Here is a 230,686-nt window from a genome sequence, read left to right as displayed (position 1 = left end):
GGTGGATGTGCACATCAACCGGGTGCGGCGCAAGCTGGGCCTGGAGCAGGAGATCCAGACGGTGTTCAAGGTAGGCTACCGCCTCAATACCCGGGGGCTGCTGTGACCCACCGCGCCGCCAGGGCCTGACGCTCGGCGTCGGCCAGGTCGGGCCAGTCGCTGTTGGCCCAGAGGGAGGCGTACCGGTAGAGCCCTGCCCCGCCGATGCCCAGGGTTTCCAGGGCGTCCAGCTGGTCGGCCAGGGCGTGACCGCTCTGCCATTCGGCGGCGCCGGCGGTGGAGCCGTCCCCGTCGCCGATGCGGTAGGCCCCCAGTCCCACATAGAGGGCCACCCCCTCTGCCCGGGGCAGGTCCGCCCACCGGGCGGCCAGGGTGTCCAGGCTGTGGGCGGTGTCGCCGTTCTGTTCATAGGTCAGACCCCAGTAGAGCTGGGGCATGAGATAATCCACATAGCCGCCCTGTGCCAGCCACCGGGCGGCATCGCTGTATTGGCCGTCATAGCAGAGTTCCGGGTCCCCCAGGGGCGCCACTCCCAGCCGCACGCCGTACCGGGCGGTGACGCCGTGGCAGAGGCTCATGAGGGCGTTGACGTTGTCCCGCCGCCAGTCCGCCAGGGAAAGGCCGGTCTGGGCGGCGGCGTACTCCGCCGCGTCGAAGGTTGCCGAGGTGGTGGGGTAGAAATAGTCGTCGAAGTGGATGCCGTCCAGGGCGTAGTTCCGGCAGAGTTCCTCCACCCCGTCGGCGATGTACTGCCGCACGTCGGGGTTGGCGGGGTCAAGGTAGCTGCCTGTCTCGGTCTTTTTGACCCAGTCGGGATGGGTGACGGCGGGGCTTTGATCGCAGAGAGCGGGCACGCCCCCCGCCTGGAGGCGGTAGGGGTTGACCCAGGCTTCCAGTTCCAGGCCGCTGGCATGGGCGGCTTCCACCAGCAGGGCCAGGGGGTCGAAGCCGGGGTCCCGGCCTTGGATGCCGGTGCAGAGGTGGCTGAAAGGGAAGTAGTCGCTGGGATAGAGGGCATCCCCGAAGGGCCGCACCTGGGCCAGCACCACGGTGGCCCCCACCGAAGCGATGTTGTCCAGCATGGCGGCGATGTCCCGGGAGAAGGCGTCGGCGCCGGAGAAATCCACCTGCTGCCATTCCAGATAGCTGACCCAGACCGCGCGGTAGGGCGCAGTACGTTCCGGCACAGCGGTGGCAGCGGGCGTGGGGGCGGCAGTGGCGGACGGCGTGTCCGGCGAAAGGTGCTGCGGCAGCAGCAGCGGCGCCGTGGCCACCGTGAGAAGCAGCAGCACCGCTGCCAGCGCCCAACCCAAACGACCCATAGGTTCATCCCCCTTTGGCACAAGGTATGTGGGGACAGGCCAAAAAATGCCGGGGGACTTGGCAATGGGATCAAATTGTGGTATACTATTGTGTACGACTGATGCGGGCCATTAGCTCAGTTGGTCAGAGCTGGCGGCTCATAACCTGTTAGTTTAACCAAAATATCTTTTTGAAATCACGATATATCGTCATTTTATTTTGCGATACCTTCTAAAAACACCGTTTTGGCTACGGATTGGCTACGAGATGGTGTTTTAGGAGTTCAATAGTATATCTTACGGGCCAGTAGCTCAGCTGGTCAGAGCTGGCGGCTCATAACCGCTTGGTCGCGGGTTCGAACCCTGCCTGGCCCACCAAAAAGAACGTGCCTACGTCATTTTTTAACGACGAGGCACGTTCTTCTTTTATGCTCCGTACAATTCACGGCTGAGCTGGCTGCGAATTGATTCTTGGCGTTTTTTGTACTGCTGAGTGTAGATCATCAGGGTTGTACTGGGTTGGGCATGGCCTGCTTCAGCAGCTACTGTGGCAACACCAATGTCAGGGTTGGACATCAGAATGCTGACGAAAGTGTGTCGGAACATGTGGGGATGGAGATGCCGGATACCGGCTTTGTCTCCGATTCTTTTGACGATGCAAGCATAACTGTCCGGATTGAGCGGCCAACCATGATCATCGCAGATCACAAAATTGTTGCCCGCCAGCGCTCGGAGGGAATCAGGGTATTTACAGCGTTTCTTTTCGATAGAGTTTTGCCAGCTGGCTCCCATCATCTTGCGCTGACATTTCCATAATTCATAGCACCTTTTCATAAAGGTCATAAATTCAGGTGCTACGTCTATGTACCGGTCGTTGGATTCTTTGGTTGTGGTCAGTTGGTATCCAAACTCATCGAAAACCAGAAGAGATTTATACACATGAACCGTACACTGCTTGAAGTTTATATCTTCCCATGTAAGGCCCGCCAACTCACCACGTCGCATTCCGGTATTGAGGAGTGCTTGTACGATTGTCTGCTCAAGCATACTGCAATTGGGAAGATAGTTCAGTAACCGTTTTACTTCATCCTCATGCAGACAGTCCACAAAGCGGGGACGTGTTCCCCGTGCCGGAAGGGTAAACGCCGGTTGTACCGTACCGTATTGATCACTGGCAAACTGTAAAACCTGACGTGCAAACAGAGCATACTCTCGAAGGGTTTTGCGGGTCAATGTCGTTTCAGTACCTTCAATACGGAAAGCCTGTTCCAACTGAACACCCAGCGCTTTGGAAATTTCTTCTGCTGAGTGTCTTGAAACATGTTTACCACGGAAGGCTTCTGCCATTGTGTAGGCGGTTATGTCATGGCCGACAGCCAATTTGTTAAAGGACTTTGTTTTGTATTTCCTTGCTTCAGGAAGGAGAAATGCCTTTTCATGTACCCTGATGCCATCGTTATCAATTTCCTCCATGAGCCTTTTGTAATCGGCCTTGGTGATTTGGGAAACAGGTTTATCGGCAAACCAGGGGCATAGAGGAACAAGTTGCTGTGCTACTTGCCTTAACCATTCTTCCCCTTCCTTCCTCGTCAAGTCATGTTCAATTTGATCCACGAAACTATATATAGTGTTATATTATAACTATATCATACTATATATTGTTTGCAAAACTTGTCGAGTTATGGAAAAATATGGAAAACAATGTCAAGTTCTCTGTGTGATTCGCCATCAGCTGTCTTGATGCTGGATTTGTCTGCCAACCAACACAAACCGCTCATCCTGAGAGCGGTTTGTGCAGGTGGACAGAGTGATCAGCTGGTCACCGTATTGGGCTTCCACCCCAGTATCATACAGGGCGGCCCCGGAAACCTGTGCCAGATATTCCTCAAAATCAGCCTGCTGGCTTATGTCGGTGTATTCATAGTACGCAAAGCCGCTTTCTCCCTCTGTGTACACCCGGACGTAGAAGGCAGCGAACACTTCATAGGTGCCTTCTTCTTCCAGTGTATCAAACTGAATCAGGGGATGCGCCTGCCAGAAATCTTTCCTGGCGTAGTTGAGCAGATCCGCAAACATGGAGCCGTTCTTCATGTTGTGGCCATAGATGAGCCAGTTGCCGCCTCCTGCAAAACAATCGGCAGAGAGAAAGGGCACGCCGCTTTGAGAGCTGCTGCCGTCGAAGGCACGGCGCAGATAATGTTCCGGGGCATCGGGTGTAAACATGACCGGGTAGTCGATGTTGGTTCCCTCTATGGAAATCCACCCGAAAAAGTCCGGGTTTTGCTCTTTCAGCGCTTCATAAGGGGATTGCTCGGGGTTCTGGCCGTCGGCGCTTTCCGGCTGCTCCAGGGCGGCTGAGAGCCGATCAAAAGCAGCCTGCTCCTGCCTGCCCTGCACCAGAATACGGGCCAGCATAAACAAGCTGATTGCAAAGACAACGCCAAAGAAAAGGATGGCTATGCGCCGCAGAGTTTTCATGGAACCACCTCCTTGTACCAAACTGAAAATAAGACAAGAAACAAGAAACCGCCATCACACCTACCGTGTGGTGGCGGTTTCCCGTTATTTACTGTATATTACTGCTGCTTCTTGCGCTTGGCAATCGCAAGGCCGCCCAGGGCCAGACCGCTGACCAGGAGCAGTACCGTCCACAGGACGGGGTTGCTCTCGTCGCCGGTCTGCGGAACGGTGGACGCAGCGGTGGACGTTGCGCCGCTGCCGGGGGTGTAGGTGCCCTTCACGTTGCCGTAGCCGGACAGCTGCTTGGTGGATTCCACATAGCCGCAGTGGTCACAGCGGTAGCCTGCCTCGGTGGCGGTCCAGTTATGATAGCCGCAGGACGGGCAGGTGTAATAGGTGATATTGTCCGAGGGCGCCGGGGTGGCCGTGGCCGCAGGGGCGGTGGAACCACCGGAGGACGGCGTTTCGATCTTATCCCAGCCGATGACCACGGGGGAAAGCCCCTTCAGAGTGACCTGCAGGCCGCTGTCGGTTTTGGTGACGGCAGGGGTCTCGGTATTACCAGCGGTGGTGCCCAGGCGGGTGGAAGTCACGGTGAACATGTGAACCACTCGGTAGTCATAGTTATTCTTGTCAGTGCCGCTGGGATAGGGCAGGGTCACCGTGATGCCCTCGGTGGGGAAAGTAGCCTCGGTGGCATCGAACCAGTTTGTTCCGCCGTCCAGGGAATAGTGACAGATGTGGGGTTATTCGAAGAACTATGTGACAGTATCGAGATGGAGAACAATCCGAAAAAGCGGTATCGGCTGTATGAAGCTGCCGTCGGACTGTATTCCGGGAATCTTCTGCCACGGTTGTCCGATAATATTTATTTTATCCCGAGTATTACATACTATCAGGGCCTGTATTTCCGGCTCGCCGGCCGGTATATAGAACGCCAGACCGAGTGTGGCGAGTATGTCTATGCGCACAAGGCGGCCAAAGCCGCACTGGCCTTTGACCCGTTTAACAGTAGCCTGAATATGCACTTGACCATACTGCTCTACCAGCAATCGGGAGCAGGAACTGCAAATGCCTTTTATACAGGAATCAAGCGGCATCTCACGGAGGCGCATATCCAGAGGATAAAACAAACATGTCCGAATATGATTATCTGACAGCCGGAGGTGAGCCTGAAATGAGACGCGGATGAGGCCAAAAATATGTTGCAGATGAGTCGCAGACGAGTCACGAGCTGAGACGCCCGCCTGTTAGTATAGATTTCCGTAGGTTAAAAACGCCGGAAATACAGCGCAGGCGGGTGGCTGTCCATGTATGCGAACCATACAACGCAAGCCGCCTTCCGACCGGGAGGGCGGCGTTTTTTCTTATCAGGCTTACGATCAGACCTTACAGGATTTTTGCGGCCATTTTATGCCACCCCACCGAACCGCTGCGATTCAAACCGCCCCATAGTGCCGCTTTGCGCCTACAGCAATCTTGCTGTGGGCGCTTTTGCGTATCATGGCGGATTTCATTGCCGAAGTCCACCGGTCAATCGTTTTGATTCACTCAAAAACGATTGATTGGAGGACAAAGAGATGGATGACAGGCATCCAAAGAGAAGAAAGGACAAGTATAACCCCTATACCCTGTCGATGATCGACGGGAAATGTTATCTATCTTTCAGGGACGGCCAGGGCGTACCACACAGGCTGGAACTGGATGTGAAGCTCTATGCCGTGTTTGACCGGTTTGAGTTGGACGATCTCTCCTTCCTTAACGAGCAGGAGAGGCACCTTGACTGGACCGAGCTGAACGAAGAGCTGCTGAGCCGTCGTTCGGCACAGGAGCCGGCCCCGGTGGAGGACGCCGTCTATGAATCCATGCAGACGCAGGCGCTCCGGGAGGGCGTCAACCAGCTGCCGGAAGTCCAGAAAAGAAGGCTGCAGATGTATTTCTTTGACGGGCTTACCTATGAGGAGATTGCGGTGCGGGAAGGGTGCAGCTATCAGGCGGTACAGAAGTCCATAGCGGCAGCTCTGAAAAAAATCCGGAAATTTCTGAAATAGAGGGTTGAGTTTTGTGTGGAAGGGGAAAGCGAACAAATGAAGCCAAACCCGAGGCTCCCTCTCGTTTGAAAAACGAATATAAATAAACCGGGCGTTCCCTGCTTACGCGGCCTTAGCTGCATACAAGCAAGGAACACCCGGCTTTTTCGATCTGCCTTTTTACTCCATCGCTTCCCTGTATTCCGGATATGTTTCCTGAATTTTCCGCGCCAGATCCCAGATCTCCTCGTCGCCGGAAAGCACATAGGATGTTCCGCCGGCGCCATGGAACCGGTTTTCATCAAACCAGAAGAGGCAGGTATCCCCATCCGCTGTCTCAAACTCCAGGATCCGGCTGTCTGTAGAGCCGCTGAAAGCTTTGGATACAATGGTCGTTTCCCGTAATGCCTGCAGGATTTCGGAGATGATTTCTTCATCCGTCGTTTCGTAGCGTCCCAGGATGTTATCGTTGTGACGATAGGTAAGCGCGACCGGCAGCTCTTCCAGCGACTGATCCAGAAATTCCTGCTGGCTTTCGGTACAATAGGCCCGAAGCGATGTGTCTTTTGGGGAACACCCCGCCAGTACGCACAATAATACCAGCAAAACAGCAATTTTAATCCTCTTCATCCGAACCCCTTTCTGGCTGTCATGGCCTGCGCTGTTTTTCTATGTAGAGCTGGTACAATCCCATGCGTGATTTTACACCCGCTTTCTCATAGATCGCTGCGATATGCCGCTGACAGGTTCGCCGGGATAGATACAGTCCATCTGCGATCTCCTGAATACTTTCCTCTGAATTGACCAGCTTGTCAAATACTTCGGTTTCCTTGGGCGTAAGGATAAACAGCTCCGACAAAAGACGGAACGCTTCCTGAGGGTCCAGGTCTGCCGGGATATCCTTGGGGGCGCCGGATGAAACCGGCATCCAGGCAGTATAAAGATAGATGACTACGCTGACGGCCACAAACAGGACCAGTGCCAGAATGATGGACGCCATGCCATTGCTGTCAGAAACAAGCAGCGCTACAGAGGCGTTGGCAAGCAAAGCGGCGCTCACGTTATTCATGGCGCGCCCCATACCGGCCCACAGCGCTGGCGTGGGCATATGGCGGGCAAAATCCAGAAAGCTGGTGGTGAAGAATACCACAAAAAATCCAGCCGAAAGATAAAATACGATCAGGCCGATCAAAAACGGGCCGCCCAGCTTGAGTACTACCACACAGATGACGGACATCAGCATGACGCAGTACATCATCATGGTCATAAATTTCCGCTTTCGGATATCAAAAAGAAAGCCGGCAGAAAGGCCGCTTACCGCCAGCAAAAGCCGCGGCCATTGCCCGATGTCAGTGCCTGCTGCATGATGCATGGTGACCGCGTTGTCCAGCGTGCTGAAGATACATGCCATCAGGATTACAAGCAGTGCAAGGAATCCGCCGGCGGCGATCTTCTTTCGGGTTCCCTTCCCATCCTCCTCTATGGCCTCTATGGCGGGGGACTGGGGTTCTTCCGCTTCTGCATTTTCCTGGCGGCAAAGCCTTTCTGCCTTCAGTAACAGCGCTAACGCTACAAGGGCAAAGAGTGAAAGTATCAAGGCTTCCGCAGTTTCTAGATCCACAAGATTGTTATTTAGAAACTGCAGGAAGATCCCAAGGGCATAGGAGATACCAACCATACGCGCCAGATGCGTGCGATCCTTCGCCAGTTTGAAAAACAGGTAGTGGACCGCGCTTCCCAATATCCCCAGAAACAGGAACAATGCCATTCCGGAGAGCAGAGTGGACGAATAAGAAACATGTTTTTGAACCAAAAAATTGCATACTGCCGCTGCTAGTGCAAGGATAAAAAGTCCAACGATTTGTACCCGCCTTTTCAAAAAGCGATGAAACAGCGGATAGAGCAAAAAACCGACAGCGCTTATTCCTAACGCGTAGTTTTGCGCAATCACCGTTTTTTCTTCCCCTGCCGTAAGCGAGATCATATTCACATATAGGTACTCGGCGCCAAGAAATAGAAAAGTAAAAATACCAAGCAGCAGAATCGCATAAATGGATTTTGGATTTGTGAAGCTTTTCTTTATTATTACCATACGTCCCATTCCACCCCCCTTTCTCCGCAATGGTACAATTATAAACTATTATACTATAAACGGCATGGATTTTCAACGATTTCGGTCGGTTAGAGACTTTTTTCGCTGACGTTTTTGCGGAATATACAATCCTTCCTGTTTGACCTAAACCAGGGATTCTCCTGGATAAAACCGTATATTTTTGGAGCTGCGTTCCGCATCCGGGAACTACCGGTTTTTTGCGCCCGCACATGCCGTTTTACCGCGGCCACACGGTGTAGCTGCGGTAAACAAGGAAATATCCTGAATGAGAGAAGCTGTCTAGTAGGTGATATTGTGGACGTAAAAATAAATCAGCAGGGCGCCCAGCCCAGCGCCGCTTATCAGGCTTGCCCACGTCCAGAATAAAGACAGCAGAAGCCCCAGGAAAATAAACACGCAGAACACCACGACAAAAGCGTCTCTCTGGAAGAGCATAATGAATTTGATACAGGCGATCACAACCCCTGCCATCATAACGAGAGCCCCAAGAAGGGCCAGAACAAAAACATACACACCCGCCATCTGGAGAATTGAGATCAGGACATTAAAACCAAGACCTATCCCCGCGATCAGGCTGCCTACTTTGATGAGGCTGTCACGGGAAGCGCTGAACGCGCCAAAGAAATAGGTTGCGATTAACCCGTTGGAGCCAATGAGCAGCATGTTTACAATAATGACCCATTCTGCGCTTATGTAGTACGATGTGGAAACTGCCAAGCTAATAATGGCGGTGAGGGCAGTGAGGAACCCCCCGATGGCGCCAATGAGATGGTACGGCCTGAACCTTGCATACATACGATATATCCCCTTTCTGATCCTGCGTTCCGAAAAGGCCAGCTGAAGCTTTTTGGACATTCTGTGTCCTGGCCGGCCTTCCATCATGTGAACTTTTCGTTTTTTATCATAGCAGGAAGCTGGTGTTTTTAACAGGCCGCTTTAGCGCCAAACTAAAAAAACACTGTGGCGCACCTGCGCCATTTTGAGAAACGAAGCTTTGAGCGGAAAATTGAGGCCATCCACCCTGTACAGAGTGTAATACCTCTTAAGTTTACAGGACGTAGCAGGCCGCCTGTCATGATCGGCAATCCCTTTTGCACAATCAAGGTGTTTTGGAATTTTCACACAAAAAATAGATTGGCGCAGGTGCGCCATGCGTTTTTTGATAAATTGGCGCGAAAGCGGCCTGCACAGATCCTTAAAAAAACGATACAGTAAAATCATAAAAGGACAAAAAAAGAGTTTGGATCGCCTTTGGCGTTACAGACCGAGCGGCAAAGCGATTCATGAGACCAGGACAGAAGAAAGGAGGCACGAATGAAAAAAAGAGGGTCAGCAGTACTTCTGGCCGCCGTCTGTTTGCTGGTGGGGTGTGCAGCATCAGATCCTGCGCTTCCGGCAGAAACTTCGTCCCCGACAGAGACTTCGTCCCCGGCATACCAAGGGGACTCCCTTTTTGCTTACTGTACCGAAAGGCAGCGGGAGCTTTTGGAGCTGCCCCATGAGGAACTGCCGGTGGAACTGATCTTTCACCATTGGACAGAGACGGCGGCGGACTACGAGACAAGGGACGAAACGGTGATCGCCGGGGTCTTGCAGGCGCTGCGGGATGTGTCGGTGGAATCCGAGTCACCCATCGTCTCTACAGATACCCGGGGGCTTACATTTGTGACGGCGCAAGGGGATACCTACAGTTTCTGGTTTGATAAACGCCGGTTCGAAGGGGTGGATGGCAGGTGCTATGTCCTTTCCGGGGATGAAAAGCTTTGGGAATTGGTGTGGGGGATTCGGACAGCAGACCCAGACTATCAGGATCTGATGAGATAAGCGGTATTTCCCCATGATTTCTGCGAAAAATGCGGATTGGCGCAGGTGCGCCACATAATTTTTGGGAAATTGGCGCTAAAGCGACCTGCACAAATCCTGAAAAAGGCGCTACAGTAAGAACAGTAAAAAACCAAGGATGGTTTTGGATAATCCTTAAGATTTCTTTATCAGGAGGAAAACAATTATGAGACAGTGTGACAATGGCCATTTTTACGATGAATCCAGATTCGATAGCTGCCCCTACTGCCAGGAGGGCGCCGGGGTCGGAAAGACGGTTGCGGCCGGAACGGTAGGGAAGACCGTGGCTGCTGTGCCGGGAGGCGCTGCGCCGGAAGCAGACAGAGGCAAGACGGTGGGCATTATTAAAAAGAAGATCGGTATTGATCCTGCAGTAGGATTCTTGGTCTGTGTTTCCGGTCCCCATCGCGGCGCAGATTATAAGCTGGTAGCAGGCAGAAACTTCATAGGACGGGCAGCGGCGATGGATGTGGCCCTGGCGGATGACGATACCGTGTCCAGAGAAAGCCATGCATTGGTTACATATGACGCCAAGCATAACAGCTTTTCCCTTTCTCCCGGCCAGGGCAGGGGCATCACTTACTGCAACGACGAACAGGTGGAAATGGTACGCCCCTTAAAAGCCTACGATGTGATCGAGGTGGGAAAGAGCCAGCTTCTCTTCCTGCCCCTGTGCGGCGAGCAATTCCAGTGGAATGAGGAGTAAAGGATGGAGCGTGTACTTTCATGGTTAAACCAGCCGCTGTTTCCGGATACCGTCATCCGCGTCTGGATGGCGGTTGCGGCGGGCGCAGCGCTTCTATTGGCGCTGATTCTCGCCTTTTTCCTGATACGGCGGAAGAAGAAAAAGAAGCGGGGTGATCAGGCGGTGGAAGAACCGATTACGGAACGTCCGGAACCGCTGCCGGAACTGGAGCTTGCCAACCTACAGGGCGTTGGCAGCCGGGAAGAACAGCAGGACGCTTTCGGCATCTCCCGTATGGATCGTTATGAGGAAGACGGGCTGCTTGCTGTGCTGTGCGACGGCATGGGCGGTATGGCGGAGGGCGGCATGATCGCTGCGGAAACTGCCTCCCAGCTGATGGGAATCTTTCCCTGGACAGATGACAGCGATGTGCCCGGCTGGGTATACCAGCGAAGCGCCAGAGTCTATCAGCAGTTTCGCGGGCACGGGGGGACTACCCTGGTGGCGGCCCTGCTCAAAGAGAATCGCCTCTCCTTCTGGTGCGTAGGCGACAGCGATCTGTTCCTGCTCAGGGAAAACAAACTCTATGGGTTAAATGCCCGGCAGGAATTTAAGAACGATTTGATTTTGAGGGCACTGGACGGGGCGTTCCCCGTGGAGGAAGCGTTTCAAGATCCTCAGGCGGGAGCCCTTTCGGAGTACATAGGAAAAGAAGAAGTAACATGCGACTATACCCGTATGCCCTTTCTTCTCCAGCCGGAGGACGCGCTGCTGCTCTGCTCGGACGGGGTGAGCGATACACTGACCTTGAAGCAGATCCGGGAAGCCATGGCGCTTCCCCCCCAGGCGTGCTGCGACAAGCTGGAGGAGGAAATCCTGGCCGCCGGAAAGCCGGGCCAGGATAACTATACGGCCATCGCATTGAAATACCATGGAAAAAATGAGGAGGAATCATAATGGAAGCGAAAAAGTCATCGGGCAAGCAGGTTGTTGCTATCCTGCTGCTGGTTATTGGCCTGGCCGCCGGCGTGTTCGGCGTATTGGGCCTGGTAGGCGGGGGCGGTACGGACCCCTATGAGGCGCGCAAGAGCGTCGTCATGGTGTACTCCTATCTCCAGCTTACCGATGGTCAGTCCGCCGGTGCCATGGGCACTGGTTTTGCCATCGGGAAACCCGGCGAACCGGTGGAATATATTGTGACCAACGGCCATGTGGTGGAATACGGCTATATGGGTCCCAAAGTATATGCGGAGCAAGTATCTTCGGCAGGCGTGCAGGTATACTTCTCTGCAGCGGAAAATGATTATGTTACAGCGGAGGTGGTCTATTATTCTGCTTCCAATGAGAAGGATATTGCGATTATCAGATTGCCGTCAAAGACGGATAAACGAGAAGCCATTCCCATCAGGGACGCAGATGATGTTGCTGTCGGCGACACCGCTTTCGCGCTGGGGTATCCGGGCGTGGCAAGCCAAAGCCAGCAATTCAACACCTACGACGAGGATGACATTACACTGACCAAGGGGATCATCAGCAAGCGCACTAAGCCGGCATGGAGCAGCTACGACGCGTTTCAGATGGATGTATATATCAATCACGGCAATTCCGGCGGCCCGTTGGTAGATGAACGGGGAAATTTGATTGGAATCAACGCTTCCGGCGCAGTGGATGAGCAGGGCAAGAGCGAAGGCGTAAACTTTGCCATTACCTCTGCGGAATTAATCAAAGCTCTGGACAGCGAAAGAATCGAATACACCATGGCAGGCGGCGGACTCTCCTGGACCCAGCCCTGGTTTGCCTATGTGTTCCTGCCCATCGGCGTGCTGGCGCTCATCGGCGGCATCATCCTGCTGGTAACGTCCCAGAAGGGCGTACAGGGGGCTCCGGCACCTGCCGGCGCTGCCGCAGGTATGGGATCTGGAAAAGCGCCTGCAAGAGGCGGCCGCGGCCCTGTGGAAAAACGGGCTGTGCTGCGCGGCGTGACAGGAAAATACTCTGGCCAGAGCTTTGACCTGTTAAAGGGCAAGGTGGTCATCGGCCGAGACCCGGCAACCTGTAACATCGTATTCGATAAAAACACGCCGGGTATCAGCGGGCGGCACTGCCAGCTAGTCTACGACCCGAATGAAGACTGCTTTATCATCACCGATCTGGGATCGTCCTACGGCACGTTCCTGGGCAACGGCAAAAAGCTGACGGCGAATGTGGCGGAAAAATTGTCGACCGGGGACACCTTCTACCTGTGCGACAACGCCAACCGGTTTGTGGTGAGCAAGGAGTAACCCGTTATGGCAGGGTATTGTTTAAAAAACGGAAGAATCCAGGAAGCGTGGGGAGAGGACGCCGCCGGCCGGGAACTGGCGGCTGTCTTCCACCTGACTGCAGACGGTGAAATGAAAGAACTCCACGAGTTCCCGGCGCTGTCGGAAGGTGAAGGGGCGCTGGCGTATGCAGGTGAGTTCTACATTGAACCCCTGGAAGTACAGATTGAATTTCTAAAAGCGGCCAATGCAGAAAAATGGCTGGAGGCGCTGCTCTTGCGGCATGTCGACCGGGTGCGGCAGGTATCGGAGGAACTCTTTGTCATAGCTGAGATAAAATCGTTTGGAGCATGAATGCAACGGACGCGATGGGGGATATTATGTTCTTTGGAGTATGTTTGTTTCTCTTCGGAATCATTTTGGCGTTCTGTCGGACTGTACGGTCAAAGCGTCGCTGCCGGAGAAGAGTGAACGCCGTCATCTGCGATGTGGACGTCAGCTGGACAGACGACGATTTCACCGATTTCTTCATTACCAACTATAAATACCATCCGGTCTACCAGTACACATTGGATGGACAGGAGTATCGGGTAGTATCCCGGGTAGAGTATTCCAAAAAGGACGAAATCAAAGTCGGTAGTTATGAGGTGCTCTTTGTGGATGAAAAGAATCCCCGGTACTTTTCCTGCCCCTCTGAGAATAGGGAACGTGTAATCAGCGCCCTTATCTGGTCTGTGCTGGGAGTTGCCTTTGCACTTTTTCCTTTAGTGGGCTGGGGCGGGTGGATCGGGCTTCTGGTGGCGCTGGGATTGCTCCTGCTGGGTGATCTGTGTTACGATGCCTGGTCCAAAAATCGGAAGGAGTGACTGTATTTTGCTATCAAAATACATCGTTTTATACTTAAAATACATTGCTTGAGGAGGTGGGAGAATGAATCCGGAACGTGTTTGTTATGGCTGTTTCGCGGAAAAAGAACCGGGGATTCCATGCCCCCGATGCGGATTTAATGAGAACGACGAGCAGCCCTATCTTGCGCTGCCCCTGGGTACGATCCTAAACGGGAGATATCTGGTAGGAAAGGTGCTTGGCATTGGCGGGTTCGGTATCACCTATCTGGGATACGACCTGACACTGGAGATCAAGGTTGCGATTAAAGAATATATGCCCTCCGCCCTGGCCACAAGGCATCCGGACCACTATAGTGTGGCGCTGACCGGACGGGTGGAGGAGGATTACCAGTACGGTATGGAGCGCTTTTTGGATGAAGCGAAGATCCTTGCCAAGCTGCAAAACACCCCGCATATCGTATCGGTGCAGAACTATTTCAAAGAGAACGGCACCGCATACTTTGTGATGGAGTACATAGACGGTATGAGCCTGAAAGCCTACCTGGCAAAAAACGGGGATAAGATCCCCTATAACCAGGCGATTGCCATTCTGCAGCCGATCATGGAAGCGCTGGTTCAGGTGCATGCGCTGAACCTCCTGCACCGGGACATCAGCCCGGACAATATCTATATCACATCCAAAGGCGAAAGCCGTCTGCTGGATTTCGGCGCGGCGCGGTTCGCACTGGGGGACGGCAAGAGCGTGTCGGTCATCTTAAAACATGGCTACGCGCCGGAGGAACAGTATTCCAGCCACGGCAATCAGGGACCGTGGACGGATGTTTACGCCATGGGCGCTACCCTGTACCGCTGCATTACCGGGCAGCTTCCGCCAGATTCGGTGGAACGGATCCATGGGGATACCATGAAAAGGCCGTCGGAGCTGGGGTTCCGTATTCCGGCTAATGTGGAAAACGCCATCATGAAAGCGTTGGCGGTAAAAACCGAGGATCGTTTCCCCAATATGGAGGCATTCATCGGGGCACTGAACGGGCGCGTTTCCGTACAGGATCAGGTGGCGGCCAGTATCAGCCAGCGCACCCAGGCTACCGCTTACAGGCAGGAAGGCTACGGGCAGATTGCCTATCAGCAGCCCGCCTATAACGGCGGGGGTGCTGCGGCAGGAAAGCCCTCTGCGTTCTCCCGGTTCCTTTCCTATATGAAAGCCAATCCGGTGGTTGCCTGGGTTTCCGGCGGTGGGCTGCTGGCGGTGATCGCCCTTTGTATTATCCTTCCTATCGCGCTTTCTGGCGGAGGGAAAAAAAGGCCGACAGGAGGGGGCGGCGGTGGGAATACGCCTGTCATCAGCCAACCGCAGACGAGTAATCCGGAACCGACAACAGACCCAGAGCCTACTACAGAACCTCCAGCGGAAATGGTGGCGCAGGATCTTGGCATCCTCAACGCTACGATTGAGATCCCGTCGGATTATACGAGGGATGAGGAGGAGACGATTTTTATCAATGAGGCTAAAGGCTGCGGTATTATGGTGGAGTATATTTGGAACATTGACGGACCCATCTACTCCCTTGCCGATGTGGAATCCCAGAGAGAAGCTATTGCCGCCAACCTGGTTTCGGGTTATCAGATCCTTGCTGCCGGACCCGATCAGGTGGGAAGCGCAGGCGCCTATCAAATCTATTTTGAAGTCACCGACAGCGAAGGCGTCTCCAACGAAGTGGTCATTATGGCGGTGGAGGGGTATGATTTCGGCTGTTATTTCATCTTCACGTACTATCCCAAGGGGGACAAAGCCGCCGAAGCGGAAATCCATTCCATTATCCAGTCCTTTAAGAGCAACGGTGCGCCGGAGACAACGTACAAGATGTACTATGGCTCTAAGAGCGGCGTCAAGGTGATTGTGGACGATGCCGTGGCAGCAGGACGCGTGATGGACACGACTGTTAACCTGGGAGAGGCCGGAGCGGCGGCCGAATTGGTTATTTACCCAACGGACGCGGCAATGGAAGCCGGCTTTGGGAGCGCTACGCCGGACAGCGGGATTGTGGAAATAGGGAATGCCGGCCAGCTGGGAATGAGCAGCCCGGAGGAGGTCTTGCAGTTTCAGAGAGACGTGGCGTCTAGCGCGGGCGTTTCCGTAGGTGAAACATACACGTCGCAGTCGGGCGGTGTGGAATGGCTGTGCATGGATTGGACCATGAATGAATTTACGTTCAGTGTTGCCTCCGCCATGATCGACGGCAAGTGTTACGCTGTTAGCTGCATGTTCAACAGCTCCAACAAAGATGCGGTTGTCGCTTTGCTTCAACAGGCCATGAAGTCCGTCCGTGCATGGGAGGGATAACCAGCATAGCTTCAGTGCCTGCCGCAGCGAAACCTGCGGCAGGCGGTTTCCCTAAAAAAGATTGGTGCGGGCGGAAAGGAGGGGGACGCATGAATTTTGCAGAGGATATTGCGTGGATTCTGATTGTATGCGCGATAGTATATCCGCTTTGCGCGATATTTTTCGTGCCTGCCCACTTTTACAAGAAAAAGACGCAGAGAGGGAGCGGCTGCACGGTTTTTCTAAAAGCGACCGTCATCGAACCGCTGAGGATTCGGATCAAGCATTCCTACCATTATTTTATGATATACCAATACGAGTATATGGGCTACGTCTATCAAAAAAACACCGGCATCGATTTGGCCTATCATCAGGCGCAGAAGAAGATCGGAACTGAGGTGGAGATTTACATTGACCCATCTGATCCGGAAAAATACTTCTGTCCCGCCGATGTCAAGATGTATCGGATGACTCAGATCTGCCTTCTGTGCTGCGGGTGGCTTTTTATTGTGGGAACGCCCATCGGCTGTTTTATATTAGAGTATTTATATTAGAGTTATAGATTGCGACGATCCAAGACGCTGGGGCCGTATTCTGTTCGGTTTGTCTGGAGGAAAGGGAGAAACAGCCCTTGATTGAGGAGATGATGAAGGTCTTTCCGTTCATTCTGGAAGAGCTGGGTATGATCGCGTTGATGGAAGTGGTTTTTCTGCTGTTGCGGGTGAAAGGCCGGGGCGCAAGTACAAAGAAGAGGAGTGAAACATGAACTTGGAACATATCTGCTATGGCTGCTTTCAGGAAAAGCCGGACGATTCCCCTGTCTGCCCCCACTGCGGGTTTAATGCGGAGGAGGAGCAGCCGTTTTTGGCGCTGCCCATGGGCGCACTGCTGAACGGCCGCTACATGACCGGAAAGGTCCTGGGCGTGGGCGGGTTCGGCATCACCTATCTGGGCTATGACCTGACGCTGGAGATTAAGGTAGCCGTCAAGGAATATATGCCCTCCGGTCTTGCTACCCGGCATTCCGATAAGTACAGCGTGGCACTGACCGGACGGGGCCAGGAGGATTATCAAAACGGCATGGAGCGCTTTTTAGAGGAAGCGCGGATCCTTGCCAAACTGCAGAATACGCCGAACATCGTGTCGGTGCAGAATTATTTTAAGGAAAACAACACGGCCTATTTCGTGATGGAATATATCGACGGCATGAGCCTGAAGGCATACGTTGCATCCCAGGGCGGGAAGATTCCCTATGACCAGGCGCTGACCATCCTGATGCCGGTGATGCAGGCGTTGACGCAGGTTCATGCCCTGAACCTGACCCACCGGGATATCAGCCCGGACAACATCTCCATTACCTCCAAGGGAGAGAGCAAGCTGCTGGATTTCGGCGCGGCCCGGTTTTCTATCGGAGATGAAAAAAGCGTGTCGGTCATCCTGAAACATGGCTACGCGCCGGAGGAGCAGTATTCCAGTAAGGGGAACCAGGGGCCGTGGACGGATGTATACGCCATGGGCGCCACCCTGTACCGCTGCGTGACCGGGGAGCTGCCGCCGGATTCCATCATGCGGGTCCATAACGATACGCTGAAAAAGCCCTCGGAGCTGGGCGTTCCCCTGCCTCCGCAGGTGGAACAGGCGATCATGAAGGCGCTCGCGGTAAAAGCGGAGGATCGTTTCTCCACCATGGGGGCCTTTATTGAAGGGATTACCGGGAAAACCCCGGCGTCTTTCCATCACCGTACCATGGCTGTGCCATCCGGTCAAACGGCTGCAGGTTCCGATGGAAAGCCGGGGCTTTGGACCAGATTCCGGCGGAGCCATATCGGGGTACAGATCACGGCGCTGGTGCTGTGCGTTGCTGTGCTGGGTCTGGGCGTCTGGGGAGCAGTAGCGGGGATCGGTGCGCTGACCGGCGGGAAAGCAGAGCCGGGTTCTTCTGACGGACCATCCGGCACTCCTTTCGACATAACAGTGCAGGAACCCGAGGGCGTAGACGATGTCGTCTTGCAGGACTACGCCCAGGAGTATCTGAATATCACCATGGGGATCCCCCAGGGGTATGCAGAAACAGAGTCCGGCAGCGGCGCCTTCGCTTCATCGGATGGGAGCGCTACCCTGCAGGTGGGATTTTACGATAAGGCTGCCGATTTTCCGGTGTATACTCTTTCTGATGTGGAGGAGAATGTTGAGAAGTATGTCCAGTATTATATCGGACTGCTGAAGAGCACCAATATCACAAAGCATGAGATCCTCAGCCGGGGTTACCGGGAGGGCAGTTCTTTGGACACCTACTTGATCCAGTTTTCTGCTACCGAAAGCGGAGGCACAACCATGGAATTTTTGGCGGCGTTCATCGAATGCCAGAATGGGTTTGGCTGCTACAATCTTATCGGCTCCTATCCTCAGGGGGATGAGAAGGCGCAGGCGGAGATATTCGCAGCAATGGATTCCTTCCAAAGCAGCGGTCCCGCAGGCACCAACAGTCAGCGGTTTTATGATGAACGGCTTCCGTTCCAATTTATCTACTGGGAGAGCGACGGAGAGATTACCTTCAACGTGGTCAATGAAAACCTGCTGCGCATGGTCAACGAGGCAGGCGACGTGCAGGTAGAAATACAGTGCAGACCATCGAGTGATCAATTTAATAAGGAAGTCTGGCTGGACGGCATAGCAGAAGTGATGGTGAACCAGCCCGGCCTCAAACGTGAGGAGGGCCGCTGGGAACATGAATCTGGCGGAATCGATTGGATTGTTGACAGATATACCTATACTTTAGATGGTCAGACGGCCTATACGGAGGTTTACGCCGGAGAAATCGACGGATATGTGTTTGCGATTACGGCATCCGCATATACTGAGGAGGCTCTTATCACCAATGGAATGATATTGGACACGACCTATACGATTCGACCTGTGAAATAGATGACAGACCCGTTTCCGGGGGAAAGGAGAAAAAAGTGCTGAGTCTAAAAAGAAATGTCAACTGTCCCCGCCGCATGGCTGTGTACGCCGTCTTTGACGTGCTGGACCGGATGGGCTGCCAATACGAGCAGGCGCCGGTCGGCGATATCAAGGCGGAGGCGAAGGTGCTGGGGCATACCAGTGAGTACGCCTTTGCCGTGACGGAACAGACCATCAACACATCGATCCTCCATGTTTCCATGCTCCGTCCGGCAAGCGGCCTGAGCGAGGAGGAAAAACAGCTGGCAGTACGTTATCTGGCAGACAGCGTACTGCAGCATATCGATGAGGTACAGGCTTTAGAATGAGGAGGAAGACGAGATGGCAAATGAATCGAGAGTATTCCGGCTGCCTGCCGGCATGAGTACCCAGGTGGTGGCAAACGCGGTGGAGGCGTTCCTTTCATCCGCTAAGGGGATGGAGGTACAGAGTGCCGAAACCACAGAAGGCTATGTGGTGCAGGGCCGTCAGGAAAAAGACGGCTGGAAGACCATTGCCGGCATGAGGATGGCTACGACGGTGCAGATGATCCGAATGGATGACAACTTAAACGTCACCGTGGGTCAGGGCGAATGGTCGGATAAGATCGGCGCTGGCGTGCTGGGATGGTTTATCGCATGGCCGCTGGCGGTGACTGCCGGTGTGGGCGCCTACAAGCAGAAAAAGCTGCCGGAAGAGATTTTCCAGGTGATTGAGCAGTGCATCGTCTCCGGCGGCCGCTCGGTGGTGGTGCGAAACGCCGGGGCGGAACTGAACGCGGGTATGGTGGTTTGCCCCGCCTGCAAAACCCAGTGTGCGGCCGGCGCCAAATTCTGCAACAACTGCGGGGCGAAGCTGGAAAACAAATGCCCCCAGTGCGGGGCGGAGATACCGCCCGGAAGCCGCTTCTGCGGAGCATGCGGAGCACCGCTTTCCTCGCAGGGCGCTCCGGTGCGATAAAGGGAGGAGATTGCGTATGCGCAGGGAAAAAACCGCCGGGGCGGCAAAAAGGCGCATGGCTTTTCAGTATGCTGCTGGCGGTATGCCTGATGATCGCGGCCCTTCCCCTGTCTGTTTCGGCGGCGGGGGAATATGTGCCAGGGAACCCCCGCTGGTCGGGCTACCAAAACCAGGTGCAGTGGGACCGGCCGGCAGGAGCGGCCTCCGGCGATAGCTTTGAATACGAGGCACAGCTGCTGCTGGGCGACGATGTGGTCGAGTCCAAGGCAGTGGAAATCGACACCTATTTGTTTTTCACAAACGATGTGGTGACGCGGCCGCAGGAGGAGTACACCATACGGGTGCGTGCCAGATGGATCATGATCGTGGGCGACCCGGACGGCCAGTATATGGTGGCGGACGTCGGAGAAGCCGAACCGCCCCATGAGCACAGCTATACCCAAAAGCACGACGCGGCACAGCACTGGCAGGCGTGCTCCTGCGGCGACAAAAAGGATGCGGCGGATCACAGCTTCGGCGCATGGACGGCGGATGGCAATACAGAGAGCCGCATCTGCACCGTCTGCGGCTACGCCGAGACAAGGGACGCCGCGCAGACGTCAGCCACCGGGGAAACCACGGATAACGGGCAGGATTCCGGCGGCGAAGGCATCGCGGAGCTGACCGATGAAAATACCGGCGTTTCCGTCTCCCTGTCCGAAGCGGTTCCGGAGGGTGTGGAGCTGTACGCCGGCGTCATGGAGGCGGAGAGCCTGCTTGAAGAGAAGCCGGAGCTGAAAGAAGCGCTGGACGGCCTGCTGTCGGTGTATGAGATCAGCATCCGCCAGAACGGGGAGCCGGTGGAAATCAAAGACAGCGCCATGACGGTGCGCATCCCGATGAACAGCCATCTGGAGGGCTACGCCCATTACCAGGCGGTGCGGGTGGACGGCGAGCCGGAGCGCATAGAGGCAAAGGCCGAAGACGGCAGCCTGGTCTTTGAAGCCGGCGGCCCGGGCCGGTATGCCGTACTCGGTTCCGATACCCCCTTCTCCGTTTCTGCAATCATCCAACCCGCCCCGTTGCCGGGAGACGAAAAGGATGGAAACGCCGTCTACATCGTTCTGTTGGCCGCGATACCGGCGGCTGTCCTGCTGGCGCTGCTGCTTGTATAATGTGCAAAACACTATCCTGCAGGCATACACGCTCCAAAGTATTTCCTTCCACATTCCCGACATGGGCGTTCATGGCAATCTCGTTGAAATTTCTCTCAATGGCATCAACTGCGCTTTTTCCTTCAATGGTGAATCTGATGCTATCCGCCATGTATGTGTAGCTTGCCATACTTCACGCTCCTTTGATTGCTACGTATTTTATTTAATGCAATTTATTGCATATTCATAACACCGCAATTATGCGTGAATGTCAACTACTTTTTGCATATCACTGAGGAGTAACATACCCAAGTGGGTCGGTAAGAGTACCTCCCACACTCACCTCAAAGTGCAGGTGATTACCGGTAGAATCTCCGGTACTGCCCACATAGCCAATTACCTGACCGGCTGTAACCACTGCGCCGGGAGAAACGGCTGTGGCCGTCATGTGCGCATACCGTGTGGACAAACCGGCTCCATCGTCAATCAACACCTGATTGCCAAAACTGTCGTTCCAACCGCAGATCAGAACCGTGCCGCTGTGGGCGGCCAGAATCGGGGTTCCTTCCGGGGCAGGAATGTCAATGCCCCGGTGCCCGGGATTGCCAAAAGCGTCCGACTCCCCAAAGTGAGTTGTCAGACTGGTATGCCCTGGCAACGGCCAGATCATGGAGCCATCTCCCACGGGTGGCACTGCGGTTCCTGTGCTAGTTCCTGTGCCGCACAGCTGTACCAGCATGGGCCGCATCTCATCGGAAAGAAGCTGATGCAGAATATCCATCTGATCATCTGTAAAAGACAAGTCATGGGCCAAATCATCCACTGGCACACTAGTAACAGAAATATGCAAAATATACTCTGTCTGAGTTTCGGTATCTTCACTTTCCTCAGATCCATCCCCGCTGTCTGCAGGAACTTCCACTTCCTCGACCTCACTTTCAATGCGGTGCATCATCCAGAATGTATCTATGAGTAAGTCGGCCTTTTCTCTGTCGATTACAATGACATCATCGTCGCCGTTCAGGTTCTGGTTGACTGCAAAGACGGCCAGCACCTCTGGCCAATAGCTGGCCCAGGTGTGGCCGTCCTCATATTCATAGTGAAATTCCACATTGCTGCATTCCGGGTGGTTCGCCACCAGATCACTGATGGTTTCACCAAATTCGGTGTTGGCCTCCAGCACAATCTCTTCGATGGGAATGCTGTTGGGATCGCCGCTTTCATCGGCAAAAAGGATGCCCATCGGGCTGCCCAAAATAGCGGCAGCTGCACCGATCACCAGTGCGAGTATCAAAACCACGCCACCGGCTCCAACCAGATATATCAAGGCATTCACAACGGCGCTGGCTGCATGGGCCAGCAGTTGTTTCAGCTTCCCCAGTAGATAGTTGGCCAATCGTTGTAGCTGTTCTCTCACCGGTTTGCTGGAAGTGCGGGGCAGCTTGGGTGTGGGCATCGAGTGAGTTGCCGCACGGCGTGCTTCTGTTTCAGCCAGTTTTTTTCGTACCGACTTGACCAGAATCACCCGCTTGCGCAGAACCTGCTTGCGGTCTGGCAAGGGTGTTTTTTCCTTTGGGACCGGATTCTGTACCTTTTTAGGTGTCTTTGCCTTTATGGCTTGCTGCTGGATTGCTTTACGACGAAACCGCGTTTTTCTTGTAGCCTGTGTTTCCGTTGGAACAGCGGTGTTGTGGGGTGGCGTCGGTGAAGATGTTTCGCCGGTGGATGCTTTAGCGGCCTGCCGTTTCAGCAAAAGCCTTCGATACATTTTGTACGGTACTTTGGTGGATTGGAAAGTAAAATCCGCCGCATCTCCGACTGCCTCTTTTGCTTTATCTTCGACCTTTTGCTGTGCATAGTTATCGGAAGGTCCTTCCCCAGTCGCACCGTCCCTTATTTCTTGACCGGCTTGTTTGGCGTGGGCCTGTGCCTGATAAGCCGTGCGCAGCGCCGTTTTCTTAGCCAGATTTTTTACTGGGTTAAGTTTCTTCTCTTTTCGCACTGTTATCGTTCTCCTTGCTCACGGGATGGCTTTTTCTTCGGTTTGCCCATCAGGTTATCGTAGACTTTGGGCGTCACACGAAAATAGCCGACGCCCTCAGCCGATTCGATAAAGAAGTGCGGCTCCCGAAAATGCTGTTTCATGTATGCCATTTGATCAGGCGGCAAACTGCACAAGCTCCCGCCATCCTCTGTATCGCACAAACCGCAGAGAAGGAAGTTGCCCGCAATGGCGTCGCCAATTTCCGGCAAAGCACGATTCAAGGGCAAACCCAACAGCTTGCCTTCATCGTGGCAAACCAGCCCCACCGAACGGTCCGGCCACGGGTAGACGATTTCAATGGTGCCGCCGACCTGCTTTTGCAGCTCCTGCAATGTATCCTCCATGGTAATCTCCACAGGATACTTTCCGGGCTGAACAAGGAGAACTGTCATCATGTTATTATTCATAGCGTACTTGCTCCCTTTTTCAAAATAAAGAAAAGGCGAAACCCATTTTCCTTACAGGAATAGAGTTTCGCCTTTGTTTTTTGTTTGTCTTAAAGTTATTGCTCTGTATAAAGGTGGATGCACTCGTCAATAATGGCTTCAACTGTGTGGACCTGTGAAGGTGTGAGTTGGCGCAGTTTATCTGCCAAAATTAGCAAATCCTTATCCACTATATCACCTGTGAGAAGATAGTCAGCGCTGACACACAGCGCAGCAGCCAGTTTACGCAATGAATCAGGACGCATTGCACGCTTGCCTGATTCCGCATAGGAAACAGCCTGTGTCGTCATATCAGACATTTCTGCCAGTTCTTCCTGCGTGAGTCTAAGCTGTTTCCGCCGTTCGAAAATTCGTCGGGCCATTTCTTGTATGCAGAGTTCTTTTTCCTGTTCCAAGTTCGTGTCCCCCCTCGCGCTTTGTTAAATTATATCCACAATGCGCAAAAGAAATAATCGTGCTTTGTTGACATTTATCAACAAGTAGCGATATTATGGACCAAATGGAACAGGAGGCGTTAAAAATGCGTGAAAAAACCGTATGTTTTACAGGGCACAGGATAATAGAACCTGAAAAAAGGGCCTCACTTTTTGCTCAGTTGATAGATGAGATAAAGTCGCTGCTTGAAGCCGGGTATCGTTATTTCGGTGCAGGAGGTGCTTTGGGTTTTGATACGCTTGCCGCGCAGGCAGTATTAAAGTTGCGGGAAGAGTATCCACAGATTCGTTTGATCCTTGTTCTGCCCTGCAAAGAGCAGACCAGAGGTTGGCCTGCTGCCGATGTAGACATATATAATGAAATCCTGCATCAGGCAGATAAAGTGGTGTACACAGCGGAACACTATTACCGGGGCTGCATGTTTAAGCGGAACCGCCATCTGGTTGACAACAGCAGCGTCTGCATCTGCTACCTGACATCTGATCACGGAGGCACGGCCTATACTGTGCGGTATGCCCAATCCCAGCAACTGAAGATTGTCAATTTGGCCGACACCATATAGATTATCGTTCCCATTTCGGTGGCTGAGATTCCAGTTCACGGCAATACTCGGGATACCGGAGCCGGATACCTTCCATGAAATAGGGTGCAAACTCGCAGTCAAAAAGATCATACGGCGTTGCGTATCCGTCAGTATTCCACCCATTCCAGAGGTTGAAAGCCAGCCGGGTGATCCGTTCCGTTCCACTGGTCTGCCAGCCGTCATTGATACAATCAGGGCGGATACAATCCTCTTCAAAGTCAAAGATTTTTTGGATGTTGTTCCGGGTATCGCTGCTGATACCCACGACATAGAAAAAGGCTTTGTGGTAGGGATCATCCTTTCTCGTCTGCTTGAGCACCTTATTATAAAATGCCAGATGTTCCCGATCCTTAAAACGAATTTCTGATTTCATTAGATTATCTCCTTCCTTATTGTGTGAACCAACAAAGCTGAGCATCCTCATTATGGAATAGTATATCATAATCTGAGAATCTAAGCTCACGATTGAACTTTTCCGTAGCTTTATTGGGTAAGGCTTGAAGGGCAAGCATTTCACGCCACAAATCCGGGTGATGGTCGTAAAGATGACGCAGTTCGGGCAGCTTCGCATTGGGACAAAACCAGCAACCATTGCGGTCCGTAAAGTCGTAGACCGGGGAAAGCAATCCATACCGGCGGCACAGTTCCCAAGCCTCTGCTTCACTGCACGCATACTGTTCCAACAGAGAAATTTGTTTTTCTTGCAGGCGCATAAGCCGGTCCTGCTCATCGGTGGCAAGGCCAACATACTGCTGCGTTTCTTGTGGCAGACATTTCATATACTTTTGAATGGGCCGCACTTTACAATCCCGTTGGATATTGCATCGTCCACATAGGGGAAAGCCTTTCAGCTTTCCTTTTCCTTTGCCTCGCTGGATGGTTTTGGTAAAGCACTCCTTGTAAGTAGTGTTTGCCCGTAGAATTTTTACATTCAAACCAGCCCGTCGAAGCCACGGAATTGCTGTTTCATAAATAAAGGTACGGTGTTCGGGAACCTCGCCGGAGATTTCTTTATCAAACATCACCTCACAATAGACGATCTCGTCCAGCGGTTCGTGGTGCATCAAGGCAAGAATCACGGTGGCCAGACTGTCTTTGCCCATACTGCAAGAGCAAATTGTTTTTGGCATAGTTCCTCCAAAAAGATGCGGCCCTGCCAACGCAGGGCCGCTTGCTGTAGGTAGATCAGTTTTCCATTTCGCCGGGTTTGGTGGTCAGCAGGCGATAGATTTTGGTATTCGTCGGATGATCGTTTACAAAGGGGATCAGGTTGTTGCCCATTTTCAGAATACCCTGACCGGGTTTCGCCAGCTTCAGATAGTTCTTCTGCGGGTCGGACAACCCATACAGTTCCACCACACTGTCGATGTCCTTGGTCTGGCGCAGCATACACACAAATTCGCTGTTGGCCAACATGGCGTATGCCGTATCGTTGGAAAGGCAGTCCTGCACGTTCTGGGTGATGCCCGTTGCATAGGCGTTGTATTTGCGGAACCGCTTCCAGCTGGTATAGAGGAATTGAGAACTCAGCTTATCCCGCAAAAGCAGGTAAATCTCATCAAAGTACACCCATGTTGCCGCTTTGGGGTCGTTGCGCTCATTGCTCATCACACAGGTGTTGATGTACTCCAACATGGACAGCATGGCCACCGGCTTGAGCTGGTCGCCCAGGCTCTGGATATTGAAGCAGATCAGGCGATTGCTCATATCCACGTTCGTGGGATGTGCGAACATATTCATGCTGCCGGTTGCGAACAATTCCAGCGCCAGCGCAATCTCATGAGCACGTTCATGGGGTTGCTCCTTTAGGTCGTTATAAAGATCGGTCAGTGTGGGGCACGCAATCTTATAGCCGGATTTAATCAACGGCTTGTAGATATGCTTGAGGCTGCGGTCAATCAGGCTCTTGTCGCCGGCTTGAATGTTGTCCTTCCCCATGATCTGTTCACACAGGGAAAGCACAAACTCTGCCTTAGCAGTATGGGGCTGAATCTTGGTGGAGGGGTCATAAGTGAAGTCCAGCGGATTGAAATAGGTAGTGCTGTCCACTGCAATATCCACCACAATGCCCCCCAGTTCCCGTACCAGCGGGCCATATTCGTTTTCGGGATCTACGATATAGAATTTGGCCTTCAGGAATCGCAGGAAAAGCTCCAGGATTTCCTGCTTGACGAACAGGCTCTTGCCGCCGCCAGAAGTAGCAATAACCATGGCATTTCCGTTGATGAGGACGGTGCGCAGGCCGATGATGATGTTGCCGCTGATGGCGTTGACGCCATAGTAGATACCGCCCGGAACCAGCACTTCCTGCGTGTTGAAAGGAATCAGGGATGCAACGCCCTTGGTGGTCATGGCCCGGAGATTGGCAATGCGGCGCAAGCCATAGGGCATTGCGGTGTTAAAGGCGTTTTCCTGCTGCCACCGCATCTCGGTAAAGCGGCAGTTATAATTGCCTGCCGCCGTTTTCAGTGCATCGGTTTCCTGACGCAGTTCCTCCAGATCATCGGCAAAATAAGCCACTGTCAGAAGCGTCAAAAACATCTGCTGGTCATTGTCGGTCATATCCCGCTGCCACTGGTTCAGCGTATTTTCCTCTTCCTGCGTGCGCTGCGGAACATTGGCGGTGAAGTCCAGATTGTCCACACTTTTCCGATTGAACCGGACCTTGTCGGCATCCACCTTCATCCGATAATCCGCCAAGGTTTTGTAGGCGTCCTCGGTTTCAATGGGCACAAAATCCATGGTAAGGATGATATAGGGTACCTGCTGCAAAAGAGTGGTGACCAACTTATCGTCAATGCGCTGCGGGAAATAGGACATGGACATACATTTTGCCACCCGGTTGTCAATGTCGATGTGATCACGCTTGAACTCAATAACATCGGGCGCAACGAAGTCCCGAAAATCTTCGCCCAGCTTGGTGCAGCGATCCAGATCAAATTCAAAGCGTGATTCTTCACCCACACGGAAAAAATTGTGGAGAATCCGAAGGCGTTCGGAATTGTCCACGCTCCGTACAGTGCTGCCCAGTTCGGATAGGATGTTGACCAGATGCCCCTGCACCTGGCGCAGCCGATCCCGTGCATCTTCGACACGGTTTTTCTGTGTGGAAACAATCACATATTTGCTTTGCAGCACATTGCCAACCAGCGAGGCGCAGGCGGCCAACTGGCGGTTCTTCTCGGCCCGCAGATCGTCATGGCCGTCGTTTGCTCGATGGTACAGTACATCCCGCCGGAACACCAGATCGTCCATACGCTGGCTGACAATACACATCTTGATCGTGCAGTCCGAAGGAACACCGGCATAGAGTTTGCCGTACACCTGCTGGATCTCGTCTTTTTTGCCGTCAGACACCATCGCATAGTTGATGTCTGACACGCTCCACATCTGGCTGTACACATTACCGGAACGCCACATTCCATCGTCGTAAATGCGGTCAACCGGGATGCTTTTCTGCACCGATTTCGGTGTGTTTACCCCACCCCAGGTGTTCCGGGTGGAGGCATACTCATTCAGTTTCAAGGCTTTCGCTTCTCCTTTCTCTTCCAAAACTGTCTTTTCTTCTTTTGAGGATGCAGGACCGCTTCAAACCGATTTTCGGCCACCCATACTCTCGGGCCGGAACGAAGGAACTCGGTTACAAAAACGGCTTTCAGAAACTGCCAGATGGTCATCTGGTCGTATTGAAAAAAGCCCGCCATAGCAAAAGGGGCTGCGGCCACGATACAGACCCAACTCACAGTTTCCTGCCCCAGCACCGGCTGCAATCCAAAGTAGACCGCCACGGCGGTACCGATGGCTGCTCCAGACCAAAGGAGTTGCCGCAAGGACAATCCCATAAACACATCTTCCTCATAATGCTGGAATTCCTTATTGATGTTGACTTGCAAAAGCTCACCTCCATAAAGAAGCGCCCAGGCGGATACACCGCCTGAGCGCATAGTCAATTTCATTTACAGCCCCATCATTTCATGAACGATGCGGTCAGAACCTTTAATAAGGCCCACAAGAACCAACATATTGAAAACCGTTTCTGCCAGATAACTCCAAACCATTGTGGTGGCTTCGCCGGTGGCCACAACAGGGGTTCCCACAAAGCCTGCATAGATGATGCAGGCCAGTACAATGACCGCGCCTTCCATGCAGACACCCACATAGGTTTTCAGAAATGCCACCCCCACAGATTGGGTGCTGTCTCCGGCAAAGGTTGCCAACGGGATCGGTGCCAGGGCCGTGTACATATACAGGCGGAAAAAGCGCCCGTACACAGTGAGAATCATAATGAAACTCAGTACCGTGATAAACAGGCTGCCCAGGATGGTAACCAGCCAGAGCGGAATACTGGCCAGAAAGCCCACATTCTCAATAGCGGTTTGTACCTCACCGGGCAGTGAAACCATTGCCTGAGAAATGCCGCCCATGCTGGCAGCCATCTCACTGACAATGCCGTTGCACACCTCAAAGACCTGCAGCATGATTTCCATACCGTAGCCTACTGCTGTTTTGGCAGCCACGAAACGGATCAGGTACCCTGTCATTCTGCATGACACCGGAAATCGGAGTCATGGTGTAAGAATCCTCATTGGCTGCAGTCTTAGAGTTGTCGGTATTGTAGGCACGGCCCGCATCCTGGTACTGGTCATAGATGGTGACGGTGGCTTCCACCCCTTCCGCCGTGAGCAGCTTGGTGCCTCCGGTATACTCCATAGCCACATCTGCGTTGTAGTGGCTGTTGTCCAGGGTAATCACACTGCCATCATTGTCTTTCGTAATTTCAATGTAATAGGCCCGCTTCCCCAGGGGGGTACCAGCGGTGCCGGGATGCTCTACATCGGTCCAGTCGCCGTAGTAACCGGAAGGCGCACGAGTTTCTACAATGATAAACTTGCCCTCGTTCCGCTGGGTATAATACATCTTCCGGCTGGTATCGAACTCGGTGCCGTAGTTGGTACCATTGGCTACGGAGTAGTTGCCGTTCTCATTTCGGACCACCGTGTACTGGTTATACCCGCCGAAGGGGATATACTGCTCCGTCACCACATCCCACTCAAAGACCTGGAACTCTGTTTCCGCTGCGATCTGCTGCCCGGTCTCACTGTCTACCTTTTCCAGAGTGACCTGCAGGCTCCACTCGTCGTTCTTCATCACATAATGATTGTTGCTGTCAGCAGGCACTGTGATGGTCTGATGACTGCCCAATGCTCCAGAAAATTCCTCAAACCCATAGGGTACATCAATCTCGTCATACTGGAAAACAATGGAGGCCAGTTCGGCACGGGCGGCTGCAATAGCTGCATCCACCATGCCTTGTGCTTCGTTCTGCAGCTGGGAAATGGCAGCGTTTTTGGCTGCTTCTGCCGCCGCATCCGCTTCGGCCTGGCTGCTGTAGGGGCCTTCCTGACCGCTGAGCGTTGTGGTGCTGGTCTTGCTGACCTCATAATGCACTGTCCAGCTGACCGTGCCGTCGCCGCCGTTGTTCTGGTAGTTGTCATCGTTGGTATGGCCGGTGGTGGTAATGGTCTGCGCACCGGCAGGGCTCATCTGCCAGCTGCCGCCGTCGATGCTGCCGCTGGTTTTGGAGGGCGTAATGGTAATGGTTGCCCCGTCAATCTTTTCTGCGGTTTCCAGCTGCTGCTTATCGGTATTGACTGTAAAAGTCAGGTCAAAACTACCGCTGGCGCTCTGAGCCGGAGCGGTCCAGTTGGCGGAGTAATACTCGGCATCGGGGATGTCGGGAATATCGGTACCGCCTTCCTCATCGGTAATTTCAGGACCGATCAAAGCAATAATCTGCCATGCATATCCGGCAGGAGGGCTATAAATGTAGGTGTAATAGCCCTTGCCAGAGGCAAACGTACTAACTCCATTATCTGCCCCCAAAAGCTGTGCAGCCGCAGACAGATAGGCTTTGGCCGCAGCACTGTCAGGATAATTCTTGATGATCCACAACTGGGTATCATCGTAATACTGATATGCTGCTTTCAGCATATCGTTTTCGGTGGCAGAATAGGTGGCTACGGTATCGGCAGCAAAATCGCTGCTCCCGTAATCGGTGGGATCATGTTTTTCAGTCAGTAGTCCCAGCGAAAGCTGGCCAAGTCCGCCCCAAATATTAATCTGATTCAGATAGTGTGCGCCGGGGGTGTATTGTCCTGGCTCCAGCTTGGAAACATAGCTGAAAGAGTATGTGGGGCAACCGTTGGGCTGGCCACTGAGGCCGTGACTGCAACAGTACGCTTCGACGCCATTGAACCAGACCAGCCAGGTGCCACCTTCGTAGGCAATCGACGTGATTTTACCGGTGGTCCACGGCGGCGTAGGCGTTGCGGCATAGGTGGTGATACCATTGGACTGAATACTTGCTTTGTTCGCCGTGTTTTCGCCCAATTTTACCTGTAAAGTTTTGTGCAGCTTGCTGCCGTCCGGCGCAGTATAAGAAAACTCTGCAACGAAATCATCTTCGGCTTTCACATAAAGGCCGGTGGCAGCCGCAGAGGTTTCCACATAGGTGCCCGAAAGGATCTGGCTGGTTTCGTCGGCATCTGCTTCCGTGCCGTCATAATCGAGCACGGTCACATTATCCGGCAGAATCACTTGAGAAGTGCTGTTGTTGGCGGGGTATTCCACCTCTACCATGATCGGCACCACGGCATAGGATTCACCTTCCTGACGAGATACCACAATGGTCATGGCATCGGAGTTGAGCGCCTGAGCATCCAGCCTGCCCTGATTGTCCGCCGAGAGCAGTTCGTTCCCCCAATACCCGATACCAATTTTGGTATCGCCGGTGGCGATGGGCAAGCCATAGCTGCCCATGTAGCTGCCGGTCGGGGCATCGGGCAGCTCACCATACAATACGGTGGCAATTTCGTCCTGGTCCGGAGGGGTCCCGCCGCCCTCTTCGGGAGCAGTGGGATTTTCCATCGTAAGCTGCATGGTGACGAACAAAGCGGCCAGTGCGCTGTAAGCAGTCTGAACGGCTTCCTGCGCCCTGTCCTCATCGGTAAGTGCAATGTACAGATCTTCGGCTGCATAAACCGGTGCCGCAGCTTCATCCGATGCCGCCGTTGCAGTTTCCAGCGCAGCCGTCAGATCAGGATTGTCTTTTTCAGCCTGCCATGCTTGGCTGGCCAAGGCCCAGGTGTTCACGGCGCTCAGAATGCTGTCCCGGTCCAAAGCATTGACAGAATCCACGAATTTCTGAGCAGCTTCGCTGAGCGATGTGTCACCTTCGGATGTTTCATCCTCAACTACGTTGCTCTCAGGGTCCGACGTTTCCGGGGTTGCTTCGTTTTCGGGAGAAGGCAAATCGTTTTCTGCAGCGGATGCCGTTACGGCAGCGTCATCCTCTGCGAAGGCAGGCAAAGGCGGCAGCCAGGACAGGCTCATCAGAGCCGCCAAAAGGAATGCTGCCAGCCGCTGCCTTACGGTATGTCGTTTCATATAAAAACCTCCTGCAATAAAAAAAGCGCCTGCGTAAGCAGACGCCTTAGAACCTATGGTGATTATCGGATTTGTTCAAGCAAATTAATTCAAAATTTAATTGTAATTTGCTATTAGTTGCGTTATACTAAAAACAGAAAGGGGGCCTAGCGTATGGCTATTGATATTCGACCTGCTTCGGCGCTTCGCACGGAATACAACGAATTGGCTGCTCGATCCCGTACCACCGGTCAACCCATCTATATCACCCGCAACGGCGAAGGCGATACTGTCCTGATGGACTTGAACGCCTTTACTCGGCGGGAAGAAGAACTGGACCGACGGGAAGCCGTTCTGGAACATCGCGCAATGATACTGGAGGCGGAGATGGGTCGTTTGGCCGGTAAGCCGACCTATACACCCGATCAAGTACGCGCCAAAATCCAGCAGCATTTAGGCGAGAGGCAGAGGCAGAAAAATGGCTGAGTTTTCCGTTATTTATACTGAAGAAGCCTTACAGGATATGTTGAACATATCCGATTACCACTTTGAGAAAGTGGGTGAGGATTCTGCGCTCCGTGCCGTCGCTGAATTACAGGACCACATCGAAAAGCTATCCCTGTTTCCGCGCATGGGAGAGGAACACCCCGACACCTACTTGAATGCCCTGGGATTCCGAAAGTTGGTTCATGACAACCACATTGTGATTTACCGGATTGACCAATCCCAGGTTGTCATCGAGCGTATTGTCTGGGCGTCCAGCAATTACCCTGAGCTTTTTCGGTAAAGCGAACCGATAAAAAGCCGATCAGAATGAGAAAGCACCTGCTGAATGTCGCTGAAATGCGGCACAAGGCAGGTGCTTTTCTTCTCGATATTCTTTCAGCTGAAGGTGACCACCCAATAGGTATACCGGCCCTGGTCTGTATCACAGAACCAACAGCCAACCCCCATACTGGTAAAGCTGGCGTTCATAATGTTGGCATAGTGGGTGGGACTATTCTGCCAGGCTGTGCAGACAGCAGAAGCAGATTCCAGCGGACCGCTGGCGCAGATCTCACTGGTGGTGGTCATGCCGCTGTGGTCAAAGGGACCACCGGCCACAAAGCTCTCACACCGCGCATCTGCCGCAGCACTCAGGCTGCTGTCCATGGACAGATCGGGCAGGCCACCGGCTTCCCGCATAGCATTGATGTTGTCCTGTACGGCCCAGTAGGCGGCATCGCTGCTGTCGATGCCCCACCATTCCTGTGTTCCTGCCGCCAAATCAAAAGGTAATGCGCCGTAGCTCATCTCCGCTGTAGAGGTTGCCGCTTCTTCGACAATGATTTCCGAATTGGCTGCTTCAACCTGGTCGGCTTCGGGCAATTCGGTGGGAGCAGGGGAAGGCGTTGCCGATGCCGTCATCTCTTTCTTTTCCCCCGCGTCGGTTGTCGTGGTGTCAACCACGGAAGATTCAGGCATCGTGGGAGCCTCCGATGCCGCGGTGTCGGGGGTGGCCGCGACTGCCGACTCAGGCGTTGCTGTCACCGTAGGTTCGGTACGGGTAGTGGCACATCCTGTCAGCATGATCAGGGAGAGCATAAGTACAAGTGCTTTTTTCATGGGATTCTCCTTTATTCATAATCGAATTTCTGAGATGCTTCTCTCGTTTCTCGTTCCAGCTGGATACCTGCCGAGAAAGCAAGTTTGAACTGTTCGGCGGCCTCCAGACTGACCAGGACATTTTTACTGGACAGCACAGCTTCCAGCTGCTCCTTTTGTTCTGATGTCAGACCCTGCTTGAGCGTATCCACAGCTTGCCTAAAGCGTGAAAGTGCCTCTTCGTACTCGTCAGTTCTGGGCGGGGCCATTTCTGCCAGCGAAAACTCATAGATTGCATCCAGAATCATGGTTGATTTTCTCTCCTCCTGTGACCCCATCTGGGGGGACCTCGAATTGTTTTGCGTATATGTATCATATAACCTACCTCTCTATACCGCAACGCTGACGAACCGAACGCACGGATACTTGACTTTCCTCATCGGGGACGGCATCCACAACACGGTCCTTCTCGTCCATCTTCAAAAGTGCATCGAGTTCTGCCAAACGCCTGCTCTTTTCAGCCAGTTCTTGCTCCTGCTGAAACGGCTGCTGCAATTCATCTTTTGCGTTTTGCAGCTGCTTTTCCAACTGCGCCAATTTGTTAGTGGCTTCGTCACGGCGCTTCGTGATACCGGCGGCAGCGTTGGTAATACGGGTGATATTACCCGAGGCGTCGGCTCCGAGGGGCACGTCATAGACGCCAGCCCCCACAAGCTGGGCATGAAATTCCTGCCCCAACGGCAGGAAGATGGCCTGCACGGTCAATCCTTTATAGCTGCCGATGGGTACCGGCTTTTCACTGGACATGGCTGCGCCAATCAGGCCCAATAGGGCACGTCCGGCATCTTCACGTTTGTCATAGGTCGTATCCATCAGACAGATGCTGAAGGCATCCTTGCCCTCACTGTCCAGATGCGTGTTTTGTTCAACAGTATTTGCATCAGCTGAACAATTTGCAATCACCCCTTTTGTTTTCTGGATTTCGGTAGGAAACTTGATGGCTACATCATCCTCCAGACGGTAGTGCTGGCTGGTGTACTGTGCTTTCAGCGTGCGCAGCCGGGTCACCTGAATGTCCAGATCCATCTTTTCCTTAATGGCCGGATTCCCAGCGGCCAGGGCCTTGACCTCCGCATAGGACAGCGCTGCCTCGTCCATGTCATCACAGGACCGGGCCGGGCTCTTGCTGGTCATCACCTGACCGATGAACCGCTGCTTGTTCTCGATCAGCTGCCAGGAATAGGCATCGAAAGTGGCTTCCGTAACATAGCGGTAGATTGCCACTTCCTTGTTCTCATTGCCCTGGCGCACCATGCGGCCTTCCCGCTGTTCGATGTCGGAAGGCCGCCACGGTACATCCAGATGATGCAGAGCGATCAGTTTTCGCTGCACATTGGTGCCAGCCCCCATCTTGGCAGTGCTGCCCATGAGGACCCGCACCGTACCGCTGCGCACCTTGGCGAAAAGATCAGCCTTGCGGGCCTCGGTGTTGGCATCATGAATAAACTGAATTTCTTCCTTGGGGATACCGCGTGTCACCAACTTATCCCTAATATCATCGTACACATTGAAAACGCCCGCTTTAGGCGTGGATAGATCGCAGAAAATCAGTTGGGTGGAGCGATTGGCTTTCGTCCTTTCCCAAATTTCAAAGACCCTGTCCACACAGGCATTTACTTTGCTGTTGGGGTCATCAGGCAGGTCCGGGTCAATTAAGCGCTGATCCAGGGCCAACTTTCTGCCGTCGTTCGTGATTTTTAACATATTATCTTCTTTGGGGTCTACCGAACCATTGCGCACAATGTCCGCTCGTTTTCCCAGGTCTGCCACCATTACTCGCTGGATGCTGCTGGGCTGCAATTGTACATTGATGGGCTTTCCGCCCTCCAGCTCCGGCACCGGAAGTTTGAGCATATCCGCCGTCTGAATGTCGGCGCACTCCTTGAACATGGCCATAAGCTCCGGTAAATTGTAGAACTTGGCAAAGCGGGTCTTAACCCGATACCCGGTGCCTTCGGGGGCCAGTTCAATGGCTGTCACGGTCTCGCCAAAGGTCGAAGCCCAGGCATCAAAGTTTGCCAGCCCGTTGACCTCCAAAGTGTGCCGCTGCAGATACCGCTGCATGGTGTACAGCTCTGTCATGCTGTTGGACAACGGTGTGCCGGTGGCAAAAGTCACGCCTCGCCCGCCGGTGATTTCATCCAGATACATGGTTTTCATCAGCAGGTCGCTGGCCCGCTGGCTCTCGGTCTGGCTGATGCCCGCCACATTCCTCATCTTGGAAACGCACATGAGGTTTTTGAACATGTGGGCTTCATCCACCATGAGAGAATCCACACCCAGTTCCTCGAAGGTAACAACATCGTCCTTTCGTTCGGTATTATTGAGTTTTTCCAGCCGCTTTTCCAGCTGTTTCCGGGTCCGCTCCATCTGTTTGACGGTGAAGTTTTCGGCGTGTTCCCGCTTGAGCATTGCTGTCTGTTCTATCACCTCGTCAATCTGCTTTTGAAGATAAAGCGCCTGCCGTTCATTGGACAGCGGGATTCTCTCAAACTGGCTGTGGCCGATCACAATAATGTCGTAATTGCCAGTGGCAATGCGACCACAGAATCGTTTACGGTTGGCCTTTTCAAAATCGGTGCGCTTGGCCACCAGGATATTGGCATTGGGATACAGTTGCAGCGCTTCGGATGCCATTTGTTCTGTAAGGTGATTGGGTACGCAGATCAGTGTTTTGCTGCAAAGGCCGAGGCGTTTCTTTTCCATGGCTGCTGCCACCATCTCATACGTCTTGCCTGCACCTACCACATGAGCCAGCAAGGTGTTGTGACCATACAGGATATGAGCGATGGCGTTGCGCTGGTGCGGGCGCAGCGTGATTTCGGGATTCATACCATGAAACTGAATGTGGCTCCCGTCATACTCCCGGGGACGAGTAGAATTGAATCTCTCATTGTAGAGTTTCACCAGAGCAAGTCGGCGATTCTGGTCTTTCCAGATCCACTCCTTGAAAGCGTCCTCGATCTGCTGTTGTTTTCCCTGGGCCGCCTGGGTCTCCTGCGGATTTAGAACACGTCGTTCTGTGCCGTCCGGGTCTCGGACCGTATCAAAGATACGAATGGCACGGAGATTCAAAGATTCTTCCAGAATGTGGTAGAAGTTTGTCCGGTTTGTGCCGTAGGTGACGCTTGCTTTGATATTTCCGCCGGTAATGCTTTTTCCAGAAATGTTCCATAGTCCAGTGTAGGGGGCGTAATGCACATCTACCATACGCCGGGAAACCATCGGGGCATCCACCAGTTCATCGGCAAACTGCTTGATGATGGCCGGTTCGATCCATGTTGCCCCCAGCCGGACTGTGATTTCACTGGCATCCAGATCTTTAGGCTGTACCTGCTGCAACGCATCCACATGGACCCGGAAGCGGGAATCCTTGGCTGCGGCAAGGCGGGCGATCTCCAGCTTTTTTCGAACATTGCCGGAGAGGTATTCGTCTGCCGTCCGATATACCGGACCGCCGTCGGGTGTCTTTTCCAGCGGGTCCTCAAAGATCACACCGTTCAGTTCCGTCACGATTTCTTCCTCGGTTTTGCCGGTCAATCGCATCATGTAAGGCATATCCACACGGGCTTTTTCACCAATGGACAGGGCCAGCGCATCACTGGCCGTGTCTGCACGGTCCGCCGGTTTTGCGCTTCGGATGGTCCTCTTTGTGAACATATCCGAAAGCCCTTTCAGCTTGCCGTTTTCATCCACATCTTCCAGAGAACACAACAGGTAATAGCTGCTGTCATCCTGAAAGGCCAGCGCCGAACCACGACTGCTGATCAGGCCGTGTGCATGGGTGTAGGTATCGTATTGCTTTTTCAGCTGTGTCTGCAGGCGATGGATTTCTGCATCGGGCAGATCGTCCAGCTGGGCCTGCAGCAGCTCCCGCACAGTATCCCGAAGGGCAATCAGCTGGCGCACCCGATTGTCGGCAGTTGCCCCCAGTCGTATTTCCTTCATCACAGAGTTGGTGCGGAAATAGATTTTGCCGTCTTTCAGGGTATAACTGAAATTCCGGACATCCGGGTCAGCTTCAATCATATCAGCGTCCTGTTCTTCCGCTGCCTCGATAGCAATTTCCGGTTTGGTCAGGGTGCCAGAAAGATGGGACATGGCCCGGTCCAGCTGTTCCTCCAGCTTACCTTCTCTGCTGGGCTCACAGGTAGGGGTAGGTCCATAGGGGCCGCTGACCATCTTGATGGTGCCGCACACCATCTCCGGGTGCTCTACAAAATATTGGTTGATGGGGATGCCGTCCTCGGTCTGGCCGATGTGCAGCCATGCCTCGTCCCTCTCTACCAGCCGATCCCGTTTTTGCAGGAAAAGAATGTCCGCCACAGCTTCGGTTCCGGCGTTCTGCTTGAAGGTCGTGTTGGGCAGCCGCACCGCCCCGATCAGGTCGCAGCGGGCAGCAATGTACTTCCGCACGGTATCGCTTTTCTTGTCGAGGGTACCGCTGGTGGTGATCATGGCAATGATGCCGCCGGTGCGCACCTTGTCGATGGTCTTGGCCAAAAAGTAATCATGGATTCGGAAATGCAGCTTGTCATAGGCCCGATCACTCACCGAGAAATCACCAAAAGGCACATTGCCCACGGCGCAATCGAAAAAACTGTCAGGAAGGTCCGCCTTTTCAAAGCCGGTGATTTGGATTCGTGCTTTCTGGTAAAGCTGGCGGGCTATCCGTCCGGTTAATTCATCTATTTCCACCCCGTATAGCTTGGCGCTGTTCAGATCGAAACTGCTGGGCTTATGGGCAAAAAAGGCACCGATGCCCATGCTGGGTTCCAGAATGTTGCCGCCACGCACCCCCATACGCTCCAGCGCCCGGTACATGGCATGGATGACTTCGGGCGGCGTGAAGTAGGCCGTGAGGGTACTGCTCCTTGCCGCCAGATACTCACTTTCGGTGAGAATAGCTTTCAAATCGCGGTACTCCTGGGACCAGCTGGATTTGTTTGGGTCAAAAGCATCCGCAAGTCCGCCCCAGCCGCTGTACTGAGCCAAGATCTTCTGTTCATTCTCGTTGGCCGGTGCCATGCCCCGGGCTACACGCTGCTCCACCTTTTTGAGGGTGCGGATGGCTTCCATATTGGCGGCAAACTTCTCCTTGGGAGTGCCGGGAACGGGAGGCCGATACGGTGCGACATAGTTGATGGGCTGGTACTCATAAGGTTCCGAGAAGGCTTTGGCATCTGCCATGACCTGCTCTACAAAGGGGGAATCCGCGCTTTCTTCCTGAGCTTCCGGCTGCACCGCCGCTGTGCTTTCATCGGGCTGAGTCTGTTCCTGAACTGCGTCCGGCAGCGGCAGCACCTGCAGGTCTGCATTCCGGTCATCCCGTCCAAGCAGCCGGGAAAAATTTTCCCGGTCAATGGTTCGGCTGAACAGCGGAAAGTCCTGGTCCTGCACCAGAATATCGGTCTCGCCAATATCCTGCACTACATAGGGCTTGCCATTTTCCAGATACACCACATCCCCCGGCGCACAGGGGCGCTTGATGGGGGTGGCCCGGGCAGCTAGTTCAGCCTGCTGCTCCTGATACGCTTGCTCAGCGGTGCCAATCAGACCATCAAAGGTCAGGTCGGTCAATTCATGAGCAATCAGTTCTGCTGTGCTGCCGTACTGCGAGGAAAGGAGGCGCTCGCCATCTACCTCGTAGACCAGCTTGTGATGCACAAGATCCGCATAAACTGTGATCTCGTGTTCTCCTTCGCCGTCAGTGGAATATGCCAGTTCGATGTTGGCAAGATCTTCAAACTCCGGCGGCTCAAAATCATTCTCGGAACAGTATTCCCGAATGATCTCCTTGGCCTGTTCCAAATCCGCAGCTTTTTGAGCCTGCTCAGCTTGTCGGGCCGATAGCCATGCTTCATACTCGGAGTGTTCCTCGGTTGTCAGATACCGGTTGCTTTGGACCAGCAACTGCAATCGGCTGGAAACTTCACGCCATGTAAGTGGGCGGTTCACCCGGCCCTCATTGGTGGTACACTGGATTTCAAAGCCTTTGCTGTTGTAGTCAAGCCAGCCCTGGGAACCATCGGCGAGTTTCCACGACCTGCCGCCGATACCATATTCCTTTTTCAGCCAGTGAACCGTTTCGTCCATCGTCGGCAAAACCGGCTGGGAGAAATAATACTGTATCCGCAGTTTGCCATTTTCAAAGCCGCTGCCGTCGCAAAGCGCCCGGGTGATCTCCTCGTCTGTGATTCTTTCGCCGGTGCGATCAACCACCGGAGGAGCCAGCGGCTGCACGTTATCGGTGCCTGCTGCCTGCTCAACCTGTTGAGACTGGTGCTCTTCGTCAGGCAGGCCCATTTCTTCGGCCTGTTCTTCGGGCACAAAAAAAGCGGGGAGTGTTTCATCACTCTCCGCTTCCAGTTCTCGGGTATCTTCGTTTACAGGGCGTACAGCATCGGCATCACCATTTCCTCGGCCTGTGCTTTCAGCAGGTTCATCTGCTGCGCCCAGCCCAGCGGGTCGGTTTTCCGGTTGGGCATCGGTGTCTGCCGGATCAGCTGCTGCATGGTCTGGTTGATCTGCTTCCTTGCGCTCTTGTCCACTTCCAGCAGATGGGGGTACAGCGTCCCCTCCATCAGCATCAGGTCGAAGGTCACCGGCGTGTTCTCCCGCAGGAACTCCCTGCGGATTTCGCCGTACTTGCCAATCGGCTGTGCCGGTTGTTCGCTCAGTGTCAGATTCGGGATCAGATACCCGTTCACTTGGGTGTACTCCATCACGGGATGCCTCCTTTTTCGTTTCTTCGGTTTGATTATGCGCTTCCGGGGCAGGCAATGCAACGCTGTCGATCTGGCGGACAAGACTGCCAAGGCTTTGCAGCATGGGTCGGCTCACCTGTGAAGTCAACGACCCCAGCGCTACCGCAATAGCGTCGGTATCGAATTCGGAAACCGTGGCAAAAGCATCCGTTTCCAGCATTGTCGTGTCGATGCCGCATCGTTTGGCCATCATGTAAGCCGCACTTTGTGCTGCCAGTCTTTCCAGTATTTTCTGCTGTTCGTCCCTATGCCGCCACTCCAGTGTGCTGCCGGATATAGTGTTCTCCAACAGTCGGGAAATCTGTGTGCGATGTTCGGCAGCTTGAGTAGCAGCACGCAGGGCAATCGCATTCTGGACGGTATCGGCATTGGCAGTGTTTTTGAGTGCCTCCCACACTCTCTGCCGATTGGTATTGTCCACCATCCAGGGCATGGCCTGCTGCACATACCCCCGTCCGTGGGTATCGGCTATGTCAAACACATAGCGGAGTTTTCCCCGGCTGGAATGGCTGTCCAGCAGGGCGATACCGTGGCTGCCCCGGTTGACCCAGCGCAGGGCCTTGTTGTTCCAGTAGTCGATACTGGCCACAGCGGTGGCATCCGGCCTCTGGCTGAAAATCAGAAGTTGGTTCGGGAAGGCGTAATTGTAGGTATAGGCGGCGGAATCCAGAAAAGCCTTCCACGATTCGCCGCTTTCGGTAACTTGCCCGACCAGTGACCGGGCAAGGGTTCTTATATCCTTGTAGGTGGGCATTCTCCATTCCTTTCTTATCGTTCGGGTTCAGTGCGCTTTTGCGTTCTCCCTTTGGACAGTTGCCGCTCAAACCCGGTGGGCAGCTCCGTAAAACCGAAGCTGTCCACATAATAACCAGTTCTTTTTCCCGCTTTTTCCGTGACGATAATATCGCTCATAGACATAGAGGTCATCTGGTGCGCAAAGGGCCGATCATCCCGGTTGTGCAGAAGGTACAGGTCATCCAGTGTGGTGTCCTTGGCCAGCATCCCGGAATAGGCATGGCGATAGTCGCTGGCCTTCATCTTGTCTTTGGCATACCCATAGTCAGCAAAGCGATAGTCAGCTGCGCTGTACCGGCTCAACTGATAAATCTCATAGGTATCGGCACGCTCCCCCTCATGGGAAGTCTGCGGCATATAGATAGTACCGTTTGCCCTGCTTATCTCCGCAAACTGGCAGATATGAAACAGCTGATTTGCGCCGAGGTAAAAGTGGTATCCATCCGAACAGGCAAAGCAAGGGGTGGTTTTGGTGGTACCATCCATATAGCGCATTTTCAGAGATTCACCATCCTGCAAGGTAAACAGGTCCTGGTACTCCGGGGTAATAAAGCGAATGGTGCGACGCTGCGCACCGGGAAGAAGTTCCCGCAGCTCGCTCCATGTTTTCTGTATTTCTGCATTACGCCAGGCAGGAAGGCGCAGGCAATCGCTCAGCAGGGTGTCTTTCCCATTCAGGTGCTGCACAAAATCCAGTGTTCCGGGCCTGGGCAGCGTGTTCTGTACACCCAGGGCTTTCACCTTATCACCGGAGAGCGTCTGGTAGGCAGTTACCGCCTCCTGCAGCGTGTCAAAACGCTGAATGTCCAAAGGTCCCAGTTTGCTCAGATCCTCGCACACATAGAAATGATCTATAAAGGATTGCATCAGCGCACCTCCTGCTGGCGGACAGCTTCTTTCTTACCCTCGTGCCTGATAGCGTTCCTGCAGCTTCATGGCAAATTGCAAGCCGGGTTCATCATTATCAAGCCTGAGCAGAAGTTTGTGGATTTCCGGGTGGTTCTCAAGATAGTTGTCCAATGCCACATAATTCAGGCCACCAAGGGAAACATAATGGTTTCGCCTCCAGTCGTGGCCTTTCATCAGATGCAATGTTGCCCCGGAAAGCAGATCAATGGGGGCTTCATAAACCTCTGCGAGGTCGGTTTCGGTGTTTTTGGGAGGAATGCAGAATCCGAATTGCTTCTCGCTTCCTGCACACTCGCCGCGAAAAATTCCCTGGCATCCTCTCACGCTGGCAGATCGGGGCTTTCCCTCGCTGTCCATCCCAACAAAAACGCAGTTTTTATAACCACTTCGTGTGGTTTGGTAGATAATGCCCTGATTGATGCAGTATTTCAGGATCTTCCCGTCGATACCTCTGCGCTTGAGGTATTGCACGACCGTTTCTGCGTTGCTGTCGGGAAGCGGCTGAGCGAAAGGCTTTCGCTCATATTCGTGCTGCGGATTTTTTTTGACAGGCTGAAAAGGAGCATGGGCCGGGAGTTCCAGTTCACACAGATGGCGCACGGCACTGACAAAATCCATTCCCTTAACCTGAATGAGATAGTTCAGCGCCCCTCGGCCTCCAATGCCTCTGGAATACCAATGCCATAAACCGTTGTCGCTGATGCAAAGGCTGCTGTGCGTAGCAGTTTTGTAATCATGCGGGCCTGTTCGGATCAATTCTTCCGGTTCGTATTGCTGCATATAGCTGATTAAATCTACAGTTCTTGCCAACTTAATCTGATCCGTTGTAACTCTTTCTCTCATAGAAAATATCTCCTTTTCAGCCAGTCATTTTTTCAGCTAGTAGGGGGGTGTGGGGGGAAAATGTCAGCGACGCATTTTCCCAAAATGGTACACTTCCCCCATCATTATTTTTATCGTAAAAAAAACAGCTGTCGTATTGACAGCTGAAAAAACGGTAATATATAATTGGTATCAAAAAAACGGTTAAAGCTGCGGGCATCGCATTGTCTACTAATTCTGGTAGCCAAAACGTGAGTAAATTGGTTTAACCATGCGTTTTTCGTAGCCAATTTTCGTTTTGGCTACGGATTGGCTACGAAGGATTCAATAGAGGCGGAAATGATACTCAAAGTTTCGTCAAATTATTGCAATTAAATCGGTTTTTTCTGTTCATTCACTGTAAAAATTGCACGAAAAAAACACTATTTTGATGAATGGTAGTAACTCATAACCGCTTGGTCCCGGGTTCAAGTCCTGGATGGCCCACCATACGGGAGAGCCTGTTCTTTTCTTGCAAGAAAAGAACCAAAAGAACTCTCAACAAAAATATCCCGAGGGGTAAACCCCCTCGGGATATTTTTATTTGGAATTTCTTCGGTTCCTTCTTTGCAAAGAAGGAACAAGATCACTCGTCGTCGGGGACATCGGCGGCCTCGTCGGCGCGTTCGGCGGCCTCGATGGCGGCCAGTTCCTCGGCGGAGGGTTCGCTTTCATCCCCGGCATCGGCCTCCACCTTGGCGGTCTCGGCCTCGTTGTCGCGGTCCACGCGGGCCACCATGGCCACCTTGTCGCCCTCGCCCAGGCGCATGACCCGGACACCGCTGCCGTAGCGGCTCTGGACGTTGATGTCGGAGGCATGGAGGCGGATCAGGATGCCGTTGGCGCTGATGAGGATGAGATCATCGGTCTCGTCCACGATCTTGATGCCTGCCACGCCGCCCTTGGCGTAGTTGCGGATACCCAGACCGCCGCGCTTGGTGATGCGGTAATCGTCCACCCGGCTGCGGCGACCCTTGCCGTCCTCGGTGATGGTGAGCACCGTGGCGCCGGGCCGGCAGACACCGGCACCGATGACGTAGTCGCCCTCCCGCAGACGGATGACCCGCACGCCGTGGCCGGTACGGCCCATGGCCCGGGCGCCCGACTCGGTGAAGTGGATGGCCGCACCATCGTGGGTGGCCACGATGATCTCATCGCCGCCGCCGGTGAGGTGGCTCCACACCAGGCTGTCGCCCTCGTTGAGGCCGATGGCGATGAGGCCCGCCTTGCGGATGTTGCGGAACTGGGACAGCGGCGTGCGCTTGATGAGACCCTGCCGGGTCACCATGGTCAGGTAGGTGTTGTCCTCGTCGGCCTTGGCGCTCTGCTGGAGCATCAGGGTGACCTTTTCGCCCTCCTGGAGCTGCAGCAGGTTCACGATGTGGCTGCCCTTGGCCGTGCGGCTGCCCTCCGGCACCTGGTAGCCCTTGAGCCGATAGACCCGGCCCTGGTCGGTCATGAAGAGCATATAATCGTGGGTGGACCCGACAAACAGCTCCTCGGTGAAGTCGTCGTCCTTCTGGGTCATGCCCTGGACGCCCCGTCCGCCGCGGTTCTGGGCCTGGTAGGTGTCCAGGGTGGTCCGCTTGATGTAGCCCTCGTGGGTCAGGGTGAAGATGCAGGTCTCCTCGGGGATGAGGTCCTCGATGTCCACCTCGCCGGACACCGCCTCGATGGAGGTGCGGCGCTCATCGCCGTACTTGTCGGCCAGGGTCTGCAGGTCGGTCTTGACGATGCGCTTGACGTGCTCGTCGTTCGAGAGAATATCCTTGTAATCGGCGATGGCTTCCCGCAGTTCGCCCAACTCCTGCTCGATCTTGAGGATCTCCAGACCGGCCAGACGGCCCAGCTGCAGCTTGACGATGGCGTCGGCCTGGAGCTCGTCGAAGCCGAAGTTGTCCATGACGGCCTGGCGGGCTTCGGCGAAGCCGCCCTTGCAGGCGCGGATGGTGGCGATGATCTCGTCCACGATGTCCACGGCCTTGCGCAGACCTTCCAGGATGTGTTCCCGCTCCTGGGCTTTTTTCAGGTCGAAGGCCGTGCGGCGGCGGATGACTTCCATCTGGAAGTCGATGTACCGCTCCATGACGGTCTTCAGGCTCATGATCTTGGGCACACCGTCGTCCAGGGCCAGCATGATGACGCCCACGGTGTCCTGGAGCTGGGTGTAGCGGTAGAGCTGGTTGAGCACCACCTGGGGATTGGCGTCCTTCTTGATCTCGATGACGATCTTCATGCCGGTGCGGCTGGAGGATTCGTCGTTCAGGTCGGAGATGCCCTCGATGCGCTTGTCCTTGACGAGATCGGCGATGGACTCGATGAGGCGGGTCTTGTTGACCATGTAGGGGATCTCGGTGATGAGGATCTCATACCGGCCGTTTTTCTTCTCCACGATCTCGGCGCGGCCGCGCAGGGTGATCTTGCCGCGGCCGGTGGCGTAAGCCGCCCGGATGCCCGACCGGCCCATGATGATGCCGCCGGTGGGGAAGTCGGGGCCCTTGACGAACTCCATCAGACCGGCCAGGTCGATGTCGGGGTTGTCCATGAGGGCGCACATACCGGCCACCACTTCCCGCAGGTTGTGGGGCGGGATGTTGGTGGCCATGCCCACGGCGATGCCCTGGCTGCCGTTCACCAGCAGGTTGGGGAACCGGCTGGGCAGCACGTGGGGTTCTTTTTTGGTCTCATCGAAGTTGGGGTCCCAGTCGATGGTATCCTTCTCGATGTCGGTGAGCATCTCGCAGGCGATCTTGGACATGCGGGCCTCGGTGTAACGGTAGGCAGCCGGAGGGTCGCCGTCCACCGAACCGAAGTTGCCCTGGCCGTCTACCAGGGGATAGCGCAGGCTGAAATCCTGGGCCAGACGGACCATGGCGTCGTAGACGGAGGCGTCGCCGTGGGGATGGTAGGAGCCCAGCACGGCACCGACGGTGTCGGCGGATTTGCGGTAGGGATGCTGGGGATCGTTGCCGCGCTCGTGCATGGTGTAGAGGATGCGGCGATGGACGGGTTTGAGGCCGTCCCGCACATCGGGCAGCGCGCGGGAGACGATGACCGACATGGAGTAATCCAGAAAAGCGGTTTCGATCTCCTGTTTGACGTCGCGCTCAATGACCTTGGTGCCGGACCCCGGCACCATAATGATATTTTCTTCCATTCAGTGTACCACCTTGGAATCAGAGTATAAAAAGGCGCCTTCTTTCTTTGCAAAGGCGAAGCAAAGAAACACAAGCCAATGAATTTCAAATCCGTCACCGTCGGCGGACATGCGCCGACGACGGTGACACATCCAGGGAAATTGTCCCCAAAATTGTGTGCGAGGAGCCCGCGACGAGTGCGCGGTTTTGGGGGCAATTTTGTCGAAGGGGCTGTAAAGCCGCGCGCTGCCTGCGGCAGAATCAGCGCGGCGGAGCAGGGGCCGCGGTCGCAGAGTGCAAGCGCCGCCACAAGGCGCGCTGCAGGATGCGGGAACCGCAACCCGTACTCCAAATGGGGGAAACAGGCGTGACAGGCACCGCCGTGCACGACTGTTGCCCCCGTTGACCGGCCCTTACACGTCCAGATTTGCAAATTTCGCGTTCTTGACGATGAACTGGCGGCGGGGTTCCACCTGCTCGCCCATGAGGATGCTGAACGCCTCGTCGGCGCGCTCGGCGTCCTCGATCTTGATCTGGACGATGACCCGGTTGTCGGGGTTCATGGTGGTTTCCCACAGCTGGTCGGGGTTCATTTCGCCCAGACCTTTGTAGCGGTTGACCTTGGCGCCGGGCATTTCGGCGGAGAGCACCTTCATTTCGTCGTCGTTGTAGGCGTACTTGACGGTCTGGCCTTTCTGCAGCTTGAAGAGGGGCGGCTGGGCCACATAGACATACCCGTGCTCGATGAGCGGCCGCATATAGCGGAAGAAGAAGGTGAGCATCAGGGTGCAGATGTGGGAGCCGTCCACGTCGGCATCGGCCATGATGAAGATCTTGTGGTAGCGCACCTTGGAGATGTCGAACTCATCCCCGATGCCGGTGCCCAGGGCGGTGACCACCGGCATGAGCTTGTCGTTGCCGTAGATGCGGTCGGCGCGGGCCTTCTCCACGTTGAGCATCTTGCCCCACAAGGGCAGGATGGCCTGGATGTTGGAGTCACGGCCCATCTTGGCGGAACCGCCTGCAGAATCGCCCTCCACGATGAAGAGTTCGGTCTTGCTGGGGTCTTTTTCGTGGCAGTCGGCCAGCTTGCCGGGCATGCGGTTGGATTCCAGGGCGCTCTTGCGGCGCACCAGGTCCCGGGCCTTCTTGGCGGCGGCGCGGGCGCGGGCGGCCTGGGTGGCCTTTTCCAGAATGGCCTTGGCCACGGCGGGGTTTTCCTCAAAGTATTCGGTGAGGGCCTTGTAGACCACGCCGTTCACCAGGCCCTTGATGAAGGTATTGCCCAGCTTGGCCTTGGTCTGACCCTCGAACTGGGCCTCCTGGAGTTTCACGCTGACCACCGCGATGATGCCTTCGCGGGCGTCGGGGCCGGAGAGGTTCTCGTCCTTGTCTTTCAAAATGCCCTTGGCGCGGCCGTACTCGTTGAGCACGCGGGTCAGGGCCAGCTTGAAGCCCTCCTCGTGGGTGCCGCCCTCGGGGGTATGGACGTTGTTGGCAAAGCTCAGGATCAGCTCATTGTAGCTGTTGTCGTAGTATTGCAGGGCCACTTCCGCCACGGCGCCCTGGCCCTCGCCCTTCATATACATGACCTGGGGGGTCAGGGGGGTGAGGTCCCGGCGCTCGCAGAGATAGCTGACAAAGGAGCGGATGCCGCCCTCGTAGCACATGGTCTCGCTGCGGCCGTCGTTCTCGGGGCCTTTTTCCTCGGCGGGACGGTCGGACTCGGGGCGCTCATCGGTGAGGGTGATCCGCACACCGGCGTTGAGGAAGGCTTCCTCCCGCAGACGCTTGAGGAGCGTTTCGTAGCGGTACTGGGTGGTTTCCTGGAACATCTCGGGGTCCGGCTTGAAGATGACCAGGGTGCCGGTGGAAGCCGCCGAGCCGATCTTTTTCAGGTCGCCGTCCGGCTTGCCGCGCTGGAAGCTCTGTTCGTACTCGGCGCCGTCGCGGCGGACCCGGACGGTGAGCCATTCCGACAGGGCGTTGACCACCGACGCACCCACGCCGTGCAGACCGCCGGCCACCTTGTAGCCGGAATCCTCGCCGCCGAACTTGCCGCCGGCGTGGAGCACGGTGTAGACGACGGTGACGGCGGGGATGCCCAGCTTGGGCTGGATGTCCACGGGGATGCCGCGGCCGTTGTCCGATACCTGGATGATGTTGCCGGGCTTGATGGTGACTTCGATGTGGGTGCAGTACCCGGCCAGGGCCTCGTCGATGGAGTTGTCCACGATCTCGTAGACCAGGTGGTGCAGGCCGGAGGGGCCGGTGGAGCCGATATACATGCCGGGACGCTTGCGCACCGCTTCCAGGCCTTCCAGGACCTGGATCTGGGCGCCGCCGTAGGCGTGGTCGGTAGCCGTCTCGCGGTTGGTTTCGGTGATGATTTCTTCTGCCATGAAGTGAATGCCTCCTGTTTGGGTGAGGGTTCGGAATCTATTACAAAGGAAATTGCATAAGGGAAAGGCCCGCCGCTACCATTCGGCCTTTTCGGCGCGCTTTTTCAGGGCGGCGGGGGAGAGCTGACTGAGATACAGCGTCTCGTCGGGGAAGTCGGTGAGGATGAAACTCTTGGGCAGGGTGCCGGGGGCGCACAGGTCCACCACGGCGCCCTCCGCTTCGGCGGTATGGAAGAATTCCTCGGTACGGCGGGACGCCCCCGCCGTGTCCAGGTCGAACACACCCAGCACGTCCCGGGTGTTCAGCACAAAATCCTGTCCGGCATGAAAATACATGGTACTACCCTCCTTCTTTCTTTACAAAGAAAGAAGCAAAGAAACTCCAACCAAATAACCCGGGAAATCCGCTCTGCCCTGCGGCGGGCGGTTTCCCGGTCCCCGGGCGGCTTACGCAATGGGCGTCTCCGACGCCTGGCCGCCTTTCACATAGACGATCTTGCCGTTGGTGCGGGCAAAGGCCGCGGTGTCGCAGGTGGTGACGATGGTCTGGTGCTCTCCCATCCGGGTGAGCAGATAGGTCTGCCGGTCGTCGTCCAGCTCGCTGAGCACATCGTCCAGGAGCAGCACCGGATGCTGCCCGAAAAATTCCCCCACCACGGTGGCTTCGGCCAGTTTCATGGCCAGCACACAGCTGCGCTGCTGGCCCTGGCTGCCGAAGATCCGGGCGGGCTGGCCGTCCAGCTGCAGGTCCAGGTCCTCCCGGTGGGGTCCCGTCAGACAGAACCCCGCCCGCAGCTCGGCACTGCGCAGCGCCGCCAGCTTTTCCGCCAGGGCGTCGGCGGTGGGGGCCGCCGCACAGCACTGGTACCGCAGGGAAAATTCCTCGGCACCATGCGAAATTTCGGCGTAGTTCTGCGCCGCCGCGGGGGCCAGGGCCTCCACGAATTTCTGCCGGTGGGCCATGATCTGCCCGCCGTACTGGGCCAGCTGCTCGTTGTAGGCGTCCAGCAGCAGCGCGCCGTTTGGCGTAATGTCGTAGCTTTTCAGCAGGGCGTTTTTCTGGGCCACCAGCCGCATGTACCGCCGCAGCGCCACGAGGTAAGGCCGGAACACCTGGCAGAGCGCCGAGTCCAGGAACCGGCGCCGTCCTTCCGGCCCGCCCTTGACGAGAGCCAGCAGGTCCGGCTCAAAGACCACGGCCTGGAAATTGCCCGCCAGCGCGGCGGCCCGGCCCTGGTCCACTCCGTTGAGCTTCGCCGTGCGGCCCGGGCGCTGACTGCCCTTGGCCCCCACCGTCAGACGGATGGTCTTTTCGCTGCCGTCTGTCTCAAAGAAACCTTCCAGCACGGAAAATTCGCAGCCGCGGCGGATGAGCTCGGCGTCCTTGGCGCCCCGGAAACTCTTGCCGCCGGTGAGCAGCCACACCGCTTCCAGCAGATTGGTCTTGCCCTGACCGTTGGGGCCGCACAGGACCGTTAAATTGGGATCGGGGTCCAGCACCGCGTGGGCGATGTTGCGGTGGTCGGTGAGTTCCAGATGCTCAAGGCGCATCAGCCGCCCTCCGCGACCTGCACGGTCCGGCCGTCCAGCTCCACCGTGTCGCCGGCGCGGCATTTCTTGCCCCGCATGGTGCACACTTCGCCATTGACCTTGACCGCGCCGCCCTGGATCAGTTCCTTGGCTTCGCCGCCCGTCTCACACAGGCCGGCGAATTTCAGCAGCGCGTCCAGCTTGATATACTCGGTATGGATCCGCAGTTTTTCCATAGGATCAGCCCTCGTTCTTGAACCGGACCGGCAGCACCAGATAGATGAAGTCCTTGCCGTCCTCGGGCAGGATCTTCACGGGGCTTAAGGGTCCGTTGATTTCCAGCACCATCCGCTCGCATTTGGAGTACCGCATGGCGTCCAGCAGATACCGGTTGTTGAAGCCGATCTCCACGGGGTCGCCGGTCATGGCCACAGGCGGGAACTCGTCCACCACCTTGCCCAAAGGCGTCTGGCAGCGCACGGTGATCTTGTCCTCGGCAAAGGAGATGCGCAGCGGGTTTTTCAGCCGCTCGGTGATGATCAGCGAAGCGCGCTCGATGGTATTGATGAAGGTCTTGCAGTCCACCGTGACCCGGGTGCGGTTGTCCTTGGGGATGACGCTCTCGTAGTTGAGGAAGTCGCCCTCGATGAGGCGGCTCATGATGGTGTAGCCGTTGGTGGTAAAGACCACATACCGGCGGTTGGCGTCGATCTTCACGGGGTCGTCCGGCCCGCCCATGATCTTGAGCAGTTCCTGCAGGGTTTTGGCGGGAATGATGATGCGGATGTCGCGGGTGCATTCCACGTCCCGCTGGATGATGGCCAGCCGGTAACCGTCCAGCGCCACAATGGTGAGGCTGCCCGGCTCGATGACGAAGAGTTCGCCGGTGTGGGCGGGTTTCTTGTCGTCCTGGCTGACGGCGTAGATGGTTTTTTCGATGAGTTCCCGCATCATGCTGGTGGGGATGGTCATGGTGTTGTCGGCGCCGGTGACCGGCAGGCTGGGATAGTCGGAGGCGTTGAGGGCGGGGATCTCGAATTCCGCCACGCCGCCGCTGATGATGGCCTGGCCTTCGTCGGTGAGCTCGATGCGCACGTCGCCGGCGGGCATCCGGCTGACCATGGAGAGCAGGAGTTTCGCCTCCAGTACCGTTTCACCGGGTACCAGGACGTTGCACTCGATGGTGGTGGTGATGCCCATCTCCATGTCGTAGCCGGTGAGGGTCAGGTTGAAACCCTCGGCCTTGAGGTAGATGCCTTCCAGCACCGGGATCGCCGAACGGTTGGTAATGGCGCGGGAAACGCCTTCGATCGCCGACGCCAGAAGGGATTTTTCGCATTCAAATTTCATGGCAGGTCCTTTCTCGGTCTTTATTCAGCTGAAAGACCCGGCTGTATTCTGAGAGTAGTTTTTTCCTCGTTTTTGTTTTCCACAGATCGGGCACTATTTTGGGGAGAAAACCCGAAACCGTATCCCGTTCTGGACGCAAAAACTATTAACTATTCTCGTAGTAGTAGTAGGGGGTGTGAAAACGGTGGAAAAGTCCGCGAAGTTCGGTAACGCCGCGGAAAACGGCGGTTGAGTTTTTCTCCACCGTCTGTGCAGAAAGATGTGGAAAACTGGGAAAACCCGAGTTTTTCACCGCGGTTCTTGAAAACCGCCTGTTGAAAAGGGAAAACTTTGTGGATAAGTTTATTGTACTTTCTTTGCAAAGAAAGTACCAAAGAAACTCTGACCAAAATCGAACGATGTTCGATTTTTATAGAATATCAGGGTCCACCCATCCACGGGTTATAATATTGAAAGTTCTTTGCCTACTTTCTTTCAAGAAAGTAGGTAGGTTAGGTGCGGACGTTCTTCATGATGTCGCTGCACATTTCTTTGAGGTGCTGGTCCTTGGTGATGTTTTCCGCCATGGTCTTGATGGAATAGACCACCGTGGAATGATCCCGCTGGAACTCCTGACCGATGGCCTCCATGCTCATGCCGGTGACTTCCCGGATGATATACATGGTCATCTGCCGGGCCGCGCTCACGTTGGCGTTGCGCTTCTTGCCCCGGATATCCGCCGGCATCACATTATAGGTCCGCGCCACCTCGTTGAGGATCTTCTCAATGGTGACGGGGATGGGCTGGCTGTCGTTCAGCGTATCCTTGATGGCCGTGGTGGTCACGCCGATGCAGGGGGCGATGCCCTCCAGCATATAGTAGGCGTTGAGCTTCTTCACCGCGCCTTCCAGCTGCCGGATGTTCTGCTTCAGATGATTGGCGATGTATTCCGCCACGTCGTCGGGCAGGTCCAGGTTGAGCAGCTCCGCCTTCCGCTTCACGATGGCCACCCGGGTCTCGAAATCCGGCGGCTGGATGTCGGCGGTCAGGCCCCACTCGAACCGGGTGCGCAGACGCTCCTCCAGACTCTTGATCTCCTTGGCCGGACGATCCGACGCAATGACGATCTGCCGGCCGTCGTTGTGCAGCGTGTTGAAGGTGTGGAAAAATTCTTCCTGGGTACTTTCCTTGCCCGCCAGGAACTGAATATCGTCGATGAGCAGCACGTCCGCCTGGCGGTACTTCTGCCGGAACTGTTCCGTCGTCGCCGTCTTCACCGCCGTGATGATCTCGTTGGTGAACATTTCACAGTCCACATAGACGATGTTGAAATCCGGATGATTCTTTTTGATCTCGATCTGGATGGCGTTCAGCAGGTGGGTCTTGCCCAGTCCCGACGGCCCGTAGATGAACAGCGGATTGTACGCCCCCGACGGATTCGCCGCCACGGCCTGGGCCGCGGCGTAGGCAAACTGGTTGGAGGGACCCTTGATGAAGTTCTCAAAGGTGAAATCGTACCGCCCGCTGGGCAGATTCTTCTCTTCCAGCTTGGGTTTTTCCGGTTCTTCCTCTTTTTTCGGGGTGACGAACACAAGATCGACATCAAACCCCAGCACGGATTTGAAGGCATCCTTCAGCATCGCGGTGTAGCGGTCCGACACGATGCCCAGAATGAAGGCGTTGCGGATCTCCAGCGTGATGGTGTTGGAATTCTCAAAGCTGACGGCCTTGATGTCGCTGATGTAGTATTGATAGGTTGCCTCGGCAGTATGTTCACGGCAGTAGGCTTTCGCCGCGTCCAATACGTCGTTGATGGAATCCATGACTTACGATACTCCCCACTTCCTGTTAAAAATCGCGCCCCCGGCGCGGCGCTGCGCAAAACAAAATTTTGCTTCGCGTCTGCGCTTCGTGAAGGGCGCAAAAACACTACATACAGTATACCACAAAAGGGGCCTCAAAACAACACCCTATTATAATAAAGTAGGAAGAATTTTCCGGCCCGCGGCAGGCATCCCCTGCCACTAAATATGGTGGGTATGGATTTCAGGCGCCACAACTGTACGGCGGAACGAAAAATTTATCCCCGAACCTATTGACAAATGCTGCCGTTATCGCGTATAATCTAAGACTGCAAGGCTGCCCCTGTATGGGCAAAGCCCTGAAACAAACCGCCCATACCGGGAATTCAACAGGAGGAATGAAAAATGAAGCGTACTTTCCAGCCCAAGAAGCGTCAGCGCAGCCGCGTGCATGGTTTCCTGCAGCGCATGAGCACCAAGAACGGCCGCAAAGTCCTGGCCCGTCGTCGTGCCAAGGGCCGCAAGAGCCTGACGGTCTGATCTTTGGAAATGAATGAAGTAAAGGGTTGCTGACAACTGGGTCAGCAGCCCTTTTTTCAAAACTGTAGTTCAAAGGGGGCAACAGTCGTGCACGGCGGTGCCTGACACTCCTGTTTCCCCCTTTGGAGTACGGGTTGCGGTGCCCGCATCCTGCGGCGCGCCTTGTGGCGGCGCTTGCACTCTGCGACCGCGGCCCCTGCTCCGCCGCGCTGTTTCTGCCGCAGGCAGCGCGCGGCTCTGCAGCCTTCGACAAAATTTACCCCAAAACCGCGCACTCGTCGCGAGCTCCTCGCACACAATTTTGGGGTAAATTTCCCTGGATGTGTCTCCATCGTCGGCACATGTCCGCCGATGGAGACGGTTTTTCATTTTACATTTGCGTTTTGTGGAGTTTTGCCCATGCGTTACCGCACATTGAACAAAAACTGGCAGTATAACCGCGTGTACGGCCGCGGCAAGAGCTACGTGCACCCCCATGTGGTGCTGTATGTGGCGAAAAACCGGCTGGGATATACCCGCATCGGACTGACCGCCACCAAGAAAGTGGGCCATGCCGTACAGCGCAACCGGTGCCGCCGCGTGATGCGCGCAGCATTGAGTGAACATCTCTCGCAAAATATCGGCGGATATGATATAATACTGGTAGCGCGCGGTCAGACCCCCCATCTGAAGAGCACCCAGCTGAGCAAGACGCTGGGCAAACTCTTTGCCAAGGCGGGGCTGCCCGACCTGGCCAGGCCCGTCCCGCCGGCTGCCCCGGCGCCGGTGGAAAATCCCCAATGACCCGGCTGCTCATCGCGCTGCTGCGCGGCTACAAAAAATACATCAGTCCCCACCTGGGACACCATTGCCGGTTTGTGCCCACCTGCAGCGAGTACGCCATGCAGGCGCTGGCCGTCCACGGGCTGTGCAAGGGGTTGCTGCTGACAGCGTGGCGGCTTTTGCGGTGCAATCCGCTGTGCAAGTTCGGCTTTGACCCGGTGCCGGAAAAAGGACGCTGGGTCAGCGACAAACGGAAACTCACCCGGGGGTGAACCGGTCCTTCCGCGGGTGCCCTGTAGGGCGGGGATGTATCCCCGCCGCAGGGTTTTGCGGTGGCCGCCAAATTTTCCGGCGGGGTCAAGACCCCGCCCTACAGCTATCGGAAAACAGATGCCCAAGGCCCGGGATGCCGCCCGCAGGATGTCAGCCACAACTTCCCGGTTTATTTGTTGGGAGTTTCTTCGGTTCCTTCTTTGCAAAGAAGGAACAAAACGTTTCTTTTGCTTCTCATGTCTTTGCGCTGCGCGGCAAAGACCTACGATAAAATACACGCTTCCGGGCGCAGCCGGGGCAGAATGGACAAGCTATGCAAATTCTCTACTTCCTGGCCATCCTGATTGGCCCGCTGGTGAAGGTGCTGTACAACCTCATCGGCAACTACGCGGCGACGATGATCGTAGCCACCCTGATTCTGAAGCTGCTGCTCTTCCCGCTGGCCATCCACCAGCAGAAATCCACCGCCAAGATGTCGGTGTTCCAGCCGCTGATGAACGAGATCCAGCAGAAATACAAGAACAACCCCGAAAAGCAGCAGGAAGAAATGATGAAGCTGCAGCAGGAACACGGGTTCAATCCCATGGCCGGCTGTCTGCCCATGCTGCTGACCATGCTGGTGCTGTTCGGCTTCCTGGGCGTGGTGTACTATCCCGTGCATTACATCTTCGGCGTATCGGACGCCGCCGTGCGTCAGGCCTGTGAGACGCTGGGCCTGGCCACTGCCAACGCCACCACCATGCAGACCTCGCTGATCCAGGCCATCCACAACGGCGCGGTGATCGATCCTTCCATCATCTCCGCCGACGTGGTCAACGAGATCAAGAACTTCAACACCGTCTTCTTCGGCATGGACATGTGCGACATCCCCGGCTTCAACCTCACGCCCATCGCCATCTTCCCCATCATCGCCGCCGTGACGATGATCCTCAGCTACATCTTCACCCAGAAACTGTCCGGCATGGGCAGCCAGATGCAGGGCAGCATGAAGGTCATGATGTGGGTGATGAACCTGATGTTCGTTTCCTTCTGCTTCAATGCGCCGGTCGGTTTCTCGCTGTACTACGGCGTGTCCAACCTGTTCCAGATCGGGCAGAGCTTTGTGACCTACAAGATCTACAGCCCCGAGAAGTTCAAGGCCCAGTATGAGGCGGAACTGGCGGCCAAGCGTGCCGAGAAAAAGAAGAAAAAGACCATGACCATCGAGGAAAACGGCCAGACCGTTACCAAGGAGGTCACCGGCGGCGAAGCGAACAAGCTGCGCCTGGAGCTGGCGCGCAAGCGGGAAGCCGAGCTGTACAAGGATGAACGGACGACACCGTTGCAAAAATAAAAAGGAGGGAGAAGCATGCGCAGCATTGAAATGAGTGCCCGCACCGTGGAGGACGCCGTAGCGGCGGCCTGCGAAGCGCTGGGTGTAGATCGTGACGATCTGAACGTAAGCTATGAAGTCCTGGAATTCCCTGCCCGCAAACTGTTCAAGACCATCCCTGCCAAGGTCCGCGTAAAGGTGGAGGAGCCGGAGGACACCACCCCCGAGACCCCCGCAGAGGCCCCTGTGGAGGCCGCACCGGCGCCGGTGGAAGAAACCCCGGCCCCGGCCGCAGCGCCCGCTCAGGAGGCCGCAGCGCCGGCCCAGGAGGCGGCAGAGGCCCCGGCTGACGACGCCGAGGTGGCGCTGGACATCGACGCCGACCCCCGTCTGCAGGCGGCGGTGGACTATCTGACGCCCATCTTCAAGCTGATGGGGGTGGAGGATTTCACCTTCTCGGCGCTGAAGAAGGGGGAGGCCACCATCCTGCGGGTGAGCGGCAGCCACATGGGCGCGCTGATCGGCCGCCGCGGCGAGACGATGGAGAGCCTGTCCTACCTGGCCAGCCTGGTGGTGAACCGGATGGAAGGCCCCTACGTGAAGCTGGGCCTGGACGTGGGCGGTTACCGCGGCAAGCGGGAGGACGACCTGACGGCGCTGGCCAAGCGGATCGCCGACCGTGTGATCCGTACCGGCTGCTACTACGAGATGGAACCCATGAACCCCTATGAGCGGCACATCATCCATACGGCGGTGGCGGACATCGAAGGTGTCCGCAGCGAGAGCAAGGGCGAAGGCCCCAGCCGCCGCGTGGTGATCTATTCCACCGATCCCAACGCCAGCAACCTGCCCGACCGTGACAACGCCCGGAATGCCCGGGGCGGACGCCGGGAGGGCGGCCGTGGCCGTCGGGATGGCCGTGGTCCCCGTCGGGAGGGCCGTGGCGGCCGGAATGGCCGCGGACCCCGCCGCGAGGGCGGCAGCCGCTACGGCGGGCCGAAGTCCAGCGTGCCGGGCCGCGAGTTTGCCGACACGCCCCGGGATCCCAACGCCCAGCCCATGGCGCCCAAGGCTACCGAGCACATCCATGACGGCGACGACTTCGCCTTCGGCAAGATCGAGCTGTAAGCCCAGCTACTTTTCTTGAAAGAAAGGTAGCAAAAAAACTTTCCACCAACAACGGACCCCGTGGGGAAAACCCCGCGGGGTCTTTTTGTTTGGAAAAGATGGTCGGGTGTGCTATAATAGAAGAAATTTTCAACAAGGATGTGGAAAACTCCGCTGCCCGGCGCGGCGAAGGGAAAGGAGCAAACCATGCACTTTGCAAAGAAACTGACGGTACTGACCCTGGCGGCGGCGCTGCTGCTCACAGGGTGCGGCACCAGCATCACCGGGGTGAGCCTGTCCCTGCCCGATACCATGGAGCGGGGCACCACGGCGGCGGCCACGACGGAATACGCCTACAGCGGGGCGACCCCCGAGCAGGCAGCAGCGGAAAAACTGGCGGACAAGCTGGGCCTGAGCTGGACGTCCAGCGATCCGTCGGTGGTGGCGGTGAGCGCCGACGGAACGCTGTCGGCGGTGAATGCCGGCACGGCGGAGGTGGCCCTGTCCAGTGCGGACGGCAAACTTTCGGCCAGCGGGACCATCACGGTGGTGGTCAGTCCCACGGCGCTGACCATGCCCGAGACCCTGACCCTGACGGTGGGGGAGGAACCCCAGTCGGCGGCGGCCACGGTAGAGCCGGCGGATGCCACCGACCAGACCGTTACGTATAGTTCCTCCGATGACAGCATCGCCGCCGTGGATGCGGCGGGCCTGGTCACGCCGGTGGCCGCAGGGGAAGCCACCATCACAGCCACGCTGGGGGACCTGGAAGCCCGCTGCACCGTAACGGTGGAGGAGATGGCTGCTGAGGAGGAAGCGCCCTCAGAGAGCGGGGAAGCCACCAGTTCCGGCACCACAGCCCAGAGCGGCGGGGCGGCCAGCGGCAGCACCGAAAGCGGTGCCGCTGCACAAGCGCCGGCGGCCAGCACGGCCTATGGGGCCATTCCCTTTGACTTGGCGAAAGGAAGCGGCATCTGGTGGTACATTGATTCCAGCGACTCTGCATACAGTGCAGTGGTGGAAAATATCAACGCCTACCGGGCCGCAGTGGGAGTGCCTGCCCTGACAGTGGATTCCGGTCTTTCAGAGATCGCAAAGTCCCGCTGCAGTTCCATGGTAGATACAGGTCTCACCCACGATGGCGCACAGACAACGGAAATTATCGGGCAGAACGCCTCCTCCGCGCAGGCAATTGTGGATGCCTGGGCCAACAGTACAGATCATTACAACGCTATGGTGTCCACCCAGTTCACCAAATGCGGTGTGGGGTGTTATTTCAACGAATACGGTTGGACTTACTGGTGCGTGACCTTCGGTTGATGCCGATTGCAGAAAGAACAGAATGCAGAAAGCCGGGAGCAACGCTCCCGGCTTTTTCTGTCTGTGTGGGGAATCTCCCGCAAACGAACGGCTACTTAGTTGTCAACAATTTTTGAGGGCTGTAGGGCGGGGTCTTGACCCCGCCCTGCTCCCGGCAGCGCCAACCTTCCCGCGGGCCGCCCTGTTCTTGGATTTTTCCCGGCAGATTGTTTCTTCCGTTGACCCGACGGGAATCTCCCCCGGGCCGCCCTGTACCGGGCGCGGGCACCCCGCATCAGGCTGCGCCCCTTGGGGCGGGACTTGCCTTCTGCGGCCCGCGGCCCTGCTCCGGCTCCCTGCATCCGCCGCAGGCGGCGGTCGCCTGCGCAGCAATTCCCGTACGGAAGCATAAAAATAACCCCCCAGCTGTAGGGCGGGGTCTTGACCCCGCCGCTCTCCCGGCAGCGCCAACCTTCCCGCGGGTTGCCCTGTTCATGTTTTTCCCCGGCAGAACGCTTCTCCCGCTGACCCGACGGGAATCTCCCCCGGGCCGCCCTGTACCGGGCGCGGGCACCCCGCATCAGGCTGCGCCCCTTGGGGCGGGACTTGCCTTCTGCGGCCCGCGGCCCTGCTCCGGCTCCCTGTATCCGCCGCAGGCGGCGGTCGCCTGCGCAGCAATTCCCGTACGGAAGCATAAAAATAACCCCCCAGCTGTAGGGCGGGGTCTTGACCCCGCCGTGCTCCCGGCAGCGCCAACCTTCCCGCGGGTTGCCCTGTTCCGGGGGTTCCCGGCAAAATGGCTTCTCCCGTTGACCCGACGGGAATCTCCCCCGGGCTAACCAACAGTCCACTGGACTGTTGGTTCCGGCGCTGCGGCGCCGTCGCCCTTTTCGATTCCTCGTACGGAAGCATAAAAATAACCCCCCAGCCTAAGCTGGGGGGATTATTTTTATGACCCGTACGGGAATCGAACCCATGTTACAGCCGTGAAAGGGCCGTGTCTTAACCGCTTGACCAACGGGCCGTATAGAATACAAGATTTCGCTAAAACAGCAAGCAACCCACCGGCCACTATTGCAACCGGTCCCCAAGTATTTTAGCGAAACCTTGTAATCTGTGGTAGCGGTAACTGGATTTGAACCGGTGACACTTCGGGTATGAACCGAATGCTCTAGCCAACTGAGCTATACCGCCACATTTGCTGCGCCCTATCAAAAAGCGCTCTATTATTATACAAATTGGGGGGCTTTCTGTCAAGTAGTTTTTGCAAATTTTTTTGAAAAATACCCCCTCCCTGTCGTTTTTTCCGCCGTTGCCGTGGAAAACCCACCAATCTCCCACAAGGTTTTCAACATTCCTGTTGAAAATGTCCTGAAAAACTTCCGCAAACCAAGGCGACTACTTTTCCACCGCACCGTGGAAAACTCTCCCGTTTCTTCATACAAAAAAGGCATGGTCAAAAGACCATGCCTTTTGTTTGGAATTTCTTTGGTTCTTTCTTTGCAAGAATCCATCGGCATCGGCGGACATGTGCCGACCGATGCCGATACTTCTAGAGCAAAAAAGCCGCGTTCAAGTCGCCAGGTATGGCATGCGAACGCGGCTTTTTGCGATGGTGGGTGTCCAAGAGGGAGGTGCAGGAGACGCGGCGCAGCCGCTGAATCCGAACCTCCCTTTTGAACAGGAATTACTTGTGGTTGGGCACCAGCAGCGCCTTGCCGCCCATGTAGGGGCGCAGCACCTCGGGGATGGTGACGGTGCCGTCCGCCTGGAGATGGTTCTCCAGGAAGGCGATGAGCATACGCGGCGGGGCCACGCAGGTGTTGTTCAGGGTGTGGGCCAGCTGGGGCTTGCCGTTCTCGTCCTTGTAGCGGATATGCAGGCGGCGGGCCTGGGCGTCGCCCAGGTTGGAGCAGCTGCACACCTCGAAGTATTTCTGCTGACGGGGGCTCCAGGCCTCGATGTCGCAGCTCTTGACCTTCAGGTCGGCCAGGTCGCCGGAGCAGCACTCCAGCTGACGGACGGGAATCTCCATGGAGCGGAACAGCTCCACCGAGTTATGCCACAGCTTGTCGTACCACATCATGCTGTCTTCCGGCTTGCAGACGACGATCATCTCCTGCTTCTCGAACTGGTGGATGCGGTAGATGCCGCGCTCCTCGATGCCGTGGGCGCCCTTCTCCTTACGGAAGCAGGGGGAATAGCTGGTCAGGGTCAGGGGCAGCTTGGCGCCGTCCAGGGTCTGGTCGATGAACCGGCCGATCATGGTGTGCTCGGAGGTACCGATGAGGTAGAGGTCCTCGCCCTCGATCTTGTACATCATGGCGTCCATCTCGGGGAAGGACATGACGCCCTTCACCACGTTGCCGTGCATCATGAAGGGCGGGATCACATAGGTGAAGCCTTTGTCGATCATGAAGTCCCGGGCGTAGGCCAGCACCGCTTCATGCAGGCGGGCGATGTCGCCCAGCAGGTAATAGAAGCCGTTGCCCGCCACGCGGCCGGCGGAATCCAGGTCGATGCCGTCGAAGCTCTCCATGATGTCCACATGGTAGGGGATGGGATAGTCCGGCACCACCGGCTCACCGAACCGCTGGACCTCCACGTTGTGGCTGTCGTCGGGGCCGATGGGCACGCTGGGGTCGATCATCTGGGGGATGGTGTACATGATCTCCTGGATCTTGGCCTGGAGCTCGGTCTCCTTGGCTTCCAGTTCCTTCAGACGGTCGGCCTGGGCGGTGACCTGCTTCTTCACTTCCTCGGCTTCGGCGGCCTTGGCGGGATCCTTCTTGGCCTGGCCCATCAGCACGCCGATCTGCTTGGACAGCTTGTTGCGGTTGGCCCGCAGGTCGCTGGCCTCACCGATGGCGGCGCGGTACTCGGCGTCCAGGGCGATGACCTCGTCCACCAGGGGCAGCTTGGCATCCTGGAACTTCTTGCGGATGTTCTCCTTGACGGCTTCGGGATTTTCACGGACAAAGCGAATGTCTAACATACTGTAACACTCCTCGATATTCTATGGAATGGGGATTCAGGATTCGGGATCGTACTGGCCCAGCAGGCTGACGAACTTCTGGAGCATCTCGTCGCTGTAGAAGTCGATCTTCAGGCTGCCCTTGCCGTCCTTGTAGTCCACATGGACCTCGCTGCCGGTGACTTCCTTCAGCGCGGCCTCCACCTCCACCGCCCGCTTGGGACGGGTGAAGGGATCCGGTTTGGGTTTGGGGGGCTTCGGCGGCTTGGCCAGCTTCTTGCACAGCGCCTCGGTCTGCCGCACGTTGAGGCCCTTGTCGATGATCTCCTGGGCAGCGGTGCGGATGAGTTCCTCGCTGGGCAGGCCCAGCAGCACCTTGGCGTGGCCGAAACTCAGAGTTCCGGCGCTGACCTGGGCGCGGACCTCCTGGGGCAGGGCCAGCAGCCGCAGAGAGTTGGTCACGGCGCTGCGGCTCTTGCCCAGGCGTTTTGCGGCGGTCTCCTGGGTGAGGCCGTACTTTTCGATGAGCTGACGGCAGCCCTCCGCCACTTCGATGGGGTCGAGATCCTCCCGCTGGAGGTTCTCGATGAGGGCCAGGGCGGCGGCCTGCTCGTCGGTGACATCCTTGATGAGCACCGGCACCTCGTCCAGTCCGGCCAGCCGGGCTGCCCGCCACCGGCGCTCCCCGGCGATGATCAGATACCCGGTGCCGATGCGCTTGGGCCGCACGGCGATGGGCTGCAAAAGACCGTTCTCGGTGATGCTGGCGGCGAGCCCCGCCAGGGCGTCGTCGTCGAACTTCTTGCGGGGCTGGTCGGGGTCAGGCTCGATCTCCCGCAAGGGCAGGGTGGTGACGCCGGCGGAGTCGGCGTCGGTCTCGGGAAGGTCGGCAAACAGGCTGTCCAGCCCTTTGCCCAGACCTCCCAGCTTGCGTTTGGCCATCGGCGTACCTCCTTTATCGTTCGTTGTTGTTCAAGAATTCCCGGGCCAGTTCCATGTAGGCTTCGCAGCCCTTGCCGTTGGGCTCGTAGAAGTTGATGGGCATGCCGAAGCTGGGTGCCTCGCTAAGACGCACCGACCGTGGGATGACGGCCTTGAAGACCTTGTCGCCGTAATACTTTTTCACCTGGGCCACCACCTGCATGGTCAGGTTGAGCCGCCCCGAATACATGGTGAAGAGCACGCCCTCGATGTCGAGATAGCGGTTGTACTTCTTGCGCACGGTCTTGAGGGTGTTCATCAGGTCGGTGAGCCCCTCCAGGGAGTAATACTCGCACTGCAGGGGGATAAGCACGGTGTCGCAGGCGCACAGGCCATTGATGGTGAGCAGGTCCAGGGAGGGCGGGCAGTCGATGAAGATGTAATCGTAGAGGGGCACCACCGGCGCCAGGACAGCCCGCAGGCGCATCTCGCGCCGGGGAATGCTGACCAGTTCCACCGCCGCGCCCGCCAGCTGGGTGTTGGAGGGCAGCAGATCGGCGTTGTAGTCGGTCTTGACGATGGCATCCCGGACGTCGTCGTCATCCATGAGGCAGGTGTAGACGTCGGCGTCGATCTTGTTTTTGGAGACACCGTAGCCGGAAGTGGTGTTGCCCTGGGGATCCAGGTCCACCACCAGCACTTTTTTGCCCAAGGCGGCCACGCAGGCGCTCAGGTTGACGGCGGTGGTGGTCTTGCCCACGCCGCCCTTCTGGTTTGCTACCGCGATGACTTTTGCCACGGCGTTTCCTCCTGTTTTTGCACAAATTTGGCCCGCAGAACGGGTCCAGGACCTATTATAACACAGCTTTGGGGGTTTAAAAAGGGGTTTTGCCATAAAAAGTGCCCCGGAAATGTTCCACGTGGAACATTTCCGGGGCGGGGGAACGGATTTTCTTCCTTCTTTGCAAAGAAGGAAGCGAAGAAACTCTGGAACAGGGTTAGATCGAAAAAAGGGAAGACGGCGGCAAAACCTTCTGCTGCGATGGCCGTGAGATTCTCCGGCGGAGTCGAGACCCCGCCCTACATTTTGCGGGAACCGGGACGGAGAAGCGAGGAGTGTACCTTGCGGGGGCCACAGTTATGCGGGGTATATGGTTGGAGTTTCTTTGCCTACTTTCTTTGTAAAGAAAGTAGGGGAAAACTGCAAACTATAATAACTGCACGGCGAAATCTTCCGTTTGGTCGGTATCCGTGGTGACGGGAGCGGACGCCGGAACTGCCGGGGATTCCGCCACAGTCGTGGGGGCCGCGGCAGGCGCTGCCGGGGCGCCGGGGGCCACCCGGCCGTCGCTGCCCACCGGAATGCGCACAATGTATTCCAGGCACCCGTCCTTTTTGTCGCAGCTGGTGGTGGCGGCGATGCCCTTCTGGGTCATCAGGTCCACTGCGTGCTGCAGCGTGTTCACGAAAAACCGCACATCCCGCACCATGGGGATGGTCTTGCGGCAGGGACTGGGTCCCTTGGGGGCGGCCAGCATGCTCTCCACCAGCTTGTCGGCCTGGCGGACGCTGAGATTGTCCCGTGCGATCTTTTCCAGCGCCGCTGTGCGGCGGCCCTCCGGCAGACGGAGCACCGCCCGGGCATGGCGCTCGCTGAGATGGTTGGCCGTGCACAGGTCCTGTTGCTCCGGCGTCAGGGTCAGCAGCCGCAGCTTGTTGGCCAGGGCGGGCTGGCTCAGCCCCAGACGCCGGGCGGCCTCGGCCTGGGTGCAGCCCCATAACCGGATGACCTCCTTGATGCCTCGGGCGGTGTCGAAGGGGTCCAGCTGGCTGCGCTGGAGATTCTCCAGCAGCCCCAGGGCCGCCGACTCGCTGTCGTCGAAGTCCGCCAGGATGGCGGGGATCTTTTCCAGCTTGGCCAGCCGGCAGGCCCGCAGCCGCCGCTCGCCCGCCACCAGCTGGTATTTGCGCAGCCCCACCCGCCGCACGCTCACCGGCTGGAGCAGCCCGTTCTGCAAGATGCTCACCGCCAGGGCGGCGATCTCCGGCTCGTCAAAGGCCGTGCGGGCCTGGTAGGGGGACGGCTCGATGCTGTCGATGGGCAGCAGCAGCACGCGGCCCGGCTTCTGGGGTTCTTTTCTGGACACGATGGTTTCCTCCCTGCGGTCTATGTAAAAAAGAAATGTGCTATGCTTCTACAAAAAAGCATAGCACATCGCAGGGAAAACCGGAACAAAAATCGTTCGCCCGGATTTTGGATATTTCGCGCTGTTACAGCGGTTTTTTTGCAATTTTTCCGCCGTTCCGGGGATAAACCGTCGGAGTCTGCGATATTTTTTCACAGACCACCAGCCCCCGGGCGCTGCCGTCCGGCAGGGTGAAGGTCCGTGTCTCCCGATACTGACCGCCCAGCTTTTTCAAGGCGTTGGCCGCGGCTTTGGCTTCGGCGTCGGCCTCGGGGCCTTTCAGGGCGATGAACAGCCCGCCCTGGCGTACCAGGGGCAGACAGTATTCGCAGAGCACCGGCAGCGCCGCCACCGCCCGGGCGCAGGCCACGTCGAACTGCTCCCGCCAGATTTTGCGGGCGGCTTCCTCGGCCCGCTCCTTGGCGAACTCGATGCCGGTGAGGCCCAGCTCGCCGCAAAGATATTTGAGAAAATCCACCCGCTTGCCGGTGGGCTCCATGAGGGTGAGCTGCAGGTCGGGTTTGTAGATCTTGGCCACCACGCCGGGGAAGCCCGCGCCGGTGCCCACGTCCACCAGTTTGCCCGTCACTTCGGGCTGGGCGGCAAAGAGCAGACTGTCGGCAAAGTGGCGGTCCTCGATTCCCTCGGGGGAGGTGATGGCCGTGAGGTTGACTTTTTGGTTGTAGTCCACCAGCAGTTCGGCGTAGCGGTCCAGCAGGTCCAGCTGGGCAGGGGAGAGAGCAATGTTCCACGTGGAACATTTTTGAGCCAGGCGTTCTTTGTCAATCATGGTGTTCCTCTTTCTGTTGGCTGCGGGTTTTCAGCAGGGCGATGCTCAGCTGGGCCAGGTCGCTGGGGGAGACCCCCGGGATCCGTCCGGCCTGGGCCAGGGTGCGGGGCCGGATCTTGGAGAGCTTCTCCCGGGCTTCCAGGGTCATCGTCTCGATGGGCGCGTAGTCAAAGTCCTCGGGAATGGCCACCTGCTCGTGGCGCTGGATGTCCCGGATGATCCGCTCCTCCCGGGCAATGTAGCCGGCGTAGCGAATTTCCGTTTCGATGCGCTGGGCCATGGCGGGGGTGACCCCCTCGCCCCGGCCGATCACCGCGGCGATCCGCTCGTAGGTCACGGCGGGACGCCGCATGAGTTCCGCCGCCGTGCCGCCGCTCTCGCCCAGCTCGGTGCCCTCCGGCACCACCGCCCGCAGGTCGGCCAGCTTGATGTGGGCGTTCTCCAGCCGTTTCAGCTCCGCCTGCTTGATGTCCCGGTCCCGGCAGAAGACCGCCCAGCGCTCGTCGTCCACCAGACCGTACTCCCGGCCGATGGGGGTCAGGCGCTCGTCGGCGTTGTCCTGCCGCAGGGACAGCCGGTATTCGCTGCGGCTGGTCATCATGCGGTAGGGGTCCATGACGCCCTTGGTGACGAGGTCATCCACCAGGGTGCCCAGATAACTGGTGTGCCGCGCCAGCACCAGCTCGGATTTGCCCAGGGCATGGCGCGCGGCGTTGAGCCCCGCCAGCAGCCCTTGGGCGGCAGCCTCCTCGTAGCCGGAGGTGCCGTTGAACTGCCCGGCGCCGTAGATGCCCGCCACCACCTTGCTCTCCAGGGTGGGTTTCAGGGTGGTGGGGTCCACGCAGTCGTACTCGATGGCGTAGGCCGGGCGCATGATCTCCAGATGCTCAAAGCCCACAATGGTGCGGTACATGGCGTTCTGCACGGCTTCGGGCAGGCTGGAGGACAGCCCCTGAAGGTACATCTCCTCGGTGTCCTCGCCGCAGGGCTCCACAAAGACGGGGTGGCGCTGCTTGTCCTTGAAGCGGACCACCTTATCTTCGATGGAGGGGCAGTACCGCGGCCCCACGCCCTGGATGTCGCCGCCGTAGAGGGGAGAGCGGTCCAGGTTGTCCAGGATGACCTGGTGGGTCTGGGGGTTGGTGTAGGCGATGTAGCAGTTGACCTTGTTGTGCATGGGGGTGCGGGTCAGAAAGCTGAAGGGCTGGAGCAGCTCGTCGGGGTCGCCGGGCTGGCATTCCAGCTTGGAGAAATCAATGCTGCGGCGGTGGACCCGGGCGGGGGTGCCGGTCTTGAACCGGCGCAGGGTGAACCCGTGGCTCACCAGAGATTTCGTCAGCTGGGTGGCGGCGTGGGTGCCGTCGGGGCCGCCGTCGTAGTGGGCTTCCCCCACAAAGATGCGTCCGCCCAGGGTGGTGCCGGTGGCGATGACGCAGGCCTTGCAGCCGTAGTAGCCGCCCAGGGCCGTCACCACGCCCACGATGCGGCCGTCCTGCACGTCCACCCCCACGATCTCCGCCTGGTGGATGTCCAGGTTGGCGGTTTTCTCCAGGGCGTGCTTCATCCAGATGTGATACCGCTTGCGGTCGGTCTGCACCCGCAGACTGTGGACAGCGGGGCCTTTGCCCCGGTTGAGCATCCGGCTCTGCAGAAAGGTGGCGTCGGCGGCAATGCCCATGAGCCCGCCCAGAGCGTCCACCTCCCGCACCAGATGCCCCTTGGCCGTGCCGCCGATGGACGGGTTGCAGGGCATGTTGCCGATAAAGTCCAGCGTCAGGGTGAAGACCGCGGTTTTCGCGCCCAGCACCGCCGCCGCATGGGCGGCCTCGATGCCCGCGTGGCCCGCGCCCACCACAATGACGTCATAGTTTCCCAGAATATCCATAAATGTATGTTTCCCTCTATTGAAAATGTGTTACCCCTTCTCGGGCAGGATGCCCTCGGTAAGAACCTGATACCGGTGGTAGTTGTCGGGGTCCACCAGCACCGGCATGGTGGTCCGCCCGTCCAGATAGGGCGTGGGGTCAAACCACAGGCTGTCGCTGTCAAAGACGTAGACCTTGCCGTCGGCAGGGTTCCGCGCCTGGCATTGGAGCACCAGAGGACACCGGCCGTTCACCCGCACCCGGGTGTCGAACTGCACCCCCAGGATGTCCGCCTGGATGGTGCGGCCGTTGTCGTCCAGCCAGCGGCGGAGCCGCCGCGTCCGGGACAGGGACGCCAGCATCCCCACGCCGATGAAGAAAAAGAGGATGCCCACCGCCGCAAAGGCCAGCAGGACCGGTTCCCGGATGGCCAGCGTCAGCCCGGTGCCCAGCGCCGTAAAGACCAGCCCGATGAGCAGAAAGACCGTACTCAGAATTTTCAGAGCCTTTTCCACAGAAAATCCCCCCTGTTATTTGCCCACACAGAAGGTCTCGAAGACCTCGTCGATGGTGGCGTCGGCGGCGTCCTCGCCGGTGAGGTCGCAGAGGGCCTGCAGGGCGTCGGTCAGGCAGACCGCCACCGCGTCCAGCCCGAAGCCGTCCTGTTCCGCTTTCAGTGCCTCCGCCACGGCGTCCCGGGCCCGGGTGGCTGCCGCCAGCTGCCGGGCGCTGCAGAGCTGCCCCGCCCGGGGGTCCAGCTTCGCCGTGCCCAGCAGATCCGCCACCGCCGCCGAAAGGGGCTGCAGACTGGCGGCGTCCTTGGCACAGAGGGTCAGCACCTGTTTGAAATAGGGCGCCAGCAGGTCCCGGGCTGCCTCGGTGGATTCCGCCAGGTCCTGCTTGTTCAGGATGGCCAGCGCCGGGCGGCCCTGGCAGCGGCGGGCGATGTCCAGATCGGATTCCTCCAGGGGCTGGGCGGCGTCGAAGACCGCCAGCACCAGACCGGCCTCGTCCAGCTTCTTCCAGCTGCGGCGGATGCCCTCCGCCTCGATGGCGTCGCCGTCGGCGCCCACCTCCCGGACCCCCGCCGTGTCAAAGAGATTCAGCCGGATCTCCCCCAGCTGCACCGCCTGCTCCACGATGTCCCGGGTGGTGCCCGCCACCGGCGTGACGATGGCCCGGTCAAACCCGGCCAGTAAGTTTAAAAGGGTGCTCTTCCCCACGTTGGGGCGGCCCAGCAGCACGCAGTCCACCCCGTGGCGGAGCACCGCCCCCGCGCCGTAGCCGGCGATGAGGTCGTCCAGCTCGGCTTTCTGGGTGAGCAGCGTCCCGGTGAGGGCCGCGTCGGACAGTTCCGGCACGTCCTCCTCGGGGTAATCCACCCAGGCCGTCAGATGGGCGTTGAGACTTTGCAGCGCCGCCTGGATGGACCCGATGCGTTTGGCCAGCCGTCCGTCCAGGGCGGATTTTGCCAGGGCTGCCCCCTGCCGCCCGTTGGCCGCGATGACTTCCATGACGGCCTCGGCCTGGGTCAGGCTGAGCTTGCCGTGTTCCAGAGCGCGGCGGGTGAATTCACCCGGCCCGGCCGGTGCCGCCCCCGCCAGCAGCAGCGCTTCCAGCAGACCCTCCGCCATGGCCGTGCCGCCGTGCACCGACAATTCGATGACGTCCTCCCCGGTGTAGGAGTGGGGCGCCCGGTAGAACAGCGCCACCGTCTCGTCCATCTCCTCGCCGCGCAGGGTGTAATGCCCCAGCATGGCGGTGTAGCCCTTGGCCTGGGCCACCCGGCGGCCCTGCCGCACCGGCACAAAGACTTTCTCCACAATGGGATAGGCGTCGGGACCCGATACCCGGATCACCGCAATGCCGCCCTCCCCCGGCGGGGTGGCCAGCGCACAGATGGTCTGTTCCAAACGGTCCATAGATAGCTCCTTCTACATATTATATAAGGATGGGTGTTGTTGAAGCGGAAAGTTTGGGTGCCTCCCTGCTGCCGTTTATCCGTAGGGCGGGGATTCTTCCCCGCCGCGAGGTGTCGCGGTGACCGTCAAATTGTCCGGCGGGGTCAAGACCCCGCCCTACAGCTGGGCAAAATAAGGCAGATACCCAAGCACCGGGATGCCTCCGCAGTATGGTGGTTGCAACCTTCCGGTTTATTTGTTTGGAGTTTCTTTGCCTACTTTCTTTGCAAAGAAAGTAGGTTATCCCAGATCCCCGGCGGTGAGCAGTTTGGCCCGGAGATTGGCGGCCGGGGGCTGTCCCGGCGCGCTGGCCGCCGACAGGGTCCCGAAGGTGGCCGCGCTGCCGAACGGCCCGCCGCAGTACCGGGTGGCCGCGCCGTCCCGGCCCATACTCATGGTGATGAGCACCGCCTCGGGGCGCTCATCGTGCACTTCCGCCGTGGCCAGCAGCAGCGCCGCCGCGTCGGCCCGGCTGTGGGGCATCACCGCCAGCTTGGCGATGTCCGGCCCCGCGTCCAGCATGCCGTGCAGCGCTTCCACCATGGCGTGGCGGTCCGGCGTGCCGTCAAAGTGATGCTCGCTGAACAGCGCCGCCGCCCCCGCCCGCTTCGCCGCGTCCCGCAGGGTCCGCACCACCGCTGCGTCGGTGCGCCACTCAATGTCCAGGGCGTCCACGCCCCCCTGCTGCAGCAGCGCCAGCCCGGCGTCCCGGTAATCCGAGGCGTCCAGCGCCGCTTCGCCGCCCTCCCGGGCCGTGCGGATGGTCACGATCAGCGGCTTTTGCACAAGCCCCCGCACCATCCCCAGCGCCGGCAGCCAGTCCCCCACGCGCAAGGGGTCCAGCCGCAGCTCCACCAGGTCCGCCTCCGGGGCGGCCTGGGCGGCCTTCGCCTGGGCTTCCAATTCATCCAGAGCATGGGCAAACAGCGGAATGATGATGCGCGGGGTTTCGGGGTTCAGTTGCAGCATAGCGGGCGCTCCTTTGTCGTACAGACGGCTTTTTGTTGTATTGTACCACAATTTAAAAAAACTGTAAATTCGCGGCTTTCCGCTTGCGGCAGGCCCCGCGGCGCGCTACAATAGAAGGATACAGGAGGCATTGCTATGGAAAACTTCACAATGCCGCAAAGCGCCGCCCTGCTGCTGGAGGGCGGTTCGCTGCGCGGCCTGTATACGGCCGGGGCGCTGGATACGCTGATGGAGGAAAATCTCTACTTCCCCGCGGTGGCGGGGGTCAGCGCGGGGGCGCTCAACGGCGTGAACTATCTGGCCCATCAGCCGGGACGGTCGGCCAGCATCAATCTGCGCTACCGCCGCGACCCGAGGTACTTCGGACTCATGGCGGCGGTGAAGGGCGGCAGTCTGTTCGGGCTGAACTTCATGCTGCGGGACATCCCCCAGTCGGTGCCCTTCGACAGCGATACCTTTTATCATGGCGGCCAGCGGATGGTGGCGGTGGCCACCTGCGTGGAGACCGGCAAACCCGCCTACTTTGAAAAGGGCAAGACCGACTTCGATTTCCTGGAAGCGGTGCGGGCCTCGGCCAGCCTGCCGCTGGTGTCCGCCCCGGTGCGCATCGGACGCAACCGCTACCTGGACGGCGGCTGTTCCTGCCCCATTCCCCTGCACTGGGCGCAGAAGGAAGGCTTTGAAAAGACCGTCATCATCACCACCCGGCACAAGGGCTTCCGCAAATCCCTGCCCGGCCAGCGGATGGTGAACCTCTACGACGATTTCTACGGCGACAAGACCCTTTTCCTGGCCACCCTGCTCACCCAGGAAGTGCGGTATAACGCCCTCATGGAGGAGATCGACGCCCTGGAGGAGGCCGGCAAACTCTTTGTGCTGCGCCCGGCCGAACCCATCGAGATCGGCCGCTTCGAGAAAAACACCGAAAAACTGCTGGCCCTCTACAACCGGGGCCGCCGCGAGATGCGGGAACAGCTCCCCGCCCTGCGGGCCTATCTGGAACAATGAAAACCGCCGGACACCGGGTTTTGCCCCGTGTCCGGCGGTTGTTTGGTTGTATCACTGGGAGTTGGTCCCGGCGGGGTTCTCTGCCGGGTGCAGGCAGCCGTCCAAAAATTCCGTCACGGCTTTCTCGTAGGCGGGAATGTCCACATAGTAGGCCACCGCGTGCCCCGCGCCGGGGATCGTCACCAGACGCTTGGGGCTGGCACAGGCATCAAAGTTCTCCCGGCTCATCTCGCAGGGCACGAAGTTGTCCGCCTCCCCGTGGATGAACAGGATGGGAACGGTGGCCTTGGCCACCGCCTGACGGCAGTCGGCGTCCTCGGGATCGAACCGCCCGTAGAGCAGCGTGCCCAGCCGCCCGATGGTGTAGACCGGCCCCACCGGGACCCGCGGCAGATTGGCTTTCAGCACCTTGCGGCAGATGTCGTGGGGGCTGGTGTAGCCGCAGTCCGCAATGATGCCCCGCACCGTTTCGGGCAGGTCCAGCCCGCTGGCCAGCAGCACGGTGGACGCCCCCATGGAAACCCCCATGAGAAACAGCGGTACCTGAGGCCCGAAGTGCTTGTACGCCCAGTAGGCCCAGGCCCGGCAGTCGTACCGTTCCTTTACCCCCATGGTGATGGTGTGTCCCCCGCTGGCGCCGTGGCTGCGCTGGTCGGGCAGCAGGACATTGTAGCCCAGGCGCTTGCACAGGGTGTAACCGCCCATGCCGTCCCGGCGGGCAAACCCCTTGTACCCGTGAAAGATGATCGCCACCGGCGCCCCGTCGGCATGGTGATAATACCGCGCCGCCAGCAACGTGCCGTCGTCCGCCGTGATCTGGATGCTTTCATAGGGCGCGGCGGCCAATGCCTCGGCATCCTGTTTCAGCTGCGCGCCGTAGGGCAGCGTTCTGGCCAGCTCCTCGGCGTGGGTGTCCTCCGGCTCCGCCGCATGGTAGAACCAGACCCGGTAAATCCCATAGGCCGCCCCCAGCAACGAAGCGGTCGCTGCGGCCGTGGCTGCCGCCCCGGCTGCTATCAGATGACTCTTTTTCATATGTAATACCTCGTGTGGAGCCAGACAAGTGCTCCAGGACTCAGTATAGCAAAATTGGAAAAATTGTGCAATGTTGTGTGCTGTCACCGGGGACTTTTCTGTCCGCGGTCCGCAAAACAGACCACAACCATAAGTGTGCCACAAAAACTAAAAGATGGTTTTTCACTGCACCACGAAAAAAAGTCCCCGCCCACAAAAAAAGCATTTGCATTTTGCCGCAGGATTTGGTATACTATATAAGTTCCCGATACAGTGGAACAAAAAATCATGTGCGGTCGTAGCTCAGCTGGATAGAGCGTTGGACTCCGACAACTGTGGCACGTTAGGCAATCGGGAAGAAATTGCTCGGCATAACGTGAAAAAGCAGACGCATCACCCGGTGGTCTGCGGTAGACTGACCACGAATTGACCACCAACCCGATTTTCACAATTTTATACGATGAATCTCGTCCCAGCGACGATTTTCATACATGTGCGGTCGTAGCTCAGCTGGATAGAGCGTTGGACTCCGACTCCAAAGGCCAGAGGTTCGAATCCCCCCGGCCGCACCAAAAAAGGTCGCTGTATTGCAGTACAGCGACCTTTTTTATTTTGTCACGGCTTAGTGCTTGTCAATCCATCTTTTGACTATGTACGCGGTAACATCAGCCATGACAGACACGGCAAACTGATAAGATAGCTCATGGAATCTCCTTTCCGTGCTGGTTTTGTACATCGGGCAGCACGAGAGCTATTTTATCAGTTTTTGTTTTTATGGGAAGATTTCGGATTTCGAACCGCAAAAGTTTGTAAGAAGTTAATGCAATTCAAATTCTTCTTTTAGAAGATTTACCAGAAAAGTCGCAGTCTCTTTATCAAATTGAATTGACTGGCTGATCTTTTCGGGATTTTCGCGATCTATACGACCATAAGTGTCAATCTGTACATACTTTTCGCCATCCATTTCGAATACTGTGTATGCTGCGTGTACTTTCTCATGGATAGTGTTTCGGTTCTTCTTGATCTTTTTAATATTATCCAAGCTAATTTGAGCCATAATTATACCTCTCCGTTCTGACCTTTTATTTCCTGTTCCAACTTTGCAAGTCGGTCATCACGCACTTTCTTTTTAAGCTCACACTCCCATACCGTCAGAACCTTCCATCCTATTTCAGTTAGTAATTGGGAATTCAATTTGTCTCTCTCTGCATTTCTGAGTATTTTAGGCCGCCAATATTCCTGGTTGGAAGAAGGCCAGACAAACCTAGGACAGTTATGCTTGTGCCATGAATACACCGCCTGAAACGGTGCCCTTAGACCGCACGAATGGTGCAGCCAAACCGCTAAAATGGTGCATGGTCACCGCAGCCATGGTGCATTGACAGGATGGCCACTAAAATAGGTTTAGCATCGTCAGATGCAAATTCAATTTAGGAGGCCTTACCATGGTCAATCACAAAGAGATCCTTCGGCTCAAAAACCTGGGACTCACAAACCGGGAGATCGCAGATGCTGCAGGCTGCGGCCGCAACACGGTCACACGCACATTAGCCCGTGCTCGGGAGCAGCAGCTTGGCTGGCAGCAAGCGCAGTCCATGTCGCAGCAAGAAGTCTCACAGAATCTATTTCCACTCGAAACAAAGGGTTCTGCCTACAAGATGCCGGATTACGAATGGGTACACCGAGAGATGCAGAAGAGCGGCGTTACCCTGAGCCTGCTGTGGGTGGAATACTGCGAGCAGTGCCGTCAGAACGGAGAGCTGCCCTACAAATCCACCCAATTCAACAAGTACTACGCAGACTATGTCCACAAAACGAAAGCCACCATGCATCTGGAGCACAAGCCCGGCGAGACCATGCAGGTGGACTGGGCGGGCCAGACGGCGGCGCTGGTGGACACAGACACCGGGGAGCGGCTGGACGCCTACCTGTTTGTAGCGGTGCTGCCATACAGCGGCTACGCCTACACGGAGGCCTTTCTGGACATGAAGCAGGAGGCCTGGATTACCGGTCATGTCAACGCCTACCGGTATTTCGGCGGGGTCACTCGCATCCTCACGCCGGACAATCTCAAGACCGGTGTGGTCAAGAATTCCCGGACGGAAACGGTGCTCAACAAGGCCTATCAGGAGATGGCGGAGCACTACGGCACCGCCATCCTCCCAGCCCGGCCCCGCAGCCCCAAGGACAAAGCCTTTGTGGAGGGCTCCGTGGGCGTGGTCTCCACCTGGATCCTGGCAGCCCTGCGTAACCGCCAGTTCCTGTCCCTCACAGAACTGAATCAGGCCATCCGAGAGAAGCTGGAGACCTTTAACCACAAGCCCTTCCAGAAACGGGAGGGCAGCCGTGCAGCTTGTTTTGCGGAGGAGAAACTGTTCCTGCTGCCCCTCCCGGCTGCACCGTTTGAGTTGGCGGTCTGGAAGGTGGCCACGGTCCAATATAACTATCACATCAGCATGGAGCGCATGAACTACTCTGTGCCGTATGAATACATCAAGCAGCAGGTGGATGTGCGCCTTACCCGGACTACCGTGGAAATCTTCTTTGCAGGGACTCGCATCGCTTCCCATCTGCGGCTCCAGGGCCGTCCCAACCAGTACAGCACGGTGGAGAGCCATATGCCGCCGGACCACCAGGCCTATCTGCAGTGGAACGGCGAGCGTTTCATCCGCTGGGCGGAACAGATTGGCCAGCACACCGCTGCTGTGGTACGGGTTTTCCTCTCCGCCCACAAGGTGGAGCAGCAGGGCTACAAGTCCTGCATGGCCCTGCTGAAACTGGCGGATCGCTATTCCCCTCAGCGACTGGAGATCGCCTGCCGGAAAGCTCTTTCTTACACCACTTCCCCCAGCCTGAAAAGCGTCCAGTCCATCCTGAAATCCGGGCAGGACAAGCTATTGGATGAGGATGCTCCGGCCAGGCTGGAAGAGCCCAAAGCCCATAAGTTTACCAGGGGCGCCGGCTATTACAAGAGGGGGGAATGACCATGCTGAGCAATGAAACGGTACGAAAACTGCATGAAATGCGCCTGGGCGTCATGGCGGAGGCCTTCTCCGCCCAACTGGAGGATGCGCAGTTCCAAGCGGTGTCCTTTGAGGACCGCTTTGCCATGCTGGTAGACGCAGAGTGGAGTGCCCGAAAAAGCAACCGCCTAACCCGGCTCATCCGCAACGCTGGCTACGCGGACCCCGCCGCCTGTGTCGAGAATATTGAGTACCACCCGGAACGAAAGTTGGACCGGGAGCAGATCCTGCGCCTTGCCTCCTGTGCTTACCTCCAGGAAGCACACAATATCATCATCCTGGGAGCCACCGGAGCCGGAAAGACCTACCTGGCCTGCGCCCTTGGTATGGCCGCCAACCGCAGTTTTTACTCTGTGCGGTACATCCGTCTGCCGGATTTGCTGGTGGAGATCTCCGTAGCCCGGGCCAACGGAACCTACCGGGACTACATGAAAAAGCTCAGGAAAGAGAAGCTGCTTATTCTGGACGAATGGCTGCTCTACCCCCTCAAGGAGGCAGAGGCCCGGGATGTGCTGGAACTGGTAGAGGCCCGAAACAAGGTGGCCTCCACCATCTTCTGTTCCCAGTACGACACCAGCGAGTGGCACGAGAACCTGTACGACCCTACCCTGGCCGACGCTATCTGTGACCGTATAATCTATAACGCCTATACCATCCAGATCGAGGGCGAATCCATGCGTAAGCGCAAGGGTATCCCCGAGTAATCCCCTGCATGGCGGTCCGGTGTACCACGCCTGCGGCCGCCATGCACCATTTCTGCGGAATGGGTGCACCATTCCAGCGGTGGCGATGCACCATCATCTGCGGTCAAGCTGCACTTTTGGGGCGGCATATGCATGCCAGAAACAACCATTCACAAAAATAACTGTTTTGTATTTAGGCAATACAATATCCGGACATCCTGGAAGGGTACGGACATTTTTCCGATATCGAAATCCCTTTGAAAATAAATATTTTCGCACAATTTCCTCTGGCTTAGAATTAGTGCTGCGGATATGCGACATGTTTATGCTGCGAATTTCTTTTGTGTGATTGTCTGCCATTTCCTTTTGTGCAGTTCTTTTTTGCGTCTGCATTACGTTTTTTGGAAAGGATTTTCGCAAGTTTCTTTGCGATAGCTTTTGCCATAATTGGGGGCACCGCATTTCCAACCTGCTGGTATTGCTTATCCTTAGAGCCATAAAAGACAAAGCTGTCTGGGAATGTCTGCAGTCGAGCAGCTTCGCGAATACTGATTGCTCTATCGTGTTCCGGGTGTATCCACATCGATTTTCGCACGTTCACTACCGTACCGCTTGGTTCATCATATTTCAGCCGCTGGTAAATCGTGTTTTGAGTTCTTTTCGCATCGGTATAGGTATTGGTTTTAAGAGAATCGTCGAGACAATGAAAATTTTGTCCCGGTTTTAATGCTCGAAACCGTTCAAGAGCTGTATCCGTTGTTTTCGTTACTATATGGTTATGAAGAACGGGAGAGTCTCTTAATGTTGACGCTAATTCGCTTAAATTTTCCGCCTTTGGCAGCACGATTCCTTGCTTATCTTCAGCAAGAGTATACACAGGCTTAATATCTTCCAAATCGCCAATTGCATCTTTAACCGTACGATACTCGTCTGCATCGTATGATCCCTTGGGAAGCGCAATTTTTTCTGAAATATCACGCTTAATTCCGATCACAACGAAACGCATTCTCTTTTGAGGAGCTCCATAATCTGCTGCACAGAGCACATCGCTGTAAATGACATAATTGTTTTCTGGTGCAGTCAAAATGTCCTTAAGATAATCGTAAACAGCAAAGGACCGAATTTTGGCGGCTAAGTCAGATCCCTGTACATATTCATCTACAATAATGTTGTTTTGAAAAATTTCTTGTGCTTTACTCAGCATCCGCTGAATCATAACAGAGGGTTCAATTTTGCTTTTGATTTCATCTGCTGGAAGGGTCCCATCATAGTATGCTTTGATTGCTGAAAATGCCTTTCGTGCTTCTTCGGCAATATGATCATCACCTTTTAAGTTGGTATATGTTTCGATTAAAGATTCCAATTTCTTTTTGTGATGGTCTAAGGCATTTATCATTTTAGAAATGTTTTTCGCAGACTTATAAATGACATTTAGCTCAAAGTAGTCGGCTTCCGGCCACAGATATTGATTGATGAGGTTTTCGTCTTTCACAATATCAATTGCGCCGTCGAATAAGAAGGCACCGTCCAAAAGATGAAGAAATGTATCCTTAACAGGAATATTGCAGCGCTTAACGATTTCTTCATCTCCCTTTTCCATATAAAAGCGATGTACTTCCGATTTAAGCATGCTTACGTTTTCCATCACAAAGGCTTTGGGCTGAAGTTCTAAAATGGCCCTTAAATACTGCTTTACAAGCTTGTTGTTTTGGCTGATTGCATGGTTTTTTTGACGATTTGCATTTGAAAAGCCCTGACATGGAGGCCCCCCAATAACAACGTCAATCTTTCCGTATCGGCGCACAATATCGGCATAATCGGCAGCACATACGTCACCTTGTACTTCGACACCTGTATGATTCTTTTTATATGTTTCCTGCATATAGGGGCTGTTTTCAAACGCTACTTTAATATCATACTTTTTGGTTTGAAGAAACCCTAGACTCAGTCCCCCCGCACCACTAAAAAGATCAACTACTTTATACCTATAATCCATATACTAATTCCTTCACGCGATTAGTCATCCAAAAACGCGCTGTTCTTCTCTACCAATTCTTTTATTTTGCTTTCGACGATAAATCCTTTTGCATATGCTGTATTCAGGATTTTAATTCCCTGCTTTGCTTGTTTAATAGATGGCATCTTGCTCCAGCCAACGTATCTGCCTAATGTTCCGGCAATGCCACATTGATAGCCACGCAGATTTGCAGTTTCCTTTCCCCACGATGCAATTGCAAACCAAATATCCGCGCTTACGCCGTGAATATCTTCAATAAGCACCTTTTCTGGATCATTCAAAGCATCGATACCAGCTGTATTATTTTGACCCACTGGAAGAAGTTCCGATACAAGCCCTTTTTCAATTGGTACGTGAATATCAGCCTTTATGGCATTCCAGCATTGTTCCTTTTTACACCACTGGGTGGTGTTAATTCCAGAACATGTTTCCGTCAGATAATTATACACTGCATTTGCAACTGCTGCAGCCATATTATCAAAGGCTTCCGTCGTTGTCTGTGTGCGCCAAATCTTTTTTAAATCAATTCTTTGAGCAGTCTTAAAACTGATATAGGCCACCGTGTAATCGGCAATATTTGCCCAAAAGCCCTGAAATCTTTGGGACTTAACTATTTGACGAACACGCCGATACAAAATTGCCTTTGCAATTAAATCTTGGTAGTAATTTTGATCCGGCACAAATTTCCCACGCCGTTTTAATCGGATAGTGAAGTCTCTGAAACTAGCCTGACCGCCTTTACTCGTTACATACGGCAATTGTTCCCAGACATTTTCATATCGCGCCAGCTCCAATTTATCGAAGTATTGTGCCTTTGGATAAATCGAATCAAAGTATTTAACATTTTTTTCTCTGGAACGAGTATCAGCATATTGGCCTCGTGCACGCTCATAAAACCATTTTGTTTGCTGCTCGCCGCCTGTTTTCGCTGGAGCCCATACTGTTCTGGAAAGACTTTCAATGGCCTGATGAAATTCATCATTGGCAGAAAAATCTGCAAGCTGCACTTTGTTTTGTGTATTCGCGCAAGCAGAAATCTGAGGAACAACTTGCTCCATTTGAGTTTGATCTGACAAGACCGTGATTTTTGCCTGTACAAAAATCTTCTCCAGCGGCCTCTTATCTTTTATACATGCGTTATAGATAGATGCTGTTGTTTGACCGCCGTTAACAATTTGAAAATCCTTTAACCCAGTAATAGTGCAGGTATTTCCATGCTCATTAGAAACGGTTATCTGTTCGGCTGTTGCAGAGATGCCGTTGTTATATGCCAAAAACATTTCAGGATTTTCCAAAATGGTAGATTTAATCCCTTTATTTACACCGCCCCTTGCCTGAAGGAATGCTCGTACATTTTTTTCCAGCAGCCGTGCATCATACTGCTCATAAATTTTATACAGAACATCACCAGGAAAGACCGTAAAATAAGAAGTATATCCGCCGCTTGTAATAACGTCCCCATTTTTTGTCGTTTTAGTTTCTTCAGGAACGGTGATTCGAATAGCATCTAACGTTTTGCCTGTTAGCTCCTGCAGGCTAAATTCTATTTTCTCGCGTGCGGCACCAGATGTACTCACCCGGTAGATACGTTCCAAATCCCAAATAGAAGGTATAAATGTTACGCCTTCAAGCTCTTCTGTTGCCAGCTGTGTGGAGCGAATAGTGCCGTTTGTCAGCAGAATGATTTTTACTTCTGTAATGCGATTTTTAGATTCATATATACTTCTGGCCAAATCAAAAGCCGCATAAGCCTCTTCGATATCGGTCTGATACTTTTTCAGAGACTTTAAGTAAAACTGCTTGGCTCTATTAATCATTGCAACCGCGTCTGAAGGAGGTACGGAATAGATCGAGGGATTGTTCTTGTAAATGGAGACAAACAAGGTTATATTACTTTCATCTTCTGAGATGCTGTATCCATTAACCTTAACGCCGCGGCCTTCATGGAAGCAAACATTACCATCCTCAATTTCTGCCGCTTCACAAAGGTAATCTATGTAAATTTGGGTAAAAATGTTTTCTCGAAAATCTTCTGTTTCGTCAAGGGCGGCCTTATTAATAATTTCCTGCTCTAGGTCAGTATAGAATTTACTGAGTTCCTCCGGCTTGGCCATATTCGTACTCCTTTATTGCGGCAATCATTCTGTCCCAGTCGACCTGAAACTCACTGCAGGTGCTTAAAGAAACTTCATACTTTATATTGCATACTCCGTGAGGTACGTCGCTGCGTATTATTCTGGGAAATCCAGACTTCACATAGTAATTCCTTTGTTCCTTCAAAATATATCCCTTAGTGTACAACTGGCTATGGGATGGGTCATATCCCAAACATAAAAGAGCCGCATAAAATCTTTTCTTTTGCTCATCCGCCAACTTGCAGGAGACCATGTCGACGAGCTGAGGCAATGTTATTCCGTTTTCATCATTTCGCTCAATTCTAAACGCGATAAGGAATAAGGCGTTGAAGTGCGAATCATCAAGCTGAATTTCGCTGGAAATCAAGACATTTTCCAACTGATTAGAAACGGAAGTTTTTACCTCTATTGCTATTTCATTCCCTTGAAAATCTTGTGCAGACTTTAAGGGGCCATTCCATAAATCTTCTGCAGTCATGATTTTTTCGTTTTGCAGTTCATGAATTAAATTTAATTCGCCCCACAGTCCTATTACCATCCGGTCTGACAGTTGCTGCCCTACAGCTTTTTCGAAAAAAATGCGCCACTTTTCGATCCGCTGCTTGAGAACCTCAACATAGTTATCAGCCGATGAGCAGTCGTGCATCTTTTGAAGGATATCTGAAGCCACTATTGTAAAGACATCATTTTGATCGCAAGAAGCTGCCTGAAGGACACATGCGTAAAAATTCTCGTGCTGAAGAATTGGCTCAGCAATAGCAACCGTAATACCTCTTAGCGAAGTGAATGGATTAAACCGTGAAATATCTTCCTTGGGAATGTCAAAAGCCATGAATCTGCAAGACGGAATACCGTTGACTCCCACATAGATTCGGCATGGCATATCAATGCATATCATGCGCTGCCGCTGTATTGTTTGACTGGAATTTTCTCTTTGCCCTTCGATTTCTTCCCAGATTTTCTCCAGTTTATCAGTCCTCATCAAAATCATTCCTTAGATAGACTTCATCAACCTTATATTCGACCGGCCGAGCTGTATTACTGTCAGGAAAACTAATAGCATATCCCAAATATGTATCGTTATATGGCATGCGCATGCCGTTTACTATATTGCCAGACTCAAAAACATAGATCAGGAGCAATCCTCTTTCTTTGCTTCTGCACTTTCGAACCCATACAGGAGATGGATCCGTCGGCGGAACTGACGAACGCTTATTGGGCTTCCAATTATCTCTTGTATGATTGATCGCATTTTGCCGCTCTTCTTCAGTTAGATCGACCTCTTGATCGGTTTCTGTAATGAGGTTATTCCGTATCAAGTAAATCGTGTTGTCCTCGAGCCCTGCGTGCTTAGATTGCAAGGATGAACCGGCAGCATCATCACTGCGCCAAGACAAGCCAATATCAACACCGCCGATAGGATATGTCTTACCAGATAGGGTTGAAACCAGAGCAACTGTCCAATTAACCAATTCACCGTCTTGAACTTGACTTTGAATATACTTGCTTACAATTTTGGGCGATGCACTAAAGCAGGAACTATGTATAGCTATATTCTGCAGGAAATCAATGATTCGTTCGTAGCCAACATTGGTCCATAAGTAGTTGTTCCTTGTTTTAGGAGAAGGGGTAATCGGAGTACCTAACTCCCTCAGCCACGTATCTGCAAATCTGATATTTTTAAAATTGCATGGATTATCTTTATAATACCGTGTGATTTGAACAAGCTTTCCCGCATATGTAACAGTTCGGCTTTCCGAATTACGCATCTTATTCATTGCGGTGATAAGCATACCATCCGGATGAGTTCTAACCTTCAGTCCATATGTTTCCGGGATCGCATGCAGTTCTGCCATATCATCAAGCTCCTGGCGGAGTTCCTCATTGGCAACCGCAATATGTCTATACCAGCCGATCAGCTGTTTGCTGGTATATAGTCTGCACAAATCAGCATAGCCATTTCTATAGCCAAACCAACGACCCATCTGGAGAAGGGTATCATACATTCTCGAAAGGCGAGCGTAATAGCTGACCATCAGTCCCTCAAGCGTCAATCCACGGGAAAGCTTATCTCCGCCTACAGCAATGACAGAACAACCGTTCGGATAAGAATCATAATCGAGTCCGCCATCAGCTGCTTTGCCGTTGATGGCTTTGACTTCAATTTTTGATGCACATGTAAACAGTCTTTCTTTGATTTCCTCCCATGCAACAGGGGCAATTCCGTTGTCGTCTAGTGTTTCCATGACAGCACGAGTTGTCGGTTCAAAATCGTTGTGCCATAAATATTCCAGATCGCTGATCAGCTTTTGATACTGCGGACCAGTTTGAAACTCCAATTCGGCAACAATATCCTGCATCGCATTTTTGAGCAATTCAGTTACCTTCATTTGTACGTCAACGTATCGTGTGACGTGAACCAGCATCGAATGATGCTTTCGCCCTTGTCCTCTAGCGTCACGAGCTGCAGAAGCAAGGATAAACGAATAGACTGCAGTGTACAACGAGTTCGGCAGACTAGTTACATTTAAGGAGCTTCTATGGTGATCCGGGAATGCTTCTACATAATCATCCGCATCTCTTGTAAGAGGCAGCGGTTTGATCTCTTTAATGTTTGCTGTCCGATCTTCATAAAGCCCAAACACTTTCTCAGGTCCGATATAATTGGATGGCGCATGCAAATTCACGATAAAGCTGCGCGGATATAAATCCTCTCCATAAGTGTCGGTTTCATTGCTTGGATCTGTTGGATAAATAAAAATATTAGCAAAAGGCGTTGCGGTATATCCCACATATGCACTTTGAGAAAAGCAATTTAAAATTTGCCTGATGAGTCCGTTAATTTTCGTTGGGTCACGCTCTGCTTCGTCTGGATCAACAGCTGTCCCGCCAATGCGCTTTGCCGCCTTCGTGTCAATTGATGCATTATCGGCTTCGTCATCAATCAGCAACAGAGGAATGTTAGCTATTTTGCCGGAATTATTAGCGCTTGTAAACCAGTTAAGAAGATTATTTAAAGGAGTGACGTTTTTCTTTACAACCGCGATAATAGGATCTCCGCCCGGCGTAATCGTAACCGTGCTGTGAACATTTTTCTTGAAATCACCATTTGTATCAGCACTTGTGACAGCGATAATCGGAGGTTCGGGAAAACCTGGCAGCAACCCCACGCCAATGCGAGAGGATGTCTGATTGTACGAATCCTTCTTACAAGTGTCCCTGCCGATTAAGCCTTTATCGATTCGCCTTTGTGTTTGGCTTCGAAGATCATTATTTAGTCCCGCCAACACAATAACGATTTTATATTTTGCATCGATAGCCTTTGTGATTAGTCCAATATAATTGCTGGTTTTGCCTGATTGAACATTGCCTACAACCATCCCGCGGCGATCCCAGCTGCCGGGACGTTTGGGGCTTTCCAGTCGTTTTAAAATTTCATCTGTCGTATCATCTATGCTTTTAACAACGGCAGGCGGCATTTTTTCACTGACTTCAAGGTATTTTTTGTATCGTCCCCAGAAAACCCATTGTATTTTTGATCGTTCTTCAGCGAGCCATTCTCTGTGGTCACGGTTATCCTCGAGAATTTTGGCAGACCCTTCAAAAATGCCAAAATCGCGTACAATTTGGCGTAAAAGCTCTTCTTCATCCAATTCCTCATCAGGGTAGTAATTTTGAAACATGTTATGCATTTTTTGAATTCCTGATCCCAATTGATCCGGCACAATTTTACCGGTTGTGAGCAATTTCATAACATTATCATATAACATTGAATATAGTTGACCATTACTCGCCATAGGGGATGCCCTCTCTTTCACAGAATAATGTTACCTTCTCTGGCTCATAGATATAGGGTTCGGTTCCCGCAATATTTTCAATCGCCTCTTGAATTGTGCACCCAGCCTTACGATATACGTCATACAAGGTCTTTATCATGGGATCATAATCATTGGTGCTTTTTCCTTCAAAAGGAGTCAGAATATTGTCCGCCCTTTCTGAGTAATCAGAAATAATCATGGGAACAGGTATAGTTTCCTCGATCAGGGTAAGCAGCTTTTTGATTTGATTTTTTTCATCTGCATTAATCATTTCTCGAATAATGGGATGATCGCGATTGATTGTATAGCCAAGTTTCCCGTTTCGGATATTTTGATGCCATACGAAGCATTGCTCTTTCCGCGCCCTTCTGGCCAGCTTTTTGCCTCTGTTGCGAAAGATTGTCGCTGATTCTCGTCGCGCTGCAATGGCAATTCTTTTTATATCATTTTGTATCGATATAGGCGGGACGGCTGTCGATTTTCTTACGTCGATATTCCATTCACTGTCGGTTTCGTTTCCGATATCAATGCGTATGCGGGCCAACCGGTATTGCTCTGCTTTTTCAAAACCATTTAAGAGCCAGCTGCCTTCAACGATCAGCCGATTATTTCTGAAAATATAAAAACCTTGTTGAGCATTCCAGCCGTGTGCACCTGCATAAAGAGAGAATTCGTTGGACGACAACTTTTTTTGATGCGGCAGAATGAATGTTTTGATTTTGACTTCGTTTCCATTTACATAGAGATACTCAGTAGGCATCCGGGTGGTCAATGGATTATCGGTCATAAAAGGATCCCACATCGAAATTTCGCGGCCATTCATTTCAAAGGCAACTTTATGAGGGCCAGACATGTATGATGAGAACACAACAGAAATGCGCTCTTTGACGGATTGAGCATAGTTAAGAAAGGCACGCTGATATTCCTCGTCTCCGACATGCTCTCCAGGAATTATTCGGTCAATTTTCTCCCATATGACGATAGTGCCGGATGGGCACTTGTCCAAATGTTTCTGTATTATAGTCGCTGCTGTTTCTGTGGGAACTTTGAGTAAGAGCCATGCGTTTTTTTGGGTTACCACATCCAAATCCCAACATCTGCAGCAGATTCTTCCGCCGTCTTTCTTAGAGGCAACGGTAAGGCGTTTGCATTGAGAAAGAGAAGCAGTTTTTAATCCCAATCCAAAACGTCCAAGATCATTTTCGGAACGTTCATCAAGAGGATTCTTGCTGCCGGGTTTCATTGCCTCAAATAATTCATCCTCGGTCATTCCATATCCGTTGTCGGATATAGATATCCAAGGGTTCCCATTGTTCCACTCAAATTGAACGGAAATCCTATTTGCCTGCGCTGTAATGCTGTTGTCAATTAAATCGGCAACAGCAGTTGCAATATCATAGCCAAAAGCACGCAAAGACTGCATGAGAGAAGCAGCGTTGGGTACAGCCAAATCGTACTCCTCCGAGCTGAGAGCAAAACTATTTGAAGATGGATTGTTCCACTGATGATTCGGCATATTGCGCCTCCAATAGTTAAAAGGCCGACTGCTTGAATAGTTCCTTTGCGCTTCTCATAGAATTCTTAACATCCTGCCCTTTTAAAGCTGTTATTTAGTTAAGTATATCAGATATATGGTATAATTTAAAGGTTATCAGCAGAAAACCAAAGGTCCTGAGTCACGGTATTTTGATAAGTGTTTCGATGACCGATTGGCTCACCTGTGTGGCTCACTAGTACGGATTCCATCAGATATCGCCAGTCGAAGTATTCAAAATCAGGCGGTCTAGGTACTGGACAAGAGAAACATTTTTCTCATAATTTCGTTGAATGAAATGGTGAAGGTAATATAAAGTATCGCCTCACCGGTCAAGCCACTGTTTTAGCCCCCTCCCAGACAGATCTGGCCTGGTAAATTCCCGTTTTGCGTCACAAATCATATATAAGGGGGCACAGCAAAGCTGGCGGAATGAACTTCGTCGTTGCAGAAGTGAACGTCACCCCACCTCAGCTGAGATATCGCGGGTCACTTCCTGCCTGGCTTTTGTTGGTTACCTCTTCAGTAACCGGGGTGTCAGATCGACCTCGTCTGCAGGGATTGCCCTGAGCCCCAGAACCGCTTTCAACTGCTGGAATTCAGAACTCTCTGCCAATTCAAATGGTGTTTTCCCATCAAGTTTGCTGCGGCGTGTACTGTTAATGTGGTTGAGCAAAAGAACAATATCCTGCTGCGTATACGGGTTAAAACTCTTGCCTCTTGGAAGAACATATCGGATATATTCGTGGTTCTTTTCAATATGAGGTTTCTGCCAGGATGCTTGCGGATCACAGTAAAAAACGCGGGTTCTCCGTTGTCCATCCACTGTGTATTCCATCTCACGGGTGTGCTTGAACTCACTGCCGTTGTCGGTCAGAATCACGGGAAACAAGGTTCGGAAGGTCTCCAAGCCAAGCGCGGATGTCAGCCAATCAAACTGCTCCACAACTGTCTGCGCCTTGCCGTCCCGCATCAGAAAGATCAACATGAAGCTCTGTTCTACAAAAAGCAGCGTCAGCATCCGTTTGCCCTGTTCCCGGCAACCTTTTACCGTATCCATTTCCACATACGTTGCGGTGGGATGCTTCTCCATATATGTAAAGAAGGCCTCGTATGTTCGTTCCTGGCGATATTTCTGGTTCAGCGCTCCTTCGGTCGGTTCCTTCTTTTTTCTGCGGGGGCGGTAGCTAACCTTGCGGCGCAGATCCAGATTGCCGACACTGAGTACCCCTTCATCAATGTAGTGGTATAACGTACGCTGGCTTACCGGGAGTTCTTCTGCGTGTTCTGCATAGATGTGGGCCAGCGGCTGACCTTTTCGGATCAGCGGCGTTACCAATGCATCCAGAGCAACCAGATCTGCACCGTGTATCTGCGGCTTGCTTCGTGCCTGTGCGTAGCGACGTTTGGCAACGGCGTCTGCCTGCTGCGCAATGTAGTAGATTCGGTCCAGTTTGCACTTTCTCCGTTGGGTACACACATTGCATACATACGGCGGTTTTTCCAGTTGCTTACACACACTATCCTGAAAGGTGCTGCACACCCTTTGGCAGTCTACTTCCAGGCAGGTATAGCATGTACGAAGGCAATCGGCTTTTCCGCACAACCCCTTCCGCCTGCATCCTGTGGCGTTGCGGCAAATTTTTCCGTAGGGATGTTCACCGGGTGTTTTTGTTCCATTTCTCCGGATCTCTTCCGATACATGGCGCCGACTTTTGTGGATCGTCTTTGCAATCTCCGTCAGATTCTTTCTGGCGTAGATTCCTGCCTCTATGGCAATTCTGTCCGATAATGTCATACGACTCATAGTTCCTGCTTTCCGCAGGAGAGTGACCTTTCTTTCATTATAGTCTATTTGCAGAAGTGAGCGTCACCTTTTTCCTCATTTTCTATCCCTAAAACGTTACCTTCACTTTTGCAATTTACCTTTCTCATAATTTTAGAATACAACCTTACCGGTCCAATAATAGGGATCTTTACTCGGAAAATATAAGCAGAGTTCATAGAACCTGCTTTTATCAATTCCTAAAAGTAAATTTATGGACGTCTGTGACCGTTGCACACCGCCGCCTTAGTTGGGAGATATTCTCACTTACCTTTTAGATGGGACATAGAGACAATCCGGATTTTCTCCAGAAAGAACTATTATAGCCATATCACCGGTACAGCAAATTGCTCAACTGTAAGGTTCTAACTTACAAGGGGACGCAATCTCGTAGTTACTTTGTAGAAGCGAGCTGGCCTATATTGCATATTTGTAATCTAGGTCTTTCTGCGTACCGCAGTGTGTATGCCGTACCGCCGGCAGCTCTCGTGCAGCAACCAATGCAGTAGGCTGAGCCGTCCACCAGATGCCGGTCGCGGGCCAGAAAGGCCTCACAGCTGGGGGTATCGCAGCAGTAGACCACCTTATCGACCTGCGATTCAATCCGCGCCGTTTGGGCCTGCTGGGCCGCTGTCCAGCAGCTTTGATAGCCGCGGAACGGCAGCACCAGGATTCCCCGGATTTGCGAATATTGCAGGCGCAGGAGGATAAATTTATTGTGCCGCAGTGCAAACCTGCGGTAGCAAAGTCCACGGTAGTATCGGTGTGGCTGCCCGACACCATGCTGGCGAAGCTGGAGGACGCAGCGTCTAAAACGGGCCGTTCCCGCAATGAGCTTGTGCAGATGTGCATCGACTATGCGCTGGCCCGGCTGGAAATCACTGAAGAAAAAAAACAGGCAGTTGCCCTCAAACGAGGGTAACTGCCTGTTTTAGAATGTGTAGAGCAAAGAAAGGAAGCCTTTCATGGGTTGCCATGTTGCTGGCGGTATTGCAGAGGGGTAGAACGATAGGCCGCTGCAAACTTTCGGTAGAAATAAGAGCAGTTGGTGCAGCCGACTTTGTCGATAATATCCAGAACGCTTTCGTCGGAGTTTACCAGCAGCAATGCAGCCTGTGTCAGCTGCTGCATCAGTTTCAGGTCCCGAAAAGTCTTGCCTGTGCGCTGTTTCAACAGATTTCCAAGATAATTGGAATTGTAACCAAAATACCGGGCGGTACTTTGCAATGTGCAAGTCTTGTAATTCTGTTCAATATACTTCAGAATCAGAAGTACGTTGCTTTTCTCTGGCAAGCGGAATTCATCGCTGTGGCACAGAGTGTTGATCAACTCAGTGAAAATAGCGGACACATAAATAGGAATCAGTTCCTGAGCACAGACGCTGGGGGAAAAATATTCGCACAGCAGAAACTGCACCAGCGGGTGGATTTTGCAGTTGTTTTGGGTATGAAAGATCAGGTGACGGTCATGGGCCCGATTCTGGGAGATCACGTCCAGCAAAAAGGAACTTACAATACCGTGGGAAGAAAGTCGGCTCAAAAACATTGTGTTGAAAAAGGCTTTGCGGAAAACAATGTTGATGACGATATCCTCTTTGTTTTTGTAGCTTACGGCACTGTGCCGCACGTTAGAGTCCAGGATACACAAATCTCCCTGCTGCATCACCACCGGCTGCCCGTTGATCACGAAGGTGCAGCTTCCGCGATAGATGTAATTCAGTTCCATATCTTTGTGGAAATGGGCGGGGATGGTGGTGTAACGGCTCTCCTTGACAATGGCAATGTTTTGGGAGAGCAGGGTGTTTTTGAAATCAAAGAAATAGACCTTTTCACCTTCATATTCCCGCAGCGGAATGTTTTGATAAGCGGGGCTCAGGACCCCGGGGTGTTCCAGGTGCCACAGCTCACTTTCGGTATCGGCAAGCAAAAAGGTTTCCAGCTGTTCCGGCGTCATAGACAGACCTCCGAACCTGTAAATATGATAATAAATTGGTGAAAAGATGACATTATCATCTGTTTGTTCCCATTCTATAATGAGGATAACGGATCCGTCAAGTACTATCGGCAAAGAAACACAAAGGAGGCCTATGCGTGAAACAGGGATTTGAGGAAGGTTTTCTGTGGGGCGGTGCAATCTCCTGCTCCCAGGCAGAAGGCGGCTTTCGGGACGGGGGCAAAGGAGTATCCACCCAGGATCTGCGGTATTTGGATCCCAGCTGGGATCGGGAACAGGTAGAGGCCAAACACCACGGCAGTCCCTTCTCTACACAGGAGTTTGAACAGGCACTGCAGGATATGGACACTACCTACTACCCCAACCGCCGCGGCATCGATTTTTACCATCACTACAAAGAGGACATCGCTCTGTTTGCTGAGATGGGTATGAAGATCTTCCGCACATCCATCTGTTGGAGCCGCATCTTTCCCAATGGCGACGATGCGCAGCCCAATGCTCAGGGAATCGCGTACTATCGCAGCATGTTCGAGGAATGCAAGAAGTACGGCATCAAGATTTTTGCCACTATGCTGCATTACGATATCCCGGTTCAGCTGGTGTTGAAGTACGGCGGCTGGAAAAGCCGAAAAACGATCGACTTTTATCTGCGGTATGCCAAGGTTCTGTTTGAGGAATACGGGGACTTGGTGGATTTCTGGCTGCCCTTCAACGAGTTCAATGCAGGACGCTTTGCGCCGTGGGACGGAGTCTGTCTGATCCCCGATCAGGAGGAAAACCTCAATCAGGCGGTTTTCCAATGCCTGCATCACCAGTTTCTGGCCAGCGCGCGGGCTGTTGCCCTGTGCCACCAGATGCTGCCAGGGGCAAAAATTGGTGGTATGATCGCCCGGTTCACCACCTACCCGGCCACCTGCAAGCCGCAGGATGCTCTGCAGGCTCTGCAGGATGATCAGTATGCCAACTGGTTCTATACCGACATTATGGCACGGGGACGCTATCCCGCCTACATGGACCGGTACTTTGACCGCTTCCACATCTGCATTGAAAAAGAACCAGGTGATGACGAGATTCTGCGCAACGGCACGGTGGATTTTCTGTCTTTTTCCTACTATTTCTCCCAGGTGTCCACCAGCGACCAGGGCTGGGAGAAAACTGCCGGCAACCTGATCATGGCCAACAAGAACCCCTATCTGGAAACCAGCGAATGGGGCTGGCAGATGGATCCCATCGGGCTGCGGGTCACGCTGAACCAGATGTACGACCGATACGGCCTGCCTCTGTTTGTGGCAGAAAATGGCCTGGGGACCACCGATATTTTGCAGCAGGATGGCACGGTACACGACGCCTACAGAATCGACTACCTGCGCTCTCACATCGAGCAGATGAAGCAAGCAGTCATTGACGGCGTGGAATTGATTGGCTACACCATGTGGGGAATCATTGATGTGGTGTCCTGTGGACCGCTGACCATGGATAAACGGTATGGCGTGATCTATGTGGATCTGGACAACGGCGGAAAAGGCAGCGGAAAGCGGTACCGCAAAGACAGCTTCTACTGGTATAAAAAATGCATTGCCTCCAATGGAGAAGATCTTGAATAATTCTGTCATGTAAGGAGGATTCAGAAATGGATAACCGCAAAGTTGCACAACAGGTGATCGAACACCTGGGTGGAAAAGAAAACATCACCAACGCGCTGCATTGTGTCACGAGGCTGCGCTTTAATGTAAAAGAGGATGCCAAGGTAAATGGGGCGGCCATTGAAGCCATTGACGGCGTCATGGGGATGCAGATCAAGAATGGCCAGTATCAGATCATCATCGGTCCCATGGTGGCGGATGTGTTTCTGGAAGTGGAGGACCTGCTGGGACACAGCGGTTCCGAAGCGCCCAAGACCCGGATGGGCAATGTGTTGGATATCATTACAGGCATCTTCTCTGCCATTCTGCCCGCACTGGTAGCAGGCGGTATGCTCAAGGGCATTCTGGCTATGCTGGAGGCCATGGGGATGTCCTCCGGCGGAGGAACCTGGACAGTATTCAGCGTCATCTCTGATGTTCCGTTCTATTTTCTGCCATTCCTGCTGGCTGTGTCCGCCGCAAGAAAATTCAAGGTCAACGAGTATCTGGGACTTTGCGTAGCGGGCGCACTAATGTATCCCACCTTTGTGGATGCGGTTGGTGCGGCGGAAAACCCCTTCTCTTTCTTGGGAATCACCATTCCGGTATTCAGCTACGCAAGTTCGGTATTTCCGGTAGTGCTGGGTGTTGGCCTGCTGGCCATTGTATACCACTTTGTGGATCGCTTTATTCCCGATGTTCTCAAAATGGTCGTTGTGCCCATGGTATCTCTTGTGGTAACCATTCCCGTCACCTACCTGGTGCTGGCCCCTCTGGGCAACTACGGTGGTCTGGCGCTGGCAAACGGCATCGTCTGGCTTTTCTCTTCACTGGGACCGGTAGCCGGCTTCCTGCTGGGCTTCTTTATGCCGCTCATTGTGCTGTGTGGTATGCACCAATCTACTTCTCCAATTCAGATCTCCAATATTGCCACCTTGGGGTATGATTATCTTCTGCCCGTTTCTTTCTGCCACAATATGGCAGAATCCGGTGCCGCCATGGGCGCTGCACTGCGAATGAAAGATTCCAAAATGCGTGCTGCTGCTATGAGTACCAGTTTTTCGGCATTTCTCGGTATTTCCGAGCCGGCACTGTTCACGGTGCAGGTGGTGAATCGAACCCCGTTGATCGCAGCCATGATCGGCAACGGTGTGGGCGGTGCCTTGACTGTGATCCTGGGGGTGAAGTGCTTCGGCTTTGTGATGCCCGGTATTACGTCGTTGCCTGTATATGCAGGTAGTGATGGTACTCTGACAAATCTTCTGTTGATGGTAGTTTGCATCCTGGTCAGCTGGGCTGTCAGCTGTGTGGTCAGTTTTGTGCTGGGTGGGCATATCGCCAGAAAGAACAAATCCTGAATAAAACAATGTGCCCCAAGCAGAGCAAAATGTTGCTCCGCTTGGGGCATTTTATGTATTTTCATAGCCTCATCACCTTTCCCAGCTTCTCCTGTGCCTCTCGCTTGGTTTTATCAAAGGCGTGGGCATAGATATCCAGTGTGGTACTGGGCTGGGAGTGACCAAGCAGTCCTGCAACGGTGCGGACATCCACGCCCTGGGCAATGAGCAGGCTGGCGTTGGTATGGCGCAGGCTGTGGACAGATAAGTTTTGAGGCAACCCGTTTTCCTTGAGAATTTTCTTGAAACGGAAGGTAAAGGTCGTGGGGACCATGGGATCGCCGCTCGGCTGCCGGAAGAGGTAATCTTCCTCCGTCAGGGTCTGCCCTTCTGCCTGTTCCATCTGCCAAGCACATTCCTGCTTCCACGCTTTCAACAGCTTGCACATCTCTTTGCTGATGTACACCCTCCGGTTGCCGCTTGCGGTTTTCGGCTCCTTGGTAAAGATCTTTTGTCCGCTGAGTTTGACCACCGTCCGCTGCACATGGATGGTCCGGTGCCTCCAGTCAATATCAGACCAGCGTAATCCGCAGGCTTCGCCGCGGCGCATCCCTGTGGCCAGTACCAGTTTGAAGTACACTTCATATTTCATGCTTTGTGTTTCCAGAGCGGCGATCATCTTCTGCACCGTTTCCTCGTCGGCCACCGGGCGCTCTTTGCGCACGCCTTTGGGTTTGTACACCCGCCAGGCCGGGTTATGGGTCAGGTAGCCTTCATCCACGGCACCGGACAAGATGCTGCACAGTGTGTTGTGCAGTCCCTCCACGGACCGTTCCGATAGCGGCTGTCCATCCGTCAGTTTAGGCTCGGAGCGCATGGCCTCGTAGAAGGCACGGATGGTTTCCTTGCGCAGGTCGGTCAGTTTGTAATGCCCCAGCGCAGGCAGGATGCGCCGGATATCCTGCTGGTCACGGGAATAGGTGCTGGCTGCCAGTTTGTCTGGGGCGATATCCCGCAGCCAGTGTTCGGTATACGCTGCCAGTGTCATGGCATGGTTCACAGGCTGCGGGTCGTGCCGCACTTCCCGCTCGAACAGAACTGCCTGTTCGTTCAGCCATTTTTTACACTGGCTGGGCGTGAGATCTTTCGGTGGGTGTACCGTTTTCTGTGCGGCTTTCAGCCGATTCCCTTCGTAATCGTAGCCGCGGGATACTACGATGAGATAACTGTTTTGCCCTCGTTTTCGGATGCTTGCCATTTTGACCACTCCTTTGTGTGTATTGACACAAAGGATACCAACCTCTGCGATACAAAGCTATCACCAAACCCAACGAAGAACGGCCACGATACTTGTGCAAACCGGGCAAAACACCAAAAGTTTGCAAACATAACTAATAGTGAGGATTCTCCCGAAAGGGAAAATCCTCACTGTGGGTGTGCCGGACAAACAAAAACCCCGGGCGCATTGCCCGGGGAATGTTAGTCTTGCAAAGTGTCGTAGTATTCTTCCTCTGCCGGTGCCAGCAGAGAATCAAACAACCCGGCAGCCTCCTCTTTGCAGATATCCTGCGGATGGCAGTAGGTTCGTTCCAGAAAGGCGGTATCTGCGTGTCCCAGCAGGTCGGCTGCTACCTGCTTGCTGGTTCCGTGTTCCAGCAGATAGGTGGCAAAGAAATGCCGCATGGTGTGCAGGTGGTATTCCTCGGGAAAACCGTTCTGGTCATACAGATGCCGCAGGTGACGGCTGAAGCTGTCAGGATGAATCGGCTTCCCCTTACGCTGGAAAATCAACCCGTTCCAGTCAGCCCCGTTGTTTTCCAGGGCCTGCTCAGTGAACAGCTCTCCCAGATCGTCGAAGACGATCTGCGGCATGACCACGATGCGGGTGCGGTGGTTCTTGGTGTCACTTTCCAGCACGCCCTGCCCTACCACCGTGCTGCGGGAATGTTGGATCTTCACCTGATTCCCGCCGTGCAGATCACACCACCGAAGGGCACACAGCTCACCGCGGCGCAGACCGGTGGAGAGGGCCATCAGATAGAATACACGATAGAGCAGCGGCTCCTGCAGAAGGCACTGCAGGAGCTTTCGCATCTCCCACTGCTGGGGAATGCGCTGCTGGGGCTTTTCCACCCGATGGGCAGGATTATAGAGCAGGATGTCATTTTTCGCTGCGTCCTGCAGCACGGCGGAAACGGCATCCAGATATTTATGTACGGTGTTTTCGCTCAGAGGCTTGCCGCCCCGCCCCGGCCGCTTGCGCAGTTCTTCTGCAAATCCCTCCAGGACCATGGGCCGGATCTTGCAGAGCGGCAAACCGCCAATGAAGGGGTATGCCAGCTCCAGCATTTTTCGGTAACCGGCCAGCGTACTGGCTTTGTATCGCTTGGCTGCCCTGTCCAGCCAATGCTCCGCGTAGGCCTCGAACTTGGTGTTTTCACTTTCGTCGATGCCGGTGCGGAATCGTTTTTCCAGGCGCTCAGCCTCCGCATAGACATACTGCCTGATACTGCGTTTTGGAATCTCCTTGGGGACATCAATGGTGCGCGCCTGCATCCGTTTTTTCCCCGTTGTGGTGTAGCCATTACAAACTGTAATTTTATACTTTCTTTCTCCGCGTTGTTGAATATAGGCCATGTCTGTTCCTCCTTTATTAAGATGCCTGTGACGTCAGTGACGGTGATGACGGTTGTGACGGCACATCCCGTGCCTGGCCCCCACTGTCACAACCGTCATTGCCGTCACCCGTGTCACTTTCTGTCAGGCAAAGAGACAGAAACCGTTTGTGGTTGCTGCGCTTTGTGTCCAGCAAAATTCCCTGCGCCGCCAAGGCGTCCTTGTGGCTTTGAAGATACCGGGAAAGCTGGGCCGGTCCCCACAAGGCGCTCTGTTGCCCCAGCTTTTCCACCAACTCTGTAGCGGACCCGAGAAATCCCCCGGCGGCAAGTAACTGCCGGATGGACGGCAAAAGATACATCAGCTGCAGCTCATCCGGCGAGCAGCTGCGGCTCCAGCAGCAGTCGGAAAATTCAAGCGTCAGTTCCACATCTTCGATATCCCGCCCGGTAGCCGTCAGCAGAGCCGTTCCCTCCTGGCGCTTTTGTCGGATGAGAATAATGGTACCGTCAGCCGCTCCGGTCAGGCCATTGGTGCCGGACAGCCGATTGAAAGGGTCCTCATCCGGCATTTTACGCAGATGGTGAATGACCAGCAGACAGACGTTGCAGCGGTCGGCCAGTTCTTTCAGTGCAGCAGCATCCTGATAATCGTTGCCGTAGGATGCGTTGGCACCGGCAACCATCCGTACCTTTTGCAGCGTGTCAATAATGACCAGCCGGATGCCCGGGTGCTCGGCCAGCATCCGGTCCAGCTGCTGCTCCAGCCCCTGCCCGATCATGGGTGCATGGCCGCAAAGGTGCAGACCGGCGGGCGCTTCCTCGGTCAGGCGTAAAGCGCGGGCGTGCAGCCGCCGCGGCCCGTCCTCCAATGCCAGATAGAGTACCTCACTTTTCCGGGTACGGAACCCGAGAAAGGATTCCCCCCGGCAGACCGCCAAGCAGAGCTGCAGCGCCAGCCAGCTTTTTCCCACTTTGGGCGAGCCGCCCAGAAAGTACAAGCCGGGCGCCAGCAGTCCTTCCGCCAGCCAGGAGATGGGTTCCATAGGGTGGGCGTAGAGTTCCTGGAGGGTATAGGTTTTGAGTTCGTTTGACATAGACATTTCCTTTCTTGAAAAACAAAAAAAGCACCCGGTGCCCTCGACATTTCTGTCAAAGGCACCGGGTGCTTTGTAGGTATGATAGAGTAAAAAAGGGTACACTTTCCCCCTGTGTCTTTTGAAAAGTTATAAAAAATACAGCGCAACGCGCTTTTATAAAACTGCTCGCAAAGGCAAGCTGATACAAAATAAAAGAAAAGTGTCAGTCCTGTTTGCCGCTCGCCCCCGGACTGTAGGAACACGACCGGCAGGGCGCCACCGCCCGTTCACTTGCACCGTTGGAGGTCTAAAGATTGCAACCTGAAACGTGCAGCCCCATCTGACGTGTGGGGAAACCTGCGTATCATTATGTCCCCGGAAAGGTCCTGGCGGAAAAATCCCGGTGGCTGATGAGATTTCCCTTGGATCGTTGTGGAATCGCTCCGGCCATAGCGGCCATCCTGGCGCCAACATCTCTCGCTCTCTTTCCTTGGAACGTACCGATCGTGCTGAATATTCAATTTTCAAGGTGCCGAAAGTACTTTTTACTATACACGCCAAATGTGAAATTTTCTGCGTTGGCTTTACGCAAAATTTTGGCTTTTTCTATGAATCAACGACTCTGCTCCCGAAGGCGTTCCCGTTTGCGAAGTTTTTGGAGAGAAAAATCCAGGATTCGTTCTTTTCTCGCACGGAGCATGGTTCTGTAGAAATTCCTTTGCAGCTCCGATAGGAACGGGGGCGTTTCAATCAGACCATAAATTTGGTTCATATTGATTCTGGGAACGATTCGCTTCAGGGCTTTGTTGCAGTCCGGATTTTTCAGGGAGGAAATGAACTTGAAATATTGGATTTTCTGGCCGTTTTCTTTGATACCCGAAAGAGGTCTTTCAAAGATTCGTAATTCCAACTCTGCAGGATCTTCCAATGTTCTTTTCATGATCTCTTCGTCTGCTTGCGGAAACAGACAGCTTCCACAGTCGTAAACCGGCGCAAGCGATATTTCGTCGGTTCTGCTGTCGTACAGAAATCCCCAGTTACCATTATGTCTGTCCCAGTTGCCAATGAGGGCATCGACAATAAACATATCCCAGAACCGGTCCTTGAGTTGTTGGGGGTCCATTGCGCGCTGTTCTTCTAAGGTCTTGATAATATCGCTGAGCTCTGTGCCGTAACCGTTGTGGACAGAGTCGATAATCGTATTTTTCAGGGAGGCAAAATCCTGCAATACAAGGCCGCCCGAGGTAAAGTCCTTACAGGCAACGACAATTTTTTCTTTTCCGTTTTTGGTATACGTTCCCAGTAATGTTTCCTGTACGGGAATACCGACGATTGCAAAAATATGGGAACCAAGATATTCTGAGATACACCCATTGGCATAGCTCATGTTTTTATTGATGGAAGGTGCAGCAGGAAACTTTAACATATACAGTTCGTTGTTGTATAGCACGGAAATCTTGCTGCCATTTGCACCTGCATACGTCTTGTTCCGTACAGGAAGGTTTGTAAAATCAATCACAGGTCAATCGCCTCGTTTCATCCTTAAATACTTTTCACGCAGATACCAAGCCTGTTCAGAAGAGATTTCCTGTTCCACCTCCGCCGAATTGATATCTGCATTCAGTTCGCTCCAATTCAGATCCCAATGGTAATCCTTCTTTCCATTGTCCACAAGTTTCCAGGAAGCGATCATATTTTCCAAGGAAGATTGAAGATAGGCAGGCAAACCGCGTTCAAGGTAGTTCTTACGTTTCGGCAAACCGCTTTCTCTGTCATAGCCTTGCACCGCATCCAAAGACAGGATGAATTCCATGGTGCACCCCAATGCCTTTGCAAGCTGCTGCACGGTCCGGGCAGAACATTTCTGCAAGGAACTCTTACCGGAGCAAATATCTATAATGGTTGTTTTGGGAACACCACTGATTTTTGACAAGCGATATTTGGTAATGTTTTTGCTATCCAGATAGCCTTGCAGATCCATACGATTTTCCTCCTTCTATCATCCAGTATATCGGTACACCGACCGTCAGTCAACTGATTTGCAAAAATAAAGGTTTATAACGCTGCCTTTGCCGTTACAGTAGTAAATGTTATCCGTAAGGACTCAGCCTGGGAGGACTGCAAGGTACGATTGCTGTGGCGATGTGTTTGGAAACAGAAGACAGGGGTTTGGGGAGAGCCCCCAAAATTTGCGTTTGGATATCCAAACGCTATGCTAGCAAAACCGTCTGCCAGCAGGTTGGGGGCCTTTGGGCCCCTTTTCCTTCCCAGTCGGTGGTAAAACCGGCTGGGAGAGTGAATCATGCTATGATTCACTTTTCCGGAAAGAGGTGCTCCCGTATGAATCTTAATAAGATTCATACATATCTGTTTTAAGAAAAAAGTGAATCTTATTAAGATTCACTGCTCCTTTTTTCGAAAAGCATGGAAGAGAAGGGCGTAAACTTTAATTCTGACAACGCGGCTCTATATGAGCACCATGTGTTTGCGTATGTAATTACAGCACCGAATGATATTACGTCACATTACAAAACCCAAAGCATCCTTCTCCACGAAAAAGGACAGCAATCAGAAAAGCGAATAGAGCGCCTGAATCAAGATGTTTACGTGTTCTTCCTCCAAAATAAGAGGAGGGAGGAGACGAATTACATTCGTGCCGGATGGAATTACTAAGATTCCTTCTTTTTGTAATGCTTCGATATAGGGTTTGGCAGGGACAGACAGTTCGATGCCTTTCATCAAGCCCAGACCGCGAATTTCTTTGATGATGCTTTTCTTTTCTGCAAGTTCCTTCAGCGCCTGATCCAAATAGGCGGCTAAATTTGTCACGTGCGAAAGAATCCCGTATTGTTTGTACAGAGTAAAGACGGCTACAACGGCAGCGGTTGCCAGCGGGTTTGAACCGTAGGTGGTTCCGTGATCACCAGGGCCAAGAACTCCTGTTGCAGGTCCGCGTGTTCCAATTGCACCCACCGGAACACCACACCCCAGAGCCTTTGCCGAAACAACAATGTCAGGAAGAACGCTGTAATTTTGATAGGCAAACATTTTCCCGCTGCGTCCCATTCCGCATTGAATTTCATCGGAAATCATCAGGATTTCATGCTCATCACACAGTTTCCGAATGCCTTGTATAAAGGTATCCGTGGCAGGATAGATGCCCCCCTCACCCTGTACGGTTTCCAGGCAGATCGCGCAGGTGTTTTCCGTGATCAGTGCACGGACACTATCCAGATTGTTAAACTCTGCAAATCGAATATGGGGAATCATCGGACCAAAAGGTGTCTGATAGGCTTCCTTGCCCGTAAGAGAAAGAGCACCCATTGAGCGCCCGTGAAAGGACTTTTTCATGGCGATAATTTCGCCGCAATTGGTATGGTGCCGATCGTAAAAGTATTTTTTGGCGATTTTGATGGCACCCTCGATCGCTTCCGTACCCGAGTTTGTAAAGAATACCTGCTCCATGCCGGCAGCCTGATTGAACAGTTTGGCCGCTTCAATTGCCGGAACATTGTAAAACAGATTGGAGGTGTGCAGCAGTTTTTCAATCTGTTCATGCAGCATACGGGTATATTGCGGGTCGTGATATCCTAATCCACATACGCCGATACCGGAACCAAAATCAAGATACTTTTTCCCTTCGGTATCGTACAGGTACATACCATCTCCGTGGTCAAGTACAATGGGATAACGGTTGTACACCGAAACAAATTGTTGTTTGGCTTCTTGGATATAGGGGTTCATATTACTCCGTACCCTCCTCGACCTGGATTTTGAACACATTGATCACATCTACATCCGGGCAGCAGAAGCGGATGGAACCATCGGGCTGGCTGGGAAGCTTGCCGCCATACCGCAGGATGTCCACGTAGGGAAATGCTACATGCATAGCCATAGGGCAAAGCTCTCCTCGCTGGGTATCAAAATCAAAGGAATCTCCGATACGATGACCCCGGTGACAGCCCTGAGTTCCTTTTTGGTCCACCAATGTGATGGTGATTTTAGGCTTTTTCATCGCAGAATACCTCCAAGAATTGTTCCACTGGAATCCCTTTATACTTATCGCTGTTATGCAGATTGGCACGGATCATCTGTTCCAGCACCTGCATAGCATGGTGTACACTGGCGGTTAGATTTCCAGTTTTCAGATACTGCCCCACCATCATTGCCATGAACAGATCCCCCGTGCCGGGAAAACGCACAGGAATTTCTTCATAGGCAAGCGCCTGCCACGGTGTCTGCGGCGAATCCTGTACCACGGTGACCATCTGTCCCGCCAAATCGGTGCTGGTGATCACCACCGCCTTGGCCCCCAGCGTGTGCAGCTGACGTAGAATTTCCGTGATTTCTTCTTCGGTATACCTGCCTTTGGGGGCGGCTCCTGTCAAGAAACAGGCCTCCGTAATATTGGGAACGATCACATCTGCCACGGAACAAAGTTTCTGGCTGTACGATACGGCGGCACCAGCCACCCCGTTGTAGAGTTTTCCGTCATCGCCCAGAATAGGGTCCACAAAAATCTGTGTGCCCGCTTCTTTCTGGGCTTTACAATAGGTATAGAGCAGGCTGGCCTGTGCTTCCGAAACCAGAAAGCCGGTGCAGATGGCGTCAAAGCGAAACCCTAGCTTTGCCCATACGGCCAGCGTATCCTGCATATAGTCGGTGGTGTCCAGAATGCGAAAGTGACCATAGTCCAGCGTGTTGGAAACCAATGCAGTAGGAAGATTGCAGGTGTCATACCGCAGATGGGAAAAAACCGGGATCATGGCCGAAAGAGCCACTTTTCCGTAACCGGCCAAATCGTTGATGAGCAAGACCCGTTTGGTGCTTTTGTCAGTCTGTTCCGGCATTCGGTTCCTCCTTCTTCACAGGGTAGGAAAGTCGGCAAAGCTCTTTGCCGGTTTTTGTGCGGAAAATCCGTGCATAGGCACTTTGTATTGCTTCAAGGGGGAGTGAATCTTCATAAAAATTGACTAGAAAATCCGCTTCCACTAAAATTTGGTAGTCCAGCCCGTCGATTCCGGTATAGGTGTGGTGGTGGCCAACCAAATAGCAGATACGGTCAATATCTGCACCTTCAAGACCGAGTTTCTCCAACAGTACGCGTGCATGAGAAGGACCTTCCTGTTCCTGCAGCTTTCCGTCACTGGCCCCGTATTTTTCTTCCGCAGGACGGATTCCGATGTCGTGTACCAGAGCGGCACATTCTGCCACAAACTGCGTGTGTTCGTCCAGCTGTTCCCCCTGCCCGATCATCCTGGTAAAATCATGTACTTTCAGAAGATGCTGCATCCGGGCGGGGTCCATTCGATTAAAACGCAGCATTTCCCATGCCAGATAATCCAGTATTTTTGCTTCCATCATCGTTTCCCTCCTGACTTCTGGTGTGTTTTACACAAAAGGCGCAGCAGCCGCCCTTCTCAAAACAAACATGTATTATTCAGAGCATACGATAAAACAAGGGAAGCTTATGTTGCGCTTGCAACATTGAACCAAAAATGATATAGTGACGATGGGGAAAGGGGGAAGGCGTATGACGGTCACCTCGCAGGAACTTAGTAAAATGTCGCTGTTTGCAGGTATCCAGGAAGAAGAACTTTCTCCCATGCTCCACTGTCTTCAAAGCTTTGAAAAATCCTATCAAAAAGGAGAACTCATCCTGCTGGAAAGCCATGCCGTGCGTAACGTGGGGCTGATTCTTTCCGGCGTGGTCCATATGGTCAAAGAGGACGAGGAAGGCAGCGAAACGCTGATTCTTTCCATGAAAGAAGGAGAACTATTTGGAGAATCCTTCTCTTGCGGCAGTCACATGGATGCGCGGGTCAGTTTTCTGGCGGCCGCGCGATCTACCATTCTTTTTCTGCCCTTTCACCGTGTGATCCACACTTGTAATATGACCTGCACGTTTCATCACCGGCTGATCGAGAACATGGTGCGGATGATTGGTGACAAGAACGTACAGCTCATGCGTAAAATTGAAATCATCTCCCAAAAAACGCTTCGGGAAAAAGTTCTGACCTATCTTCGATTGCAGGCAGAGACACAACAGAGCCAGCGCATCACTGTCCCGCTGGGAAGAGTGGAACTCGCGGACTATCTTTGTGCCAATCGAAGCGCGCTGACCAGAGAACTGGCGGCCATGAAGCAGGACGGAATTCTCGATTATGACAAAAATACGTTTGTACTGTTGAAAGGAGCGTCGCCGGCATCAGATTGCCGATGAAGCTTCTCCATGATTTCTGCACACTCCCGGGAAGTATCGCCCCACAACACGCTGCCTAAATCGGAAATAGCACCTTCCGGATATGCAGCGGTGTTGTTTCCCAGCCGCTCTATTTTGCATCCACGGTTGGCGGTCAACGGGTGGGAGGCAGCAGTTAGCTCGCTGCCCTCCACCGCCAGGCGGTGCCCTTGCGCTTGCTTCGTTTTATACTGGCTCTGACCACCATCTGACCACTCCTTCTTCCCAGCCGGTCCCGTGTGCCGTTTGTACGTCCCAACATTCTTTTATAACCACCACAAACAGCGCCGGAAGTTGTGCACACTACACAATTTCCGGCGCTGTATCATGGTATTTGGCTGTCCGTCACAGTTCTCCGACCAGACTACTACGTCCAACTGGACTATAGTTGACTAACCCAAGAACAACTGAGCTATGTAACAGTTTGATTTATACGTTTTTACGAAAAAAAGCAAAAAGGCATCCGCATTTTTGAAATGTGTTTTTGATGCGCAGCTCCTGCCCCGTACGGTTCTTTTTTAGAATTCCGGCAACAGTTTCCTGCCTGTAATACAATAGGAAGTCTTTGCAAAAGGAAAATCCGGTGGATGATGGATCTCTACCGGACGGAAGTTGCCAAGGTGGGCAGAATAACGGTTCGTCTGTTTCCCGGCCCGCTTGACTGACGGAACCCCGTTTTGTCATGCAATCCAAAGGCAACCAGACCGCGCAGGGACCGTTCATCCCCGGCACAAAAATAACCGCAGGCTCTTCACCAGACAGTGAAGAGCCTGCGGTCGTTCCAGGGAAAGGGGTGCCGGGGGCCGGCGGTCTTCTCCCCAAGATCACCGGCCGGGTCCCTTTTCCCGGGAAAGCAGAAGTTACCGGTTCGCGGTCAGGCGGCGGGCCATGGCCATCAGGCGGCCCGCGCAGGCGCGTACATCGGTTTCGGCCAGGCGGCCGTCCGCCAGGGCGGCGCGGATGTCGGCGTCATCGTGGGGATTGCCCGGCATGATGACGTCGTTGCCGGCGGCGGCACAGCGCCAGGGCTCGCTGCCGTCGGCGGGGACGGTGGTGTTCCAGTCCGACATGATGAGGCCGTCAAAGCCCCACTCGCCCCGGGCCACCACGGTGCAGAGGTCCCGGTTGTTGGCGGCCTGCACGCCGTTGATCCGGTTGTAGGAGGTCATCAGGGCCGCAGGGGCCGCCGTCTTGACGGCGATCTCAAAGCCGCGCAGGTAGATTTCCCGCAGGGCCTGTTCGGACACCCGGGCATCCACCCCCATGCGGTGGTCCTCCTGGTTGTTGCAGGCAAAGTGTTTGATGGTGACCCCCCGGGTGCCGTCCGTCTGGACGCCCCGGGTGACGGCGGCGGCCATCAGGCCGGAGAGCAGGGGGTCCTCGGCATAGTACTCAAAGTTGCGGCCGCAGAGGGGGTGGCGCTGGATGTTCATGCCGGGGGCCAGCCAGAGGTCGATGTGGAACTCCGCCATCTCGGCGGCGATGGCCCGGCCGAACTCCTCCAGCAGGGCGGGGTCCCAGCTCTGGGCCAGGGCGGTGCCCACCGGGAAGGCCGTGCAGAACTGGTAGTAGGTATCGGCCCCCTCCAGATGCCGGGGCTCGTCCAGGAATCCGTTTTCCAGCGACCCCAGCACCCCGGTGGGAATGACCGAACCGTCGGCGGGGTCTACCTGGTAGCTCTGCCGCAGCCGCAGCCCGGCAGGGCCGTCCGCCATGATGAGAGAAGGCACCCCACGGCTGGCTTCCAGCGCTTCAGAGGTTTCCCCGGCGGAACCGGGCACCCGGATGCCCGCAGACCCCAGCGTGCTGGCGCCCTGGGTAATGTTGCCGTACAGCATGGGTACCAGCTCATCCACCGGGCCGTCGGCCATCGGCACGGGAGCCGGTACCGGCACCTCGTCAGACAGCGGCGCAAAGACAAAAGCGGGCAGGTCCAGGGCCGCGGCGGCTGCGGCTTTTTCCATGGCCGGGGCGGCGGGGCCCGCCTCCCCGAAGGGATGATGCAGCGGGCAGATGGGATGGGTGGTCTCCAGCACCACCTCGGCGTCCACGGTCAGGTGGGCGCAGGGAGCGGCCTCTGCCAGGCTGCCCCCCGCAAAGAGGGTGTAGACCCCGGCGGGGATCACCCAGGCGCCGCGCCCGGGCAGGAACTCCGCCAGCTGTTTGGCGGGTACGGCCACCGTCACGGTCTGGCTCTCCCCGGGGGCCAGGGGACGGGTCTTGGCAAAGCCGGCCAGCCGGCGGTATTCCCGGGCGGTGCCGGTCTGGGGGCAGGCGGCGTAGAGCTGGGCCACCTCCCGGCCGGTGAACCGGTCCCCGGTGTTGGTCACCGTCAGGTCCACCTCCACCCCGTGGTCCCCGGCGCGCAGGGCGGTAAAGACGGTGGCGAAGGTGGTGTAGGAAAGCCCGTGGCCGAAGCCGAAGAGGGGTTCGATGCCGAAGCTGTCAAACCAGCGGTAGCCCACATAGAGCCCTTCGGCGTAGTCTTCCTTTTCCAGGTCGCCGTTGCAGGCCCCGAAGGTATCGGCGCAGGGGTAGTCGGCGTAGCGCTTGGCCCAGGTGGCGGTGAGCTTGCCCTCCGGCACGGCCTTGCCCAGCAGGATATCGGTCACGGCCTCGCCGCCCTGCTGCCCCGGCTGGGAGATCTGCAAGACGGCCAGGGGATGGCGGTATTCCGCCAGCAGGTCGGTGAGCTCCACCGGTCCCCCGGCGTTGAGGACCAGTACCAGGGGCAGGCCCGCTTCGTTCAAGGTGCGCAGGTCGGCGGTTTCCCGGTCGCTGAGCAGGTAGTCCCCCGCCGTGGGGGTGCGGTCCTTGCCCTCGCCGGAAATACGGCTGATCACATAGATTGCCACGGAGGCTCCCACCAGATCCGACATGGCCACCGGACGGCCTTGGGGCAGTACAAAGGGGTTGGCCGCATAGGCGTCAAAGGGATTTTCCACCTTGGTGGCATCGTCCAGGATCTTGTCCTTCCAGGCCAGGCGTGCCCCGTGATAGAGGGCTTCGTAGTAGTTGATCCAATCTTCGCTGGTCAGGTGGACCCCGGCGGTCCGGAGCCCTTCATAAATGGAAACGTTGGCCCGGTTATTCACATCTCCCGAACCGATACCGCCTTTGACGGTGCGCCCGGCACCGGTACCCAGCAAGGCTACCGATGTGTCGGGGTCTAGGGGTAGCACATTGTCGTTGCGCAGCAAAACGATGCCGGCAGCTGCCGCTTTGCGGGCCAGGGCGGCGTGGGCTTTTTCCCGGGGGGAAGGGGCAGCCTGGAGGCTGCCGCTGTAGGTATGTGCAGATCGCATGGTGTACAATTCCTCTCGAAATGATGGATAGGACGCGGAAAAACCGCCATAGCAGGGTACTATGACGGTCTTCCGCACTACAGGAGAAAAAAGGGGAAAGCAGTTTATTCCTTGACACCGCCCAGGGTGATGCCGGCAATGATGTACTTGGACAGCAGCAGGTAGACGATGATGATGGGCACGATGGCCACGGTGATCATCATGTAGATCTTGCCCATGTCGAAGTTCATATAGTCGGCGCCGCGCAGGGTGGCGATGAGGATGGGAACGGTCATCTTGTCCTTGGACTGGATGATGAGGGCGGGAACGAAGTAGTTGTTCCAGGAACCCACGAAGGTGAAGATGGCCTGCACCGCCACGGCGGGCTTCATGATGGGCAGCACGATGCGGTTGAAGGTCATGAACTCACCGGAACCGTCGATGCGGGCGGCCTCCACCAGGGACAGCGGCAGAGAGGACTCCAGGTAGCTGTACATGAAGTAGAACACCGCCGGGGACGCGATGGAAGGGATGATCAGGGGCATCAGGGAGTCATACAGGCCGATGTTGGTCATCAACCGCAGGAAGCCCATGGCGGTGACCTGGGTGGGCATGACCAGAATGGCCATGATGAAGGTGAAAGCCACCTTTTTGAGCTTGAACTGGTAGGCGTAGAGGCCGTAGGCGGTCAGGGCCGAGAAGTAGGTGCACAGCGCCGCCGAGCAGGTGGAGACAACGAGGCTGTTGAAGATGCCCTTGAACATGGGGAAGCTGCCGTCATTGGCCACGTTTTTCAGATTTTCCAGGAAGTAGTTGCCGGGCAGCCAGCTGAAGCCCTTCTGCAGGTCTGCGTGGGAGCGGGTGGCGTTCACCAGCAGGATGTAGAAGAAGAACAGGCACAGGAAGGACAGGACGATGAGGACCAGATAGGCCAGGATGGTTTCTGCCCGTTTGTTTTTGATATGTTTCATGCTTTGGCTCCTCCTTTGGCGTGCTTCCGGTGTTTGGCGGTGCTATCACTGCCGTTGGTCATCCGGTAGACAAAGAAGCAGAGGATGCCGCTGACAATGAAGAGGTAGACCGACAGGGCACCAGCCATGCCGTAGTTGCGGCTCTTCAGGTGGCTGTTCAGGAACATGATCAGCGTCATGGAGGTACGGTCGGGGTTGCCCTGGCCGTTGGTGAGGATCTGGGGCACATCGAACATCTGCAGACCGCCGATGATGGAGGTGATGAGGGTGTAAGCCAGAATGGGGCGGATCAGCGGCAGGGTGATGGAGAAGAACCGCCGGAAGCTGCCGCAGCCGTCCAGTTCGGCGGCCTCGAAGATGTCGGGGCTGATGCCCATGATGGCGGCCATCAGCATGATGGTGGTGTTGCCGAACCACATCAGGAAGTTCATCAGGCCGATGAGGGACCGGGTGCCGAAGGTGGTGCCCATGAAGTCGATGGGGGTATCGGTCAGCCCGATGGACATGAGAATGGAGTTGATGGGGCCGTTGGTGGAGAAGAGGGCGAAGAAGAGCATGGCGAAGGCAGAGGCCATGATCAGGTTGGGCAGATAGATGATGATCTTGAAGAACTGTTTGCCGCGGATCTTCAGCCGCACATCGGTGAACCAGTTGGCCAGCAGCAGCGCGATGACGATCTGGGGCACAAAGCCGATGAGCCAGAGGATCAGGGTGTTGCCGGCGTAGCCGACCATGTCGGATTTGAGCAGCTCGGCATAGTTTTCCAGGCCGATGAAGGTGGGGCCGATCTCCTTGATGCCGGAGCGGTAGTATTCATAGAAGCTGTACCGCACGGTGTCCACCAGCGGGATCAGCGAGAAGATGAAGAAGGCCAAAAAGAACGGAAGGATGAAGATGTAGCCCCATTTGGCGTAACTGAGATGGTTTTGTTTTTTCTTGTTCATAAGTCACCGTTCCTTTCCGGAAAAGGCTGCCGCACCGGGGTGCGGCAGCCGGTTTTCATTCCGTAGTGTGCCTGGGGCAGATCACTCTGCCCACTGGATCTCGGTGATGTCGGGGTAGCGCTCTTTGATGGCCGTCTCAAAGTTGGCCTTGGCGCGGTCGTAATCCACGTTGCCCTGGAAGTAGTCGCTGAAGGCATTCTGAATCAGCTCCACGCAGCCCTGGTCATAGGAGGACAGCGGCGCGATCTTGATGTTCTCGGCAACAGGGGCAAAGTACTCGTAGGCGTTCTGGCCGCCCAGGAACTCAGAGGCGAAGGAGGCGTCGGTGGCAGCTTCCTGCATGCCGCTGACGGTATTGGTGAAGTCCTGATAATCGCGGGAGATCTTGATCAGGTTGTCCTTGTTGGAGGTGAGGGCCAGGATGATGTCCTTCACGTGCTGGGGGTTGTCGGTGCCGGTAGCGGCATGGATGTAGGAACCACCCCAGTTGTATTCCTGCGGGGGATTGGTGACGCCCCAGGCGCCGGTCTCGCCGTCCCAGTTGGGGGTCAGGGTGAAGTCGATGCCCCAGGCAGGCAGCAGGAAGGCAAAGACCTTGGAGGAGGAACTCATGGACTTGTTCCAGTCATCGTTCCACTGGCCCTTGACGGTCTTGTCGAAGTAGCCGGCATCCAGCCATTCCTTGGAATCCTTGATCCAGTTCATGATCTGGGGGTCCACCTTGACGGTGGTTTCACCGGCGGTCACCCACGGCTCCGAGATGCTGTTGCCGTACAGGCGGAAGGTGTCGGCGTAGGAGGCGAAGGTGTAGTAGCCCTTGGCCTTCAGTTCGGCGGCGGTGGCCTTCAGGGTATCCCAGTCCTTGACCTTTTCGCCCACGGCGGCGGGGTCATCGGTGCCGAAGACATCCTTGGCGATGTCCCGGCGGTAGACCAGCAGGCCCGGGCAGCACTGCCAGGTGGAGCCGCGCTGCACGCCGTTCTGGTCGGAGGCGGTGGTTCTGGTGAAGGGGTACTGGTCGGCCAGGTCGGTGTCGGGGTCGATGCCCAGGTCGGTCAGCGGCATGGCCACGTCGGCGTCGGCATCGGTGTACTTGAAGACGTAGTCCGTCTCGGACAGGAAGATGTCCACCTTGTCGTCATCGGCGGCGGTGCCCTGGTTCAGCAGGGCTTCGTCCAGCTTCTGCTGGTAGACGCCGTCCTGGTTGGGATTGATGACCCAGTGGATCTCGGTGCCGTCCTTCAGCTTGGTGACGGTGCCGTCGTCGGAGGTGCTCTCCACCTCGGGGTAGACGGCTTCCAGACGGGTGCGGAACTCGTCGTTCCAGCTGTAGATGTTGATGACGGCGCCTTCGGTGCCGCCGGCAGCGGCAGCGTCACCGCCGGTCTCGCCGGTAGCGGCGGACGAACCGGCGCTGCTGCCGCCGCAGGCAGCCAGCAGGCTGGCGCTGATGGCCGTGGCCATCAGAAGAGAAACAACGCGTTTTTTCATGCAGATAACCTCCTACTTTGTTGGTACTCCCTCGCGGAGTACCGAATCCCTTAGCGTGACCCTATTATAGCGTAGAAGGGGTGCCGGGATATATTAGAATCAAACAAAAAATATCAAATTCATGACCGCTTTTTGTCCAAAATGCAGCTTTTTGACATGGAAAAAGTCCCCGGGCCGTTGCGGGAAACCGGCGGTTGGTAGTATAATGGAAACAGAAAATCCCTGCCGTCCCGCCGGGGCGGCAGCGTTCGGAGCCACAAAAGGCAGGTGTAAGATGAGTTACCAAAAGGAATGGCTGCTTCTGGAAGCCAACGATGAAGTGGATGAGATGGAGCACCGGGATCCCAGCGAGGAGTACCGGTTCTACCGGGCGGTGGCCGACGGCGATGTGAACGCCGTGCGCCACAACTGCGAGTTGGGCCGCTTCCGGGAGGGGGAAGGCGTGGGACAGCTTTCCCGTGACCCGGTGCTGAACCTGAAATACCATTTTGTCATCACCACCGCCATGGTCACCCGGCTGTGCGGCCAGCACGGCATGGAGCTGGAACAGGCCTTCCGCCTCAGCGATTTCTACATCCAGAAGCTGGACGACCTGCACACAGCCGACGAGGTCTGCGCCCTGCATGATGAGATGGTGATGGATTTTACCAAAAAGATGCGCAAAAATCTGCGCAGCGACACCAATTCCAAACATATCAATGAGGGCAAGGATTACATTTACGCCCACATCAAGGAGCGCATCACCATCGAGGACCTGGCCGACGAGCTGGGGGTATCGCCCAGTTATCTGTCCCGGCTTTTCAAAAAGGAGACCGGCATGTCGGTGTCGGCCTACATCCGCCAGCAGAAGATCGAAATTGCGAAAAACCTGCTGCGCTTCAGCGACAGTTCCCTCATCGACATTGCCAACCAGCTGGCCTTTTCCTCCCAGAGCCATTTCATCCAGCAGTTCCGCGAAGTCACCGGCATGACCCCCAAGAAGTACCGGGACGAAAGCCGCCTGAATCCCTGGGACGACTGAGCCTCCATTGTACCATAACAAAAACCCCGCCGGGAGACCCCGGCGGGGAATTTTGTTTCTGTGCGGGAATTACAGCACCAGCAGGATGTCGTTCTCGGCCTGCAGCTTGTGGGCAGGCAGGTAGTTGTCGGGCAGGGCCTCCCCGTTGAGGGTCAGGCTGGCGAAGCCGCTCTCCTTGCCCTGGGGATTTTCCACCCGGATGTGCAGCTTCTTGCCCCGGAAGTCTTTGTCCATGGTAAAGCTCTTCCAGGCGGCAGGCACCGCAGGGGCCAGCCGCAGACCGTTCAGGTCGGGGCGCAGGCCCAGGATGCCCTCCACGCAGCCCACCATGACGGTGGACGCCGTGCCGGTGAGCCAGTGCACCTGGGAGCGGCCGAAGTGGGCGCTGGCCGGGCCCTCGGTGAACTGGCCGTAGCAGTAGGGCTCCAGGCGGCGCACTTCCGCCCGGTCGTTCTGGGCGGCGGGGGCGTTCTCGGTAAAGTAGGTGAAGGCCCGCTCCCCGTGGCCGCAGAGGGCTTCGGCCAGGATCAGCCACCCCTGGGACTGGGAGAAGATACCGGAATTTTCCTTGGTGCCGGGGTTGTAGATCACCGCCAGGGCGCCCTCAAAGGCATGGGCGTGGTAGGGCGGGTCCATGAGCACCGCGCCGTAGGCGGTGTTCAGCCGGTCGTAGACCTGGGCCATGGCCCGGTCGGCCTGGTCCTTGTCCGCCAGCCCGCTGATGACCGCCCAGCTCTGGGGGTTCAGCCAGAGGTTGGCCTCCGGGTCGGCGGCGGCGCCGATGCGCTGGCCTTCCTCGGTAAAGCCGCGGATGAACCGGTCGCCGTCCCAGCAAAGGGACTGGATCTTGCGGGCGGTGTCGGCCATGGTCGCTTCCAGATGGCGGCAGGCGGCCTCGTCCCCCCGGTCGGCGGCAAACCGGCGCAGGATCTCCAGGGCATAGTAGAACTGCAGCGCCACAAAGGTGGACTCGCCGTTGGCGCCCAGCCGCAGGCAGTCGTTCCAGTCGGCGTAGAGCCCGGCGGGCAGGCCGTGGGGACCCAGATGATCCAGCGAGAACTGCACCGCCCGCTTCAGGTGCTCGTAGACGGTGCCCTCGTCCCTGTTGGCAAAGGGGATGACCTCGTCCAGGAAGGCCTTGTCCCCGGTTTCGGCTACATATTTATAGACGGTGGGGAAGAGCCACAGCGCGTCGTCGGCGCGGTAGGCCGGGTGGCCGGTCTCCGCCACATAGGAGGCATCGTCGGGGGTATCCTCATGGCCGGGGTTGTGGGTGAATTTTACCAGAGGCAGACCGCCGCCGTTGTCCACCTGGGCGGAGAGCATGAACCGGATCTTCTCCTTGGCCATGGCCGGTTCCAGATGGATGATGCCCTGGATGTCCTGCACGGTATCCCGGTAGCCGTAGCCGTTGCGCAGGCCGCAGTAGATCAGGGAAGCCGCCCGGCTCCACACAAAGGTGATGAAGCAGTTGTAGGCGTTCCAGGTGTTGATCATCGTATTGAAGGCGTCGTCGGGGGTGTGGACCTGCAGATGGTCCAGCCGTCCGTACCAGTCCTGCTTCAGCGCCTCCACCTCGGCGGCGCAGCGGGCGGCGGGGTCGGCGTAGCCCGCCACCAGGGCGGCGGCTTCCTCGGAGGGCTTCATCCCCAAAAGGAAGGCCACGGTGCGGCTTTCGCCGGGGGCAAGCTTCACCACGCAGGAGAGGGCGCCGCAGGCGTTCTCGTTGTAGCTCAGCACGTTGCCCAGGTCACCGGAAAGCACCCCCTGGGGGTTGCCGTAGTCATGGTACCGGCCCAGGAAGGCTTCCTTGTCGCCGCAGTAGCTGGCCACGTCCGCCCCCGCCAGCCCGAAGAACCGCTCGGTGACGTTCTTGCCGTCCACCAGTTCGTCGGTGGGCTGGGCGTCCAGGTTGCCGTGGATCTGCTGGGTGATGCGGTTGCCCGCAAAGAGGGTCCGGCTGATAAAGAGGGAATACTGCAGATTCACCTGGTCCTGCTCGTAGTTGTTGTGGTTGGTGAATTCCGCGTAGCCCGTCAGGGTCAGTTCCCGGGGGGCGTCGGTGGTGTTGGTCACCGTCAGCTCCCAGACTTCATGGGCGCTGTCTTTGGGCACATAGTAGACCGCTTCGGCGTGGATGCCCGCATAGTCGGAGAGCATCCGGGTGTAGCCCATGCCGTGGCGGCATTCGCAGGCGTAGTCCTGCAGGTCCTTGCCCACCGGCTGCCAGGAAGCCGACCAGAAATCCCCGCTGGCGTTGTCCCGCAGGTAGAGGTACCGGCCGGGGCGGTCAAACTGGTTGAAGACATAGCGCAGGATGCGGCCGTTGGCGCCGGACTTGGCAAAGCTGTAGCCGCCGGCGTTGTTGGAGATGATGGCGCCGTACTCCGGCGAGCCGAGATAGTTTACCCAGGGGGCGGGGGTATCGGGGCGCTGGACCACATACTCCCGGTGGGCATCGTCAAAATATCCGTATTGCATCAGGAAGAATCCTCCTTGTTTTTATACCAGTTCCGCCGTGATCAGGCCGCCCTCGGCGGGCAGCTGCTCCACCAGGGCGCGGGGCAGCTTCACGGTGCCGTCGGCGCCGGGGGTCACGGCGGTGTCGCCGCACCGGACTTCGCCCAGGCGGTAGCTGCCGGCCTCCTTGCGGGCGGCGTTATGGTAGCGCACCGTCAGCGGGCGGCCCGCAAAAGTCAGCCGCAGTTCGGCGGTGCCGGTTTCATCAAACTGTTCGGCGGTGAGCTGGGGGGCCAGCAGCAGGTCCCCGGCCTCGCCCCGGACGCCGAAGGCCTGGGTGATCATCGTCAGCATGAACCAGCTGGCCGCGCCGGTGAGGTAGTGGTAGACCCCCCGCCCGTCGGTGGAGAAGTATTCGGGAATGCCAGGGTAGATGCGGCTGGTCTCAAAGTGCAGGGCGGCGTCGGCCAGGGTTTTCAGGGCCTTCCAGCCCTCCCTGGCAAAGCCCCGGCGGTAGAGGGCGTTGGCGTACATCACCGTCATGTGGGAGAAGACAGCCCCGTTCTCCTTCTCGCCGTAGGCAAAGCCGAACATCCGGCCCAGGTTGAATTTCAGTTCGCCGAAATCGGTGTTCAGCCGGTAGCCGCCGATCTCGGGGCGGTAGAGGTAGTGGTCGGCGCTGCGCACGATGCGGCGCACCTGTTCCTCGTCGGCCACCCCGCCCATGACGGCAAATACCTGCCCGGTGAGCATCATCCGCACACCGGCGGGGAAGAACCCTTCCACCGGCTGGCCGTCGTTGTCGTAGTAGCTGTTGAACCAGCCCTCCTCGCCGCCGTCGATCCATTCCTGGCGGCGCAGATGGCCGGTGAGCCAGTCCGCCCGCTTTTCCAGGTCGTCGGCCAGGTCGGTCAGGGGCACCCGCACGGTGCGGCCGCTCAGGGTGTGGCGGCAGCGCTCCAGGTACTGCCCCAGCAGTGCCCGCTTGCCCGCCCGGTCGTCGTAGTCCTGGCCGGGGCGCAGCAGCACCGTCAGTTCCTCCATCAGCTCCGCTTTGCCGCCGGGGCTGCGCCCGTCCAGCTGGCGGAGCAGGGCCGCCAGCGTCCGCAGATTGCCCGCGTAGGCACAGGTGAAGGCCACGCTCTCGCCGCGGTCGGCGGCCATATCCAGGGCGTCGTTCCAGTCGGCCCCCCGCAGGCGGTAGAGGTTGTGTTCGCCCACATCGTAGAAGGCGGTGAGCTGCTGGAGCAGCAGATGTTCCAGCAGGGTACCGCGGTAGACCTCCCCGGCTTCGGTGCGCTGCCAGCTGCCTTGTTCGGGGGCCCAGGCCTCGTCGATGCCGTTGCCCCGCATCGCCTGGGGGTCCTTGAAGTAGGGGGCCTTGCGGTCAAGCAGGGCCAGGTCGCCGGTCTGGTCCAGATAGAGCTGGGTGGTCATCTGGGGCCAGAGGGCGTGGTCCATCCAGACCCGGGCAATGCCGTTGCGGTCGGCGATGAAGTTGCCGTCCCCGGCGCCGATGATGGTGGCGTTGGTGCCGTCCACCCGCACGCCGCCGAAGTTGGCCTCTATCATCCGGCCCACCGGACCGGGTTCCATGAGCAGCAGGGAAAGGCAGTCCTGCCACAGGTCCCGCCAGCCCCGGCCGCCGCGGCCGTAGTCGTGGTGGGGCAGGAAGGAGCAGCCGAAGAGCCGCCGCAGGTAGGGCTGGAAGCAGACCCACTTCATCAGCCGGTCGCCGTCGGCGTCGCCGGTGGCAAAGGCCACGTTGACCTTCTCCTTCCAGTAGCGGCGGGTCTCGGCCAGGGCGTCGTCCACCTTGGCGGCGGTGTCATACCGGACAAAGAGCCGGTCGATGGCCTCGTCGCTCTCCTCCACCCCCAGCAGCAGGATGTACCGGGCCGAGGCACCGGGGGCCAGGGTCAGGGGCGCAAAGCGGAAGGCGCCCATGGCCTCCCGCCCGGCGCGGCAGGCCCCCGCCGGCACGCCGGGGTAGTTTTCCAGCACCGCCCGGGGATGGGTGAAGCTGCCGCCCTCCCCGATGAACTCCTCCACCGTGGGGTAGAAGGCTGCCGGGGCCTGGCCGTCGGCGCCGTAGCCCAGCAGATAGTAGACCTTTTGGTTGGGCCGGTGGCCCCGCTCGTCAAAGGACATGGTGGGGCAGACCCGCACCCCGTGGACGGTGGTGCGGATGCGGTGGAGCATGGAGGTCACGTTGCGGTGGTCCCGCAGGTTGTCGGCGCTGCGGCCGTAGAGGGGTACCGCCCCGTAGGAGGTGAAGGTGAGGGTGCTGTCGGTGATGTTTTCCACCGTGACGCTGAGCACTTCCACATTGTCCCCCACCGGCACAAAGCTGGTCAGGACGGCGCGGACCCCCGCCGCTTTCAGGGTGCGCTCCAGCGTATGCCACATGAAGCCCGCCGTCAGGCGACTGTCGTCCTGGGCGGGGGTGAACTTCACCGCCTGCTGGGCGGCCGAGGCGCCGGTCAGCGAAAGGGCGGTGCCGTCCGCCCCCACCAGCCAGAAATTCCGGGTGGAGCGGTTGTTGTGCAGGTTTTCCACGCTCACCGGTTCCAGCAGAAAGGTCTCCTGGTCCAGCTTGGCGTCGCCGCCCAGGTCCGGTGAAACACAGCTCTTCAGCCCGGCTTCGGAAGCCAGCGGAAAGTACAGCTGGCTGATCTCTTCGGGGCGGTCCAGTGTGAAGCTGCCGTCCGCATCGATAAAATGGGGATGCTGCATGGTATTCCTCCTTGTTGCGTTTTTGCGTCCGGTAAGGCCGGACAAGCTGCCGCGAGTCTGTCTTTGGTACCATCATAGCGAAATTTCCCGAACCGAAAAACAACAAAGCATGCAAAAATGTCAGATTCATGACATTGTGCAAAAAAACCTGTTTTTGCGGCGGCTTTATGAAAAAAACTTGACAAAAAGCACAAGAAAGTACGAGAAAACGGCGCAGGAAAGAAAATGTTCCTTTTGTGCAGCCGCTGACTTGACCACCATCTGACCACTCCTTCTTCCCAGCCGGTTCCGTGTATCGTTTGTACGTCCCAACATTCTTTTATAACCACCACAAACAGCGCCGGAAGTTGTGCATACTACACAATTTCCGGCGCTGTATCATCGTATTTACCTGTCTGTCACAGTTCTCCGACCTGACTACTACGCCCAACTGGACTATGGACAGCTGATATTGAAACAGCCAAATCGCGTCAAAAAAGAAAAGAACGATGTTGCGATTCTTTTTGCACAAAACCTCTGTCCCAGAAGTCGCTTTTTCATTCATGAGTGTCGTACCATATAGTTCTTTTCGAAAGGACTGTGACAATGCAAGCACGATAATTCTGTATGGGAGATACTGGAACGTTTTAAGCAAGTTGTGCTCCATCACAGCATAATAAACCAAGAAAACTTTTGATCATCAGATCCGGTTTTAGTTGCGCTATTACAATTTTACAAAGTAGAAAAATAAAAAAGAAGACATTTCTTGTAAAAGGAAAAGGGACTGATATATAATGAAAACAAAGAGGGCCACCAAACTTACAGTGAAAAAATAAGGATGTGAGAATATGGAGGAAGAAAAAGAGGTAGAAATTTCCGAAGATAAAGTATATAATCTACCGCCTTTCCAAATTGTAAAATACAAGGATCAATATCTTGCGATAGCCACGGAGTTGGCAATATGGGTTGTCCTTACAAATGAAAACCAACTTACTATTTTCAAAATGCTCCAGAAAGGGACTACGGTAGGAAAGATCCTCAACGAATACGAAACAGATCAAGAAGACATTGCGTATGTACTTACACAGATAGAAGCGAAAAAAATCGAAAGCGCTATAACAAAATCTGCGTTTTCCAACACAAAACTTCATTTGCATGTAACCAATCAGTGCAATATGAGATGTCCGCATTGCTATATGAAATCCGGGAATGCGTATAACGACGAATTATCTACCGATGAAATAAAGTCGTTATGCGACCAATTTTATCACGCGGGAGGAACGGATGTCTTTCTGACTGGTGGTGAACCGACGGTACGGCCGGATTTCTTTGAACTGGTGGAGTATATTTCCCGTTTGGGAATGAAGGTCTCTATCTATAGTAATGGCCTCTTCTGGAACGAAGAAAGAGTGAGACGCCTTGCCTCCCAGAACGTGGATTGCATTCAGATCAGCATTGATGGATACGATGAAGAAAGCAATTCCCTCGTGCGCGGCAAAAACGCATTTGAACGGGCACTGAATGCTGTTGCATTGTTCGTAAAGTATCGCATTTTTGTAAAGATTGCCGTAACTCCTCCCTATGAGGTAATTTGTGCGCATTCGGCAGAATATATCCGGTTTTCCCGGAAACTGCTTGAAAAGTATGGGAAAGAAGCGATCCAAATCGATTATTCTTACTTTTTGATGCCCGGCCGAAATCTCAGTGCAGAGGTTGTGGCGGAAAGAAAAACAGAGTACTATGCCTTAGTCGACCAAGTCGTTACCGGGATTTACGGCGATACGGCCGAAGATTCCTTTGTCAGCAATGTCTCGGAAGGTATCTGTGATAGTTGCGGGTATGGCGGGTTGAATGTAATGGCAAACGGGGATTTCTATTTTTGTGACAGAATTCCGGACGTGGCCAAAATCGGCAATATACGGGATATGCCTTTTGAGGAGATCCATGCGTTGATGCAGGCCGCGCAGCAGGCAGGAAAAATTGATAATTTTAAGCCGTGTAACACCTGTGCGCTAAAATATATTTGCGGCGGTGGTTGCCGCGCCGAGCATTTTAGGCAGTTTACAAAACTCCATGATATTTCGAATATCAATTTTGACCATATTGAGCCCCGAACGTGTAGCCAAGAGAACAAAGAGAAGTTTTATGAATTGATGCTGAAAACAAACGAAAGGTTTTTTTGCTAATTATGCCGGACTTGATGATCGCCTTCAGCGCAGCCGTTTCCAGAAAAAACGGCTTTATTGTCTTGGAAACATACTATACCAAACAGATTGGTGTAAGTAAGGCTGGAAAATATAAGGGGGGCAGTATTACAGCTGCGGATGTGCTGAACTGCCTTCCTATTCAAAATGCTTCACGGGATGTTGTGCAGAAATGGTTTGCGGAGTTTGCCTATCAGATTGGTAAAAACAGCTTTTATGTTACGGTAGAAAACTTTCGAAAGCTGCATCACCTTTTGGCATCCAGCCCGATGATCTTTCTGGATCATGCAGATGCTTCGCTTACGCTCATCAGCAAGATAGAGGAAAAACCAGGCCGTAAACGGGCTAAACAGCAATACTCTATCGGCAACTGCCTTTTCTCTTGTTTTTCGGATGGCACACTGTGTATAGAAAATAGGCCCGGTGCCGCTTCCCATATCCAAGCCCTTTGTCCGAAGCCCCATCTTTCCTATTCAACCACCGACCAAGCGTATTCGCTCCTTTTTGAATATGGCGGTGAAAAGGCAGCCTATATGGATAAGGGGCTTTCGGTTAAGACTGAAGATGGAATTTACCTGCGAAATTTCCAGTATGAAAGCAGAACTGGACAAGAACTTCAGGAAAAAGGGTTCCTGAAACTGACAAAGGGTAGGTATGCGTATTCCGGGCGTAGGGATAGATCTGCACTGCATACCATGTTGTCTGAAATGGGAATCATCCTGGACGATGACAAAAGTACCATTATTCCGAATATCAAAATTACCCGGCGGGAATCCGGTTGGTTTGAGGTGGATCTAAGTTATAACATTGGAGATAGAATCATTAACTTGGCTTCCCAAATACAGTTGTTCGCGCAAAAAAATGAGATGGAAGTTGGTGATAAGCGAATTGTTTTGCCGGATTCTGTAATACAGGCAAAAGACGATTTTGTTGTAAAGGGTAACAAGCTTTATCTCCACCAGAAACACATTTTTCAACTGTTGCGCCTGATTTATAACAGCGGCTCGTCAATCACGGACTTTTTTCCCTATGCGGATGTGAAACCGGCCTTGCCGGAACCCGTGGATAAGATGGCGCTGCCCTACCAACGGGAAGGAATTCAATGGCTCAAGTTTTTGTTTTTAAACCATCTTGGCGGTTGTCTGGCGGATGACATGGGCCTCGGCAAGACATTTCAGGTTATCGCATTTTTAGAAGATAATGATGTCAAAAAACACCTTCAAAAGGTTTTGATTGTCGTTCCTAAATCTCTGCTCACAAACTGGAAAAGAGAATTTGAAAAATTCTGTTCCAACTACCGGGTTGGTATCTATCACGGAAATAAACGCAGCGAATTGGATTTCGGCAAGTGTGATGTTATTATTACAACATACAATACCGCACTTCTGGATAAAGAGTATCTGGATCACAAGGGGTTTACCATTGTCGTTTTGGACGAAATTCAAACAGTAAAAAACTACAAAAGCATTACCTCCCAGGCGATCAAAGAAATCCACGCAGAGATGAAAATCGGATTATCCGGTACCCCCATGGAAAATGGCATTTCCGAACTTTGGAATGTTATGGATATTGTGAATCCGGGGGCATTTCCTGGTCATTCTGCTTTTTTGCATCGGTATCACGACCGCAACTATGACGAATTAAAGGAAATTTTGAATCTGTTTATCCTTCGCCGTATGAAGAAAGATGTACTGAAGCAACTTCCGCCCAAGTACGAACAGATTATTTACTGCGATATGGATATAGCACAAAGAAGGCTTTATACAGGTATCAATATTGCCGTAAAATCGGCGATCTCCCGCCTGAAAATTTTTGCGGCCCCAGTTGTTTTAAAGGGACTCACATTGTTACGGGAATGCTGTTGCCACCCGCTTTTGCTCGACGATACCATTAATGTGGAAGGCGTTGTGGATTCCTGCAAGCTGGACGCGTTAAAGATTCTGGTGGCGGATCTGTTTGAATCCGGGCACAAAATTTTGATTTTCAGCAATTACACTTCCATGCTGCATCTGATCCGGCAAGAACTGGAAAAACGCAGTGAATATAAAGCAAACCTCTTTTATCTGGACGGGAAAACGCAACAACGCAATCTTTTGGTGGAGCAATTTGAGAAAGCAAGCGCAGGCATTTTTTTGATTAGTATTAAAGCAGGCGGGGTTGGGCTAAATCTGACATCTGCGCAGGATGTGATCATTTATGATCCCTGGTGGAATCCGTTTGTAGAGCAGCAAGCAATCGACAGAGCTTATCGTATCGGGCAACAGCAAGCGGTCAATGTCTATAAACTTGTGGCTGCCAACACGATTGAAGAAAAAATTCTTGATATGCAGAAAGATAAAGAACAGGACTTTGAAGAATTGATCAATGGAATCTCCACCGATAAGAACATAGACCTAAACAAAATTCTAAGCCTGTTGTAAATGGGGGAAAGGCTGGATGATCAACTGGACAGATTTTACGATGTACGTTCGGTATTACAAGAAAACGGTTTACCTGGCGTATCTCAAAGCCATAAAAGGGTTGGATTATACCGGAAGGATCGAAGATTCCCATACACAGCTCAGAGGCTACGAAGGCTGCTATCCGATCTATGACGTACTTCGCCAATTGGAAATTACGCCATCGGACAGTGTGTTGGACATCGGTTGCGGGAAGGGCCTTTTTTTGTATTATGCCACTTCCTTCGATTTTGGACGGATCGATGGAATAGAGTATGCGGATTCTTTGGTTCAGATTGCAAAGAAAAATGCTTCTATCCTTTCCGACGAACGCCTTCACATTTTTCGTCAGGATGCACGAGAATATGTCGGCTATGAAAGATACAACTATTTTTTCGTCAACAATCCATTCGCAATAGAGATTATGGAAAAGGTGGCCGAAGAAATAAAGAAAAGCGCCTTATCCCGTGCAGGAAAGATCACGGTTATCTATCAGTTCCCTTTCCACAAGGATATCTTTATCCAAAAAGGATTCACACTTCAGTATGAGAAGTTCCCTAACGCTGTGTTGACACTCGATTGATTCAATGCTAGAATGAAACTATTATAAAATACGTGTAGAATCGTATGTGGAAAATTTATGGATAGGGAGGGAAGGTCGATGAAACTTACCTGGAAAGTTACGCAAGCACCGAAAAAACCGGTCGCATCGTTTGGCTGCTTTACGAGTTGCAAAACGATGAGAAACGGTTAAAAAATACAGGGAGGCACCTATGAATATCAAACTTCACTGGAAAGTTGCTCCTAAACCGGAAATCGCCGTTCGGAAAGCTGCAGGATATTATACGTTTAAAACCTGCACGGCGAAATGCGGGGAATAAGAAGCAAAAGAAACCGGCTGGCCGGATTTCCTTAATGGAAGTCCAGCCAGCCGATCTTTATTGATAGAGGAACGCGAACTTTCGTGTTTAAAGGACAGAACCGAGCCATATACCGCCGCTCAACAGAAGAAACAAACCCGCCACCCAAAGCAAAGGAAGCACAATATGTTTGCCAGCTTCGTCGGGTGTCTTGTTCCAACGCCGATATAGAAAAATGTTGATGGCAAATCCTACTAATAGGCAGACAATGATCCCTATATTGCCCAACTGGAACAGTATGATATTGCGATGTCCCAAACCGTAACATAGTAGACTGCAAGCCGTTACAAAGAGAAAGGTCAACGGCAGATAATTGCGTAGGGCCTCACGCCAGTTTCCGTACCATAATAACCACAAAGGTCCTCCCAGTAGGATTCGATCATTGAAGTCTGGCTCCAGCAGACGATTCCCAAACTTGGCGATAGAGTCAGAAAGACGATTCATTATGTATTCTCCTTGTCGTATTGGACTGTCCATAGATTTGGTAAAACTGAGTTTTGTTACAGTAAAGACATATTTCTATGTGTCTTTCAGGATGAGTATACTTTTGTAATAGGCTCCCTGTCTCTCAATCAAGTGTAGCGACAGGAGTCGACGAAGATGTCGTAAGGTATGCCTGGGCTTGAGATGAATGTGCAGGGAGACTTGGCGCAGCGTGTGCTTGTCTTGCAATAATTGCAAGATTTCGCAATAACGATGTAGGCGCACGGTGGAGGCGCGACTTGAAAGGCAGAGGATTTCTTTTTGCCGTGTGGTGGGCAGCGAGCAAAATCCGTGAAAACAATCCCTATCGTTGGTGAGGATGGCGATGCTGCAATCATCGGTCGTATTCTGGGTTATGAGTTCCTCAAAACTGCGCAGTAACAGTTCATGGAGTTTATCTGCAGGGAGATAGATGCTCATCTGCATAATGCGCTTGAGAATAGGTGCCAAAGTCCGATGCGCTTTATCGTAGAGACTCATCTCTGTCCCGTCAGACATGAGAACGATACCGTCAATAGATGCAACTTTTCCTTTGAAAAGTCGCATAGAAGACAGCGCACTGGGGGATGTGGTAAAAACAGTGGTATTTGCAAATTCGCCGTTGTCAGGATGAGATGCAACATGGAGCTCGTCATCTTTCAAATAGCCGATTACCCCATCACCAATATGAGCAAGAATAAAATGCTCTTCGTTTACTGCCGCAACCAGCAAGGTTGATGCAAGATCTTCCATTTTACAGGAAAGGCGGCCCGACAATTGGTGTAGGCAATCACGCACACAGCCAAGAATCTTCTGCTTGACGGCTACGCCGTCCTTCTGGGAAACGTAGGCTGCAAAATTTTCGGTCATGTCCCGGCAGAGCAGTTCACAAACGGCTTGTGCCCCTTCATGAGACAACCTGGCAGAACCTGCGCCATCGGCCAAAGCCGACACGTAAACCCCGTTGGCATACAAGCAAAATGTTTTATCCTGACAGGGCAGCTCAGATTGCCTGTGTCCGCGACCTTGTACGGCACATTGTAGAAAATGCCACATAATAGATCCCTTCCCGCTTTTCACCGAAAGCGTGGAAAATATTTACAACTCAGCCCATCCCTGGATGCTGTTAAGATCCAGCTTGATGGTTTCCCCGGGCATGGACTGGGAAGTTTTCGCCACACTCTGACTTAGCCACGCAAAGAATTCCCGGAATTTAAGGCCTTGTAATTTGAGCGGCGGACGCTTGGCGGAAAACTTCGCCAGCGCAGTCTGGTCACCTTCATCACCGATGGCAATTGGAAAGACGGTAAGTTTCTTTTGGGCTTCCATATCCCGGCATCTCTGCACGGCACGTTCAAATTCCCCTTCATTTCCATTCGGCACGCCATCCGTCATCAACACAAGCCACGGCTGGAAATAATCGACACCCTTATCCTGGTATTCGCGCTTCCGGCTTTCCAACAGATCCAGCGCCAAATTGACGCCTTCTCCCATCGCGGTATCCCCCGTGGCTGTTAACTCGGGCAGATCCGATTGGCGATCCAGGTTGGCAAAATCCATTCGGCACTTGGCTTCGCTGTCAAATGTTACAATGCAAATTTCAGCTGCATAGCGAGCAACTTCATCTTCCCGCACGGAATTATAAAAAAGTTTGATGCCCTTCTGCAATTCGTCAAGACGCGATGTGCCGCCGGTTACCAGATTCCACTGCCGCCCATCTTCAAAAAGGGTTTTTCCGGTATCCACACAATCACCTTGTACAGCTCCCATAGAGCCGCTGGTGTCCAGGCAGAGGCAAATGGGAACACGCGGCGTGGGGTTTTCTACCAGATCCTGCATTCTCAATAAATTATTGTTACCCATTGTAGCACCTCTCTTACATCTTAAAGCTTGATTTTGATTTTATACCCGTCTATATACACATCGCCATTACGGACAGAAAAGTCATCAGGATCAACATTTACTGTGTAATCCGTCAGCTGCCGATTGTCTGTTCGGTCTTCTCTTACTTTATAGAGAAATTTCCCATTTTGCCTATTCACATAATATATCCATCCATCATAGTGGAACCCCTGTAACACGCGCGGCATATATTTATTATCCAGGCGTCCCGTGCCATCTACAATATGCCAACCGTCATCCTTATTCTTATGCTGTACGCTCTGCGAACCGGTCTGGGATAACTCTTTGATGACTTCCTCCTTGATGGAGGAAATCAAGGAGGGCTTGATTTTGTTCAGCTCTTCCTGGACCATTTTCATTACATCCTGGGTGATTTGTGCTCGCAAGTCGTCCTGCTCATCTTTTTTACGCAAGATTTTCCCTTCTGTATCCATTTTGTTTTCCTCCATTTCTTTGTTCTATTTCAGAGACGTCAATCCTTCATTAAATATCGCATCTCATTTGTGGGCAGCGGGTTTCATTCAGCCTTAGACATACCCATATTAGGAGAAAACTCTGCCTGCACATATCGGACCATCTTAATATAGTGCCTTTTGCAGGATTCAAAAGCTCCTTTGTGGATCATATCAAGACAAGGTTCAATATATTCAAGCCATAGTTTTTTACAATACAAACCAAATTTGTTGCTTGCTTGCATCGCGCGGACAATATCTGGAGCGATGGCATAATATTCTGCAATCAATTGTGGCCCGTCCGGTTGCTTTTGCAGCCAGGTGTCGCGGTAGTGCCGCAGAGTTTCCAGTTCCACGCAATCGTCCGGTTTGCCATAATACTCACAGACAGCCGTTGTTATAAAACAGAATGAGGTGCTTTCCTCCGGGTCTGACGATTGGACCGGTTCGGCGGACCCCTTTTCGGGGGAAGATGGATGATTCGAAGAAGTTTTTAGGACCTCGTCTGCCACAGATGCGTCGCCTCGAGCCTTTTTGCGACAGGCGGGGCATCGTTTGGGGAGGTCGTATCCTTTGGATGTAAAAAACTCGTAATCATCATTGGTTATAACAAACAAAGCACCGCATTCTTTACAGTACTCTTGGGAATAGACATTTTTCCCCCAGTCATAACATTCTTTACAGCGGGAATACCGTTTTGTTTTTTTAATATACTTTTGATAATTGGAATATAATAATGGCTTCCCGCACCTTTCACATGGGTAAGTTTCTCCTTTGTTTAGGCAGGAAGAACAGTATCCATCAATACAATGGTCTTTCTCCATCTCCTGCCCACACAGTTTGCAAATGATATATTCTTTGTTGGGATTTTTCTTGAATCGTGTGGGGAACAATTCTTCCGACATCTTGTCTTGTGCCCCAAATTTGCCGCTTTCCAATAGATTCAGGTAATCCGTGAAATCATCCAGCCAACGTTGGACCGACAACCGCTTCGAAGGGGTTGCATATTTTCCACCGCTTCGGAAGGTCTCGTAAAAATCCTCCTTCAGCTTGTACGTCAGATGACTCCACATAAAGCGCCAAGGACCATCCGGCGTTTTTTTGTTGGAAAGCTCCCCTAGCGGATAAGAAAAATCCATCTTCCGTATATTGTCTGCCGCCGATTCACCTCCTTGTTGCGCATAGGGGGGCTTACCAGGAAGCATAATCATAAACAGAAGCGTGGCAATCGCAAAATTTTCATTCCCTTCGCTGCGAAGAAACGTTGAGAACTCTTTGCCCTGAATTTCAGGTGCAGTATAGTTGATCGTTCCCACCGGACAAGGATACCCTTCGATTTGATAACTGTCGGTGTCCACAAAGTATACTTCTTTTGGATTTACCACCAGAATATTGGCGGGATTAATGTCGCCGAGAATGATATTCCGATCATGAAGATATTGGATCTTGTTGAGAATTGTAATGCAGAGCTGCACGGTATCTTTTTTCTTCCAGCCTGGAAAGTACTTAAAGAAAAGCGGTTTGATAAAGATGCTTTTTTGTAGTTCGCGGCCCTTGGCTTTTGGCATTAGGTATCCAATAAACTGGTTGTTCCGGTTGTAAATGGCGCCGACCGGATAACAGATACCTTCGCAGCGGATGTTTTTGCTCAGCATTCGATCGAGCTTTTGTTTCTTTTGCTCTGTCAGTTTTCCCTTTTTATAGATTTTAGCAATATACGGCGTGTTGGTTTCATATAGCGTTCCCTCTCCGCCTGAACCCACTTCGCGGCATAATTGGATGGCGCCACCGGCGACAAAGACTTCATTTCCTTCGCCAGGAATGTCCTCTATCACGATGGGAATATTGGCAGCGGTGCTTACAGTATGTGCAACTTTAAATTTTTCCTCGGAAGGAACGGTTGCTTTATTTGTACCAGACATAAATCGTTCGGCCCAACCAAAATATCCCAGGGAACCGTCCTGCAGGATTCGCCAAGCACAAATTGGGTAAGCTCTCACGGATTTAATGTGGTTCAAGGCAAGAATATCCTTTGCCAAGTTGTTGTCTTGTGTAATCAGGCACAGTTTGTATTGAAGACGGAATTTGATAAATACGGTTTGAAACACATTGTCAGCAAAATTATCGGTTTCTTCCCCGCGTATATCAACAAGTTTCTTGTGGATAAGGGGGGTGAGGCGTTGTATCGCGTGAGCGGCCCGCTCTTTTTTTATTGGGTCCTGTTGCTGGTTGGTGTGCTTTTCCAGTTCCTGCCAGCATCGATATGGAAAAATAACTTTATTGTGGTAGGTTTCCAACAGGGGAACGATTTTTTGCCAAAATAAATCGCTCCCTTCGGCCATGACGCTGCAGGTATCAATAAAAAGTTTTCGCTCCTGCACCAGCGTATTCAAATCGACGTAGCGCGAGTCCGCTCCTGGTTCAGAAATCTGCGCGTCTGCCATTTCAAGTTCCTCCTTGTTTAATCGATTTCACTCCATCCGCTGATTGCCGACTGTAGAAGCGCTTCTCCACCGGATTCTACACTTGATTGTTTAACCTCTTTTGCTCCCACATCTTCCAGCGTTCCTGTCTTTGAGATATGAAATACCCGAATGGGGAAGCCACCCATGGTGTCGTTGTTAAGCGCCAAAACCTGTTGTGCAAGGGCGGGGTTTTCTGTAAGCAAAGCCAGTCGATTGGTGCGTTTGAATTTGGCCAACACAGAAACCAGCGTGGTAACAACAGAGGAATCGCCCTTTTCACCGCGAATTTCCACAAGAGAATCTTCTTTTAGTTGTATGAGCGCTTGCAGTGCAGCTTTTGCCTCGTTTGCTTTTTCGGAATCGCTGCTTCCTAACTTCATTTGCAGGCCTTCTACTGCCTTTAATGGAACAAGAAATTTATTTTTGCTTTCTTTCATTGCGATAGAAAACTTTTGGGTTGCTTGCAAAAATGCAGCTTGCTGTAAAATTGTGTCGTCCAAAAAAATGCGGTACCGGTCAGCAAGATCTCGCTCATCTGCGGAACACAACAGATGTTGTGTTTGGTTTAAAGGTATACCACTCTGTTTTGCTTCATCGGCAAAACACTGAATCCATTTTTTTACCAAAGATCCGCCACTCATCATTTCAAAACTATACTCATCTGTTTCATCGAACTTAAAGCGAAGGAGACTTTGCAGGCTCGGAAGTAGTTCGGGTCTTTTATCCGTAAAATAGTCAATGAGTGAACTAATTGCAATGTACTGTATTGGGCTCATCCGGTTCTTTTGCGTTTCCAAATTGTTGATTGTTTGCCTTGTGAGACCAAGCAGATCTGCAAATTCTTGTACGCCAAATCCTAATATTTGCCGTACAGGTTTTAAGTATAGTTGTAATGTTTGGATCATTTTTTGTTGAATCTGGTAAGAATAGCCTATCATGATCCATCCTCCTCCGTTGAGTTAACTATATCACGCCGACATCGAGAATGTCAATATATTTTACATATAGAAAATTTATTTACTTTTTTAGCGAGTCGACATAGGATCTGTCCAAATTTTGGGTGGGGCCGTGTTTCATTTGCTACAAAAACGAATACTCGACTCCTGCATCTGAAAATCCAAATTCAGGGCAAACCGGCCTTGTCGTTCCTTCTATCCAATTATGGCCTCAAACAATTTTCACAAAATATTCGATGAACACCATTTGACCATCCGCTGACCACTCCTTCTTCCCAGCCGGTTCCGCGTGTCGTTTTTACGTTCCAACATTCTTTTATAACCACCACAACCAGCGCCGGAAATTGTGCACACTACACAATTTCCGGCGCTGGTTCATGCTATTTGCCTGTGCGTCACAGTTCTCCGACCAGACTACTACGCACAGCCGAAGTGTTATCAACTAATCTTGGGACAAATGAACTCTGTTAAAGAAAAATGGCGAAAAAACAAAAATACTTGAAAGTCCACAATGTGAGAAAATTAGGACTTTTGAGGAGATAGTTCTGGACGTTGGTACTTTTTCGAGATCTTCTGACACAAAATAGGAGTCATTGCATTTTAGAACTCGGATAGAATAAATCCCGAACGGCATCTGTCTGCATAGGCAGGGAGCAACCAATCCCCATAAATGCGAGTCTCTGAATTTCTCTTTGGAATAGAAATTCAGGTCCCTTCCTCCAGAATAGAAACATACTCGGCAAAGCTATAGCGTTTATTCCGTTGCCGTTCCGGTGTAATATCGGCAAGGATGCCTAGATTTTCAAATTGCTCCAACAGGGCACCTGCGGTAGGGGATGATATTTCAAGGCGATCTTTGACATCAGCTCTGGAAATGCGAGGCATTTCAAAAAGCAAATCCAGTAATCGGTGACTGTTATTGTTGTTTCCTGGCATTTCGGAAAGTTGTTTTTCGTAACGATCTTTCATAGCCAAAATCTGAATTGCGGAATTGGTCGCTCCCTCAGCCGTTGCTGTAACACCTTTCAAAAAGAATTTTATCCAGCTTTCCCAATCTCCGCGTAAGCGGACATTCATTAACCGATCATAGTACTCTGTTCGATTTTGTTTATTGCATCTCATCATCCATCAAAACAGGAGGATTGGGAGGAAGTTTGTTTGGAATAAATGTTTGATAGCCAGTCAGTGTTGTGACAACGCGACCTGTTCTCGGAGATGTTACTAGCATGGAATAATTACCTCCACAAATATTCTATGGCTTTTTCGCCTAACGTAAAGCCCTTTTAACTATTTTTCCTTAAACGAAGCATAAATAAAATTTTAGGGCATTTTCTTTACTTGGCCAAGAGAAACCGGCGTATAAGGAAACGAATTTTTACTTACGGCTTTAGTTATTCAAAAAAATTGCATATGAGACCATAGCAATTTTTCGCTTTATAGCATCGAAAAGTGAGTGATGAGTACAAATGGCCAATTATAATTATAAAAGTATCGGGATTTTTGCGTTTCTATAAAAACTTACTCTGTTTTGCACAATTCCTCCGGGATTGTTTTAGGAATATCGACAAAGTTCATGGGGGATTTTGTCGAAATCCTTTTTATCGGATAGGACCTCTGGTACACTGGTTATAACTACCAGAAGAAGAGCCCTTGCTGCCATGGAAGGGGAGTGAGCCGATGCAATTTCACGCCATTACACTGAACAGTGTGCCGGAAGCCAGTTATCTCACGGCGGAGAACGCCTGGCGGTACCGGGCCATCATGCGCACCTTCTACCTGGAATCCCAAAAGGCCCATATCCGGCTGAACAAGACGGAACTGCTGGCGCTGCTGCGGGCGGATGCCCATTTTGGGGAGTACACGGCGGAACAACTGGAGCAGGACCTGAACGCGCTGTGCGGCTGGCGGAATCTGGTGCCAATCCAGGACCCCCACCGGCCCACCAGCATCGCCGAATACAAGAACAAGCAGTTCAGCTATTCCATGTCCCAGACGGCCACCGAGATCGAGCGGATGACCATTTCTCTGGAAAATCTCGATCTGCGCACGGCGATCCTCTCCTCCCAGCTGTTCGAGCGGATTCTGGACACGCTGGAACGGATGACGGAGCGGGCCGGGGCGGATGCCCGCGCGCTGAACCAGCTGTGGGATCAGCTGCAAAGGGACTTCCGCCAGCTGACCAACCGGTATCAGGACTATCTGCGGGATTTCTATTCCTCCCATGCCAGGCATATTTTGCAGACCACGGAGTTTTTGCCCTATAAGGACAAGGTGGTGCGCTATCTGCAGGAGTTCGTGCTGGAACTGCAGCGCTATGCCGAGAAGATCCGCCGGATGCTGCTGAGCCTGCCGCCGGAGCAGGTGGAGACGATGCTGCAGGAGGTATATGCGACGCAGCTGCAGGAAGGGGAGGGCCGGCTGATTCAGCGGTCCGAGGACTATCCCCGGCAGCTGCGGGAGGAGATTTACGGTTTCTGGCAGGGGTTTTACCGCTGGTTTGTGCCCGGCGAGAGCGGACAGAGCGACAGTGAGCATGTGCTGGAACTGGCCAACGACATCATCCAGCGGATCCTGATGAATGCGGAACTGATTTTGCAGGCGCACAGCGGCGGTGCCAACCGGAAGGTGGAATACAAAAAATTCCTGGAGCTGTTTGCCGCCTGTCCCACCCTGGCCGATGCCCGGCGGCTTTCCGGCATGGTGTTCGGCGCCCAGCGGGCGGTGCATCTCACCGGCATCGAGCCGGAAGATCTCTACGAGACGGGCAGCTGCTATGACGGACAACCCTTTCTCTACCAGCTGCGCAACCGCCGGCGGCCCGGCCGTCCCCCGCGGGAGAAAAGCTTTTTTGAGGACAAAAGCCTGGAGAAGGCTGCCCAGAAGCAGGCTTACCTGCAACAGAAGGCGGCCCTGCAGGCCCGGCTGGAGCGGCTGATCCGGAAAGGCCGGCTGGATTTTTCGGCGCTGGAGGAAGTGGTCACGCCGGAAATCCGGATGAGCCTTCTGAATTGGGTGGTGAAAGCCAACGCCAACGTCAGCAAATCCGCCCGCACCGAATTTGGCCAGGCCTATCGCCTGACCTGCTCGCCGGGGCAGACCTGTGTGCTGCACTGCACCGACGGGGACCTGACCATGCCCGCCTACTGTCTGGAATTTGAGGAGGTGCCCGCCCATGGATGAATTTCGCGCGCTGCTGGACCGGTTCTGGATCCGTCGGGAGGAGGACCGGGAACTCTTTTATCAGGTGCGCCGCAAACTGCCTGCCCTGCGCCGGGCGCTGCGGGAGCAATTCGGCTGGGAAGTGATCTGTACCGAGCAGGTGATCCGCCTGGTGAAGGAACCGGCCCGGGCGCAGGAAGCCTTCGGGATCCCGGAATTCACCGAGGTGCAGGATTACTGTCTTTTGTGCGGGGTCCTGCTTTTGCTGGAGGACAAGGACGACGGCCAGCGCTTTCTGCTCTCGGAACTGACCCAGGCCGTGCTGGCCTACACAAAGCCCTGGCTGCCCGACCTTTCCTGGGAGCGGTACTCCTGCCGTACCTCGCTGGTGCGGGTGCTGCAATACGCCGAGCGCCTGGGCCTGCTGCGCAGTTTCGAGGGGGAAAGCGACGGCTTCGCCGCCCACCAGGACCAGGAAGTGCTCTATGAGAATACCGGGCTGTGCCGGTATTTCAGCGTGCATTTTCATCGGGACATCACCGGATATACCTCGGTGCGGGATTTTGAAAATCCGCCCGAGGACGGCCCCGATCAGGAGCGGGGTACCTTCCGCACCTGGCGCGTCTACCGGCAGCTGGCGCTGGCCCCGGCGGTCTACTGGGAGGACCCCGCCGACTCCCTCTATGCCTATATCAAGAATCAGCGGGGCATCCTGCAGCGGAATCTGGACGAAACCATCGGCGGCAAACTGCAGATCTATCACAACGGCGCCTTCTTCCTGCCGGAGGATGGCGAGCCCTGCGGCAACTGCTTTCCCCGGGACCAGATGCGCAGCGATATTGTACTGCTGCTCTCCGAGCGGCTCACCGAAAAAATCCAGTGCGGGGCGTTTCCCCGGGACCCGGATGACCGGGTGCATCTGACGCGGGAGGCCTTTTCCCGGGAATTGGAAGACTTGCGGCAGGAATACAAGGACCAATGGGGCAAAACGGTGGCCGAAAAGGACCTGGCGGCGCTGACCCAGGAAATACTGGAGGAACTGTGCTACTGGGACTTTGCCGCCGTGGAGGGAGAAGTGGTGACCCTGCAGTCGGGCTTTGCCCTGTGGCAGGGGATCTATCCCCAAAAGCGATAAGGAGGGACAACCATGCAGGAACGCTGGCGGATGAACAAACTGGGATTTGTAAACTTCTGGCTCTATGACTGGGAGGAGTTCCCCTTCAGCGAGGGACGCCTTTTGCTGCGGGGTGAGAACGGCGCGGGCAAATCCGTCACCACCCAGAGCTTCATCCCCTTCATGCTGGACGGCGATCTGCGTCCCTACCGGCTGGATTCCTTCGGCAGCAAGGACCGCAAAATGGCCTATTACCTGTTGGGGGAGGAGAAGGAGGAAAGCACCGGCTATCTCTATCTGGAATTCATCAAGCCGGAACACAGGCTCTACCGCACCCTGGTGGTGGGGCTGCGGGCCCGGCGCAGCAGCAGCACCGTGGAATTCTGGGGATTCTGCCTGAGTGACGGCCGGCGCATCGGCACCGGGCCGGAGGACTTTGCCCTGTTTGAGACCAAGGGCTCCCAGCACATCTCCCTTACCAGGCAGGAAGTCCACAACCGGTTCGGCGACGGCGAAAACTGGGTGGAACGGGGCAGCGACTACAAACAGATGGTCAACCGCATGCTCTTCGGCTGTGCCGAGATGGAACAGTATGACCGGCTGCTCCGCCTTTTGATCCAGCTGCGCAAACCCAAATTGAGCAAGGACTTTTCCCCGCGGCTGGTGCAGGAGATCCTCAACGCCTCGCTGCAGCCGTTGAGCGAGGAGGACATCGCCCCCATGGTCAATTCCATGGAAAAGATGGACACCATCCAGCACCGGCTGGAAGCGCTGGGGCAGAGTCTGCAGGACGCCCGCCTGCTGCGCAACGAGTATACCCGCTACAATCAGTATGTGTTGGGCAAAAAAGGACAGTACTATCTGGCGGCCCGTCAGTTTACCCAGCAGCGTCAGACCGAAGTAAAGAGCCTGGAAGACAAGGTCGCCCTGACGCAACAGGCGCTGGAGGAGGCCCGGGCGGGCCGCCGGGAGGCGGAACAGCAGATGGGGGAGATTTCCCGTCAGCTGGAAGTGCTGCGGGAGGGCAGCGACCTGGACAACGCAGTGCGCCGCAGGGAAGAATGCCGCCGCCAGGTGGCGCAGCAGCAGGAAGCCATCGACCGGGAGCAGCAGGAAGAACGCAGAAAGCAGACAGCGCTGGATAGCAAGGAGCGGGACCGCCGCCAGGCAGTGCGCCGCTGTGACGACGAGCAGGACGGAGTGGAGGAGGCGTTCCGGGAACTGGGGGAGCAGAATGAGGAACTGCGTTACCCCGGCCACCCTGCCACCCTGCAGGCGGTGGATTTCCAACAGGAACAGCCGGAGATCGCCCGTTTTGCCGCCCGGCTGCGCAAGGCGGAGGAAGGACTGCGCCGCCAGGAGGAAGCCCTGGGACGGCTGGACCGGTACCAGCAGGAGCGGGATGCGGCGGCCCAGGCCCTGCGCCATGCCCAAAGCCAGTGGGAAGCGGCCCAGGGAACGGTGAACGCCATGCGGGACGAGCTGAGCGAAGCCTTCGCAGCGCTGGAAGAACCGACGCAAGTCTTTTGCCTGCGGCATGAGGAGGTGATGGCGCTCTTTGCCCAGGTCACCGCCTACGAAGGGCTGGCCCAGGAACAGGAGATGCAGAAGATTCTCAGCGGGGCGCTGCAGCGGCTTTCGATGCCGTTGTTGCAGGAACATACCCTCTGGGAACAGCAACAAAAGGACAGCCAGCAGCAGCTCAACGAGCTGGCCGCCCGCCGCAGGGAGCTGGAAAACCAGAAGGACCTGCCGCCCCGGCGCAGCGAAGCAGTGCAGGCCACCCGTGCCTACCTGCAAGAGCGCGGCATACCCCATGCCTCCTTTTACGAGCTGGTGGATTTTGCGCCGGATCTGCCGCCGGAACGCCGTGCCCTGCTGGAAGCACAGCTGGCGGATGCAGGGATTCTCGACGCGCTGGTGGTGCCGCCGGAAACACTGGCAAAGATGCCGGAACTGCTGGCCGAACATCCCGATCACTTCCTTTGCCTGAAGGACCTGTCCCCGGCGGCAGCGCCGCTGCCCCTGCGGCCGGAACGGGAGCTGCCCCCGTGGGCCGATATGGCCGGGGTCCTGGCCTGCCTTTCGGAACAGCCGGCGGGCCATGCCTGGTTTGCCGCCGACGGCCGGTACCGCCAGGGGGTGCTGCAGGGGCGGAGCGTGGCCCTGCAGCCGGCCGGATATATCGGCGCTTCGGCCCGGCGGGCCAACCGGGAACGGCAGATGGAGGCCCTTGCCCGGCAGATGGAAGAAAAGCAGCGGGAACTGGAAGAAATCCGGGCGCGCCTGCAGCAGACCGAGGGGGCGCAGCGGCAGCTTCAGCAGGCCTATGAAGCCCGCCCCACCACCGCCGATCTGGCGATGGCACTGGACCTTGCCGCCAGACAGCGAGACGAGACGGAACGTCGGGAACGGACCCTGGATGACTGCACCCAGCAGCTGCAGCGGCAGCAGAAACAGCTTGCCGATCTGCGCGCCGAGATCCTGCCGCTGACCCGGGGCCTTCCCTACGAGCAGGACGCCCAAACCTATGAGCAGATGGTGGATCTCTGCGAGGAATACCGGGAACAGTACCGGACCATTTCGGAGGGCAAGGAAAAACTGGAACGGTGTCAGAGCCGGGTGCAGGAACTGGAACAGCAGATGAATGACCTGAACGAGGACCTGCTGGCCTGCACCGACCGGGTCCGCCGCCAGCAGGCCGAACAGCGCAAGACAAAAGCCGCCCTGGAGGAGCTGGAGCGCTATCTGGCTCAGCCGGAAATCCAGGCCCTGGCCCAGAAGCTGGAAGCGCTGAACGAGGCGCTGGAGCGGGCACAGAAACAATACCATGATACCGATAAACAGGTCCTGCTGCGGCAGAACGATCTGGATCATCAGGGCCCCGAACTGACCCGGAAAAAACAGGACCTGCAAAAGGCCATCGGGGAGGAGGAAGCGCTGCGCCAGATCTTTGAGGAAGAACTTTGCCGCGGCCCCGGTCAGCCGGGGCGGGGGGAGACACCTCTGTGGAAGCAGGCGGAAGCCGCCCGGGACCACATCCGCCAGAAGGACCGCAACCTGGGGCCGGAGGACTTGCGTACATCCTTAGAAAAAAATATGCGTAACACCAGTACGCTGAATACCTACCGCATAGGCATCCAGTCACTGTTTGCCAGTGAGGAAGGGCGGCTGCGCAGCCGCGTCTGTATCGAACTCTACCTGGACGGCCAGCGGCTGGATCTGCTGGACTTCATCCGGCGGCTGGAAAGCCAGCGGGAAGTGGAAGAACAGCTCCTCTCCCGGGAGGACCGCCGCCTGTTCGAGACGATCCTCAACCAGACGATCATCACCAAGCTGAGCCACCGCATCAACAGCAGCCAGGAATGGACCCAGCGGATGAGCGGGATCATGGAACAGCTGAACACTTCCATGGGATTGCGGTTCAGCCTTGTGTGGAAGGGAAAGCCCGCCGACCAGCAGAAGGAGCTGGACACGGGGGAACTGCTCAAGCTGCTGCGCAAGGACCCGGCCTTGATGGGGGATGCGGACCGGCAGAAGATCACCGACCATTTCCGCGCCAAGATCAACCGGGCGCGGGAGCGCTCCCAGATGGAGGCCACCCCGGCCACCTACTCGGAGTTGATGCGGGAGGCGCTGGATTTCCGGAACTGGTTCACCTTCCGCCTTTTCTACCAGAAGGGCGGGGCGGAGAAGCAGACCAAAAAGGAGCTGACCGATTCCGCCTTCAACAGCTTCAGTGGCGGCGAAAAGGCCATGGCCATGTATGTGCCGCTGTTTGCGGCGCTGGCGGCCCAGTACATAGCAGCGGGCAAAGAGGCTCCGCGGCTGATGGCGCTGGACGAGGCCTTTGCCGGTGTGGACGAGACCAACATCGAGAGTATGTTTGCCCTGGTGCATGAGCTTGGGTTTGACTATATCATGAACTCCCAGGCACTGTGGGGATGCTACCCCGCGGTATCCTCGCTGAACATTGCAGAGCTGTGGCGCCCCCAGAATGCCCAAATCGTCACGGTACTGCGCTATCACTGGGACGGTCATGTCCGAAGACTGGAGGAATCATGAAAGAATCATCCCTGCGGGACTATTTTGTTTCCGCACCCGGTTGGCAGCGACAGCTGGCCCAGCTGCGAAAAAAATGCCTGGCCGGCTATGCCGACGGTGTGATCCGGCTGCAGGATGCCACCCCGGAGGAATGCCGTGCCGCCGAAGGACTTCTGGGCCGCCATTTTGTGCCGCCCCTACTGCGCTACAAGATGTCGGATTTTGAAAAGGCCTTGCGGGACAGCCGTTTTGCGGTGACTGACCTGGCAGAATTCTGGCAGCAGCTGGACGGGGTGCCGCTGCGCTCCCACACCCAACAGAAAGCCGACCGCCGGCAGGAAGTACACCACTTTTTCGCCGCAGAGGCGGCTTTGCCCCACGGTGCGGCGGCCCGCAGCTGGCTGCAGGCTATGGAAGAAGACAAAAGCCATGGCTTCGGGGTTCTGCAGGACCGTATCGGGCAGCCCGAGGCCGCCCGGTGGCTGCACTGGGTCTGCTGCACACTGGACCGTCGGCAGCAACACGCCGAGCCGGAGGAACTGGCCCTCTGCAGTTATGCCGTTTCCACCGATCCCCACGCCTTGGACGGCAAAAATCCGGCGGGCAGTCTGCTGCTCCACGCGCTGGCATTCTGGCAGGGGGTGCCGCTGCCCACCCGCGCCCGCCAGCGTCTGGCGCTGCTGCGCCGCTGCGGACTGATGCAGGACGATATCTCGGATTTTACGGTGCAGCGCGGCTTGATCCTGACAGGGGCCGACGGCCGGGAGCATCTGGTCTGGGCACAATTGCGGCAGGCGGGAAAATTCTGCCTGCTCACTTCCTCCCAGCTGGCGGAGGTAAAGGGGGCATCCAGCCCCACCAGCCGGGTGTATCTCCTGGAAAATCAGATGCTGTTCTCCTCCCTGTGCCGGCAAAGCCGGCTGCAGCACCCGCTGGTCTGCACCTCCGGCCAGCTGAAAGAGGCTTCCTGGCAGCTGCTGGACCTGCTGGCACAAACCGATTGCCTGTTTTATTACGCCGGGGACTTTGACCCGGAAGGCCTTTCCATCGCCGACCGGCTGTGGCAGGAATACGGGGAACGGGTGCGTTTCTGGCACATGGAACCGCAGGACTACCGGCGGGCCATCTCGGAAAAGAAAATCGAGGGGGAAGGCCGCATGCGCCAGCTGGAACAGATCGCCTGCCCGGCCTTGCGTCCCACCGCCCAGGCTGTCCTGGCGGAAAGACGCGCCGGATACCAGGAGGCGCTGGCGGAGCAATATCTGGGCGATTTGCAAAATCCGGGAGAATGAAGCCTTTTGGGAGTGCTTATACGGCGATAGGTTATCCCTGATTGACATAGGAGCTTTTGCAGAACCATGGATCTTACAAAAACCTATATTTTTGTACCATTACAAATGAGAGAATGTGCAGCGAAGAGAAACTGGCATCGCACAAAAAACACGGGAAATGCGTTTTTTCTTGATTGAAAACACACGCGTGTGTTATAATGCGTTTTGGGAGGTGATCCTATGCAAAACATTGGCTTCAAAGAAGACCTGACGCATGAGTTCAAAAGCGATCGGACCTGTTTGTCTGATGGAGATATCATAGATGCTGTGGTTGCATTCGCCAATACCGATGGCGGAGATCTTTATCTTGGTGTGGAAGATGACGGAGAAATAACCGGCTTGCATCCATACCATAAAGACAGCACACAGTTGGCGGCCCTGATTGCCAATAAGACCGTTCCTCCCGTTTCGGTGAGAGTTGAAATTTTGAGCTTTTCTGTGCCGGTACTCAAGGTCTCTGTCCCCAGAAAAACTGCGGTCGTGGCATCTTCCGCAGGAAAGATACAGAGAAGAAGAATCAAAGCAGATGGTACTCCGGAAAACGTGCCTATGTATCCCTATGAAATTACGGCACGCCTTTCATCTTTAAGTCTTTTGGATTTCTCTGCACAGCCAGTGGCAGATGCCGGATACGATGATTTGGATCCGGTCGAGCGCGAACGGCTGCGCAATATAATACGCACCTACCGTGGCGAACCGCAGCTGCTGGAACTTTCTGATGAAGAATTGGACAAAGCGTTACAATTTGTGGTATTGCAAAACGGAAAGGCAATCCCCACTTTGTGCGGCTTGCTGATGATTGGTAAGGCGTCAGCCATCAAGGCACATGTGCCGACGGCGGAAGCCTCCATTCAGGTTTTGTCTGGTACGGATATCAAAGTAAATGAGTCCTTTCATCTGCCGTTGCTTGCCGCGTTTGAAAAATTTCACGCCACCTTCAATGCTTGGAATACAAGCGAAGAGATGGAAATGGGAATGTTCCGTATTTCCATCCCTGCCTATGATCCGCGTGCTTTTCGTGAAGCATTGGTCAATGCCTTTTGTCATCGGGACTATTCCATGCTGGGGCGTGTCCGCATGGCGATCGAGGATGATGGCTTGACAATTTCCAATCCAGGCGGTTTTATTGAAGGAATTAATGCAGATAACCTTCTGGATGCGGAACCCCATGGACGTAACCCGGTCTTGGCAGATGCCATGAAGAGAATTGGCCTCGCGGAACGTACAGGACGAGGCATCGACCGTATTTATGAAGGTTCGCTGCTTTATGGCCGGCAACTCCCGGATTATTCGCAATCCAATGCAACCAGTGTCCATTTGTTGATTCCGAAAGGTCCGGTGGATAAGGCTTTTATCCAGATGGTTTCAGAGGAGCAGCAACGAATCGGGCATAGTTTGCCAATACACTCCCTCATGACACTGAACGCTTTGAAAGTGTTGCACCGCGCATCCGTCAATGAAATTGCCTCCTTTTTGCATAAAGATGAAGCCAGAATTCGGTCTGTGCTGGAATCCTTGGCAGAAAGTGGTTTGGTAGACGCAAGCGGGACTGGTCGGGGGAGGACTTATCTGTTAAGCGAAAGATACTATAGACTGACAAAAAAGCCCTATGCCTATGTAAGAAGCCATGATATCAACACGCTTCGCTATGAGGAATTGATTATGGAATTGGCGGGGCACCAGGGTCACGTTTCACGGGCGGACGTGGTTGAATTGCTTCACGTCACACCCTCACAGGCGTTTCGACTGTTACAAAAGTTGGTGAAAGCGAAGCGTCTTGCCTTAACTGGAAAAGGTGCAGGGGCAAAGTATATTCCAAAGGACAGCATATAAAACACCAAAAAACGCACGCGCACGATTATAAACACGCGCGTGCGTTTTTTGGTGCGTTCTATGTGTGTTATGCATCTTGACCACCATCTGACCACTTCTTCTTCCCAGCCGGTTCTGTGTATCGTTTTTTACGCTCCAACATTCTTTTATAACCACCACAAACAGCGCCGGAAGTTGTGCACACTACACAATTTCCGGCGCTGTATCATCGTATTTGCCTGTCTGTCACAGTTCTCCGACCTGACTACTACGTTCAACTGGACTATAAACGACTAAGCTTGAAACTGTTAAACTGTAAAACAAGCGCTATTGTGATCTTTTTTGCGCAGCGCTTCCTGGGCCAAAAGGCGCTTTTGAGGAACGCTTGCGGTATTGGACAGTTCTTTTTCGGGAGAACTGTGACAGGGAACGCGACATCCCGTTTTGGCCGGTTCAGCATGCTGCCAAAAAGAAACGCCCGCCCACAACCACACCCCCGCCACTAAAAAAAACACACCGTACCAAAAAACGGTGTGTTTTTTTATGTCCGGGCCCCGGTACAATCAAAGTAACAACCAAACCGAAAGGCGGCGAAACGATGGAACAACTGCAATTTCTCAACGAATGGGGCGATTTCCGCCTGGGGGATGCCCAACGGGCCCCCGATGTCTATTTCCCGCTGGTGAACGAAGCCCACATGATCTCCAGCGTGACCTCCTGTCTGGCGGGGGACTGCAAGGTGGATCAGAACACCTTCCTGCTGGCCTCGGCGTCGGAGCGCACCCTGGTGGAGCGCACGGGGGCGCGGAACTTCTGGGTCAAGGCCGAGGGGGCGGCGCCCTGGTCGGTGACGGGATGCAGTGCCCCCCAGCTGGCGGCGCTGCACACCGAAGCCGAGGAACCCTGTACCCTCTACGGCGGGCTTTTGTGGCAGAAGACCTGCCGCACCCAAGGGGCCACCGGTCTGGAAGCCGAGACCCTCAGCTTTGTGCCGGCGGATGATGCCCGGGTGGAGGTATGGCAGGTGACGCTGCGCAACCCCACCGGCCATCCCATCCCGGTGGAGTGCATCGCGGCGGTGCCCCTCTACGGCCGGTCGGCGGACAACCTGCGGGACCATCGCCATGTGACCAGCCTGCTGCACCGGGCCAGGGCCGCCGCCTACGGCCTGGACCTGACCCCCACCCTGACCTTTGACGAGCGGGGCCACCAGCCCGGCCGGGTGACCTACCGGGTATGGGCCGCCGACGAGGCGGGCAACCCGCCCCGCCGCCAGATGCCGCTCACCGCCGATTTTGAGGGAGCAGGCGGTCCCTTCTGGCCCGATGCCCTCACCGGCACGCCGGACCCGGCCTGCTTCTGCACCGAGGGCGGCACCGCCCAGGGGGGCGAGATGACGGCGGCCCTCTGGTTCGCCCCCTGCACCCTGGCCCCCGGAGCGACCCGGCGGTACCAGGTGGTGCTGGCCATCGACAGCGACCCCTCGCCCTATCTGACGCCGGAGGGGGTGGCCGAAGCGCTGGAGCGCACCAAGGCCTTCTGGCAAGGGCAGGTCACGATGCAGGTGGCGGATCCCCGGGACGGCGACTGGGGCCCCTGGATGCGGTGGGTGGCCATCCAGCCGGTACTGCGCCGCATCTGCGGCTGTTCCTTCCTGCCCCACCACGACTACGGCCGGGGCGGCCGGGGCTGGCGGGACCTCTGGCAGGACAGCCTGGCCCTGCTGCTCCAGGACCCCGCCGCCCTGCGGCAGAGCCTGTTCTGCCATTTTGCGGGGGTCCGTCCCGACGGCACCAACGCCACCATCATCGGGGACAAACCCGGGGAGTTCAAGGCCGACCGCAACAACATTCCCCGGGTGTGGATGGACCACGGCTTCTGGCCCTTTGTGACCTGCCGGCTCTATCTGGACGAAACGGGGGACGACGCCTTCCTTTTTGAGGAGCAGACCTACTTTGACGACGGCTTTGCCTACCGGGGCGAGGGGGCGCGCCGCGCCCCGGCCGACGAACCCCGGCGGGGCACCGTGCTGGAACATCTGCTGCTGCAGAATGTGACGGCCTTCTTTGACGCCGGGGACCGCGGCAGCATCCGGCTGCGGGGGGCCGACTGGAACGACGGTCTGGACATGGCCGCCGCCCACGGGGAGAGCGTGGCCTTCACGGCGGCCTACGGCGGCAACCTGCTGGCCCTGGCCGACCTGCTGGACCGGCTGGCGGAAACCCGGCCTACGGTGGCGCTGCATCCGTCCCTGGTGCATCTGCTGGAGACCGACGCCGCCGGTTACGACACCCCGGCGGCCCGCCAGGCCGCGTTGCTGCGCTGCTGCGGGGAAGCCTACACCGCCGCCGAGCCCACGGCGATGGATACCAAGGCCGCGGCGGCCGCCCTGCGGGGGATGGGGCAGTGGCTCTTTGCCCATCTGCGCCGGCAGGAGCGGGTCAGTGACGGCGGCAGCCTGCACTGGTTCAACAGCTACTACGACGACCACGGCCGCCCGGTGGAGGGCGTGCAGGGGGACACCGTGCGGATGATGCTCACCGGCCAGGTGTTCACCCTGATGTCGGGGGCCGCCGACGATGCCCAGGCCGCCGAGGTGGCCCGGGCCGTCCACTGGTATCTCTTTGACCCTGCCCGGGGCGGCTGTTTTCTCAACACCGATTTCGGCGAGGTCAAGACCGACCTGGGCCGGATGTTCGGCTTTGCCTACGGTACCAAGGAAAACGGCGCCGTCTTCAGCCATATGGCGGTGATGTACGCCTACGCCCTCTACCTGCGGGGCATGCCCCGGGAGGGCCTGCGGGTGCTGCGCTGCCTCTACGCCCAGAGCCGCCGCTTTGCCGCCGGGCACATCCTGCCCGGCATCCCCGAATACTTCGATGGGCGGGGCAAGGGGATGTACCCCTACCTCACGGGGGCGGCCAGCTGGCTGCTGCTCACCGTCCAGACCCGGATGTTCGGCGTCCGGGGCATCCAGGGCGACCTGGAACTGGACCCCCAGCTCACCGCCGCCCAGTTTGACGGCCAGGACCTGGCCGCCATCCGCTGCCGCTTTGCGGGCAAAGCCCTGACGGTGCGGTACCATAACCCCGGCCATCTGGAACCGGAGGCCGCCCGGGTGGGCGCCGTCACGGCGGAGGGCCGCCCGCTGCCCATGATTTCCCGGGGACGCATCCCCCGGGCCGCCATCCTGGCCCTGCCCGACGGCGCCGTGCTCACCGCCGAACTCCAGCCCCGTACCACCCACTGAACCACCAAGGAGGAACTACTTATGTTCGATTCCCAGCATCGTTTTGTCATCCAGAACTACCAGCAGGCCCCCACCTTTTCCAGCTTCCTGCCCGGCGTGGCGGGCCCCAAGGGGGTCCCGGCCTGGGTCTACTACAACAACCGGGGCCAGGCGGTCTGCAGCTTCGGCGCCCGGGACAAGGACCATGCCATCATGGAGTTCAGCGCCGCCCACACCGCCTATCAGAACACCGCCCGCACCGGCTTCCGCACCTTTGCCCGGGTGAACGGCGCCTGCACCGAGCTGCTGAAAGGGGAGGCCGAGATGCACATCGGCACCGCCGAACTGGTGCTCTGCCAGCAGACCCCGGAACTGGCCGTGGAGGTGCGCTACTGCGGCCTGCCCGACCACCGGCTGGCGGGGCTGATCCGGGAACTGACGGTGACCAACACCACCGACGCCCCCCTGGAGCTGGAACTGCTGGACGGCATGCCCGCCGTAGTCTGCTACGGCATCGACCAGGATACCCTCAAGAATATGGCCCAGCTGGCCAAGGCCTGGATGCAGGTGGAATTCGGCCCCGACGGCTCCACCCGGTTTGCGGTGCGGGCCTCCATGGCCGATACCGCCAGCGTCACCAGGGTGGAGGGGGTCAACTTCTGCCTGGCCCTGGACGACACCGGCGCCCGGCTGCGCCCTCTGGTGCAGCCCTCCCTGGTCTTCGGGGAGGACACCGGCCTGGAGACCGCCCAGCACTTTGCCGCCACCCCGCTGGCGGACCTCTGCGCCGCCGACCAGGTGCTGCAGAACCAGTTCCCCTGCTGCTTCGTCCCGGCCCGGCGCACCCTGCAGCCGGGGGAGAGCGTACATCTTTATTCCCTCTACGGCCAGGCGGACAGCCGCGCCCTGCTGGAAGGGATGACCGCCGCGGTGGACGGTCCCGCCTGGTTCGACGCCCAGTGTGCCCGGGCGGTGGCTCTGGGGGCGGAACTCTCCGACGTGGTGGATACCCGCACCGCCGACCCGGTGTTTGACGCCTACTGCCGCCAGACCTATGTGGACAACCTGCTGCGGGGCGGCACCCCCATCTTCTTCACGGGGGCGGACGGCAAAAAGACGCCCTTCTATCTCTATTCCCGCAAACACGGCGACCCCGAGCGGGAGTACAACTATTTCTCCCTGGGCGGGGAGTATTACGCCCAGGGCAACGGCAACTTCCGGGATGTGAACCAGAACCGCCGCAGCGACGTGCTGTTCCACCCCCAGCTGAAGGATGCCAACATCCGGATGTTCATGGAGCTGACCCAGACCGACGGCTACAACCCGCTGGTCATCCTGCCCAGCACCTTCCGTCTGGCGGAGGCCGACCGGCAGGAACTCTGCGCCCCTTTGCCGGAAAGCTGCCGTGCCGCCGCCGAAGCCCTGCTGGCCGAGGACTTCACCCCCGGCCGCCGAGGACTGGGGCCTGGCGGAAGAGACCGCCGACGCTTTTGTGGCCAACTGCGTCACCAAAGCCCACAGCGATCCCAACGCCGATTTCGGGGAAGGGTACTGGTGCGACCACTGGACCTATGACCTCGACCTCATCGAGAACTATCTGGCCGCCTACCCGGATGAGAAGGACGCGCTGCTCTTTGGGCCCCGCAACTACCGCTGGTATGCCAGCCGGGCCGCCGTGCTGCCCCTGGCCAAGCGGTGCTGCCGCACCGACGCCGGGCTGCGCCAGTACCACAGCATCGACCCCGAGACCCGCCAGCAGGCCGACGGCAACTGGCTGGTGGAGGAAGGCGGCTCCGTGGCCCGCTCCACCCTGATGGAGAAGCTGCTGCTCCTCTGCGCCATCAAGGCCGCCACCCTGGACAGCGCCGGCATGGGCGTGGAGATGGAGGGCGGCAAACCCGGCTGGTACGACGCCCTCAACGGTCTGCCGGGGCTGTTCGGTTCCTCCATGGCCGAGACCTGCGAGCTGGACCGGCTGCTCACCTTCACCATCACGGCGCTGGAAGGCCGGGCGGGTACGGTGGAGCTCTACACCGAGATGGCCCAGCTGCTGGGCCGTGCGGCCACCATCATGATGAACGATGCCCCCTGGACCCGCTGGCAGCAGATGACCCGCCTGCGGGAGGCTTACCGCACCGCCACCGCCCATACCCTGGCGGGCAGCCGCACCGCCGTGGCCTGCACCGAGCTGGCGGCCCAGCTGCGTGCCCTGCAGACCCGTGTGCGGGAGGGCATCCACCGGGCCGAGGCCCTGGGCGGCGGGCTGATCCCCACCTACTTCTCCTTTGAGGCCACCGGCATCACCGAGACGGCGGAGGGCCTGGTTCCCACCGGGCTCACCCCCCAGCCGCTGCCCTACTTCCTGGAAGGCCCGGTCCGCCGTCTGAAAACCGCCATGACCGCCGAGGAAAAGGCCCAGCTGGAGGAGAATGTCCGCACCAGCGACCTCTACGACCCGGCTCTCAGGATGTACAAGGTCAACGCCTCGCTGAACGATACCAGCTTCGAGGTGGGCCGTGCCCGTGCCTTCACCCCCGGCTGGCTGGAAAACGAATCCATCTGGCTGCATATGGAGTACAAATACCTGCTGGAACTGCTCAAGAGCGGGCTCTACCACCGGTTCTTCGCGGCCTTCTGCGACGCGGCGGTGCCCTTCCTGGACCCGGCGGTCTACGGCCGCAGCCCGCTGGAGAACGTCTCCTTCCTGGGCTCCTCGGTGAACCCCGACCCGGCGGCCCGGGGCCGCGGCTTTGTGGCCCGGCTCATCCCGGCGGACGGCGATGTGGTGGCCATGAAGAGCGTGCTGGAAGCCAACAAGGACTACGAGAACCCCTCCTTCGGCAACCAGAAGACCTATGAATTCTTTGCCGAGGAAGCCTCCGCCGTGGATTACAGCCTGGTGACCCGCTACGACACCGCCATCGGCGATGCCTTCGGCCAGGCCATCGAGGCGGTCCAGAAGGGCGAGAAAGACAAGGAAACCGCCCTGAAGGACTTCTACAGCGAAGTGCAGGCGGTCTACCCCGAGATCGAGGTCCCTGCCTGAACCGGCAGAATTTCTGAAGGCATCACCCCGGGCCCCGCGCCCGGGGTGATGCCTTCCTGTGGAAAGGCGGAATGTGTTATGGCCAAACAAGCAACGGCGGAAAAAACCGTGCAGAAGCGGCGGGCCCCCAACGACGTGAACCGCTACGGCGCGCTGTTCTGCATCCCCTTTGTGGCAACCTTCCTGGTGTTCAGCGTCTACCCGGTGCTGCGCACCTTCATCATGAGCTTTACCGATTATAAAGGGTACGGCAAGGCCGACCCCGTCATGCTGGACAACTACCAGCGCGCCCTCACCGACCCTCTGTTCTGGGAAGCCTTCGTCAACACCCTCAAGATGTGGGGCATCAACATCGTGCTCCAGCTGGGCCTGGCCCTGCTGCTCACCATGCTCCTCAACGATATGAAATACCGCATGAAGGGCCTGAGCATCTTCCGGGCCATCTTCTACCTGCCCAACCTCATCGCCTGCACCTCGGTGGCGTTCCTCTTCAAGACGCTGCTGGACTGGCAGTACGGCAGCGTCAATCAGGTGCTGCTCCAGTTCGGCGTCATCCAGGAACCCATCAACTGGCTGGGCGGTTCCGGCGCCACCGCCCAGGCGGTGGTGGGCGTCGTGGGCGCCTGGATGTGGTTCGGCAACAGCTTCATCCTGCTCATGGCGGGCGTCCAGGGCATCAGCCGGGACTACTATGAGGCCGCCACCATCGACGGCGCCGGCCGCTGGACCATCTTCGGCCGCATCACCCTGCCCCTGCTGCGCCCCATCATGATGTATGTGGCCATCACCAGCCTCATCGGCGGCTTGCAGCTCTTTGACATCCCCTACCTGATCTCCGGCACCAAGGGCACGCCCGGCCGCAGCCTCTACACGGCGGTGTTCTACCTCTTCAACATGGCTTTCACCAACCGGCAGATGGGCTATGCCGCCGCCATCGCCTTCGTGCTCTTTGCCATCATCGCGGTGTGCAGCTTCATTGCCTTCCGCCTGATGAACCGAAAGGAGGACTGACCTGTGGATACCGCCTATCGCCTCAAGACCCGGGTCATCAAGACCATCCTGTATCTGGCCCTCATCCTGCTGGCGCTGGTCTGCCTGATCCCCTTCTGGATGATGCTGGTCAACGCCACCCGCAGCGGCAACGAGATCATGACCGGTTTCTCGCTGCTGCCCGGCACCAGCCTGGCCGAAAACTGGACCCTCGTCACCGACAACCTGAACATCTTCCAGGGTATGCTCAACAGCCTGGTCATCGCCGTGGGCAGCACCCTGCTGGTGTCCTACTTCTCGGCCCTGACCGCCTACGCCCTGGCCTGCTACGACTTCAAGGGCAACAAGCTGCTCTTCACCGTCATGCTGGTCTTCATGATGGTGCCCGCCCAGCTGGGCCTGCTGGGCTTCTATGACCTGTGCAACATGCTGGGCCTCATCGATTCCTATTGGCCCCTTATCCTGCCGGCCATCGCCAGCCCGGGCACCGTATTCTTCCTGCGGCAGTACATCCTTTCGGTGCTGCCCAAGGCCCTGCTGGAAGCCCCCCGCATCGACGGCGCCAGCGAGCTGCGCATCTTCCACAGCATCGTGCTGCCCATCATGGCCCCCGGCATCGCCACCATGGCCATCGGCGCCTTCATCGGCAGCTGGAACAACTACCTCACCCCCTTGGTCCTCATCAACAACCAGGATCTGTTCACCCTGTCCATGATGATCGCCAGCCTCAACTCGGTGAAGGATATCTCCAGCAACATCGGCGCCACCTATCTGGCCATCGCCATGTCGGTGGTACCCATCATCGTGGTGTTCTGCTTCTGCTCGCGGTACATCATCAGCAGTATCTCGGCCGGCAGCGTCAAGGAGTGATTGCTGGCCCCCGGCACAGTGTGCTATGATAAAATAAAATACAGCCTGCAAGGCAAGGAGGCGGCGGTTATGACGACTGACAGGGGAGCAAGGTCGGTCTGTCTGACCGCCGCCCTTTTGCTGCTGGCGGGGTGTGCGGCGGCGCCGCAGCAGCCCGCGGCACCGGCCGTACAGCTGGACTGGTATGTGAATTTTTCCTGGTTCAACGCCGGCTGGGGCGGCAACCATGTCACCGACACCGTCACCGAATCTACCGGCGTCACGGTGGACTTTTCCGTCCCCACGGGGGCGGGCAGCGACACCCTGGACGCCATGATCCGCCAGGAGGACCTGCCCGACCTCATCACCCTGGGCTGGTGGGAACCCCAGGTCAGCACCCTCATCGACGGGGGCTACGTCTATTCCCTGGACGAGCTGGCCGAAACCTACGATCCCGACTTCTATACCGTGGCGGGGGCGGACCAGCTGGACTGGTACCGCCAGCCCGACGGCTATGTCTACGGCTACCCCAGCTTTTCGGCGGGGGTGGAGGAAGCCCAGCAGGCGGCCAACATGGTCTTTGTGGTGCGCAAGGATCTGTATGAAGCCCTGGGCAGCCCCGACATGACCACGCCGGAAGGCTTTGCCGACACCCTGCGCCGGGCGGCGGCCCAGTTCCCCGAGGTGGACGGCAAACCGCTCATTCCCTTTGGGGTGGGAGAGTTCAACGAGTACGGCAATGCCTCCCTCACCGACTGCCTGCCGGATTTTCTCGCCATTCCGCCCCAGAAGGACGGCCAGGCCTACGACGCGGTCACCGACCCCGACTACCAGACCTGGCTGAAAACGCTGCGGGAACTGGTGGCGGACGGCACGCTGACCAGCGATTTCTTTTTTGACAAGCGGCAGCAGACCGCCGAAAAGCTGCTGGACGGGCAGTATTTCTGCCTTTTGTACCAGTGGACCGATGTGGATGTTGCTTTGCAAAAAAATTGAAAAGATTTTGCTTATAAAATGAAAAAGAAAAAGGGCGTTTGAGAAGGTATTAAATCCCTCTTAAACGCCCTTTTTTCGTCTCATTTTTTCGGGTCTTTTCGGTTTCCGTGATCTTCTAAAATCAGATCTTGGCCGGTCTTTTTTTGGAGACTTGGAACATATTCAAGAACATCTTCAACGCGACAGCCCAAAGCCTCACAGATACGGTCCAAATGTTCCAGGTTGATTCTCTCCGCAAACTCATTATAATAAGCGCAGATCGTAGATGGACGGATTCCAGTTTCCCGCGCTAACCTGCCCTTCCACACCATCTTCCTGGCCACCGCCGTCATCATCGTGGTGGACGGCATCTTCCTGGCCTTCCTGCCCTTCCCGCCCTTCACCCGCACCGAGAAAAAGGCCGCCAAGGAACCCATGCATTTCACCCCGGCGTCCATCGTGCTGGTCTGCCTGGGCTTCACCACCTCCACCACCTTCATGCTCTGGCTCAACTGCAACCAGGAGCTGGGCATCCTCTACGGCCTGTCCGACCCCGGCAAGATCCAGTCCTTCTACTCGGTGGGCATCGTGCTGGCCCTCTTTGTCAGCGCGGCGCTGCTGGGCCGCAACGTGGAACCCGCCAAGATCCTGGTGGTCTATCCCACCATCGCCCTGCTGACCCTGGTGGCCATCTACTTCATCCAGACCCCCGCCATCTGCCTGGCCGGCGGCTTCCTGCTGGGCTTCTTCGCCGCGGGCGGCGTGCTCCAGCTGGTCACCGCCGTGGCCAATGAGATGTTCCCCAAAAACCGCGGCGTCATCACCTCCATCGTCATGATCGCCTCCAGCGTGGCCAACTACCTGGTGGTCAGCGTGGCGGGCATCCTCACCCGCATCGGCGGCACCGAGGGCCCCCGTCTGGTGCTGCTCTTCAACATCGCCGTGACCCTGGTGGGCATCCTGCTGGCGGTCTACCTCAATGGCTGCCTGAAAAAGGAAAAGGCTGCCGCCGCAAAGGAGTAAGGCTATGGATACATTGTTTCTCATCGGCTTCATGGGCGCGGGCAAGACGTCGGTCTCCCGGGCGCTGAGCCGTCAGCTGGGCCGCCCCGTGGTGGAGATGGACCAGCGCATCGCCGAACAGGAGGGCATGTCCGTCTCGGACATCTTTGCCCGGAAAGGGGAGGGCTACTTCCGCAGCTGCGAGACGGCGCTGCTCAACAGCTTTTCCCACAGCGAGCCCTGCGTGGTCTCCTGCGGGGGCGGGGTCCCCATGCGGGAGGAAAACGTGGCGGCCATGCGCCGCAGCGGCCTGGTGGTGCTGCTGACCGCCCGCCCGGAGGTCATCCTGCGCCGGGTGAAGGACGACCACAGCCGCCCGCTGCTGGAAGGCCACAAGGATATCGCCTACATCGCGGCGCTGATGGAACAGCGCCGTCCCAAGTACGAGGCCGCGGCGGACATCACCGTGGACACCTCGGACCGGACCATCGCCGAAATCTGCCGGGAAGTGCTGCAGCAGGCAGCGCTCCGCGGGCAGCCGCAATAAAGAAAACCCATACGACGCTTAGGAGGAAATACACCATGTCTCAGAAACATCCCATCACCATCAGTTCCTGGACGCTGGGCGACCAGTGCACCTTTGAAGAGCGGGTTTCGGCCGCCAAGGCTGCCGGCTTCGAGGGCATCGGCCTGCGGGCGGAGACCTACGTGGACGCCCTGAACGAGGGCCTCTTCGACCAGGACATCCTGGACATCCTGAAGAAGTACGACATGAAGGTCACCGAGGTGGAGTACATCGTCCAGTGGGCCGAGGAGCACCGCTCCTACGAGCAGAAGTACAAGGAGCAGATCTGCTTCCATATGTGCCGTCTGTTCGGCGTGAACCACATCAACTGCGGCCTCATGGAGAACTACTCGGTGGAGTACACCGCCCAGAAGCTGCGGGAACTGTGCCACCGTGCGGCGCCCTTCACCATCGGCGTGGAGCCCATGCCCTACAGCGGCCTGCCCGATGTGAAGAAGGCCTGGGCCGTGGTCAAGGAATCCGGCTGCGACAACGCCAAGCTGATCCTGGACTCCTGGCACTGGATCCGCGCCAACCAGAGCTATGACCCCAGCGTGCTGGCCGATGTGCCCGCCGACAAGGTGGTCTCCATCCAGATCAACGACGTGCAGGCCCATCCCTACGCGGGCCCCGTGCTCCGGGATGAGTCCATGCACGACCGCATGCTGCCCGGCACCGGTTCCGGCAACACCGCCGGCTTTGTGGAGATGATCCGCAACAAGGGCATCGATCCCAAGGTGGTGGGCGTGGAAGTCATCAGCGACGCCATCCTGGCGGACGGCGTGCCCGCCGCTGCCAAGGCCAACTACGACGCCACCAAGGCCGTGCTGGAACAGGCATGGCCCGAGATTCTGGAAAAGTAATCGAGGAGGATATCTGCAATGGAAGCAAGAATTTCCGGACATACCCAGCTTTACTGCCTGATCGGCTCCCCCGTGGGCCATTCCGGCTCTCCCGCCATGTACAACTACTCCTTCGCCCGCACCGGCATCGATGCGGCCTACCTGGCCTTTGATATTCCCCTGGAAAAGACCAAGGAAGCGGTGGAGTCCCTCAAGCTGCTCCATGTGGGCGGCTTCAACGTGACCATGCCCTGCAAGACCGCCGTGGCGGGCTGCGTGGACGCCCTCTCTCCGGCGGCGGAGCTCATCGGCGCCTGCAACACCGTCACCGTGGGGGAGGACGGCAAACTCACCGGCCACAACACCGACGGCATCGGCTTTGTGCGCAACCTGGCCGAACACGGCGTGGCCATCAGCGGCAAGAAGCTGGTGGTGCTGGGCGCCGGCGGTGCGGCCACAGCCATCTGCGCCCAGGCGGCGCTGGACGGCGCGGCGGAGATCGCCATCTTCAACCGCAAGGATGAATTCTACCCCCGCGGCGAGCAGAATGTGGAAAAGCTGCGCAAGGCGGTGCCCCACTGCAAGGTGTCCATCACCCCGCTGGAGGACGAGGCCGCCCTGGCCGCGGCGGTGGGCCGCTGCGACATCCTGGTCAACGCCACCAAGGTGGGCATGAAGCCCCTGGAGGCCGAGACCCTCATCGACCCCAAGCTGCTCCGTCCCGAGCTGGTGGTGGCCGACACCGTCTACAATCCCAAGGAGACCCGTCTGATCTGTGACGCCAAGGCCGCCGGCTGTGCCGCCGCGGTGGGCGGCATCGGCATGCTGCTGTGGCAGGGCGTGGCCGCCTTCAAGCTCTTCACCGGCAAGGATATGCCTGCCCAGGAAGTGCTGGAAAAATTCTTCCTGTAATCAGGGCAGTCGGAGGTACTCATCATGAAATTCCCGTATATGTTCTCTCCGGTGCAGATCGGCACCGTCACCGTGCCCAACCGTTTTGTGGTGCCCCCCATGGGCAACAACCTGGCCAACACCGACGGCTCCCTCAGCGACCGGTCCCTCTCCTACTACGAGGCCCGGGCCAAGGGCGGCTTCGGCCTCATCACCATTGAATCCACCGTGGTCTACAAAGAGGCCAAGGGCGGCCCCCGCAAGCCCTGCCTCTTCTCGGACGACACGGTGCCCAGCTTCCGCCGGGTGGCCGATGCCTGCCATGCCTACGGCGCCAAGGTGTCCATCCAGCTGCAGCACGCCGGCCCCGAGGGCAACTCCGCCCTCACCGGCTACCCGCTGAAGGCCGCCAGCGCCGTGCCCGCCGCCCAGGGCCGGAAAGTGCCCGAGGCTGTCAGCCGGGAGGAACTCTACCGCATCATCGAGTGCTACGGTGATGCCGCCCGCCGCGCCCAGCAGGCCGGCATCGACATGGTGGAAGTCCACTGTGCCCACGGCTACCTGGTGAGCACCTTCATCTCCCAGCGCACCAACCACCGCACCGATGAGTTCGGCGGCTGCTTCGAGAACCGCATGCGGCTGCCCCGCCTGATCATCGAGAACATCCGGAAGAAGACCGGCGGCAACCTGCCCATCCTCTGCCGCATCAACGCCAGCGACGAGGTGGAGGGCGGCCAGACCGTCCAGGACGCCGCCGCCGTGGCCGCCTACCTGGAGCAGGAGTGCGGCGTGGACGCCCTGCACGTGACCCGTGCCGTCCATCTCCATGACGAGTTCATGTGGGCCCCCGGCATCACCCACGGTGGCTTCAACGCCGACCTGGTCAGCGAGATCCACCGCGCGGTGAGCATCCCGGTCATCGCCGTGGGCCGCTTCACCGAGCCCCAGTACGCCGAGCTGCTGGTCAAGCAGGGCCGTGCCGACCTCATCGCCTTCGGCCGTCAGAGCATCACCGACCCCGAGCTGCCCAACAAGGCCCGCAACAACCAGCTGGAGAGCATGACCCCCTGCATCGGCTGCCTGCTGGGCTGCGTTCCCAACATGTTTGCCGGCAAGGCCATCACCTGCGCCCTGAACCCCTGCGTGGGCCAGGAACACGTGCTCACCCCCGTGGAGAACAAGAAGCGGGTGGTGGTCGTGGGCGGCGGCCCCGCCGGCCTGTATGCGGCCTGGGCCTGCGCCGTGCGCGGCCACAGCGTGACCCTGCTGGAAAAGTGTGAGGAGCTGGGCGGCAACTTCCGCGTGGCGTCCTTCCCCACCGGTAAGGGCCAGCTGTCCGAGGCCATCCGCTCCATGATCGTCAAGTGCCAGCAGGCGGGTGTGGACCTGCGCTGCGGCGTCAACGCCACCGAGGAGACGCTGCGCAGCCTCTCCCCCGACGCCATCGTGGTGGCCACCGGTTCGGTGCCGCTGGTGCTGCCCATCCCGGGTCTGGACACCTGCGGCTACGTCACCGCCCAGGACCTGCTGCTGGGCAAGGTCACCTGCGGCCAGAAGGCCCTGGTGGTAGGCGGCGGCATGGTGGGCTGTGAAGCGGCCGAGTTCCTGGCCGAGCGCGGCTACACCGTGGGCATCGTGGAGATGAAGACCGTCATCGCCGCCGATGTCACCCCCGAGAACCGCCGCTACATGTTCGAGAATTTTGCCGAGAACCATGTCCAGTTGCAGCCCGGCGCCCGGGTCAGCCATTTCTACCCCGACGGCGTGGACTACCAGCTGGCCGACGGCACCGGCGGTTCCATGCGCGGCTACGACACCGTGGTGCTGGCCATGGGTTCCCGCAGCAACGCGGCCCTCAAGGAAGACGCCGAGAAGGTGGCCCCCCAGGTGGTCGTCATCGGTGAGGCCGCCCAGGCCCCCGGCAATGCAGTGACCGCCACCCAGGCCGCCCTGGAAGCTGCCCTGCAGATCTGAGTTTTCATTCCCAAAAGCCAAAAAGCCCTCCGGCTGAAACAGCCGGAGGGCTTTTGCTGTGGTGAATGTGCAAAAAAAATCACCGTACGTTAGAAGAATTTTGGGTCGGGTGGAATGGAAATTGAATATACATATTGACAGATATGTTGACAAATTGTAAGATAATTATATCTAATATAACGATACAAGAGGCGCTTCGGTGAAGATCCGCCGGGGAGATGGCAGGTGATTCGGTGATTCGGGAAAAATGGTCGGTGTCGGAAAATTATCAGAAGGTCAGCATTGCCGTCCTGCAGGAAAATCTGGCGGCGCTGCGGGCCAAGGCAGATATTTCGCAGGAGGAGCTGGCCAATCTGCTGGGGATCTCCCGGCAGACCTACAGCGGGTTGGAATCGGGCAAGCGGCACATGTCCTGGTGCACCTATCTTTCCCTGGTGTTCCTCTTCCACGAGATCCGTTCCACCCGGGAGATGATCGAAGGGCTGCATGTGTTTCCGGCGGATCTGTTCATCAAGTTCAACAGCTGAAGTTTGTTGCGGGAGGCGGCAAGTATGGGACGAGCGATCGGAATTGACCTGGGGACCACCTATTCGGCGGTAGCGGTGCTGCAGCCGGACGGCAAACCGGCCATCCTGCCCAACAGCGAGGGGCAGAACATCACCCCGTCGGTGGTGCTGTTCCCCGATGTGGGCAACGGCGGCGACGAGCCGCTGGTGGGGGATATGGCCAAACATTCGGCGGCCACCTCGCCGCTGGATGTGGTGCAGTTTGTCAAGCGGCAGATGGGGGATCCCGGCTGGCGGTTTGAATCCACCAGCGGCAACGTCTACACAGCGGAGGAGATCTCGGCCATCATCCTGAAAAAGCTGAAGAATGATGCCGAGCTGGCCCTGGGGGAGGAGGTCACCGATGCGGTGATCACGGTACCGGCCTACTTTGACGATACCCGGCGGGTAGCCACCCGTCAGGCCGGGCGCATTGCGGGGCTCAACGTGCTGCGGGTGCTCAACGAACCCACGGCGGCGGCCATCTCCTACGGCCTCAACTACGAAAGCAACGGCACGGTGCTGGTGTACGACCTGGGCGGCGGCACCTTCGACGTGACGATCATGGAGATCCGGGACGGCACCTTCGATGTGCTGGCTACCGACGGAAACCGCAATCTGGGCGGCTTCGACTTCGACAACCGCATTGCCAACTATGTCATGGAGGAGCTGGAAAAGCAGGGGGCGGGCAGCGACCTTTCGCTGGACGACGCCCTGGTGGCTGAGATCCGGGAAAAATCCGAGCTGGCCAAAAAGAGCCTGAGCACCATTCAGCAGGCCAACATCATCCTGTCGGTGCGGGGCAAGCAGTACCGGGTGCGCATCACCCGGGAACAGTTCGAGGAACTCACCCGGGACCTGCTGCGCACCACCCAGGAACTGGTGGAGGATGTGATGGAGGCCGCAGGCAAGCTGTGGGCGGACATCGACCATCTGCTGCTCATCGGCGGCTCTACCCGGATGCCCATGGTGCGCAACATGGTGCGGCAGATCTCCGGCAAGCAGCCGGAGCTGAACGTGAACCCTGACGAAGCGGTGGCCCTGGGGGCCGCCATCCAGGCCTATGTCTGCGAGCAGGAGAAGGCGGAGGACGGACCGGCGCAAGGAAGCGGCGATCTGGTGCCGGCCCCCGCCGGGGATATGGTGCTGACCATCTCGGACGTGACCTCCCAGGCCCTGGGGGTGATCCTTCTCAACGACAACGACCAGGAGGAAAACTTCGTGGTCATCCCCAAGAACGCCAAGATCCCCACCAAGGGGGAGCGCCACGCCATGACGGTGCAGGACAACCAGTCCAGCATTTTCGTGCGGGTGACCCAGGGGGAGGACAGCGATGTCCGGTACGCGGTGGTCATCGGCAGCAAGGATATCCCCATCCCGGCCTATCCCAAAGGGGCACCCTTCACGGTGTTCTATGCCTACGATATCGACCAGACCGTCTATGTGGAACTCTTTGACGATACCGCCCGCCGGACGGTGGGCACTTTTGAGATCGACCGCGCCCTGAACATGGACGAGGAAACGGTGGAAAACGCCATCCGGCGGATGGACAGCATGCCCATCGGCTGAGAAGTACGGGGGAGGTGCCCGATATGGCCGAAACAGCTTCGCAGCATACCCTGGACGAAGTCTTTACCGAGGTGACGCAGCTGCGGGACCTGTTTGCCCGGCGGCTCATGGACGACAAGACCAAGAACGCCGCGCTGGAAAAATTGGCCCAGTCCAATACCCTGCTGATCCGCTCGGCGGAGGATGAGCGCATCCTGGCTTTTGTGAAAGAGCTCATCCTGCTGTGCGACCGGATCTACAACCGCACCCAGAGCGATGCCTTCACCGATTCGGTGCTGGAGGAACTGCTGGAGATCCTGGCCCGGCGGGGCATCGAGCAGATCGAGCAGCTGGAGCAGTTCGATCCGCGGATCCACAGCTGTCTTTCGGTGGTGCCGGCCAGCGAGGCGCATCCGGTCAACACCATCACCCAGGTCATCCGCCAGGGATACCGGCGGGGGGACAAGGTGATCCGCCCGGCGGAAGTGGTGGTGGCCCGCTGACAAAAGGGGAGAGGGGGGCAAAGCCTGTGGAACGGCAGGACATCCAAAAACAGTATACTGAATTCTGCCAGGCCTGCGGGCGCACGCAGTTTGCGGTGGAGCGGGAGAAAAAGAAGCTCCTCAGCCGCCGCCGTCAGCTGCGGGAAAGCGCCGCCCAGGCACTGGACAGCCGGATCGCCGCCGTACAGCAGCAGGCGCGGCAGCGCTGCTCCGCCCTGGTGCAGCAGCTGCAGGGGCAGCTGGCGGGAAGCGGCGGCACGGAACAGCCCATTCTCCAGGCGGCGGAATACCTGCGGGTGGGCACGCTCCACTTCCGGCAGCTCAGTCAGGACGCCGCGGCCCCCTTCCTGCTGCCCTTCCTGGGGCACGGGAACCTGCTGCTGGCCGCCCCGGAGGAGGACCTTTTCCCCGCGCTGCGCAGCCTGATCTTCAGCGTGCTGGACCAGACGGCCCCCGGTCAGATCCGGGTCTGCGTCTACAACCCCGAACTGAAAAATACATTTTCCTGCTTCTCGGAACTGGAGCAGTACACCATGCTGGCCACGCCGGAACACTTCTCCGGTGAACTGGAGACCCTCTCCCGGGAGATCGTGGCCACCGACGGTCTGCTGAAAGGCCGGTATGCCTCGCTGCTGGAACTGCGCACCAAAGCCCAGCAGGCGGTGGGGCAGCTGCGGCTCTACGTGGTGGCCGGCCGGGACTGGCTGAAAAACGAGTCCCTGCGCAAACAGCTGCTGCGTGCGGCGGAGAACGGCGTGCGTGCGGGCTGTGCCTTCCTGTTCGCGGTGGATCCCGGACATCTGCGGGATGCCGCCGCCCTGCTGCCCAAGGCCCAGGTCATCAGCCGACAGTCCGGCGGCAGCTGGATCCCCGGCAGCTATCCCACCCTGGAGATGACCTTCACCCCCTGGGAGGCCCGGGAGGCGGACGCTTTCCTGGCAGACTACACCGCCCGGTCGGAGAAGACCTCGGTGGTGACCATCCCCTTCGACAGCATCGAGGATACCCGCAACTGCTGGACCGGGTCCACGGCGGAGGGCATCGACTGCAGCCTGGGCAAGGTGGGCCTGGAGACCGTTACCCTGCGCCTGGGCGACAAGAACACCCAGCTGCACAACGTGCTCATCACCGGCGCCCCGGGCAAAGGCAAGTCCAACCTGCTGGAGGTCATGATCCACAGCATGTGCTGCCGCTACAGTCCCCGGGAACTGGAACTGTACCTGCTGGACTTCAAGGACGGCCTGACCTTCAAACCCTATTCCTATTCGCCCCAGCGTTCCTGGCTGCCCCACGCCCGGGTGCTGGGCCTGGAAAGCGCCCGGGACTTCGGCGTGGCGGCGCTGGCCCATATCGAGGCCGAACGCCAGAACCGGGCCCTGCGGATGAACAGCGTGGAGGCCAGTTCCCTGGTGGCCTACCGGGCCAAGCGGCCGGAGGATCCCATGCCGCGCATCGTGATCCTCATCGACGAATACCAGAAACTGGTGGAGGTGGCCGATGATCTGGGCCGCCGCGCCGCCGAACTCATCGAGAATATCGTCCGCCAGGGCCGTGCCTGCGGCATCCATATGGTGCTGGCCTCCCAGACTGTCGCCCACGGGGCGGCGCTGATGGGCCGGGAAGACCAGATCTATCCGGCATTCCCGGTGCGCATCGCCCTGCAGAACACGCTGCAGGAATCCTACGCCACCTTTGTCCAGGGCAACGATGCTGCCGCCCGCCTGCGGGTGCGCGGCGAGGCGGTGATCAACGTCAACTACGGCGCCCTGGATTCCAACCGCAAATTCTCGGTGGCCTACGCCGACCCGGACGCCATGCTGGCGCTGCGCAAGAGCTGGTGCAGCCGCCCGGACGCCGAAAACCATATCCCCATGGTCTTCAGCAAGAACGATGAATTCCATCTCAGCGATGCGGTCCGGGATATCCGCAGCTGGCGCAGCAACGTGCTGCAGGGCGGCGCGCCGCCCATGCTGGTCTGCGGGCAGATCATCTCGGTGAGCCGCAAGGTGGCGGCGGTGCGGATGTCCTCCGATGCCGGCCGCAACGTGGCCATCCTGGGCTCCGGCGACGGCGAGAAAAAGGCCGCCGATGCCCTGCCGCCCAACTATGCCGTGGGCCTCATCGAGAACATGGCCATCTCGCTGGCGCTGCAGCACCCCCAGGGGGATGCGCGGTTCGTCCTCATCAACGGCCTGGAACCCGGCGTGGCCCGGCACAACGGCCTGGAACAGTGGCTGCACACCATGGAGCGCTTCGGCCTTCCGGTGGAGGAGGTGGAGCCCCGGCAGGCGCCGGCCTTCTTCGTGCAGATGGCCGCGGAACTCAAGCAGCCGCCCACCGGGGAAGCCTGCTACATCCTGGCCCTGGGCATGGACCGCTGTCCCGGCATGGCCGATGCGGTGGGGGACGACCCCTTCAATGTGGTCACCGGCGCCAGCGCCCTGCAGGACCTGCTGAAGAACGGCCCGCCCCGGGGCGTGCACCTCATCGCGTGGTGGTCCAACGTGGCCATGTACCGCGAGCACATCGGGTTCAACGGCGACGGATACATCGATACCAAGATCCTGCTGCGGCTGGACGACGCCACCTCCAAGGATGTGCTGGGGCCTTTCGTGAGCTGGAACGGTGCGGCCCACCGGGCGCTGCTGCATGACGCTACCGACCTGCAGGCCGACCTGACGCTGATCCCCATGTCGCCCTGCACCATGCGGGATACGGGAAAACTGGAGGCGGTGGTTTGGGAATGAGCCAATTTGATTACAACGCCTACGCCGCGACCATCCGCGGCCTGGCCGAAGTACCGGAACAGCTGCTGCAGGCACAGGAGCAGTGCCGTGCGGACATCCAGGCCCGGACCGGCCGGAGTGAACAGGAACTGACCCGGCAGCTGGAAGAACTGGACCGCATCGGTCAGGATGCCTTCGGGCAGTTCAACGAGGTGGCCAGCACCTGCCAGGTGCTGTTCGGCGTGGCGGTATCCCGTCCCGTCCCGCAGCCCAACCCGCTGACGGTGCGGGACGCCCTGGCGGCGCAGAACCGCTGTGCCGCCGGAATGAAAACCTTCTTTGACGAAAAAAAGCAGGAGGCCCTGGAAAAAAAGCGCCAGGAGATCGAGGCGGCGCAGGCGGAACAGCGGCGGCTGGAGGAAGCACGCCGCCGGGAAGAGGAAGAACAGCGCCGCCGGGAGGAAGAACAGCGTTTGCAAGCCGAGGAAGCCTACCGCCGGGAGTTGGAGCGCGCCAACCGGAGCGTTTTCCGCCGGATGATGGATTTCCTCGCCGGAAACTGATACAACAGGAGGATGCAGTATGTCACAACTCAGCCAGTTGAAAGCCCAGATCAATCAGGTCGCCACCAACATCACCCAGACGGCCGCCGCCATGAATTCCTTTTCCAGCACGCTGCAGCAGCAGATCGGGACGATCAGCAGCGCCATCGGCGGCACGGCCTCCAATGAGGACCGGCAGATGGTAGATGCCCTGCAGCAGGCCATGCAGTCGGTGAAAGCGGCCTCCGTGCAGCTGAACGCGGCGGCGGGCAAAGCCAGGGATTGGGTCTCCAAGGCGTGATGCGCGATGAGCCAGTTGACGGAAATCGTGGCAAGCGTGGAGCTTGTCACCCGGAGCCTGGAACAGACCCGGCAGGGCAGCGTGGCCTGGCAGCGGCAGCTCGCCCAGGATGTCTCGGTGATCATTGACCAGGCCGGCGGCAGCGCCGGACCGGAGATCCGGGACTGTCTGGTGGCGGTGCGCAGCGCCATCACCGCGGTGCAGCAGATGCAGGCATCGCTGGACGCCTGCATCGGGATCGCCAACGACTGGATCGCCGGTGCCGCCGGTGCGGGCACACCGCCCCCGGTGGCCGGACATGTGATGTCCTTCGGCGCGGAGCCGGAACCCGATGAGGAGGTCCACGGGCACAGGAGGTGAATGGCATGGCCGGTATGGCGGAGGTTTTCCAGACCGTGCTGGCAGTCCGGAACCAGCTGGAGCAGGGGCAGGCACTGCTGCTGCAGACGGCGGCGGACTGTACCCGCTGCACCCAGATGGTGCAGGCGGGGATCCAGGGAACAGCGGCCTCCCAGTACGGGGCCATCCTCTCCCTGCTGGAGCAGTCTGCCGGAACGCTGCGTCAGTGCGCGGCCATTCTGGAACAGGCCCGCGTCTTGCTGGAACAGTGGGCAGCAGCCCGGGGCGGTATGCCGGCGGGCGCCGCGGCCACCGTGGCCGCCGTGACGGCGGTGACGGCGGCGGACAGTCCGCCGGGACCGGTGCGCCGCCTCAGCGCGGAGGAAGCGGGAAACCTCTGGAAGACGACCCTGCAGAACACCGATGAGGTGATCGGCAACTACCGGCAGGCCCTGCTGGACCGGGGCATCGCCGACACGCCCCTGCTGGACCGCTTCCTGCAGCGGGAACGGAGCCGGATGCTGGCCTACGAGTCGGCTCTGCTGGACCAGGCCACCGGCCAGGGGGGCGCGCCGCCGGAACCCTATCCCTACCGGGTGGCGGGGGCGGAGGGCGCCTACGGGTTCGACAGCCTGGCCAACGCCTACGGCGCCTTCTGCCTGGAGGATGCCGGCGGATGGATCACCGAGATCAATCCCAACTACCGCAACCCCTTCTTCCTGCCCGATCGCAATCCCTACCGTTTCAACTGCGGTTCCTGCGCCCTGGCGGTGGAGGCACGGCTCTCGGGCAACGGGGCGCCGGTGGCCTCCCAGGTCAATGTGGGCAGCGACCGCGGTATGGAAGCAGCCACCGGCAAGCGGTGTGTCTACCTGCCGGTGGAACAGATCGAAAATCACCTGCGCCGCCTCGGCCCCGGTTCCCACCTTATCGTGGGGATCAACCGCGAGCCCTCGATCGACGGGCTGCCCCAGGCAGGGCACTGGTTCAACGTCCTCTTCGACGGGGAACAGTTCCACACGCTGGACGGCCAGAGCGGCGAGATCCTGGAATGGCCCCATGACTACGTCATGGTGAGCGAATGGTGCGCCCTGCTGTAAGGAGGATGGTATGACAAAAGCCGAGAAGATCGCACTGGCCGCCCGGCTGCTGGAGGTGCCGGCGGACAGGCTGGAACATTGCTGCGCCCCGGTCCCGGGGCTGCCGGCGCTGTACTTCAGCATTCCGGAAAAGGGCGGGGGCTCGCTGATCATCGGGGATGACGGCGGCGTGCTGTATGCGGATTCCTCTGTGGGATATTCCCGCCACCTGGAAGCCTACCGGCAGGGGATACGGACCCCGCTGGAAGAAAACGTGTAACCGGCGGGACTGCCCGCACAACATAAAGAAAAGGGGTACTGGAGTTTGACGAATTATTACGAATTGCTGGAGATCGCCCCCACTGCCTCGGAGGAGGAGATCCGGGCGGCGGTGAGAAAGATGCGCCGGACCTGGAATGCCCGGACCACCAATCCCAACGCCGACATCCGTGCCGAAGCGGAACAGCGGGTACGGAACATCGCCGAGGCGGAGAAGGTGCTGCTGGACGCCCAGGCCCGGGCGGCATACGACGGGCAGCTGGCACAGCCGGATCCCGGTGAGGCGCCGCCCGCCGGCGGAAGCCAGGAAGATCCCGATGCCTGGGTGGAACAGGCGGATATCTTCCGCAACAACGGCGACCTGCTGAGCCTTGTCAACCTGGCCCAGCGGGTGATCCAGGCACAGCCCCAGAACTGGCTGGCCTGGTATGTGCTGGGGGACGCCTACAACGACCAGCGCAATGATACCGAAGCGGAAAAATGCCTGTGGCAGTCCCTGCGCCTGCGGGAGACCGAGGGCCCCTATGAGGTGCTGGGGTTCCTGTATCTGCGCCACCAGCAGATGGAGGACGCGCTGCACTGCTTCGCCAAAGCGGGGGAACTGGACCCCGCCAGCGACCGCTACCAGTACGAGCGGGCGGAAACGTTCCGGGAGATGGGCCGCACCCAGGAAGCCGTGGATACGGTGGAGATGGCCTACTGGAAGGAAGGCGGCCAGCGTACATCCTTTTCCCGGAAGGTCTACTTCGACTGCCTGCGGGATCACATCTACCACAATATTTCCTATAACCGTTCCTCGGGACGGCACCTGATCCTCAACCGCCGGCAGCTGGATTTCGTCAAGGAGCGGCTGCCCCGGCTGGCAGAGCTGGAAAATCCCGAGGAACCGTCCGAGGTCCGCGTTGAACAGGAACTGCGCCAGATGGTCCTTGACGCAGAAAAGGTCAGCGGCTTCTTCGGCAAGCACGGCTACGAGAAAAATTACGAGTCGGCCAGCAATGAAGTGCGCAGGACGGGCCTGCAATAAATCTTATTTTGATACATTCGCCTTGCAGAAAGTTGTGAATATACAAGGGAGGAATTATAGTTATGGCTTATACTTCTAAGGATCTGAATGACGATTTTCGGTTTGTCAACCGTGTCCGTTTCCCCAATGGCGATGGCGTGAACCTGATCGCACTGCAGAATGCTCTGCAGAACGAGTGCGATTCCAACGGCATCCCCGTGGCCTTCCGCAACGATACGCTGAAGACCGGCGGCTTCCTCAGCAAGCAGACGGAGGATATCCTGGTCCTGTACAACCCGGATCATGCTACGGATTATCTTCAGTTCCTCATCCGTATTACGCACCAGGGCAAGTATGCGTTCATGGATGTTTTCAAGGTTGGCGGAAGCAAGAACTTTGCCCGGGACAACAAGGCACACGGCGGCTCTGTGACCCAGGGCATCTTCAACGCCCTTTCCGGGCACAGCCAGAAGCTTCAGGAGGAGCAGAACTACTATACCATCCTGAAAGACTGCTTCGAGAATATCCTGCAATAACCATACATTGCTGCAAGGTGTTGTATACTGGCCCGGCGGACGCTCTGCGCCCGCCGGGCTTTTTGCGCGTCCGGCAGGATAAAACAACGCCCCCGGCCCAATCTTTGCCGGGGGCGTTGTGCAGCAAAAAAGAAATTACCGGGTGGTGGCCCGCCAGACGGGGGTGGTCTGGATGTAGCAGCAGCGGTAGGGCAGGGCAGGGCGCTGGATGCGGTCCAGCAGGATGCCCGCCGCGATGAAGCCCATCTCACCGCTGGCGATGCGCACGGTGGTCAGGGGCGGTTCGGTGACGGTGGCCTCCGGCGAATCGTCGAAGCCCGCCACCATGATGTCCTCGGGGATGCGCAGCTGCAGATGTTTCAGCGCCTTCATCAGATGGACGGCCAGGTAATCGTTGGCGCAGACGAAGGCGTCGGGCAGCCGGGGCATGGCCTGGAGCTGCTCCACCAGCCAGGCGGTCTCGCCGTAGGGGGCGCTGTTGGGCGCCACGATGCAGAGCTGGGGGTCCAGCGTCAGCCCGGCCCGGGCCACCGCCGTGCGGAAGCCGTTGAACCGCTCGTAAAAGCTGTTGCAGTGGGTGTGGTCCCCCACAAAGCCCAGCCGCCGGGCGCCGCACTGGATCAGATGGTTGGTCATGGCGATGGAACTGGTGGTGTTCTCCATGGAGATGAAATCCCCCGCCATGGCGGAAAAATCCGCCCGGGCGTAGGTGTCCGAGAAGATCACCGGCAGCCCCAGCCGGCCGATGAACTCGGTGTAGCGGCGGTCGAACATCTCGATGCAGAGGATGCCCGCCGTGTTTTCCAGCACGAAGTTGGCGGGCAGACGGCAGTCCCGGTGCTCGTCGGGCTGGATCTCGTAGATCATCAGGGTGTAGCCCGCCCGGCTCATCCGGTTGGCAAAGCTGGAGATGAAGTTGGAACCGTAGTGGTTGCGTCCCGGCATGCAGAGGGTCAGCAGCGCGATGCTGCGCCCCTGTACGGCGGGCTGGTCGGCATTTTCCGGCAGCAGACGGTAGCCCATGCCCCGGGCTTTTTCCAGCACCTGCTGGCGGGTGGTCTCCGGCACGCTGCCCCGGCCGTTGAATACCTTGGATACCGTGTTGCGGGAAAGTCCGCAGGCATCGGCAATGTCCTGCATGGTGATCTTCTTGGCGGCCATGGGATGGTCCCTCCTTGTACTGGTTTCATTACCTTTATTATAGCGCAAAAATGCAAAAGCACAAGAGTGTAAACTTTTGTAAATTCACATTTTCACATTTGCACAACTCCGGCGTGCCCGCCTTGTGTAAGCCTACAAATCGCACTTTGACGCCGGTTTTTCCGTTGACAAGGGGAAAAAGTTGGCGTATAGTAAACACAGAAGGTTACAAAACGTAAATGATTGGTGTGCAAATGTAAAATAGGAGATGAGATCATGAGCCTACCAAAACTTCCTGATGCCGAGACCCGCCATAAAAAGCTGGTCTACATCAAAAACAACTGGCAGCTCTACGTGTTCTTCGCGCTGCCGGCGGTGCTGCTGACGCTGATCTTCAAATACGTGCCCATGGGCGGCCTGGCCATCGCGTTTGAGGATTACAACAACCGTCTGGGCATCTTCGGCAGCGACTGGATCTGGTTCGAGAACTTCCAGCGGTTCCTTTCCTCCACCGAGTTCCCCCGCCTCATGGCCAACACCCTGAAGCTCAGCGTCTACGGCCTGCTGTGGGGCTTCTTCCCGCCCATCATCCTGGCGATCCTGCTCTCCCGCGTGCGGCGGGTGGGCATCCGCAAAAAGATCCAGCTGCTGATCTACGCCCCCAACTTCATCTCGGTCATCGTTCTGGCCGGTATGATCATCGCCTTCCTCTCCCCGGTGGGGCCCATCAATGCGGCGCTGGGCACCCAGTCCAACCTCATGACCGACCCCGCAGCCTTCCGGCCCATCTACATCATCAGCGGCATCTGGCAGGGCGCCGGCTGGGCCTCCATCATCTACACGGCGGCGCTCTCCGGCGTCAGCGGCGACCTGGTGGATGCCTGCAACATTGACGGCGCCAGCCTCCTGCAGCAGATCTGGAACGTGGATATCCCCACCCTCAAACCCATCATGGTCATCCAGTTCATCCTGTCCGCCGGCCAGATCATGAACATCGGCTTTGAAAAGGCCCTGGCCCTGCAGACCGACCTGAACCGCGCGGCCTCCGAGATCATCCCCACCTACGTCTATCGCCTGGGCCTGGAGATCGGCGACTACGGCTACTCCACGGCGGTGGGCCTCTTCAACGCGGTCATCAACGTGGTGCTGCTCTTGGCCGTCAACGCCATCGTCAGCAAGCTCAACGACGGCGAAGGTCTGTAAGAAAGGAGCACGGAGCATGGAATCCAGACAGTTTTACACCCGCAAGGACAAGATGGTCCTGTGGTGCGGTTACATTTTGCTGGCCCTCTTCTCACTGGCGGTGCTCATCCCGCTGATCTATGTGGTGCTGGCCTCCTTCATCGACCCGGTGGTGCTCACCAACCAGGGCATCAGCTTCCTGCCGGAGGACTGGACCCTTGAAGGCTATCGCCGCGTCTTCCAGGACGAGATGATCGGCCGGGGCTTCCTCAATTCCTTCCTCTATTCCACGGTGTTTGCGGTGTTCTCCACCATCATCTGCCTGCTGGCGGCCTACCCGCTGAGCCTGCCCCAGTTCGTGGGACGCAGTGCCATCAACACTTTCTTCCTCATCACGATGTTCTTCGGCGGCGGCCTGATGCCCACCTATTTGCTGGTGTCCAACCTGAACCTCATCAACAGCCCCCTGGCTTTGATCCTGCCCGGCGCCGTGAACGTGTGGAACATCATCCTGGCCCGCACCTACTATAAGTCCATCCCCCTGGAACTCCACGAGGCCGCGGCCCTGGACGGCGCTTCGGAACTGCAGTATTTCTTCCGCATCCTGATCCCCGTCTGCAAGCCCATCATCGCGGTGCTGGTGCTCTACCAGTTCGTGGGCATGTGGAACAGCTACTTTGACGCCATGATCTACCTGGAAGACCAGTCCCTGCAGCCTTTGCAGCTGGTCATCCGGTCCATCCTGGTGCAGAACACCCCGCGCCCCGGCATGGTGGCCGATGCCCAGAACGCCGCCATGATGGCCAAGATCGCCGAGCAGCTGAAGTACTCCACCATCGTGGTCTCCAGCGTGCCGCTGCTGGTCATGTACCCCTTCTTCCAGAAATACTTCGAGAAGGGCGTCATGCTGGGATCGGTTAAAGGCTAACATTTTCCCCGCCGCCTGCGGCGGATGCAGGGGAAAATGTTAGGCGCAGCGGTCGAAGAGTGCAAGCGCCGCCCCAAGGTGCGCCGCACGATTCGGGCACCGCAAGAGGCTCGGCTGCGCACCCTTTTCCCGTATTCTTTGTCTCTCTGCCCCCGGCGGCACACCCCGGGAGCCGGTTCTGATCCGTACACCCCTCTACACAAAAGAAAAGGAGAAACGCATATGAAATCCATTTCCAAACGGGCACTGGCGCTGGCCGGTGCCGCCGCCATGGCGCTGGGTACGCTGGCCGGCTGCGGTTCGGGCAGCAACAACGCCGCGGCGTCGGTGGATGCCGCTTCGGCGTCCTTCCCCCTGAGCGAGACCGTCACCTTCACGGCCCTGACCCATGAGCCCTCCTTTGCCGGGCAGGAGATCAACGACCGTCTGATCGCCCAGCGTCTGGAACAGGCCACCAACGTCCACATCGACTGGACGGTCTACGTGGACGACCAGTTCGGCGAGAAAAAGCAGCTGGCCCTGGCCAAGAAGGACCTGCCCGACATGGTCTTCGACGCCCAGATGAGCCAGTACGACCTGCTGCGCTACGCCAAGGACGGCACCATCATCGCGGTGGATGACCTCATCGACCAGTACATGCCCAACCTGAAAAAGGTCCTGGACGAAAATCCCGAATACCGCACCCTGATCACCGCCCCCGACGGCCACATCTACTCCTTCCCCTGGATCGAGGAACTGGGCAGCGGCAAGGAGTCCATCCAGTCCATCGGCGGCATTCCCTGGATCAACAAAGCCTGGCTGGATGAGCTGGGCCTGGATATGCCCACCACCCCCGACGAACTCACCGAGGTGCTCCGCGCCTTCAAGCAGGCCCATCCCGACAGCCTGCCCCTCTCCTTCGTCATGAACGGCGGCAATGAGGACGTGGGCGTGCTGCTCAGCGCCTTCGGCTACGGCGACAACGCCGACCACTACGTGGTCACCAACGACAAGCAGGTGGTCTACACCCTGGCCGACGAGGGCATCATCCCCGGTCTGGAATGGCTGCACAACCTCTATGCCGAGGGCCTCATTGACCCCGAAGTCTTCACCCAGGACTACAACACCTACGTTTCCAAGGCGGCCAGCGACCGCTACGGCCTCTTCATGGCATGGGACAACACCAGCGCCGGCACCCCCGACAACTACGTGGCCCTGCCCCCGCTGAAGAACGCCGACGGCGAACAGGCCGTCACCCGGCAGAACGCCATGGGCTTTGAGATCGGCCGCTGTGTCATCACCGGCACCAACCCCAACCCGGCGCTCACCGCCAAGTGGATCGACCAGCTCTACGATCCCATCCAGTCGGTGCAGGACAACTGGGGCACCTACGGCGACACCACCCAGGACAACATCTTTGAGATGAAGGACGACGGCACCCTGCAGCATCTGGCGGTCCCCGCCGGCGTAGTGCCCTACGAACTGCGGATGAAGACCAACCTGGGCGGCCCTCTGGCGGTGCTGGACAGCTACTACGGCACCTACACCACCATGCCGGACGACGCCAAGCTGCGTCTGGACGTGATCCAGAGCGAGTTTGCCCCCGCCATGGAGAGCGAATACGACTACCCGCCCATCTTCTTTGACATCGACACCACCGACCGCATCACCCAGATCGAGACCGACCTGAAGCCCTATGCCGAGAGCCAGAAGGCCACCTGGATCATGAACGGCGGCGCCGAAGCCGAGTGGGATGCCTACATTGCCAAACTCAACGAGATGAATCTGCAGGAACTGCTGCAGCTCAAGCAGACCGGGCTGGACAACTACTTTGCCAGCATGAACGGTTAACAAAAAATGGCGGCCTGCTGTGCGATCCGGCACGGCAGGCGCCTTTTGTTACGGAGAGATCGACTATGGAACAAGTCAACACCCTGTCCCGCGCCCGTGCCTACGAGGCGCAGCACCGCACCCCCGCTGAACGGCGCCCTCTTTTCCACGCCGTGCCGCCGGTGGGCTGGTGCAACGACCCCAACGGCTGGTCCTGCTTCGGCGGACAGTACCATCTGTTCTACCAGTACCACCCCTACAGCAACACCTGGGGCCCCATGCACTGGGGCCACACCGTCACCACCGACTTCCTGCACTGGCAGGACCGCCCCTGCGCCCTGGCCCCCGACGCCCCCTTTGACCGCAACGGCTGCTTCTCCGGCGGTGCCATCGAATGGCAGGGCCGCCAGCTGCTGCTCTACACCGGCGTCATGCCGGAAGGATCGGCCGAGATCCAGCAGCAGTGCCTGGCCGTGGGGGACGGGGTGGATTATCAGAAGGCCGCCGCCCCGGTGATCTCCTGTGACGAACAGCCCGCCGGTGCCTCCCGGAAGGATTTCCGGGACCCCTTCCTGTTCCGGCAGGACGGCATGCTCTATATGCTGCTGGGCGGCCGGGGGTTCAACGGCCACGGACGGCTGCTGCTCTACCGCAACCCCCGCCCCGAAGACCCCGCCGCCAAGTGGGAGTTTGTCCAGGTACTGGCGGAAAATGACGGCAGTCTGGGCAGCATGTGGGAATGCCCCGGCCTCTTCACGCTGGAGGGCCGCACGGTGCTGGTGGTATCGCCCCAGTTCGTCCACCAGGCGGCGGACGACCGCTACCACTGCGGCAACGATACAGCGGCGCTGATCGGGGACTGGAACGGCCCCGGCACCCCCTTTGTGCGCCGGGCCGACCGGCCCCTGGACAGCGGCCTGGATTTCTACGCCCCCCAGACGCTGGAGACCCCCGACGGACGGCGGGTGCTCATCGGCTGGATGCAGAACTGGGATCACTGCTACCCGCCGGAGGGCGCCCCCTGGTACGGCCAGATGAGCCTGCCCCGGGAGCTGTTCTGGAAAGGGGAGACCCTCTGCCAGCGCCCCGTGGCGGAGCTGGACGCTGTGCGGCGGCTGCGCACCGAACACCGCAGCGTGGAGGTGGACGGCCAGCCCCTGGCGCTGGAGGGGGTGCACGGCCGGGTGCTGGACTGCGAACTCACGGTGGACGTGCACGAGGCACCGCGGTTCGGCGTGCGGTTTGCCTGCGGGCAGGACCGCTGGGCGGAGATCCGCTTCGACCTGGACGACGGCCTGCTGCGGCTGGACCGCCGCCACGCCGGCGGATTCCGGGACGCCCTGGAACTGCGGGAGACCCCGCTGCTCTTCCCTGTGGGGGATACCCTGCGTCTGCGGATGGTGCTGGACCGCTACTCGGCGGAATTCTTCCTCCAGGACGGGCAGCAGGTGGCCAGCATGACGCTGTACAATGCGGCACCGGAAGCGGACGGCATCCTCTTCTTTGCCCGGGGCCGGGCCCGGATGGACCTGCAGCTCTACGATCTGGCGCTGTGAAAGGAGAACCCTATGAAAGACGTAGTCGCCCTGGGCGAACTGCTCATTGATTTTGCCCCTGTTTCCACCGACGAGGCGGGCTATCCCACCCTGAAAGCCCAGCCCGGCGGCGCCCCCGGCAACTTCCTGGCGGCGCTGCAGAAGTACGGCTGCACCACCGGCCTCATCGGCAAGGTGGGGGATGATACCTTCGGCCATCTGCTCAAAGGCACGCTGGACAAAATCGGCATCGATACCACCGGTTTGATCATCGACCCGGCGGTCTTCACCACCCTTGCCTTTGTGACGTTGGACGCCACCGGCAACCGGTCCTTCAGCTTTGCCCGCAAGCCCGGCGCCGACACCTGCCTGCGCAGCGAGGAGGTCAACACCGCCCTGCTGGAGGACTGCAAGGTCTTCCATTTCGGGACCCTGAGCCTCACCAGCGAACCCGCCCGCTCGGCCACCCGGGACGCGGTGGCCTACGCCAAAAAGCAGGGCAAGCTCATCAGCTTTGACCCTAACCTGCGCAAGCCCCTGTGGCCCAGCGACGAGGCTGCCAAGGAGCAGATGGAGTGGGGCCTGCACCAGGCGGATATTGTGAAGATCAGCGACGAGGAGATCGAATTCCTGTGGGGCCTCTCTCCCGAGGCGGGCGCTCAGAAACTTCTCACCGAATACGGCGTGAAACTGGTCTACGCCACCCTGGGTCCCAAGGGCTGCCATGTGGCGAACCCCAACGGCAGCTGCGAGGTGCCGTCTCCCACGGGACTGCATGTCATCGACACGACGGGCGCCGGGGACATCTTCGGCGGCAGTGCCATGAGCCAGTTCCTGCACCTGGGCAAGGCCCCCGAGGCCCTGACGGTGGAGGAACTGCGCACCATCACCCGCTTTGCCTGCTGCGCGGCCAGCCTTTCCACCCAGACCCACGGCGGCATCACCAGCGTGGTGCCCGAGGCAGAGGTCCGGGCCATCCTGTGATTTTGATTTCCGGCCGGAAGGTACTGCCTTCCGGCTTTTTGCGTGCCGTTTTACCAAAACTTCACCCAGGTTTTACCGCTCCGTGGTGGAGCGGCGCCGTCCCGCGCGTTACAATACAGGAAAGATCCTGCCAGGGAACGGGAAGGGAGACGAACCAAGATGGAAGTTGTGTCCACGGTGCTGGCCGCCGCCGTGCTGGCGGTGACGCTGGCGCTGGCCGTCACCAGCAAGCCCCGCCGCTGAAGCCCATACATAGGAAAGCCCCCGCATCCACCGGGATGCGGGGGCTTTTTGTGACCTCGTCACGGAAAGGGACGCCCCCGGCCGGGTATACTAAGGCCAACACAAGGGGGCGGGACGCCCCGCCCGGCCGAGGGCCGGGGCAAAGGAGGACACAGCGATGACCCAAGGGCATCTGTATGATCTGATCGTAGTGGGCGGCGGCCCGGCGGGCTACACCGCGGCGCTGTACGGCGTGCGGGCCGGGCTGGACACCCTGGTACTGGAAAAACTCTCGGCGGGAGGCCAGATGGCCCTCACCGAGACCATCGATAACTATCCCGGCTACCCCGAGGGGGTGGAGGGCTTCACCCTGGCCCAGACCATGCAGGCCCAGGCGGAGCGGTTCGGCGCCAAAACGGTCTACACCGAGGTGGAATCGGTGGACCTGGCGGCCGACCCCAAGACCCTCACCACCAGCGAGGGAGTCTTCACCGCCCGCACGGTGATCCTGGCCACGGGAGCCAACCCGCGGACGCTGGGCCTGCCCGAGGAGGCGGAGCTCATCGGCCGGGGCGTGGCCTACTGCGCGGCCTGCGACGGCATGTTCTACAAGGGCAAGACGGTGGTCGTGGTGGGCGGCGGCAACACGGCGGCGGCCGACGCCCTGCTGCTCAGCCGCATTGCCGGGAAGGTGCATCTCGTTCACCGGCGGGACACCCTGCGGGCCACAAAAATCTACCATGAGCCGCTGGAAAAGGCCCCCAACGTGACATTCCACTGGAACAGCACGGTGGAAGCCATCCTCCACGGGGAAAAGGTCACCGGCGTGCGGCTACGGGATACCGTCACCGGCGCCGTCACCGAGCTGCCCTGCGACGCGGTCTTTGTGAGCATCGGCCGGCAGCCTGCCACCGAGCTGGTCCAGGGCCAGCTGGCCCTGGACCCGGGCGGGTACGTCCTGGCCGACGAGACCACCCGCACCAGCCTGCCCGGCGTCTTTGCCGCGGGGGACCTGCGCACCAAACCCCTGCGCCAGGTGGTCACGGCGGTGGCGGACGGCGCGGTGGCCGTCCAGATGGCCGAGGAGTATCTGGCAGGACAGTAACAACGCAAAAACCGGACCTGAAAGGGTCCGGTTTCGTCGTGTTATGGCATTATTGGAGTGGAGGCACCGCCGTGGGGCACTGTTATTGCGGCGCGGGGCGCAGCCGGTCGGCCTCGGTGCAGTAGAAGGCCGTCCACTGGCCCCGGTAGGTGTCGCAGGGCATGCCGGGGGTGGGGGTATGGGACAGCGTGCCCGCCAGCAGCGCCTCGGCGTCCCGCAGGTTCTTTTCCATGTAATCGGGGGTGATGGGGCAGTCGTGGTGGCAGGGGAACACCGTGGCAAAGTCCCCGGCCATGGCGGCCAGTTTGCGCTCACTCTCCACATAGAGGGGAACATTGCGGTGGGGGCCGAAGAGATAGATGGGTCCGTCCTTCTGTACCGAATCCCCTGAGAAGAGCAGTCCTCTTGCCCGGTCCCGGAAAGCCACGCTGCCCAGGGTGTGGCCGGGGATCTCCACCACCTCCAGCCGGAACGCCCCGCAGGCGAAGACATCCCCCTCCCGGAGGGGATGCAGCCGGGCGGTGGTGTGCACCAGCGGCCAGTCCTTTTCGTGGAGCCAGGCCTCGGCAAAATCGTCCAGCCGTCCCGTGTGGTCAAAGTCGCCGTGGGTCAGCAGGACCTGCACCGGCTTGTCGGTCAGGGTACGCACCGCCGGCAGGGTCTCGCTGTCGGGAAAGCCGGTGTCCAGCAAGATGGCCTTGTCGGGGCCCAGCAGCAAAAACTGCCGGACCCGGTCGTCCTCCAGGATATAGAGATCTTCCTGGTATTTGCGGATCTGCAGCATAAGGCAAAACCTCCTTTGCCCCGATTATAGTCCCTTTGCCGCCGCCGTACAAGCCCCGCCCCCTTGTGTGCCGTCCCCGCCGCTGGTATAATAAGGAAACAAAATTCGACAGGAGGGGACAACTATGGACTGGGCATCCATCGGGCGCAACATCCGGCAGTACCGGCTGGAGCGGGACCTGCGGCAGGAGGACCTGGCCGAAGCCGTGGGGGTCAGCACCAACTATATGGGCATGGTGGAGCGCGGGGAAAAGACCCCCTCGCTGGAAACGCTGGTGGCCATCCTCAACGCGCTGGAGATCTCGGCGGACATGGTGCTCACCGACGTGGTGGACAGCGGCTATACCGTCAAGCAGTCGCTGCTGGCGGAAAAGGTGGGCCGTCTGCCCGCGGCGGAGCGGGAACGCATCTACGCCGTGGTGGAGGTGCTGGTGGCCCACGCCGGGCACTGACAGGCAGAACAACACGCGGGCATCGCCGGAAGGCGGTGCCCGCGCTGCGTTTTTATCCTTCCTGCCGGAACCACTGGATGAGCTGGGCGCAGACCGACACGGCGATCTCGGCGGGGGTCACCGCCCCGATGGCAAGGCCGATGGGGGTGGTGATCCGTTCCGGTCCATGGGGGTAGCCCGCGGCGGCCAGATCGGCAAAGAGCTTCTCCCGCTTGCGGCGGCTGCCCATGAGGCCGATGTACCCGGCTTCGGTGTCCAGGGCCCATCGCACGGCGGCGGCGTCCCCGGCGTGGCCCCGGGTCATGATGCAGACGGCATCCCGGGCTGTGGGCGCCTGCGCCCCTGCAAAGGCACTGCCCAGTTCCTCAAAGCCGGTGCACACCACCTGCTCGGCGGCGGGGAAATACGCCGCGTCGGCAAATTCCGGCCGGTCATCCGCCACCAGATACCGATAATCCAGCTGTTCCAGCAGCCGGGCCACTTCCCGGGCTACATGGCCGCCGCCGATCACAAAGACCCGGCGGGGGTCCAGCAGCGGCAGCTCCAGCCGGTGGGGCTGACCGCCGTGTTCCGGCGGCACCACACAGGGGGCCCCGCCGTCCAGGGGCAGGCAGAACAGGGCCTCCTGCCGCCGGAGCAGTCCCGCCCGGACCGCCTGCAGGGGAGCCGGGTCGGTGAGCGGGGTGAACAGCAGATCGGTACTGCCGCCGCAGACCATCCCCACGCCGTGGGGATCCCTTTCGTCCAGCGAGAGATGCCGTACCCCCGGCACTGCCTGCCCTCCGGTGACCTGGCGGACGCAGTGGTATTCCAGGGCGCCGCCGCCGATGGTCCCGGCCAGCCGTCCGGCGGGCCCCACCGCCATCATGGCGCCGGGGCGCTGGGGGGTGGAGCCGCAGGCCGCCGCCACCGTGATGAGCCAGACAGACTGGCCCTGGGCCAGCGCCGCCAGAATGGGGTCCCAGAATTCCACGGTCATGGTATTGCCTCCTTTACGGTTCGCACAAAAGCAAAATTTTGGCGGGGTCGATGGCCAGCGCTTCGGGCGGCACCGCCGGTTTGCGGTCCTTGGGCATCCGCCACCACAGCGGCTCGCTGCCGGGGTCCTGCCCTGCATAGCGGAAGAGCAGGCACCACTGGAAAGGCTCCTCCATCGCCCCGGCAAAGACCACCGGCCACCGGTTTTCCGCCCCGTCGGGGGTGAAATCGTGGGCCCGCAGCCCCACGGCGCACAGGCGTTCCGGCACCGGCCCGGCGGTGTGCAGCGTGATGCCCCAGGCAGGCACTTCCACCGTGGCGGCATCCACCCGGCGGGCGGCGGCCACATTCTTGCAGCCGGTGAGCCGCGCCGCCGCCACGCTGCCCGGGTCGGCAAAGACTGCCCGGGTGGGGCCGGTGCGCAGGCTGCGCCCGCTGTCCAGAATGCAGAGGGCCGAGCACAGCCGGTAGGCTTCGTCCCGGCTGTGGGTCACCAGCACCGCCTGCCGTCCCACCCGGTGCAGCAGTTCCCCCAGCTGGGGCTGCAGCCGGTCCCGCAGATGGGCGTCCAGGGCGGAGAAAGGTTCATCCAGCAAGAGCAGCTGGGGGTCGGCGGCCAGCATCCGGGCCAGGGCCACCCGCTGGGCCTGCCCGCCGGACAGCTGGGCCGGGCGCCGGGCTTCCAGTCCCTCCAGCTGCAGGAGAGCCATCATTTCCCGGACAATACGGTCCTGTTCGGCGCGGCTGCCCCGGCTGCGGGCGCCGCAGCGGATGTTTTCCGCCACCGTCATAGTGGGGAAGAGGGCGTAATGCTGGAAAAGCATTCCCACCCGGCGCTGCCGGGGCGGCAGGTCGATGCCCTGTTCTGAGTCAAAGAGCACCCGGCCGTCCAGCAGGATGCGGCCCTTGTCGGGGCGTTCGATGCCCGCGATGCACCGCAGGGTCAGGCTCTTGCCGGAGCCGGAAGCCCCTAGCAATCCGGTGAGGGGGGCGTCGGTGTCCAGCTGCACCCGCAGCCGGAAGCCGCCCAGGTCTTTTTCCATGTCCACCAGCAGGCTCAACGGGGGCCTCCTTTCGCCGGGCGTTCCAGCAGATTGACGGTGAGCAGCACCGCCGCCGAGATGACCAGATTCACCCCCACCCAGAAGAGCGCCCCGGCGTCGTCCCCGGTGCGCCACAGCTGGTAGACGGTGGTGGAGATGGTGGCGGTGCGCCCCGGCGTGTAGCCGATGAGCATGCTGGTGGCGCCGTATTCCCCCAGGGCCCGGGCGAAGGCCAGCACCACCCCGGCCAGGATGCCCTGACGGCAGGCGGGCATCCGCACCCGCCAGAAGAGGAAGGTGCCGGAAAGCCCCAGGGTCTGCCCGGCCTGGTCCAGCGTTTCGTCAAAGCTCTCAAAGGCGCCCCGGGCGGTGCGGTACATCAGGGGAAAGGCCACCACCGAGGCAGCCAGCACGCCGCCGTACCAGGTCATGACGAAGTGCAGGTCCACCCGGGCCAGCAGCGGGCCCAGGGGGCGACGGTTGCCGAAGAGCAGCAGGAGCAGATACCCCACCACCGTGGGGGGCAGCACCATGGGCAGGGTGAGCAGGGCGTCCAGCACGCCCTTGGCCAGCCGGGGCAGCCGGGCGGCGTAATAGGCCGCGGCGATGCCCCCAAAAAAGACCAGCACGCAGCTCAGCGCCGCGATGCGCAGGGAATTCAGCAGGGGAAACCAGTCCATGGAAAAGCCTCCTCAGGCGGCGGAGAAGCCCACCGACCGGAAGACGGCCATGGCCTCGGGGGTGGAGAGATAGGCAAGGAAAGCCCGGGCCTCCTCGGGGTGGGCGCTGCCGCTCAGCACGGCGGCGGGGTAGAGCACCTGGCCGCAGAGTTCGGCGGTGGCGGTGTCCACCACGGTGAGACCGGCGCTGCAGGCGTCGGTGGCGTAGACGATGCCGCAGTCCACGCTGGCCTCGGCGATCTGGGCGGTGACCTCCTTCACGTTGGTGCCGTAGGTCAGCACCCCGGCCGCCGCCAGGGTGGCCTCGTCCAGGCCGTAGTGGGCCAGGATCTTCTGGGTGTACTGGCCCACCGGCACGTCGCTGTTGCCCATGGCCAGCAGGATGTCCCCGGCGGTGAGCCGCTGGGCCAGGTCGTCAAAGCTCTGGATGTCCGCGGGATTGCCCTCGGGCACGCAGAGGCTCACCCGGTTTTCCAGCAGGTCCAGCCGGGTGTCGGTGTCCACGGCGCCCAGGGCTTCCAGTTCGTCCATCTGCTTTTCCGCCGCCGAGAGAAAGACGTCGCAGGCAGCGCCCTCCTCCACCTGGGTCTTCAGGGTGCCGGAGGAATCAAAGTTGAAGGTCAGCGTCACGCCGGGATGAGCGGCCTCGTAGTCCCCGGCGATCTCGGTGAGGGTCTCGGTGAGGGAGGCCGCCGCAAAGACCACCAGCTCCACCGGCTCCCCGGCGGTGTCCGCCGTAGCGGCCGACGAAGCCGGGGCCGGAGTGCCGCACCCGGCCAGGGAGAGGACCAACAGCGCGGCCAGCGCCGCGGCAAGAATCTTTTTCATGGGAGTTTCTCCTTGTTTAAACGGTCTGCGCCGGCGCAGACGCCGCGCAATCCGTCACGGCGCCCCGCAACAGGGTCAGGGCGTGGGGCATCTGGTCCAGAAAGACGTCCATGCTCTCGTGGCAGGCCTTGGGACTGCCCGGCAGGTTGATGATGAGGGTCTTGCCCCGGATCACCGACACCCCCCGCCCCAGCATGGCCCGGGGCGTGATGCGCAGGCTGGCTGCCCGGATGGCCTCGGCGATGCCGGGGGCCTGGCGCTCCGCCACGGCCAGAGTGGCCTCGGGGGTCACGTCCCGGGGGGAAAAACCGGTGCCGCCGGTGGTTAAAATCAGGTCGGGCCGCCGCTGGTCGCAGAGCCGCCGCAGCTCCTTTTCCAGGGCCGGGCGGCCGTCGGGGAGCAGCAGTGTTTCAATGACCTCATAGCCGTTCTGCTTCAGGCGCTCCACGATGGCGGGGCCGCTCTTGTCCTCCCGCTGTCCCGCCGCGCACCGGTCGGAGAGGGTGATCACCGCCGCCTGAAAGGGCAGCGGTTCGGGGCGGGCTTCCACCGTCATCACGTCGCCCACCGCCACCGGGCCGCTCTCCAGCACCTTGGCAAAGACGCCCTCCCGGGGCATGATGCAGTCCCCCACCCGGTGGTAGATGGCGCAGTGGCTGTGGCACTCCTTGCCGATCTGGGTGATCTCCAACAGGGCCTTGCCGCACCGCAGCCGGGTGCCCACCGGCAGGGCGCGGAAGTCCAGCCCCTCCACCACGAGATTCTCCCCGAAAGCTCCGGGCTGCACGTTGGCACCTTTGGCATTGAAGGCCGCGATCTTGTCGGCGCTGAGCAGGCTTACCTGCCGGTGCCAGTGCCCCGCGTGGGCATCCCCCGCAAGGCCCCAGTCGGCCTGCAGTTCGCCGCGGCCCACGTTCACTTTCTCGGTGCCCCGGGCTTTGCTCAGGCAGACCGCCCGTACCATTCCTTCCATTTTATCCTCCGATCCTGTTCATCGTCTGTTCGCTGCCGTGGCCCGCTCCAAAACAGTGTGCCTCGGGCTTTTCGGCAATGGCCTGCCGGATGGCCTGCTGCAGCGCCTCCGGCCCGGCGCCGCTGCGCACCAGTGCCCGCAGGTCGATGCCGTCATCATAGCAAAGGCAGGGACGTAAGATCCCGGTGCAGGTCAGCCGCAGCCGGTCACAGTTTGCGCAGAAGCGGTGGCTCACCGCGTCGATGAAGCCGATGCGCCCGCTAAGCCCCGCCGCCCGGTAATAGTGGGCGGGGCCGTTGCCCCGTTTTTCGCCGCAGGGGGCAAGGTCGGGCCAGCGGCTGCGCAGCACCGCCAGCACCCGGTCCGCCGTCAGCTCCGGGGCGGCCTCCCCCTTGCCGATGGGCATCTCCTCGATGAACCGCACATCCACCCCCGGGTCGGCGGCAAGGCCCGCCAGGGGGATCCACTGGTCGGCGGTCTCGGACAGCAGCACGGCGTTGACCTTCACCGGCAGCTGCCGGGCCGCGCGCCGCAGGTTGTCCAGCACGGTAGCCACCGGGAAATCCCGCCGGGTCAGGGCGTGGTACTCCTCGTCATCCAGGGTGTCCAGGCTCACGTTCACGGCGTCCAGCCCGGCAGCCAGCAGCGCGTCCAGCTGGGCCCCCAGCAAAAGCCCGTTGGTGGTCAGCGTCACCTGCCGGGTGCCGGGCAGGGCTTTCAGCGCCGCCACCAGGGCGGGCACCTCCCGCCGCACCAGGGGTTCGCCCCCCGTGAGCTTGAAGGTGTCGATGCCCAGGGCCAGCGCCGCTTTGGCGATCTCCACGATCTCCTCGTAGCGCAGGATCTCCCCGTGAGGGCGCAGGGGCACCCCCTCGGCGGGCATACAGTAGCGGCAGCGCAGGTTGCACCGGTCGGTGAGGGAGATGCGCAGATAGCGGATGGTGCGCCCGTACCGGTCGGTCATGGGGCGACCTCCGCCTGGTAGTGCCCGCTCTTGCCGCCGGATTTTTCCAAAAGGCGGATGCCGTCGATGTGCATGGAGCGGTCCAGCGCCTTGGCCATGTCGTAGACGGTGAGCAGCGCCGTGGATACCCCGGTCAGGGCTTCCATCTCCACGCCGGTGGGGCCTACACACTGGACGGTACACTCCGCCCGGATGGCGTGCCGGTCTTCGAGGAGGTCAAAGGTCACGGCGCTTTTCGTCAGGTTCAGCCGGTGGCAGAGGGGAATCAAATCTGCCGTGTGCTTGGTGGCCATGATGCCCGCCACCTGGGCCACCCCCAGCACGTCGCCTTTTTTGGCGCGCCCGGCGGCGATGGCGGCAAAACAGTCGGGGGACATGGTGATGAACCCCTCCGCCACGGCGGTGCGCCGGGTGGCAGGCTTTTCCCCCACGTCCACCATGACGGCGTTGCCCGCTGCGTCGATATGTGTCAGTTCCATACCTTCTCCTTACAAACCTTTTCCAAAACTACAATTCGGGAAGTGACATTCCGGGCAGTTCAGGCAGAGTCCGCCCACCCCCAGCCCGGCCAGCCAGTCCGCCGTCACCGGCACGTCGGCCAGCAGGCGGGGCAATACCAGGTCAAAAATCGTCCGTTTGGCGTACATCACGCAGCCGGGCAGGCCGCACACCGGCCGTCCGTCCTCCAGATACCCCAGCATGAACATGGCCCCCGGCAGCACCGGCGCACCGTAGCCTACGATGGAGGCACCACTCTGCCGGATCGCCAGCGGGGTGCGGTCGTCGGGGTCCACGCTCATGCCGCCGGTGCAGAGGATCAGCTCCACCCCGGCGTCCGCCATCTGGCGGATGGCCGCCGTGATGGCGTCGCTGTCATCCCCGGGGGTGGCGTGGGCGGCCATGGTGCAGCCGTATTCCGCCAGCTTTTGTTCCAGCACCGGCGTGAAGGCGTCCTGGATCAGTCCTTTCTGCACTTCGCTCCCCGTGGTCACCACGCCGAAGCGCCGCGCCCGGAAGGGCCGCAGCTGCAACAGCGGTTCCGGCCCGGCTGCTTTGCGGGCCTCCTCCATGGCGGTCTTTTCGATGACCAGCGGAATGATGCGGGTGCCGCAGAGTTTGTCGCCTTTTTTTACGGCAAACCCCGAGGACCGGGTGGCGATCATCATGCGGCCCAGGGCGTTGACGGCCCGGATACGCTGGGCATCGGCCAGAAACAGCCCGTCGCAGTCGGCGGAAAGCTCGATCTTGCCCTCTTTGGGCTCCGAGGCGGTCATGTGGTCGTTCCGGCACAGGTCCCGCAGGATCTCGGCGGCCTCGTTTTCGTGGAGCATGGATTCGTCCTTCTCCCAGACGTAGAGGTGCTCCTTGCCGCAGCGCAGCAGCACGGGGATGTCCTCGGGCTGCACGATGTGGCCCTTGCGGAAGACCGGCCCTTTGGAGACGCCGGGAATGATCTGGGTGATGTCGTGGCAGAGCACCTGGCCCACGGCATCCCGGGTATCGATGAGTTTCATAGGAGTACCTCCCGAACGGCGCCGTTGCACAAACGGGGCGCCGGTGTTACAATAGCTTACAAAAAGGGGGATGGAACCATGCAAAACAAGGCAAACCGGCCCTGGGTCCTCATCCGGGGTGCCGGGGACCTGGCCACCGGCACGATCTTGCGGCTGCACCGCTGCGGATTCCGGGTGCTGGCGCTGGAATGTGCCGACCCGTCGGCCATCCGGCGGAAAGCCGCTTTCTGTGAGGCGGTGTGCCAGGGCAGCACCACGGTGGAGGGGGTGGTCTGCCGCCGCATCGAAAAGGCTGACGAGGCCGCCGCCGTGTCCGCCGCGGGGGAGATCCCCCTGCTGGTGGACGAGCGCTGCGCCGCCGCAAACATCCTGCACCCGGCGGCGGTGGTGGACGCCATTTTGGCCAAGCGGAACCTGGGCACGAACCGGGCCATGGCGCCCATCACGGTGGGGCTGGGCCCCGGCTTCACGGCCGGGCAGGATGTGGACGCCGTGGTGGAGACCATGCGGGGCCACAAGCTGGGCCGGGTCATCCGCCAGGGGGCGGCCATCCCCAACACCGGGGTGCCGGGCAACATCGGCGGCTATACCGCGGAGCGGGTCATCCACGCCCCGGCGTCAGGGCCCATGGAGTTTGTGCCCGACGAGACCGGTGCCCTCGTGGACATCGGCGCCGTGGTGCACAAAGGCCAGTGCATCGGCCGGGTGGGCGGCGTGGCCGTGCCCGCCACATTGGACGGGGTGCTGCGGGGGATCATCCGCCAGGGCTATCCCGTCACCAAGGGCCTGAAGATCGCCGACATCGACCCGCGTCTCGAACAGGTGGCGAACTGCGACACCGTGTCCGACAAGGCCCGGGCCATCGCCGGGGGCGTGCTGGAAGCGCTGCTCTCCCTGGCGGAAGAGCGGGACATTCCGCTGCTTTGAAGTGTAGCACATTTCCCGGGTAAAGTCACCCGCCCAGCACCCAGGGCGCCAGAAAAGCGTCGTCTTTCGGCAAAGCTCCCACCCGGCAGGCAAAGCCCTGCCGGGCCAGGGCCGCGGCGGCCTGCCGCCCGGCCTCGATATGCCTTTCATCATCCGCCTGGTTGAAGAGCAGGCGGATGTTTTCTTTTGGCAGATTGCAGCGGGCGATGGTTTCCTCCGCGCAGAAGCAGAGTTCCGCCACTCCCACCGGCGCGGCCGGGTTCGCAGCCCAGGCGGGGTGCAGGGCGTAGCGGTGGACCACCTCCCCCACGGGGCGTCCCAGGGAGGAAAGTCCCAGCACCACCAGACAGTGGGTGGTTTCGGCAGGCAGTACCGGCTCGTCGGGACGGTGGAGCTTTAAAGGCAACCGGTGGGCGCCGTCCGCCTCGCAGAGAAGATAGTCCGCCCCCCGGCAGCCCGCCGCGAAGACTTCAGGGGACAGGGCGGTCCATTTTTCCCCGGCGGGTACCCCGGCACAGACCACCCCGGGCAGGGCCAGCGCCGCCGTCAGCTGTGCCGCCGTGGGGTTGGCCAGCCGCAGCCGGCAGTCCTCCGGCGAGGCAGGATAGATATGGGTGGTGGTGGTCCACAGCACCGGAAAGCCCGAAAGGCGGTGCGCCAGGCTGCGCACCGCCGTGGTTTTTCCGCCGGCGCCGATCACGGCAATGCAGGCTTTCATCTTACGGTTCCTCCGCCGTGTACAGGCAGGTATAGTCCTCGCCCCGGCAGCCGTAGACGGCCTCCCAGTCCCGGTCCAGCAGATCCTGGCAGGCGTAGGGGGCGGTGTACCGCACGCAGGTGCCGCAGCTGGAACTCAGCGCCCGGGGCACCGGCATCATCCGGGCTTCCATCCCCCGGCCCCGCAGGGCCTCAAAGGTCAGCAGGGCGCTCAGATGGGTGTGGAAGGTGGCAATGTATTCGCTCATTGTTTCCTCAGGGTCAGGCGGAACTCGTCCTCGTCGGCGGGGGCAACTTCCACCGCGTAGCCGCTGTTGTGGGCAAACCGGGTGACGTTCTCCACCGAACAGGGGTTGTCCAGCAGCACCTCCAGGGTGGCGGGGGTGCCGTTCTGCACCGCTTTCTGCACCATGACTACCGGCATGGGGCAGGACAGTCCTCTTGCATCGATCATTGCTTTTTCTCCTTTTTGTACAGATTGGCGTAGGAAATGAGTCCCAGCAGCACCAGGCAGACGGCCACGCCCACCTGACCGGGCAGCGCTACGCCGCCCGCTGTGAAGACGCCGTCCGTCATGGCGTCGGCGTTGCCGGCCATGCCGAAGTTGTGGGCCAGGGCGGCGCCCACGATCATGCCCAGCACCGTCACGGCGCTGTCGCCGTTGCCCTCGCCGGCCAGGATCAGCTGGCGCAGGGGGCAGCCGCCCAGCAGGATGGAACCCCAGCCCGCGGCGGTCATGCCGAGGAAACTCCAGATGTAATCATGGTGGGCCACCGGCTGCACGGCCAGCTCGGGATGGAACCGGCCGAGGATCAGGTTGCCCACGAGCACCACCACAAAGATGGCCCCGAAGCCGCTGAGCAGGTTGAAGTCCTTGAACATCACGGCATCCCGGATGCCTCCCGCCATGCACAGGCGGCTTTTCTGGGCCAGGGCGCCCACGGCCAGCCCGGCGATGAGGGCTACGATCCAGGGGGCGTGGCTGGCGCCGGGGCCCTCGGTGGAGAAGAGCAGCACCGACGGCACCGCCAGCAGCAACACCAGCAGGGCGATCATGAAGCCGGGCAGCACGAAACCGTCGGCGGTTTTGACCTTGTAGGCCCGGCCCAGGGAGAAGCCTTTTTTCAGGCAGGCCACCCCCACCAGGATGCCGCAGACGAAGCCGGCGAGGCCCGCCAGGGCCGTGCCGTCACCGCCGCCCAGACGCAGCACCATCCGCAGCGGGCAGCCCAGGAAGGCCAGCGCCCCCACCATGACGATGCCGCCCAGGATAAACCGCAAAGCGGGCGCAGACCCGGCCCGGGCCTTGAACTCTTTGCCCGCCAGGGCCATGATGGTGGCGCCCAGCACCAGGCCGATGATCTCGGGGCGGACGTACTGGACCTTGGCCGCATGATGCAGGCCCAGGGAGCCCGAGATGTCCCGCAAAAAGCAGGCAATGCAGAAGCCCATGTTGCCGGGGTTGCCCAAGGAAACCAGCACCAGGGCCGCCAGGCCCACCACGATGCCGGTGACAGGCACCAGAATGTTGATCTTTTTCAAAAACGATTCCTCCTTGTTCTGACTGCTTTGTGACTGCGGCGTTGCGCGCCGCGCCCTGCCTGTGCTACACTGTAGCCAGGACTTTTCTATAGAAAGGGGCTTTGTCATGCCCGCCATCTATCTCGATCAGGCCGCTACTTCCTTTCCCAAACCGCCCTGCGTGGCGGCAGCCATGGCGGCGTATATCACCCATGTGGGGGCCAACGTGAACCGCGGCGTCTACGGGGCCGCCCAGCAGGCGGAACTGGTGACGCTGCGGCTGCGCCGTCGGCTGTGTGAACTCTTTGCGTTCGCCGACCCCACCCACGCGGTGCTCACCCCCGGCAATACCTGGGGGCTGAACCTGGTGCTGGGCGGGGCGCTGCACCCCGGGGACCACTGCATCGTGTCGGGCATGGAGCACAACGCCGTCATGCGGCCGCTGCAGCGGCTGGCAAAGCAGGGGGTGACCTTCGACCGCATCCCCTGCGACGGGGAAGGCTTCCTGGACCTCTCCGCCCTGGAAACGTTGTTCCGCCCCCACACAAAACTGGTGGTGCTGGCCCATGCCTCCAACGTGTCGGGCACCTTGCAGGACGCCGCGGCGGTGGGCAGGATCTGCGCCGCCCATGGGGTGCCTTTCTGCCTGGACGCCGCCCAGACGGCGGGCCATCTGCCTCTCTCTTTTCAGGAACTGGGCCTTGCTGCCCTCAGCGTGCCCGCCCACAAGGGGCTGATGGGGCCCCAGGGGCTGGGGGCACTGCTGCTGGCCCCGGACTTCGCCAGGGCCCTGGCCCCCTATGTGACGGGGGGAACCGGCAGCGCCTCGGACAGTGAGGACCAGCCCGCCTATATGCCGGACAAATTCGAGCCGGGCACCCAGAACCTCCCCGGCATTTACGGCTGGGAGGCGGCGCTGGAGTACCTCCAGAACCTCGGCGTGGAGGCGGTCCGCGCCCACGATCTGGCGATCAGCCGCCGCTTTCTGGCGGGGCTGCAAACCATCCCCGGCGTGGTGCTCAAAGGCCCCACAGGCCCGGAGCCCCGGGTGGGGGTGTTCAGTCTGGATTTCCCGGGGCGGGACAACGCCGAGATGGCCTGGCGGCTGGAAACGGAGTACGGCATCCTGACCCGGTGCGGGCTGCACTGCGCCCCCGCCGCCCACAAAACGCTGGGGACCTTTCCCCGGGGCACCGTGCGGTTCTCCACCGGCTGGTTCACCACCGAGGCCGATATCGACGCTGCCCTGGCTGCCATCCGGGCCCTTACCGCAGAGTGATGCGTTTGCCGCCCTCGGCTTCGGGCAGCACCACGCCCACCCGCTGGGCGCTGGGCACCGCCCCCTGCAAATCCCGGAAGAGGGCGTCGGCATCCCCGGGCGCCACGGCCATGAGCAGGCCGCCCGCCGTCTGGGGATCGTAGAGCACGTCCTGCACGGCCAGGGGAACGTCCCCGGGATCCACCGCGCCCTCGGCATAGTGCCGGTTGCGGTACATTCCCTCGGGTAAAAGGCCCATCTTGGCAAATTCCAGCGCTGCGGGCAGGATGTCCACTGCGCTTGTGTCAATTTCCAGCGCCACGCCGCTGCCCTGGGCCATCTCGTAGGCATGGCCCAGGAAGCCGAAGCCCGTCACGTCGGTGCAGGCGTGGACTTCGTAGCGCACCATGCAGTCCCGGGCGGTTTTATTTAACGTAGTCATCAGGGTGTAGGCCTGCTGCAATACCTCCGGCGGGCAGAGGTCGGCTTTCGCCGCGGTAGTCAGCACCCCGATGCCCAGGGGCTTGGTAAAGAGCAGCACATCCCCGGGACGGGCTCCGGCGTTGGTCAGCACCCGGTCGGGGTGCACAAACCCGGTGACGGCCAGCCCGTACTTCGGTTCCTCGTCCAGGATGCTGTGCCCGCCGGTGATGATGGCCCCCGCCTCGTAGACCTTGTCGTAGCCGCCCCGCAACAGGTCGTGGACGGCACTTTTGGGCATGGATTCGGGAATGCAGAGAAGATTCAGCGCCAGCTTGGGCTCGCCGCCCATGGCGTAGACGTCGGAGAGAGCGTTGGTGGCCGCGATCTGGCCGAAGAGATAGGGGTCATCGGCGATGGGCGGGAAAAAGTCCACCGTCTGCACCAGGGCCAGTTCGTCGGATACTTTGTATACCGAGGCGTCGTCGGATTTGTCGAACCCCACCAGCAGGTTGGGGTCGTGATGGGTGCGGATATCCCCCAGCAGCTGGGCCAGCACCCCGGCGCCCACCTTGGCGCCGCAGCCCGCACAGTGGGCGAGTTTGGTCAGTTTTACATTCTGCTCCTGTTCCATGGGGACCTCCCGTAGCGTTATTCTAGCAAAAGAATAACACCCCGGCCCCGAAAGGTCAAGCCGGGTTTGCGGGCGGGGGCGGGGCATGATATAATACAGGAAGATTGGTGCAGGAAAGGAGGCGGCCGGGATGATCCATATTGCCATTGTGGAGGACGATCCCGAAGTGCGGGAACAGCTGGTGGGGTATGTGCGCCGGTATGAGCGGCAGTTCGGCAGGATGTTCGAGCTGACCACCTTTGCCGACGGGGACGAGATCGTGTCGGACTACCGGGCGGTGTACGACATCATCCTGCTGGATGTGCAGATGCGCCGGATGGACGGCATGGCGGCGGCGGAGGCCATCCGCAAGGTGGACAAGGACGTGATCCTCATCTTCATTACGAATATGGCCCAGTTTGCCATCCGGGGCTACGCGGTGGACGCGCTGGACTATGTGCTCAAGCCGGTGCCCTACTTTGCCTTCTCCCAGCAGCTGCAGAAGGCGGTGGAGCGGCTGCGCCGGCGGCAGAAGACCTTCCTCACGGTGCCGGTGGAGGGCGGTCTGCGCCGCCTGGATGTGGAGAGTCTCTATTACCTGGAGAGCGAGGGTCACTACGTGCACTTTTACACCGAGGACGGGGAGCTGGTGGCGCCGGGCAGTCTGAAAAGCTACGAGGAAAAGCTGGCCGACAAGCCCTTTGTGCGCTGCAACAGCGGGTATCTGGTGAATCTGGCCCAGGTGCGGGCGGTACAGCAGAACACCGTCCAGGTGGGACCCTACGAGCTGCAGATCAGCCGTCCCAAGAAGAAGGCCTTTCTGGAGGCCCTCACCGATTATATAGGAGGCAGTTTGAAATGACGGCACTGCCCGATATTCCCCGCCTCTACACGGCGCTGGCCGAATGGCTGGCATGTCTGCTCTATGTGCTGGCGCTGCGCCGCCGGTGGGGCACGGCGGTCACCGCGGCTGTCAGCGGGGCGGTGCTGGCAGCGCTGGGCGCCTTTTTGCAGCTCACCGGCAGCGTGCCGCTGGCCTGGTGGATCCCCTGCATGGCAGCGGCCGTGGCGGGGATGTACCTCTATCTCTTCGGCTGCTGTGCCATCACGGCCCGGGACGCCGGCTACTGCTGTGCCCGGGCCTTCATTCTGGCGGAATTCGCTGCCAGCCTGGAGTGGCAGCTCCACTGCCTGCTCTGGCCCCGGCGCAGCGGCTGGGAACCGCCGGCCCTGGCCCTGCTGGTGGCAGTCTACGGGGTGGTTTTCGGCTTTGTCTATGCCTTTGAGTTCCGCCGCCTGGGGCGCTACCCCGACCTGGGGGTCACCCGGCGGGCGCTGGCCAGCGCCGTGGTCCTGGCGTCGACGGCCTTCGCCGTCAGCAACCTGGCCTTCGCCCAGAACGGGCAGGCTACCTTCAATGTCTTTTACATCCGGACCCTGGTGGACCTGGCAGGAGTGCTGGTTATCTCCATTCAGCAGGAACAGATAACCGAGGCCCGGCTCCACCGGGAACTGGAATCAATGGACAACGTCCTGCACCGCCAGTACGAACAGTACCAGCAAAGCCGGGAGAGCATCCGCCTCATCAACCGCCACTGCCACGACCTGAAACTGCAGATCGCGGCCATCCGGGCGGAACATGACCCCGGCAAACAGGCGGCGGCCCTGGACGAGATGGAAAGCGGCATCCGGATGTATGAAGCCCAGAACAAGACGGGCAACCCGGTGCTGGACACCCTGCTCACGGCGAAGAGCCTCTACTGCCAGCAGCACGACATCAACTTTACCTGCGTGGCGGACGGGCATCTTTTGGACTTTATGCCCACGGGGGACATCTGCACCATCGTGGGCACGGCGCTGGACAACGCCACCGAGAGCGTCCAGACCCTCCAGGATACCGAGAAGCGGCTCATCCGCATTGCCATTTTTGCCCAGCACGGCTTTGTGATGCTGCGGTTTGAAAACTACTGCGAGACGCCGGTGCATCTGGACGCCGACGGCATGCCGCCTCACGGCTACGGCGTGCGCACGGTGAAAGCGGCGGCGGAAAAATACGGCGGCACCGTGACGGTGCACAGCGAGGACAACTGGTTCATCCTGCGGGTATTGCTGCCCCACAGCGGCGGCAAATCCTGAAACACGACTGCCTGCGGCGGCCCGGAGCGGTTCCGGACCGCCGCAGGTCTTTTTTGGGACGCTTTAGGGATTGTGCACAATATAAAACCGATTTATTTTGTGCGTTTCGACCAAGGAAAAACCGGTAAAAATCCGCAAAAATGCAGAATTTGCCGGAAAAACCGCAATTTGTGCAAAAAATGTGTAGGTTGGCTTCCAAAACGCTACAATGATACTACCAAACAGGCTGTGCCGCGGCCTTGAGAGAACAAGCCTGAGGAACTTTGCGATTAGGAGGAACGTGATGGACACTTTACTTTCGACCCTCGCCAACATGGGTGTCAACCTGGATGACGTGGTGGATGTGATCAACAACTGCCGTCCGCAGCTGATCTTTTTCGGTGTGGTCCTGCTGGCGGTTATCGTGATTTTGATTGCGGTGGCTTTTGCCAAGAAACTGGCGGCCCATACAAAATTTATGATTCGCGCCCAGTCGGGGCTGGCGCTGCTGCTGGCCTTTGCCCTGATGCTCAACCTGGTGGCGTTTGGCCCCATGAGCACCATGCTGGACCTGCTGAGCGGCAACGGCACCATTACCGAGGAATCCAGTGAGGAGGCCAATGCCCTCTGCACCGAGATCGCCGAAGAAGGCATCACGCTGCTGCAGAATGATGATGCCACGCTGCCCCTGAGCCAGGGCAGCAACCTGAACGTGTTCGGCTGGGCTTCTGTGGGGCCGGTCTACGGCGGCACCGGCGCGGGCGCCATCTCGGCGGACCGTCCGACGGTCAGCCTGCTGGACGGCCTGAAGAACGCCGGCATCAATACCAATACCGAGCTCAGCGATTTCTATACGGCTTACTGCGCCGAGCGTCCGACCCTGGGGTACAGCAACCACAACTGGACGCTGCCGGAACCCACCGCGGCCAGCTACAGCCAGGAGCTGATCGACAATGCAAAGGCCTTCTCCGACACGGCGATGATCGTCATCAGCCGCGTGGGCGGCGAGTTTGCCGACCTGCCCACCGATATGAGCACGGTCAACTATACCAACAACTCCACCGAGTACAATGACTTCGAGGCGGGGGACCATTACCTCCAGCTGAGCAAGACCGAGCAGGACATGGTGGATCTGGTCTGCTCCAACTTTGACAAGGTCATCGTGGTCTACAACGGCGCCAACACCATGGAGCTGAGCTTCGTGGACCAGTACAGCCAGATCAAGAGCGTGATCTGGTGCCCCGGCACCGGCCAGACCGGTTTCAACGGCCTGGGCAACATCGTGGCGGGTCTGGTGAACCCCTCCGGTCATGCGGCGGATACCTTCGTGTACGATCTGACGGCCACCCCCTATTTCAACAATATCGGCGACTTCGCCTACACCGGCGCCGATGAACTGGCCTACACCACCACCGACCTCTTTGGCGGCGGGGAAGTCAACGTGGTGCCCCACTTCGTCAACTACGTGGAAGGCATCTACGTGGGCTACAAATTCTATGAGACCGCTGCGGCGGAAGGCCTCATCGACTACGACAAGACCGTGCAGTATCCCTTCGGCCATGGCCTGTCCTACACCACCTTCACCCAGAAGATGAGCGACCCGAAGGTGCAGGACGGCACCATCACCGTGGACGTGACGGTGACCAACACCGGCAGTGTGGCCGGCAAGGAAGTCGTGCAGCTCTACTTCAATCCTCCCTACACCAACGGCGGCATCGAAAAGGCGACGGCCAACCTGGTGGCCTTCGGCAAGACCCAGACCCTGGAGCCCGGCGCCTCCGAGACCGTTACCCTGACCTTCAAGGAGGAGGATATGGCCAGCTTCGACAGCAAGCAGCATGGCTGCTATGTGCTGGAGCAGGGCGATTACATCCTCAGCATCAACAGCGACTCCCACACCATTCTGGAGTCCAAGACCTACAATGTGCCGTCCACCATCGTGTACGACGAGAACAATCCCCGCAGTACCGATGCAGTGGCTGCCACCACCAAGTTTGACTTTGCCAAGGGCGAGATGACCACGCTGTCCCGTGCGGATCACTTCGCCAACTACGCCGAGGCCACGGCGGCGCCCAGCAACTACACCATGCCGGAGTCCGCCAAGGAAGGCCTGTACAACAGTGTGACCTGGCAGCCGGAGGACTTCAACGATCCCAACGATGTGATGCCCACCACCGGTGCCGACAACGGTATGAAACTGGCCGATCTGCGGGGCGCCGACTACGACGACGAGCGCTGGGACACCCTGCTGGACCAGATGACCGTGACCGAGATGGACGACCTCATCGCCCTGGGCGGTTACCAGACCAAGGCGGAGAGCAGCGTGGACAAGTACGCCACCATCGACTGTGACGGTCCTGCCTCCATCAACAACAACTTCACCGGCGTGTCCTCCATCGGTTTCCCGTCGGCCATCATCATTGCCTCTTCCTTCAACACCGACCTGGCCCGCCGCTACGGCGAGAGCATCGGCCGAATGGCCAGCGAGATGAACGTCACCGGCTGGTATGCGCCTGCCATGAACGCCCATCGCTCCGCCTTTGACGGCCGCAACTTCGAGTACTACTCCGAGGACAGCCTCCTGGCCGGCCTCATTGCCGCCAACTCCATCAGCGGTGCCCAGTCCTACGGCGTGTACGCCTACATGAAGCACTTCGCCATGAACGACCAGCAGATCAGCCAGGACCAGATGCTCTGCACCTGGGCCGACGAGCAGGCCATTCGTGAAATCTATCTGCGTCCCTTCGAGTACAGCGTCAAGGTGGGCGGCTGCAAAGCGGCCATGTCCAGCTGGAACTTCATCGGCAACCAGTGGGCCGGTGCCTGCTCCGCCCTGCTGCAGGATGTGCTCCGCGGCGAATGGGGCTTCCGCGGCATGGTCATCACCGACGGCTTCCACTTTGTGGGATACATGGATTCCGACCTGGCGATCCGCAACGGATGCGATCTGATGCTGAAGAACTACGACGTGGAGACCAACCACCTGACCGATACCACCAGCGCTACCAGCGTTCTGGCCATGCGGCAGGCCTGCAAGAACATTCTCTACACCGTTGTGAACAGCCGTGCCTATGATGAGGGCAGCACCATGCAGACGCCCATCTGGCGCACCGGCATCGTGGTGGGCGACGTGATCGTCGTGCTGCTGCTGGCCGGTCTGGAAGTGCTGACCATCAAGAGCTACAAGAAAAAGAAAAAATCCTGATGCCCGTTATCCCGTAAATCATACCTGAGCTGACCCGGGGGTCCATCTCTCTAAGCCTGCCTAGACTGGGGAAATGGACCCTTTTGGGGTTTCCTAGAAAAAGAGGAGTACCATGCAAAACAATACTACCCGCCAGCTGACCCTGGAACAGAAGTGCGCCCTGCTCTCCGGCGGGAGCACCTTCCAGACCCGGGCGCTGCCCGGCTGCGGCATTCCGGCCATCTGGCTGTCCGACGGTCCCCACGGCGTGCGCAAGCAGGCCGGTCCGGCGGACCACCTGGGCATCAACCCCAGCGAGCCGGCTACCTGTTTTCCCACGGCGTCGGCGGTTGCTTCCAGCTGGGACCCCGCCCTGGGGGAGGAGATCGGCCGGGCTCTCGGCCAGGAAGCCGCCGCCCAGGACGTGGCGGTGGTGCTGGGCCCGGGGCTCAACACCAAGCGCAGCCCGCTGTGCGGCCGCAACTTTGAATATTTTTCCGAGGACCCCTACCTGGCGGGCAAGATGGCCGCGGCCTACATCCGCGGCATCCAGGAAAACGGCATCGCCGCCTGCCCCAAGCATTTTGCCGCCAACAACCAGGAGCTGCGCCGGATGGCCAGTGATTCCATCGTGGATGAGCGCACCCTGCGGGAGCTCTACCTGACCAACTTCGAGATCGCCGTCACCGAGGGCAAGCCCCGGTCCATCATGACCAGCTACAACATGGTCAACGGCACCTACGCCAACGAGAACCTCCATCTTCTGCAGGAGATCCTGCGGGACACCTGGGGCTTCGACGGCGCGGTGGTCACCGACTGGGGCGGTTCCAACGACCATGTCCTGGGGGTGAAGAACGGTTCCACCCTGGAGATGCCCGCTCCCGGCCTGGATTCCGCCCGGGAGCTGTGCAAGGCCGTCCGGGACGGCAAGATCTCCGAGGTGGACATCAACGCCCGGCTGGAGGAACTGCTGACCCTCATCGACCAGACCACCGGCGCGCTGGAGAAGGCCCCCAAGACCATCGACTGGGACGCCCACCGCGCCCTGGCCCGCAAGGCCGCGGCAGAGAGCATCGTCCTTTTGAAAAACAAGGGCGGGCTGCTGCCCCTGGACCCCGCCGCCAAGGTGGCGGTCATCGGCGACTTCGCCAAAACGCCCCGCTATCAGGGCGCCGGGTCCAGCCTGGTGAACGCACCCCGGGTGGACAGCTTCCTGGATGTGCTGGAGGCCAGCGGCATCCAGACGGTGGGCTATGCCCAGGGCTTTGACCGCCAGGGCAAGCCCGACGGGCGCCTCCAGGCCCAGGCGGTGGAACTGGCCGCCAAAGCCGACGTGGTGCTGCTCTTCCTGGGTCTCGACGAGGTGAAGGAGAGCGAGGGCCTGGACCGCAGCGACATGAAGCTGGCCCAGAACCAGATCGACCTGCTGCTGGCGGTGCACCGCACCAACCCGCGGCTGGCGGTGATCCTCAGCTGCGGCAGCGCCGTGGAGACCGGCTGGCAGAGCCACTGCGAGGCGCTGCTCTGGGCGGGCCTGGGCGGACAGGCGGGGGCCGGCGCGGTGCTGGACGCCCTCACCGGCAAGGTGAACCCGGCCGGCCGTCTGGCCGAGACCTGGCCCATCCACTGCGAGGACAACCCCTCCTACAAGAACTTCGGCACCCCCGGCCGCAACGTGGAGTACCGGGAGGGTCTCTACGTGGGCTACCGCTACTACCAGACCGCCGGTGTGCCGGTGGCCTATCCCTTCGGCTACGGCCTGTCCTACACGACCTTTGCCTACCGCGACCTGACCGCCACCCCCACCGGGGTGAGCGTCACGGTGGAAAACACCGGCGACCGTGCCGGCGACGAGGTGGTGCAGGTCTACATCGCCAAACCCGACGCCAAAATTTTCCGTCCCGCCCAGGAGCTCAAGGGCTTTGCCCGGGTGCACCTGGAGGCAGGGGAGAGCCGCACCGTCACCATCCCCCTGGACGACAAGGCCTTCCGCTACTGGAACGACCCCGCCAACCGCTGGGCCGTGGAGGGCGGCGACTACGAAGTCCGGGTGGGCGGCTCCAGCGCCGACATCCGGCTCACCGCCACCGTGGCGGTGGCGCCCTCCGGGGATGCCGACCCCTATGCGGGGCTGGCGCTGCCTCATTACCAGGGCGGTCAGGTCCAGGACGTGCCCGACGAGGAATTCGCCGCCCTGCTGGGCCATGCCATCCCGGTGGCCAAGGTGGCCATCGACCGCAACATGACCCTGGGGGAGATCGGCCATGCCCGCAGCCCGCTGGGCTGGCTGGTGCACGTCATCCACAAGCATCTGCTGGACAAGAGCCTGGCCAGCGGCACCCCCGACTTGAACCTGCTGTTCAACTACAACATGCCGCTGCGGGCCATCGCCAAGATGACCGGGGGCATCGTCAGCATGGGCATGGTGGACGCCCTGGTCATGGAGCTGAAAGGCTTCTGGATCATCGGCATCGTGCGGCTGCTGGTGGAATTTGTCAAAAATGACCGCGCCAACAAGGCGATGGAAAAACGCCTTTCGGAAGGAGGCCGCAAACCGTGAATCTCTGGAACGCCTTTGCCGGAAAACATCCCGCTGCCGCCCAATGGGTGCGGGAGGGCGGTCTCTTCGTCATCGTCAGCAACCTCATCACCGTGCTGAAGTATCTGCTGCTGCAGTTCCTGCCCGCGGCCTTCGCGGGGCTGGGGGACGCCAGCTTCGGCTGGCCCGGCATCCCGCTGACCCTCTTCGGCGAGACCTTCCAGTGGAACATCCTGGGCTATGACCAGGCTCACGGCGGGCTGGCCTACTTCTGCGCCTACATGGTGGCCATGGTCATCGGCGAGTGCATCAACTTCCCCATCCAGCGGAACTTCGTCTTCCGCTCCCACGGCAGGCTGGGCCCCCAGATCGCCTGGTATCTGGCTGCCTTCTGCCTCATCACCTGCATCGTCAACTCCATCAACTGTATCTGGGTGGCGGTGGCAGGCCTGCTGGTGCCCGACTTCATTTATAATATCGGCACCACCGTCCTCAACGGCGGCATCTCCATGGTGGTCTTCTTCTTCGTGAACAAGAAGATCTTCCCCTCCGCCGCCCGGCAATAAGCAATCTCCTTTCTTCCCATAGAAAAGCGCCCCACGGGCTTTCCGACCTGTGAGGCGCTTTGTCTGTTTCAGGGCAGCCAGTCCATCCAGCTTCGGGCAAAGAGGTTGTCCTTCAGGCAGACGAAGTAGAACGCCCCGTGCAGGGGGATCCCCGCCAGGTCGAACCGGGCCAGCGTGCCGGCGGCCAGTTCCCGGGCCGCTGCCGGCGCGTAGAGAAAACTCACCCCCAGCCCGTCGGCGGCCAGGGCTTTCAGGGTGGCAAAATCGCTGATGGTGGCGGTGGTCACCCCCCGCAGGGTGCGGTTCTCCCGCCGCAGGGCCTCCTCAAAGATGGCCCGGGTGCCGGAACCCTCCTCCCGCAGCAGCAGACGCTCCCCGGTCAGCTCCTCCAGGGGCACCGTCCGCCCGGCCAGCCGGTGGCCCGGCGCGCAGACCCCGAAGAAATCCTCCTGCCGCCAGAGCACCGCGTCGTACCGGCTGCGGTCGAAAAAGCCCTCCACCAGGGCAAAATCCAGCCTGCCCGCCTCCAGGGATTCCAGCAGCACCCGGGTGTTGTCCACCTGCAGGGAAAAATTCGCCTCGGGATGGGTGCGCAGGAACCGCTCCACCAGCGGCGCAATGAGGAACTCCCCGATGGTCCTCGATGCCCCGATGTGCAGCGACAGCGGCGCCGGGGCCGCCATGGCCTCCTCCACCTTGGCGCTGTTGTAGGCCATAGACCGGGTGTAGTCCCGCAGCTTGCGCCCCGCGTCGGTGAGGGAAAGCACCTTGCCCTCGTAGCGGAACAGCTTGCAGCCGTAGTGGGCCTCCAGGTACTGGATGTGATGGGTCACGGCGGGCTGGGTCAGGCAGAGTTTTTCCGCCGCCCGGGTGTAGTTCATCGTGTCGCACAGCGTCAGGAAGGTGTGCCAGCGGGGATCTAGCATCTTTCTCACCTATTCTTTACATTTATAGTTGAATAACAATTCTTCATTTTATTTTATCGACAAAGGGGCGTATAATCAAGTCGTCTTCGGAAAAAACTGGAAAAAAGAGAGTGTGTGGAAATGAATGTTGTCAAAAAAACGCTGCCCGGCCTGCTGCTCTGCCTGGTGCTGGCCGTGCCCTGCTGGCTGCTGGGCCGCGCCTTCCCCGTGGTGGGCGGTCCCGTCTTTGCCATCCTGGCGGGGATGATCGTCGCGCTGTTCCTGCGCAATAAGGCCCCCTTCCAGGCGGGCATCGCCTTTACCTCCAAAAAGATTTTGCAGTACGCCGTCATCCTGCTGGGCTTCGGGCTCAACCTCTCCCAGATCGCCCAGGTAGGCGGCAAGTCCCTGCCCATCATCTGCTCCACCATCACCACCTCGCTGGTCATCGCCTTCGTCATCTGCCGCTGGCTCAAGATGCAGCGCAACATCTCGGTGCTGGTGGGCGTGGGCTCCTCCATCTGCGGCGGGTCGGCCATCGCCGCCACCGCCCCCGTCATCGGCGCCGATGACGACGAGATCGCCCAGTCCATCTCGGTCATCTTCCTCTTCAACATCCTGGCGGCCCTTTTCTTCCCCACCCTGGGCGGGCTGATGGGCATGTCCAACGACGGTTTCGGCCTCTTTGCCGGTACCGCCATCAACGATACCTCCTCGGTGACGGCGGCCGCCTCCACCTGGGACACCCTCCATGCCACCGGCGGCGCCGTGCTGGAATACGCCACCATCGTCAAGCTCACCCGCACCCTGGCCATCATCCCCATCACCCTGGTGCTGGCCTTCTGGCGCACCTGGCAGGCCAAGCGGGGCGGCAGTGCCTCCACCGGCACCTTTGATCTGAAAAAGATCTTCCCCTTCTTTATTATCTTCTTCGTGCTGGCCTCGGTGATCACCACCCTGTGCACCATGGCCGGGGTGGATGCCGCCGTCTTTGCGCCGCTGAAGGAACTGTCCAAGTTCTTCATCGTCCTGGCCATGGCGGCCATCGGCCTGAATACCGACCTGGTCAAGCTGGTCAAGACCGGCGGCAAGCCCATCTTCATGGGCGTCTGCTGCTGGGCGGGCATCACCGCGGTGAGCCTGGGCATGCAGCATCTGATGGGCCTGCTGTAAATCGGCAGAAAAAACCGGACCTCCCCGCGGGGAGGTCCGGTTTTTGGTTTATCGGGCGGCGTGGGCGGCCATCATCCGGCGCTGTTCCCGCAGCACCAGCACCGCCGAGAGCACGGTGGCCAGCAGGTCGCTGATGGGCTGGGCGAAGAAGATGCCGTTGACCTCCAGCGCCAGGGGCAGCAGATAGAGGAAGGGCACCAGAAAGACCACCTGGCGCAGCAGCGAGATGAGCACCGAGGGCACCGGCCGGTTGATGGACTGGAAGAAGGTGGTGGCCAGCATGACGAAGCCCAGCACCGGGGTGATGCAGAAGTTGAACCGCAGGCCCGGCACGCCGATGGCGAACATCTCCTCGGTGCCGCCGAAAGCGGCAAGGATCTGCCGGGGGAAGAACAGCACCAGCAGCCAGATCACGCAGGTGACCCCCACCGAAAGGCCGGTGGCCAGCCAGAAGGTCTGCATGACCCGGCGGGGATGGCCGGAGCCGTAGTTGTTGCCCAGGATGGGCTGGATGCCCTGGCTGATGCCGCTGGCGGGCATGATGACGAAGGTCATGATGCTGGACACCACGGCGTAGACGCTGATGGCGATGTCGCCGCCGTAGCGTCCCAGCTGGCTGTTGTAGACCAGGCTGATGAAGCCCATGGCCATCTGGGCCACCCAGAAGGCGAACCCGCAGGAGAGAATGTTGAGGGAGAGGTGTTTTTCGGGGCGGAAGATGGCGGGGGAGACCCTGACCATGGTGCGGCCGGAGAAGACCAGGAAAGCGCCGAACCCGGCGGAGAGCATCTGCCCCAGCACGGTGGCTGTGGCGGCGCCCACCACGCCCCAGTCCAGCCCCACGATGAAGACGGCGTCCAGGATGATGTTGGTCACGGCGCCGATGCCGGTGACGCACATACCCAGCACCGGTTTGCCGGACACCCGCACGAAGTCGCAGAACAGTTGGGACAGCCCCTGGAACAGGCATCCCAGGGCCACGATGCGGTAGTAGGCGATGGCGTAGGGGTAGGCGGTGTCGGTGACGCCGAAGAGGACCAGCAGCGGGTCGGCCAGCACCAGCAGAAAGACGGTGAGCAGCACCTCAAAGGCGCAGACCAGCACAAAGGCATTGCCGAAGGCCTTGTGCATCCGCCTGGTCTCTCCCTGGCCGGAAAAGAGACTGAAAAAGGTGGAACCGCCGGCGCTGCACATGAGCCCGAAGGCCATCATCATGTAGGAGAGGGGAAAGCAGACCGACAAGCCTGCCAGGGCCGAGGTGCCGTTGACATTGCCCACGAACATCCGGTCCACGATGTTGTAGATGGCGGTGATGAGCAGCGAGATGGCGGCGGGAATGGAAAACCGCAGGATCATGGGGAACAGTTTGCCGTGGAGATAATCCACCTGGTTGGACTGCATGGAAAAGACCTCCCTGTACTATTTAGGTTCCTAAGCGTCTGGGGCGCAAAACCGCTGCCGGGGCGTTTCCGGCAGCGGGGATCAGTGCATATTGCGGAGCATCTGCTCCATGACCCGGAAAAAGACCTCCAGGTCCTCGGGGGGAATATCCCGGGTCAGTTCCGCTTCCAGACCCAGGATGTCGGCCATGACGGCCTGCTTGTAGGCCAGGGCCTTGTCGGTGACCACGATGCGCTTGCGGCGGGCATCCCGGGGCAGGGGTTCCCGGCGGATCAGGCCCTCCCGCTCCATGGCTTTCAGCAGCTCGGTGGCGGAAGAGGGCCGCAGGCTGAACTCGTCCTCGATGTCCTTCTGGAAGACGTCGTCCTGCTGGGCCAGCAGAAAATGCAGCGCCCGTCCCTGGGAGCCGCTCATCTTGCCGCGGGTGGAAAAGGCGTCGATGCGCCGGCGCAGCTTGTTGGACAGCTTGCTCACATACCGTGCGGCGTGGCGGTCATGCTGCATGGAGCTCCCTCCCTTTTTCTTAGGTTCCTAAGTAAAGATAGCCCAAAATCCCGCCCCTGTCAAGGGGGCGGGGCATTTTCCGGGAAAATCTTCAGCCGAACACCTGTTTGCGCAGGCGGCAGGCGGTGGGGGTGGCGGCAAGGCCACCCTCGGCGGTCTCCTTCAGGGCGGGGGACATGGCGTTGCCCACCCGGCGCATGGCCACAATGACCTCGTCGGCGGGGATGCGGCTGCCGATGCCCGCCAGCGCCAGCTCCGCCGCCATAAAGGCGATGGCCGCCCCGGCGGCGTTGCGTTTGATGCAGGGGATCTCCACCAGCCCCGCCACCGGGTCGCAGACCAGTCCCAGCTGGCTCTTGAGGGCGATGGCCACCGCGTCGTCCAGCATCCGGGGCGTGCCCCCCGAAAGCTCCACCAGGGCGGCGGCCGCCATAGCGGCGGCGCTGCCACACTCCGCCTGGCAGCCTCCCTGGGCCCCGGCCAGGCAGGCGTTCTCCGCAATGACCATTCCCACGGCGCTGGCGGTGAACATGCTCATGACACAGTCGTGCTCGGCGGCGCCCCGCTCCTGCATGGTCAGCAGCACGGCGGGCAGGATGCCGCAGCTGCCGGCCGTGGGGGCCGCCACAATGCGGCCCATGGCGGCGTTCAGCTCGCTGACGGCCAGGGCGCGGTAGAGCGCCCCGCCCAGCACCGGGCCGGTGAGGTTCTGCCCCGCCTCCACCCGGCGGCGCATCTTGGCGGCATCCCCGCCGGTGAGGCCGCTGGTGGACCGCAGGTCGGGGTCGCAGCCCGGCTCAATGCAGGCGGCCATGACCCGGAAGTTTTCCTCCATGCGGTGGAAAACTTCCGCCTCGGTCTGTTCCAGCTGGGCGGCCTGCTGGCGCAGCACCAGGGCCGACAGGGGCTGGGCGGCGGTTTCGGCGGCCCGGACCAGCCCGGCCAGGGAATGATAGTTCAGTTCTTCCGGCATAGCGTTCTCCTTTCGGTCAGGGCAGCAGCGTGACGCAGAGCATCACGTCGGGCAGGGCCCGCACCCGGGCGGCCAGGGCTTCGTCCAGACCGCCGTCCATCTCGATGGTCATGACGGCCACCCCGCCTTTCTGCCGGCGGGAGAGGGAAAAGTTGCAGATGTTGACCCCCCGGTCGGCCAGCAGGTCGGTGACTTCGGCAATGACGCCGGGACGGTCCCGGTGCTGGACGATGAGGCTGGGATGCTGACCGCTGATGCGCACTGCCATGCCGTTGATGGCGTCGATGACGATGTTGCCCCCGCCGATGCTGGATCCCCGCACCGTGATGGTACCGCCCTTGCGGCCGGTGAGGGTGAGCAGGGCGGTGTTGGGGTGGCCTTCGGCCAGCTCCCCGGTGGAGAGGGTCACTTCCAGCCCCTGTTCCCGGGCAATCTGAGGGGAAAGGCGGAGCCGGGCGTCGTCCGGTTCCATGCCCAGAATGCCGGCGATGAGAGCCTTGTCGGTGCCGTGGCCCTTGTAGGTCTTGGCAAAGCTGCCGTAGAGCACGATCTGGGCGGCGGCCGGTTCGTCCTGGAGCAGCTGCCGGGCGATGTGCCCGATGCGCGCCGCCCCCGCCGTGTGGCTGCTGGAAGGGCCGATCATGACCGGCCCGATGATGTCGAATACGTTCATAGCATCCCCCGTACCTTGCAAGTTTCTGGGCAAATTGTAACACAGCCGGGGCGCAAAAACAACCGCCGCGCCCCAGGTTCCGGACGGGCGGAAAATATGCTATAATAAAAATCACTTTGTGGAAAAGGTATAGGAAAGGAAGAAAAACGTATGGCATCGACTCCCCATCCCCACGGCGGCCAGGTGGATTTTTCCACCGGTGATGTGCGCCGCGGTATCCTGGACGTGGCAGCCCCCATGCTGGTGGCCCAGGTGCTCAATCTGTTGTACAACATTGTGGACCGCATCTATATCGGCAAGATCCCCGGCGAGGGCACCCTGGCCCTGGCGGGGCTGGGTCTGTGTTTCCCTCTCGTGACGCTGATCACGGCCTTCGCCAACCTCTTCGGGGTGGGCGGCGCGCCGCTGTGCTCCATCGCCCGGGGCCAGAAAGACGAAAAAACCGCCGGCAAGATCATGACCAACGCCTACTTCATGCTGGTGGTCTGCGGGCTGGTCCTCACCGTGGTGGGGCTGGTCTTCCATAAGCCGGTGCTCTACCTCTTCGGCGCCAGCGACGACACCTACCGCTACGCCGCCAACTATCTGGTCATCTACCTGCTGGGCACCGTCTTCGTCATGACCTCCCTGGGCCTCAACCCCTACATCAACAGCCAGGGCTTCGCCCGCATCGGCATGCTCACCGTACTGCTGGGCGCCGCCGCCAACATCGTGCTGGACCCCATCCTCATCTACGCCTGCGGCCTGGGGGTGCGGGGCGCTGCCATCGCCACCGTCATCTCCCAGGGGCTGTCCGCCGCCTGGGTGCTGCGGTTCCTCACCGGCCCCAAAACGGAACTGCGCCTGGTGTTCCGGGGTTTTCGCCCCGACTGGGCCTGCATCCGCCGCATCACCGCCCTGGGTACCTCCAGCTTCGTCATGTCCTTCACCGACAGCCTCGTCCAGGTGGCCTGCAATGCCACCCTGCGCACCTTCGGCGGCGACCTCTACATCAGCGTCATGACCGTCATCAACTCGGTGCGCCAGATCGCCCAGACCCCCGTTATGGCCCTCACCGACGGTGCCTCCCCGGTCATCAGCTACAACTACGGCGCCCGCAACGTGCCCCGGGTGCGCAAGGCCATCCGGTTCATGACCCAGCTGGGCTTCGGCTATACCATGCTCATCTGGGGGCTCATTTCGCTCTTCCCGGCGGGCTTCATCATGATCTTCAACCATGACCCTGACCTGCTGGCCGCCGCGGTGCCCTCGCTGCACATCTACTTCTTCGGCTTCGTCATGATGGCCTTCCAGTTCAGCGGCCAGAGCGTCTTCAAATCCCTGAACAAACCCAGGATGGCCATCTTCTTCTCGCTGCTGCGCAAGGCCATCATCGTGGTACCCCTGACCCTGCTGCTGCCCCACATCGCCGGGCTGGGCGTCAACGGCGTCTTCCTGGCGGAACCCATCTCCAACTTCATCGGCGGCCTTGCCTGCTACATCACCATGCGCTGCACCGTCATGCCGGAGCTGAAGGCGATGGAAACATCCGGCGCATCCCGGTAACGGGCGCCCCTTATAAAAGTGAACAATCCCTCCCGTTTGCGGAACAGGATCCATGCGGACTGTCCGGATGAACGGGAGGGATTTCTCTTTCGGGATGCCGGACGGCGGATAATTCCTGCCGGGCGGCCCATGCTAACAGAAATACAGTACAGACGGTGTAAGGAGACAAACATGATACAGGAACTCAGAAAATATGCCGCGTATCTGGCCAAGCGGGAACGAAGTGCCGGTACGATCGAAAACTATCTGCGAAACGTACAGATGTACTTTGCACAGACCCCGCCCGACAAGCGCCTGAGCCATACCGCGGCGGTGCGCTGGCGGGAGATGCTGGAACAAAAGGGATATGCAGTGGCCAGCATCAACGCCATGATGGCGGCGGTGAACGGGTATTTTGTGTTTTGCGGCCATGCGGAATGCTGTGCACGGCCGCTGAAAGTACAGCGTCGGGCCTTCTGCGACGAGGACCGGGAAGGAATATCACCGGCTGCTGACGGCCGCGCGCAATACACACAAAGAGCGGCTGCTGATGGTACTGCAGACGCTGGCTTCCACAGGGATCCGGGTGTCGGAACTGCAGTTCATTACGGTGGAGGCGGTGCGGCAGGGACATGCTACGGTGCACTGCAAAGGCAAATGCCGCGAGATTTTCCTGCCGCGGGATCTGTGCCGCAAGCTGCTAAACTGGTGCCGGGCCCAGGGCAGAACCTCCGGCGCGGTGTTCGTGACAGCGGGAGGCCGTCCGCTGGACCGCTCCAACCTTTGGCACGAAATGAAAGCCCTGTGCAAACAGGCCGGTGTTGCGTGCAAAAAAGTATTCCCGCACAATCTCAGGCATCTGTTCGCCAGGGCTTTTTACAAACTGGAAAAGAATCTTTCCAAGCTGGCGGATCTGCTGGGACATTCCAGCATCGAAACCACCCGCCTGTATATCGTGGAAAGCGGCAGGGAACATCAACGTCTTATCGATAAAATGCATCTGCTGCTGTAACCACCACAAAAGCATGGTTTTGTGGTGCAGTGCATCTTTCCTACATAAACAAATTCCGGAAATGTTCCTCCCCATCGTATCACAATAATTTCGAAAAAACAAGTTTTTCATCGGTTTTGGGGGAAGTGCACAAAAAACGCACACGAAAAATGACACCGGCGCCAAGAAGAGAGCTCCGATGAGAATTTCGTGTACGCTTTTTTGAGCAGGCAACTATACAATCCGTCGAAAATCACAGATTCCGACGGCTCTTTCCTTTATAGAAAGTGCTTCCTACCACAAAACCATGCTTTTGTGGTGGACTCGCTTTTTGAACGTTGCTGTGTGCAGTCCTGTAGAGGCAAAGGCCGGAGACCTCCGATGGCAGTGTGACACGTCGGGGCGTACCATTTGTTACACAAAAGGGAGCATAGGTCATGAAAAGACGAAGCGGAAAAATTTTTGCGGCCACATTGGCGCTGCTGGTCTGCCTGAATGCCATGCCATTGGGCGCACTGGCAGCGGAGACCACTGCGGGTGCGCCGGAAACGGAGCAGACGGAGGAAGTCGAATCCCTCACGGAAACGGATGAAAGTCTGCCCAAGGAAGGCGACGGGCAGACTGTCGGCCAGGCTGGCGATGGCGAGCAGGAGGAAGACAAGACTGACGTCACCACTGGCGACGAGGAAACCGAAGACAAAACTGACGTCACCACCGGCGACGGGGAAACCGAAGACAAAACTGACGTCACCACCGGCGCCGGGGAAACCGAAGACAAGACCAACGTCACCACCGGCGACGAGGAAACGGAAGACACGACCGACATCACCACCGATGACGAGCCTGAAGATGTGCCAGATGCCCAAGAAAACGGCACACCGAGCAAGGCGAGTCGAGTGGCTCCTGCTGCTGGCGTGCAGGTGCTCGATGAAACCGAAACCGTGGTGTACTATGTCAATGGTTTGGACGGCAACGATACTACTAACAACGGCACCAGTGAGGACACAGCGTTCGCAACGCTGGCAAAAGCGGTGACAACTGCAAAGGATGGCGATACGATTAAATTGCTGTCTGATATCACGGTGACCGAGCAGGCACGTATTACCGGAAAACAGTTGACCATCACCAGCGGGGGCGACCAAATTTATACAATTACCCGCGGGGAAAAGATGGTCACGACTTCTGATAGATCCCGTAGCTGGTATAATCCGGCTATGATCGAAGCCACGGATAAAGGTACCGTGACATTGCAAAATGTGACACTGAGCGACGCTGGACTGCATACGTGTGTGGATGGAAACGGTGCTGTGATTCCCACTTCCTACGTTATGCAGGCAAAAGACAAAAACAATCCGGATGATCCAGGGGCAAAAGACTTCGACAACCGTCAATGTGTACAGGACGCCATGATCGCTGCATACGGTGAAGGTGCGTCAATCATTCTGGGCGACAAAGCTACACTGAAAGACTATGGCGGCATGTCCGCAGTGCGGGCAAATGACGGTGCTACGATCACGATGCAAGACGGTTCGGTCATTTGTGATGAAGCGGTAACGGATCGAACGAAAGGTAAAGAGAAGGAAGAAACCGGTGCTGCCGGTGCCGTTTGGCTGCAGTCTGCTACCTTTACGATGGAGCAGGGGGCAAAGATTACGAACCTTGTCGGCAGGGCAGTGTATAACGAACACGGAACAGCTAATATCGACGGCGAAATCAGTGATATCACCAATGATAAGGATATATGGAACTCGTTTGATGGTATTGCTGTTCATGTCCGTGATAGTGGAACGGCTAACCTGTTGGAGCATTCGTTGATTACGAAGATTAACGCTCAAAATGAAACCGTAAACTATGCGAGTGCCGTTTCTTTGTGTGCATATGATACTTCGGTAACGATGAAAAATGGCGCTCTCATTTCCGATGTGACAGGTACGGCAATCACCGTTAACGGAGACACCGACGCAAAGGCCACTCCGGATGATATTTCTCTGAATGTGGAGGGCGAAATTACTGGGGTGACTGGTTGGAGTGCATTGCGGCTGAACGGATCCGACGGCCTGAAATGCACAATCGGGGAGTATGCTGATATTCACGGCAACACAACGGTATATGGTGTCTTCTATGTGCAGGGCTCTGGCATCAACATCGACCTCTATGGCCAAGTGCATAACAATAATCAGGGCATCTATATGTTTGCCAATTTTGGCGGACAAACATTGACGATGCACGACGGTGCCGCAATCACGGAAAATGACGGCGACGGTGTCATTGTTCGGCGCGGTACGTTCACCATGCTCGGCGGTACGATTTCCAAGAATGGTGGCAGCGGTGTAAACGTGGAAACTGGCAGCGTATTCGATATGCAAGGCGGAACCGTTTCAGAAAACCAGAATGCAGGCATTGCGTTTACATCCAATAAAGGCTGGACAACCACAGAATATCCTCGCGTAACACTAACCAAGGGTACCATTTCCGGCAACACGATGAAGATTGATGGCAGTAACCCTGCGTCTGTAGATTTGGTGGTTAAAACAACAAAGGATCCTAGCAAAAACGATAGTACCGAATCAGCGTATAGCAGCGTGAAGCGCTATATGCAGATCTCTAGTAGTCCCGAGATGGTTATCTCCAATGGGAATATTTATCTGCAAAGATATGGTATCACCCTTGAACGCCCTGCAGGTGACGTGAAATTTGGCAACACCTCAGATGAAGCTATTAAAGTAATACAGGCATCCGCACAGACCCAGGGATGGGGTGACGTACTCGCAGCGCTGTGGGTACATAGCGACAGCCAGAAGGCTGCTTTGAACCTGAGCAAGCCGACCACTATGCAAACGGGCATGCATGCCTATTTGGCTGTGATACCGGTGAACGAGGAGGGCCTTCCTGAGGAGGACGCCACGGTTACGTTCTACGGCGTTGCTTCACAGAGCGACAAACTGCTTGCTACTGTGGCTGGCGACAATCCAAACGGGTATGCCGTGGCGCTGGTGCAACCCACTGCGGATTACGGCACAATGACGATCACCGTGCCTGAGCAGGTGAACTCCACCAGCAAAGATGCGGAGACCAACTCTTATACAATCCCCGGCGAAGCCACCTATACTATGAGCGATAGTTTGAAAGCAATGGCCGCTGTGGAGACAAGTGAATTTACCAACATCACACTCACGGTGAATTTGGACCCTACTTTGTCTGTGGATACGAAAAACGTGACTCTGACCAGTAATATTTTGACGGCCAAAGAGGTAAAATACAGCGGCGGAACGCTAACCGTAACCTGTGGCACCAAAACTGGCTGGGAAGAGGCGGATAATCTCGTTTCAACCCTGAAGTGGACAGCAACTTTGGATGAAAATGACTTCGAAAATGGTAAAACGCTAGTAACCACGGGCAACCTGAGCGCGGAATTGGCCGACACAACGGAAATTTATGTTCCTTCGACGGCAGGTGTGACGAAGCTTCTTACCGTTGTGGAGGTAACGCCGGTTGATATTACTGTCTACATGGGCGGTAAAGAAGGCTACGAGGGCGCTGTTATAGAAAATGGTGAAATCAAGGGGAGCCAGTCCCTGCCGGAGCCCGGCTTCGAGGTGAAACTCCCGGATGGTGTGAAAGTGGAAAACCTGTTGTTTAAGGATTCCACCTCCACCAAGACCTGGAAATTGCAGACTTACGATGGTGGCACTGATAGTGAAGGTATCTACAAAATTGTACCTCAGGGTGACAAACAGGATCCTCTTCGTGTACAGTTTACTAATGCTGACAATGAGATAGTTATCAGTGATATGTTTGACGTGGGCGCTGCAGTCAACCAGACATTTACCATGGAAATCTATAAGGGAACTGTTGGCGCAGTACTGGCTACGGATACAACTGATCCGAATGGAAATTCGTATACGGTGATTAGCAATACAGGCAAACTTCATGTCCGCGGCACCACCGGCAACGTGCATTACGGCAGCAAGATTGCCGAGAATGCCCAGGCTCCGGCCGGCGAGTCCGCCGTCAAGGTGGCCGACGGCACCACTTTCACCATCAATGGCTCCGACGTTTTGGCAAAAGCCGATGCCGTCCAGCTGCTGTTTGACGACGTGATCAACACCACTCCGACACAGCAGGACCGTCTGATCCAGCTGGCACAGCGTGCCGACACGGTGCTGGGGGCTCCGGCCACGGGCAAGGTGCGCAATTTTACCGCCAAGTATCTGGACCTGGTGGATACCTCCAACGGCAACGCCTGGGTCAAGGCTTCCAACAAGGTGACGGTTTGCTGGCCGTACCCGGAAGGAACCGACCAGGATACCGAATTCACCGTGCTGCATTTCAAGGACCTGCATCGCGATATGGCAGCCGGTGAGGTCAGCGGCGATATCGCAACCTCCGAAGTGGAGACCATGACCGGCATCGTCAAGACGGCCACCCATATCGAGTTCCAGACGGACGAGTTCTCGCCCTTTGCCCTGGTATGGTATACGGATAAGCCGGCCGGTGATTCCAAGGATGACAATGAGGAGAGCTCCTCTTCCTCCACGACGATTCAGACGACCCAGACAACGACGGCGTCTGCGTCTGCCGCAGCACCTGCGGCTGCTCCTGCAGCTGTGATCCCCCAGACCAGCGATGATTCTCAGCCTGCCCTGTGGGCCGGCCTGCTGGTCTTCTCGGGTGCCGCGCTGACGGCGCTGTATCTGCTGAAGCGGCGTAAACAGAATCGTGAACAGTAATACCTTCCCGATACCCATAGCATAAAGTCCCGGCCCACCGGAAAACTCCGGCGGGCCGGGCTTTTTTGCCTCTGGCCGCCGCTTGACGCCATCTTGGATTCCGGCCTATAATAAAATCAACCTGATAAAAAGAAGGCTGTTTTGTGCAAAAGACCCCCCTCACCATCCGCCCCGCCACCGCCGCCGACCTGCCCGCCCTGGCGGAGATCTACCGCAAGGCCCGGGCCTTTATGGCGGCCAGCGGCAACCCCACCCAGTGGGGAACCACCGACCCGCGGCCCGAAATCCTGCGGCAGGACATCGCCCAAGGGCAGCTCTTTGTGCTGTGCCAGGGGAACATCCCCCACGCAGCTTTTGCCCTGGTGCCGGGGAATGACCCCACCTACGCCGTCATCGACGGCGCCTGGCTCAGCGACGCCCCCTACGCCACCATCCACCGGCTGGGCAGCGACGGCACCTGCCACGGCGTCTTTGCGGCGGCCGTGGCCTGGGCGGCGGCGCGGCAGCCCCATCTGCGCATCGACACCCATGCCGACAACCATATCATGCAGACACTCATCGCCCGGGCGGGTTTTTGCTACTGCGGCATCATCCATGTGGCCGACGGCAGCCCGCGCCTGGCCTACGAACGTCTGCCCGGCTAAAGGAGAAAGGAGGGACCCGCCATGCTGCAAACGCTGCTGACCCCTGCAGGGGAGTGCCTGTCCGGCACGCCCTGGCCGGACTATCCCCGCCCGCAGTTCCGGCGGGAAGGCTGGTACAACCTCAACGGGGTGTGGGACTTTGCCGTCACCGACGGCACCGCCCGGCCCACCGAATTTCCCCGGGAAATCCGGGTACCCTTCTGCCCCGAGAGCACCCTTTCGGGCATCGGCGCCCACTATGGGGAGGGTCAGACCCTGTGGTACCGGCGGCGGTTCACCCTGCCGGAGGGTTTTGCCAAAGACCGGGTGGTGCTGCACATCGGGGCGGCGGACCAGGTGTTGGACGCCTGGTGCAGCGACACGCCGGTGGGCCGGCATGTGGGCGGCTATGAATCCATGACCTTTGACCTCACCGACGCTCTGCGTCCCGGGGAGAACGAGCTGGTGCTGCGGGTGCGGGACGATCTGCGCAGCACGGTGCTGCCCTACGGCAAGCAGGTGCTGCAGCGGGGCGGCATGTGGTACACGCCGGTGTCGGGCATCTGGCAGACCGTCTGGCTGGAGAGTCTGCCGCCCCACGCCATTCCCTCGCTCACCATCCGGGCGGACGACCGGGTGGCCCTGCTGGACACCGGGGACTCCACCCAGGAGGGCACCGTCACGGTGCAGACGCCCCGGGGGCCGCTGACGGTGCCGCTGCGCACGGGGCGGGCGGCCATCCAGCCCGAGGCACCCCGGCTGTGGAGCCCCGACGACCCCTACTTATACGAATTCGCCATCGACACCCCCACCGACCATGTGGAGAGCTACTTTGCCCTGCGCAAGCTGACCATCGGGCAGGCGGGGGGCCATCCGCGGCTCTGCCTCAACGGCAAGCCGGTGTTTTTCCATGGGGTGCTGGACCAGGGCTACTACTCCGACGGTCTGTTCACCCCGGCGTCCTCCGCCTGCTACGAGGAGGACATCCGCACCATGCAGGCGCTGGGCTTCAACACGCTGCGCAAGCACATCAAGGTGGAGCCGGAGATTTTCTACTGGCTCTGCGATAAACTGGGCATGTTCGTCTTCCAGGACATGGTCAACAACGGCGACTACGCCTACTGGCGGGACACGGTGTGGCCCACCCTGGGGTTCCAGCGGCGGCGCAGCGACGCCCGGATGCACCGGGACCAGAAAACCCGGCAGGCCTTCTACGACGGCATGGCGGCCACGGTAGCCCAGCTGGGCAGCCATCCCTGCATCGTCTGGTGGACCATCTTCAACGAGGGCTGGGGGCAGTTTGCCTCCTCGGCGGCCTATGCCCGGCTGCGGCAGCTGGACGATTCCCGGTTCATCGACACCACCTCGGGCTGGTTCCGGGGCGGGGAGACCGACATCGACAGCCGCCATATCTATTACGGACCCTGGCGGCTGCGGGCGAAGGACAAGCCCCTGGTGCTCACCGAGTTCGGCGGGTGCTGCCTGGCGGTGGAGGGCCACCGCTTCAATCCCGACAAAAGCTACGGCTACAGCACCAGCCGCAGCCCGGGGGAGCTGCAGCAGGCGCTGAACCGGCTGTACACCCAAAAGGTGCTGCCCGCGGTGGCCAAAGGGCTGTGCGGGGCGATCTACACCCAGCTTTCCGACGTGGAGGACGAGATCAACGGCCTTGTGACCTACGACCGCCGCGTGGTAAAACCCGACCCCGGCGCGATGCGGGCGCTGGCCGGGCAGCTGCACCAGGCCTTTGCCGCATCCTGTACCGGAAAGGAGCCTATCCATGCCCACCCACAGTGAACATCTGCGGTATCTGCGTTTGCTGGCGCAGCAGTTTCCCACGGTAGCGGCGGCGGCCAGCGAGATCATCCGCATCGAGGCGGTGCTGCGGCTGCCCAAGGGCACCGAGCACTTCATGAGCGACCTGCACGGGGAGCATGAGGCCTTTGTGCACATTCTGAACAGTGCGTCGGGGGTCATTCACGAGAAGATCGACACGGTGCTGGGGGACAGTGTTTCCCCGGCGGAGCGTGCCGAGCTGGCGACGCTGATCTACTATCCGGCGCAGAAGCTGCCCGAGCTGAAGGCCCGGCAGACCGATCTGGCGGGATGGTACCGGGCGACGCTGTTGCGGCTGATCGAACTGTGCCGGTTTGTTTCCAGTAAGCACACCCGTGCCCATGTGCGGGCGGGCCTGCCGGAGAGCTGTGCCTACATTCTGGACGAATTGCTCCACGCCCATTTCGAGGACCACGACAAGGACCTCTACTACGGGCAGATCATCGACAGCATGCTGCGCCACGACCGGGCGGACGCCTACATCACCCGTCTGTGCGAGATCATCAAATGGCTGGCGGTGGACCGGCTGCACATTGTGGGGGACCTGTTCGACCGGGGCCCCCGGCCGGACCGCATTCTGGACAGCCTGATGGCCCACCACCAGGTGGACATCCAGTGGGGCAACCACGACGTGGTGTGGATGGGGGCGGCGTCGGGCAGTCCTTTGTGCATCCTGACGGTGCTGAAAACCACCCTGGCCTACAATAACACCGACACATTGGAGAGCGGCTACGGCATCAGTCTGCGGCAGCTGGAGCGGTTTGCCCAGCGCACCTACGGCCAATCCGACGTGACCCGGTGGCTGCCCCACACCGACGCCCGCAACGGGGCGGCGGGGGACCTGACGGCCACGGCGCGGATGCACAAAGCGGTGACGATTTTGATGCTCAAGCTGGAATCCCAGGTGATTGAGCGCAACCCGGACTTCCATATGGAGGGGCGGGACTGGCTGCAGCGCATCGACTGGCAAAAAGGCACGGTGCGATGCGGGGACAGCGAGTATATGTTGCTGGACCGGGATTTTCCCACCGTGACGCCCTCCGACCCGGCGGCGCTGACGGCGGCGGAGCAGCAGGTGGTGGACGGGCTGGTCCGCGCCTTTGCCGAGAGCGAGCGGCTCCAGCGGCATGTGCAGTTTTTGTACGACCATGGGGCGCTGTACAAGATCTGCAACGGGAATCTTTTGTATCACGGGGCGGTGCCCATGACCCAGGAGGGCGAATTTGCCGAGCACGTCTACGAGGGCCATTCCTGGAGCGGCAAAGGGCTGTTTGACTACTGCGACCGGCGGGCCCGGCAGGGGTATTTTGCCCCGGAGGGCAGCCCGGCGCGGCAGGCGGGACAGGATTTTCTGTGGTACTTGTGGTGCGGGGCGCAGTCGCCGCTGTTTGGCCGCAGCGCCATGACCACCTTCGAGCGGCTGTATATTGCGGACCCCGCCACTCACGTGGAGGTGAAGGACCCCTACTACCGGCTCATCGACCGGCCCGAGACGGCGGACAAGATCCTGGCGGCCTTCGGGCTGCAGGGGGAGGGCTGCCACATCGTCAACGGCCATGTGCCGGTGCGGGCCATCGAGGGGGAAAGCCCGGTGAAGGGCGGCGGCAAGCTGATCATCATCGACGGCGGGTTCTGCCGGGCTTATCATCAGAAGACCGGCATTGCGGGGTACACGCTGGTGTACAATTCCCGGGGGCTGATCCTGCGCACCCACCAGCCCTTCGAGAGCATGGAGAAAGCTATCCATGAGGACGAGGACATCGCCAGCAAGAGCGAGTATATCTACACGGCGCCCCGGCGCATCCAGGTGGCGGACACCGACGAGGGTGTGCGCAAGCGGGAGCGTGTGCGGGACCTGGAGGCGCTGGTCAAAGCCTACGAGAGCGGCCTGATCCCCCAGGGCCTGCGGGTGTAACGGGAGGAAAGCAAGATGGAACGCACCACCCAGGAACTGATGGACGCCCTGCTGTCCAAGCGGGACGTGGAGGACTATCTGCGGGAGAACGCGGGGGAGCTGCTGTCCCAGACGCTGGCCTCCTGCCTGGAATCGCTGGTTTCCCGCCACGGGCTGAAAAAGGGCGCGGTCATCGAAGCGGCGGGCATTGAGCGCAGCTACGGCTACCAGTTGTTTTCGGGGCGGCGGGGCACGCCTTCCCGGGACGTGCTGCTGGCGCTGGCCCTGGCCATGGGGCTGACGGTGGACGAGACCCAGACGCTGCTGCGGGTGGCGGGGCTGGCCATGCTCTACCCCCGGGTGCGGCGGGACAGTGTGATCCTGCGGGCGCTGGCGGACGGGCTGTCGGTGCCGGACTGTGATCTGCGGTTGGATGCCTGCGGGGAACCGCCGCTGGGAGATAAACCATGAAGGACGATCTGGAATTTCTGGATACCCTCAACGAGCGGGGCACCGTCTACCTGATCCGCCAGCGCACCACCGGGCGGATGCTCACGGGGCGGCGGGTCACGGCGGAGCAGCGGCCGGTGTACGCGGCGCTCTGCGGCGCGGCGCTGCCCCATGTGGTGCCGGTGCGGGAGATCCGTCCCGAGGCGGACGGGCAGTTTCTCGTCTTGCAGGACTATCTGCCGGGGATCTCCCTGGCCCGGCGGCTGGAAGAGGGCACCCTGCCCGCGCAAACGGCGCTCTCCGTGGGGGTGCAGCTCTGCACGGCGCTGGACGGGCTGCATCACCGGGGAATTTTGCACCGGGACATCAAGCCCGGCAACGTGCTGCTGCGGGAGGACGGCACCGTCTGGCTGCTGGATTTTGACATTGCCCGCTGCTGCAAACCCGCGGCCGGGCGGGACACGGCGCTGCTGGGCACGCCGGGGTATGCGGCGCCGGAGCAGTTCGGCTTCCGCCAGACCGACGCCCGGGCGGACCTGTTCGCCCTGGGGGTGCTGCTGAACCAGCTGGTCACGGGGGAGCTGCCCGCCAACCGGCTGGCCCCGCCGCCCCTGGGGCCCATCGTGGCCCGCTGTACCGAACTGGACCCCGCCCGCCGCTACCAGGATGCGGGGGCGCTGCAGCATGCGCTGCTGCGGGCGCTGCCCCCCGGCCAGCGGGCGGCAGCCCTGGACGGCCAGCCTGCGGCGGTGGGCACGGTGCCGGGGTTTGGCAGCGGCGACCCGCTGCGGATGCTGGCGGCGCTGCTGGGCTACGCCGCGGCGGTGCTGGTGGCAGCGGCGGGATTCTCCGCCATGACCGACGCCGCCGGACGTGCCCTGTGGGGGGCGCTGCTGGTCTGCTGTGCGGGGTGGTATCTGCTGGCCTTTGATGCGGGCGGCCTGCGCAGCCGTCTGGCCCCGGCGCGGCGGTTCCGCACCCGGGCCGGGCAGCTTGGCTACACCGCAGCCCTGGGGCTGGTCTGGACGCTGGTCTGCGGGCTGGCGGCCTTCTGCGCGGTGGCAGCCCTCACCGCGGCATAACGCAGAAAGGAAGACGGTCTGAAAGGACCGTCTTTTTTGTTGTTTGTGGGCTGGCAGCCCACCAAAGGGCGCGGCGGCTCCGCTATACTGGAATCAAACAAGAAAGGAGTGCTTGAATATGAAAAAGTGGATGGCAGGAACGATGGCCGCGTTGTTGGCGGTAAGTATGGCGGGCTGCGGCACGGCGCAGGCCGAGACGATGGAGCCCGCGGCGTACCCGGCGGGCAGGACGGTACAGGCGGAGCCGGTGGCGGCCACCCCCGAGACGGCGCAGCCCAAAGTGCTGCTGGACCAGGGCGGGGTGCGCATCACGGCGCTGGGCTATGACCCCGACGGCATGCTGGGGGCGCGGGTACCGCTGCGGGTGGAAAATGAATCCGACCGTGACGTGGCGGTGCAGGCGGAATGGGGCGCGCTGAACGGCTGCATGATGGACGCCCTGTGTTATATGGAGGCGGACGCCGGCCAGACGGTGGAGGACAGCGTGCTGTTCATCTCCACCGAGGTACAGCGGGCGGGGGCCGACCCGGCGGGGCAGGTGACGCTGCAGCTGAATGTGCTGGACCAGGAAAGCTGTGAGACGCTGGCCACCACGGGGCTGATGACCTGGGACCTGACCCAGGGCGGCGGCGAGACGGCGGTGCCCCAGGGGGTGACGCTCAGCGACGAAGGTGACGTGGTAGTCACGGCCTGCGCGGCGGACGACGAGGTGCTGGGCAGTGAGCTGCGCCTCTGGGTGGAGAACCGGTCGGACCGCACGGTGACGGTGCGCTTTGACGAGGTGCGCCTGGGCTGGGGCCTGGGCGGGGAGGACACCATTGCCGAGCTGCTGCCGGGGACCTGTTCGGTGAACGGGGTGAAGCTGCCGGGCAGTGCGGCCGATGCCGCAGGCAAGACGCTGCACCTGAAGCTCAGCGTCATGGACAGCGACAGCTACGAGATGCTCACCGAGCAGACGGTGGACGTCAAGCTGGCGTAACAGGGACAAAAGGGGGCCGCCCGGCGGGGCGGTCCCCCTTTTTTTGTGAAAGTTGTAAAATCTGCGCGGAAACGGGCAAAAATTCTTCCTTTTTTTGTCGGAATATGGTATGCTGGAAATACCTATCAAGATGGGGGTCATGCCCCCGGGCGCCGTTGGCGGGGCTGCGGACCCTGCCCGGAAGTTTCTGCCCGCCGAAGGAGGAACCCGTATGAAAAAAACCATTGTAAGTCTCATCTGCACCCTGGCGCTCTGCCTGGGCCTGCTGCCCACCGCAGCCCTGGCGGCGGGAGAAGGTGCGCCTGATATGCTTTATGTGGGAAATCAGAGTGTTAGGAATGGTGACAATACAACCTACTGGACCACGGATGACAGTGGGGCGCTAACACAATCCAATGAAAGCGCTGCTTGGAATGTCAAATACGATCCAGCCACCGCCACCCTGACTCTGAACGGGGCGACGATCACGGGAAACAGCGAATATGCTTCAGCTTCTAAAGGCGCCGGGATCTATGCTCTGAGCCGTAGCGGGCAGCCGGTTTCCCTGACCATAGAGCTGATTGGTGAGAATACCATCACAGGCATCTATGGAATTTATGTGAATTCAGAGTTGAGCGAGAACAGCTATGGTACAGACGCCTCCTTGACTATTACGGGTGAAAGCAATGGAAGCTTGAAAGTTTCTGGTTCTTATCACGGAATTTATGTCAAAAGCGGAACAGGCGGTGCTTCCCTGAACATCAACGACGCGTCTGTCGTGGCAAGCTGTAGTTCCTCCTATGATGGCTACGCCGGCGTCTGTGTACAGTCCAGTAGTGACGCCACCAGCTCTCCAAAGCTCTCCCTTGCCGTCGACGGCGGCAGCCTGACCACCAGCGCCAGCGAGGGCAATGATGGGATACAGTTTTATGTGGGATCGTCTCAAGCCACCGGTGCCACTACCAGTCTGACAATCAGTAACAATGCCATCGTGCGGGCGCAAAACGGGATCAAAGCTAGTCGTGTCGATGAACCTACACCATCAGGCACCGGCATCGTCTTTGACGGCACGGAAGGCACCGTGTACGGCAATGTGACCCTGGACGAGAGCCTCACCATTGCCCAGGGCGAGACCCTGACCATCCCGCAGGGGTCTACCCTCAACGTCAATAGCAACCTGACCAACAACGGCACCGTCACCATTGAGAACGGCGGCACCCTGACCGGCGGCGACGCCATCAACAACACCGACGGCACCATCAACGTGGAGAACGGCGGCATCCTGACCGGCAAACCCACCACCGGCACTGTCGTGAACGCCCCCGCAATCACCACCCAGCCCGAAAGCAAGACTGTGACCGTGGGCCAGACCGCCACCTTTACCGTGGCCGCCGATGGCACCAGCCCGACCTATCAGTGGCAGCAGAAAACTACTGACAGCGGCGCAACCTGGACCGATATTTCCGGCGCAACCAGCGCTACATATACCACGGCGGCCACCGAGCTGGACATGAGCGGCTACCAGTACCGCTGTGTGGTGAGCAACACGGCGGGCACCGTCACCAGCGCCCCCGCCACCCTCACCGTCACCCAGCCCGTCACCGGCGTGAAGCTGGACAAGGACACCCTCTCTCTGGTAGTGGACGGCACAGCCACCCTCCAAGCCACTGTTGCCCCGGAGAACGCCACCAATAAGGATGTGACCTGGACCAGCGATAAGCCTGAAATCGCCAAGGTGGAAAACGGCAAGGTCACCGCCCTGAAGCAGGGCACCGCCACCATCACCGTTACCACCAACGACGGCGGCAAGACCGCCACCTGCACCGTCAACGTTACCGCCAAGACCTACCAGATCGCGGTAGACAAGTCCACGCTGGACTTCGGCTCGATGTTCGCGGGCAATTCTGTGCCCGGCGCGCAGACCGTCACCGTGAAAAATACCGGCAACCAGACCGTGACGCTGAACCTGCCCGCCTCCACCTACTACAACGTCACGGCGGGTACCGGCTTTACTAACGGCAATGCCGTCATCGAACCCGAAAAAACTGCCACCTTCACGGTTCAGCCCAAAACGGGTCTGGCAGCCGGTACCTGGCAGGAAACCCTTACCGTATCCGGTGACAACGGCGTCCAGGCGGCGCTGCTCTGCAAGCTCACCGTCACCGCCAAGACCTACTCCCTGTCCATCGACCCCGGCGCCATCGGCTTCGGCAACGTCCAGGTGGGCTACAACCAGCCCGCCGTCAAGGAGGTCGTCGTCAAGAACACCGGCAACCAGACCCTGACCCTCACCCAACCCACCGCCACCAACTACCAGGTGGGCAGCCTGAACCAGTTCACCGTGGCCCCCGGCGACACCGCCGTCTTCACGGTGCAGCCCAAGGCGGGCCTGCTTGCCGGCAGCTACAACGAGACCGTCCTGGTGGCCGCCAACGGTGGCGCCGGGGCCAGCATCAACCTGACCTTCACGGTGGGCAGCACGGCCTCCTCCGCTGCCACCGAAAAACGCACCCTCCACTTTGACACCAACGGCGGCCTGGCCATGGCCGACGTCGTCCGCGGCCTGGGTGCTCCCGTGGAACTGTGGCCCTACACCCCTGTGCGGGCGGGCTACCTCTTCCAGGGCTGGTACGCTGACCAGGCCCTGACCAAGGCCGTCAGCAGCGTGGTCCTCACCAAGGACACCACCGTCTACGCCAAGTGGGCCGTGGATCCCGCCGCCGCGGCGGCCCAGAGCGGCAGCGGTTCCGGCTCCGGTTCGGGCAGCGGCAATAAGGGCGGCAGCGGTACCACCGTCACCGTCACCCCGGCCCCCACGGCCACTCCCACGCCTACCCCCGAACCTACCGCGACCCCCACCCCGGAACCTACCGCCACCCCCGAGGCCTCCGCTGAACCGGAAACCGACGCGGACACCGCCTCCTTCCCGGTGGTGCCGGTGGCCGCCGGCGTCATCGTGCTGGTGGTCCTGGTGGGCGGCATCGCCATCTACCGCCGCTTCCATGACTGATACACGGCCCTGACCCATCACAACAAAACCCCTGCCCCGCGCATCCAGCGCGGGGCGGGGTCTTTTTCCGGCAAAAATCAGCCGTTGGGCTGTCCGAACTGCAGATAATGCTGGGGATCCCAGCCGCAGGCCTTGGCCATCCGGGTCAGCAGGGTGTCCCCGGCTTCGTGGAGCTCATCCACCATCACGTCCTCGGCGATGCGCCCCTCGTGGACGATGATCGCCCGGTCCAGGAAATGCTCCACATCTTCCAGATAATGGGTGGTCAGCAGGATGGTCTCCCCGCCGTGGAGGGTGCCGCTCATTAGCTTGATGAAATCCTTCCGGGTAAAGGGGTCCTTGCCCAGGAAGGGCTCGTCCATCAGGTAGTAGACCGCCCGCTTGGCAAACCCGGCGGCCAGCTCCACCCGGGCCTTCTGCCCCGTGGAAAGATGCCCGATCACGTCCTTGCCCGACAGGCTGAAAAAGTCCAGGAATTCCTTGTACCGTACCTCGTCAAAGGACGGGTTCAGGTCGGCCAGCAGCGCGCCGTACTCCGCCGCCGTCAGGGTGGGGTAGTAGCTGCCCTCCCCCGTGATGTAGCTGATCCGCTCGTACTGGGCCGACGCCGGTTTGCCGTCAAACAGGGCTTCCCCTTTGGCGGGCAGCAGCCCCGCCATGGAACGCAAAAGCGTCGTCTTGCCGGCGCCGTTCTCGCCCAGGATGCCCACGATCTGGCCGTCCGGCACCGTGAAATCCGCCCCCAGCAGGCCCACTTCGGCCCCGTGTTTGCGGTAGGTTTTCCGCAGGTTCTTTACTTCGATCATGGCAGCAGTCCTCCGTCCTTTTGCAGTGTGTCAAAGGTGATAAACCGGTCGGCGTGCAGGTTGCGCGTCTGGTACCACCGCGCCCAGTCCCGCTCGCTGCCCGTCTGCAGGCAGCCCAGGTAGGTCATGTGCCCGGTGTCCAGCTCGCAGACCCGCAGCTCGATGCCGTTCCCGGACGGCGAGACGACCTGGCTGTTGCGGCTCAGGTATTGCACAGACGCTCCCTTGGCCAGCAGTATCTTGTCCCCGGCTTCGTTCAGCACCACGGCGTCGGGCAGGACAAGGTCCTTGTCCTCCACCAGCTCGGCCATGGTGAAGGCGCCCTTTTCCGCCCGCAGCAGCACCAGCCAGTTGGTCTCCCCGTTGATCCGCAGGAAGGCTTCGCCGTCGGTGGTGCGGGGCAGCAGCGTCGTGTCGGTGAAAAGGGCATCCGACCCGACCTCCAGCGTGCCCAGCTCCCGGTGGTCGGTGCGGCTGCCCGCCGCGTTCACCAGGTCGGCGCAGACCATCCCGTCCGCGGTGCGGTAGAGCAGCAGGGTGGAGCCGTCCGCCATGGAAGCCCCGGCCAGCGCCTCCTCGGCGTCCTCCGGGCAGTAGAAGGGCTCCAGCGTGCCGAACTCGGTGGAGGCACAGAGCACCTCCCGGTCATAGAGCACCCCGTCCCGGGGCAGGGCGGAGATCTCGTCGTCGGTCAGGCCGTCCGCCCGGTAGAGCCCCGGCGCCCGGCCCAGAAAGTCCTTCTCCCAGCAGACGCCGTACCCCGCCCCCAGGGTGAAGCAGCTGCCCCCGGTGGGGTCGTAGGGCCAGGAAGTCTCAAAGGACTGGCTGCCGTCCGCCCAGCGGTAGTCGCTGTTCAGATCGGAAATGTAGACCGATTCGGGGACCAGCGTGGCATAGGCGGTGGCGTAGTCGTCGGTGGGGGCCTCCCCGGCGGCCAGCCGGATGACGGTGCCGTCGGGCAGGCGGAGGATGTACATCCGCAGCACCCGCTCCAACGGCGCCGAGAGAAACCGGCTGCCGTCCGAACCGGAACCTGTGATGGTCGCCGCTTCGTTCACGACATCCCGGTCCTCCGGCGGGACCACACAGATGCGGCTCACCGCGAACCGGTCGTACCGGCCGGCGTTCACCGCTTTTTGCGGGGCGTCCAGCTGCATTTCGGCCCGGACCGTGCCGTCCTCCAGCGCGAAGTGGAGCAGATCTTCATGGCCGTTCCAGCCCATCTGCCCCGACAGGGTGAACCCCTCCAGCTGGGAGGCGTCGCCGATCTGGTCGTGCAGCGTGGGCACGATGGTCCGCCAGCCGCTCTGCAGCCAGAGGCTCACCCCGCCCCAAAGGACCAGGGCTGCGGCGGCCAGTACCGCCAGCCCCGCCCAGGGACGGAACCGTTTGCGGGTACCTTTCATGTCAGGGCACCTCCTTCCAGCGGGTCAAAGGTCAGGTAGCGGTCTTTGCGCTGCTGGCTGTAGGCATCGTAAAGATTGCCCCAGTCCCGGTCGATGCCGGTGCGCAGCAGACCCCGGTAGCGGACGCCGCCCGTCAGCGGACGGACTTCCAGCAGGATGCCGTCCTCCGGCTGGGCGCCGGTGTCGGCGGCAGGCAGCGGTGCGTCGTGGTACCAGCCCAGCAGCAGGGCGTTGCCCTCGGCGTTGAGCACCGCCTCCGCGGCGGGGTTGGCAGGGTCCTGGTCCTGGCAGTGGACGATGGTGAACCGGCCGTCCTGTGCCCGGAACGCCGCCAGCCGGGAGGTGCGGTCCTCCGTCCCCGAGGGGCTGAGGTCCATGCCGTAGAGGCTCACCACGGCATCCCGGTCGGTGGTGCGGACCTTCACCTCGGCGCCGTAGGAATCCGCCGCCGGCAGGCTGGTCACCTGCTGGTGGTCGGTGCGGTTGCCGGACCCGTCCACCAGGTCGGCCCACACGGTGTTGTCGCCGTCCAGATAGAGCAGCAGGGAGGACCCGTCCGCCATGGCCGCGCCGACCAGCGCCTCCTCGGCGTCCTCCGGGCAGTAGAAGGGGTCCAGCGTGCCGAACTCGGTGGAGCCGCGCAGGATCTCTTCCCCGCCGCGGGTGCCGTCCCGGGGCAGCGCGGCGATCTCCGCCTCGGTCAGGCCGTTCACCCGGTACAGACCCGGCGCTTTGCCCAGATAGTCCCGCTCCCAGCAGACCACCGGCACCCCGTCCAGCACAAAGGGACGCGCATCCACGATGGAATCGGGCCAGCTGTCCCGGGCGGCGGTGTCGGGGTTGTTCCAGTCGAAGTCATAGCGGTAGTCCAGCTCGTAGTCGTTGGCCTGGCTCTCCAGCATCACCGGCTCTTCGGGGGTGTACTCCCCGGCGGAAAAACGCACGATGCGGTTCTCCTGCCCCGGGAAGATTACCGACAGGGTGTACATCCGGTCCAGCCGGGTCACCACTGTCTGCAGCGTGGGGGTGCTGGTGATGTTGGGCGGTGTCTCGGCGGCGCTGCGCACGGCGTCGGCCCGCTCCGCCGTGGCGATGGCGTAGGTCTGGACGGTGCTTACGATGGGGCGGTACAGAAAGGGCGCGTCCTCGTCGTCAAAGACCAGTTCGGTGTCCAGATACCCGTCATGCAGGGAAAAATGCAGGCTGTCGTGGCTGAAGTTCCAGTTGATCCGGCCGTTCAGGGTGAACCCCCGCAGGGCCGCAGGGTCTCCGGCCAGGTCCTCCAGCGTCACGTCCACGGCCCGCCAGCCCTTGTGGAGCCAGAAGGTCCCCGCCAGCAGCACGGCCAGGGCCAGCGCACCCAGGGAGAGAAAACTCCGGCGGAATCGGTTGGTTTTGGGCATACAGACCCCTCCTTTCAGGCCGTTTCGGCGCGGCGGATGGCCCGCAGCGCCCACCAGATGCTGAAGATCACCAGCACCACCAGCACCGCCGCCGTGAGCAGCGTATTGCGCACCAGGGCGTCATAGGCACCGTAGAGGGCAAAATCTTTCTCCCACTGGAACAGCAGCAGGCAGCAGACGCCGCACACCACCCCGATGGCCACCGCCGCGGCCCGGCGCCAGCCCCGGTGGAGCCGCACGCAGGTCAGCAGCAGGGCGGAGGCCAGCACCGTCACCGCCAGCAGCACAAACTGGACGGGACGGCGGGGCAGCAGCCAGTAGAGGGAATCGCTGAGCATCACCTGCTCGTAGAGGCTCTGGGCGGGCATGGCGGTGCCCAGTTTGTCCAGGGCGCGGGCGGAGTCCAGCGCCTGCACCGGGAAGAAATACACAAGGTACAGCACCAGCTGCAGGGCTACGACGCCCAGCTGCAGCACGGCAGCGGTGAGCACCTGGGCCGCCAGCCGGGCGGCGGGAGGCACGGGCAGGGTCAGCCAGGTGTAGCTGCACTTGGCCCGCTTCCAGTCGTTGACGGCAGGGCCTGCCAGCAGCCCCGCCAGCAGGAGGACCGCCAGAAACACCGGGAACTGGTAGCCTTCCTCATAGCAGGCGGCCAGGCCCATGCCCAGCATGTTGCTGCGGGAGGCGATGAACAGCAGCACGGCCAGCTGTTCCACCGCGAAGACCCCGCACAGGATGCCGTAGGCCCGGCGGGCCAGCCGCCAGTTCCATCCGGCCAGGGAAAAGATCTGTCTCATATTCCATACGCTCCTTTTGGTGGTTGTGCATGCGTACTATTTGACTAATACACCTGCGGTATAAAAAATTCACTCGTCGCCCCACAGCTCGCTCACCAGGGCGATCACCTTCTTGTAGCTGAGCTGGTTTTGCTTTGCCTCGTCCACAAACCGCTGTACCAGCCCCCGGGTCAGCTCCTCGTCGATGGCCTCCCGCAGGGCGGGCGTCAGCCGCACCACACTGCCGTTGTTGCCGTCGGTATAGATGTAGCCTTCCTCGGTCATCAGGCGGTAGGCTTTCTGGGCGGTGTTGGGGTTGATGCCGGTCTGGGCGGCCAGTTCCCGGCGGCTGGGCATGGCGTCGCCATCCTGGACGGTGCCCAGCAGGATCTGCCGCTTGAGATACTCTGCGATCTGCTGATAGACGGGCGCGCGGTCATGGAACTGCAGCCCGCTGAAACTCACCATGGGATCCCCTGCCTTTCTTTTGGTTTTGGATTTTGACTGTATTATAGCCATAGTACACTGGCCTGTCAACACCCCCGCCGCAACTTTGTGCATCCTGCTGGCGAAACGGGGGCATTTCTGGTATACTGTACACAAACCACCCGAACGGGATGTGATAGGATGAAAAAACGGGGAATTCTTTCTCTGGCCCTGGCGGCGGCGCTGCTCTGCGGCTGCTCCGGGGCCGACGGCAAGATCTACGGCAAACGGGAAGTGCTGGACTATGTGGATTCGGTCTGCACCGAACCCTACGAGCTGGTGGGCACCGAGCTGGTGGCGGAGGAACCCGACGATATGCGGTACGACTTCGTCACCCGGAACCGGGACCTGGCCTTCACGGCCCACAGCTATCTGCAGCAGGTGGTGATCGACGCCACCGCGACCTCCTGGTACACCAAGGCGCTCTCCTGCGACTATGTGAACCAGGTGCATGCCCTCTACCGGGCGGACATCGACGCCGCCCTGGCCCGGGGCCGGACCTGGCTGCCCGGCCCGGAATGGATGTACGCCGTGACCTTTGCCGACCTGGACAATATCACCGACACGCTGCTGGCGGCCGATGCCGTCTACAGCGCCGAGCTGGCCTACAACCCGCCGGAGTTCCTTGCCGAACATCCGGCGGCCACGGTGCATCTGGTGTGGCATCGCAGCGAGGCGGAGGCCCTGGAACACAGAACCTGGGTCAACCTCACCGACGTTTCCCTTACCGGCCAGCAGGACCGGCAGACCCTCTATGACCGGCTGGCGGGGGTCTACGCCCAGGCGGTGGTGGACCGGAAGGTGGAGGACGATACCGTTCCGGCGGCCTGGCTGGCGGGGCGGCACCGCAGCCGGCTGGACACCCTGGAACTGAACGGCACACCGCTGACCTACGACAGGGGGGACAACCCCTACAGCCCCTACGGTCTGACCACCGACCGGTATCTGGGCGCCTGGTACAGCGACGAGGCGGGCAGCTATCTGCTGGCCATGGACATCGGCTATATGAACGGCAGCAGCAGTTTCCCCCTCATTGCCCGGGAGTACGTGCTGGCCCTGGGGGGCAGCTACGACCGGCAGACCGACGAGGACGGGAACAGCGAGAGCTGGTGGACCCTGGGGGACGACACCTGGCGGATGCGTTCCAGCTACCGGGACGGGGCGGTGACCGACTTCACGGTGGAAAAGAACGGGCAGCCCCTGGACCTGACCTGGTATACCGTGGATCAGGAGAGCAGCGTGGGGGCCACCTTCTGCGTAGGGCTGCCGGTGGAGGATTTCTGCCGGCTGTTCGGTCTGACGTACGCGGTGGATGAGGCCGCCGGCTGCCTGCGGTTCACCGGATGAGAGAAAAAAGGAAAACGCGCTTTCGACGGAAAGCGCGTTTTTTTTCGCTCCGGGGGAGGGGAAACGGGGCAATTTCCACAAAGTTGACACAATATTTTCAGCACTTTGTTACGATTGGCGCCTACAATAGCGATAAAACCGTGTACGCGCGGGGGATACAGGTCCGCCGCGCCGCAAAAGGGGGAGACTATTTTCTATGATAACGGTGGAACACCTGACCAAGCGCTATGGCGACTTCACGGCGGTGGACGACATTTCCTTCACCATCGGGGAGGGCCATATCTATGGTTTTCTGGGTCCCAACGGTGCGGGCAAATCCACGACGATGAACATCATGACGGGCTGCCTGGCCGCCACCTCCGGCGAGGTGAAGATCGACGGCTACGACATCTTTGAGCAGGCCCGCCAGGCCAAGCAGTGCATCGGCTACCTGCCGGAGATCCCGCCGCTCTACACCGACGAGACGCCCCGGGAGTACCTGCGCTTTGTGGCGGAGGCCAAGGGCATTGCCGGCAAGGAGATCCCCGGCGAGGTGGCCCGGGTCATCCGGGAGGCCGGCCTCACCGAGATGCAGGACCGGCTGATCCGCAACCTGTCCAAGGGCTACCGGCAGCGGGTGGGCATTGCCCAGGCGCTGCTGGGCAATCCGCGGTACATCATTCTGGATGAGCCCACGGTGGGCCTGGACCCTTTGCAGATCATCGAGATCCGCGACCTGATCCGGGAGCTGGGGCAGAAGCATACCGTCATTCTCAGTTCCCACATCCTCAGCGAGGTGCAGGCCATCTGCGAGAGCGTGCTGATCATCGCCCACGGCAAGCTGGTGGCCTTTGACACGCCCCAGAACCTGGAGCGCCGCCTGGCGGAGAACAACCGCCTGACCATCACGGCGGAGTGCGGCGAGGAAGCGCTCCGCGCCATCCTGGACGGCACCGAGGCGGTGGCAGACTACACGGTGGACGCCCTGCCCGCGCCCGTCCCGGCACCACAGCCGGAACCCGCCCCGGCGGAACCTGCCGAAGCACCCGCCGCCGAAGGCACAGCAGAACCCGAAGCCCCGGCGGAGGACGGCGAGACTACCGTGCTGGATGCACCCACGGAACTGCCCGACGCCGCGCTGGCCGAAGAACCGGCGGCACCGGCGGTCTGCCAGGCCACCCTGACGCTGGCCGGCGACCCGGCGGCTGCCTGCCGGGCGGTCTTCTTCGCCTTTGCGAAGGCGGGCTGTGCGCTGCTCCAGATGACCCCCATCAAGGCGGATCTGGAAAACATCTTCATCGAACTGACGGAGGACGAACCGTCCGGAAAGGAGGCGACAGCCCATGAAAGCGGTATTCAAGCATGAACTGAGCCTCTACTACCACGGGCTGCTGGCCTATGTGTTCGGGGCGTTTTTGCTGGAATTCATCGGCATCGGCGCCATGATGTACAACATCAACCGGGCCGTGGCCAACTTTGAGTATGCCCTGGGCACCTTCTGCATCGGGTTTGTGGCGCTGGTGCCCATCCTGACCATGCGGGTGCTGGCCGAGGAGAAAAAGCAGAAGACCGACCAGCTGCTGTCGCTGCTGCCCATCACCGGGGTGGACATCGTGCTGGGCAAGTATTTTGCCATGGCCGTCGTCTTTGTGGCGCCCATGATCGTGGCCTGCATCTATCCCTTCATCTTCTCGCTCTACGGCGACGTCTACCTGCCCACCTCCTACGGCGCGCTGTTCGCCTTCATCTGTCTGGGTCTGGCCCTCATCGCCATCGGCATGTTCATCTCCTCCCTCACCGAATCCCAGGGTATGGCCGCCGGCATCTGTGTGGTGGTCATGCTGTTCTGCTACTACAGCGCCAGCCTGGCGGACTACATCTCCTCCACCGCCTTTAACGTGGCGGCGCTGCTGGTGCTGTCGGCGCTGCTGGCCCTTATCGTGCGCAAGCTCACCCGGTCCGACGCGGCAGGCCTCATCATTCTGGCGCTCTGCGTGGCGGCGGTGGTCATCACCTGGCTGGTCAGCCCCACCTCGCTGGAGACCCTGCTGCCCGACCTGATGAACCAACTGTCTCTCTTTGAGCGGTTCTACACCTTCGTCAACGGCGTGTTTGACGTGACCGCCATCGTCTACTACATCAGCGTGGCGGTGTTCTTTCTGTTCCTCTGCGTACAATCCTGGGAGGAAAAGAGGTATAACGGATGAAAAACAGCTTACAAACCAAATGGCGGGCCGCCCTGGCCCGCAACCGGCAGGCACTGACCACCCGCACGGCCCGGGTGGGCGGCTACAGCTTCGTGATGAGCCTGGTGGTGCTGGCCATCCTCATCGCGGTGAACGTGCTGGCCTCCAAGCTGCCCACCAGCTGGACCCAGTTTGACATCTCGGCCGCACAGCTCTACTCGCTGACCTCCGACACCAAGGTGGTGGTCACCAACCTCCAGCAGGATGTGACCATCTACTGGATCAGCCAGGCCGGCAAGGAGGATACCGTCATCGAAAAACTGCTGGACCGGTACGCCGAACTCTCCGACCACATCACGGTGGTGAAGAAGGACCCCGACGTCTATCCCACCTTCGCCCAGCAGTACACCGACGAGACGGTGGCCAACAACTCCCTGGTGGTGGAGTCCGGCGACAAGAACCGCTATATCTCCTACGACAACATTTATCAGTACGACACCTCCAGCTACTACACCGGCGGCTCGGTGTCCCAGTCCTTTGACGGCGAGGGTCAGATCACCTCGGCCATCGACTATGTGGTCAGCACCGACCTGCCCCAGGTCTATCTGCTCAGCGGACACGGCGAATCCGCCCCGTCGGACACCCTCTCGGACGAGCTGCAGCGCAGCAACTACGAGACGGTGTCGGACTTCTCGCTGCTCAACGTGGACGCCATCCCCGACGACTGCGACCTGCTGCTCATCAACGCTCCCACCAGCGACATCTCCGACGAGGAGCTGACCATGCTGCGGGACTATGTGCAGAACGGCGGCAAGCTGATGGTCCTCTCCGGCCCGCAGGAAAGCGCGACCCTGCCCAATCTGCAGGCGCTGCTCTCGGACTACGGCGTCACCGTCACCGACGGCGTGGTGGTGGATACCAACCGTGACTACTACGCCTTCACGGCGCCCTACGTCCTCATGCCCGAGATCGAATCCTCCGACATCACCGATCCCCTCAAGGACGGCGACTACCATGTGATCGTGCCCATCGCCCAGGGCCTGACGGTGGGCGAAGCGTCCAACGGCGCCACCGTGACCTCGCTGCTCCAGACCTCGTCGGATTCCTTCTCCAAGGCGGCGGGCTACGCTATGACCACCTACGACAAGGAGGACGGCGACACCGACGGTCCCTTCACCCTGGCGGTCTCCATCGAGGATGCCTCGGGCGGCCGGATCTTCTGGGCGGCCAGCGACTACCTGCTGGACGATATGTACAACTCCTACTCCTCCGGCGCCAACCTGGACTTCGTGATGAACGGCATGTCCTGGATGATCGGCGAGACCGACGCCGTCTCCATCCGCAGCAAGTCGCTGGACTACAACTATCTGACCATCAGCTCCTCGTCGGCGGCCTGGCTCAAGGTCTGCATGATCGGCATCATCCCCGTGGGCTTCCTGCTGCTGGGCGTGGATGAAGTATTGCGCAGGAGGAAAAAGGTATGAATCGACAGAAAAAACTGGCCGTCCTGATCGGCGTTCTGGTGGTGCTCTGCGCCGTCATCGCCATCGTGTCGGGGGTGCAGAAGCACATCGACACCATCTCCACGGTGGATGAGGAGATCTTCGCCACCGCCGAGAGCGCTCTCACCGAGGTGTCCTGGACCAAGGACGGCAGCTCGCTGAAGTTTACCCAGACCGACGGCACCTGGTCCGACGCCTCCGACGCCGACTTCCCCATCGACCAGGACAAGATGAGCGACTTCCTGGACCATTTCGAGAGCGTCCACGCCAGCTTCATCATTGAGAATGTGGAGGACTACAGCCAGTACGGGCTGTCCTCGCCCTCCTGCACCATCACCTTCACCAGTGCGGACGGCTCCACCACCCTGCAGATGGGCGACTACTCCACCATGGACGAAAAGCGCTACCTGACCCTGGGGGACGGCACGGTCTACCTGGTGGACGATGACCCCGAGCAGTATATCGCCTCCGACCGGGACGACCTGATGCGCCAGGACACCATCCCCGACTACGAGACGCTGGATTCCATCGTGGCCACCGGGGAAAGCGCCTTCACGGTGGAACACCACCCCGACGAGGACCTGACCTATACCGACGCCTACGAGTATTATTTGAGCAATAACGGCAGCTACAAGGCCCTTTCCACCAGCAAGGTGGAGGACTTCATGACGACGCTGAAGGATCTGGACCGCACCGACTACAAGACCTACACGGCGGATGATTCGGTGTTGGCGGACTACGGTCTGGACGCACCGGCGGTGACCTTCACGGTGGGCTACACCACCGAGGAGGACGAGCAGGGCAGCTTCTCCCTGGCCTTCGGCAAGAAGGGGGACAACTGCTATATGCGGATGGACGATTCGCCCATCATCTACGCGGTGGACAGTGACACCTACACCGACGACATCGCCGACACCGGCTACGACACCCTGCGTCCCGACGAGGTGCTGTCCCTGAACTGGGATGACGTGCAGAGCATCGACTTCACCATCGACGGCACCACCTACACCGCCGAAAAGAAGGGCGACACCTGGAAGATCGTCGACGACGTGGTGGAGTTTGACGACGTGAAGAGTGCGGTGGATGGCCTGAAGGTCAACGAATTCAACACCGAGACCCCCGCCAAGAAGGAGGAAGCCTCCTTCACGGTGCATCTGGACAACGACAGCTTCCCCACGCTGACGGTGGCCCTCTACCAGTATGACGGCGACAACTGCCTGGCCCAGCTGGACGGCACCACCCTGGGCTATGTCTCCCGCTCGCTGGTGGTGGACCTCACCGAAGCGGTGAACGCCATCACCCTGGGCCTGGACGCGGAGTCCTGAAACAGGGGAAAACCCGCGGTCATTGCCCGACAGGGCGATAGAAAAATCCTTCCCACAGAAAAAGCGTCCCGTATCCTCAGGATACGGGACGCTTTTTTCACACAAAAACAACAATCTGTCATGACAACCTTGTCGAATCGTAAAGACAAAGACAAAAAAGTAACAGTGTTCCCCGCAGGAGCTGCGGTGGTATAGTAAACATAATACGCGGATGTGTGCATAAACCGGCACTCCGGCCGCGTACAAAAGGACTAGCAATATTTGGAGGTGCACTGTTATGGCACAGAATCCGTCGCTCAAGAACGCTGCGATCTCGGCAGGGCTTGAGCAGGTCCTGCACTATCTGGAAAAGGACCCCGAGACCAATATCCCCAAGATCATGAAACTCATCGATACCGTGACCCCCAAGGACTGGTACGCCAAGCAGCGTGCCGCCTTCCGCAAGGCCATTGAGGAAAAGAACAACTGGTACCAGCTCATCATGAAGGTGTACGAGCTGGATCCCGGTGTGCGGCAGGCCTTCTTCCGCAACTTCATCCTCAACGCCAGCCTGCAGGGCAGCGCCCGGCAGGAGGAGGTCAGCGCCAGGGAAAACTGCAACGTGCCCTGGGCCATCCTGCTGGACCCCACCTCGGCGTGCAACATGCACTGCACGGGCTGCTGGGCGGCGGAGTACGGCAACCGGCTGAACCTGACCTTTGAGGAGCTGGATTCCATCGTCACCCAGGGCAAGGAACTGGGCACCTACATGTACATCTTCACCGGCGGCGAGCCGCTGGTGCGCAAGAAGGACGTCATCGCTCTGTGCGAGAAGCACAGCGACTGCGAGTTCCTCAGCTTCACCAACGGCACCCTCATCGACGAGGAATTCTGCCAGGAGATGCTGCGGGTGAAGAACTTTGTGCCGGCCTTCAGCCTGGAGGGCTTCGAGGCGGCCAACGACTCCCGCCGCGGCGAGGGCGCTTACCAGAAGGTCCGGAAAGCCATGAAACTGCTCAAGGACCACAAGCTGCCCTTCGGCATTTCGGCCTGCTACACCAGCGCCAACTACGCCGACATCAGCAGCGAGGCCTTCTTTGACTCCATCATCGACGCCGGCGCGCTCTTTGTCTGGTTCTTCCACTACATGCCGGTGGGCAGCGGGGCCGCACCCCAGCTGCTGCCCACGCCGGAACAGCGCACCGAGGTCTACGACCGCATCCGCGCCTTCCGCAAGACCAAGCCCATCTTCTCCATGGACTTCCAGAACGACGCCGAGTATGTGGGCGGCTGCATTGCCGGCGGCCGCCGCTATCTGCACATCAACGCCCGGGGCGATGTGGAGCCCTGCGTCTTCATCCACTATTCCAACGTGAACATCCGCAACTGCACCCTGCTGGAAGCGCTGAAATCGCCCCTCTTCCTGGCGTACCACGACGGCCAGCCCTTCAACGGCAACATGCTGCGCCCCTGCCCCATGCTGGAAAATCCCGAAAAACTGCGCAAGATGGTCCACGACACCGGCGCCGTCTCCACCGACTACGAGTCGCCGGAGGCCGTGGATACCCTCTGCGACCGCACCACGCCCTACGCCGAAGCCTGGAAGCCCCAGGCCGACAAGCTCTGGAGTGAGAGCCATCCCGACCAGGCGGAATAAACCGCCTCAGGAATGGAGGATGTGCCCCCAGGGATTCTGGAAGAGCAGCCAGTACAGCTGGTTGACGAGAGTCTCTTTCTCGGCGTCGGTGTGCGCATCCTGATGAATCAGCAGGCCCGAAATGCCGTAGGCGTAAAAGGTCAGAAACGCCTCCTCGTCGGCGGGGGACATGGCCAGGTTGGGATGCATTTTGTGCAGCATGTCCTGCAGATAGGTGGTGAACACCTGTGCCAGCCGCCGCTCCAGCTGTTCCCGCCACCGGCTGGCCAGCAGATGCTGCAGTGTCTGGCGGTGCTCCGCCGTGTAATCCACAAAGAGCCGCAGGGCCTTGTGGGGATCCTCGGCCCGCAGGCTTTCCTCCATCAGATACTGGGCGCCCTGGCGGGTCCACCAGTCCACCACGTCCAGCACATCCTCAAAATGGTAGTAGAAGGTCTGGCGGCTGATGCCGCACAGCGTCACCAGTTCCTTGACGGTGATTTTTTCCAGACTTTTCTTCTCCAGCAACTGCAGCAGGGTTTCGGTGATCTGCTGCTTTACGTCCGCCGACATTCCGCATCCCTCCGTTCTCTTTCCCGCTATTGTAGCACAAAACAACACGTTACGTCAAAACAAAACCGCCCCGCTGTCTTTCACAGCGGGGCGGTTTGTCTGTATTGGATTCAGTGGTGCAGCAGGTACCACACGGCGCCCACCAGCCCGGCGTCGTTCTGCAGCGCCGCGGGCCGCGGGGTCCGGAACACTGCGGGAAGGAACGAATTTTTGCAAAATGAGGCCCCCGCTCCATCTCCTTGAGGGAACGGGGGCGCTCACTCCTTTCTGAAACGGGACGTTCAGCCGGTCAACGGGCGGCCGCGTGCCGCGCCGATGGCAATGGATTTGGCTGAAACTCAGGCGGCAGCGGCGGCGATGGCGTCGTTGCTGGTGGTGGTGTAGGTAGCCACCGCGTCATCCACGCTGGTGCCGGTGAAGATCTGCTGGAGCATGTTCCACCAGGCGGTGCGCTGCTCGGCCCAGCCGGCGGTCACGGGGTAGTAGTCGCCCAGGTACTGCATGAAGCTGGAGAACTGAGCCATGCGCTCCTCATCCTCGGTGCCGGTGTAGACGTCGCCGAAGGACTCGCGGACCGGGAAGAAGCCGGTCAGACGGACGCTCTCGGGACCCTGCTCGGGATCGTCGCACAGGAACTTGATGAACTCCTTGGCAGCGGCGGCCTTGGTGTCGTCGCCGTTGTCGAAGATGCCGAAGCCCCAGATGCCGCCGCACAGCTCAGGCACGCCGTCGTCAGAGGGGAAGGCAACCGCCATCGGGGTGAAGGAAACGGAGGAAGCGTACTGGGCCTGGTTGGAGGCGTTCCAGCACAGGGTCATGGCGATGGTGCCGTTGGCGAAGAGCTGCAGCTCGTCGGAAGCCTGGGCGGCTGCGTCGTAGCTGATCAGGCCCTCGTTGGACCAGTCAAGCAGCTGCTGCAGAGCCTTCTTGTTCTGCTCGCTGTCGGTGGTGTAGGCGGTGTGGTCGGCGTTGGTGAACTGGCCGCTGTAGAGGTTGTTCACCAGAGCGCGGGTGCCCTGGTCGCCGCCCTGGCCGCCGCAGTAGACGATCATGGTGGTGTCCACGCCGCTGTCCTTCAGGGCCTGCAGGGCCTTCTCGAAGTTCTCGGTGGTCCAGGTGCCGTCCTCGTTGATGTACTGCAGCGCGTCGGCTGCCTCAAACATTTCCTTGTTGATGGCCATGGTGTGGGTGGTCATGCACAGGGGATATTCATAGTAGTTGCCGTCGGCACCCTTGCAGGCGCTCACCACGCTCTCGCTCACGGCGGAGATGTCGGCGGTGGCTTCCTCGGTCCACAGGTCGCTCAGATCCAGCATCTTGCCCTTGGCGCCCCAGTTGGAGACCAGGCGCTCGGGACCTTCCATGACGATGTCGGGGGTGGTGCCGGCCTCGATGGCGGCGGTGACCTGGTCGTCACCGTTGGTGTAGTCCAGGTATTCCACCGTCACGTTGATGCCGGGGTGGCTCTCCTGGAACTTGGCGATGATGCTGTCCACCGTCTCGGCGTCGCCGAACTGACCGATGGGGTAGGTCCACATGGTGATGTCGGCGGAGAGGCTGTCACCGGAGGTCTCGCCGGTCGCCGCCGTGGAAGTGGAGGCGGAGGATTCGGACTCCGTTGCGGTGGAGCTGGTGGCGCCGCCGCAGCCCGCCAGCAGGCCGGCGGTCATGCCTGCGGCCAGAAGCAAAGACAACTGCTTTTTCATGGTAATCTCCTTTTGTATGTGTGTTTGCGGATAGGTGGGGCGGAGGCGCTCCGTCCCTTTGACAATTTCCGTTTTAGAAAATTTTT

Annotated in this window: 193 protein-coding genes, 4 tRNA genes and 3 pseudogenes (1 of these 200 cut by a window edge); 99 read left to right on the top strand and 101 right to left on the bottom strand. The window is 58.4% G+C overall.

What is annotated here, in order from left to right; all coding sequences use genetic code 11:
- On the top strand, positions 1-106 hold the final stretch of the coding sequence (locus NQ490_RS07360) for a winged helix-turn-helix domain-containing protein (protein ID WP_007048410.1). 284 nt of this gene lie to the left of the window's left edge; the window shows 106 of its 390 coding nt (coding positions 285-390); its start codon lies off the left edge, out of view; it ends in the stop codon at positions 104-106.
- On the opposite strand, the gene NQ490_RS07355 is transcribed toward NQ490_RS07360, so the two are convergent.
- A complete protein-coding gene (locus NQ490_RS07355) occupies positions 84-1,322 on the bottom strand; it encodes a glycoside hydrolase family 10 protein (protein ID WP_007048411.1) in 1,239 nt (412 codons plus the stop codon). The genes NQ490_RS07360 and NQ490_RS07355 overlap by 23 nt on opposite strands.
- A gap of 280 nt (positions 1,323-1,602) precedes the next feature.
- Between NQ490_RS07355 and NQ490_RS07350 the strand changes: the two genes are divergently transcribed.
- Positions 1,603-1,679, top strand: a tRNA-Ile gene (locus tag NQ490_RS07350).
- A 48-nt stretch (positions 1,680-1,727) separates the two neighbouring features.
- Here the strand turns inward: NQ490_RS07350 and NQ490_RS07345 are convergent.
- The 3 genes from NQ490_RS07345 to NQ490_RS07335 form a co-directional block, all read right to left on the bottom strand.
- Positions 1,728-2,915 (bottom strand): site-specific integrase, encoded by a 1,188-nt coding sequence (locus NQ490_RS07345; RefSeq protein ID WP_007048412.1) that lies wholly within the window; start codon positions 2,913-2,915, stop codon positions 1,728-1,730.
- A 114-nt stretch (positions 2,916-3,029) separates the two neighbouring features.
- The gene (gene srtB, locus NQ490_RS07340) at positions 3,030-3,779 is read right to left on the bottom strand and encodes a class B sortase (protein WP_007048413.1); all 750 of its coding nucleotides are present in this window, start codon (positions 3,777-3,779) and stop codon (positions 3,030-3,032) included.
- 98 nt (positions 3,780-3,877) lie between these two features.
- Positions 3,878-4,423, bottom strand: coding sequence for an LPXTG cell wall anchor domain-containing protein (locus tag NQ490_RS07335; protein ID WP_040918707.1), 546 nt, complete (start codon positions 4,421-4,423; stop codon positions 3,878-3,880).
- Positions 4,424-4,501: 78 nt separating this feature from the next.
- On the opposite strand from NQ490_RS07335, the gene NQ490_RS07330 reads away from it, so the two are divergent.
- Both NQ490_RS07330 and NQ490_RS07325 read left to right on the top strand, forming a co-directional pair.
- Positions 4,502-4,918, top strand: coding sequence for a BTAD domain-containing putative transcriptional regulator (locus tag NQ490_RS07330; RefSeq protein WP_040918709.1), 417 nt, complete (start codon positions 4,502-4,504; stop codon positions 4,916-4,918).
- A 423-nt stretch (positions 4,919-5,341) separates the two neighbouring features.
- Entirely contained in the window at positions 5,342-5,812 is a 471-nt protein-coding gene (locus tag NQ490_RS07325; protein ID WP_040918711.1) for an RNA polymerase sigma factor, read from the top strand.
- 159 nt (positions 5,813-5,971) lie between these two features.
- Here the strand turns inward: NQ490_RS07325 and NQ490_RS07320 are convergent, their stop codons facing one another.
- The 4 genes from NQ490_RS07320 to NQ490_RS07305 form a co-directional block, all read right to left on the bottom strand.
- Positions 5,972-6,421 carry a hypothetical protein gene (locus NQ490_RS07320; RefSeq protein ID WP_007048418.1) on the bottom strand — a complete coding sequence of 150 codons (450 nt, stop codon included), beginning with the start codon at positions 6,419-6,421 and terminating at the stop codon, positions 5,972-5,974.
- 19 nt (positions 6,422-6,440) lie between these two features.
- Entirely contained in the window at positions 6,441-7,892 is a 1,452-nt protein-coding gene (locus tag NQ490_RS07315) for a response regulator transcription factor (protein ID WP_147644586.1), read from the bottom strand.
- Positions 7,893-8,183: 291 nt separating this feature from the next.
- Positions 8,184-8,699, bottom strand: a complete 516-nt coding sequence (locus tag NQ490_RS07310) for a hypothetical protein (RefSeq protein ID WP_040918713.1) — start codon at positions 8,697-8,699, stop codon at positions 8,184-8,186.
- Positions 8,700-9,099: 400 nt separating this feature from the next.
- Complete coding sequence (locus NQ490_RS07305; protein ID WP_147644587.1) at positions 9,100-9,339, bottom strand: hypothetical protein; 240 nt, start codon at positions 9,337-9,339, stop codon at positions 9,100-9,102.
- 50 nt (positions 9,340-9,389) lie between these two features.
- On the opposite strand from NQ490_RS07305, the gene NQ490_RS07300 reads away from it, so the two are divergent.
- The 13 genes from NQ490_RS07300 to NQ490_RS07240 all read left to right on the top strand — a co-directional run bounded on the left by NQ490_RS07300 (position 9,390) and on the right by NQ490_RS07240 (position 20,920).
- Complete coding sequence (locus tag NQ490_RS07300; protein WP_147644588.1) at positions 9,390-9,728, top strand: hypothetical protein; 339 nt, start codon at positions 9,390-9,392, stop codon at positions 9,726-9,728.
- A gap of 184 nt (positions 9,729-9,912) precedes the next feature.
- Positions 9,913-10,452, top strand: coding sequence for an FHA domain-containing protein (locus NQ490_RS07295; protein WP_007048424.1), 540 nt, complete (start codon positions 9,913-9,915; stop codon positions 10,450-10,452).
- Positions 10,453-10,455: 3 nt separating this feature from the next.
- Positions 10,456-11,388 (top strand): PP2C family protein-serine/threonine phosphatase, encoded by a 933-nt coding sequence (locus NQ490_RS07290; protein WP_007048425.1) that lies wholly within the window; start codon positions 10,456-10,458, stop codon positions 11,386-11,388.
- Positions 11,388-12,713, top strand: coding sequence for a trypsin-like peptidase domain-containing protein (locus tag NQ490_RS07285; RefSeq protein ID WP_007048426.1), 1,326 nt, complete (start codon positions 11,388-11,390; stop codon positions 12,711-12,713). Before NQ490_RS07290 ends, NQ490_RS07285 begins: the two co-directional genes overlap by 1 nt.
- Before the next feature lie 6 nt (positions 12,714-12,719).
- Positions 12,720-13,046: a hypothetical protein gene (locus NQ490_RS07280; RefSeq protein ID WP_007048427.1), complete on the top strand. Its 327-nt coding sequence runs from the start codon at positions 12,720-12,722 to the stop codon at positions 13,044-13,046.
- A 113-nt stretch (positions 13,047-13,159) separates the two neighbouring features.
- Positions 13,160-13,558 carry a hypothetical protein gene (locus NQ490_RS07275; protein WP_040918716.1) on the top strand — a complete coding sequence of 133 codons (399 nt, stop codon included), beginning with the start codon at positions 13,160-13,162 and terminating at the stop codon, positions 13,556-13,558.
- A 64-nt stretch (positions 13,559-13,622) separates the two neighbouring features.
- The gene (locus NQ490_RS07270; RefSeq protein WP_007048429.1) at positions 13,623-15,884 is read left to right on the top strand and encodes a serine/threonine protein kinase; all 2,262 of its coding nucleotides are present in this window, start codon (positions 13,623-13,625) and stop codon (positions 15,882-15,884) included.
- 89 nt (positions 15,885-15,973) lie between these two features.
- The gene (locus NQ490_RS07265; protein WP_007048430.1) at positions 15,974-16,417 is read left to right on the top strand and encodes a DUF3592 domain-containing protein; all 444 of its coding nucleotides are present in this window, start codon (positions 15,974-15,976) and stop codon (positions 16,415-16,417) included.
- 77 nt (positions 16,418-16,494) lie between these two features.
- Positions 16,495-16,629 (top strand): hypothetical protein, encoded by a 135-nt coding sequence (locus NQ490_RS07260; protein ID WP_007048431.1) that lies wholly within the window; start codon positions 16,495-16,497, stop codon positions 16,627-16,629.
- On the top strand, positions 16,626-18,788 hold the full coding sequence (locus NQ490_RS07255; protein WP_007048432.1) for a serine/threonine protein kinase: 2,163 nt from the start codon (positions 16,626-16,628) through the stop codon (positions 18,786-18,788). The genes NQ490_RS07260 and NQ490_RS07255 overlap by 4 nt, the downstream gene beginning before the upstream one ends.
- 35 nt (positions 18,789-18,823) lie before the next feature.
- Positions 18,824-19,135, top strand: coding sequence for a hypothetical protein (locus NQ490_RS07250; RefSeq protein ID WP_040918718.1), 312 nt, complete (start codon positions 18,824-18,826; stop codon positions 19,133-19,135).
- 13 nt (positions 19,136-19,148) lie between these two features.
- A complete protein-coding gene (locus tag NQ490_RS07245; protein ID WP_007048434.1) occupies positions 19,149-19,766 on the top strand; it encodes a zinc ribbon domain-containing protein in 618 nt (205 codons plus the stop codon).
- Between the two features lie 68 nt (positions 19,767-19,834).
- Complete coding sequence (locus tag NQ490_RS07240) at positions 19,835-20,920, top strand: hypothetical protein (protein WP_007048435.1); 1,086 nt, start codon at positions 19,835-19,837, stop codon at positions 20,918-20,920.
- 268 nt (positions 20,921-21,188) lie between these two features.
- Here NQ490_RS07240 and NQ490_RS07235 read toward each other — a convergent pair whose 3' ends face one another.
- The 3 genes from NQ490_RS07235 to NQ490_RS07225 all read right to left on the bottom strand — a co-directional run bounded on the left by NQ490_RS07235 (position 21,189) and on the right by NQ490_RS07225 (position 23,784).
- A complete protein-coding gene (locus NQ490_RS07235; protein WP_007048436.1) occupies positions 21,189-22,901 on the bottom strand; it encodes a M23 family metallopeptidase in 1,713 nt (570 codons plus the stop codon).
- 2 nt (positions 22,902-22,903) lie between these two features.
- Positions 22,904-23,350 carry a DUF3846 domain-containing protein gene (locus NQ490_RS07230; protein ID WP_007048437.1) on the bottom strand — a complete coding sequence of 149 codons (447 nt, stop codon included), beginning with the start codon at positions 23,348-23,350 and terminating at the stop codon, positions 22,904-22,906.
- Positions 23,351-23,445: 95 nt separating this feature from the next.
- Positions 23,446-23,784 (bottom strand): helix-turn-helix domain-containing protein, encoded by a 339-nt coding sequence (locus tag NQ490_RS07225; RefSeq protein WP_007048438.1) that lies wholly within the window; start codon positions 23,782-23,784, stop codon positions 23,446-23,448.
- A gap of 125 nt (positions 23,785-23,909) precedes the next feature.
- On the opposite strand from NQ490_RS07225, the gene NQ490_RS07220 reads away from it, so the two are divergent.
- Positions 23,910-24,386, top strand: a complete 477-nt coding sequence (locus NQ490_RS07220) for an SLOG family protein (RefSeq protein WP_040918721.1) — start codon at positions 23,910-23,912, stop codon at positions 24,384-24,386.
- Between the two features lies 1 nt (position 24,387).
- Here NQ490_RS07220 and NQ490_RS07215 read toward each other — a convergent pair whose 3' ends face one another.
- The 6 genes from NQ490_RS07215 to NQ490_RS07190 are packed head-to-tail and all read right to left on the bottom strand — an operon-like array spanning position 24,388 to position 31,853.
- Positions 24,388-24,780, bottom strand: coding sequence for a DUF6075 family protein (locus NQ490_RS07215; RefSeq protein WP_007048440.1), 393 nt, complete (start codon positions 24,778-24,780; stop codon positions 24,388-24,390).
- Between the two features lie 16 nt (positions 24,781-24,796).
- Positions 24,797-25,537: an adenine nucleotide alpha hydrolase family protein gene (locus NQ490_RS07210; protein ID WP_040918723.1), complete on the bottom strand. Its 741-nt coding sequence runs from the start codon at positions 25,535-25,537 to the stop codon at positions 24,797-24,799.
- Between the two features lie 55 nt (positions 25,538-25,592).
- The gene (locus NQ490_RS07205; protein WP_007048442.1) at positions 25,593-27,932 is read right to left on the bottom strand and encodes a VirB4-like conjugal transfer ATPase, CD1110 family; all 2,340 of its coding nucleotides are present in this window, start codon (positions 27,930-27,932) and stop codon (positions 25,593-25,595) included.
- Positions 27,929-28,363 (bottom strand): PrgI family protein, encoded by a 435-nt coding sequence (locus NQ490_RS07200; protein WP_007048443.1) that lies wholly within the window; start codon positions 28,361-28,363, stop codon positions 27,929-27,931. The genes NQ490_RS07205 and NQ490_RS07200 overlap by 4 nt, the downstream gene beginning before the upstream one ends.
- The gene (locus NQ490_RS07195) at positions 28,364-28,894 is read right to left on the bottom strand and encodes a hypothetical protein (RefSeq protein ID WP_007048444.1); all 531 of its coding nucleotides are present in this window, start codon (positions 28,892-28,894) and stop codon (positions 28,364-28,366) included.
- Positions 28,869-31,853 (bottom strand): hypothetical protein, encoded by a 2,985-nt coding sequence (locus NQ490_RS07190; RefSeq protein ID WP_007048445.1) that lies wholly within the window; start codon positions 31,851-31,853, stop codon positions 28,869-28,871. Before NQ490_RS07190 ends, NQ490_RS07195 begins: the two co-directional genes overlap by 26 nt.
- Positions 31,854-32,006: 153 nt before the next feature.
- Between NQ490_RS07190 and NQ490_RS07185 the strand changes: the two genes are divergently transcribed.
- The gene (locus NQ490_RS07185) at positions 32,007-32,318 is read left to right on the top strand and encodes a type II toxin-antitoxin system prevent-host-death family antitoxin (protein WP_007048447.1); all 312 of its coding nucleotides are present in this window, start codon (positions 32,007-32,009) and stop codon (positions 32,316-32,318) included.
- Complete coding sequence (locus NQ490_RS07180) at positions 32,311-32,619, top strand: type II toxin-antitoxin system RelE/ParE family toxin (protein ID WP_007048448.1); 309 nt, start codon at positions 32,311-32,313, stop codon at positions 32,617-32,619. The genes NQ490_RS07185 and NQ490_RS07180 overlap by 8 nt, the downstream gene beginning before the upstream one ends.
- A gap of 95 nt (positions 32,620-32,714) precedes the next feature.
- On the opposite strand, the gene NQ490_RS07175 is transcribed toward NQ490_RS07180, so the two are convergent.
- The 4 genes and pseudogenes from NQ490_RS07175 to NQ490_RS07160 form a co-directional block, all read right to left on the bottom strand.
- Positions 32,715-33,437: a CAP domain-containing protein gene (locus tag NQ490_RS07175; RefSeq protein WP_007048449.1), complete on the bottom strand. Its 723-nt coding sequence runs from the start codon at positions 33,435-33,437 to the stop codon at positions 32,715-32,717.
- Between the two features lie 11 nt (positions 33,438-33,448).
- Positions 33,449-33,724 carry a DUF6809 family protein gene (locus NQ490_RS07170; protein ID WP_040918724.1) on the bottom strand — a complete coding sequence of 92 codons (276 nt, stop codon included), beginning with the start codon at positions 33,722-33,724 and terminating at the stop codon, positions 33,449-33,451.
- 73 nt (positions 33,725-33,797) lie between these two features.
- Positions 33,798-36,386 (bottom strand): annotated as a pseudogene (locus tag NQ490_RS15490) (DEAD/DEAH box helicase family protein); the annotation flags it as partial.
- A 3,476-nt stretch (positions 36,387-39,862) separates the two neighbouring features.
- On the bottom strand, positions 39,863-40,201 hold the full coding sequence (locus NQ490_RS07160) for a TnpV protein (protein WP_007048452.1): 339 nt from the start codon (positions 40,199-40,201) through the stop codon (positions 39,863-39,865).
- 352 nt (positions 40,202-40,553) lie between these two features.
- On the opposite strand from NQ490_RS07160, the gene NQ490_RS07155 reads away from it, so the two are divergent.
- A complete protein-coding gene (locus tag NQ490_RS07155; protein ID WP_007048453.1) occupies positions 40,554-40,961 on the top strand; it encodes a hypothetical protein in 408 nt (135 codons plus the stop codon).
- 50 nt (positions 40,962-41,011) lie between these two features.
- Here the strand turns inward: NQ490_RS07155 and NQ490_RS07150 are convergent, their stop codons facing one another.
- From NQ490_RS07150 to dnaA, 9 genes are all read right to left on the bottom strand, one after another.
- The gene (locus NQ490_RS07150) at positions 41,012-41,905 is read right to left on the bottom strand and encodes a YodL domain-containing protein (protein ID WP_007048454.1); all 894 of its coding nucleotides are present in this window, start codon (positions 41,903-41,905) and stop codon (positions 41,012-41,014) included.
- A 33-nt stretch (positions 41,906-41,938) separates the two neighbouring features.
- Positions 41,939-42,790 carry a DUF3991 domain-containing protein gene (locus NQ490_RS07145; protein WP_007048455.1) on the bottom strand — a complete coding sequence of 284 codons (852 nt, stop codon included), beginning with the start codon at positions 42,788-42,790 and terminating at the stop codon, positions 41,939-41,941.
- A gap of 604 nt (positions 42,791-43,394) precedes the next feature.
- A complete protein-coding gene (gene gyrA, locus NQ490_RS07140) occupies positions 43,395-45,965 on the bottom strand; it encodes a DNA gyrase subunit A (protein ID WP_007048458.1) in 2,571 nt (856 codons plus the stop codon).
- A gap of 393 nt (positions 45,966-46,358) precedes the next feature.
- The gene (gyrB, locus tag NQ490_RS07135) at positions 46,359-48,347 is read right to left on the bottom strand and encodes a DNA topoisomerase (ATP-hydrolyzing) subunit B (protein ID WP_007048460.1); all 1,989 of its coding nucleotides are present in this window, start codon (positions 48,345-48,347) and stop codon (positions 46,359-46,361) included.
- Positions 48,348-48,422: 75 nt separating this feature from the next.
- Complete coding sequence (gene remB, locus NQ490_RS07130; RefSeq protein WP_007048461.1) at positions 48,423-48,683, bottom strand: extracellular matrix regulator RemB; 261 nt, start codon at positions 48,681-48,683, stop codon at positions 48,423-48,425.
- Positions 48,684-48,794: 111 nt separating this feature from the next.
- Positions 48,795-49,898: a DNA replication/repair protein RecF gene (gene recF, locus NQ490_RS07125; protein ID WP_007048462.1), complete on the bottom strand. Its 1,104-nt coding sequence runs from the start codon at positions 49,896-49,898 to the stop codon at positions 48,795-48,797.
- Positions 49,898-50,113 (bottom strand): RNA-binding S4 domain-containing protein, encoded by a 216-nt coding sequence (locus tag NQ490_RS07120; RefSeq protein WP_007048463.1) that lies wholly within the window; start codon positions 50,111-50,113, stop codon positions 49,898-49,900. Before NQ490_RS07120 ends, recF begins: the two co-directional genes overlap by 1 nt.
- Before the next feature lie 4 nt (positions 50,114-50,117).
- Positions 50,118-51,227 carry a DNA polymerase III subunit beta gene (dnaN, locus tag NQ490_RS07115; protein WP_007048464.1) on the bottom strand — a complete coding sequence of 370 codons (1,110 nt, stop codon included), beginning with the start codon at positions 51,225-51,227 and terminating at the stop codon, positions 50,118-50,120.
- A 491-nt stretch (positions 51,228-51,718) separates the two neighbouring features.
- Positions 51,719-53,029 (bottom strand): chromosomal replication initiator protein DnaA, encoded by a 1,311-nt coding sequence (gene dnaA, locus NQ490_RS07110; protein WP_007048467.1) that lies wholly within the window; start codon positions 53,027-53,029, stop codon positions 51,719-51,721.
- 384 nt (positions 53,030-53,413) lie between these two features.
- On the opposite strand from dnaA, the gene rpmH reads away from it, so the two are divergent.
- The 6 genes from rpmH (at position 53,414) to NQ490_RS07080 (ending at position 58,322) form a co-directional block, all read left to right on the top strand.
- Positions 53,414-53,548 (top strand): 50S ribosomal protein L34, encoded by a 135-nt coding sequence (gene rpmH / locus NQ490_RS07105; RefSeq protein WP_007048468.1) that lies wholly within the window; start codon positions 53,414-53,416, stop codon positions 53,546-53,548.
- A 399-nt stretch (positions 53,549-53,947) separates the two neighbouring features.
- Positions 53,948-54,331, top strand: coding sequence for a ribonuclease P protein component (gene rnpA / locus NQ490_RS07100; RefSeq protein WP_040918729.1), 384 nt, complete (start codon positions 53,948-53,950; stop codon positions 54,329-54,331).
- The gene (gene yidD, locus NQ490_RS07095; protein ID WP_007048471.1) at positions 54,328-54,582 is read left to right on the top strand and encodes a membrane protein insertion efficiency factor YidD; all 255 of its coding nucleotides are present in this window, start codon (positions 54,328-54,330) and stop codon (positions 54,580-54,582) included. The genes rnpA and yidD overlap by 4 nt, the downstream gene beginning before the upstream one ends.
- A 314-nt stretch (positions 54,583-54,896) precedes the next feature.
- The gene (locus NQ490_RS07090) at positions 54,897-55,916 is read left to right on the top strand and encodes a YidC/Oxa1 family membrane protein insertase (RefSeq protein WP_007048473.1); all 1,020 of its coding nucleotides are present in this window, start codon (positions 54,897-54,899) and stop codon (positions 55,914-55,916) included.
- A gap of 15 nt (positions 55,917-55,931) precedes the next feature.
- Entirely contained in the window at positions 55,932-57,023 is a 1,092-nt protein-coding gene (gene jag, locus NQ490_RS07085) for an RNA-binding cell elongation regulator Jag/EloR (RefSeq protein ID WP_259951717.1), read from the top strand.
- 186 nt (positions 57,024-57,209) lie between these two features.
- Positions 57,210-58,322, top strand: coding sequence for an Ig-like domain-containing protein (locus NQ490_RS07080; RefSeq protein ID WP_050764755.1), 1,113 nt, complete (start codon positions 57,210-57,212; stop codon positions 58,320-58,322).
- 931 nt (positions 58,323-59,253) lie between these two features.
- On the opposite strand, the gene NQ490_RS07075 is transcribed toward NQ490_RS07080, so the two are convergent.
- From NQ490_RS07075 to aroD, 11 genes are all read right to left on the bottom strand, one after another.
- A tRNA-Glu gene (locus tag NQ490_RS07075) sits at positions 59,254-59,325 on the bottom strand.
- A 93-nt stretch (positions 59,326-59,418) separates the two neighbouring features.
- Positions 59,419-59,495, bottom strand: a tRNA-Met gene (locus NQ490_RS07070).
- 493 nt (positions 59,496-59,988) lie between these two features.
- Positions 59,989-61,296 carry a serine--tRNA ligase gene (gene serS / locus NQ490_RS07065; RefSeq protein ID WP_007048479.1) on the bottom strand — a complete coding sequence of 436 codons (1,308 nt, stop codon included), beginning with the start codon at positions 61,294-61,296 and terminating at the stop codon, positions 59,989-59,991.
- Between the two features lie 36 nt (positions 61,297-61,332).
- Entirely contained in the window at positions 61,333-62,217 is an 885-nt protein-coding gene (locus NQ490_RS07060) for a ParB/RepB/Spo0J family partition protein (protein ID WP_007048480.1), read from the bottom strand.
- 13 nt (positions 62,218-62,230) lie between these two features.
- Positions 62,231-62,995: a ParA family protein gene (locus tag NQ490_RS07055; RefSeq protein ID WP_007048481.1), complete on the bottom strand. Its 765-nt coding sequence runs from the start codon at positions 62,993-62,995 to the stop codon at positions 62,231-62,233.
- 409 nt (positions 62,996-63,404) lie between these two features.
- On the bottom strand, positions 63,405-64,343 hold the full coding sequence (locus NQ490_RS07050; protein ID WP_007048482.1) for a ParB/RepB/Spo0J family partition protein: 939 nt from the start codon (positions 64,341-64,343) through the stop codon (positions 63,405-63,407).
- 124 nt (positions 64,344-64,467) lie between these two features.
- Positions 64,468-65,172, bottom strand: a complete 705-nt coding sequence (gene rsmG / locus NQ490_RS07045) for a 16S rRNA (guanine(527)-N(7))-methyltransferase RsmG (RefSeq protein WP_007048483.1) — start codon at positions 65,170-65,172, stop codon at positions 64,468-64,470.
- The gene (gene mnmG, locus NQ490_RS07040; protein WP_007048484.1) at positions 65,165-67,057 is read right to left on the bottom strand and encodes a tRNA uridine-5-carboxymethylaminomethyl(34) synthesis enzyme MnmG; all 1,893 of its coding nucleotides are present in this window, start codon (positions 67,055-67,057) and stop codon (positions 65,165-65,167) included. The genes rsmG and mnmG overlap by 8 nt, the downstream gene beginning before the upstream one ends.
- 30 nt (positions 67,058-67,087) lie before the next feature.
- Entirely contained in the window at positions 67,088-67,552 is a 465-nt protein-coding gene (locus tag NQ490_RS07035; RefSeq protein ID WP_007048485.1) for a hypothetical protein, read from the bottom strand.
- Between the two features lie 15 nt (positions 67,553-67,567).
- A complete protein-coding gene (mnmE, locus tag NQ490_RS07030; protein WP_259951711.1) occupies positions 67,568-68,959 on the bottom strand; it encodes a tRNA uridine-5-carboxymethylaminomethyl(34) synthesis GTPase MnmE in 1,392 nt (463 codons plus the stop codon).
- 279 nt (positions 68,960-69,238) lie between these two features.
- The gene (aroD, locus tag NQ490_RS07025; RefSeq protein WP_259951709.1) at positions 69,239-69,967 is read right to left on the bottom strand and encodes a type I 3-dehydroquinate dehydratase; all 729 of its coding nucleotides are present in this window, start codon (positions 69,965-69,967) and stop codon (positions 69,239-69,241) included.
- A gap of 135 nt (positions 69,968-70,102) precedes the next feature.
- Between aroD and NQ490_RS07020 the strand changes: the two genes are divergently transcribed.
- Positions 70,103-70,975 (top strand): patatin-like phospholipase family protein, encoded by an 873-nt coding sequence (locus tag NQ490_RS07020; RefSeq protein WP_007048491.1) that lies wholly within the window; start codon positions 70,103-70,105, stop codon positions 70,973-70,975.
- A 51-nt stretch (positions 70,976-71,026) separates the two neighbouring features.
- Here NQ490_RS07020 and NQ490_RS07015 read toward each other — a convergent pair whose 3' ends face one another.
- Positions 71,027-72,010, bottom strand: a complete 984-nt coding sequence (locus tag NQ490_RS07015) for an alpha/beta hydrolase (RefSeq protein ID WP_007048492.1) — start codon at positions 72,008-72,010, stop codon at positions 71,027-71,029.
- A 474-nt stretch (positions 72,011-72,484) separates the two neighbouring features.
- Between NQ490_RS07015 and NQ490_RS07010 the strand changes: the two genes are divergently transcribed.
- Positions 72,485-72,561 (top strand) — tRNA-Arg (locus NQ490_RS07010).
- Between the two features lie 245 nt (positions 72,562-72,806).
- On the opposite strand, the gene NQ490_RS07005 is transcribed toward NQ490_RS07010, so the two are convergent.
- Positions 72,807-73,046, bottom strand: coding sequence for a hypothetical protein (locus NQ490_RS07005; RefSeq protein ID WP_007048494.1), 240 nt, complete (start codon positions 73,044-73,046; stop codon positions 72,807-72,809).
- Positions 73,047-73,434: 388 nt separating this feature from the next.
- On the opposite strand from NQ490_RS07005, the gene istA reads away from it, so the two are divergent.
- Together istA and istB are read left to right on the top strand one after the other, a co-directional pair.
- Entirely contained in the window at positions 73,435-74,973 is a 1,539-nt protein-coding gene (gene istA, locus NQ490_RS07000; protein ID WP_007048496.1) for an IS21 family transposase, read from the top strand.
- Between the two features lie 2 nt (positions 74,974-74,975).
- Complete coding sequence (gene istB / locus NQ490_RS06995; protein WP_040918849.1) at positions 74,976-75,716, top strand: IS21-like element helper ATPase IstB; 741 nt, start codon at positions 74,976-74,978, stop codon at positions 75,714-75,716.
- Positions 75,717-75,809: 93 nt separating this feature from the next.
- On the opposite strand, the gene NQ490_RS06990 is transcribed toward istB, so the two are convergent.
- The 7 genes from NQ490_RS06990 to NQ490_RS06960 all read right to left on the bottom strand — a co-directional run bounded on the left by NQ490_RS06990 (position 75,810) and on the right by NQ490_RS06960 (position 86,997).
- Positions 75,810-76,016 (bottom strand): hypothetical protein, encoded by a 207-nt coding sequence (locus NQ490_RS06990; protein WP_407084115.1) that lies wholly within the window; start codon positions 76,014-76,016, stop codon positions 75,810-75,812.
- Positions 75,994-77,691 (bottom strand): DNA cytosine methyltransferase, encoded by a 1,698-nt coding sequence (locus NQ490_RS06985; protein WP_007048499.1) that lies wholly within the window; start codon positions 77,689-77,691, stop codon positions 75,994-75,996. The genes NQ490_RS06990 and NQ490_RS06985 overlap by 23 nt, the downstream gene beginning before the upstream one ends.
- A gap of 20 nt (positions 77,692-77,711) precedes the next feature.
- Positions 77,712-79,826, bottom strand: a complete 2,115-nt coding sequence (locus tag NQ490_RS06980; RefSeq protein WP_007048500.1) for an AIPR family protein — start codon at positions 79,824-79,826, stop codon at positions 77,712-77,714.
- Positions 79,801-80,829, bottom strand: a complete 1,029-nt coding sequence (locus NQ490_RS06975) for a PD-(D/E)XK motif protein (protein WP_007048501.1) — start codon at positions 80,827-80,829, stop codon at positions 79,801-79,803. The genes NQ490_RS06980 and NQ490_RS06975 overlap by 26 nt, the downstream gene beginning before the upstream one ends.
- Positions 80,819-83,644 (bottom strand): Z1 domain-containing protein, encoded by a 2,826-nt coding sequence (locus NQ490_RS06970; protein WP_050764756.1) that lies wholly within the window; start codon positions 83,642-83,644, stop codon positions 80,819-80,821. Before NQ490_RS06970 ends, NQ490_RS06975 begins: the two co-directional genes overlap by 11 nt.
- Complete coding sequence (locus tag NQ490_RS06965; RefSeq protein ID WP_084759182.1) at positions 83,634-85,181, bottom strand: ATP-binding protein; 1,548 nt, start codon at positions 85,179-85,181, stop codon at positions 83,634-83,636. The genes NQ490_RS06970 and NQ490_RS06965 overlap by 11 nt, the downstream gene beginning before the upstream one ends.
- A 532-nt stretch (positions 85,182-85,713) precedes the next feature.
- Positions 85,714-86,997, bottom strand: a complete 1,284-nt coding sequence (locus NQ490_RS06960) for an IS30 family transposase (protein WP_187118487.1) — start codon at positions 86,995-86,997, stop codon at positions 85,714-85,716.
- Positions 86,998-87,742: 745 nt separating this feature from the next.
- Here NQ490_RS06960 and NQ490_RS06955 point away from each other — a divergent pair.
- Entirely contained in the window at positions 87,743-87,946 is a 204-nt protein-coding gene (locus NQ490_RS06955) for a ribbon-helix-helix domain-containing protein (RefSeq protein WP_147644591.1), read from the top strand.
- Positions 87,947-87,987: 41 nt separating this feature from the next.
- Here the strand turns inward: NQ490_RS06955 and NQ490_RS06950 are convergent, their stop codons facing one another.
- Complete coding sequence (locus NQ490_RS06950) at positions 87,988-88,977, bottom strand: AraC family transcriptional regulator (RefSeq protein WP_007048507.1); 990 nt, start codon at positions 88,975-88,977, stop codon at positions 87,988-87,990.
- A gap of 137 nt (positions 88,978-89,114) precedes the next feature.
- Between NQ490_RS06950 and NQ490_RS06945 the strand changes: the two genes are divergently transcribed.
- Both NQ490_RS06945 and NQ490_RS06940 read left to right on the top strand, forming a co-directional pair.
- Positions 89,115-90,581 carry a family 1 glycosylhydrolase gene (locus NQ490_RS06945; RefSeq protein WP_007048508.1) on the top strand — a complete coding sequence of 489 codons (1,467 nt, stop codon included), beginning with the start codon at positions 89,115-89,117 and terminating at the stop codon, positions 90,579-90,581.
- 26 nt (positions 90,582-90,607) lie between these two features.
- A complete protein-coding gene (locus NQ490_RS06940; protein WP_007048509.1) occupies positions 90,608-91,957 on the top strand; it encodes a PTS transporter subunit EIIC in 1,350 nt (449 codons plus the stop codon).
- Between the two features lie 61 nt (positions 91,958-92,018).
- Here the strand turns inward: NQ490_RS06940 and NQ490_RS06935 are convergent, their stop codons facing one another.
- The 9 genes from NQ490_RS06935 to NQ490_RS06895 form a co-directional block, all read right to left on the bottom strand.
- Positions 92,019-93,194 (bottom strand): tyrosine-type recombinase/integrase, encoded by a 1,176-nt coding sequence (locus NQ490_RS06935; RefSeq protein ID WP_007048510.1) that lies wholly within the window; start codon positions 93,192-93,194, stop codon positions 92,019-92,021.
- Between the two features lie 221 nt (positions 93,195-93,415).
- Complete coding sequence (locus NQ490_RS06930) at positions 93,416-94,573, bottom strand: tyrosine-type recombinase/integrase (protein WP_007048511.1); 1,158 nt, start codon at positions 94,571-94,573, stop codon at positions 93,416-93,418.
- A 16-nt stretch (positions 94,574-94,589) separates the two neighbouring features.
- Complete coding sequence (locus tag NQ490_RS06925; RefSeq protein ID WP_040918744.1) at positions 94,590-95,648, bottom strand: AAA family ATPase; 1,059 nt, start codon at positions 95,646-95,648, stop codon at positions 94,590-94,592.
- 595 nt (positions 95,649-96,243) lie between these two features.
- A complete protein-coding gene (locus tag NQ490_RS06920) occupies positions 96,244-97,149 on the bottom strand; it encodes a HipA domain-containing protein (protein ID WP_007048513.1) in 906 nt (301 codons plus the stop codon).
- 3 nt (positions 97,150-97,152) lie between these two features.
- On the bottom strand, positions 97,153-97,611 hold the full coding sequence (locus tag NQ490_RS06915) for a helix-turn-helix transcriptional regulator (protein WP_007048514.1): 459 nt from the start codon (positions 97,609-97,611) through the stop codon (positions 97,153-97,155).
- 587 nt (positions 97,612-98,198) lie between these two features.
- Positions 98,199-99,374 (bottom strand): aspartate aminotransferase family protein, encoded by a 1,176-nt coding sequence (locus tag NQ490_RS06910; RefSeq protein WP_007048515.1) that lies wholly within the window; start codon positions 99,372-99,374, stop codon positions 98,199-98,201.
- A gap of 1 nt (position 99,375) precedes the next feature.
- Complete coding sequence (locus NQ490_RS06905; RefSeq protein WP_007048516.1) at positions 99,376-99,645, bottom strand: TIGR04076 family protein; 270 nt, start codon at positions 99,643-99,645, stop codon at positions 99,376-99,378.
- Entirely contained in the window at positions 99,632-100,480 is an 849-nt protein-coding gene (locus tag NQ490_RS06900) for a pyridoxamine kinase (protein ID WP_007048517.1), read from the bottom strand. Before NQ490_RS06900 ends, NQ490_RS06905 begins: the two co-directional genes overlap by 14 nt.
- Complete coding sequence (locus NQ490_RS06895; protein WP_007048518.1) at positions 100,464-100,994, bottom strand: HD domain-containing protein; 531 nt, start codon at positions 100,992-100,994, stop codon at positions 100,464-100,466. Before NQ490_RS06895 ends, NQ490_RS06900 begins: the two co-directional genes overlap by 17 nt.
- A gap of 169 nt (positions 100,995-101,163) precedes the next feature.
- On the opposite strand from NQ490_RS06895, the gene NQ490_RS06890 reads away from it, so the two are divergent.
- A complete protein-coding gene (locus tag NQ490_RS06890) occupies positions 101,164-101,853 on the top strand; it encodes a Crp/Fnr family transcriptional regulator (protein ID WP_007048519.1) in 690 nt (229 codons plus the stop codon).
- 878 nt (positions 101,854-102,731) lie between these two features.
- Here NQ490_RS06890 and NQ490_RS06885 read toward each other — a convergent pair.
- The 4 genes from NQ490_RS06885 to NQ490_RS06870 form a co-directional block, all read right to left on the bottom strand.
- Positions 102,732-105,176, bottom strand: coding sequence for a glycoside hydrolase family 3 protein (locus NQ490_RS06885; RefSeq protein WP_007048522.1), 2,445 nt, complete (start codon positions 105,174-105,176; stop codon positions 102,732-102,734).
- Positions 105,177-105,280: 104 nt separating this feature from the next.
- Positions 105,281-106,126, bottom strand: a complete 846-nt coding sequence (locus tag NQ490_RS06880) for a carbohydrate ABC transporter permease (RefSeq protein ID WP_007048523.1) — start codon at positions 106,124-106,126, stop codon at positions 105,281-105,283.
- Positions 106,123-107,070, bottom strand: a complete 948-nt coding sequence (locus NQ490_RS06875) for a carbohydrate ABC transporter permease (RefSeq protein ID WP_007048524.1) — start codon at positions 107,068-107,070, stop codon at positions 106,123-106,125. Before NQ490_RS06875 ends, NQ490_RS06880 begins: the two co-directional genes overlap by 4 nt.
- 81 nt (positions 107,071-107,151) lie before the next feature.
- Positions 107,152-108,561, bottom strand: a complete 1,410-nt coding sequence (locus tag NQ490_RS06870; protein WP_007048525.1) for an ABC transporter substrate-binding protein — start codon at positions 108,559-108,561, stop codon at positions 107,152-107,154.
- A gap of 274 nt (positions 108,562-108,835) precedes the next feature.
- Here NQ490_RS06870 and NQ490_RS06865 point away from each other — a divergent pair, with 274 nt between their 5' ends.
- Positions 108,836-109,582: a helix-turn-helix transcriptional regulator gene (locus tag NQ490_RS06865; RefSeq protein WP_007048527.1), complete on the top strand. Its 747-nt coding sequence runs from the start codon at positions 108,836-108,838 to the stop codon at positions 109,580-109,582.
- A gap of 69 nt (positions 109,583-109,651) precedes the next feature.
- On the opposite strand, the gene NQ490_RS06860 is transcribed toward NQ490_RS06865, so the two are convergent.
- The gene (locus NQ490_RS06860; RefSeq protein WP_007048528.1) at positions 109,652-112,063 is read right to left on the bottom strand and encodes a GH36-type glycosyl hydrolase domain-containing protein; all 2,412 of its coding nucleotides are present in this window, start codon (positions 112,061-112,063) and stop codon (positions 109,652-109,654) included.
- A gap of 21 nt (positions 112,064-112,084) precedes the next feature.
- Positions 112,085-114,778: a GH36-type glycosyl hydrolase domain-containing protein gene (locus tag NQ490_RS06855; protein ID WP_007048529.1), complete on the bottom strand. Its 2,694-nt coding sequence runs from the start codon at positions 114,776-114,778 to the stop codon at positions 112,085-112,087.
- 827 nt (positions 114,779-115,605) lie between these two features.
- On the opposite strand from NQ490_RS06855, the gene NQ490_RS06850 reads away from it, so the two are divergent.
- From NQ490_RS06850 to NQ490_RS06840, 3 genes are read left to right on the top strand one after another with little or no spacing between them, the layout of a single operon-like run.
- Entirely contained in the window at positions 115,606-116,943 is a 1,338-nt protein-coding gene (locus NQ490_RS06850) for a radical SAM/SPASM domain-containing protein (protein WP_007048532.1), read from the top strand.
- A gap of 2 nt (positions 116,944-116,945) precedes the next feature.
- A complete protein-coding gene (locus tag NQ490_RS06845; protein ID WP_007048533.1) occupies positions 116,946-119,381 on the top strand; it encodes a DEAD/DEAH box helicase in 2,436 nt (811 codons plus the stop codon).
- A gap of 16 nt (positions 119,382-119,397) precedes the next feature.
- Entirely contained in the window at positions 119,398-119,982 is a 585-nt protein-coding gene (locus tag NQ490_RS06840) for an SAM-dependent methyltransferase (RefSeq protein WP_007048534.1), read from the top strand.
- Between the two features lie 385 nt (positions 119,983-120,367).
- Here the strand turns inward: NQ490_RS06840 and NQ490_RS06835 are convergent, their stop codons facing one another.
- The 7 genes from NQ490_RS06835 to NQ490_RS06805 form a co-directional block, all read right to left on the bottom strand.
- Positions 120,368-120,763 (bottom strand): hypothetical protein, encoded by a 396-nt coding sequence (locus NQ490_RS06835; RefSeq protein WP_007048535.1) that lies wholly within the window; start codon positions 120,761-120,763, stop codon positions 120,368-120,370.
- 75 nt (positions 120,764-120,838) lie between these two features.
- A complete protein-coding gene (locus NQ490_RS06830) occupies positions 120,839-121,837 on the bottom strand; it encodes a PP2C family serine/threonine-protein phosphatase (protein ID WP_084759183.1) in 999 nt (332 codons plus the stop codon).
- 42 nt (positions 121,838-121,879) lie between these two features.
- Positions 121,880-122,644, bottom strand: a complete 765-nt coding sequence (locus NQ490_RS06825) for a vWA domain-containing protein (protein ID WP_040918751.1) — start codon at positions 122,642-122,644, stop codon at positions 121,880-121,882.
- Between the two features lie 20 nt (positions 122,645-122,664).
- Positions 122,665-123,117 carry a hypothetical protein gene (locus tag NQ490_RS06820; RefSeq protein ID WP_040918753.1) on the bottom strand — a complete coding sequence of 151 codons (453 nt, stop codon included), beginning with the start codon at positions 123,115-123,117 and terminating at the stop codon, positions 122,665-122,667.
- Between the two features lie 83 nt (positions 123,118-123,200).
- A complete protein-coding gene (locus NQ490_RS06815; RefSeq protein ID WP_007048539.1) occupies positions 123,201-125,579 on the bottom strand; it encodes a CFI-box-CTERM domain-containing protein in 2,379 nt (792 codons plus the stop codon).
- A gap of 17 nt (positions 125,580-125,596) precedes the next feature.
- Positions 125,597-126,538: a hypothetical protein gene (locus NQ490_RS06810; protein WP_007048540.1), complete on the bottom strand. Its 942-nt coding sequence runs from the start codon at positions 126,536-126,538 to the stop codon at positions 125,597-125,599.
- 723 nt (positions 126,539-127,261) lie between these two features.
- The gene (locus tag NQ490_RS06805) at positions 127,262-127,633 is read right to left on the bottom strand and encodes a Fic family protein (protein WP_007048542.1); all 372 of its coding nucleotides are present in this window, start codon (positions 127,631-127,633) and stop codon (positions 127,262-127,264) included.
- 600 nt (positions 127,634-128,233) lie between these two features.
- Between NQ490_RS06805 and NQ490_RS06800 the strand changes: the two genes are divergently transcribed.
- From NQ490_RS06800 to NQ490_RS06750, 11 genes are all read left to right on the top strand, one after another.
- Positions 128,234-129,736 carry a TIGR02677 family protein gene (locus NQ490_RS06800; protein WP_007048543.1) on the top strand — a complete coding sequence of 501 codons (1,503 nt, stop codon included), beginning with the start codon at positions 128,234-128,236 and terminating at the stop codon, positions 129,734-129,736.
- Positions 129,729-130,850, top strand: a complete 1,122-nt coding sequence (locus NQ490_RS06795) for a TIGR02678 family protein (protein ID WP_007048544.1) — start codon at positions 129,729-129,731, stop codon at positions 130,848-130,850. The genes NQ490_RS06800 and NQ490_RS06795 overlap by 8 nt, the downstream gene beginning before the upstream one ends.
- A 12-nt stretch (positions 130,851-130,862) precedes the next feature.
- Positions 130,863-134,894, top strand: coding sequence for a TIGR02680 family protein (locus NQ490_RS06790; protein WP_007048545.1), 4,032 nt, complete (start codon positions 130,863-130,865; stop codon positions 134,892-134,894).
- The gene (locus tag NQ490_RS06785) at positions 134,891-136,165 is read left to right on the top strand and encodes a TIGR02679 family protein (protein ID WP_007048546.1); all 1,275 of its coding nucleotides are present in this window, start codon (positions 134,891-134,893) and stop codon (positions 136,163-136,165) included. Before NQ490_RS06790 ends, NQ490_RS06785 begins: the two co-directional genes overlap by 4 nt.
- A 219-nt stretch (positions 136,166-136,384) precedes the next feature.
- A complete protein-coding gene (locus NQ490_RS06780; RefSeq protein WP_007048547.1) occupies positions 136,385-138,037 on the top strand; it encodes an RNA-binding domain-containing protein in 1,653 nt (550 codons plus the stop codon).
- Between the two features lie 577 nt (positions 138,038-138,614).
- Positions 138,615-141,266: a GH36-type glycosyl hydrolase domain-containing protein gene (locus NQ490_RS06775; RefSeq protein WP_007048549.1), complete on the top strand. Its 2,652-nt coding sequence runs from the start codon at positions 138,615-138,617 to the stop codon at positions 141,264-141,266.
- 21 nt (positions 141,267-141,287) lie between these two features.
- The gene (locus NQ490_RS06770) at positions 141,288-142,820 is read left to right on the top strand and encodes a hypothetical protein (RefSeq protein ID WP_007048550.1); all 1,533 of its coding nucleotides are present in this window, start codon (positions 141,288-141,290) and stop codon (positions 142,818-142,820) included.
- The gene (locus tag NQ490_RS06765; RefSeq protein WP_007048551.1) at positions 142,738-144,291 is read left to right on the top strand and encodes a hypothetical protein; all 1,554 of its coding nucleotides are present in this window, start codon (positions 142,738-142,740) and stop codon (positions 144,289-144,291) included. Before NQ490_RS06770 ends, NQ490_RS06765 begins: the two co-directional genes overlap by 83 nt.
- Before the next feature lie 78 nt (positions 144,292-144,369).
- Positions 144,370-145,302, top strand: a complete 933-nt coding sequence (locus NQ490_RS06760; RefSeq protein ID WP_007048552.1) for a carbohydrate ABC transporter permease — start codon at positions 144,370-144,372, stop codon at positions 145,300-145,302.
- Positions 145,303-145,305: 3 nt separating this feature from the next.
- Complete coding sequence (locus tag NQ490_RS06755; RefSeq protein WP_007048553.1) at positions 145,306-146,151, top strand: carbohydrate ABC transporter permease; 846 nt, start codon at positions 145,306-145,308, stop codon at positions 146,149-146,151.
- A gap of 69 nt (positions 146,152-146,220) precedes the next feature.
- Positions 146,221-147,126, top strand: coding sequence for a type 2 periplasmic-binding domain-containing protein (locus NQ490_RS06750; RefSeq protein ID WP_147644593.1), 906 nt, complete (start codon positions 146,221-146,223; stop codon positions 147,124-147,126).
- An 80-nt stretch (positions 147,127-147,206) separates the two neighbouring features.
- On the opposite strand, the gene NQ490_RS06745 is transcribed toward NQ490_RS06750, so the two are convergent.
- Entirely contained in the window at positions 147,207-147,476 is a 270-nt protein-coding gene (locus tag NQ490_RS06745; RefSeq protein ID WP_050764761.1) for a helix-turn-helix domain-containing protein, read from the bottom strand.
- Between NQ490_RS06745 and NQ490_RS06740 the strand changes: the two genes are divergently transcribed.
- From NQ490_RS06740 to NQ490_RS06665, 16 genes and pseudogenes are all read left to right on the top strand, one after another.
- The gene (locus NQ490_RS06740; RefSeq protein ID WP_147644594.1) at positions 147,463-148,128 is read left to right on the top strand and encodes an MFS transporter; all 666 of its coding nucleotides are present in this window, start codon (positions 147,463-147,465) and stop codon (positions 148,126-148,128) included. The genes NQ490_RS06745 and NQ490_RS06740 overlap by 14 nt on opposite strands.
- Before the next feature lie 4 nt (positions 148,129-148,132).
- A complete protein-coding gene (locus NQ490_RS06735; protein ID WP_007048557.1) occupies positions 148,133-148,654 on the top strand; it encodes a shikimate kinase in 522 nt (173 codons plus the stop codon).
- A gap of 35 nt (positions 148,655-148,689) precedes the next feature.
- Positions 148,690-149,535: a sugar phosphate isomerase/epimerase family protein gene (locus NQ490_RS06730; RefSeq protein WP_007048558.1), complete on the top strand. Its 846-nt coding sequence runs from the start codon at positions 148,690-148,692 to the stop codon at positions 149,533-149,535.
- An 18-nt stretch (positions 149,536-149,553) separates the two neighbouring features.
- Positions 149,554-150,426: a shikimate dehydrogenase gene (aroE, locus tag NQ490_RS06725; protein WP_040918759.1), complete on the top strand. Its 873-nt coding sequence runs from the start codon at positions 149,554-149,556 to the stop codon at positions 150,424-150,426.
- A 24-nt stretch (positions 150,427-150,450) separates the two neighbouring features.
- A complete protein-coding gene (locus tag NQ490_RS06720; protein ID WP_007048560.1) occupies positions 150,451-152,379 on the top strand; it encodes an FAD-dependent oxidoreductase in 1,929 nt (642 codons plus the stop codon).
- A 218-nt stretch (positions 152,380-152,597) separates the two neighbouring features.
- Positions 152,598-152,906 carry a helix-turn-helix transcriptional regulator gene (locus NQ490_RS06715; protein WP_007048561.1) on the top strand — a complete coding sequence of 103 codons (309 nt, stop codon included), beginning with the start codon at positions 152,598-152,600 and terminating at the stop codon, positions 152,904-152,906.
- Positions 152,907-152,930: 24 nt separating this feature from the next.
- Entirely contained in the window at positions 152,931-154,493 is a 1,563-nt protein-coding gene (locus NQ490_RS06710) for an Hsp70 family protein (protein WP_007048562.1), read from the top strand.
- A gap of 23 nt (positions 154,494-154,516) precedes the next feature.
- Entirely contained in the window at positions 154,517-154,975 is a 459-nt protein-coding gene (gene grpE / locus NQ490_RS06705; protein ID WP_007048563.1) for a nucleotide exchange factor GrpE, read from the top strand.
- Between the two features lie 533 nt (positions 154,976-155,508).
- Positions 155,509-156,507: pseudogene (locus NQ490_RS15455) on the top strand (FtsK/SpoIIIE domain-containing protein); the annotation flags it as partial.
- Between the two features lie 1,211 nt (positions 156,508-157,718).
- On the top strand, positions 157,719-158,264 hold the full coding sequence (locus NQ490_RS06695; protein ID WP_007048565.1) for a hypothetical protein: 546 nt from the start codon (positions 157,719-157,721) through the stop codon (positions 158,262-158,264).
- Between the two features lie 19 nt (positions 158,265-158,283).
- On the top strand, positions 158,284-158,544 hold the full coding sequence (locus tag NQ490_RS06690) for a hypothetical protein (RefSeq protein WP_007048566.1): 261 nt from the start codon (positions 158,284-158,286) through the stop codon (positions 158,542-158,544).
- Positions 158,545-158,550: 6 nt separating this feature from the next.
- On the top strand, positions 158,551-158,904 hold the full coding sequence (locus NQ490_RS06685; RefSeq protein ID WP_007048567.1) for a hypothetical protein: 354 nt from the start codon (positions 158,551-158,553) through the stop codon (positions 158,902-158,904).
- A 5-nt stretch (positions 158,905-158,909) separates the two neighbouring features.
- On the top strand, positions 158,910-159,983 hold the full coding sequence (locus tag NQ490_RS06680; RefSeq protein WP_259951702.1) for a toxin glutamine deamidase domain-containing protein: 1,074 nt from the start codon (positions 158,910-158,912) through the stop codon (positions 159,981-159,983).
- Positions 159,984-159,993: 10 nt separating this feature from the next.
- Positions 159,994-160,242: a hypothetical protein gene (locus NQ490_RS06675; RefSeq protein ID WP_007048570.1), complete on the top strand. Its 249-nt coding sequence runs from the start codon at positions 159,994-159,996 to the stop codon at positions 160,240-160,242.
- Positions 160,243-160,287: 45 nt separating this feature from the next.
- Positions 160,288-161,268, top strand: a complete 981-nt coding sequence (locus NQ490_RS06670; protein ID WP_007048571.1) for a DnaJ domain-containing protein — start codon at positions 160,288-160,290, stop codon at positions 161,266-161,268.
- A 62-nt stretch (positions 161,269-161,330) separates the two neighbouring features.
- On the top strand, positions 161,331-161,783 hold the full coding sequence (locus NQ490_RS06665; RefSeq protein WP_007048572.1) for a hypothetical protein: 453 nt from the start codon (positions 161,331-161,333) through the stop codon (positions 161,781-161,783).
- 135 nt (positions 161,784-161,918) lie between these two features.
- Here NQ490_RS06665 and NQ490_RS06660 read toward each other — a convergent pair whose 3' ends face one another.
- Positions 161,919-162,944 (bottom strand): LacI family DNA-binding transcriptional regulator, encoded by a 1,026-nt coding sequence (locus NQ490_RS06660; protein WP_007048573.1) that lies wholly within the window; start codon positions 162,942-162,944, stop codon positions 161,919-161,921.
- 255 nt (positions 162,945-163,199) lie between these two features.
- Between NQ490_RS06660 and NQ490_RS06655 the strand changes: the two genes are divergently transcribed.
- The 7 genes from NQ490_RS06655 (at position 163,200) to trxB (ending at position 170,688) form a co-directional block, all read left to right on the top strand.
- The gene (locus tag NQ490_RS06655; protein ID WP_007048575.1) at positions 163,200-164,126 is read left to right on the top strand and encodes an ABC transporter permease; all 927 of its coding nucleotides are present in this window, start codon (positions 163,200-163,202) and stop codon (positions 164,124-164,126) included.
- Between the two features lie 16 nt (positions 164,127-164,142).
- Positions 164,143-165,033, top strand: a complete 891-nt coding sequence (locus NQ490_RS06650) for a carbohydrate ABC transporter permease (protein WP_007048576.1) — start codon at positions 164,143-164,145, stop codon at positions 165,031-165,033.
- A gap of 222 nt (positions 165,034-165,255) precedes the next feature.
- Positions 165,256-166,863 (top strand): type 2 periplasmic-binding domain-containing protein, encoded by a 1,608-nt coding sequence (locus tag NQ490_RS06645; protein ID WP_007048577.1) that lies wholly within the window; start codon positions 165,256-165,258, stop codon positions 166,861-166,863.
- A gap of 65 nt (positions 166,864-166,928) precedes the next feature.
- Positions 166,929-168,398, top strand: coding sequence for a glycoside hydrolase family 32 protein (locus NQ490_RS06640; RefSeq protein ID WP_007048578.1), 1,470 nt, complete (start codon positions 166,929-166,931; stop codon positions 168,396-168,398).
- A gap of 12 nt (positions 168,399-168,410) precedes the next feature.
- Positions 168,411-169,361: a carbohydrate kinase family protein gene (locus NQ490_RS06635; protein WP_007048579.1), complete on the top strand. Its 951-nt coding sequence runs from the start codon at positions 168,411-168,413 to the stop codon at positions 169,359-169,361.
- A gap of 42 nt (positions 169,362-169,403) precedes the next feature.
- Positions 169,404-169,604, top strand: a complete 201-nt coding sequence (locus NQ490_RS06630) for a hypothetical protein (protein WP_007048580.1) — start codon at positions 169,404-169,406, stop codon at positions 169,602-169,604.
- A 157-nt stretch (positions 169,605-169,761) separates the two neighbouring features.
- On the top strand, positions 169,762-170,688 hold the full coding sequence (trxB, locus tag NQ490_RS06625) for a thioredoxin-disulfide reductase (RefSeq protein ID WP_007048581.1): 927 nt from the start codon (positions 169,762-169,764) through the stop codon (positions 170,686-170,688).
- Positions 170,689-170,770: 82 nt separating this feature from the next.
- On the opposite strand, the gene NQ490_RS06620 is transcribed toward trxB, so the two are convergent.
- Entirely contained in the window at positions 170,771-171,472 is a 702-nt protein-coding gene (locus NQ490_RS06620) for an MBL fold metallo-hydrolase (protein WP_007048582.1), read from the bottom strand.
- Between the two features lie 124 nt (positions 171,473-171,596).
- Between NQ490_RS06620 and NQ490_RS06615 the strand changes: the two genes are divergently transcribed.
- Entirely contained in the window at positions 171,597-171,923 is a 327-nt protein-coding gene (locus NQ490_RS06615) for a helix-turn-helix domain-containing protein (RefSeq protein ID WP_007048583.1), read from the top strand.
- 52 nt (positions 171,924-171,975) lie between these two features.
- Here NQ490_RS06615 and NQ490_RS06610 read toward each other — a convergent pair whose 3' ends face one another.
- The 8 genes from NQ490_RS06610 to NQ490_RS06575 are packed head-to-tail and all read right to left on the bottom strand — an operon-like array spanning position 171,976 to position 178,903.
- Positions 171,976-172,902 carry an XdhC family protein gene (locus NQ490_RS06610; RefSeq protein WP_007048584.1) on the bottom strand — a complete coding sequence of 309 codons (927 nt, stop codon included), beginning with the start codon at positions 172,900-172,902 and terminating at the stop codon, positions 171,976-171,978.
- A 13-nt stretch (positions 172,903-172,915) separates the two neighbouring features.
- Positions 172,916-173,962: a sulfate/molybdate ABC transporter ATP-binding protein gene (locus NQ490_RS06605; RefSeq protein ID WP_259951695.1), complete on the bottom strand. Its 1,047-nt coding sequence runs from the start codon at positions 173,960-173,962 to the stop codon at positions 172,916-172,918.
- Positions 173,959-174,624: a molybdate ABC transporter permease subunit gene (modB, locus tag NQ490_RS06600; RefSeq protein WP_007048587.1), complete on the bottom strand. Its 666-nt coding sequence runs from the start codon at positions 174,622-174,624 to the stop codon at positions 173,959-173,961. Before modB ends, NQ490_RS06605 begins: the two co-directional genes overlap by 4 nt.
- A gap of 12 nt (positions 174,625-174,636) precedes the next feature.
- Positions 174,637-175,452, bottom strand: a complete 816-nt coding sequence (gene modA, locus NQ490_RS06595; RefSeq protein WP_007048588.1) for a molybdate ABC transporter substrate-binding protein — start codon at positions 175,450-175,452, stop codon at positions 174,637-174,639.
- A 16-nt stretch (positions 175,453-175,468) separates the two neighbouring features.
- On the bottom strand, positions 175,469-176,425 hold the full coding sequence (locus NQ490_RS06590) for an MOSC domain-containing protein (protein ID WP_007048589.1): 957 nt from the start codon (positions 176,423-176,425) through the stop codon (positions 175,469-175,471).
- Between the two features lies 1 nt (position 176,426).
- Positions 176,427-177,389 (bottom strand): GTP 3',8-cyclase MoaA, encoded by a 963-nt coding sequence (gene moaA / locus NQ490_RS06585; RefSeq protein ID WP_007048590.1) that lies wholly within the window; start codon positions 177,387-177,389, stop codon positions 176,427-176,429.
- The gene (moaC, locus tag NQ490_RS06580; protein ID WP_007048591.1) at positions 177,386-177,868 is read right to left on the bottom strand and encodes a cyclic pyranopterin monophosphate synthase MoaC; all 483 of its coding nucleotides are present in this window, start codon (positions 177,866-177,868) and stop codon (positions 177,386-177,388) included. The genes moaA and moaC overlap by 4 nt, the downstream gene beginning before the upstream one ends.
- Positions 177,869-177,877: 9 nt before the next feature.
- A complete protein-coding gene (locus NQ490_RS06575; protein WP_007048592.1) occupies positions 177,878-178,903 on the bottom strand; it encodes a molybdopterin-binding protein in 1,026 nt (341 codons plus the stop codon).
- 78 nt (positions 178,904-178,981) lie between these two features.
- On the opposite strand from NQ490_RS06575, the gene yqeB reads away from it, so the two are divergent.
- Positions 178,982-179,830, top strand: a complete 849-nt coding sequence (gene yqeB / locus NQ490_RS06570) for a selenium-dependent molybdenum cofactor biosynthesis protein YqeB (protein ID WP_007048593.1) — start codon at positions 178,982-178,984, stop codon at positions 179,828-179,830.
- Positions 179,831-179,855: 25 nt separating this feature from the next.
- Here yqeB and yqeC read toward each other — a convergent pair whose 3' ends face one another.
- The 4 genes from yqeC to yedE are packed head-to-tail and all read right to left on the bottom strand — an operon-like array spanning position 179,856 to position 182,197.
- A complete protein-coding gene (gene yqeC / locus NQ490_RS06565; RefSeq protein WP_007048594.1) occupies positions 179,856-180,548 on the bottom strand; it encodes a selenium cofactor biosynthesis protein YqeC in 693 nt (230 codons plus the stop codon).
- Position 180,549: 1 nt separating this feature from the next.
- Positions 180,550-180,795, bottom strand: coding sequence for a DUF3343 domain-containing protein (locus NQ490_RS06560; protein WP_007048595.1), 246 nt, complete (start codon positions 180,793-180,795; stop codon positions 180,550-180,552).
- Positions 180,792-181,001: a sulfurtransferase TusA family protein gene (locus tag NQ490_RS06555; RefSeq protein ID WP_007048596.1), complete on the bottom strand. Its 210-nt coding sequence runs from the start codon at positions 180,999-181,001 to the stop codon at positions 180,792-180,794. Before NQ490_RS06555 ends, NQ490_RS06560 begins: the two co-directional genes overlap by 4 nt.
- Complete coding sequence (gene yedE, locus NQ490_RS06550; protein ID WP_007048597.1) at positions 180,998-182,197, bottom strand: YedE family putative selenium transporter; 1,200 nt, start codon at positions 182,195-182,197, stop codon at positions 180,998-181,000. The genes NQ490_RS06555 and yedE overlap by 4 nt, the downstream gene beginning before the upstream one ends.
- On the opposite strand from yedE, the gene NQ490_RS06545 reads away from it, so the two are divergent.
- Positions 182,196-183,347, top strand: coding sequence for an aminotransferase class V-fold PLP-dependent enzyme (locus NQ490_RS06545; protein ID WP_007048598.1), 1,152 nt, complete (start codon positions 182,196-182,198; stop codon positions 183,345-183,347). The genes yedE and NQ490_RS06545 overlap by 2 nt on opposite strands.
- Here NQ490_RS06545 and selD read toward each other — a convergent pair.
- The gene (selD, locus tag NQ490_RS06540) at positions 183,334-184,380 is read right to left on the bottom strand and encodes a selenide, water dikinase SelD (protein ID WP_007048599.1); all 1,047 of its coding nucleotides are present in this window, start codon (positions 184,378-184,380) and stop codon (positions 183,334-183,336) included. The genes NQ490_RS06545 and selD overlap by 14 nt on opposite strands.
- Positions 184,381-184,510: 130 nt before the next feature.
- On the opposite strand from selD, the gene NQ490_RS06535 reads away from it, so the two are divergent.
- From NQ490_RS06535 to NQ490_RS06515, 5 genes are all read left to right on the top strand, one after another.
- The gene (locus tag NQ490_RS06535; RefSeq protein ID WP_007048600.1) at positions 184,511-185,221 is read left to right on the top strand and encodes a LytR/AlgR family response regulator transcription factor; all 711 of its coding nucleotides are present in this window, start codon (positions 184,511-184,513) and stop codon (positions 185,219-185,221) included.
- The gene (locus NQ490_RS06530; RefSeq protein ID WP_007048601.1) at positions 185,218-186,495 is read left to right on the top strand and encodes an ATP-binding protein; all 1,278 of its coding nucleotides are present in this window, start codon (positions 185,218-185,220) and stop codon (positions 186,493-186,495) included. The genes NQ490_RS06535 and NQ490_RS06530 overlap by 4 nt, the downstream gene beginning before the upstream one ends.
- A gap of 283 nt (positions 186,496-186,778) precedes the next feature.
- Positions 186,779-189,679: a glycoside hydrolase family 3 N-terminal domain-containing protein gene (locus tag NQ490_RS06525; protein WP_242655021.1), complete on the top strand. Its 2,901-nt coding sequence runs from the start codon at positions 186,779-186,781 to the stop codon at positions 189,677-189,679.
- Between the two features lie 112 nt (positions 189,680-189,791).
- Positions 189,792-192,218, top strand: coding sequence for a glycoside hydrolase family 3 C-terminal domain-containing protein (locus tag NQ490_RS06520; protein WP_007048604.1), 2,427 nt, complete (start codon positions 189,792-189,794; stop codon positions 192,216-192,218).
- Positions 192,215-192,763, top strand: coding sequence for a GtrA family protein (locus NQ490_RS06515; RefSeq protein WP_007048605.1), 549 nt, complete (start codon positions 192,215-192,217; stop codon positions 192,761-192,763). Before NQ490_RS06520 ends, NQ490_RS06515 begins: the two co-directional genes overlap by 4 nt.
- Before the next feature lie 68 nt (positions 192,764-192,831).
- Here NQ490_RS06515 and NQ490_RS06510 read toward each other — a convergent pair whose 3' ends face one another.
- Entirely contained in the window at positions 192,832-193,689 is an 858-nt protein-coding gene (locus tag NQ490_RS06510) for a LysR substrate-binding domain-containing protein (protein ID WP_007048606.1), read from the bottom strand.
- 120 nt (positions 193,690-193,809) lie between these two features.
- On the opposite strand from NQ490_RS06510, the gene NQ490_RS06505 reads away from it, so the two are divergent.
- Positions 193,810-194,841: a YeiH family protein gene (locus NQ490_RS06505; RefSeq protein WP_007048607.1), complete on the top strand. Its 1,032-nt coding sequence runs from the start codon at positions 193,810-193,812 to the stop codon at positions 194,839-194,841.
- Positions 194,842-194,889: 48 nt separating this feature from the next.
- Here the strand turns inward: NQ490_RS06505 and NQ490_RS06500 are convergent, their stop codons facing one another.
- The 4 genes from NQ490_RS06500 to sdaAB form a co-directional block, all read right to left on the bottom strand.
- A complete protein-coding gene (locus tag NQ490_RS06500; protein ID WP_007048608.1) occupies positions 194,890-196,242 on the bottom strand; it encodes an MATE family efflux transporter in 1,353 nt (450 codons plus the stop codon).
- 81 nt (positions 196,243-196,323) lie between these two features.
- Positions 196,324-196,746, bottom strand: a complete 423-nt coding sequence (locus NQ490_RS06495) for a MarR family winged helix-turn-helix transcriptional regulator (RefSeq protein WP_007048609.1) — start codon at positions 196,744-196,746, stop codon at positions 196,324-196,326.
- A 91-nt stretch (positions 196,747-196,837) separates the two neighbouring features.
- Positions 196,838-197,719: an L-serine ammonia-lyase, iron-sulfur-dependent, subunit alpha gene (gene sdaAA / locus NQ490_RS06490; protein WP_007048610.1), complete on the bottom strand. Its 882-nt coding sequence runs from the start codon at positions 197,717-197,719 to the stop codon at positions 196,838-196,840.
- Between the two features lie 16 nt (positions 197,720-197,735).
- A complete protein-coding gene (gene sdaAB / locus NQ490_RS06485) occupies positions 197,736-198,392 on the bottom strand; it encodes an L-serine ammonia-lyase, iron-sulfur-dependent subunit beta (protein ID WP_007048611.1) in 657 nt (218 codons plus the stop codon).
- A gap of 150 nt (positions 198,393-198,542) precedes the next feature.
- Here sdaAB and NQ490_RS06480 point away from each other — a divergent pair, with 150 nt between their 5' ends.
- The 11 genes and pseudogenes from NQ490_RS06480 (at position 198,543) to NQ490_RS06430 (ending at position 215,490) form a co-directional block, all read left to right on the top strand.
- Positions 198,543-199,937 (top strand): MATE family efflux transporter, encoded by a 1,395-nt coding sequence (locus tag NQ490_RS06480; protein WP_007048612.1) that lies wholly within the window; start codon positions 198,543-198,545, stop codon positions 199,935-199,937.
- 129 nt (positions 199,938-200,066) lie between these two features.
- A pseudogene (locus NQ490_RS06475) lies at positions 200,067-200,279 on the top strand (hypothetical protein); the annotation flags it as partial.
- 145 nt (positions 200,280-200,424) lie between these two features.
- The gene (locus NQ490_RS06470; protein WP_320415306.1) at positions 200,425-200,928 is read left to right on the top strand and encodes a tyrosine-type recombinase/integrase; all 504 of its coding nucleotides are present in this window, start codon (positions 200,425-200,427) and stop codon (positions 200,926-200,928) included.
- A 416-nt stretch (positions 200,929-201,344) separates the two neighbouring features.
- Positions 201,345-205,637, top strand: coding sequence for a right-handed parallel beta-helix repeat-containing protein (locus NQ490_RS06465; RefSeq protein WP_007048617.1), 4,293 nt, complete (start codon positions 201,345-201,347; stop codon positions 205,635-205,637).
- A gap of 143 nt (positions 205,638-205,780) precedes the next feature.
- On the top strand, positions 205,781-206,281 hold the full coding sequence (locus NQ490_RS06460) for a GNAT family N-acetyltransferase (protein ID WP_007048618.1): 501 nt from the start codon (positions 205,781-205,783) through the stop codon (positions 206,279-206,281).
- A gap of 21 nt (positions 206,282-206,302) precedes the next feature.
- Positions 206,303-208,057: a glycoside hydrolase family 2 protein gene (locus NQ490_RS06455; RefSeq protein WP_007048619.1), complete on the top strand. Its 1,755-nt coding sequence runs from the start codon at positions 206,303-206,305 to the stop codon at positions 208,055-208,057.
- Positions 208,041-210,011, top strand: coding sequence for a fructose-bisphosphatase class III (locus tag NQ490_RS06450; RefSeq protein ID WP_007048620.1), 1,971 nt, complete (start codon positions 208,041-208,043; stop codon positions 210,009-210,011). The genes NQ490_RS06455 and NQ490_RS06450 overlap by 17 nt, the downstream gene beginning before the upstream one ends.
- A gap of 15 nt (positions 210,012-210,026) precedes the next feature.
- A complete protein-coding gene (locus tag NQ490_RS06445; protein ID WP_007048621.1) occupies positions 210,027-210,461 on the top strand; it encodes a helix-turn-helix domain-containing protein in 435 nt (144 codons plus the stop codon).
- Entirely contained in the window at positions 210,458-211,522 is a 1,065-nt protein-coding gene (locus tag NQ490_RS06440) for a serine/threonine-protein kinase (RefSeq protein ID WP_259951688.1), read from the top strand. Before NQ490_RS06445 ends, NQ490_RS06440 begins: the two co-directional genes overlap by 4 nt.
- Positions 211,523-211,640: 118 nt before the next feature.
- Positions 211,641-212,501, top strand: coding sequence for an ABC transporter substrate-binding protein (locus NQ490_RS06435; RefSeq protein ID WP_007048624.1), 861 nt, complete (start codon positions 211,641-211,643; stop codon positions 212,499-212,501).
- A 211-nt stretch (positions 212,502-212,712) separates the two neighbouring features.
- On the top strand, positions 212,713-215,490 hold the full coding sequence (locus tag NQ490_RS06430) for an Ig-like domain-containing protein (protein WP_050764758.1): 2,778 nt from the start codon (positions 212,713-212,715) through the stop codon (positions 215,488-215,490).
- 77 nt (positions 215,491-215,567) lie between these two features.
- On the opposite strand, the gene NQ490_RS06425 is transcribed toward NQ490_RS06430, so the two are convergent.
- From NQ490_RS06425 to NQ490_RS06405, 5 genes are all read right to left on the bottom strand, one after another.
- Entirely contained in the window at positions 215,568-216,296 is a 729-nt protein-coding gene (locus NQ490_RS06425; RefSeq protein WP_007048626.1) for an ABC transporter ATP-binding protein, read from the bottom strand.
- On the bottom strand, positions 216,293-217,702 hold the full coding sequence (locus NQ490_RS06420) for a hypothetical protein (protein WP_007048627.1): 1,410 nt from the start codon (positions 217,700-217,702) through the stop codon (positions 216,293-216,295). The genes NQ490_RS06425 and NQ490_RS06420 overlap by 4 nt, the downstream gene beginning before the upstream one ends.
- Entirely contained in the window at positions 217,699-219,105 is a 1,407-nt protein-coding gene (locus NQ490_RS06415) for a hypothetical protein (RefSeq protein WP_007048628.1), read from the bottom strand. The genes NQ490_RS06420 and NQ490_RS06415 overlap by 4 nt, the downstream gene beginning before the upstream one ends.
- Before the next feature lie 14 nt (positions 219,106-219,119).
- Complete coding sequence (locus NQ490_RS06410) at positions 219,120-219,902, bottom strand: hypothetical protein (RefSeq protein WP_007048629.1); 783 nt, start codon at positions 219,900-219,902, stop codon at positions 219,120-219,122.
- Positions 219,903-219,971: 69 nt separating this feature from the next.
- Positions 219,972-220,349: a GntR family transcriptional regulator gene (locus NQ490_RS06405; RefSeq protein ID WP_040918770.1), complete on the bottom strand. Its 378-nt coding sequence runs from the start codon at positions 220,347-220,349 to the stop codon at positions 219,972-219,974.
- A 159-nt stretch (positions 220,350-220,508) separates the two neighbouring features.
- Here NQ490_RS06405 and NQ490_RS06400 point away from each other — a divergent pair, with 159 nt between their 5' ends.
- The 6 genes from NQ490_RS06400 (at position 220,509) to NQ490_RS06375 (ending at position 228,342) form a co-directional block, all read left to right on the top strand.
- The gene (locus NQ490_RS06400) at positions 220,509-221,714 is read left to right on the top strand and encodes a hypothetical protein (RefSeq protein ID WP_007048631.1); all 1,206 of its coding nucleotides are present in this window, start codon (positions 220,509-220,511) and stop codon (positions 221,712-221,714) included.
- A 196-nt stretch (positions 221,715-221,910) separates the two neighbouring features.
- Complete coding sequence (locus tag NQ490_RS06395) at positions 221,911-223,059, top strand: ABC transporter ATP-binding protein (RefSeq protein ID WP_007048633.1); 1,149 nt, start codon at positions 221,911-221,913, stop codon at positions 223,057-223,059.
- Positions 223,037-223,900, top strand: coding sequence for an ABC transporter permease (locus NQ490_RS06390; protein ID WP_007048634.1), 864 nt, complete (start codon positions 223,037-223,039; stop codon positions 223,898-223,900). The genes NQ490_RS06395 and NQ490_RS06390 overlap by 23 nt, the downstream gene beginning before the upstream one ends.
- Positions 223,897-225,363 (top strand): GldG family protein, encoded by a 1,467-nt coding sequence (locus tag NQ490_RS06385; RefSeq protein WP_007048635.1) that lies wholly within the window; start codon positions 223,897-223,899, stop codon positions 225,361-225,363. Before NQ490_RS06390 ends, NQ490_RS06385 begins: the two co-directional genes overlap by 4 nt.
- The gene (locus tag NQ490_RS06380; RefSeq protein ID WP_007048636.1) at positions 225,360-226,706 is read left to right on the top strand and encodes a DUF4340 domain-containing protein; all 1,347 of its coding nucleotides are present in this window, start codon (positions 225,360-225,362) and stop codon (positions 226,704-226,706) included. The genes NQ490_RS06385 and NQ490_RS06380 overlap by 4 nt, the downstream gene beginning before the upstream one ends.
- 277 nt (positions 226,707-226,983) lie before the next feature.
- Positions 226,984-228,342 carry a radical SAM protein gene (locus NQ490_RS06375; RefSeq protein ID WP_007048637.1) on the top strand — a complete coding sequence of 453 codons (1,359 nt, stop codon included), beginning with the start codon at positions 226,984-226,986 and terminating at the stop codon, positions 228,340-228,342.
- A gap of 6 nt (positions 228,343-228,348) precedes the next feature.
- Here NQ490_RS06375 and NQ490_RS06370 read toward each other — a convergent pair whose 3' ends face one another.
- Entirely contained in the window at positions 228,349-228,894 is a 546-nt protein-coding gene (locus tag NQ490_RS06370; RefSeq protein WP_007048638.1) for a TetR/AcrR family transcriptional regulator C-terminal domain-containing protein, read from the bottom strand.
- Between the two features lie 338 nt (positions 228,895-229,232).
- Positions 229,233-230,600, bottom strand: a complete 1,368-nt coding sequence (locus NQ490_RS06365; protein WP_040918771.1) for an ABC transporter substrate-binding protein — start codon at positions 230,598-230,600, stop codon at positions 229,233-229,235.
- Positions 230,601-230,686 lie beyond the last annotated feature (86 nt).

The organism is Subdoligranulum variabile (assembly GCF_025152575.1).
GTDB classification, from domain to species: Bacteria; Bacillota; Clostridia; order Oscillospirales; family Ruminococcaceae; genus Gemmiger; species Gemmiger variabilis.
The sequence above is the reverse complement of the archived record's forward strand: the minus strand, read 5'-3'. Positions and strand labels throughout refer to the sequence as shown.

Bases quoted from the DNA above. Each gene is read 5' to 3' on its own strand.
- NQ490_RS06695 (WP_007048565.1), top strand. From the start codon at position 157,719: ATGAGCCAATTTGATTACAACGCCTACGCCGCGACCATCCGCGGCCTG.
- istA (WP_007048496.1), top strand. From the start codon at position 73,435: ATGGTCAATCACAAAGAGATCCTTCGGCTCAAAAACCTGGGACTCACA.
- grpE (WP_007048563.1), top strand. From the start codon at position 154,517: ATGGCCGAAACAGCTTCGCAGCATACCCTGGACGAAGTCTTTACCGAG.
- NQ490_RS06865 (WP_007048527.1), top strand. From the start codon at position 108,836: ATGAGTTACCAAAAGGAATGGCTGCTTCTGGAAGCCAACGATGAAGTG.
- NQ490_RS06660 (WP_007048573.1), bottom strand. From the start codon at position 162,944: ATGGCCGCCAAGAAGATCACCATGCAGGACATTGCCGATGCCTGCGGA.
- NQ490_RS07290 (WP_007048425.1), top strand. From the start codon at position 10,456: ATGGAGCGTGTACTTTCATGGTTAAACCAGCCGCTGTTTCCGGATACC.
- NQ490_RS06525 (WP_242655021.1), top strand. From the start codon at position 186,779: ATGGACACTTTACTTTCGACCCTCGCCAACATGGGTGTCAACCTGGAT.
- NQ490_RS06745 (WP_050764761.1), bottom strand. From the start codon at position 147,476: ATGCCGTCCACCACGATGATGACGGCGGTGGCCAGGAAGATGGTGTGG.
- NQ490_RS06375 (WP_007048637.1), top strand. From the start codon at position 226,984: ATGGCACAGAATCCGTCGCTCAAGAACGCTGCGATCTCGGCAGGGCTT.
- NQ490_RS07305 (WP_147644587.1), bottom strand. From the start codon at position 9,339: ATGCCGGGGACGAAGTCTCTGTCGGGGACGAAGTTTCTGCCGGAAGCG.
- NQ490_RS07270 (WP_007048429.1), top strand. From the start codon at position 13,623: ATGAATCCGGAACGTGTTTGTTATGGCTGTTTCGCGGAAAAAGAACCG.
- NQ490_RS07090 (WP_007048473.1), top strand. From the start codon at position 54,897: ATGCAAATTCTCTACTTCCTGGCCATCCTGATTGGCCCGCTGGTGAAG.
- NQ490_RS06465 (WP_007048617.1), top strand. From the start codon at position 201,345: ATGAAAAGACGAAGCGGAAAAATTTTTGCGGCCACATTGGCGCTGCTG.
- NQ490_RS06890 (WP_007048519.1), top strand. From the start codon at position 101,164: ATGACGGTCACCTCGCAGGAACTTAGTAAAATGTCGCTGTTTGCAGGT.
- yqeC (WP_007048594.1), bottom strand. From the start codon at position 180,548: ATGAAAGCCTGCATTGCCGTGATCGGCGCCGGCGGAAAAACCACGGCG.
- NQ490_RS06805 (WP_007048542.1), bottom strand. From the start codon at position 127,633: ATGAATGTCCGCTTACGCGGAGATTGGGAAAGCTGGATAAAATTCTTT.
- NQ490_RS06895 (WP_007048518.1), bottom strand. From the start codon at position 100,994: ATGATGGAAGCAAAAATACTGGATTATCTGGCATGGGAAATGCTGCGT.
- aroE (WP_040918759.1), top strand. From the start codon at position 149,554: ATGGAAGCAAGAATTTCCGGACATACCCAGCTTTACTGCCTGATCGGC.
- NQ490_RS06925 (WP_040918744.1), bottom strand. From the start codon at position 95,648: ATGTCAAACGAACTCAAAACCTATACCCTCCAGGAACTCTACGCCCAC.
- trxB (WP_007048581.1), top strand. From the start codon at position 169,762: ATGACCCAAGGGCATCTGTATGATCTGATCGTAGTGGGCGGCGGCCCG.
- NQ490_RS06825 (WP_040918751.1), bottom strand. From the start codon at position 122,644: ATGGGTAACAATAATTTATTGAGAATGCAGGATCTGGTAGAAAACCCC.
- NQ490_RS06885 (WP_007048522.1), bottom strand. From the start codon at position 105,176: ATGCGATCTGCACATACCTACAGCGGCAGCCTCCAGGCTGCCCCTTCC.
- NQ490_RS07240 (WP_007048435.1), top strand. From the start codon at position 19,835: ATGCTGCTGGCGGTATGCCTGATGATCGCGGCCCTTCCCCTGTCTGTT.
- NQ490_RS07215 (WP_007048440.1), bottom strand. From the start codon at position 24,780: ATGAAATCAGAAATTCGTTTTAAGGATCGGGAACATCTGGCATTTTAT.
- recF (WP_007048462.1), bottom strand. From the start codon at position 49,898: ATGCGCCTTGAGCATCTGGAACTCACCGACCACCGCAACATCGCCCAC.
- NQ490_RS07355 (WP_007048411.1), bottom strand. From the start codon at position 1,322: ATGGGTCGTTTGGGTTGGGCGCTGGCAGCGGTGCTGCTGCTTCTCACG.
- jag (WP_259951717.1), top strand. From the start codon at position 55,932: ATGCGCAGCATTGAAATGAGTGCCCGCACCGTGGAGGACGCCGTAGCG.
- NQ490_RS07220 (WP_040918721.1), top strand. From the start codon at position 23,910: ATGCGTGAAAAAACCGTATGTTTTACAGGGCACAGGATAATAGAACCT.
- NQ490_RS06730 (WP_007048558.1), top strand. From the start codon at position 148,690: ATGTCTCAGAAACATCCCATCACCATCAGTTCCTGGACGCTGGGCGAC.
- NQ490_RS07315 (WP_147644586.1), bottom strand. From the start codon at position 7,892: ATGGGACGTATGGTAATAATAAAGAAAAGCTTCACAAATCCAAAATCC.
- NQ490_RS06775 (WP_007048549.1), top strand. From the start codon at position 138,615: ATGGAACAACTGCAATTTCTCAACGAATGGGGCGATTTCCGCCTGGGG.
- NQ490_RS06665 (WP_007048572.1), top strand. From the start codon at position 161,331: ATGGCTTATACTTCTAAGGATCTGAATGACGATTTTCGGTTTGTCAAC.
- NQ490_RS07080 (WP_050764755.1), top strand. From the start codon at position 57,210: ATGCACTTTGCAAAGAAACTGACGGTACTGACCCTGGCGGCGGCGCTG.
- moaC (WP_007048591.1), bottom strand. From the start codon at position 177,868: ATGGAACTGACACATATCGACGCAGCGGGCAACGCCGTCATGGTGGAC.
- NQ490_RS06965 (WP_084759182.1), bottom strand. From the start codon at position 85,181: ATGCCGAATCATCAGTGGAACAATCCATCTTCAAATAGTTTTGCTCTC.
- NQ490_RS06480 (WP_007048612.1), top strand. From the start codon at position 198,543: ATGGCATCGACTCCCCATCCCCACGGCGGCCAGGTGGATTTTTCCACC.
- NQ490_RS06790 (WP_007048545.1), top strand. From the start codon at position 130,863: ATGCAGGAACGCTGGCGGATGAACAAACTGGGATTTGTAAACTTCTGG.
- NQ490_RS06855 (WP_007048529.1), bottom strand. From the start codon at position 114,778: ATGCAGCATCCCCATTTTATCGATGCGGACGGCAGCTTCACACTGGAC.
- NQ490_RS06980 (WP_007048500.1), bottom strand. From the start codon at position 79,826: ATGGCCAAGCCGGAGGAACTCAGTAAATTCTATACTGACCTAGAGCAG.
- NQ490_RS06910 (WP_007048515.1), bottom strand. From the start codon at position 99,374: ATGAACCCCTATATCCAAGAAGCCAAACAACAATTTGTTTCGGTGTAC.
- NQ490_RS06975 (WP_007048501.1), bottom strand. From the start codon at position 80,829: ATGAGGACTGATAAACTGGAGAAAATCTGGGAAGAAATCGAAGGGCAA.
- NQ490_RS06875 (WP_007048524.1), bottom strand. From the start codon at position 107,070: ATGAACAAGAAAAAACAAAACCATCTCAGTTACGCCAAATGGGGCTAC.
- NQ490_RS06520 (WP_007048604.1), top strand. From the start codon at position 189,792: ATGCAAAACAATACTACCCGCCAGCTGACCCTGGAACAGAAGTGCGCC.
- mnmE (WP_259951711.1), bottom strand. From the start codon at position 68,959: ATGGACCGTTTGGAACAGACCATCTGTGCGCTGGCCACCCCGCCGGGG.
- NQ490_RS06990 (WP_407084115.1), bottom strand. From the start codon at position 76,016: ATGTCGCATATCCGCAGCACTAATTCTAAGCCAGAGGAAATTGTGCGA.
- modA (WP_007048588.1), bottom strand. From the start codon at position 175,452: ATGAAAAAGATTCTTGCCGCGGCGCTGGCCGCGCTGTTGGTCCTCTCC.
- NQ490_RS06610 (WP_007048584.1), bottom strand. From the start codon at position 172,902: ATGACCGTGGAATTCTGGGACCCCATTCTGGCGGCGCTGGCCCAGGGC.
- NQ490_RS07310 (WP_040918713.1), bottom strand. From the start codon at position 8,699: ATGTATGCAAGGTTCAGGCCGTACCATCTCATTGGCGCCATCGGGGGG.
- NQ490_RS07015 (WP_007048492.1), bottom strand. From the start codon at position 72,010: ATGAAAAAGAGTCATCTGATAGCAGCCGGGGCGGCAGCCACGGCCGCA.
- NQ490_RS06505 (WP_007048607.1), top strand. From the start codon at position 193,810: ATGAATGTTGTCAAAAAAACGCTGCCCGGCCTGCTGCTCTGCCTGGTG.
- NQ490_RS06815 (WP_007048539.1), bottom strand. From the start codon at position 125,579: ATGGCAGACGCGCAGATTTCTGAACCAGGAGCGGACTCGCGCTACGTC.
- NQ490_RS06870 (WP_007048525.1), bottom strand. From the start codon at position 108,561: ATGAAAAAACGCGTTGTTTCTCTTCTGATGGCCACGGCCATCAGCGCC.
- NQ490_RS07185 (WP_007048447.1), top strand. From the start codon at position 32,007: ATGGCTATTGATATTCGACCTGCTTCGGCGCTTCGCACGGAATACAAC.
- NQ490_RS06940 (WP_007048509.1), top strand. From the start codon at position 90,608: ATGGATAACCGCAAAGTTGCACAACAGGTGATCGAACACCTGGGTGGA.
- NQ490_RS06675 (WP_007048570.1), top strand. From the start codon at position 159,994: ATGACAAAAGCCGAGAAGATCGCACTGGCCGCCCGGCTGCTGGAGGTG.
- NQ490_RS06900 (WP_007048517.1), bottom strand. From the start codon at position 100,480: ATGCCGGAACAGACTGACAAAAGCACCAAACGGGTCTTGCTCATCAAC.
- NQ490_RS06575 (WP_007048592.1), bottom strand. From the start codon at position 178,903: ATGAAACTCATCGATACCCGGGATGCCGTGGGCCAGGTGCTCTGCCAC.
- NQ490_RS06845 (WP_007048533.1), top strand. From the start codon at position 116,946: ATGCCGGACTTGATGATCGCCTTCAGCGCAGCCGTTTCCAGAAAAAAC.
- NQ490_RS06455 (WP_007048619.1), top strand. From the start codon at position 206,303: ATGCTGCAAACGCTGCTGACCCCTGCAGGGGAGTGCCTGTCCGGCACG.
- NQ490_RS06715 (WP_007048561.1), top strand. From the start codon at position 152,598: ATGGCAGGTGATTCGGTGATTCGGGAAAAATGGTCGGTGTCGGAAAAT.
- NQ490_RS06535 (WP_007048600.1), top strand. From the start codon at position 184,511: ATGATCCATATTGCCATTGTGGAGGACGATCCCGAAGTGCGGGAACAG.
- NQ490_RS06835 (WP_007048535.1), bottom strand. From the start codon at position 120,763: ATGAATCGTCTTTCTGACTCTATCGCCAAGTTTGGGAATCGTCTGCTG.
- NQ490_RS06510 (WP_007048606.1), bottom strand. From the start codon at position 193,689: ATGCTAGATCCCCGCTGGCACACCTTCCTGACGCTGTGCGACACGATG.
- NQ490_RS06390 (WP_007048634.1), top strand. From the start codon at position 223,037: ATGAAAGCGGTATTCAAGCATGAACTGAGCCTCTACTACCACGGGCTG.
- NQ490_RS07320 (WP_007048418.1), bottom strand. From the start codon at position 6,421: ATGAAGAGGATTAAAATTGCTGTTTTGCTGGTATTATTGTGCGTACTG.
- serS (WP_007048479.1), bottom strand. From the start codon at position 61,296: ATGTTAGACATTCGCTTTGTCCGTGAAAATCCCGAAGCCGTCAAGGAG.
- NQ490_RS06620 (WP_007048582.1), bottom strand. From the start codon at position 171,472: ATGCTGCAGATCCGCAAATACCAGGAAGATCTCTATATCCTGGAGGAC.
- NQ490_RS06970 (WP_050764756.1), bottom strand. From the start codon at position 83,644: ATGGCGAGTAATGGTCAACTATATTCAATGTTATATGATAATGTTATG.
- NQ490_RS06985 (WP_007048499.1), bottom strand. From the start codon at position 77,691: ATGGATTATAGGTATAAAGTAGTTGATCTTTTTAGTGGTGCGGGGGGA.
- rpmH (WP_007048468.1), top strand. From the start codon at position 53,414: ATGAAGCGTACTTTCCAGCCCAAGAAGCGTCAGCGCAGCCGCGTGCAT.
- NQ490_RS07060 (WP_007048480.1), bottom strand. From the start codon at position 62,217: ATGGCCAAACGCAAGCTGGGAGGTCTGGGCAAAGGGCTGGACAGCCTG.
- NQ490_RS07200 (WP_007048443.1), bottom strand. From the start codon at position 28,363: ATGAAATTGACTATGCGCTCAGGCGGTGTATCCGCCTGGGCGCTTCTT.
- NQ490_RS06430 (WP_050764758.1), top strand. From the start codon at position 212,713: ATGAAAAAAACCATTGTAAGTCTCATCTGCACCCTGGCGCTCTGCCTG.
- NQ490_RS06820 (WP_040918753.1), bottom strand. From the start codon at position 123,117: ATGGATACAGAAGGGAAAATCTTGCGTAAAAAAGATGAGCAGGACGAC.
- yqeB (WP_007048593.1), top strand. From the start codon at position 178,982: ATGCAAAACAAGGCAAACCGGCCCTGGGTCCTCATCCGGGGTGCCGGG.
- NQ490_RS06545 (WP_007048598.1), top strand. From the start codon at position 182,196: ATGCCCGCCATCTATCTCGATCAGGCCGCTACTTCCTTTCCCAAACCG.
- aroD (WP_259951709.1), bottom strand. From the start codon at position 69,967: ATGCTGCAACTGAACCCCGAAACCCCGCGCATCATCATTCCGCTGTTT.
- NQ490_RS07155 (WP_007048453.1), top strand. From the start codon at position 40,554: ATGTTCGGCAGCTTGAGTAGCAGCACGCAGGGCAATCGCATTCTGGAC.
- NQ490_RS06365 (WP_040918771.1), bottom strand. From the start codon at position 230,600: ATGAAAAAGCAGTTGTCTTTGCTTCTGGCCGCAGGCATGACCGCCGGC.
- NQ490_RS06800 (WP_007048543.1), top strand. From the start codon at position 128,234: ATGCAATTTCACGCCATTACACTGAACAGTGTGCCGGAAGCCAGTTAT.
- NQ490_RS06415 (WP_007048628.1), bottom strand. From the start codon at position 219,105: ATGCCCAAAACCAACCGATTCCGCCGGAGTTTTCTCTCCCTGGGTGCG.
- NQ490_RS06650 (WP_007048576.1), top strand. From the start codon at position 164,143: ATGGAATCCAGACAGTTTTACACCCGCAAGGACAAGATGGTCCTGTGG.
- NQ490_RS06880 (WP_007048523.1), bottom strand. From the start codon at position 106,126: ATGAAACATATCAAAAACAAACGGGCAGAAACCATCCTGGCCTATCTG.
- NQ490_RS06905 (WP_007048516.1), bottom strand. From the start codon at position 99,645: ATGAAAAAGCCTAAAATCACCATCACATTGGTGGACCAAAAAGGAACT.
- NQ490_RS07170 (WP_040918724.1), bottom strand. From the start codon at position 33,724: ATGATTCTGGATGCAATCTATGAGTTTTCGCTGGCAGAAATGGCCCCG.
- NQ490_RS07160 (WP_007048452.1), bottom strand. From the start codon at position 40,201: ATGGAGTACACCCAAGTGAACGGGTATCTGATCCCGAATCTGACACTG.
- NQ490_RS06530 (WP_007048601.1), top strand. From the start codon at position 185,218: ATGACGGCACTGCCCGATATTCCCCGCCTCTACACGGCGCTGGCCGAA.
- NQ490_RS06750 (WP_147644593.1), top strand. From the start codon at position 146,221: ATGACGACTGACAGGGGAGCAAGGTCGGTCTGTCTGACCGCCGCCCTT.
- NQ490_RS07180 (WP_007048448.1), top strand. From the start codon at position 32,311: ATGGCTGAGTTTTCCGTTATTTATACTGAAGAAGCCTTACAGGATATG.
- remB (WP_007048461.1), bottom strand. From the start codon at position 48,683: ATGTATTTTCATGCCGGACAGGATTTTGTGCTGAACACCCGGGACGTG.
- NQ490_RS06590 (WP_007048589.1), bottom strand. From the start codon at position 176,425: ATGGAAGGAATGGTACGGGCGGTCTGCCTGAGCAAAGCCCGGGGCACC.
- NQ490_RS06405 (WP_040918770.1), bottom strand. From the start codon at position 220,349: ATGGTGAGTTTCAGCGGGCTGCAGTTCCATGACCGCGCGCCCGTCTAT.
- NQ490_RS06410 (WP_007048629.1), bottom strand. From the start codon at position 219,902: ATGAGACAGATCTTTTCCCTGGCCGGATGGAACTGGCGGCTGGCCCGC.
- NQ490_RS06500 (WP_007048608.1), bottom strand. From the start codon at position 196,242: ATGCAGTCCAACCAGGTGGATTATCTCCACGGCAAACTGTTCCCCATG.
- yedE (WP_007048597.1), bottom strand. From the start codon at position 182,197: ATGACAAAGCCCCTTTCTATAGAAAAGTCCTGGCTACAGTGTAGCACA.
- NQ490_RS07255 (WP_007048432.1), top strand. From the start codon at position 16,626: ATGAACTTGGAACATATCTGCTATGGCTGCTTTCAGGAAAAGCCGGAC.
- NQ490_RS06685 (WP_007048567.1), top strand. From the start codon at position 158,551: ATGAGCCAGTTGACGGAAATCGTGGCAAGCGTGGAGCTTGTCACCCGG.
- sdaAA (WP_007048610.1), bottom strand. From the start codon at position 197,719: ATGCCGGAAGAACTGAACTATCATTCCCTGGCCGGGCTGGTCCGGGCC.
- NQ490_RS07245 (WP_007048434.1), top strand. From the start codon at position 19,149: ATGGCAAATGAATCGAGAGTATTCCGGCTGCCTGCCGGCATGAGTACC.
- NQ490_RS06860 (WP_007048528.1), bottom strand. From the start codon at position 112,063: ATGCAATACGGATATTTTGACGATGCCCACCGGGAGTATGTGGTCCAG.
- NQ490_RS06380 (WP_007048636.1), top strand. From the start codon at position 225,360: ATGAATCGACAGAAAAAACTGGCCGTCCTGATCGGCGTTCTGGTGGTG.
- NQ490_RS06780 (WP_007048547.1), top strand. From the start codon at position 136,385: ATGCAAAACATTGGCTTCAAAGAAGACCTGACGCATGAGTTCAAAAGC.
- NQ490_RS07150 (WP_007048454.1), bottom strand. From the start codon at position 41,905: ATGCAATCCTTTATAGATCATTTCTATGTGTGCGAGGATCTGAGCAAA.
- NQ490_RS06645 (WP_007048577.1), top strand. From the start codon at position 165,256: ATGAAATCCATTTCCAAACGGGCACTGGCGCTGGCCGGTGCCGCCGCC.
- NQ490_RS07295 (WP_007048424.1), top strand. From the start codon at position 9,913: ATGAGACAGTGTGACAATGGCCATTTTTACGATGAATCCAGATTCGAT.
- NQ490_RS06495 (WP_007048609.1), bottom strand. From the start codon at position 196,746: ATGCAGCATGACCGCCACGCCGCACGGTATGTGAGCAAGCTGTCCAAC.
- NQ490_RS06440 (WP_259951688.1), top strand. From the start codon at position 210,458: ATGAAGGACGATCTGGAATTTCTGGATACCCTCAACGAGCGGGGCACC.
- NQ490_RS07210 (WP_040918723.1), bottom strand. From the start codon at position 25,537: ATGCCAAAAACAATTTGCTCTTGCAGTATGGGCAAAGACAGTCTGGCC.
- mnmG (WP_007048484.1), bottom strand. From the start codon at position 67,057: ATGGATATTCTGGGAAACTATGACGTCATTGTGGTGGGCGCGGGCCAC.
- gyrB (WP_007048460.1), bottom strand. From the start codon at position 48,347: ATGGCAGAAGAAATCATCACCGAAACCAACCGCGAGACGGCTACCGAC.
- yidD (WP_007048471.1), top strand. From the start codon at position 54,328: ATGACCCGGCTGCTCATCGCGCTGCTGCGCGGCTACAAAAAATACATC.
- NQ490_RS06370 (WP_007048638.1), bottom strand. From the start codon at position 228,894: ATGTCGGCGGACGTAAAGCAGCAGATCACCGAAACCCTGCTGCAGTTG.
- NQ490_RS06680 (WP_259951702.1), top strand. From the start codon at position 158,910: ATGGCCGGTATGGCGGAGGTTTTCCAGACCGTGCTGGCAGTCCGGAAC.
- NQ490_RS06720 (WP_007048560.1), top strand. From the start codon at position 150,451: ATGAAATTCCCGTATATGTTCTCTCCGGTGCAGATCGGCACCGTCACC.
- dnaA (WP_007048467.1), bottom strand. From the start codon at position 53,029: ATGGATTCCATCAACGACGTATTGGACGCGGCGAAAGCCTACTGCCGT.
- NQ490_RS06400 (WP_007048631.1), top strand. From the start codon at position 220,509: ATGAAAAAACGGGGAATTCTTTCTCTGGCCCTGGCGGCGGCGCTGCTC.
- NQ490_RS07020 (WP_007048491.1), top strand. From the start codon at position 70,103: ATGGAAAACTTCACAATGCCGCAAAGCGCCGCCCTGCTGCTGGAGGGC.
- NQ490_RS06830 (WP_084759183.1), bottom strand. From the start codon at position 121,837: ATGTGGCATTTTCTACAATGTGCCGTACAAGGTCGCGGACACAGGCAA.
- NQ490_RS06615 (WP_007048583.1), top strand. From the start codon at position 171,597: ATGGACTGGGCATCCATCGGGCGCAACATCCGGCAGTACCGGCTGGAG.
- NQ490_RS07120 (WP_007048463.1), bottom strand. From the start codon at position 50,113: ATGGAAAAACTGCGGATCCATACCGAGTATATCAAGCTGGACGCGCTG.
- NQ490_RS07145 (WP_007048455.1), bottom strand. From the start codon at position 42,790: ATGAGAGAAAGAGTTACAACGGATCAGATTAAGTTGGCAAGAACTGTA.
- selD (WP_007048599.1), bottom strand. From the start codon at position 184,380: ATGGAACAGGAGCAGAATGTAAAACTGACCAAACTCGCCCACTGTGCG.
- NQ490_RS06935 (WP_007048510.1), bottom strand. From the start codon at position 93,194: ATGGCAAGCATCCGAAAACGAGGGCAAAACAGTTATCTCATCGTAGTA.
- NQ490_RS06435 (WP_007048624.1), top strand. From the start codon at position 211,641: ATGAAAAAGTGGATGGCAGGAACGATGGCCGCGTTGTTGGCGGTAAGT.
- NQ490_RS06395 (WP_007048633.1), top strand. From the start codon at position 221,911: ATGATAACGGTGGAACACCTGACCAAGCGCTATGGCGACTTCACGGCG.
- NQ490_RS06930 (WP_007048511.1), bottom strand. From the start codon at position 94,573: ATGGCCTATATTCAACAACGCGGAGAAAGAAAGTATAAAATTACAGTT.
- NQ490_RS07325 (WP_040918711.1), top strand. From the start codon at position 5,342: ATGGATGACAGGCATCCAAAGAGAAGAAAGGACAAGTATAACCCCTAT.
- NQ490_RS06710 (WP_007048562.1), top strand. From the start codon at position 152,931: ATGGGACGAGCGATCGGAATTGACCTGGGGACCACCTATTCGGCGGTA.
- NQ490_RS06385 (WP_007048635.1), top strand. From the start codon at position 223,897: ATGAAAAACAGCTTACAAACCAAATGGCGGGCCGCCCTGGCCCGCAAC.
- NQ490_RS06785 (WP_007048546.1), top strand. From the start codon at position 134,891: ATGAAAGAATCATCCCTGCGGGACTATTTTGTTTCCGCACCCGGTTGG.
- NQ490_RS06635 (WP_007048579.1), top strand. From the start codon at position 168,411: ATGAAAGACGTAGTCGCCCTGGGCGAACTGCTCATTGATTTTGCCCCT.
- istB (WP_040918849.1), top strand. From the start codon at position 74,976: ATGCTGAGCAATGAAACGGTACGAAAACTGCATGAAATGCGCCTGGGC.
- moaA (WP_007048590.1), bottom strand. From the start codon at position 177,389: ATGACCGACCGGTACGGGCGCACCATCCGCTATCTGCGCATCTCCCTC.
- NQ490_RS07285 (WP_007048426.1), top strand. From the start codon at position 11,388: ATGGAAGCGAAAAAGTCATCGGGCAAGCAGGTTGTTGCTATCCTGCTG.
- NQ490_RS07175 (WP_007048449.1), bottom strand. From the start codon at position 33,437: ATGAAAAAAGCACTTGTACTTATGCTCTCCCTGATCATGCTGACAGGA.
- NQ490_RS07195 (WP_007048444.1), bottom strand. From the start codon at position 28,894: ATGGAAATCATGCTGCAGGTCTTTGAGGTGTGCAACGGCATTGTCAGT.
- NQ490_RS06850 (WP_007048532.1), top strand. From the start codon at position 115,606: ATGGAGGAAGAAAAAGAGGTAGAAATTTCCGAAGATAAAGTATATAAT.
- NQ490_RS07265 (WP_007048430.1), top strand. From the start codon at position 15,974: ATGAATTTTGCAGAGGATATTGCGTGGATTCTGATTGTATGCGCGATA.
- NQ490_RS06425 (WP_007048626.1), bottom strand. From the start codon at position 216,296: ATGATCGAAGTAAAGAACCTGCGGAAAACCTACCGCAAACACGGGGCC.
- NQ490_RS06445 (WP_007048621.1), top strand. From the start codon at position 210,027: ATGGAACGCACCACCCAGGAACTGATGGACGCCCTGCTGTCCAAGCGG.
- NQ490_RS06770 (WP_007048550.1), top strand. From the start codon at position 141,288: ATGTTCGATTCCCAGCATCGTTTTGTCATCCAGAACTACCAGCAGGCC.
- NQ490_RS06450 (WP_007048620.1), top strand. From the start codon at position 208,041: ATGCCCACCCACAGTGAACATCTGCGGTATCTGCGTTTGCTGGCGCAG.
- NQ490_RS06760 (WP_007048552.1), top strand. From the start codon at position 144,370: ATGGCCAAACAAGCAACGGCGGAAAAAACCGTGCAGAAGCGGCGGGCC.
- modB (WP_007048587.1), bottom strand. From the start codon at position 174,624: ATGGACTGGTTTCCCCTGCTGAATTCCCTGCGCATCGCGGCGCTGAGC.
- NQ490_RS06960 (WP_187118487.1), bottom strand. From the start codon at position 86,997: ATGACATTATCGGACAGAATTGCCATAGAGGCAGGAATCTACGCCAGA.
- NQ490_RS07190 (WP_007048445.1), bottom strand. From the start codon at position 31,853: ATGAAACGACATACCGTAAGGCAGCGGCTGGCAGCATTCCTTTTGGCG.
- gyrA (WP_007048458.1), bottom strand. From the start codon at position 45,965: ATGGAAGAAAATATCATTATGGTGCCGGGGTCCGGCACCAAGGTCATT.
- NQ490_RS06655 (WP_007048575.1), top strand. From the start codon at position 163,200: ATGAGCCTACCAAAACTTCCTGATGCCGAGACCCGCCATAAAAAGCTG.
- NQ490_RS06915 (WP_007048514.1), bottom strand. From the start codon at position 97,611: ATGGATCTGCAAGGCTATCTGGATAGCAAAAACATTACCAAATATCGC.
- rsmG (WP_007048483.1), bottom strand. From the start codon at position 65,172: ATGATTGACAAAGAACGCCTGGCTCAAAAATGTTCCACGTGGAACATT.
- NQ490_RS07230 (WP_007048437.1), bottom strand. From the start codon at position 23,350: ATGAATAATAACATGATGACAGTTCTCCTTGTTCAGCCCGGAAAGTAT.
- NQ490_RS07005 (WP_007048494.1), bottom strand. From the start codon at position 73,046: ATGGCTCAAATTAGCTTGGATAATATTAAAAAGATCAAGAAGAACCGA.
- NQ490_RS06690 (WP_007048566.1), top strand. From the start codon at position 158,284: ATGTCACAACTCAGCCAGTTGAAAGCCCAGATCAATCAGGTCGCCACC.
- NQ490_RS07280 (WP_007048427.1), top strand. From the start codon at position 12,720: ATGGCAGGGTATTGTTTAAAAAACGGAAGAATCCAGGAAGCGTGGGGA.
- NQ490_RS06810 (WP_007048540.1), bottom strand. From the start codon at position 126,538: ATGATAGGCTATTCTTACCAGATTCAACAAAAAATGATCCAAACATTA.
- NQ490_RS06795 (WP_007048544.1), top strand. From the start codon at position 129,729: ATGGATGAATTTCGCGCGCTGCTGGACCGGTTCTGGATCCGTCGGGAG.
- NQ490_RS06560 (WP_007048595.1), bottom strand. From the start codon at position 180,795: ATGAGCGAATACATTGCCACCTTCCACACCCATCTGAGCGCCCTGCTG.
- sdaAB (WP_007048611.1), bottom strand. From the start codon at position 198,392: ATGAACGTATTCGACATCATCGGGCCGGTCATGATCGGCCCTTCCAGC.
- NQ490_RS06950 (WP_007048507.1), bottom strand. From the start codon at position 88,977: ATGACGCCGGAACAGCTGGAAACCTTTTTGCTTGCCGATACCGAAAGT.
- NQ490_RS06420 (WP_007048627.1), bottom strand. From the start codon at position 217,702: ATGAAAGGTACCCGCAAACGGTTCCGTCCCTGGGCGGGGCTGGCGGTA.
- NQ490_RS06840 (WP_007048534.1), top strand. From the start codon at position 119,398: ATGATCAACTGGACAGATTTTACGATGTACGTTCGGTATTACAAGAAA.
- NQ490_RS06555 (WP_007048596.1), bottom strand. From the start codon at position 181,001: ATGATCGATGCAAGAGGACTGTCCTGCCCCATGCCGGTAGTCATGGTG.
- NQ490_RS06735 (WP_007048557.1), top strand. From the start codon at position 148,133: ATGGATACATTGTTTCTCATCGGCTTCATGGGCGCGGGCAAGACGTCG.
- dnaN (WP_007048464.1), bottom strand. From the start codon at position 51,227: ATGAAATTTGAATGCGAAAAATCCCTTCTGGCGTCGGCGATCGAAGGC.
- rnpA (WP_040918729.1), top strand. From the start codon at position 53,948: ATGCGTTACCGCACATTGAACAAAAACTGGCAGTATAACCGCGTGTAC.
- srtB (WP_007048413.1), bottom strand. From the start codon at position 3,779: ATGAAAACTCTGCGGCGCATAGCCATCCTTTTCTTTGGCGTTGTCTTT.
- NQ490_RS06640 (WP_007048578.1), top strand. From the start codon at position 166,929: ATGGAACAAGTCAACACCCTGTCCCGCGCCCGTGCCTACGAGGCGCAG.